Origin of the sequence: Paraburkholderia sabiae (assembly GCF_030412785.1) — a bacterium.
In the GTDB taxonomy this organism is placed as follows: Bacteria; Pseudomonadota; Gammaproteobacteria; order Burkholderiales; family Burkholderiaceae; genus Paraburkholderia; species Paraburkholderia sabiae.
In genome coordinates this window covers 57,672-284,277 of the sequence record NZ_CP125298.1, presented here as the reverse complement: position 1 = coordinate 284,277, position 226,606 = coordinate 57,672, and the positions used below count along the sequence as shown (strand labels likewise).

The window sequence follows — 226,606 nt, the reverse complement described above, 5'->3', positions numbered from 1 at the left end:
CGCACCTGTTAGCCACGCAGCCATTCCGCAGACTCAGTGTTCGACAGGTGCTGGCTGGACAACTGTTTCTCCTGCTGTGTGGCAAGGTGCACAGTGGTCCGCCCCGCAATGTAACTACGCGCCCCCGCCATCGTGTCCGCCTGGCTATACCCAAGCCTCGTCGCCGTGGTGGACTGGCTCATCATGGGTACCTCCGACGTGCAATCCGCCTGCTCCTCCGCCATCGGATGACGCTGATCCTGTTGGCTTCTGCACGCCAAGGCTCGCGCAACCCGGATACTCGGGGCTTTTGGCTCAAGCGCCGCTGGTCTCCTGGCCAGAGTTGCTCACAGGAACTCAGAATAACCCGTACGAGGGGCAACTGGTATATGCATGGTACATGACGGGACCGACCTATTCCCTCACCTGCCGCGACACCAATGAATATCAAGGGTTGTGCTATTTCAGCAGCGTCGATCACCACTACTTGGGGTCTGCTATTGTGAAGTCCAACACCGGGAATGGCGGCAACTGCAACCACTAACCGGTTAGACCGCGAAGCTGCGTGAAAGAAAAAAGCCGACCGGGTCGCCCTGGTCGGCTTTTTTTCTTCGTTATGCCGGTCGATTAGCTCGCGCCGGTCGTAAAGTTCCACGTCTTGCTCAGCGCCTTGCCATCTCGTGCTCCGGAAAACGAAACCGTGTAGGTCGTATTTGCGGAGAGCGGAGCGAGAGGCAGCAGGATCGCGACGCCCGGATAAAACTTGTTGTTCACGTCGGCCGTTGCACCCGTCGAACCTGCCAGTGCGGCGCTCGATACGATGATACGCGCTGGCACCTGCGTACCGTTTGCTGCCGTCAGCGTGAAGTTGCTGACGGTCAGCACGTCACCAGGTGACGCAGCGTTGACGCGAACCATGATCGGACGGCCGGGGTTTGCGAGATCCGGAGCCGGGTTCGTTGTTTCAGGGGTCATCGCGAGTTCAACGCCCGTGTCGTTCGTCAACGGCGACACGGCCACGGCGTCCGTCGGCATTTGCTGGCCACCATAGATGTAGACCGCGTTAGCCTGCGGCGCGCCGACCACATTCGTCACTTCACCGAAATCGAGCGAGCAGGTGTAGTCGACATACGTGCCCGAGTTTTGCGTGAAGCCGATACCAATCTTTTCCACGCTACTCGTCAGATCCTGGAGGTGATACACCGTGTCGAGCAGACGGCTCAGGCAGTTCTTCGCATACGAAGCTGCGTCCGCTTGCGGGATGCCGCCGGCGACGTCCTCGGCGATCCATTCGGTAACCGGTGCGCCAGCCTTCTGAGCGCGGCTCAGTGCCGTGTCACCGTAATAATTAGGCAGCGACGACAGTTCATTGTGCGACAGGCCCGTGATAGCGCCCGTTCCGATGTTCGTGTTCAGGTACAGCGCGTGGGCTTGAGCCGCCGTGTCGAGCGTTGTGTCCTGGGCCAAGAGGCCGACACCCATCGAACTGCGGTACGCGTTCAGCTGCGAAAACGCTTGCGCCTGCATCGTTCCGCCCGTGTAGGTCGCGGGAGGGACGCTGGTTTGGAGATTGCCCCCGGTGTTGGCCGGAGGCGTGACGGGCGCAGTGGTGGTTGTCGGGCTTCCGCCGCCGCCACCACCGCACGCCGAGAGGGCGAGTGCAGCGGCAAAGGAAAGAGCGGTCAGTACATAAGGCTTCTTTTTCATCTTCTACTTCCTCGGAGTGGTGGTTGGCTGTGCCCTTTGCACAACCGTACTTTCATCTTATCGAGCGCATTTCGAAGTCAAGGCAGACACGCCTGACTTGCGCTCGTTATGGTTTACGGTCCGCGACGCATTGTAATGGCGGGTAAGGATCTGTCTGAACGCTTCGTTGTTAGCGCGCAACCGTTTGCTGGCGGCCGCGTGCGCTTCCTTTGCGGGCCTTGATGCGTAGTGCAACAAAAATACCAAGAAGCACAACGCCCGCTGCGACTGGCTGGGATTTCCCGATCGTTGGTAGCAACAGCGATCCGCCCCAAAGCACTATGAGAAAGGGCATAAGACGCTTGAATACCTTGCTGTCAACCATGACGGCAAGATAGCTGCTCTTACGGCGGCACGTTGCTGCGTATTGTTCGTTGGATCGCTCGAGATCGAAGCTTCCTGCGTCCTGCGCGGCCGAACGACCGGCAAGGTAATGGCGTTCGTATCGCTGGAAGCGGAAGTCGCCACGGCCTCGTAGCCAGGCCGCGACGCTATCGCTGAAGAGATGGGCGAAGTCTTGCATTTCAGTGCATGACGTCGGAGAAAAACTCGACCCCTCCGACGGCGTCAGCGATGCGTTCGCCGTCTGCTTCGGAGTGGAACGATCCCGTTTCTGGGTCACGCCAGCCGAATTGAGCGCGCCCGTCACGAGAAAAGACTACCCAACCAGCTTCTACAGGAAATGTCTCGGGCATGTCGGTCTCCTTCAATCAGATGGACGTTTTGCGCTTGCTCGCCTGGGCCTTCGTTGAAAGCAAATAGTTGCAGCCAGGGCAGGAAAAGTCTTTCGCCAGTTCGATCTTTCCTTCACTGTTCGAAAGCACGTAGTCCGTTGAGCAACCGCGGCACGCGGCGATCGTCAGGCGCGAGTCCATGGCCATCGATCGGGTCAAATGGTTAGCGCGATCGGCTGTGATCATCAGGTTCTTGCCGAACATCTTCGCCATGATGTCGTTCGCTGAGATCAACGACTGCGGGATGTTTCCGCCAGCAGCCAGGCCGTTTCGATACAACCAGACGTAGACGGTCGCCTGAAGCCGGCGCACGGCGTTATCGACGTACCAAGGCAGAGAATTTGCTCGGCAGCCGCAAGGCGAGCTCACACCGTGAATGTCCTTGTAGGTCGTCCGCGCCTTGTTCGGGTTCAGATTGAACAGGTCGATCGCGGTCGATGCACGGCATCCCTGCGCCATCATGAGACGCGCGTAGATTTCCTTGTCTTCACGCTCGAGGCGCAGATCTGTCCAGATGTGCTTATAGGGAAGGCTGTCGGTGCGAACTGGCGATGTGCGCATGAGATAGTGGGCAACCGTTTCTTCCGTCACCCATCCAGCTGCATATTCCATCCAGAAGTTCGGGTCGTCGAAGCGCCATCGGAACAGCGGGAAGCGGATGGAGCCGATCGCCTTTTCGAGACGGGCCATCGGCAATTGCCTGAGGTAGTTTGCAAGTTCAATCGAGACGCCAAGCAAAGGCACCGCGAGCATGTTCATGTGCAACACGTCCTTGATGAGTTGCACATATGCCTGGTTGTAGTGGTAAATGTCCCGGCTTGTGATCTGATCGAGGCGTGGCATGGCCTCCGTCAACGCCTCGACCTTCTGCGAGGACATCACGCCGTCGACGAAGGATTCCCAGTCGCGTGGATCGTCGAGAACCGGCGCGAGCGCCATGAACGGCATATTCATGAGAGTCGCCTTTGCACCGATGTACTTCTCGAACGTTTCCATGTCGGGCAGCGACAGGGCGAACACGTTCTCCATCTGACGGTGCGCCGCGAGCGCGCGGCGCATGAAGTCGGTCAGACCAAAATTGGCGCGCTGAATTTTTTCGACTAACCAGGCCGAAAGCAGAAGGTTGGTCGGCTCGCTTTGGCCGCGCATTTGTTTTTGCATGATTTTGTCTTTTTCTTGTTCACTCACGAGCGACGGAGCGTCGCTCACCCCGAGCACAGTTTGATCTAGTGCGCCTTGCGGTTCAGCGCAGCTTCAACTTCAGACAGCGTTTTGCGCATTGCTGCGCCGAGCGCTTCGAGTGTCGGGTTGTACTGTTCGGGGTTGCTGGACGCCTGAACTGCAAGCTGAACGGTAGCCATCTTTCCGGACACCTCGCCCCACGCGTTTGTGAGATCGTCAAGTGCGTTCTTTACTGCTGTGGCAGCCTCGCGTTCCGACTGCTGCGCCGCAACGTTGGCGCGGAGACTCTCGATCTCGTTTGAGAGTCCATCCTTTCGTTCTTCAAGCCTTCTCAACTCGACCATCGCATCCGCACAGGCGTCTGAGAGGTTCTTATAAGCGTCAGGGAGCTTTTCGACGGGAACTTCCACGCGCTCCGTTTTGGGTTTCGCCGCGCGCATCGCCATCAGTTCGGCGGTTGTCTCGGTAAGCGCCTTGTTTTTGGCCGCAAGTTCCTGCTCCAGCGCGGGATAGCCGGAGGACCGTTGCGCAAGCAATTCCTGCAGGTTCGCAATGCTTCTGTCCTGTTCGGCGAGGTTGCGCTCATGTCCCGCCAACTGCTCCATCAGATGGCGGTTTTCGCGCACGCTGACATCCAGTTGGAGCTTATTGTCCGCAAGCAGGCCTTCGAGGTTGTCCAGCTGCTTGTCGCGGTCAATGATCGCTTCGTCCTTGGACTGAAGCTCCTTGAGCATCGCCGCAACGTCTTCGCGGCCCATCTTGGGGTCTGCGTTCTTCTTTTCCTTAATGAGCTGGATCTGTTCGTCAGTCACTTCCGGAGTGGCCAGCAGATTGAGTTCGCCGAAGCTGAAGATCTTCACGGCCTCAGCATCGTCGGCAAATCTTTGATGGCAGCGCATGTAGTTGTAAGCGCTTGGGCGGGTGATACTCAGAGCCTCGTGGAAAAAGTCCAGGCAGAGCGACGCGCCTTTTCTTCGCGCCTTCATCGAGTCGCCGACCTTGCCGGTGTGGTGGGTGATCGCGGACTTCATCATTTGCGAAAGGTGTCCGCCCAGAATGACCAGTTCGGCGACCACTTTCGACCGCGATTCCGAAACGGACATCATGTGCTCGACGAGCTTTGCAATGAAGTCCGCCGATTCGGGGCCCGCCCCAAAAATCTTTTGTGCGGCGTTCGCGATGTTGTTGCGCGTGACGGCGTTTGGATCCTGCAAGCTGAATACGAGCTCGTCCAGCGGATCAAATTTCGTAACGTCATGCACGGCTGCTATTACAGGCGGCCTGCCTGCGAGCTTGATTTCCGTGCTGGATGTCTTGCTTGTTTGCATTGTTCTCTCCAACAGTTAAATACACGACCACCCCGGTCGTACAAACAACAGCCCTTTACTGCCAAGGGTGACCAGCTTGGGCGTTTGCGGCTATCGAGCGGCGTCGGAACGCAACGACGACTTCCTGACTCTTTCTTTTCTCTGCGGCGTCAGGCAGGTCGTTACATATGTAACGAAGATTAAGCTGATAAAAACCAGCCGATTCCTGGAAAGAGGGGGTTTTCGACTGCTCTTTTCTCTTTGATGCACCGGAATGCCGGCGGGCGTAATCGTTTAACGGTCACATATCGGAAACATTTAGTAGGAAATTCGAGGGTATAGTCTAGTTGACAAGGAAAAAATTACCTGCTCACGAGTGCCTTGTGGTCGCGCAGGTCGGTCTCGCTTCTTCGCACCAGCAGGGTCACGGCGGCCATCGCTTTCTGAACGTCGACGGGTCGCAGTCCGGCAAATGCCTCGCGTCTTGCGCGCAGCCATTGCGGCAGGTCGGCGAGGGTCAGCAGATCGGAGTGCAGTGCGGCATCCAGCGTTGCCAAGGGCGACGTGAAGAGGCCAGCACCCGTCACCGGCCAGACGGGCGGCAGGTTCAAGCGGAAAAATTCGATCTTCGTCCGGTTCTGCGCTATAGGGGACCGGCGATCTACCGCGCGCAGATCGGCGCCAACGCGTGTGAGCATGCCCTGCGCGGTCGATGGAGCGATCCTGCCTGACCAGTTCTTCGTCTCGAATACGAAGATTCCGAATGGAGTCACGGCGAGATGATCGATCTCGGCGGTCGGAAACGCTGTGCCTTGCGCATGCTCGATAATCAGCGGCGCACCCAGCAGGACGTAATCCGAACCGCAGAGCCATTCCAGCGTCTCTTTCAACTTTGCGTGCGCTGCTGCCTCGCCCTGTGCGCCCAGCGCTTCCGCGCGGCTCAAAGGCTTCAGCCCTTGCCGGGTGACGTTGGTGGGCTTCTTAAAGCGGCGGACTAACTGGTAGGCGACGCCTATCGCAAATGCTATCTCGAGGAACATCGCGGTGCCTTCGTCGGTGTTGAACTGGAAACGTCGGTTGTGAAGTCAAGGCGCCAGAAATTGCGAATTGGGATCGGACGCGAAAGAGCGTACGTTTTTCGCAGCTTTCCCGCACACGCTATGCGCGCAGAGCCGTAAATTTCAATTAACCACCGCGTTTCCTACGCATCGAAAACAGGCTCTGCGAGCCGCGCTTGCATCCCTGCCTCTCAAGTTCTCTCCCTTCGTTGATTGCTGTTTTCGCCACGGCTCGGCTAAGCCGTGACGAAAGCGTCTCTCCGCGCATCAGCTTTCCCTGCTCACCCGAGCATCGAAACCCCTCCAGCGCTGACCAGCCTGGACATCCCCTAGTGCGTTAATTTTTCTGGAGAGAAAAATGCCGAATCAGTTTGTTGCGAAAGCGACGCGCACGCCGCTGTCGTTCCTTCTTGTCTGTATCGGGTTGTATTTCGCGGCCCATTCGTTTTTTGCAACTCTGTTCGTTGGCTACATGGTGTTAGTGTGGATCAAGAAGTCGATCCGCGATGCGCATCGAGCAGATGTTGAGGCTAGCGATGCCAAGGCAACGCCAGCGGCCGCAACGCCTCAAGCAAAGCCTGACGAAAACGTGACCGCTACGGTTACGCCTATCAAACGACAGTACGCAAAGTCGCCTGTCGTTGCTCCTCTTAAAACGGGCACGGACGACAAGTCTGCTGGCCTGTAACGCATAGACGCCCATTTGGGGCGTCTATGCACCGTCACCCCAACGGGAACCCAACCCGTTGCGGGCTCATGGGTTCCCGTTCAACGGAGAAATCCCATGGAAAATGAAATTGCGGCATGGCAACTCGACATGTTCGGCGGAGCATCGCCGATCGTCGCGCCTCCACCGGCAAAGGTCGATCCGCTTCCCGATCCGCAGTTCTGGAGCGAGGGCGTGCGGGAGAAGATGGTCGACGCACTAATCAGTCTCGCGACCGACAGTCGTCGGGGTGACAACATGCCCGAATCGCTGATGGATTGCTGCACGCTGTTCAGCGAGCGACTCAGAAACAGAAAGAAGCTGGAGATGGAAGACTATCGCGCGACTCTCGGTTGGGTGATGGAATTTTGGGACGGTGCCTTGCCATACCGGTATGTCTGCCTCATAAATGGCGTCGACCCGGAGATCCTCCAGGACCTCATCATGAGCAATCCGCTGCTCAAGCGGGACATGGAAGACGTCCGTCATAGCTGTTTCGGCAGCCTGCTGTAGGAGATGTGATGACTACATCTACCTTCGGCCGGATGTTCGATGGCCTGTTTGGAGGCGCTGCGGAACCAACGCGCTCGGCAGCCCCTTCAGCGCCTTCGCAGCCGTCTCCCGTTGAAGTGGGGCGCGGCGCGGATAACGAGCGTCACGTTGTGATCGCCGGGCAGGCACGGCTCTTTCGCGATGAGGGCGACGTCGTTGTCCAGTTCCACCCGACATTCGACTACGAGCTGCGCGAGACATCAGTCGGTATGAAGCTGATACCGGCGCTAGAGCCGCACTGGGCTGTTCTGCGCGAGCACCAATGTTCGATGCTGGAAGCGATCGCAGAAGCGATCCGGTCCGCACGGGCAGACGTGACAGACGTGACAGACGACCCGATTGCCGACATCCCGGTAGCGAGCACTTCACAGCATGCCCATCCTGGTTCGCGTGGGCGCGCCGGAGCGAATGTCCAACCTGTCCCGTTAGTGATCGACAATGCACCGGCACTGGAGTCACCCCAAAAGACACCGCAGGCCCATCGATCTGAACGCCCGCACTACGGCAAGGTGAGAGAGTGGGGCGAGAAGGAGTTTCCGGATGGAAAACGCCCGGGGAAGACATATGTCTCCTTCTGCCTGACGCTTGAACAACGCGGAGGCCAGCACGTTCTGCAGGGCGAGGGACTGCGTGAAGCCATCGCCGAAGCGCGCTGCCATATTGGCGATCGTGTCGAGGTCCGGCGCCTTGGCAAAACCAAGGTTCCAGCCGTTGGCAATGATGGTCGGCCCAAGCTCGATGCGTCGGGTGCCCAGATTCTTTGGGACAAGTGGCTGTGGTCTATCACGAAGAAGTGATCGGCTCTCGGCACTGATCCCGAAGACTCTCACCATCGATCCTGTATCACCTCACCTTCGTTGCTCCGACCTTCCCTGCGGGGGGCGGTCAGAGCGACGAAGGCGAGATCTTCCCACTTCTTCAATCCGATCATCCTTGCTGAAAAAAGCCGTTCGATCCGGTGCGCGCCTCGCGTTCCTGGACGGCTTTTTTGAGCAACGGTTTTACCGCCTTTTCGAAGGCATCGACCTCAACCACACCACAACCTGGAGTGACAAATGTTTGATAAAGATATCAAGCCGCCTCCCAAGCTGTCCCCGGAGCAGTGGATTGCGTTGCTCCAGAAGTATGGAGTGCCCGCAAGTTCACTGACGGGAAAGGGATCGCCTTGCCCAATTTGCGGCGGTAACGACCGCTTCACTTATGACAATCGACGCGGCCGCGGCGACTGGGTTTGCCGGAAATGCAATGGCGGTGATCGCAAAGCCGGTGACGGCTTCGAACTGATCTGCAAAAGCGCGGAAATCCCTTTCTGGAAACTGATGCTCGAGCTCAACGGAGGTCTACCTGCTGTCGTGTCAATCGACGCTGGCAGGAAGTCCGCGCCGGCTCCTGGCCGAAAGGCAGACCCGGCATGGGCGCAAAAGCGGCTCGATTCGATGTGGGAAAAGGCCGTTGCAAATGGTCGCGACGATCTTGTTTCCCGCTACCTGCGCTCGCGCGTTCCCGGTCTTGCCGTTGCGCCGTCGTCTGCGTTACGGCTCGGCATGCTCGAGTATCGCCATGAGAAGAAGGTGCTCGGCGAGTGGCCCGGGATTGTTGCCCGGTTCATCTTGCCCGACGGCCGGCTTGGCACGCTGCACCGAACTTTCCTCGATCGGTCGAAGCCCGCGAAGGCGACGATCATCACTAACGATGGTGAAGTCCTGCCGTCGAAGATGAACGACGTCACCGTGAACAAGCTCAACGGCGGCGCAGTCCGGCTGATGGAGCCTGTGAACGGCGAAATCGGAGTAGGAGAGGGCCTAGAGACAGTGCTCGCCGCGCACATGATGTTCGGCGTGCCAGTCTGGTACTGCCTGAACAGAAACCTTCTTTCGGATTTCGTTGTGCCGGAAGGCCTCGGCATCCGCGTTGTGCATATTTTCGCGGACTTCGATGTGGTCGATCCCAAGACGCGCAAGTCGCCCGGGATGGATTCGGCGCTGATTCTCGCGAAGAGGCTTCGAGCGGAAGGGTACACGGTGATCATTCATCGGCCCAAGGTGCGAGGGACCGATTTCGCAGACGAGTGGTTGGCGTCCAACACCGCGCCGCGTGCTCTCGTCGCTCCTCCTTGGAGCGGGCAGGGAGCGTCAGGCGCTGCATGTTTGATTGAACGCGGGCATCCCCGCTGAAGTGTTGTTTCTTAAACCGCCCGGTGGGGATTCGTCCCCATCGGGGCCGCAATCCGTCGGGCTTTTTCAATGGAGAAAAGCATGTTCACGATGATTGTTGGCCGGTTTGAGATCGTTGCAACGTCGGGCGTCAAAAACGGCTCAGTACGCGTCGGTAAGTCGGAAGCGATCGCCTACGATGTGATCGACCGTCACCAGCGAGGCAACGTCAAGCCTGAGAAGGTCGGTGTCGATCTTGATGATGCATGGTTCTACTGCATTCGCCATCAGGCGCGCGCGCAAGGCGTTTCGTTATTGCATTAACCAACCCCATAAAGAAAAACCCGGCTTGCCGGGTTTTTTTTCGTCCGCAGGAAAGGCGGGCAGGTACAACACTAATCGATGGCTTTGTAGCGGAGGACAGCCCTCACCACGAAAAAGAGGAAAAGCAGGATGGGGCGCATCAGACCCATTGCCCAGATGCCACCAAGGCCGCTCACCAGAAAGAGTCCAACCGTGAAATCGCATTTAGGGAGCAACACGTCGACGAACATGATCGCAAACAGGGCAACGGAGATGACCACTCGACGACCGGCAGGCGAGAGGCTCATAAACCTTTCAAACATGATCGCCTCCTTTGCGAAACCATGCATTGAGCACACCACGGAAATGATAAGCGGACTCCAACGCAGCGAGCGTCGCTGCGGCGAGAAGCCAGAAGCGCGCGGCACGCGTCCAATCGGCCTGCGCGAGTGCGTTGAAGAGTTCCACAGTGTGACTCCGTTAGGTTGAGGCTCTGGCAGCGAAGTGCTGAACAGCCGATGACCTATCTTCGCAAATACTACGCGAAGTCAAGTTCGCCGGCCGTGATCAGAATTGCGCGAACTGGTCAGCAATCGCGTCCGTGTCAAACCGTCTCCCGTTGCCCGCGCTGCTCGCATCGGTAGAAGGCGTGGTTGCCGTCTCGCGCCTGGCGATCGGATCGGGATGGGATTGGAGATCCGGCTTGCTCGCGGCCGCGTTCGTCTGCATGTCACGGCTGCCGTACTGAGCTGTGAGCCCAGGCATCGCTACGGGCGGCAGTTCGATCGCCGGAATAGGATCCCCAGCCGAATGGCTGCGATCACCGCTGAGAGCTGCCCTCGCTAGCGCTCTGATGGCGCCAGCACGCACGCGCGGATTGTCGAACCGCATGATGTAGGCATACAGATCAGGGTCGGTCGCTTCGTTGAGCGTCACCTTGACCAGCGTGACCTCATTCATGCGGCGACTCCCATCGTCTTGCGCTCACGTGCGAGCGTCGATTCACCGACGATCAGGAAGCCTTTCGCGTTTGCGTAGCAGGGCGCGTCAAGGACGTCGAGCTGAACGCGCGGGAAAGCAGCGCGGATCGCCGGTTCGTACAGGCCTGCACCGCCGCCGGTGAGGACGATCGAGCGAAGGTCAGCTGTGCGACCAACCCTGTTCTGCATTTCCTTGACCGTGGAATTGACGACTGCCTGTGACTGGTCGAGAAAGGGAACGAGGTCGATATCCTTGCCATAGAACAGCATGGGCTTCTTCTCGCGCAGGCACTTGTCGATGCGTTCGATATCGTCGACCGGTTCACCTTCCTGCTTGGCAATCAAGGAAGCGATGCTCTTGTAGACATGCGATGCGCCGCCCGGTGCGCCGCCACTGCGGCGATCGTTCATTGTGAAGCCATGCGCAACGACCCAGTCAGTCGTGAAATAGCCGACGTCGATCACGAGATGGGCATTCTCGCGATCGAACCGGCTGCCGCCGTATTCAGAGAATGACACGAGGGAGCCGAGCGGCTGGGGGACGACTTTGACGGAGCCTACCTTGACCGGGCCGTGGCCGAAGTTCAGGGTGCCGGTGAACGCGTCGCGCAGATGCGCAGAATACTTCGTGATGCTATGGACGGGTAGCCCGAGCACCATGCGCTCGACCTCCGTCACCCCTGCGAAATAGAGTGAGCCGCCGAGAAGTGCCGCATAGTTGGGCGTGAGGCAGAAGTCTTCCGACAAGGTACGCCCTGCGTTGCCATATGCCGAAGACAGTTCGACACCGGGCCCTATCTCGTACGTTGCGCCGTCGACCTCGATGGGCGCGACCTTGCGTGCATGCAGCACGCCTTGGCCGAAGCCCGACACCGCGTCGCTTACTGCAATAGGCGCCAGAGACGGGAACATCTGGGTCGCAATGTCAGAACCCATGCGGAATGCGCTTTTGGTGTTTCCATATCCGACGTCGACTGCAAAAACCGATACTTTCATTTGCTCTCTCCAGAGTTGTTAGATCAAGTCACGTTGCTTGGGCCAAGCTTGGGCCATGTTTGACCCGAAGTTGAATAAAGGGCTATGGCGAATATGGCATTGGGTCCAAGCTTGGCCCGAGCCACTTTCAACGCTTCGCCAGATAGCTTCCTTGGAGTTCCGGTTGGCCCGTATTCGGACCAACCTTGGGCCAAAGCTCCTTGTGACGTTCCAACTCTAGCGACTTGGGAATGAAGTCAAGGAATCAAAGCTCGCAACATTTACGCAGCTTTCGCGGCACCGCGTGTCAAGCGACCCCGTTAATCTCCACGTACCCACCGCGCGAACTGCGCATCGACCTTGAGTTTCATCATTGAAGGGAATCGCTATGCCTGGCGAAATCCCCTTCTGTCACAGGCCGCAATCTGATGCGGCCTTTTTCTGATTCAAATCAAAAGCAATCCGGCGCAATTTGAGGACACCGGACACGCGATATCCATTGGGTTAGCGGGCGGTTTTGCCCGAATTTGCAATTTGAGCGGAAGTTCGGGCGGACAGTCGGACAGTCTGGACGCCAGAACGAACTACGCTCAAAGAGCATGGACACACCCTTTCAGCACACGAAGCTGGGACTCGTTACATGAAGCCCGACCTACTACTGCGGCGAATGAACGGACTTGGGGGTGGGGGTATGTGCACGCCAGTTAAGGCGAGCATGTCCCTGTACGGAAGACGAACGGTAGGCGCAGCCGGAGACAAAAATGCGCAAAAGGAATTACCGGGGCAGGATGGCCACAGCGGCGCGGGTCGAGAGACGGGCGCCCACGGCACGCGGAAGCGCGTCGGAGGCCGGCACGGTAGCCGTAGCTGCGGCATAGCCGGGTTCGCGGAGCGAAGACGCTTCGGGCCCGACCAGCGGGAAGCGGCGGATGCAATCAACGACGATGGACTCTGCAAAGGCAGATCCGGTTCGCGGATGCGCAACGCAGCACTTCTGGTGGCAGGGATCACGCGCAAGCGCGGTGTCTGGCAGCAGGCAGCAGACGGACAGTCGATGCACGTTTCTTCCACGTGCGGGGCTGATCGAATGGAATCGCTAAAGGACAGGAAGGCAGGGCCCGGCGGGGTTACGCAACGCGCGGTGCGCCACACTGGCTCGGGGGATAGGCTCCCTAGGTTCCGGACGCTGCGAGACGAAAAAGTGCGGAGTAAAGGGGCGGGAGTATCGCCTCGTAGAAGCATCCGCGTTTGCACTGAATATAGGGAGACCGACGATGGCAGCGATATTGAATGTACGCGCAGTGCTGCGCGACTACCGTCTGCCTGCGGATTTCAAGGCCGCACTGGAAGAGCTGTTCCTGAACAATGTAGACCGCGTCCATAGCCGTACCAGAATCAGCGCCAAGCCGCTGTCGATCAAGACGCAGACCTACCGAACGCAGCAGATTTGCCGTTCGTTCGGGGAACTGAGGCAGAACGGGTATGCGCTTCAATCGCCGTATGCGCTCAAGCAGAAGCATGTTCAGGCTCTGGTTAATCTGTGGATCAAAGCGGGCCTGAGCGGCGGCTCGATTGAGAACAAGCTCACCTATCTGCGGGCGCTTGCTGGATGGATGAAAAAGCCGAATCTTGTTGGCACACTTGCCGATTATGCGGATCGCGAGTCGAGCAACCTCGTGCGGTCGTATGTGGCTCTCGAGGACAAGTCGTGGGACGGGAACGGTATTGACGCCGCTGCAAAGATCGAAGAGATCGCCATGACTGAGCCATACGTCGCGATCCAGCTCAAGCTTCAGGCAGCATTCGGCCTGCGGGTCGAAGAAAGTTTTCTCCTAAGGCCGGCCGAGGCAGTACGCGATGATGGCATGCTTGGTGTCACGCGTGGCACCAAGGGCGGGCGCGATCGCGTTGTGCCGATTGAATTCAAGCTGGCCGTCCTCGAAGAAGCAGCGCATCTTGCCAACCCGTATACCGGATCGATGATCCCGCACGGCGTGACAAAACAGCAGTGGAAGAACCGCTACTACCGCGTCCTCGAAAAACACGGCGTGATCAATTCCGGGATCGGTGTCACCAGCCACGGTTTGCGGCATCAATTTCTGCAGCAGATGTATGAACGGCTGACGGGTGTACCGGCCCCGATCAAGCAATCGGCCGGACGCGTCGATCGGGAGGCGCACGCCGAAGCAATGCAGCGTGTGGTCGAGGCTGCTGGACACAGTCGCAGGACAAAGGCGAACGCTTACCTCTCAACGCATAACGCGCTCGCTGCAACGAAGACCCGAAAGATGACGAGGGAGATGGCCGAGAAAGCTGTTGACGACGCAAAGGGGATTAAGAGTCAGGCCGCCGCCGCCCTGGGCATTTCGCGCCAGGCGCTGTATCGACTTCTGGAGAAAGTGTGACGCCCGCGAGAAGTACGTCGCTCACAGTCACGTGGCCAAGGCAGAACTGTAGCCACAAAACGGTCGACGTGCTTAGGTGGCTACAGTTTCGGCTCGCAAGAAACGTTGAGAAATCAACGAGTTGAAAATTTCGTGGTCGCGAAGTGCCCATTACACGTTATGGGCACTCAGGGGTCCGCGCAGCCCCGGGCGGGCAGCTTCGCGCGTCAATCAGGGGTTTCCTGCGGCATCGACAGGATGCTCACATAACGGCTCGACCGGACGTGTCCACATCACGTCCGAAGCGTGGCCGCTAGTGATTTAGCGGGTGTCACGACGGCACCACCACGCCGTTTCCGTCCGTGCTGCCCTAGACAGCGCACGGCCTACTCAGCGAAACAGCCAATCGAGCGCGGGGCTGGTCAAAGCGTGATAGGTAAAGATGATACCGAGTGCGAATACCGTCGCAATCTCGGGCATGAGCTCTGTGCGGTGGCGAAAGGCAGCGCGGATATAGTCGATGGGTGACATGCGTTTTCTCCAGTGGCTGGCCTCACCAACGGGAGAGACCTGGAACCAGTATGGCGCCGCCTGCGTAAAGTCAAGTCACCAACGATTGCGTTCAGGCAGATCGTCTACAGCGAGCGAAACGCGGGTCTCGAAAGGGCATTCCTCGTCGCCGCCGGTCGCGAGAATTCGCGGGAACTGTACCGATGCCACACCATCGATGTAGACGAAGCGGGCGAGCTGCTGAAGTGTGCGGTAGCGTGCGGCGTCCATCAGCACTGGTTCGACTGGCCAGAAATCGCGGGCGGTGATTTTTCCGTCGATGATTTTTTGTGCAAGCGCAGCGAAGATCGGACCACGCGTTTCCCAATCCTCGTTGGTTCGGGCCAGAAGGTCGAGGATATAAGGCACGTCGACGGGCGAAATCTCCTTGCGGACGAGGTCCAGCAAGTCGCCTTTTGTGGCTGCCGGCCGGTTCAGACGCTGATTCCAGACCTTGCCAGCCTTATCCAGCGCGGCGTGCTTGTCGTCGCCGATGGGAAACCATGGTGTCTGCATCCCGCAGTCTTCGCAGCAGATGCAGCAGACGGATTCGGTTGGTCGATCCGAAGGTGGTCGCGGCTCGAAGTCGTCCATGATCAGCGCACGGCCGGCGTTGCTGCCGAGTTGAGACCAGTCCGTCAACGGTTTGGATTGCTGGTTGATTACGCGTTGGGACCATCCGAAAGCCCAATTGCCGCCGCAATGGTCGCAGGGGAATAGTTCGTCAGTCATTGCGTTTTTTCGGTCGAGATCTGTAACGCTATTGTAAATCGATGCGTCTTTCTGCTCGTGATAATCGCACAAAACTGCTAGAAATCGGTCATCGCGAACGCTCAAATCAGAGAGCGCGAGTGTCGACGACCTTGTTATAGCTCTCGTGACTGAGTAGCTCGAGCGGAGCAAGCGTGTTCGCATCAAACATCAGACGATACGATCGCCCGACAGGAACCGACACCAGTTGTCCCTTGGAGGACTTGATCGGCTTTCCTTTGAGCGCGAACGGATGCGTACCGTCTTGCACCTGTAATAGCAGACCGCGTGCCTCTCTCTGAACGGCAACCAGATGATCTACGCAGGAAAGGTCGATGGGGTCCATGCTGGCAGCGCGTGTCTTTTCGGATCGTTTGCTTTCGCGCGCGGCGCGTGCATTTTCTTGGGTTCTCGCGAGCATGGCACACGCGTGGCAATACTTGCCCTTGCCGGTGTGGCCGCAGTCGAACGTGCGCTTCATGAGGAAATGCTCCTGTGATAGAAAGTAGAGTCCTATTCGATCACGGCAGCAGGTCGCGTCAAGGCGCGTCTGGTGCCGTTTTTCGTGCTCTTTCGGTCTCGACGCGCTGGTCGAGTTCGCGAGACAGTTCGAGAATGCGTGCGTCCGCTCTCGAAACGCGGTCTTCAAACCGATCGATCTGGGCCACTGCGAGTGCGTACTGGTCAGCGAGCATCCTGAGCGCCCAGAACGGCGTGAGCGACGCGCCGCAGTCGCGGCAGGTCACAATGCCTCCGTGCGTATCCAGTTTGATGTGGTGGTGCGAGCATTCGCCTGGACGATGCTTGCGATCGTCCGTAGTGACGCGCGCACGCGAAAAAGGGATAACGGAACCGGTGTTGTCGCCCATCAGGTGTTGCCACTCAAGAATGCAGCGCGATGCGGTCTGTCGCGATGCACCACCTAAGCAGCTACGGCAGCATCAGGCGCGAACAGGATTCGCGAGATGGATTCGTCGCGCCGGTAGTGATATTCAATGGAGTCGAGATACTGACGAAACGCGCTCGTGTCGGTCGGGATGCACGGGACGTTTCCCCTGACAAAGCGGACGTCGGAAGGCGGGTGCGCGTGACGGTCGATTGCAGTGAGAGCAGTGACGTCGCGCAACCACCAGCGATTCCAGCGAGTGGTGAAGGCGAGCCAGCCTTGCGTTGCCGCATCTAGTTCATCCCATGACGCCTGGAAGTCCAGGATCGCGCCGAGCGAACTGAAGAACACCATGCGAATGTTCGTGTCGTCGGCAGTGGCCGCGACGATCTGTTTGCGCCGCTCGTCGACGGGATCGGTCGAGCTTGCCATACAGAGTGCCGGATAGCTTACGTGCCAGTCTGCGTCGCACGGAATCGCGCGCTGCAGGAAAAAAGAATTGGATGTCATTTGTGATCCTCCAAAGAGTGCGTTCGGTCGCACAAACGTATCCGGCAAAGATGCGGAGTCAAGTCGCGGCAGGCAGGACCACAGCAGAGAGAGGCGCGGGCGGCACCCATTCGACGCACGGTTCGTCCCCTTGGGCATAGAGCGATTGCTTCTGCGCTTTTCGGGCACGGTAGGTGTCGTTCGACTCCATGCCATAGACCTCTATTGCCGTCGCCGGCGTGGTATCGATCAGGCGGAAGTCCGGGAGCATGACGTCGCCGTCGGTCAGCCGCATCGGCTTGACGAAGCGGCGGTGCTCTTCAACCAGACGGTTGGCCATCGCGACCTCGTAGCTTGAGTCGCAAGGAATGAACGAACTGTTGCAAAGTTGAAGGGCAAGATCGATCACGCGAAGATTTCCGTCCTTCGTCCGCTCAAGCAAAAGCACCGCGACGATCCGGGCCTCCGGTTTGCCGATCATCGGCCACGCGTGCCGGTAGGAGGCGGCGGTCTTCTCGATGAGATCTTTCGACGCGAAGAACGTCTCGAACGTCTGGCGGATCTTCACGACAAAGCCGTACTTCGACTGATCGATCGTCTTGACCTCGGCGATCACGACACCTCGCTCAGAGCCCGTTTTCGAAGTCTTGATGCGACTGAGAAAGGAGTCAAGCTCGGCCTTCAAGGTCGCCTGGTCAGCTTCCTCGAATCGGCGCATCACATGCAGAACGTCCTGAATCGGCTTGCCATTCATCTTTCCTTCGCCGAGCAGCGCCAGTAATTGCGCGTTGCATGTGCCCCAGTTGCGTTGCGGGCCTCCTTTCCACTGGTTGAGGCCAGAGTCCATCCAGATCCGATTGAGAAAACCCAGCAGCGGTGCCGAACGACGTGTATTGGAACGGGTGGTTTCGGTGCTGGGCGTACGGGTCACCGTAGCGACTGTGCGTACCGATAGCGAAACATCGAGCTTCGCGTTCAGGCCTGTGGGCGTGTTTCGGATCGCGTCGTGCGCGCGCCCGGGTGATTCTTCGAGAGGACCTTGCTCTGCAAAGAAGGCGCACCCGTGACGGTCGTGCAGATGGCCTTCGTCGGGCCAGCGCGCGAGATGAAAGAGTGCGCCATAGCGACGCACGACAAGGCGCAACGGCTTGCCGGGAATCGATGGCCGGCAGCAGCACACCGCATATCCCGGGACTTTTTTCGCCCGTTCTAGCCGCGTGGCGAATCGTGCCGGATTGTCCTGTATCTCTTCGAGAGGAATGGTCAATCCGTCGAACGCTATGTGTGCCATGTCAGTTCCGTTGTGAGGTTGTCCTGTTACCACGTCCGATCGCCATGCACGACCGCGCGCGTGCCCATGAGCTTGCTGACCTCACGCACGGCTGATGTGAACTGCTCGCGATGCGCATGTGTCGGAAACCGCGCGGTAATGCTTTTCAGGACGCCGGGCGCAACGTAGTCACGTTGCTCAACGTGGCCGTCTCCAATGAGGGCATCGAGCCAGCTGTCGGGCATACCCATCGACGGCTTCGCGCCAGCGCGGGTGCCTCTGGGGTCCAGGGTATGGTCGAAGAATTCCACGTAAATAGTCGTCATGACTGCTCGCTGGCGGGGTGTCGCAGGGTATCGGCTTGTCGTGGAGCGCGCCCCAACGGCACAATCCGCTCAATCGATGCGGCGTCGTGGACGAGACGGGAGCCGCCGATCGCCTGGAACTCGAGAAACGTTATGCCTTCGACGTCGATCTGCCGGATGAACATACGTTCAAGTAGCAGGCCGGGAAAGTAGCCGTCGGACAGGGGAATACCGCGCGTCAGGACGCGATAGAACGTCGACGGCCGCAGGCTGCTGATTTCATCGGGAGCTATCACGGCGCGCTTCGGCGGCGATTCGCCCGGTAGGCTTCGTATAGAGAGATTCCAGCCAATGCCGCCGCGAACGCGTTGAAAAGCGTGAGAACCAGCAGAATCGCGGATCTCCTGTCGTTGGTGCGCAACTCCAGCGCGCGTGCCTGCTCGGCCTGCGCCAGGTGGGTGCGTTGCGCTTCCAGTGAATCGGCCAATGCCTGTTCCGAGCTGATCCCGTGACGCGCAAGAACGCCGCTGCGCACTGTGTCCGGAATGTCCTTCAGGGCATCGTGAACGCCATTGAGTTCCGCGACGATCGCAGTATTGGTGATGACGTCGGCAGCCGCACCCCGCGGCTTCAACTGCAGGCCTGCGAGTCCGATCGAACCCACCGACGAGGCAACGGCGAGGGCAAGGATGGATAGCGTGGCTCGGTGACTAAGTTTCATCGTTGGCGGTGTCCAGTGCCGCGTTCGCAGGCGTTACGCGTATTTTCCGGCTGCAACCAGAGGGACGGCTGCGCAAAAGACGCAGGAAATCGCTCGCCTTTGCCCGCTGCGCTGGCTCTCGCATTTCGCGAAAAATGAAAGTTGAACGTAATTGCATCGGCTGAAAGACATACCAAAAACGTGACCATTCTTCTGGATTAGCCATTACGTGTAATAGAAGCTTGGCCGGCTGGGGTGTCACTCACGCTCGCATGAAGGAGTCGGTGGTCGATGCTGACCGATTCGTAGTCACCCCAGATGGGGACGTTGCGCCGTGCCGGTGGAGATGTCTTATCCACAACCTTGTGCACAGAAATTGTGGACAACGCTCGCGGGCCGCAAAGAAGAGGCATGTCGAAAACGTCGTCATTCGAGCCCGTTGCCTCGCTGTGAAGCCAGTATCGTTCACGCATCACACGCGCATATGCGCATCGACTGACCGCGCTTCGGCGCATTCATACGACGTCCGCACTCGCGGCACGTTCTTCAACCCAGACGGGACCACTCCCGCTCTGGTGCGGTGTCCCCGTCGCATTCCCACAGGGATACCCTATGTACACAGCACTGGTTCGGCAGTTCAAGGATGCACAGAACAAGGCAGCGGCTGCCTATCTCGAAGTCGCCGCGGTGGAAGAGGCCTTGTTTCCGCGCGGCGGCGAGCAATACGTCTACCGCGCGACCGAGTCGAGAGCCGACTACAAGACGGAGCGCGAGCTTTCGGACTTCTGCGGCCGACTCGCGCACGTTCTGGTGACCAAGGCGATCGCGCAGTTTTCGCCACCGGGCGGGCGACTGGAGATCAACGAAGACAAGGAGCTCGAAAACGCTTCGGTGGACATTCGCGGCGCACTCAGAGCTGGCGAATGTCCTGATTTCGATGCCTTCTGGTCGCACCTCGAACGCACATTCAGCGGCGATGCCGGCAAGCGGATCGGTCTGATTCAGGCCGCGAAGCTGCTCATCGATGGATTCGGGATTCGTCCGAATTCGGAGATAAAGCGGACGACCAGCGCGATCGTGCTCGAAGGCCGGATCTGGAGTGAGGCGTGTTTCCGTTCAAGTCTGCGCAAGGCGACCTATAACAGCCAGTCGACGGTCGCCGGATTGATGCGCGGTCTCGCAGCGTTCGCGTCTCACGCTGGTTTCGATGCCTTGGCCTCCGTGCTGGCGCACGGCCGACTCCTTGATTACGAGTATGAGACTCGGGAGAAGGTCTCGTTTCAGGGCCTCGATATCGTGATGTTCAACGAGAAGTGGCAGTTCAAGTTTTCCCATCAGGTCGGTGACGCGCTCTCACTGTTCATCAGCGAGTTCGGCGCCGACTATCTCGCAACGCGCGATCGGTACTGATTCCGTCACGCATTTCTTTACGACCCGCTTCGGCGGGTCTTTTCATTTGAGGATGCAATTCATGCAGAGAGATCTGTTTTCTTTTGAGGCAGACTGGTACGCGCCGCTGCGCACGATTCTCAGTCTCGGCTCGCAGGCGGCACCTGTTGCGCATCAAGGTGAGCTGGCGGCTGCGCGACGTCTGCATCTGGGGCAATTCTTCACCCCGGATGCGATCGCCGCCTTCATGTGGAGCTTTGTGAGCGGCTGGAAGCTCAATCGCCGTATCCGTGTTCTGGACAACTCGGTGGGATCGGGTCGCTTGCTGCAGTTCGCGGATCCCGAGCGACACGCGGTATACGGCGTCGATGTGCATGCCGACGTGATCGCGCGGTGCCAGAAGGTATTCGAGGACGCGGGGTTTGAATGCGAATTCAAGCTCGCCGGTATGGAGGACATCCAGCCGGTGAGCTTCGATCTCGCGATCATCAATCCGCCTTTTTCAATTCACCTCGAATCGCCGCATCTGAAGCCGCTGGCGTGCACGACGTGGGGCCGATATGGCGCCAACACCAGTGCGCTCAGTCACGACTACGCCGTCCATCAGGCGCTCGATGCGGCCGACATCGTGGTCGCGCTGCTGCCAATCACAACGGCAGAGGCGATGATCGCGGGCGAGCAGGGTGACGGCTTGCGAAGACGCGCGGCCGGCCTGTTCGAATTGCCAGCCGATGCGTTCAGATCCGAGGGCGCGAACGTGCGAACCGCGGTAGTGGTGTTTGACCGGTACCGCGATCGTCCGTCGGATTTCGTGCGGGATGTCGTCAGCGATCTCGGCGCTCCCGCACCGAACCTCAAGCTGCATTTCGATGATCGCGGTTTCGGCCAACCCCGGCTGCGTTTCCAGAAGCTCGATGACAGCGTTCCCGTCATCACACGTCCGGTCACAGGCGACAAGTCGGTTGTGATCTCGCACGATGGTCGCCGCATCCGGCTCAGGTTCGCCTGCGGCTTCAACGAGGCGATGGTGCTCAACAGCGTGTACGTTGATCGCATCTACTCGCGTGACGGCCACCGGTTGCCACGTGGCTTTCGATACGCGGGGCAGGGGCTGCTCGATCTGGAGACGTACTTGATGCAGGATGATCCGCGTGCGGCGCTCGACGGGCTGTTGGACCGCATCCGCGGTGTCGGAGGAGAACCCCAGTTTGGACCGGGCTTTCTGAAGCACTTCGTACGCCGCGCGAGACGAAGCGTGCGACAGGCGACACCCTTGCGACATGTAGCGTGGACGACGGGTGCGGGATCATCGGATCACGTCAGCGGCACAGCGCGCGAGACTCACAAGGTCGATGCGTCGCTCTGGGCGAGTCCGTTGGTGAAAGCTGGAGACACCGTCAGCTTTGACCGTGAGGGTGACGGCCGGTATCGCTACGTGCTCAAGGGCGCGACGTACTACCTGTCTGTCGATGAGTTGAACGCGCGGTTTGCGATCGACAACGTTTCGGAAGGGTGGGAAGTCGTGCACGAAGGGCTGTCGGTGCGCTTTCCGGAGCAGGCCGCAGCTATACGCTCGATGGTCGAAGTGTTGGGTATCGATCAATGGCTGGACTGGGGTTTCCAGACGGACGATCTGATCGAAACCTTGCTGAAGCCGTCGGGCTGCGTGATTGCGTGGGAGCAGGGTTGTGGGAAATCGCGGCTCACGATCGCGCTGATCCTCCTCTCAGGGGTGATGCACGGTCTAATCGTTGTTGAGTCCCGTCTGATCGACGAGATGATGACTGAAATCGCGACGCTGCCAATCAGCATGGATGACGTGAAAGTCATTACCTGCGGTGCGGACCTGAACGATCTGCGACGGTTCAACCTGATCTCGTATGAGCGGTTACGCATGCCTGTCGACAAGGCCGTATCGACGCGCGTCACGTACGCGCATCGGCTGAGAAGACGCATCGGCCTCCTGGTAGCCGATGAAGGCGAGCGGCTGGCTAATCCGACGAGCGATCAGAGCCGCGCGCTCTGGCAGCTTTCCGCGCGACGCCGCTACGTGCTGACGGGCAGTCCGATTCCGAATTATCCGCGCGACGCCTTCGGTCTCATCGCGTTTTCAGGTGGCGATGGAACGGCGGCCCAGCCGTATGGGTACCGGCGTGGCTATCTGGAGGAGAACTGGATCAACACCGTCGAGTATGCGATGCGCGGTGTTGACCGTTTCCGGGATGACTTCGTCGTGCTGGAGTGGGTGACGTGGCAGTTTGCGGAGAGCCTGCAGGAAGGGGCAAAACGCGAGGTGCCAAAGATCGGCAATCTGCACGGCTACCGCGCGATGCTGGCGCCGCATATCAAGCGCCGACTCGTCGCCGAACCGGAGGTCGCGAAGTACATCAGGATCGATCCGCCGGAGTTCGAGGTGGAAACGGTCGACTGGGATCGCGGTCATCTGGCTTCGTATCTGCGTGCGGCTGACGAGTTTGCTGACTGGTATCGATCGTCGCGAGACGACCGGAAAGCATGCAATCTCGTCACGATCCTCGCGCGGATTCGTGCGGTGCACTTCGCCGCCAACTATCCGCAGTACGGGATGGAAGGCGTCGATCGGATCGGTGGCCTGACGAGCAAGCAGCGCGCAGTCATTTCGCGCATGCGTGAGATCGCGGCGGAAGGCAAGCAGGCGATCGTGTTCGCAGAGAACCCGGGCGTGCTGGATCTGCTTGCGCGGGAGCTTAAGTCGCACGGCGTGGAGTCAGTTCCTTTCCACGGCGAAATTCCGATCAAGCGCCGCGTGGCCGACAAGGACAAGCGGTTTCTGACCGGGCTGGCGACGGGGCTGATGGCAACCAAGGCGTCGGGCCGCGCGGGCTACAACCTGCCGAATGCCGACTACATCCTTTTCTATGACCGGTCGTGGACATGGCGCATCGAGTATCAGGCGATGCGGCGCGCGCTGCGCTGGAACCGGAAGGGGACGTTGAAGGTGCTGTATTTCCATCTCCCTGGAAGTATCGACGAGTATCAGGACCAGATGGTGGCGCACAAGCGAGACGCGACACAGGCTGGACTGGACTGGGCGACGCCGGAGCTCGAGGACGAGACGTTCCTGCATATGGATTCGCTGCTGGACCGTTTTGTTGATGACCTCGCATTGCTCTCTGACCGCACGGGCAGTGACATGCGCAAACTTCTGAAGGAGGCGGCATGAAGGAATCGAAAGTGTCTGTTCTTGTGGGCGAAGGTGTGGTGACGGTCAAGCGGGAAGGATCGAACCGCGCCGTGCTGGCCAACGTTCTCGGCACGGTCGAGGTGGACGGCGTTGAGGTGTTGTGTCTCGATCGGCTCGTGCATTCGGCCCACGAACAGCAGTTCGGCGAATGGGCGCTTTCAGGGGCAGTAACGACCCTGCTTTCGCGCCCGCGAAAAGAGCAGGCAGCCGCTACTTCGCATTGAGTGGAAGCGGCGTCCGGCAGGACGCGCGCACCGTACTTTTGAACAAACCCGGCTTCGCGCCGGGTTTTTTTCTGCCTATGCAAAAGAGACGGCGTTTACGCGAGCTTTGCGAAATTAGACGCACGAGCGCGGCGGTATCGTTGCGTCATTACCCGCGTCTCTGACGCATCGACCTGGCCGATTGATTCCGGCCTATGTTGTTCAACCCTTCGGGAACCTCTCCCGACAGGGCGGGTTCCCTCTCTGGAGACCCGCAATGCAACAGCAACCTACCCTCGCTCTCAAGCAGATCACCGTCACCGTCAATCCGCGCAAGTATTTCGATCCCGCGCAGATGGAGGAACTGACGGCTTCGGTCCGCGAAAAAGGCGTTATTCAGCCGGTCATCGTTCGTACGCTCGCCGACGGCGGTTTCGCGCTCGTTGCTGGCGGCCGCAGATACAAGGCAGCCATGGCGGCGCACGGCGAACACTACGAGATCCCCGTCGTCGTGAAGGAGATCGATGAGGTCGAGGCAAAACAGCTTGCCATCATCGAAAACGTCCAGCGCGCCGATATGTCGCCTGCAGAAGAAGCGATCGCAGCAGCCGAGCAGGTCGGGCTGTGCAAAGGCGATCGCGACGAGGTCGCGCGCATCTTCGGATGGACGCGTACCACGCTCGATAAGCGACTCGCGCTCATGAACTGCAGCGCGGGCGTGCTGGAGGCGCTCACCACGCGGACGATCCTTCTTGGTCACGCGGAGCTCCTCGCCGCGCTTCCCAAGGAAACGCAGGACAAGCTGCTGCCTGTCATCGTCAAGGAAGGAAAGCCGGTCGCCGAAGTGAAGAAGACCATCGAACAGGTTGCCTGTTCGTTGGCGGCAGCGATCTTCGACAAGACCGATTGCGCTGGATGCCAGCACAACTCGTCCAATCAGGGCGAGATGTTCGGCGAGTCCATCAGTACGGGCAACTGTACGAACCGGACCTGCTTCAACGAGAAGACCGAGAAGCAGCTGGAGGCTGTTGCTACGGGCCTTCGCGATGATTATCCGGTTGTGCGCATCGTGCGCGCTGGCGACAACCACACCCGTATCCAGCTTGCTGTTGAGGGGCCGAAGGGTGTGGGCGAAGAGCAGGCCAAGGCTTGTCACGCGTGCCAGAACTACGGCGCGGCGGTGAGCGGTCTGCCCGATTCGACCGGCAAGGTCTACAAGGGCCAGTGCTTCGACACCGTCTGCAACATGAAGATGGTGGCAAAGCAGCTGCAAGCCGCGAAGGCCGCGGCGGCACCGAAGATCGATGCGAAGGCGGACGCGAAAGCGGGCGCGACGGCGAAGGCTCCGGCGAAAGCTGGCTCCGCCAAACCGTCTACGACCAGCAATCCGCCGGCGACGGTCGTTGCCGAGTCGGACCGGATCAAGACCTATCGCGTTGCATTGTGGCGTAAAGCCCTGCGCCGCGAGGTCGGTTCGAATCCGGCGCTTGCTCAGCGATATCTGCTGGCGATGGCGCTGGCCGGTCACTCACGCTGCGTGGATGATTCATCGCTGAAGGGCATCTGGGAAAAGCTGACCGACGAAAAGATCACCACGAACGATGTCGCAAAGACAGCGGAAGCGGTTGTGAGCGCGGATGACGAGAAGGTTGCGCATGCCCTGACGGGCATCGCCGTCTCCGCGATTCAGGGTCTGGATGTCCATCAGCTGACCGGTCTGTGCCGCCATCATCGTCTCGATCTCACCCGGCACTGGAAGCTCTGCAAGGAGTTTCTGGAACTGATCACGAAGTCGGAAATGATGGTGGTGGCCGACGAACTGGGCATCCGCGCCGCACTGGGCGAGGAGTTCAAGAAGGTGTTTGGCAAATCGAAGGCGGAAGTCATCGAGGCGCTGCTCGCCGTGAAGGACTTCGATTACACCGGCAAGATCCCGAAGATTCTGAAGTTCTAACCGCGCATCGCGCGCATCGACCGAAGCGGACCTGTTCCGCTTCTTCCTTTATCTGGACTGCCCTCGGGCGGTCTTTTTTTATTTCTGGAGTATCTATGTTTGTTGAACTGCAACCGCTGTTGAAGGCGTGCTCAACGCTGAAGCTGTCGATCAAGATGAAGGGCGATCAGATGGTGGTTTTCGTCATGCCGGAAGGTGAGACGAAAGAAACCGCCCTGCGTCAGCCCCTCGTCATGACGGCGAGCGCTGAGGAACTTGACGCTGGTTTTGCTGAGCATCTGGCGGCGTATAGCGGCGCGCATGCGTCGCTGGCCGAACAGGTGGCAGCAACCACGGCGATTCTCGGTGAAGCCCAGAAAGCGCAGGTCACGAAAGCGACCAAGGCGCTGGCGGGCAAGGGTGCGAGAGCATCGGCACCAGGGAAGTCGTCGGCGGGTTCAGGCGATGTGGGCGGCGACGATGAAGATGAATCGTCGTCCGACGAACCGGAAGCCTCGAACGATGAGGCTGCGGGCGTAGCTTCGGCACCGTCTGCTGCGCCGGCTGAGAACGGTACCGACCTTGCGTCCCTTTTCTGAGGAGCCGCCATGTCGATCACCGTCAACCAGCTTGCTCGCGAGTTCTCCTATAACGGCGTCGCATTGCCGGACCCCGGCCCGACGTTCTCGCCCGAAGAAGTTCGCGATCTCTACTCGGCGCAGTATCCCGAGTTGACGACCGCGTCCGTCGACGGGCCGGATATGTCGCGCGATATCGCAACCTACAAGTTCGTCCGTGCGGCGGGTGCCAAAGGTGCGTATGCGTAAGCAGACGCTGCTCAAGGCTCTTGCCGACCCGGTCAACGGGTTCAATCAGGAACCGCCCGAGAGGGCGGTTTTTTTATTCGACGATGAGGCTTCCCAATGCTGTTCGATCCTTCATTCGCTGATCGACACGTCGTTGCGGACGCGACCGCGTCCTGGCAACCGGCATGCGCTGCCGCTGCCCGACATCGATCTTCCCCTTGTGTTCTGACGCTGCCGGACATCTCTGCGGAGATCCCGGCAAAAGCAACACTTCGCTGGCGCTCGGACGCGTCGCTTGATGCGGTCGTGCTCGCGCAGTTTCGTCACGGTCCTCTGCACGCATCTGATGTGGCCGATCCGGCAAGCCCGATCGACGCGTTCCAGCAGGCATTTTTCGCGTGGGCGAGAAGGCAGTTGTCAGGACCGACGAAGATGATCTCGTTCGGACTGGACCTTTTCGACACGAACGCTGTGAACGATGTCATCCAGCACCAGTACGACCGGGAGGAGTTCAAACCCGACTCGCCGCTACATCTGGGCGTGAAGCTGACCGACGAGTGGATGCACGAGATAGGTGTGCTCGCTCAACCGCTCAGGGAAGCGCATCCGCTCCTGCTTTACACGCTGTTCAACCTCGTTGACCGGGTGTCGGGCAAGACGGTGCTTTTCCGTACGCCGGGGTGGTTCCTCTGTGAAGCGGCCTGCATGCACTGGGCAGGCGATGAGAGCGCGTCCGACGAGGATGCGCTCGAGTGGCTTCTGGAGATGTACGGCGACGAGGAGCAGTCGCGTCGCTATCTGCCCTCTGTCCTCAGGCCGGAGCTGTGTCCAGATGAGGTTCGCGTCCCAACGAAAATCGAGGGAAGGCGAGCCCGTCTGACGGCACTGGCCGAACGCGAACTGCTGGAGTTGCACGCCGTCTCGACGGACATGGTTGCAAACGTCTGCAGGGAGCTTGTTGCCCTGCATCGTCTGCTGCGGCGCGCAGGCAAGCATGAGCTTTTCATGGCCGGCTACGACGCAAGGCCGATTTATTCGGGTTGCACGCTGGTTCTTGAACACACGGAACGAACCGGCGAAATGCTCGACGACCACATCAACAACGAATACCAGGCTGGTGAGGCGTCGGAGTACAGCCGGTTCATTTCCTTTTCCAAAACACGTCAGGGTATCCGCGAGCAGTACGCGCAGTGGAGCCTTGCCTTACGCATGCTTCATCACCTCGATCGCCTTCTGGCTCTGGTGGTGAGCACATAGGAGCTTTCTCATGAAAAACGTTTCGATTGGCCAGACAGGTCACGATGTGGAGCTGTCGTCAGCGCTGTTGCTCTATACGGCTGCTGGCACCAGTGTTCACTACGCGACGGTTCACCCCATTACGGCAGAGCGTGGAACTGGGCGGCCCGTTATCGGCGCCGGGCGACCGCTGAACCGTCGATTTCTCATCGACACGCTGGTTAAGCTTGACCGGAACGCTGCACCCAAAGCGGATTTCCTTCCGTCGACGGTGCTGGGTGTCACGTCCGCTGCGGTCACCTGGTGGTGCCCGCCGACCGCCAGACGCGTGTTCTTCAGTTGCAGGGAGATAGGGGAGCGCAGCGCGGTTGTCCATCATCCGGGGCTGGTTTTTCAGGCCAGCGCTGAAGGATTCCGCGTCTTCGCTGTAAAGGGCGATTCACGGCCCGAACCTTCGACGCCGCTATTCGAACCGCCGTACTTCAACACGTGGAACGAAGGGCAGATCTGCATCGGCACGGCCAGAGTCCCGGGCCGTATCGAGGTATCTGCGATCGCTGGCTGGGAAGAAGGCTTCTTCAACTCGGCTTTCACCCATCCGAATCACGGTGGCAAGCGTGTCGAATACAAGAACGGCTTCTATGCGTTCTGGACCGACATGCTCGACGGCAAGTTTGCGTCGTTTCCGCTTGATGCTCTGGTGCCGATGAAGGGTATGACGGCAGGCAAGCTGGTAGCAGGAAAGAGCGGGGTGAAAGCATGAATCCGCTCGATCAGGTCCTCCAGCGCTCGTTCCCATCTGTGATGGTGCCAACGCGCGAAGCCGTCGCGCCGATGCCCGCATCGGGCGAACGGTTGCTGGTTGCGTCGAATGGCGTGTTCCTCGAAATCAACCGGCCGTGGATTCGTCTCGTTCGGTTGCTCGGTGAATTCGGCTGGCGCTCGCCTATACCTTACGGTGAGGCGAAAGTGGAAACGGAGGTCCGATGTGGCTCCGTGCCTGCTGAGCTGGTAGCAGGATTCGCGCGCATGGCGCGTGAGGCCCTGCCCAACGAAGTGGGTGCGTGGATCACGTGGAATGCGTCTTCGGGAGCGTTCCGCCTGGTGCCGCTTCCTTCGTTGTCTCACAGCCCCGACCACCTGAAGTACGAGCGTCCGCAGCTGGAAGCGGATGAATGGATGGTGGTGGACTGTCATTCGCACGGTCGAAGCAAGGCGTTTTTCTCGTCGACCGATGACCGCGACGATCAGCACGACGTGAAGCTTGCGCTCGTGCTTGGCCATTGCCATAGCGCGCCGTCTGTGGCGCTGCGGCTGTGTGTCAAGGGTCGGTTCGAGGTCCAGCGCGAAGTGCCTTCCCGCTGGCTCGCAGCGCTGTCTGCGGAGGTCGTATGAGCCGACGGACATTGCACGCAACACCCGCGCACATGCTGAGCGGGCCGTGGAGAGTTGTCGTGGTCGGCGCCGGCGGCACGGGCAGCGCCTTGCTGCCGTCGCTCGCACGGCTGCATCACGCGATGGTCGAGCTTGGTAATCCTGGCGGAATCGAATGCGTGGTGTACGACGACGATACGGTTTCCGAGTTCAACGTTGGCAGGCAAGGCTTCTATCCAAACGACGTCGGCCAGTACAAGGCGACGTTGCTGGTAAATCGCCTGAACCTGCTGATGGGAACGAACTGGGTTGCCGAGCCGCGGCGCGTCGATTCGCGCACCAACCTGCACGCGGACATCGTGATTGGCTGCGTTGATTCACGGCGTGCCCGTCACGCCATCGTGCAGGCTGCAAAGCGCGGAAACTGTCTGTACTACCTCGACTGCGGCAATGAGACAGATCGTGGCCAGGTGATTCTCGGCGAGTTCGGCAAGGCGCGGCATGACAGGCTGCCCCACGTAGGCGACCTATTCCCCGACCTGCTGAATCCGAAGAATGACAAGGGCGACGATACGCCGTCCTGTTCGATGGCGGACGCCCTGCGCAAGCAGTCGCTCGTCATTAACCAGGCCATCTCGGTGCAGGCGTTCAACCTGTTGTGGTCACTGTTTCGCAACGGCGGCCTCAATTTCTCGGCTGTGTTCGTGAACCTCGCAACGGGGCGAACGAATCCGGTTCCGATTGACCCAGCGGCGTGGGCGCGATTCGGCTATGACGCGCCAAAGCCGCCCATGAAAAAGACCAGAAGGCCTGCAAAGGCCAAGGTCTCCGACTGAAGCCCGCCCGTTTAAGGCGCGGCGCTATACCTCTCTGATGTCCCCGTTTCGGCGGGGCATCAGTCTCCATCTCTCAAACTGCAGGAGTCTCAATGACCCAACAGAAATTGTCGACCACGGTCGGCACGATGTTCATTCGCTGCGGCCAGTCCGCGGTCGCTGGAGCCGCTGTCTCGTATGCGGCTAACCACTACGCGGTGGTGCCGATGCTTCACTCGCTCGCGCAGGCGGCTCTGCATCACGAGGAGTTCGCCAGCGCAGGAGTCGGGGAGCGGCTACTCGCGGTGCTCGCCGTCGCCGCAGTGCTGTTTGCGGCGTCGATTGCGACGAAGCGACGTCGCAATGCGTTCCATGATGCGGTCGCATCGTGCGGCCGTCGGGTCGTGGGCTGGCTGATGGCCGGCGCCGCCGCGAAGGTGTGTTTCCTTTGCGGCGCGCTTGCCGGATTCGGCGGACGGGGTTGGTTTGCTGGCCTGCTGACCCTGGCGATGTACACGGGCATTTTCGTGTGCGTCAGAGGTCTGGTCGTGTTCGCACAGGTGCCTCCCCGTACCCGGTCGCATTGACCACGTGGCCGCCCTGGTGGTGTGGCGCCTCTTCTTTTCTTCCCTCAGCGGGCGCAGCCCGGTCGGGGCTGCTCCGCATTTCATATCGGAGCTTCAGATGGGTTCAACTGTATTGACGGGCAAGCAGGCAGCCGCGTTTCGGACGGCCGACGGCGAATGGATGTTCGCGCTGTTCGAGCGGACGTACGAAAAAAACTGCTATCCGCACGATGACCGCTGGTCGGCGATCGCATTCGGTCGCTATCGCGATGTGATGCGCCGGGTGTTCAGACACGCGACCTCCTGCGAGGGTGGCATGCTGCAAAGCCGCGCGGGCTACATCCGGCCCGAAAACTACATCGCGACGTGGCGATCGGTGCTGGCCAGACCGTTCCGTCTTCCGGACCGCACGATCCGCCTGGACGTGTCGAAGTCACACCGCGCGTCGCTTCCGGAAGGCTCGCTCGATGATGTGCGCAAAAGCCTGGCCGCGGCCGGTCTCGGTGACCGTGCCGAGGAGATCGTGAGCGGAAAAGCCGAAGTGTCGCTGGTCGCTGACGCTGCGCTTCTGGAAGTGATCTACGGCGAGAACGGGCCGCTAAGCGTCTGGCGTGTGCTCGAAGTAAATGACTGTTCAAGCGTCACTGTCGATGACGACGTGAAACTACCGAGCCGATCACCGTCTGCAATGGATAGCATGCCCGCGGTGAGGTGCTACAAGATCGACGACGAGCACAGGCTTGTCTCGCTCGATGGGAAGCCTTGGGAAAACGCTGGCTGGCAATATTCGGCGGTCGGTAGCTTCATCACCGACCTCGCATACGAGCGGGAAATGGATGCGCCGGGCTTTGCGAAGCGTGCTATCCCTGCTTATCGGGACGTGTTGCGCAACGCGGATCTGTTGCCGGCGCAAACCGTCATCGATGTCACGCGTTCGCCGGAGGGCGTCGAAGAGCATCGGGCGCGCGTCGCCGATGAACTCGCGGTATATCTCGGTCTAGCCGATACGGAAGGTCGGGCGCCCGCACGGTTCAGCTTCCGGTTCAGCGATGTGCCCTCCGAACCGCGTAGCTCAGCAATGTACAAGCTGTGCCTCCTTTGCAGCCTGCAGGTGAGCTGGTCGGTGCCGGACGTGAAGCTCGTTGATCCGGTTCCTACTGCTGAAGGCACCGACCTGACACAGTTCCTGCTCGAGCTGGTATAACACCGGCCCAAGTATTATCGACAAGCGCCGCCCCCGAAACTGGGGCGGCGCTTTTTCTTTTACGGGTATGCGATAACAGATCGGCAAATAGCGCCGGGTCAGCCTGCTTCAGGTATTTCACGCACGCGAAGAATCTCCGGCCAGTCGGCCATGACAGCCCCCTTCCGGTCGCTGACGCAGTACGGTACACCTTCGTGATTCGTTGGCCGGGCACCGAGTTGCTTGACGAACACGGAGACGTTTGCCGACCGACACTGCTGCACGATATCTTGTGCCCATTCGACAGCCATTGGCCGCGCCGCATAGCCGCTTTCTCCGCCGACGATCACCCAATCAATGAAATCGCGGGTCTCCGCGCCATGAATAGGGTCAGTGATGTGGCCTGCGCACGTGCCGCAATAACCTTGCGCGTATCTACTGCCCTGCACGAATCCTGTATCGCAACGTGGATATCCAGGCGAAAGAAAATCAGTGATGTTCACTGAACCGAGAAGCGGTTCCATGCTCAGGAATTTCACGCCTGCCGGTGTTCCCAGCAACTTCGGAATGTCGCGGTCAGCCTCATCCTGATTGACGATCGTCGCGCCGATCCAGACGCCTGGCCATGGTAGTTCGTCCCACGTGTTCAGCCCGTGCGACAGTTCGTTGATGACGTCGTTCAGCATGCCGCGCGCATTGCCGATTCGTTTCGTGAGCAGAAGCCAGTCGAGATTCGGCGTCTGCGCGATTAGCTGGAACAGTTCAAGCCGCCACGCCGGATCTACAGCGTTATCGAACACGTCGGCAAGCGACGCGCAGAACACGCGCTGTCGGCGTCCATGTTTCGCGAAAAACGCGTCGTGACGCTTATTCCAAATGTGCGGCTTCTCCCATGTGCTTTCGGCCGTACGGTGGCGCTGCTCCCCCGGCCCCCAGACAACATGCATCGCGCGCGACGGTGTGCTGACGGCGGCATAGCAGTGATCGCAGCCGGGGGAAACGCGCGTGCAACCAATCCACGGATTATCTAACGATGCGCATGTGTAGCGCATTGGCGGAGCGACTGCGAAATAAGACGCATCGAAATCTGTTGTCGTTGTTGAGTTGCGCATTGAAAGTGTGGACATACGCTATCTTTTGTTGCGCTTCAGCGGAGACACGGAGGATGACAAAGGCTGCTGGTTCAACTGCATTTGCAAGTCCGAGATCACCTGGTCTCGAACACGGATCAACTCCTCCAGTTCATGAATACTCGCGTCAAGGCGATAGTTTATTCGCGCAAGAGCGGCTACCTGGCCTTGGGCCTCTTCAACCAGCGTCCGATACTCCTTGAGCTTCGCCTCAGTCTCGGAGAGTGTCCTGCGCTGTTTCCGAGGCGTCGCCGCTGAATTGGTTTCAGCCTGCCGGATCGCATCGAGAATCGGACGGTGGAAGCGATAGAGCGTTGCCCGGTCAACGCCAGCCTCCTTAGCGACGTTCGACGCCGTCAGCCGGGAGCCAGCAGGAAGTGCCTGGGGTGTGCCGGCGACGAGCCGTTTCATCGCCTGATCAAGGCGCTTCCGCGTTTCCTTGGTAGAGGTCTCTTTTTGGGCAGACAAGGCTTCGCGGGCAGCGGACGATATTTTTCTCATGTGGACTCTCCATCCAACCGCTGGAGAACCTTCTCGGCTTTGACCAATATCTGCTGTGCGCGAGCCTTACCGCTTTCGCCAAGGTCGCCGATCGCCATCGCCTCAAGCTGCTGATCTCGAATGCCTTCCCAGACTGGGCGATGCTCCTGACCGATGATGCCGTGGTTGCAGTCGACGCACATCTGCGCCTCGAAGACGCACAGCCCCCCGCAGCCAACCCCTTTGGCATTACCGACGCACCAAGAGTGGCCTGTACCGTTCAGGGTAATCGTGCCCGCGTATTCCGCGATCAATTGCTCTTTGTTCTCGGCTGTGCGAACGGTGCTGCGCCAACTCTCAAGCCAGTGAGCGCCGTTAGCGATAGGAGCGTCCGAATCGAGGTAGGAAGCCATCACCTCTGTTTGACGAACGCGCTTTTCGGCAGTCACCATCTCCAGCAGCTCGGTGTCGGCCTGGTACTCATCGGGCGCTCCGTCGGCATAGAGCGCGGTCATGTCCAAGCTCCAGTGACCAAAGTGATGCTGAAGCGTAAGCAGGTCGCCTAGCTCCGCTTTGGCGATGAAGCGAGCGTAGGTCCGCCGAAATTGGTGCGACGAAAGCGGATAAAACTGACCATCGACACCGCGAATGTTGAGTGACGCACAAAATTCTTTCAGATTTCGGTTGATCGTCTGTCCGGCCAATGTGCGAACGCCGCCTGATGACTGCTTGCAGAGGAACAGCGTTCGCTTCTGCGCCTGAATCTCATCAAGCCGCCGACGCACGCGTTGGCCTGAGGCCGGCACCGTTATCGCGCCAGCTTGGGCCAGAAGGATCTTTTCCTCGTTATACAGAGCGTTCCTAAGCGGCGAGGTAAGACGCGTCAATATGGCGACCGCCTCTCCAACGACGGCAGGTACCATCCACTTCTTGGCCCGGAGGCCAGTCTTATAAATCGTCCCGTGCAGCCATAAAACGTCGATCGTCCCGTCCATGCTCTTCGAGGATGACAGGCAGTCTTCCTCCAGAGACATCATCTCCGAGTCGCGTAGCCCGGAGAACATATCGATGCAGATGTAGCAGGCAGTCCTCAACTGTCCAACCTCCTCGCTTACGTGGCCCACATTGTTGAATCCGTGTGCTTTTGCCACAGATGCCAAATAGCGGTGCAAAGTTCCACCGGACCGGCCGCCGTTGTCAATACGAGCTTCGGCAAGTGCATCGCGAGCGGCCAAAATGGCAGAACCTTTGACGCGCACGTACTGGAGCGCAGCCTCGGCGATCAGTCGAGCAATGTCATCAGGAATGAATTCTGTTGTAGGGAGTCGGTGAGCATGGGTACGCCGCTCTCCTGCAATCGACAGCGCACTATCATCAGGCCACGGATGTACGTGCAGGGCATCGGCAAGCTTGTCACGCTGTAAATACAACTCCTCCAAAATGAATAGTTTGGTCGTTACGGTATGCGGAACAGACGGCGACCCATCAATGTTCAGTTTGGCGACGGGAACATATTGAAGGGTATGCCCGGCAAGATCTTCAAACCGCCGAATACCCATTGAGCACATCCAGCGCAGCAATGGAACGAGACTGGCCGTCTTCTCGCACAGGGTAAGGAGCGAAGGCCGTTTGCGGCCATCGACCGGATCGGCGAAAAGAGACCAGATATATGCCTTGCTCGACTCAAGAAGGACTCGGTTTTGTGGGTCGGTGAGACGCGACCCATCGGGAAGTTTGATGGCCCAATTTATGCGCTTGGAAGCGCGGCCGATGTTGTGTTGCGGAATGAACGGGTAAAAATCCCAGCTCACATCGCCGTATCTACTGATGACGTTAAATGCACCGTTCTCCGCGGCAGTTGCCGAAACGGGCATCGCGTCAAGGTTTGCTGCCTCAACAGATCTGGCCAGCCGAATGTCAATGATCACGGCGCTCATACAGCGGACCCTCGCCACGTGGGATGAGGGCTTGCCTGCGCTCGGCGGCGAGCCTCCTCGACGATCACCAGTGGAAACTGTGTGGCGATGTCAGTATCGATACGCCGGACAATCGGAGCATAGGTTTTTGCCCAATGCATGGCATTGATCTTGGGTCGCTCGGCGAGCAATCGATAGTAGAAGCTGAAAAGCCGCCAGAGGTCGTCCTCGAAAACGACCATGTTCGGGCAACGAAAGCAGGTGAAGAATTTTTTGCAGACAGAATCGTCATCCCTAAACGGATTACGACATCGGGCTACACCGGTGTTGTAGCCTCCCGTCAGAAGATTTTTGATATCGGATACAGGAATCAGTCCGTCTGCCGCGATCAGGACTTTGCCCGACACATCTTGTCGGGTGAACCCGCCAACCATGCTATCGAGAACAAAGGCATGATCGCGCTCGGCTTCGATCGGCATATCAACGTAGTGGCGAGCAGTTGTGGAGACGCTCGCATGCCCAAGCGCTCGCTGCACGCGACGGATGTCTCGGGTCCGACGGTATAGTTCAGTGGCAAAGGTCGGGCGTAAGCGAGCGACCCACACTTGCAAGGGGCGGCCTCGGTCATCCGTTAAATTGTGACGCGCCATGAATACCTTGATGGCATTCTTCGCGTCACGCGGCGTTAGTCGGAAAACCCGGCCTTTCCGCTCGTTCAGCAAGCCTCTTCGCAAAAACACGTATTCCTGGTCGTTAGGGTCTGCTTCCGAGACAAGCGGAGACGTAAATTGGCAAAGAAACCGGAAGTGTTCGCCGATCGTCGCCGGGATTGTCTGCATGTTCGATGCGATTGCTGGGTCGGAGGCTGTGCGGATAGATGTGCTGAGCACTGAGTAGCCGCGACGCTTCGAAGTAACCAGCAATTCCCTGTCTGGAAGCGGATGGGCGCGAAGACTGTCGCGCGTGAGTTCGAGCAACGGTTGCTGATTGATTCCGGTCGCCAAGCCCAGTAGCAGCAGATGAACGACCAGACCCTGAAGGTCCGAGAGGGGGGCTCCGATCCCCTCGTGGATCGAGCGGAGATCTTGGTTCAGCGCACCAAGAAGGCGTCGTTGCTCGTTGTCCGAGTAGGGTTGGCGTTTCGTTGCCTGTTGGTTCGCGTTTGGGAAAGGATTGCGCGGGAACGTCAGTTGATCACTCACCTCGTCGGGCACACGCTTCTGTCTCGCAACGAGAAGCGACTTGAGCGCTTTATACGCAGTACGGCGAGTCCCGATCGACCACGGCTGTCCATGGTTCTGCGTTGTGACAATAATTTGCCGCTCCATCCACGCCAGAAACCTCTCGATCACTGAACGCGTAATTTGAGCGAGCGAGGTAATGTGCTCGCCTTGACCTGACAGTTCATCGAGAAACAGCCAAAAGCGGGCTAGAAACCGAACATAGGATGCCAAGGTAACGGCCTCCAGTTCACTCCGCAGACTCCAAACGGCATCGCGCATGTGAGCCGCGAGATTCTCCCGTCCGGCCACGCGCAACGCGTTGAAATTGAATTTCTGCGGGCCGTGGTGAGGGCACAGGAGCGTAAATGACCAGTCTGGCGCAAGGTTTATCACCGTGCCGCCATGCGACTGGACGGAGACCGGCTTACGATCGATTTTTTGACGACGGATTGCCATGCGCGAGAGCCCGACAGATATCGAGGTGGTAGCCGTCAACGTCGTCGTGAGCGACGAGGTCTGCGGCGTGAACGTAAATTTCAGTCGTTGTGATTGAGCTGTGGCCCATCCTGTCGCGTACCCACAGCAAGGCCTGACTCGGTGTCTTTTCTCGCCCCATCCGTATCAGCTCGTATGTTCCGAAGGTGTGCCGGAGCATATGTGGCGTACACCAGATGCCGCTCTTTTGGCTAACACGTCTGAAGGCATTGTTGAGTCCATTTACGGAAAGCGGGTCTCCGGATTCCGCAAGGAATAGAAGCGTGGGTTCCTCACCGAACTTGGCCCTGTACTTCACGCTCAGCTTCGGCCACCCGAACGTGAAATACTCGTACAAGGCAATTGCCAGATCGTACGGGAGCATGACAATCCGCTCCTTTGCTCCCTTGGTCGGGGTCAGGGACGGGTCAAGTCGCATCGGTACTTGCTTCTGCGGGTCTCGCCCAGCCGGATTTGGCAGAACACGATAATTCAGGCCGACAACTTCTTCGCGACGCATGCCGGTTAGCAAGGCGAGGTATCCCATCAAACGCAGGCGATACGGGGTTAGCGCATCCAGAAACCGGATTGCCTGGTTCAGGTGGAGAAATTTCGGTACCGCCTTGTGGGTCTGAACAGTCAGTGCATTGGCGTCGAATCGACTTCCGGACCCGTCGACATGGGCAAGAAAACCGTGCGGTTTCGCGACCCATACATCCGTCCGGTCAAACGGGACGGAGTGCGTCATCCCATTGGACTTGGACCACACGTAAAATACATCGACGGTCCGCAACCGCTGGTTCACCGTGCTTCGGGCGCAACCGCGCTCAAGCATGCCATCGCGCCACGCAGCGATTTGACTTTGATTCGCGCGATCCCAGGCGAGACCACTCGCTTCGAGGAACGCAAAGAATTCGTAGAGGGCAGCACCGTACGTGCGCCACGTGTTCTCAGCTCTGGTACGCCCTTTGATCGTGGAAAGATACCGGAGGTACCGGTTCGGCGCATCGACCAACTCCATCTCGCCGTCACAGAGAAAAGGAACTCCCGGTCGCGGATGCCCCGCCACAACAAACTGCGAATCGGTAAAAAACAGCCTCATGCCGCGATCTTCTCCGGCGCCGGGTAGGCATCCCAGGTTCGGCCCAGAAGCCAATGGGGCGCGTGGGGAGCAGACGGTATTCGGAGCACCAACTTCAAATCTCCTTTTCCATTGGTTAGTGGTGCATCAGCCTGTGGATTTGTGGACTTCCTCCTTCGGAGGACCGGCTGCTTCCTATGGACGGCTCGTGGACAACCCTTCAGGTTGCCCACAACCCGCCCACAGTCTCCAGCCTAGCCCACAAGCTCCACAGGCTCCGAGCTACGAGGAAGAAAGATTGCCAATACAACCACCCCGGCGAACTATAGCTGTCCCTAATACAATGCGCAACAAACAAGGGTCACATATCAGGGATTGAACGTGTGGTCGGTCCATTGGATTTTGCTGTTCTCGCTCATGTAGCCACCCTTTTTTCGATCAGTTCGACTCGGCGCTCTGGAGGCCGATATTGCGGAACGCGGTCGCGGCATACACCTAAAACTCGTCGGTGCGGCACCTGCCAGTCTCGGGAGGCGCCCCCAAATTGCAACGTCTCTCGTGCTTACCAGTATCGACCGCGCCGATGGCGCACATAAAGCGCAAGGGCGATCAATACTACGAGGATGACTTCGACGGCCTATTTCAGCCACACGCTATTGATGAACGGATCGTCCATCGGACGAAAGTAGGTGTCCGTGTCCCGCCCGCCGTTGGCGATGCTGTCGAGAACGGGCCAAAGCGCTGGCCACGCGATCGCGGCAAAGCCTGCGAGAAGCGCAGGTCCAAAGTCCTCGAGAAAGCGCCACGCAGCAACCGCGATGACAGCAGCGAACGTGATCGGGAAGGCCGCAGTGCACACCGATGAAAAGCTGGCGCCGATTGCGCGCGAGAGCGCGAGCAAAACTGCGAGCGCGGCCAATACGACAAAACCGATGACGGCTGCCGTTCCATCGTTTCGATTACTCATGAAGCTATTCCTCGTGGGGTTGTGAAAGGAGTGGGTTAGAAGCGGCCAGCCAGCACCGCTCGGGTTTTAGAATGCGAATTCGGCCTGATGCGGTGCGACTGGGACCAGTGCAGGGCTGTCCCGCGTCGCATCCGAAACCGGGCGTGCGGCGAGAAGGGCGTCGTAGCGCGCGAGCACAGAAGCGGCCGTCGTGTGGTCGACGTCGATGCCCAGCAGCTTCGCAACGCGCGAACGAACGCTGGCGATTAGCGCGGCTTCTTCCACAGTTGGCCGCGTGGTCGGCCAGCCAGCCGTGTAAAGCAGATGTGCGGGTATCTCGGCTTCGATTGCCTGACGCTTGGCGGCCGCGAGCTTGGCGCGCTCGACGTCCGCTTTCAACGAAGGGGAAAGAAGGTCTGGTGCGACGTCAGCGAGCCAGCGTTGCCCTTGAAACGCGAAGGTCGAAGCAACCTCCATCGCAACCATTTCCCGGTACAGGTCGTGGTTATCTGCGCATCCAGTAGCGGCGCGCAGGTCGTCGAGCGAACTCATGATGCAGAATGCGCACGAGACGCGCGACGCGCCATATCGCGTGTAGGCCTCGTGCAGGGCCAGTCCAGCATCCGCGATCTCCGCAAAGACATCCTCTACCGGCCATTCGATAATGGCGTTCCACGTCACGCCACGATGATTGCGGCGGGTCAGCGCGGCGAGGGGCGCTGCGACCGGCATCTTGCTGCGTGCCGAACTTTCCTGACGGCGAACGCCCGTCACGTTCACGATGTCATGCTGCGGGTAGCGTTTTTTCAGCGCGCTCGTGATCACCGCCGTCTTCAGTTCGGACGTGCAGAACCGCATGGACGGGGTGCTCCATGGCAGGATCAGTCGAACGCACGACAGTTCTCTGTAACGCATGACGTTGTTCTCCCATCGCTTTTGCCACCGCGCGAGCATGTCGCCGGCTTGACGGCGTACTGTCAGCAGTTCCCAGCCGAGATGCGCTGCAAGCCGTTCGCACGTCGGCGCGCTGTCTTTCCATTCGACGCGGCCCAGGTCCGCGTGAACCAGCACTCGTGGGCCGGTATGACCGATCAGGTCGAGGTGACGTGCGACAGCGAGTGCACAGGCCACACTGTCCTTTCCGCCACTGACGCCGATCGCTACGACGGCGTCAGCATCAAGAAGGGCATCCACTTCCGGGGTGCTGGTCACGAAGCGGCCGACGCGCACGACGTTGTGGTCGATGCGCTGGCGAAGTGCCGAGAGGTCGATGATCTGAAGGGACATGGCGTGCAGAAGTGAAGGTGATGATTCATCTTCGCAGCTGCAGCAGGAAGTCAAGGCGCGTACGGCCGAGGTTCGGTGGCGAGAGCCCGCGCGACCGCGTGCGGGAGCACGTCGCGCAGATCGAAGCGAACCGCGTCGCCATCGAGAGCTTGCGCGAAGCGCACTGCTGCAAAAGCGGATCAGGACTACGCCGCGCGCATGGCCGAAGCAGGCTTTAAAGACAAGGAAGCGCTTGCCGCGCTCGCCGTACAGGAACAGACGCTGTACGTGCAGGACACCGCGAACGCACGCAACGATAAGGTGTTCTGGCTCGGCGTCGTGATTCTCGCGACGTTTGCCGTCGTCGTGTTTGCGTCTATGTATGGGGCATATGCATTGCTGGCAGGCCATGTCGTCGTCGAAAACGCAGCGCTGGTCGGCATGGTGGCAGGCTTCGTCGGAACGGTTATCGGCTACGTGAGCGCCAATGCACAGCAGGTCGTAGGGTTTTTCTACGGCAGCAGCAAGGGAAGCGAGACGAAAACCGATGCAATGGCGGCAGCATTTACACAGACGTTCAGCCCAACGCCTGACCGACCGGGCTCGCCAACGCCCGGAGGTAACACCACATGAGACTTTGCAATTCCTGTCAAAAACTGATTGGACAACCGGCATCGGAGTCACCGCACGCTTACCTGCGCCTTCAGGGGGCTGGCGTGTTTGGGCCGCCTTCTAATCCGGTCAAGCACTACATGCAGTACCGGTGCACGAGCTGCGGCGCGTGGTTGCACCAAAACACGCGAGCAGGCGCGCCGTTTGACCGGTGGGCGATTGCCCCCGGCACGCTCGCAGAGGCATTGGCGGAGCACGAATAGAGCAGCGTCAGCCGCTTTGCGGATCTATCCCGGAAATACGCCTGGAGGAAAACATGGCAGACGTGGAACAGTTCAAGGACGATCTGGAAAACAACGCCGACGGCCTGATAGGCGGCAGCCGCGGTGACTTTATGGAAGCGCTCGGCGAGGCCGTCTACGCGTTGTCCACTAGCGAGCAGGTGGACAGCATCATTGCCGCTTACCTGACGCTTCAGGAAGTCTTCGATGCGAACGTCGACAACCTCGAAGATGAGGCCGACGAAGCGATCGACGATGCGACGGCCGAGTTTAATAAAACGGTCGGCAGGATTCTCCGAGTTTAGCCGGGCCCGGACAGCCATCGGATATCCGCCCATTAAGTGAGGCATACCGCACAGGCATTACTCTTTCAGGCTGTAACCTATATCGGCATCAAATCGGGGCGTCAAATGAAAGTCTGTCAGTCCTGTGCGGCATTGATCGGCCACTCCTCGGCAAAGCCGCCGCATAACCGATTGCAGTTAGCTGGTTCTGGCACCTTCGGAACGTCATCGCATCCCGTAGCGCAGTATCTCAAGTATCGGTGTGAGGAATGCGGCGCATTACTGAATAGAATCACTGTCACGGCGACGCCTCCCGAGCGATGGACATTGGCGTCCCGAGGGGGGGAAGGGGATGTTTCGGACTCTGAGTAGCAGTCCGCACGCATACGCGCGGCTGTACGAATCGCAACGCATACGTACGGCCACTGTCAATGTATGCTGATGCGATGCGCTGCTAGTATCGTTAGCGGGTTCAGCCGATTCCCGTTCGGTAAGCCCAATAACGCAGCATGGCCCCCGTCATGTTGCGCGTGTTCTCAGAGCGCGTGCGCCCCCCTGGTGCGGCGCGCTTTTTTTTGTTTGTCTTCGTCAGTAATCGGACGACTGTATGATCGCGCTACCGCGCGGCACATTTCATGCGTCGCCAGTATTGGAGTTGTTCGCGCGTTTCCCAACGCATGTGCATCGTTTTTCACGAGCCGCATGACCAACACTCTCACTATGGGGAGAAAGGACGCGAAACCACGATGACGGATTACCGACTGCGCCCGAATCTGGAATCAGCCGAGCAGACACGTGACCGACTCGGACGCGCGGCGGAGGCGGCAGAGATCGGGACATTCTATTGTCCGCTACCTCCCGACCGACTGTGCTGGAACGCACGCTGCAAAATTCACTTCTGGCTTGACCCGGATACGCCCGACGCCGACATCGACGCGGAGACCTTTTATCAGACGATCCATCGGGACGACCGGGAGCGGACACGCGCTGCCGTTGAACGTTGCATCAGCGGCGGTGAGCCGTACGACGTCGAATATCGGACGGTCTCGCCGAGCGGCGATGTATGATGGCTCAGAGCAAAAGGAAGTGCCTGCTTCGATGACGATGGCCGCCCGATCAGGTTTGACGGTATCACCATCGATATTTCCGAGCAGAAGCGCCTTGAAGCGGAACGTGATGCATTAATCGAGAGCGAGCGCGCGCAGCGGCAGGCTGCCCAATCGGCGAGCGAGGCGAAGGACGCTTTCGTTGCCGCCGTTTCGCATGAAATCCGTGCACCGCTGACATCGATCCTGGCATGGGTGGAACTGCTGGACCGGGCCTCCGATGACGGCGCGTTTGTCCGTAACGGCATCTCAGTTATCCGTCGCAGCGTCATAACGCAAAGGCGGCTTGTTGACGACCTCGTGGACGTGACCCGCATCAAGCGGGGGAAATTCACGGTCACGCGGTCGCTCATCGCTGTGACAGACTGCTTCAACGCGGCCTTGCAGGAAATCCGACCCATTGCGGGCGAGAAAGGCGTCTTTGTCGCTGACCTTGTAGCAGAGCCGGTTTATGTGCAGGGTGACGGCCCACGGCTCCAACAGGTTTTTGGGAACCTGCTTAACAACGCCCTGAAACATACCGAACAAGGCGGGAAAATTCTGCCGTCGCTTGTGGAAACCGGCAACACGGTGAGCATCCGCATTGCGGACACGGGCGCCGGCATTCCGCCTGAACGGCTAACCGAGATTTTCGAGCCATTTGTCCAGGTCGAAAGCACGGTGAACCGTGAGCGCGCGGGCCTCGGGCTCGGCCTTGCAATCGCGCGAAGTATCGTCTTGATGCATGGCGGCGAGATCACAGCGCAAAGCGCCGGGCCGGGACAAGGCGCGTCTTTCACAGTCGTCTTACCGACCGTCCGGAGTCATCCATCCGATGCTTCAGCAGAATCCCCGCATGCCGATCTCGAATCCGCCATCAAGGGGCGCACCGTTCTCCTGGTCGAAGACGATGAAGACACTCTGCAAGCACTCGCATTGACGCTGCAGTTCGAAGATATTCAGGTTCTTACAGCGACGTCGGCAGAGGAGGCTCACCCGTTGATTGAGCGCACTCTACCCGACGCAATCGTCTCAGACCTGACCATGTCGGGCGCTAGCGGATGCGAACTGCTGCAATCCATTCGGGCGCGAGGAATCACGGCTCCCGCCATTGCGCTTAGCGGACACGTGAGAGCGGAGGACGAGCAGATGGCGAGAGCGGCCGGTTTCGACGACTACCTCGCCAAGCCGGTTGACCCGGCAAAGCTCATTGACGCGCTGGCAAGGCTAATCAAGCAATAGACCTACATCTTTTTCCGCTTCGTCAGGCCCGTAAGTTGCTGATCTTGTTGCGATTTTGGAATTGCTGACGAGTTACGGAATGGAGACGATTCTTCTGGTCGAAGATGATCAGGCAACCAGGCTATCGCTCGAACTGCTCCTTTCGAATGAAGGTTACACAGTCGTTGGTGCCGCCAGCGGCGTGGAAGCACTGGCTGACCTCGGCGTGACAGGCGCAGATTTGATCGTTACCGATTGGTCAATGCCTCATATGGACGGAGTTAGGCTATGCAAAAACTTGCGAGCCGATCCTGTCTTTCGATCATTGCCCGTTGTCATGGTGTCAGCCGACGCTGATCCAGATTCCGGTGAGACGCTTTGGGATGCCTTCTTCAGAAAGCCGTTTGACCTCCCCGAACTTCTACGGACGATCCGGCTTCTCCTGGACGAGCGCCGCTCCGGAGTAGCAGCGGAAGATGCGCCACCCACCTTACCGCCCGATTTCCATGACGCAGAGACAGGGAGCGGAGTCAGCGCATCCGACTTGATAGCGGGGCTCAAGGACGACGACGCCCGAAACGGGTCATAGGGTACATGCGCTTTCGCTGGCGCAATCCGCGTATCAACGTGCTCAAGGGGCGCACCCGTTGTGCTACAAGAAAAAGGCCAGACAGACTGAACAGTCGCCTGGCCTCGAAGCGCTCCGAGCGCGATTGGAAACGCCCGGGGCGCGCTGCCATCCATGTTGCATCCCTGCCTGGTCCACTAGTCGCGAGAAGGGAGGCCGGGCGTCCCCGTCGCACCGGCCGTCCTGAATGCGGTCGTCGGATGTCCGTTCGATGACCGCTTGCGATGCAAGACGAATCTAGCATCACTCATGCCGCGTTTTGGCGTCGATGTCTCGCTAAAAAAAGCCAGGCGTCCTGATAAGCGCCTGGCTCTTCAAGTCGAGCCCGGTTGTCTGAACGTGTCGCCATGGGTAGACCGAGCTGGGCAGTTCACACGATCTGACGGCGCGGAGCTGCATCGACTGGGAAGCACACGGCGTACCTGATATACAAACGAGATCGGAACGGCTAGATTGTGGTTGTCGGAGGATGAGAGGATGCGCCCTGTTGATCGCCTGGTAAATTTGCTGAACGTCGATGCCGAGATTGCGCAGATACGCGGGTGGTTGGCCGACCCGAGAACCATGCCCATCCCTTTGCGAGCGGACAAGCCGAGATTGGGTGCAGAACTGGCGTGGCTGGAGTCGTGTCGCGAGCGGCTTTTCTTGGCGCTGAATGACGCGGGCGGCTTCCCCACAACCGACGGCACGCGAGCCCCGCGTCCGTTCCTACGACCGCGCCCAAGGTGATGTAGCGTACATTTCGATGTGCGCTACATCACGCAACAACGTTGTATTCCCGCCCAGTTACAAGTTGCTTCCGCGCCAGTACAAAACTGTACGAATCCCCAGCCAATGGACATCAAATCAGTCGTCATTGCGCTCTATTTGAGGGATCGAGTACTCATAGAATGGAGTCTCTCTCAGGTTCGTAACGACCACCCCTCGAGCACTTACGAACTTTTTCGCGCCAGCCTTCGGGCTGGCATTTTTTTGTCCGTTGGAAAGACTCCGCGAACGAAAGCCAGGTCGAAAACGGGATGATTCCGCGGCAGCGCCGCATATCAGGGCCGTTAGACTCGATTCATTCCCTGCGCTACTGCGCATCGACCTCCAGACGACCTCTCAAGGTCCGTCGATTTTTTCTCTCCAACCCATTCACTAGTTGGATGGTTTATCGAAAGGGCTGACGTTCGCGTCGGCCCTTTTCTTTTACCGATGGGTTTTCCCATCGCGCTTTCTCTCGACGACGGACTTCGCGTTCGTCACATTTCATGTACCCATCTGGGAGCCACCTCCCTCTGGGACCGGCTCCCTTTTCAAGGAGCTGCACCATGCTGCAGAAAGCTATTGTTTCGGAAGAGCTGGCCCGCCGTTTGGCACTTTCCGCAGATCCGGCGAGAATCGCTGAGAAGTGGGGCTTTCGCGAAAAGCAGCGTGTTTCCGCGCAAGCTGTCGCAACGCTCCCGATCAGACAGTTCGACGCCACCATCCTGTATCTGTGGAGCGATGGAACGGCCACTGTGAAGTTCGATTTCGACGTTCCGTTCGACGCCGAGCGTGAGCTCGTCAAGAGCGGTCGAGTCGATCTTCATTACCTCACCCGTCTGCCGTCGTAATCCCTGTCAGCGGTTCAGGTGTCTGTCACCTGAAGCCCATCCAATCCCGTTGGGAGCCCTCCCAACGGGACCCGGCTCCCGTTTCGCTGGAGTCTTGCAATGTCTAACCGCTTCAGCGTCGTAGCCGCTCTCATGAGTGCGCTCGCTGCAATTGGTTGCGCACTGGTCATCTATGGCTGCCTGCTCGAACAGCAGTTTCAGCTGCATCTGCTGCAGACATCCGGTATTGCCGGCCTTGATGCGTATCTCGCAAAGGTCGCATCTCACCAGCTGTCGTTTGCTTCGTTCATGGTCGAGTCCCTCAGTGGAGACGGCTATGCGCGAAGCGCGTTCGTGCAAGGCGTCGGTTTCTGGTTGGTATTCGTTCTCACACCGGTCGCGGCGCTCATCAGCGCATGTGCGCTGGCAGTGCGGAACAGGACGATCTCGCGTCTTCGTCTCGTCGCTGCCCACTGAACCACTTTTCTTCTCCGTCAGGGCAACCAACATGTTCAAGCTCTTTATCAGCATCGCTCTTCTTTCACTTCTGACAGCGTGCGCTAGTGCGGATTTCGGCTCGCCGAACACGTACCAGCGTTACGACGTGCAGCATCTCGGCCAGATGGAAGAGGCGACGATCCTGCGCGTGCGTCAGATCACGATCGAGTCCAGTTCCGACTCCTCGGGGCTGACATCGATCGTCAGTGCGGCAGCAAGCGCGTTTCTCGGTTCCCAGGTCATCGGAAACGGGAAAGGCCGGTATGTCTCGGGCGCGCTGTCTGGCGCTGCTGCGGGCTTCATCTCACAGCACGTGAGCGCGGCGATGTCCCGTCACAGCGGCATCGAAGTTTTCCTGCGTCGGGCCAACGGTCAGACCGTTGTCGTCTCGCAGGTCGACGACCAGCGTTTCGTCCCCGGCGAGCACGTTTATCTCGTTTCCAGTGGGTCCGGCTACCGGATTACCCACTGATCTTTTCGCGCGCCCTAAACGGCGCGTTTCCCTTGCGGGGCAGCCCCCGCGAGGGAGCTGCCTCGTCTCATCGAGGCAGATCATGAAATACCCGAAACTGTTTTACTCTGACCGCCGCTCGGCGGGTGCGGGCGCGAGAGCAGCGCTCCATCAGCAGGCAACTCGCGTCCTTCGACGCGTCGCGCAGGATCTGCGTCTGCGTTCCCATGAAATCGTCGTTCAGCCGTCCCGACGCAATCTGCCGGGTCGCGTGTCGCTGCGTACTGATACGCTCTTCGTCGACGTGCTGGAACATCAGTGCCAGCAGCGTGTGGCGTTCAGCTTCCGCACACGTCGTGGTCGTAGTGACATGACGGGCGGCGGCGAGAACTACGTGCCGATCGAGCAGATTGAATCAGCCCGCGGTTATGAGTCGTTTCTCGATGGCCTGCGGCTGGCTGGTGGCATCGACACCTCTTCGGGAGGTCGTCAATGAAACTGGCGAAGGTCAAGGTCGAGTACACGGGCGTCACAACGATCACGGAGCGCGTGACACTTGACCCGGAAACGGGGAAGGTGACGCTGCCTCCGCGTCTGCATGCGATGTTGAGGACGATGGACGAGTCGGAATGCTCACCAGCATTCGGACTGTTTTTTGACGGTTTCGTCCTGCCCGTTCAGGTTGCCGGCGACGGCTCCTACACTGTGGACTTACCATCTGAGCCGCAACCGGGCTTCCGGCGCGTCTTCAATGCCATCACGTTTCCGACGAAAGATCAGCGACAGCAGAATGCGCGTTATCTGCATACGCTCTCTGCCGCATCACTGGGCGGGTTCGTGGGCTTCGTGCACGCAGCGACGACGCCCGATCTGCCAACAATTGCAGGAGCCGCGAGTCTCTTCGTAGTTGGGGTAGTATTGTGGTACGTCGGGTTTCTTGCAATGAAAGGAGATTGAAATGACTGCAAGTATCATCACGCTCGTGTTGGGCTTGTCCATTGCAGCCTTCTTTCTCTGGACAAACAACAACGGTGTCAAGCGCGATCGTGAGCGCGAATGGGGCAAACATGATTAACGACGCGGCCTAGGGCCACATCCAAAGAATAAAGCCGCACCTTAGGTGCGGTTTTTTTTCGTCTATCAGAAATTCTGACGCGCCTTCGGGCGCGTTTGTATTTGGAGATCTCAACATGCAACAGGTTTCCCTGAATCTAGCCACGGCTAGCGCTGTTCCTGCCGCTACGGGCGTCGCGATGAGTCCTGCGCCTGCTCGCGAGCGACTCGACACTGCTGGAAAGACGGTCGGCGATGTCCTGAAGGCATTGTGCAAGGCGTTGTACGGAACCGAGCTTGAACCCGAATGGCTTGCGTCGGCGAACACGCTGGACGACGCCGATGAGGAAACGAGCGGCGCGCGTCTGGCGAGACTGTGGCCTGACGACAGCGTATGGAACCGGCTCGCCGTCTCCGTCGATATCGGGCGATCGGAAGGCTGGATCGTCAACGTCGACTGGATATCTCGAACCGAGACGGCGCACTCGCACCGGCGCGGTTATGCGGTGATGCCGATGCTACGCGCAAAGGTCTTCACGTCTGACCACGCATGGGATCTCGCGCGCTTCATCGCTCACGCGCTCGACGTCGCTTAACACTTTCATTTTTCGCGCCTCCTGGCGCTCATCCCTATGCGGGCATTCGGCCCGACAGGGAACGATTGCCCGCAGTTCTTTCCCGGAGCAATCGACCATGTATCACCTTTCTTTCGCTGGTCAGAATCTCTTTCTCGGTACGCTGCTCGAAGTGCTGGCAGTTTTCAGAACCGACTCCCGCCTTTCTTCCGTTGAATCCTCAGACGTCGTGCTCCTGCACGGTGGCCAACCCGTCGACGTCACCCGCTACAACGGCAGCATGACTGTCCGGCGTCCCGGGACGGCGCGCGACGTGTTCCTGTCCATGGTCGATGAGATCGATGGCGCTTACTTCCGGCCGAACGGCGTGATGCAGGCGGCATGGCAGATCCGTCGTTCGCACTGGAAGCTGCTCTACGACGCGTTCGACCTCACGTCGAGTCCGCGCCTCATCTTCTCGTCGGACCAGATCGACGCAGCTTCGGACGGGCGAGGGAATCTCGGCCTGCATGAGCTGCTTCAGGCCGAATGCGAGCGCCGGTTCGGCTTTCGCTACGCCGGTCCAGAATATGGCCGCACGCGCGACCGCAACGGACGGCATGAAGTGCACGTTGCGTACGCGCTCGCTGAGGGCTTTCCCGTCCCCGAAGCGGTGCTCGCCGAATACCGCGAGTTGCCGGAGAAGCTTTCGACCGACATGGCGTGGGGCCAGGTGCTGCTGTCCGTACCGGAACTGCGCGGTGCGATGTCTCCTGACAAGGTGCGCGTTCTCGCGAGCATCATGTCGCGAGAAAAGGGAGGCATAACGTCCCAGAACGCGGCACTGCTCGCGATGGTCATGCGGCTGGCGCCGAACAGGCCGACGTATGTCGAGGTCGATGACCTGCTGTGGCGTCACGGGCTGGCGGAGCCGTACAGCCTGCCCGAGCGTTACGCGAGCCCGCAGCCGCTCGGCAGGCCAGTCTCGAAGTTCGCGGAGGTCTACCGCAGCAGGATGGCAGATCACCGGCGCGACAAGGCAGTCATGCAGTTGCGCAAGGAGCGTGCGGAAGAACGCATTTCGCAACGTCACTTCGACCAGCGAATGCAGATTGCGCAGCTCGAGCATGGTCGCGAGACGTTTGCGTTCGGTAACGAAATCTCCGAAGCGATCGACAGCGGCGATCTGCAGTTTCTGCTGGACCTGCTCGACTGTCCCGATGAGCGCAATCGCGTCTCCAAGCAAACGGTGCGCGAGGTGTTCGGCGTCAAGCTGCTCGGTGTTCGCGCTGCTGCCCGTCGCCGGGCGATTTTTGCGCTGGCTGGGTTCGGCGAGGCGTTCCAGTCTGAGTGGGACGCTGCAGGGACGCGTGAGGCTCGCGAGCTGCTCGTGCGCACGCACGCGGCCCGCATGCCCGCCGGGATGCATCCGGCGGTCTACGCACAGTCGCCGGTAGCACATCACGTCTGATTACCATACCCTTCTACACACCCGGCCTCGCGCCGGGTTTTTTTTCGTCTGCCCGAAGCGTGAACCTCGCGACGTGCCACATAAGACAGTTCGAAAAAGCGACGATTCAGGCATTGCGCCGATCGCGCGCTCCCTACACTGAGGACTTCACCCGCGTCATTGACGCATCGACCCGCCGATTCGTCGGCATCCATTTATCGCCCCTGAGGGACCACGTCCCTACGGGCGTAGTCCTTTCGGGGCTTTCTCTTTTCTGGAAAGCCATCATGAAAGTTACGCCCGCACAACTGACCGAACTGCTCACGCTGTATGTCCCGAAGCGCCTGCCGGTGCTGATTACCGGTCGACCGGGTATCGGCAAGAGCGATATCGTCGAACAGGTCGCGCACGCAACCGATCACGAACTGCTCATCAGCCATCCCGTTGTTGAAGATCCGACCGACTCGAAAGGGCTGCCGTTTCCGGCGCCCGACGGCTTGAACGCGAAGTTCCTGCCGTTCGGTGATCTCGAACGCGCGATGAAGGCCAGACGCCCGCTCATCTGGTTTCTGGACGATCTGGGGCAGGCCTCGCCCGCCGTTCAGGCGGCAAAGATGCAACTGCTGCTTGCCCGCCGTATCGGCGAGCACGTCTTGCCGCCGCACGTGACGTTTCTTGCGGCGACAAACCGCCGGACCGACAACGCAGGCGTGACGGGGATTCTTGACCCTGTCATCTCGCGTTTCGCAACGGTGGTCGAGCTGGAAGCGACGATCGACGGCTGGACGAAGTGGGCTGTGCGAAACAATGTGCCGCCCGAACTGATCGCGTTTCTGCGATTCCGTCCGGACCTGCTCTCGGTGCAGAAGACGTCACGCGATATCGAAAACACGCCGAGTCCCCGCAGCTGGGGTTTCGTCGCGAAGACGATGGGCGTGGTGCCGAAACACCTGGAGCACATCTCGCATGCGGGATCGGTGGGCGAGGGCGCTGCAACGGAGCTTGTCAGCTTCCTGCAGATCTACCGCGAACTGCCGAACCCCGATGCGCTTCTGGCTACGCCCGACAAGGCGATGATCCCCCAGACGCCGTCGACGCTTTACGCAATCGCAACCGCTCTGGCTGCGCGCGCGACGGAAGCGAACTTCGATCGTGTCGTGACCTATACGGAACGCATGATCGAAGCGGGGCATCGCGAATTCGCGGCGCTACTCGTGCGTGACGCATTGGAGCGCACGCCGGAAATCGCCAATTCCTACGCCTTTATCCGGGCGCAGGGCGGCGAGATCGGCGCAATCATCAAGGGCGACTGATCCGCCGTTCCATTCCACTTTTTTCTCAGCTTCATCACTCATGGCTCTGCCGTCTCCGCGAGGACACGCAGGGCCATTTTTTTCGCCTCATCCATTCATTTTCTATACGGAGTTTTCTCATGAACACCAACATCCAGTCGAAAGTCATGCTCTGCTCGGTCACGATCTCCACGTGGGTTGCCCGTCGATTCGACGGCAAGGCCACCCAAGAGGTCGAGAACAAGCACCATGCAAAGGGCATCGGCAGATTTAACAAACGTCTGTTGCCCGAAAACTCCCCCAGTTTCCAGGAGGTGGTAACGCTCGCCGGCCGCATCCGGAAATACTTCTACGATCACTCGTTGAAGTACGACCAGCTTGGGGTGCGGCTGCTGCCGACGATGATCTACATGGAATTCGCCGACCGGATGCGCTCGATGAAAGACGAGTTCGATCTGGCGGTATCCGTGTTTCTCACCGACTACCTTGACCTGAAGGAGCGCGCCCGCGCGGAACTGAACGGCCTGTTCAACGAGGCGGACTATCCGACCCTCGCGGAACTGTCCTCCAAGTTCGGCGTGAAGATGGCCGTGCTGCCGTTTCCTGACGCCAGCCAGTTCGGCGTCGACCTGCCTGCAGACGTGCTGACGACGCTGAAAAGCGAACTCGATGAGCACGTGCTGGCGTCGATCGCGACCGCTAACGAGGATCTCGTCGAACGGATGTACACGGCCGTTTCGCAGATGGCGTCGCGGCTGTATGCGACGGGTAACGTGCGTCTGGACGTGGCCAACAACGTGCGCGACCTGTGCGCGTTGCTGCCGAAGCTCAACTTCTCCAACGATCCGAAGCTCACGCACATCCTTGATCAGGCGAAGACGCATCTCGCCGTTCACACGGGTGCGGATCTGAAGGAGTCGAATGTCCTGCGTTCCCAGGTGGCCAGCAAGGCACAGGAGATCGAAGGGCTGATGGCTGCGTTCATGGGTATCACGCCGGAAACGGAGATCGAGCCCGCGGACCACAGCGCGCAGCTGCGCCTCGTTGCTTAAGGGGGCGCTCATGGATCGCACCGTGACGGTAGCTGGCAATGGCGCGGTCCATCCGCGCATTGCCAAACAGCGAACTGAGCTCGTTCTGTCCGAACCGTTTTTTGGGGCGCTCGCACTGCGCCTGAATATGGTTGAGGACGGTTCGACAAAGGAGTGTTGGGTAGACGGGGTATCGTTGGGCTACAACCCCGAATATGTCGATAACCTGAGCGATCTTGAACTGCGGGGCGTGCTGGCGCTGAAAGTTATGCAGGTGGGCAACGGTCATTGCTGGCGTCAGGGTGCGCGCGAGGCCGCTCGGTGGAGCGACTCGAGCCAGTACGCCATCACTCCGATTCTTCGTTCGGCGGGGTTCGTGTTGCCAAAGGGCGCGCTGTACGACGCACGCTACGCGGGAAAGTCGGCCGAGGAGGTCTATGGCGCGCGGACGCAGGAGGCGAAGCAGAAACAGCCCAAACCTGATCAGCAGCCTAAACCCGATCAGCAGTCGCAGCAGCAACCCAAACCGCAGGGCCAGTTGTCTGGGCCGGACGGGAAGGGTGGCGATAAAGACGGCGCTCCGAATCCACAGTCGCAGACGGGTGGGGGAAAGGGTGACCCAGAGGCGTCTGCTGGCCCATCGTGTGGTGAGGTCCGCCAGTACTCGGGGACCGACAAAGCTGTGAAGGAGGCTGAGTGGAAGGTTGCGGTCGTGCAGGCAGCGAAAGCGGCGCAGATGCGCGGCAAGCTGCCGGGCGACCTTCAGGCGCTGGCTGGCGAGGCAGTACGGCCCGTTGTTGACTGGCGTGCGGTGCTTCATCGCTTCGCGCAACAGTCATCGCCGACGGACTACAGCTTCGCCCAGCCGAATCGGCGATACCTGCATCTGGGGTTCTATCTGCCCTCGTTGAACACGCCGGCTGTTGGTGATGCGGTGTTCGTGCGCGACTCGAGCGGTTCGGTTTTTGACGAAACGCAGGCGCAGTTCGATGCCGAGATCCTTTCGGTTTTCCACACGCTCAAGCCAGCGCGGTTGATCGTGATGGACTGTGATGTGCGCGTGACGCAGATGCAGATCTTCGAGCGAGGAGACTCGCCCGAAATCAAGCCCGTGCGGGGCGGGGGAGGAACAGCATTCACCGATCCCTTCAACCGCGTCGTTGCTGACGGTCTGAATCCAGCGTTTCTGGTCTATCTGACGGACATGGACGGGAAGTTTCCGGCCTTCGCGCCGCACTACCCTGTGCTGTGGGCCTCGACGACACCGCTTACGCGGGCACGTCGTGCGCCTTTCGGCGAAACCGTTGAAGTCGTCTGCTGAACCGGGTTCTCCGGCGACAGCCTTCTCTCTGACAAGACCCGGCCATGTGCCGGGTTTTTTTTCGTCCATTGGTTATCGCGTGCCGGGTGTTTCCAGCGCTGTGAGTTGGAAAGCTACACGATTTTGACGGTCTTTCTGCGGCAGTGGCTTTAACGCGTAATAGGAAGTTCGTCGAGCCAGAAAGTTCGCTGACTTCGACTCTTGTCGTTGGCGACAGGCCCACGAACTAAGGGGGCGGTTCGAAGCGAGAAAGCCGCGTAATTTCACCGGCCTTTTGATGCCCGTCTGCGCAAGCCAGACAGAACAATAGTCGCATGTTAGACCGCCATCAGAGCATCGCATGTCCGAACTTGACGACAACCCGGTATTGAAGCTGCAGCCGCTCAAAGCGGGTGCCGTCGATATGTTTTTCCAGGCGCTCGCGCCGCTGAAGGAATACTTCGACGCACCGGACATTGCGGAAATCATGGTCAACGACTATCGCAATGTGTGGATCGAACATCGCGGCGTCATGTCGCGCGTGAACCTCGATCTGAGGCCGGAACATCTGGAAGGGGCGATTCACTCGCTGGCTTCGTCTGTCGACAAGTCGGCACGCGCGGGCAGTGACAAGGGCATCATCAACGCCGGTCACAAGAACCTGCGTATCGCGGCGGTGATGAATCCGACCGCGATAGACGGTCACGCGCTCAGTATCCGAAAACACCGCGAGTCGAAGATGTCGCTCGACGACTACGTGCGCATGGGAGCTTTCTCGAAATCGCACGCGCGCCCGGAAGAAGCGGAAGCAATCCACTTCGAGGACGGCATCGAGAACGAAGCGCTCATGCGAGCTCTGACCGCTCTGGTCCAGTCGCGCAAGAACGTGCTCGTCGCAGGCGGCACGTCTGCAGGCAAGACGACATTCCTCAACGCGCTCGTCAGCGTGATCCCCGAGGACCAACGGGTGATCACCATCGAGGACACGATGGAGTTAAAGGTGCAGGTGCCGAACCGCGTGCGCCTGCTATCAAACGCTGACACAAACGTCACGACGCAGCTGCTCGTCGCGCTGTGTCTACGCTTCCGTCCGGACCGGATCATCGTCGGCGAAGTGCGTGGCGGCGAGGGTTATGACCTTCTGCAGGCGCTCAACACGGGCCACGACGGTGGCCTTGCTTCCCTTCACGCGAACAACGCGCGCACGGCGCTCAGCCGTCTCGAAAGTCTCGCCATGCTCGGCATCCCTGCCGGTTCGCGTTGGGAACTGGGCGACATGCGCAAAAACATCGCCGACTGCTTCAACTACGTGGTGCATTTCAAACGGACAGGCGAAATGCGCCATATCTCCGAAATCCTGGAAATCCGGGGCTTTCGCAACAACGACTACGACCTACGACGGGTTTTTTAACGGGAGCATCAAAAATGAAGCAAGGAAAGTTTTTCAGTTCGGCTGCCGCGGTGGCGAAGAAGCTTCGACCGGGCAAGCCGATGATCGTCGGCGCGCTGCTGAGCGTGGCATCGGCAGCGGCGATGGCAGCGGGCGATTATTCGTCGCTGACGGGCCTGACCGACATCATCTGCACGATCAGCAACCTCATCAGCGGCCCGTATCTGTACGGCATCGGTATCGTGCTGATTACGCTGGGCGGCGTGGCAGTCGCGAACTCGGAAAGCAACATCGCCAAGACTTTCTCCGTGGTGCTGATCGGTCTGGGTATCGCATCCGTTGCGGTGCCAATCATGCGCGATCACTTCCACATGGCCGTCGCCTGCTGATATGCGCCAGCACAAGGTCAGCCGCGGACTCTCGCTGCCCCGCCAGATGGGCGGCGCGGACCGCATGCTCGCGATTCTGAACGGCACGATTACCGCGTTGCTCACCTATACGAGTTGGACGCCATCCTTCCTCGTGCTGGGTGTCCTCGCGCATTTCTATCTGCGCTGGCGTAGCTCGAAAGATCCGTGGTGGCGCCTCGTGATGCTCGTCTACAACCGCTATCCCGACGTGTATGAGCCCGAGCCTCACGGGAAATTAAGTGCACGGTTCAAGCGCCCATATGGCTTCGATCAGGATCTTCCATGCTGAAAATGTCGTTCACCAAACGCGCGGTGCAGGAAATCGCACCGTGGATAACGCTCGTTACGCCCGAACTCGTGCTCGACAAGGACGGATCGCTCGTGACGCTCTTCGAGTTTGAGGGGATCGACGCCGACACTCCCAATCCTGCGGACATCACGGCCGCGAGGGACAACCTCGACCACGCATGCAAGAACTTCGATCATCGCGTTACGGCGTGGTGGCGGGTGTCTCATCGTCGCGTGAAAGGCGGGATCGACGGCGACTTCGCCTCGGAAGCGGACGCGCAGGTGGACGCCATCAATCAGGCCAACATAGGCAGCGGCAAGTTCTTCCGCAATTCGCATTCGCTCGCGCTGGCGTTCACACCTGAGACCGGCCTGTCACGCATTTTCGACAAGATCGGCTATCACATGTCGGTCGGCGGCAAGAACGTGTTCGCCGCAATGTTCGAGGCCGGGAAGGATCTGATTCTCGCGCGCAGCGCGTTCGTATTCGATCTGACCAAACTGCAAACCGAGATCAAGCGCTTCGAGGCAGTCATCGACAGCTTTGTGGGCGGTGTGACCCGCCTGAAGATGAAGCGCCTGCAGTTGCAGAACGCGTTGTCTTTCCTGCATCAGCGCGCGAATCCCAGTACGCCAAAGCGCCGCATCCGTTATCCCGTCACGATGCTCGACACGCATTTGACCGAGACGGTCGTGACGATCGGCTCCGAGCAACTCATGTTCGAGTCGGCGCATGGAAAGGTGTATGCGCGAATCCTCGGCGTCAAGGAATGGAACGGTTTTCGGGAGGCTGCACTCGACGTGCTGTCGCAGGTCGACGCGGAACTGGATGTTTGCGTCATGTTCCGGTTTCTCGACAGCTCGCGCGCGAGCAGCTACATCAAGAAGATCCGCGGCTTCTACAAGGTCGCTGCTTTCAATCCCGTCGCCATCATCAAGCAATGGGCAACGAAGGAAGAGCAAAAAAACGACGAGGGCCGCGAGATGCTGGCGAAGGAAGCCAGTGAAGCCCTCGCAAAGCTCGATGCTGAGGGTCAACAGTACGGCTTCGCGAATATCTCGGTCATCATCTATGGCAGCACGGAGAAAGAATGCGAGGACGCAACCAGACAGGTCGTCGGGGTCATCGGTAACGCCGGATTCGGTGTGCTTCCGGAAAAGGACAACCTGTTCGCCGCGTGGGCTTCGACGTTGCCTGGGCGCTGGGATCAGCAGAAGCGCCTGCAGTTCGTCGAGACCCCGGTGGTCTCGGACATCGCGCCCATTTGCAGCGTGGGCGAAGGCTCGACCGTCAATGAATGGCTGAGCCAGCAGTCCGGCAAGCGCACGGGCCCGCTCACCTGTTTGCCGACGCGGCACCGGACGCTTCAAAACGTCGATCTGCACCATCCGGGCGGCAAGGCGCACACACTCGTTGTGGGTCCGATCGGCGCGGGCAAGTCCGTGATTCTCAATTTCCTGATGTCGCAGACGGGGCGACACGGCGCGCGTCGAATCCGGTTCGACAAGGACCGGTCGACGCGCATTCCGACGCTGCTCGGCGGTGGCCGGTTTATCGACGCGACAGGCCGGTTCGAGGCCGCGACTTCGGTTAACCCGCTCTCGCTTATCGGAGACAGCAAGCACTGGTCGTACGTGGCCGAGTGGGTGACGCTCGTTATCGAAGGCGACGACTACACCTGCGCGCCGGAGGATGAAGCCACGATCTACGACCGCATCCGCACGCTCGCTCGCGGCTTTCCGCCAGAGATGTGGCGGCTTTCGAGACTGACGAATCTGCTACCCCAGGAACTGCGCGAGCGGCTGGTTTTGTGGACAGAAGGGCAGAAGAACGGCCATTTCTTCGATCACGTCGAGGACGGCTTCGCGCTTTCCGATGACCTGTCGATCGAGATGGGCGATCTCTTCCAGAACTTCCCGGTTGCGGCTGCGTTGTTCATGGACTATGCCTTCTATCGGATCGCACAGATTCTTGACGGCAAGCGCTATACCGTGATCGAGATCGAGGAGGCCGGGTTCTTCTTCACCTACCCGAAGTTTTATGCGCGACTTGAAATCTGGGCTGTGACGATCCGAAAACTGAACGCGGCCCTGCTTATGGCAACGCAATCGCTTGGCCAGCTTGCGCGCGTGCCGGACTTCGAAATTCTCAAAGAGAACATTCCGAACATCATCTATCTGCCCAACAGCGATGCGGTTAACAACCAGGCGCTGTATCGGGACATCTTTGGCCTGACCCAGCACCAGATCAAGATGATCGCCGAGGCGGTGCCGAACCGCGACTACCTGTGGGTGACGTCCACGCAGACCCGCATGTTGCAAGCCGCTTTCACGAAAGAGGCGCTCGCGTACCTCCGCTCAGACGGCCGCGCGCAAACGCTGCTCGACAAGCACATCAAGTCGGGCGTCGACAACTGGCAGGACGCATATGTGCGCGACGTTACTGCGAACGCGTAGCACATCCGTTAGCTAACTACTCCTCCTGGAAATACTCACCATGAAAAAATTGCTAAAGACCGTTGTGGCAGTGGCTACGGTGACTTTCGGCTTCGTCCAGCAAAGCAATGCGACGTTACCCGTCTTCGATCCGACCAATTTCATTCAGAACACGCTGACGGCAATGGGCGCGGTCAAAGGGGAGGTCTATCAGGACACGAACCTCACCTACCAGTATCAGATGATGCTGAACCAGCTTAAACAGGCGGCCAATCTGAATCCGGCCGCGATGGCGGCGCAGGCTAGCACCATCTCCGGCGATATCGACACACTGAACAAGTACACGGACACGATGAAGGCGCTGTATGGTGGCCTGCAATCGAACGCACAGTACGCGACCAAAGTGCAGGCCCTGATTACGCAGTCGGGCAAGTCGACGACGCAGTGGTTCAATGATCAGGCGACCCTTATCAGCAACAACGACCAGACGGCAAAGCAGCTTTTCCAGCAGGGCAATGACGTCATTTCGCACGTGAGCGTGCTAGCCAAGCGCCGTCAGGAGATCCAGGACCAGCTGAACATGTCGCCGACGGCTGAAGCGACGGCTCAACTCACGACGCACATGCTGGATATCGTCGCAAGCCAGAACAGCGACATGCTGCAGATGATGGCGACGAAGCAACAGGCTGATAGCGTCGTGCAGGCCCAGAAGACGGCGGACGATCAGGCAAGCAACACGGCGAAGGCGGCGTTGCAGACCCAACTGGATCAGCAACGCGCTACCTACAACGCCACGATCGGCACGTCCAAGGTTCTGGGCCAATGAGCATGAGCATGTTCTTAATGCGTGTATCGCGTAGGCTGGTCTTCGTGTTTTGCGCTCTTCTGCCAGCGTTCGTGTCGTCCACAGCGTTTGCAGATACAACGGGCACGACCGGGACGACTACCGCACAGCCTTTGACGAGCCAGAACGGCGATTTTACGAAAGGCTCTACGGACGCGATCAATCAGATCACGTCGCTGATCGGTAACCTGATTCCGGCAGCCGTCGACGCCAGTGCCAATGTGATGACGGAAGCAAACAAGTTCGCATGGGGCCTGGGCGTCATCTCACTCGTGCTGGTCGGCATTCGCTTCTCGGGGACGCATCATCCCGTCGCGGCGTGGGTGAACCTGTTCGAGGAGGTGGCGGTGCTTGGCATCTTCGTCGCGCTGTACCTCGGTTATTCGACTTCTGCGACGGGATTGTGGACGTGGTTCGATCAACTCGCGTCGCACATATCGGGCGGCGCCGATAACAGCATTTCCACGCAGCTTGCGACGCTCGCCGGGACCATGTACGACGCCCTGAAGAACCGCGTTCTGAGCATCAAGCTCCTGACGGACATCACAGGGACGATGGTCGACGCGATTGGGTTGCTCCTCGCGTTTATCGTGATCCTGATCGCTTCCATTGTCTTCGCGTATTTCAGTGCGGTGGGTCAGATTCAGGCGGCAGTGGGTATCGTTCTCGGGCCAATCGCGATCTCGTTGGGTTTTTCCAGCTACACGCGCAACTACTTTATGAGATGGCTCGACTGGATGATTCATTCGGGCATGTATGTCGTCATGGTTGCCGTACTCGTGAAGCTGGTAGGCGCCAACATCGCTAATGCCGTTAGCAAAGCTACACCTGCGAGTGGCGCCACGGTGACGGGCGCTTACGCGTTTGACCTGGCTGTGTTCGTCCTGTTGCTGGCCTTCGAGATTCCGAAGCTGGCGGGGATGTTCGGCAGCGGTGCAGGAGCAACCGGAACGGGTGCGCTCAAACTGGCAAAGAGTTTCATCCCATGACCGCCGCCCATCGCCCGATCGCGGGTCCCGAACTTTTGGAGACACACAAGAAGCGTTTGGAGCTTGTGCGGCAGTGTGCCAACGAGAGCACTGAGGCGGAATTCGAGAGGAAGTGGCTGTCCGTCCTGCGCCGGTGCGCCGCCTGGTTTTCGTCGATGCCGCTCACGCCTGAGTTGCATGCTGAGCCGGGTGGTGCGTTCCGTGCAACCATCGAAGCGACTTTCTACGCCATGCGGCTCGCGGGTGGGCAGAAGTTTGCGGCCGACATGACTTCGGAGAAGCGCCGCCGGCTTGAACCGCAGTACATTTACGCGGTTTTTCTGGCCGCGGTGTGCTCGCTGCTCGATGAACCGTGCAGGCACTTCGAGTTCGTGCGCGCGTCGGACAATGCCCAGTGGAATCCTGCCGCGCACGGGGCGTTTGGAGACTGGATCGGCGACCGCGAATATTTCGTCCAACGTCGCGCCGCACCGCTCAAGGGAGAGCGGATGCGCACGGCGATGTTTGCGCGGACGGTGATCGCGCCCGAGCTGCTTTCCGGTCTCGACAACTCTGTGCTGTCAGACCTGTTTGGCGCGATCAATCCCGACAGGAGCCCGCAGGGCTTCGAGGCGCTCGTCCACAAGGTCGTGCGTCAGGCGATGGATGTGGCAGTTGATTTTGAGCGCAAGGCGCAACGCGGGCTTTTTGCGCCCGTCAAATTTGAGGTGCCGTCGGCAGTCCACGTCGCTCTCGAGCTTCAGCCGCAGCAGGTGGCACCCGTTGCTCCCGCTGCGACGCCTTCTCAGGCGACGCCGCAAGCCGCTAGTCCTCAATCCCCGCAGGCCGCGCCCGCCACCGGCCCGGGGCCTTCCACAGACGCTCCGCCATCCGGGTCGGTTGCCACAACGGCACCGCCAGCACCAGGTGCCCCGCAGCTTTCGCAGTCGCTGCTTGACGCGTTGCAACGGAGCGAGGAGCAGACGGCCGCCGTATCGGCAGTCGCACCGACTGCCATGGATACGCCAAACCCCGCTGCCATCGACCCGTCACAGATGAAGACGTCGCCGGCGGCACCGAAAGGTCCGCGGACCGGCCCAACGGACGAAGAGCTGAACGAGATACTCGGGCCTGGCTCAGCCATGATGCGCGAGTTCTTCCGCGCGCTCGCGGATGACGTCGCCTCGGGCAAAGCGAAAGTTAGTTGGGAAGAAAAGGGCCTGACGGTGCAAAAGCGCCTGGTCGGCGCATATGGGATGACCAGTGACACGCTAGTCGAACAGTTGCGCAAACGCGCGCTCCTCCTCCGCGCATCGGGCAACGACATCTGCATCGTCGAACGAGCTGGCCGTCTAATCATGGAGCGTCCCGCCGCATGAGCTACATCAATCATTTCCGCCCGATCTACGAATTCCGGCCGCTGCTTATATGGCCTGCAGCGATCGTCGGCATTCTCGTGTCCGGGATGCCGTATGGCTGGGCTTTCGCCCTCGCGGCTTTCGTCATGCTGGTCATCCGGGGGATTCAGGTCTGGCGCGCGCTGAGCTTCCGCATGGCCATTTCAACGAAGTGGCTGAGCAAGATCATCATCGCGAAACTGCTCGAAACGCAGCGCCAGATGCGCGCGCGCGAGGATTCAATGTATCTCGGCACCGGCTTCGAGTGGACGCAGAAGCACACGCAGATCGCTCACGACATCCTGCGGATGCCAGTGACCGATATACCGTCCTTGCCGAAGTGGTTGAACAAGACGGAGGCGGGGCGGAAAGTCGAGGCGCGTATCGAGCGCATCTTCGCGCCGCGTGACAGCGTTCGCGACCGGATGCCGCAAGGCGCATCGTGGATTCACGGCATGGAACCGAAGAAGGTCCGCGTGCCGTTCCACTACAAGGCGATGGGCGGGCATACGCTCGTGGGCGGTACAACGGGCTCAGGCAAGACGCGCACGTATGAGGTCATCTCGACGCAGGTCATCCATAACCCGAAAGACGTGCTGATCATCGTTGATCCGAAGAACGACGATGACTGGAAGAACCGGGTCGAAAAGGAATGTGCGCGCGCGGGCCGAAAATTCCTGTACTTCAATCAGGCCAAGCCGCATGAGTCGATCCGGCTCAACCCGCTGGAAAACTGGTCGCAGCCATCGGAAATCCCGTCGCGCATCGCGCAGCTGATGGAGGAGGGGCCATTTAGAGACTTCGCGTTCCTCTTTATCGACCGCGCCGTCAAAGGGGAGCTGTACGTTGGCGACAAGCCGAATCTGCGCTCGATCCTCAAGTATGCGCAGTCGGGCATCGGCGCGCTGCTGGACCGCTGCCTGCGTCGCTTCTTCGTTGAAAACGGGCTGTCGAACTGGGAAGAGTTGACGGTCGCGCAGACGGTCAAAGACTCGGTGCGCAAGAACGACGTGTCGCTGGTCGATGGGATGGCGAAACTCTACAACGATCAGTTCGCGGCCAACGATCGCGGTCATGAAACCATCGACGGGCTGATCGCGACCCATACGCATGACCGCGAGCACTACATGCGGATCATCGCTTCGGCATTGCCGCTGCTACAGATGCTGGCAACTGGCGAAACGGGCCTGATGCTGGCTCCGAAGGCTGATGACTTCGAAGACGACCGCGAGATCTGGGACATCGACAAGATCATCAAGCAAAAGGCCGTCCTGTACATGGGCCTCGACTCGCTGTCGAACAACATCGTTCAGAAAGCGATCGCGTCCATGGCATTGTCGGATGTGGCGGCGGTCTGCGGTTCGATCTACAACTTCTACGCCGAGAAGCCCGACGTCGTGCTAATCATCGACGAGATCGCGGAAGCGATCAACGAACAGGTGATCCAGATTCTCAACAAGGGTCGCGGCGCGGGCTTCAAGGCATTCGTCGCATTCCAAGCTCGGGCTGACCTTGAAGCAAAACTCGGAAACGCGGCGAAAATGCTGCAGGTTTTGGGGAATCTGAACAACCAGATAATTCTAAGATTGGAAGATAGCGATACCGCCAAATGGTTTTCGGACAAGGTGGGGGAGACAGCGATTCGGGTGGTCAACATCTCGAACAGCACGAACACCTCGACCGAGGCGCATGCGATGGAGTTCAGCGGGTCACAGTCGCGCACCCTGCAACTGGAGAAAGTGCCGTTGATCCCGATGCCAATCATTCACAAGTTGCCGAATTTGCAATATTTCATGCGTATCTCTGGCGGTGCCGTGTATCAGGGCCGAATTCCAATCATCGAAGGCTGAAATAAACAAATGTCCGCTGTATTCAAAAACGTCATTCGCGACCATAAGCTGTCGCACAAGCTGATTCCTGTGTTCAACGTCGCGCCCGATCTCGAGCTCGCGTGTTCGCGGGTAGCCGACTTTGTCGGTGAGCGCTTCCTCGGAGACAAGGGTCCGCTCGCAGCCGAAATGATCGAATCGGCACTGAGCAGCTTCAAGAGGGCGAAGCGCACAGGTGATCAGCACGTCGCATTCATGCAGGGACTGTTCGAACCCGCCAAGTCGCTTTACGCGCGCCGCTACGTCGCGCGTCGGGGCGAAAAGCTGAGCGTCTGGTGTCCGATGCTGGAGTCGATCCCCGGTTTTGAGGAGCGGCATCCGAACTGCGAATTTGAGATGGTTGATGAACGGTGCCCGGAACACATCACGGAGCGCACCGCAGCATTCCAACTGGCGTCACGCGTGCTGCAAGGCGAAGCGTTCCGTCGATACTTTGAGGAATACGATGTCGCTCACCGCTACGATCATAGCGAAGTTGTCGCGGGTTGATGTCGACATGGCGCGGCGTGCGCTTGATACCGCCAGCGCCTTCGACGAGCCCGACGCCACGCCGCCCGAGCAGTTCACGTGGGGCGCGGGCGCGCGCTGTTACGCGCTTGCATCGATCTGTATAAATCGCCCGCAGCTTTTCTGGGGTGGCCTGCTGGCAACGGCCGCAATCCCCGTTTTACTCATCGTGAAGCTTCTGCACCATGGCTAGCCGATTTGGTTCGCATATCAGAGTCTGGTTCCTGCTGGTCCCTGTGCTCGCGATCGCTGCGATGCCGGCGATCCCTGACCGCAAACTCTTCGAGATCCCTGACGCAGAAACGGAGTCGCTTGTCGCGTCGGTCGGGCAGGATAGGGCGGACGCCGCCATCCGGTCTGCGAACGACCTGTTCCGTCGCTCGTTCGTCGACAATGGCATCGTGCACCGCACGCTCACCGCGTCCGGCAATGTTGGTGCGCTGAACGACGGTGGATTTTCCAGCTTCGCCCACACGTGGACGGAAAATTTCTGGTTGTTGGCTTACCGGATGATATTCCGCGCGATGGTCATGAAGATGTGGATCGTCGGCACACTGCTGTTCGCGTTCGGCATGTTTATAGACGGAGCGGCGCGACGCAAGATCAAGGCTTCCGCCGCCGGTTTCGTCAGCCCGCTGTCTTTCCACCTGGCAGGTCATGGCCTGCTACTTGTAACAGGTACGCTGTTTGGCGTTCTCGTCGCGCCGGTTCCCGTGCTGGCCGGTTACTGGCTCGCGGTCGCCGCGCTTCTTGGCGCACTGCTCTGGAAGGCCGCAGAGTCATTCCAGTCATCCCGATAGAAGGGACGCTGTAATCTGATCCCCGGAAAGGCATGTAAATTTCCGGGGCTTTTCTCAGAAGTGGCCTTAACGCGTTATAACGCGGACGCCGCAGCCCGCTGTTCTCCCGACCACATCTCCCGCGATTCGCCCAACCGCACCTGTCGCTTGAGGGGGATCGACGCGCCTTCAGGCGATTGACACGTGGCGGGGTTGGGGTCCTGTCCAATCGCGGAAAGAACTTCGAAATAATGCCTGTTTCGGGCGCCCCTGCTTTCTTGCCGTCGCAACAATGACATTGTTGGGACACGTCTCTCGTGTGCCCGATTAACCAACGAAATGGAGAGGCACAAATGAGCGCTGTGGCAGAAACCGATCTGGAAAAAACGCTGGCTGTGAATTCCGCAGTTCCGTCCGACGCGCACGCAAGCGCGGATGTCGAAGGCCAAGCCGACGTCGAGCTGGAACTTAACCAGATGGAAGCCGACGCCGACCGCCTGCACAAGGAAGGCGTTATTTCCAGCGATGAGGCGAACCTCAAGCTCGCGGAGGTTGCGAAGACGCGCAAGCTGTTTCGTGATCTGCCAGCGAGCGATCGCATTGCAATCATCAAGCGCCGGCGTGAGATCGGCCGCCAGTTGATGGAGCGTCAACTCTCCGGCGCCGCGGTGGTGCCGGCCCACGTCCGTCTGAATCACACGCGTCTGAAGCCGTTGTTTGAACAATGGTGGCCGTACCTGAATCGCATGAGCGTCAACATGCAGCGCTTTGGCGATTCGACCTTCGGCGTGGAAGACAAAAAGTCCGTGAACAAGTTTTTCGACAAGCAGATCGACGCCATCGAGGCGCACGTCGAGGAAGTGACGCGCGTCACGGAAGGCTACCGTCAGCAGAAAGAGGCCGAGCTTCGCCAGGCTGGCGAATTTGTTTTCGAGCCGTCGATCCCGATGCCCGCGCTCGATATGCAGGTGGAGGTGTATTCGCGCTTTTCGATGCGCGTGCTGACGGCCATCACGAAGTTTGACCACGCGATGGATCACTTCGACTTCATGGTCTGGAACGGCATTCGGGACCAGTCGGATGTGGACGACGAAACGGTGCGCTTTCTGAAGAAGGTCAATCCGCTGGGCGTGCGCGGTTACATGACGCACCTGCGCCTGATGACGACGGTTCGCGGCCTTTAAGGAGGGCGGCATGCTGGACGAATTGAACCCCCAGCAGCGGGAAGTCGCCCAGTTGCGCCAGAACTGCGTGGCGATTGCCTGCCCCGGCGCGGGCAAGACAAAGACGATCGCCATGAAAGCCGCGCTCCTGCTGCAGGAGAATGCGTCAATGGTCGGAGCGGTGACCTTTTCCAAGGACGCCGCCATCGAACTGCGAGAGCGGATTCTTGCGGTCGCTGGAAAGGCCGTGAAGAAGCGCCTGATCGCGGGCACGTTTCACTCTCTCGCCTACAAGCAACTTCAGCGGCCCGGAGCCCGTCCGCTCGATATCGCGAGCGACGGCGACCGACTCGGTCTGCTGATTCGGGTGATGCAGGATCTCGGTTTGGACGGGAAGGCAGAAGACGTCATCCCAACGATCGAAAAGATCAAGACCAATTTCGGCCAGTGCGACTCGAAAAGTGCAGACGGGCAGCTTTATCACGCCTATCAGGAAGCGCTCGCGCGAAACGGCAAGATCGATTTTCAGGACATGCTCCGGCTCGCGGTCGAGGGCATGCAAAACGGCACCATACTGCCTTACCCCTTCACCTATCTGCTCGTCGACGAGTTCCAGGACACCGATCCGCTGCAATACCGCTGGATCGAGCTTCATGCGAAAGCGGGATCGATCGTCACGGTCGTTGGCGATGACGACCAGAGTATCTACGCGTTCCGCGAGGCGCTCGGCTACCGGGGCATGGAATCGTTCATCAAGGAGTTTGACGCGAAACCTGTCGTCCTCGGGAGCAACTATAGGTGCCGCTCCGAGATTCTGGCCGCCGCAGACCGTGTCATCCGCAACAATGTCGACCGGATCTCGAAAGTACTGCGCGCGGAGAAGGGACCCGGCGGCAGCGTGCTCGCGTCAAGGCATGCGGACGAGTATGTGGAGGCGACGTCAGCCGTTGAGGCGCTCGCGCCGTTGCTCGCCAAGGGCAAAAGCTGCGCGATCCTTGCGCGCACCAACCGTATTCTCGACCCGCTGGAAGCCGTCTGTCGCTCGCACGGCGTGAAGTACTACCGCGCGTCGGGCGCGTCCGTCCTGAGCCGCCCTGAGGGCGCGCTGATGTGCAATCTGCTTGAGATCGTCGAGCGCGTGAAGGAAACCGGCCTGGACGCCGTGCTCGCCCACATGGGCTTGAGTGCCGAGCAGCTGCGCTCGTTGCATGCAAGCATGGGAGCCGAACTGATCCAGAAGCCGCGCGCGGAACTGGTTGAGCTTGGCTTGCCGGAAGAAGTAGCAACCAATTACCGCGAATTCATGAAACGGCTTGCCGAGTGGCGCGGACTGTGCGACCGCAAGTTTTACTCGTTGGTGCTGGAAGGCGTGAACGAGTGGATGCTGAAGTATGCCAGGAAGGAAAGTGCGATTCGCACGATTCAGGCGACCTACGACGTCCTGACGCGGCTTACGGGCACGCTTGCAGACCGGCTGCTGTTCCTTCGACAGAACAACAATGAGCCGACGCCCGGCGCGCTCATCCTGACAACCATGCATAGCTCGAAAGGCCTCGAATGGGATCACGTGTGGATTGCGCGATCAGAGGAGAGCGTCGTGCCTGATGCCAAGTCAACGGAGCCGGAGGAGCGTCGCCTGTTCTATGTGGCCATGACGCGCGCGAGGGAGACGCTGATGATTTCCGGCACTTCGAAGAACTTCGCGTCGCGGTTTGTGACGGAAGCGCAGGTTGAGGCACTCCAGCAGGCCGCCTAGCGGTCGCGTCGCGCCTGCCCGAAGAAAGGGAGCCACCGTTTGGTTGGCTCTCTTTTTCATTTGGCGAGCCACAAAAGAAAAAGCCCGCACTCGGAGGGCTGAATCCATGTCGGAGGAGACACAGAGGAAACGGGTTAAGGATAAACCCTGATTCGATGTATTGCACGACAGGCGTTCCGGAAATTAGAGCATCTCGTGATGCAGGCTGACTTTCAGCTGGTAATGCGGGTCGCTCAACGGAACGTCGACCGTCTTGCCGTCGGCGACGTCGACTGCAATGTCCGATTGAGAGTATCCGCTGACATCTAGGACCTCCGAGACGCAGTCGGCAGTTCCGATCTCGTGCTTGCCCGTGAGCTCGGTGTCCATCGCGGAGATCATGAGATTCGCCTTATCGCCGTCGAACGTTACAGGTGTGACTGCCAGCGACCGGCCGACGAATGCAGTCTTGACGCGACGGTCGATCTGAATCGCCGTCCGGGTGCATTGCAGGTATCCGACCTGTTGGCCGCGTTGCTTGAAAACGGGTTGGGGTGGCATGCCGTCGCCGCTCAGGGTATGGCGGGCGCCGTCGATCAACTTTCCGTCCTTGTACCACGAGACGTCCAGCACCTCGATAGTCGTCGCAGCATGCGCGCCGGCAATCATTGCGCCGGCGACCGTGGTCGCGAAAAGGGTCTTGCGAAGGATGTTCATGGTCATCTTTGGTCAACGATGTGGAGGGCGATCCGCTCGGCAGCTTCAGTCAACTGCGTCGCGCTCTGTTCGGGTTTAATGTCGGGATGGTTCATCAGTTCTGCGCGCTCCCGTGCTCCGTGTCTGGCAAAAAATTTCCGTGGGAGCGAGAAGCGGTTGCGGTGGGGCGTGCCGTCGGGCATTGCATCACGGTTTACGAAGCGACCATCGCTAACCATGCAAAAGCAAAGGCCTTCGAACGCCGCTTCCTGTGCGGCGGATTCCCAGTCTCGCGCGGGAAAGGCAGGTCCGGAGGCCATGGATTTGACGGTCGAGGGATCAGGCCTTAACGCGTGCGAACTCGGTCACGTTCGATTCCGGTCGCTCCGTCGCCGATGGTGTCTCGACCTGCTGACCTTGGGCAGGCGCCGAAACTTCCGGCATCTGTTCGCCTGCCAGGCTGATGGGTTCCGCCTCGATAGTCAGCATGCGCGGCACGCGCTTGAGCGCGCCGTTGAGCGCGGCATTCGGTCCGAGCCGGATCGTGCCGCAGTACAGGATGTCGCCTGTCACCTGACCGTTGATCTCCAGCGAGCCGCGTGCATGTACGTTGCCGTCGACACGGCCATCGATACGGACGTGCTCCCCCTGCGCCGTACCCTTGACGAGGCCACCGCTGCCCACGTGCAGCAGACCTTGCGTCGAGACGATGCCGCCATCGAGCAGACCGAAACAACTGACGCCATGGTCAACAATCATATCGCCCGTGATCGTGCAGCCGGGCGAGATAAGGGTGATGTTGAGTTCCGTTTTCATGTCAGAGGGCGTCCTAGAACATTTGCACTTCAGCGGAGCCAGCGCGGTTCGCGGCTGCGGGCTTGGGTGCAGTGGTCGTTTCCGTGTCAGCAGCCTCGGGGCGCGGACGTGAGATATGCCGGTGTACCGGGTGCGTGGGTTTATCAGTTACAGCGGGTTGCGTTGCGATCGCGGGAGCCTGTGGGGCTACGGCGGCCGGCGGCGTCTGTTTCGTCTCGGCCTTTGCGCGCTCAGGCGCGGGAGCCGCCGGCGCCGGGGCCGCGACTGTTGCGGCTGCCTGTTGCTGCTGCGAAGTGGCGCTTGTTGAAGCAGCGGAAGCGGGCGAGTCGCGCCGGGTCGATTCCCGATGGATCGGGGATGCCGCGGCCCGTTGCGCTTCGGTGGTCATTGCCGGTGCGGCGGAAGGACCGGCGTTGCGAGGCGTTGTCTTCAGCGAATTCCTGAACTGATCCGCCGTGAGGCCCAGCGAACCTGCCGACGCGAAATCGCTTGCGCTCAGCGTCGGCGCTGCACTAACGGGATGCGCGGGCGTCGCGTCGATATCAGCAAAAGCGGGCGCTGGCTTCGCCTCGGCGGCGGGCGTCTTCGACGCTGTCTGTTTTTCAGGCTGAGCCACAACGGCGGGATCGTGGTGGTTGGCGCGGTAAGTGGTGTAGAGCGATGCCGCGCCCATACCTGCCATGCCGAGAACTGCGGCCGCAGCCACGGCGATGGCTGCGCCGCGCGCAAGCGGACCCGCCTTTGCCCATTTCGCGCGCGCGAAGTGCTCTGGCGCTTGCCCGATTCGCGCGAGCGGAGATTGGCGCGCTCCTTCCGAGAAGTCGCCCGGTGCGGGCAGCGCGGCGATCTGCCGGGGAAGGTCGATCACCATCGAGTCGGGCGCGAACTGCGCATGCAGACGCTGGATTTCTCGAATGTCCATTAAAGAGCCTCTTCTCGTTGTCTGGATACAGCCTGACACGCGCCATGCAATGTCAAGCCGACGCGGCGCCCCGCTTAATGGGCCTCAGTTGCGTCGGGCAGGAGAACGCCTTCGGGCGCGTAGCGATCGTTATCCGGGATGCATAGGAAGGGAATCTGCTTGATCCGTGCTTCCGCGCTATCGAGCGCAGCTTTCCTCTCATGCATCATCAAAGTGCGCGCTACGAGCGCTTCCATTGTCTTGAGGAAGAGGTGGTCGTAGATCGTCAGCAGACGCACGAGGCGACCCGACATCGGATGCTTGATTTCAAGTGTCACCGTTTCGGGGTCCAGGCGGACGTTTCTGCCGTGCATGCGATTCGCCCAGCCCAGGGCCTTGCGGAAGAACGCCTCGGCGGTGCGGAACTCGGCTTCAAGCGCGACAAGCTTGCCGCCGCGCGCGATCGTCATTTTTGCGGCGCAGAAGTTGTAGTCCGACCTGACAAATTCCCGCGCGAATGCCGAGTAATAGTGCAACTCGGTTTTGGCCAGCGTCTCGGGATTGATACGGGCGAGTCGATCATCGCTCGTGAGGCGCTTGATGGGACGAAGCCCTGTCGAGCCGTGCTCTGAGGGCGCGGGGGGAATGAGTCGTTCTGGATCAGCCCCTTCGGGCTTTTCCGTGTCGAAGCCAGACATAACTGTTCTCGGAAGTATGTGTTCTCTCACACACATTCTCATCGAATCAGGTGTTGTCAAGCTCGCGAAAAGCTATATGAAATTTGTGAGCTTTAGCGCGCACGCGAGGGCAAATTGCCCTGACACTTCAATCCATACCCCGCGTCTCTGACGCATCGACCTCGACTCCAAGCCTGGAGTCCATCTACTTTCTCCAAGTCGTGCTCCTGAGCATGCTCCGACCGGATAGCTCCCGGCGTGGAAATCTCCTTGTGATGAGTCTGCCAGCTACTGACTCCCCTATTTCAGCTGTGATACTCGTACCTGGCCTGCATTCATTTGCGCCGGTACATCGTTCGAACCCGGGTTTTCGGGTGTTCTCTCTCCAGAGCCTGATCTGGGTAGAACGATCGAAGTTGGCTGATCCGTGATTCCTGCGGCGGAATGTATTTTCCGAAAAGGGCTGTTGCGCGGCGTGACCATGCCGCGCGAGGACGACTTTACGTCCTCTGACAGAGCGCTCCGGTTTCCGGGCGCTCCCTGCTCGCCACGTCCCCAGAAGGGACGTGGCGCGTAGGTCTCATCTATCCTGATTCCACGAAGCTCGCTCCTCCCCGGAGCGGGCTTTTTTTTCGTCCATCGGTTCCGATGGGCTTTCTCAACTGGAGGTGTTTATGTTGTTACCCGACCGCCTCGATCAACGCATCGCCGAGGCCATCAAGCATCAGTTGGCCGACGAGCGTGGCGTTTCCGACACCACGTCAGAAGCCTGGCGCTCCCGCTGTGAGGCCGCGACGGTTGCGATGTTCAGCGACGCCGAGCGCTCCGTCTTTATCCATCGTGTCAGCGAACGTCGAGGCAGCGCTGCGGCGCACGAGATCGAATCTCACGCCGAAACGCTGCGGACGAACGCCATCTTTTTTCTCGCAATGAAACCATCATGAATGCAGTCGTCCAGATGTTCGACAACGCGCCTCGCAGTCTGGTCGAAGAGCGCGCAATCCGACCGCCGATCATTGGCAAGATCCGGCCCGGTATCAAGGTTCTTACACGAAACGCGCAGGGCAATCCGGCTGCCGTGAAGCTGTACGACGAAATGGTGGCCGCCGGCGACTCGTACGAGACGATCGGAAAGGTGATCGAATCGAAGCTGAATCTTCGCAACGCGCTGATTCCGAGAAACGTCGCGCATTTCACCTGCAGACGGTCGGACTTCTCGAATCCTGACACCGCCGATGAAATTCTGAAGCTCTACGGAGAGGATCGTGGCGACGGCCTCAAGCTGCACCGCTTCCCGGTGATGTTCGCCTTCGACGACTGGCTGCGTAATGTGCCTAATCAGATGGCGGCCTATACGACGACAGGACGGCAGTATTTCTCGGAGTATGGCCGTGACGGCAAGCGCTACTGCAAGACGTATGCACCGGTCGAGCGCGATGAGCGTGCGAAGCGGGCGCGGCGGACTTTCGGTGGTCGTCTTGTCATCCAGCGTCAGGATGACGACATCCCCGACGGAATCTGCGATCCGCACGAGTGTCCGCAGTATCAGGAGCGCAAGTGCAATCTGAGCGCGAACTTCGTGTTCGCGATCCCCGACGTGAAAGGCCTTGGGCTGATCGAACTTCCAACGAATTCGATTTACGTCCTGCAGAAAGCGTATTCCGCCATGCAGACCGTCTCGCTCGCGCGAGGCAGGCTGACCGGCACGCGCTTCTGGCTGTCGAAGAAGGAGTTCGACATCACGCGGATCGACGACAACGGGCAGCCGGTGCGTCAGAAGCAGATGCTAACCGTGCTCGATGCGGATATCGATCTCGGGGCATTGCTGGATGCAGGCGATGAGCCGCAGCCAGCGCTCGAGGCGGCGAGCCGTGCAGTTGCCCTGATCGAAGGCGGTGGCAATGTCGAGGTCCTGTCGCAGGCCATGACAGAGGCAGGCTCTGGGACCATTGCGCAGATGCAGGGCGAAACGGTCGGCGCAAGCACCGCAGGTGCCGACGGTGGTGGCGAGCCCGAAGAGGGCGAGTCGCTTGAAGACAAGCGTCACCGCATGTCCGATCTGCTTAACCGCCTGGGGCTCAGCCAGCCGGATCGCCAGCAGGATTTCCGCCGCTTCGCGCACGTCAGATTCGGGCGCGGCTGGGCGGAAAGACCGGCAGACGTTGATCAGATGAACGCACGCCTCACGGCAGCGCTCGACGATCGCGCTGCGCTTGATGACGAGATCTTGCAGGCAAAGACCTACGTCTAACCTTGGACCGGCCCCTTCGGGGCTGGTCGTTCCTTTCTTCACCTTCGCGTAACGAGAACCCTTCAGCAAGCGGCACTTGCTCAAGCGTTTTCGACCGCGCATCCCTGCGCATCGAATTCTTCCGCCTGACGGCGGATCATTTTCCTGTCTTGATGGAGTATCAACGTTATGTCGAACGATCTGAGCGCCCTTACGGGTCTGCAGGAGATGCGTTGCGGTGGCTGTGGTGGAGACCTGTTCAAGGTCTTCACTGCGGATCGAACGCAGCGGATCGTTGTCCAATGTCAGCAGTGCATGAGCACCTCGTTTATCGAACCCGTGCCTGCGAAGCTGCAGATCAATTGGGGAGAGGGTGACGGCTGCATCACAGTCTTCTAGGAGCATTCAGCGATGCGCAAGGTAGACAACTTCACGCTATTTTTCGGCGCTGATGACGCGCTGAGCAACTGGCATCCGTGCCGGTTCAGCTATCACGGCGTGGACTTCACCTCGGTAGAACAGTTCATGATGTTTTCCAAAGCCAAGCTGTTTGGCGATGACAATGCAGCGGCAGAAATTCTCGCGGCGCGTCATCCCAAAGATCAGAAGGCGATCGGACGGGGCGTGAAAGGATTCGACCTTGCGACGTGGCAAGGCAAGCGCGAGTCGATCGTCTATGTCGGGTGCCGGGAGAAGTTTGCCCAGAACCCGGGATTGCGCTCGCTGCTTCTGGCGACGGCATCGACCGAACTCGTCGAAGCCAGTCCATACGACCGCATCTGGGGCGTGGGACTGGGCGAGCGCGACCCGCTGATTCTCGACAAGGCGAACTGGCGTGGCGCGAACCTGCTCGGCATCACGCTGATGAAGGTGCGCGAAACCCTGTCCCACTGACTTTTTCAACTGTGCGCTACCTGGCGCACCATCCATTGAGGCTGCCCACGGGCGGCCTTTTTCTTTTTCAGGAGGCGACGTGAAAATCGCTCATTTTTCTGACCTGCATTACTCGCCGGAAAACCTCGATGAGGCAGACCGATGCTTTACCCACGCAGCACAGGATGCGATGAACCGTTGCATGGATGTCGCCGTTATCTCGGGTGACTCGACAGACCATCGGCTTGATGCTCACGCGCCGGCGCTTAACAGGCTGGCATGGAATATCAACCATCTCAGTCTCTCGATGCCAGTGCTGATGCTTCAGGGCACGTTCTCGCACGAGCCGCCAGGCACCTTGCGTAACTTCGCGCTGATGAGTCAGAAGCACCGCGTTTTCATCGCCGAACGCGTGCAACAGGTGAGCCTTTTCGAAGGGAATTTCTTCGCTTCGGCAGGACCGGTGTTCAACGAAGAGGAGTTGCGTAGCGTTTTGACACTCGGCGCAGATGTCGTCTTCACCTGTCTTCCCACGGTCAACAAAGGGCAACTGGCGCCCGCTGTCGGTGCCACGGATGCGGCAACCGGTCTGGAGGCAGTGCTGGGTGACTATCTGGCTGCCGCTGGACGGATCAATCAACGCCTTTCGGCGGCGGGCATCCGCACTGTCGGGGTGTCGCACGGCACGGTCAACGGTTGTACGACTGAGCATGGCGTGACGATGGCGGGATTCGATCACGAGTTCTCGCTCGGCGCGCTGTTTGACGCCAGATGTGACGCGTTTCTGCTCGGACACATTCATAAGGCGCAGCAGTGGGAACGCGGTGGCCAGCTGGTCGGCTACGCCGGATCGATCGGACGCTTTCATTACGGCGAGGAAGGCGACAAGGGATATCTGATGTGGGACGTTGAGGTGGGTGACGCGAGAGCGGAACTCATTCCGACGCCTTCACGACAGACAATCTGTGTGGACTTCGATGGTACGCCGGACATGGAGAAGCTTGCGGCGATTGCTGCGGATGCGAGCGACAAGTTCGTTCGTGTTCGTTGGCAGGTCGACGAAGAGCATCGTCAGTCGGTTGATCGTGATGCGATCGAAGCCCTGTTCGCGCAGGCGGCCGGATTGAAGGTCGAAGCGCGAATACTGCCGGTGGTGCGCTCGCGTTCGCAGGGAATCAGTCTCGAAACGACCGTAGATCGAAAGATTGAACGTTGGGCCGAACACGCGAACGTGGACGCAGCGCCGTTGGTCGAGCGGTATCAACTTCTTGAATCAGGCTTCGTGGAAGCGATCGCAGCTGCCGTCCTTGCAAGTCTCGAGGCGGAGCCAGAAGTTGATACGTTGGCTGATGCCGCAATGCCTGTCGCGACGGTCGAGGTTGGAACCGGCACGCAGACATCGTGGCTCGACGGCGATCTGTTCGCAGCGTAACTCGCTGCCGCTGAACGGGAGAGGCCAGTAAGGCTCTCCGGTTCTCGAACACAGCGTTGTTCCGATAGCTCACGCAGCTATCGAAACAAGGTTCACCGCGTCATAGACGCATCGACGTAGTTGTTGCTAGACCTTTCTGAGCGGTTCAATTCATTTACCCTGGCGAGGAGCGATCCCTACCGGGCGCACTCCGTCAAATCATTAACGGAGTGAAACCATGTTTGGCCTTTACCCTGCCGGTTCCGAATGGGTCCGCACTTTCGCGATGGACGATCAGGACATGCGCGATATTCAACGGTCGCTGGTCGATCACGCAGGCTTTACCGCTGCGATTTTTCATCAACCCTTCGGACGGCAACGCGGAGCCGTCATGGCGCAGTCTGGCCAGATCCTCGTGCTGTCGGAAACAACTCATGCTGCGCGGCAGATTGCCGTAACGCCGACTGTTCAGATGCAACACCTTCTCTGGTCATACCGGGAAGGTTACGCAAAGCAGTGGTCGTCGATGGAGATCCGAAGCCTGACCGGCTATCGCGATTGGGACGGGTTGCTGACTCGCGCGCGACGCGAATTCAGCCGCGTATGCGACAAGGTTGCCGCTGCAATCGAAGGAACGCTTCAGGCACCGGCCACGACGGCGGTGGTTACCGGCGATCCGATGCGGGAGCCGTTTCGAAACGATGACGATGATGCGTTCTACGCACAGATGGCCGCGATCTCAGAGCAGGAGGCTGGATCATGCGCCCTCTGAAACTGACGCTGGAAGGCTTCTATGGGGTTCGCGATGGCATGAAGCGCGAAAGCATCACCCTTGACCTCGAAGCGCTGCCCAAAGGTCTCATTGCTCTCGTCGGACCCAATGGAGCGGGGAAGACGACCATCATCGACAATCTGCATCCTTATCCGATCATGCCTTCTCACGCGTCGACGCTGTCGGTGGATGCGTTCTCGTACTGGGATCACATTTGTGGCACCAGCGCGCTGAAGGAGCTGGAATGGGAGCATGACGGCATCCGGTACCGCTCGACATTCACATTCCGCAAACCAGGCAAGACCGGGAAGGCGGAGTACTACCTCGCATGGTATGGGTCTGACGGCACATGGCGACCGGTCACGCTGCCTGACGGCACCGTGTCGGATGGAAAGGCGGCGACGTACAACCGCTGTGTCGAAGCCATTAACGGCTCGCTGGAGACGTTCTTTACCAGTGTCTTTTCCGCGCAGAACCGGCGACCGCTTGCGTCTTATGGCGCCGGCGAGATCAAGACGTTGCTGGCAGAGATGCTCGGCATCGAACACCTTAAGACGCTGTCGGCGAAAGCGGGCGACGTTGCGAGGATTCTGGGTCGTGCTCTCGACGAGATCCAATCGGAACTCGTCGCGCTCGCTGGAAAGCGTCAGCGCAAGTCGGAACTGGATCGCTCGGTACTGGCCCAGGGCGATGCTCTGCGCGAGGCCCGATCGCAACGTGACGCAATGCTTGAGGAAGCTGCGAAGCTGACTCAGGAACGCGCGACGTTCGCAGCGAAGGCGAGTGAGTCGGCCACGTCTGAAGCACGGCTTCGTGAGTTGGCCGTGCGTGGTGGAGAGCTGGTACGGACCTTGAAGGCTATGTCTGACGACGAGCAGGCTGCATCAGTTCGAAGTCAGCAACGTGTCACTGCCATCAACCGGACCATCGCGACGCATCAGGCGACATTAGCACGCAAGGAAGCGATTCTTGGTGCGGCGGCGAAACGTGACGAGGTGCAACTGTTGATCGGCCGCGAGGAGGCAAAGCTGGAGCCTCTACAGCGCTTGATTGCGGAGCGTGAGGCAAAGCAGGTATCACACGCTACGCTCAATGCTGCGCTGTCGGGAATGATGACGGAAGGCCAGACGAAAGCCGCTCACCTGGAAACGTTGAACCGGCAAGCCGCCGTTGTCGATCAGGTTCCCTGTGTCGGCCACGCAATGCATGCAGCCTGTCCGTTGCTCACGCAGGCGTTACAGGCGCGATCGCAGGCAGACTTGCAACGCGTGTCAGTGTCCGAACTTCGCACGAAATATCGCGAGAAGAAGGCGCAGGCGGATGAGCTTGCACCTGTCGTTGCCGAACTTGCCGCGAAGCGGGGCGAGTTGACTGCTGTCACGAACGCCTTAAGCGCGGCGCGCAAGACCATGCAGGCTGCAACCGAACTCGCTGCGAGCAAGCCGCTTCTCGATGCAGCTGTATCTGGACTGGAGACTGCGAATGCGGAACTCAGGACGGTTGCTGAAGAGAGTACTGCGCGTGCCGCCCGATTCGAGTCCGAAAAGGCTCGCGTGACGACGGAGATGACCAGAATCCACGAGGAATCGAAGCAGCTTGCAGCCGTCGACGTGACGGCTGCAATTGCAGAGACCGAACGGAAGCTGGTCGCAAACCGCGAGGCTGTTGCAGCACAAGACGGGAGGATCGAAGCATCGATCCGCTCTCAGACGGTTCTACAGGCTGAATCGAATGGTCTGGACGTTGAGCTTGCCCGCTTCTCGGCTACGCAACTGCGTGCGGATCGTCTGTCCGACGAGATCGCACAGTGGAAGCTGCTGGCAAAAGGGCTGGGTAACGACGGCGTAATTGCCCTGACCATCGACGACGCGGGACCCGCATTGACCGATACCGTCAACAGGCTGTTGCTGGCCTGTTATGGGATGCGGTTCACGGTGGAGATCCGCACGCAGCGCGCGCTGGCCAGTGGCGAAATGCGCGAGGGCTTTGAAATCCTCGTGCATGACGCTGAAGCCGACAGCACCAAGTCGGTGTCGGTGATGTCGGGAGGCCAGAAGGTCTGGATCAACGAGTGTCTGACGCGTGGTATCGCGTTGTACCTTGCCCAGAACACCGGGCAACCGTACCAGACGCTTTTCAGCGATGAGTCGGACGGTCCGCTCGACCCGCAACGCAAGATGCAGTTCATGCGGATGAAGCGCGAGGTGCTTCGACAGGGCGGGTATCAGCGGGAGTTCTTCATCTCGCAGACACCTGACCTTGTCGGGGAGGCTGATGCACTTATCGACGTCGAGGCGCTAGCAGCCTGAACGTTTTTTCTTTCAACCCTGTGGGGAACGCCCCCACAGGGGCGTTTTCTCGCCGATTTATCAACGAGGAACGCCATGTCTTTGATCCGTAGTTTCAACGTCCGTGCCGAAGCGGCAACGCTCTCGGTTCGTCCTTGCAATCCGCGCGTCGGCACCAATCACACCTATGTCCTGAACGGCACGCTCCTGCGTGACGTCCTGATCGACGGTAGGTGGGTCACGGTGCATGCGAGCGATCCCACTGAATCACGTTCCGCGTAAGCGGGGCCCTTCAATCTTTGAGCGACAACCATGCAAAACCTCATTTTTCTGCTGTTAGCGGCTGGCAGTTCGTCGTTGTGTGCCTGTACGAATCAACCGCAGGCGCACGCGACGGGCGCGCGGTCCGTGATCGTGGTTCAGAGGCCCAAAGGTGAGCCTGGAGACTTCACGCTCTGTCCTGACGGCAGGGTGCTCGTCTTCCCGGCGAGTCATCCGAAGTCCTTTTCCTGATAGCTGTTTGCGAAAGCTCCGACGACCAATTTTCAGGCGTCGGGGCTTCGCTTTTTTACCCTTGCGGGAAAGCGATCCCGCGAGGGTCGCTCCGCATCCCTTTTTGTGGAGCATCTATGTTCTAAGCAGCCATTGTTGGTTTTTCCCCCGAGAAGTTCGACACCGAAGCCGCGGCGATGCAGTACGTCGCAGGGCAGCCGACGTGTCCGAACGAAGTGCGCCCGTGGGTGCGCAAGGTCAACCGGTTGGCGGGAGAGAAACATTTCCTCGTGATCGCAGGTCGACCGACGCCGGATCCGGAGCTGCCGATATGAGCGCAACGAAAGAGCCGAGTTGGCTGGCGTCTTACGCGAGCGGTCAGAAGCAGGGTTGGGCACAGGCTGTCATGGCCTACGCCGACTACTACTGCGTCGACGGGAGCGCTGACGATGAGCCGGACGACATCGAAGAACGCCTGATCATGCACCGCGCGCCCATGGTTGGGTACGCGAGCCGGACGGGCACGCGTCGCAACCTCGAGGCGCTGGCGGTAGCTGGATGGCGCCTCCTGGTGTCTGCCAAGGGCGAGCATCGTACGGAAGGGATGCGTTATGCGATCGACAACGGCGCATGGACGGCATACCAGCGCGGTGAACCGTTCGATGAACCTGCCTTTCTGGATGTCGTGGAGAAGCTCGGGGAGCGCGCCGACTGGATCGTTTTGCCCGACATCGTTCAGGGTGGGTTGGCGTCGCTCGATTTTTCATTGCGTTGGAAGGAGCGTCTGTCAGGCATTCCTGCCCAGCTGCTCCTCGCGGTACAGAACGGGATGCAACTCGACGATGTCGCACCGTATCTGTCGCCCGTAGTCGGGATCTTCATCGGCGGATCGACGGAGTGGAAGGAGGAGACGGCGGAGGCGTGGGGCTTGCTTGCACGCAGGCGCAACTGTCACCTTCATGTTGGACGCGTTAATTCGGCACGTCGCATTCACATCTGTGCTGCCGCCGGAGCGAACAGTTTCGACGGCAGCGGGCCGAGCCGCTATGCGAAGGCATTGCCCCGGCTTGATCGCGCAACACGCCAGCCTGACCTTTTTGCAGCTGCAAGTCAGTCTCTGGAAGACGCTCGGTCGGCAAGTCTGAATATGACCTTGTAAATCATTCATTTTCTAACCCTTTCGGGAGCGTCCCGAAAGGGCGCTCCTTTCTTCAATGGAGCATCACATGGAACATGACATTTTTACCCTGATGGAAGCTGCGATTGAATCGATGCAGTCGTACATCGAGCAGGGGTATGTTTTGGCAACGGGACTAAGCGGCGGGAAAGACAGTACGTGCGCGATGGTCCTGATGCTCGAGGCAGTCAGACGGGCGAAATCCAGGAGCCCGGACGTAAGGCACTACGTCATCTCTGCGGACACGACGATCGACAACCCAACGACATCGAATTTCCTGCATTCGTTGCTGGAAGAGGTGACGTTGTTCGTCGAAGAGACGGGTTTGCCCGTTGAGGTGCATGTCACGCAGCCGTCGCTCGCGTCGCAGTTTGTCGTGCAAACGATAGGGCGAGGCACACTTGTCAGGACGCCGGAGAACGGTGTCCGAAACGGGAAGCGCGTACGCGCCTGTGCAGATTCGTACAAGGTACGTCCAATCGGAAGGCTCCGCACTCTCCTTGAGCAGAAGGCGAACGCCGCCGGCGTGCGTGAAACGATCTCCGTGATTGGCAATCGCCTCGACGAAAGCCAGTCCAGGGGGCGGGCAATGATTGAGAGAGATGAGAAGGCTGATATGGCGACTCGCCAGGCCTCGGGAACGTTGACGCTCTCTCCGTTGCGAGACTGGACGGTGGACAATGTATGGACGATGCTGGCGTGTCTCGCGGAACCGGCGAGTATGCCGTTTCCGAGCCCGTTGTCGTCGTCGACGGTCACGAGGCTCTCCGATATCTATCGGGCGGGTAACGGCGGTGTCTGCGGCGTCGTGATGGGTGAGAGTGGGACGCGAGCGGCGTGTGGGTCGCGTTTCGGCTGCGTTTTCTGCGGCATGGTGAGCAATGACAGATCGCTCGAAAACATGATGCAGGAAGAAGAGTATGCGCATCTCAAGCCACTGAACGACTTTCGAAACTACCTTCTTGCCGTTCAGTGGGACATGTCGCGGCGGGAGCTGGTCGGCCGAACGCTGAGTGACGCTGGATATACGCGGATTCAGGCCGATACCTACAATTTTTCCGAGAGGGTCAATATGCTAAAAATGATCCTTAGTATCGACGCGAACGAGCGAGATCGGGCGGAAGCGCATTCTGCGGATATGGCGTCGGGGCTTATTCCCGACAACGAAGAGAACCGCGAACTGTGTGATCCGCAATTCGAGTTCGTGACGCCACAGCAGCTCGTGGCCATTGATTTCTTCCTGTCGAAGCACCACTACGCACCGCACGCTTTCCCTGCGCTTGCTGTGTGGCACGACGTGAACGTCCTTGGACGGCGATACCCTGTTCCTCCGTTGGAAGCAAAACCGAAAGCGGAGATCGTGCTGCACGGCTGGTACCCGGTCGGACAGTATGATCGCGACGCGCCTGCACTCGGGCTTCGCGATTTCGATGCGGAGCAATGGAACGGCTACTTGCATCCTGAACGGCCGGGCCGTTATGCCAGAACGACGGGCGGGGAGCAAACGGTCTACTTCGAAGAGGCCTCGCAGTTTGAGGTCGACGCGGAAGCTGCGTGTGTATTTGTGACGTGCTCGTACGATACAGCGTTCATGCTCGACAACCAGAATCGCGAAGCGATCGAATCAGCGCGGTTCTGGCTGAACGAAGGCTTCGTGAAGCTGCCGGTCGGCATGGCTCAGCGGTATCAGGACATGGCGAAGCGAGGACAATATTTTGCGCGCCTCGCACAGCGCAGAAACCTGACACCTGCGGAACTGGATGCCCATCTTGTCGCTTGTGGTATCAGCGACGGTGAGCATCAGGTACTGCTGTGTCGCGAAGGTCCGCAGCTTGATCTGTTTGCAGAAGCCGCGTAACCGGCCAGCGTTTTTCGAGATCCCCGGGGCTAGAGGCATCGGGGATTTTTTTATTTGAGGAAACGGAAATGCAGGATCAGCGACGAGGTGGGCATTTAGAACAAGCTGCTCTGATCATCGATCGCCGGCTCCGTGCGCCGCTTGCGCGGAGGCAAAGGGTAGGGTTCGGCGTGCATCATCTCGGTTGGATACAGGTTCAAAAAGGACTGTGCGTCCTCGCTTGAGCTGCAGGTCAACCATTCCTCGTAGCGGTCCGGTGGCACGATCACGACCGATCGCTTCTCGGCACCGGGTTTGTGAAAGCGCTTCATCAACGGGTGGTCATCCGCGTTGACGGTCAACATCGTGAACGAAAACGACCGACCGCCATCTGCCTCATTCCAGCTTTTCCAGAGTCCCGCGATCGCGAGCGGGCCGCCGTCGGCCATACCGATGCGCCAACGTTCCGATCTCTCCGGATCTTTTTCATAACTTGGCTCATAGAACCATTGGCACGGTATCAGGCAGAGCTGCATAGAGCGCCACGGTCCGACAAAGCTCGGCTTGACGTCGAGCGAATCGTCGCGCGCATTCATCGTATCGAAAGGCTTGGTGTTCGGCTTCATCTTACGACGCGGAATCAAGGCGAAGGTCGCCGGATCAGTCGCAAAGTGATCCTCCTCACGCCGGAAGATCGGCGCAATGTAGTTGTCCTTGAAGATCTCGTGCTGGTACTCAAACGTCGGAGGCGAAAACAAACTGAACGCCTCGAAACGATCGTACTCGTTGGTTTGATAGCTTGTGCACATCGAGCGGACCCTGCTAGTAGTGAACTGCACACCCTGATAGTAGCGCGGAAGGGCGGCGGCCCGCGCGAGCGCGTCGAGCAGGTATCTGTCATGCTTGTCCTTGGGAGTCATCCTTGGAGAACCGCCATGCAAGACTTCGATGCAGAACGCTGGGGCGGCCTCTACCCAGATGGCGACTTCTACGGTCACCCAGACACGATGCTGGCCGACCTCCTGCCCGAGCCGCTGCCAGTGAATTCGCGCGGGCATACTCCTATCGACGACTTCGAGCACTTCTGCAACTACAGCGGCCTTTCGGTGCAGCGCGCGGGACCGATCGGCTTCGCTTACGCAAAGCTCGCCTACTGCACCGCCTGGCTCGACCGTCTTGAGCGCGAGGCGGCATTTGGACGCAACTGACCTGATGCACTCGACGCTGCGGAAACGTCCATTTTCCGATCGAGACTGGCTCTACGAATGGAAATTAGACGGTTTTCGCTGCCTCGTGCGCAAGTCGCGCGAGCGGGGCGTCGACCTCATCAGCCGCGAAGGAAATCTCTTCAACGTCTCGTTCCCCGAGGTCATCGAGGCGGTCGCGGCAGTGCCGGGTGATTTCGTATGGGATGCCGAGCTTGCCGTGGGCGCCGCTCGCGGGAGCGAGTCATTCGCGAGCTTGCAGCAGCGCGCGAGGACAACATCGCTCCGCAGCGTGCCGGCCGCCGCGCGCCGCTGCCCTGCAAGGCTCTATGTTTTCGACATGATGATCGCGGATGGCGTGGATCAGCGTGCACTGCCGTTAGCCGACCGCAAGTCTTGCCTGCGCGACGCTTTCGACGACACGCCCACGCTCGTCTATGTGCCAGACGTCGAAGGCGTTGGCGAGCTGGTGTTTGAACAAGTGCTGCTCCATGACTTCGAGGGGATGGTCGCAAAGCGAAAGGCGTCGCCGTATACGCGCGGTCGCTCACTGAACTGGATCAAGGTCAAGAACGCACAATACAGCCGCCCAGAAGCACTCGGATTTGGTCGGAAAAAACCCGAGTGATTCATACGGCGTTCGATGCGTACCGGAGGCCCGCGCAGTACGCGCTTATGGCATATATGAATGCCGCAAATCAACGGGCTCGCCAAATCCGTGGGCCGACGAGTGGCGTCACACGCCAGAACTCGCCGTCGCGCGAAGCCGTCGCATACGGGGTACGACAGGCGCCGAGCTTGACCAGAGTGGACCCGCTGGTACTCGTGTACTTGAAGCCCATCGTCACCAGAGCCTCGGTGCAAAAACGGCGGCGAAGGGTAGCGTAGATCTTGGGTTGTCGGCGGCGCATCAGTGTTGTCTTCCTTTCTTGCTCGTTAAGGTTGAGGACAACACCGTTGTACAGTAGACCCGGTCTTCGTCAAGCAGCTTCCGAGCCTCCATAGGTAGCCGAAGATAACCTCTTTAGTGGACCTGTCGCCATGCCTTCTCGATTGCCCCGAAGACAATCGGAACGAAGTCATGTCCCTCAAAGGAAGCAGGGCGATCGTCATTGGGGTAAGAGAGGGCGGCTGGCGCACAGATCATCTGCAGCAGCCGCGTGCTGAACCGTCCGCCTGCGCGGACTTCTGACAGGACCTCCTCCTCAATCTCGTGCATCAGCTTCCACGTCAAGATGCCTTTTCCACGATGCCGGGCGACGACATTCGGCACGACTGCATCGACAGCAGCTTGCGCATCAAACAGCACGTTGTAGTGTTCCATTGCTCTTTCCTTTACCTTGGATTCAGTGAAAATTCCGGCTCGCCGTCGGCAGTTCGCCGAGGAGGTGCGAGACGTCGACGAGCCGTTGTGCGACGAGATGCTTCACGTCGCCCTGACGCTGCCACACACCATAAACGGCAAGCAATGACGAGCCGAGCGCTTCGCGCCGCTGCCGTTCAAGCACCGACTGCCAGACGATCACGTTCACAGATCCCGTCTCGTCCTCGAGCGTCATGAACATGACGCCGTTCGCCGTGCCGGGGCGCTGACGTACCGTGACGATTCCGCAGGCCCGTGCGAGCTGTCCGTCACGGTAGCGCATCAGCGTTTCGGCGGACATCAGGCGCATCGTCAGTAGCTTCTTGCGCAGCAGGGCGAGCGGATGTCGGCCGAGCGTCAGACCCGTCGAACGGTAGTCGGCGATCAGGTTCTGTCCTTCGGTTGGCGCGACCAGGTTGGGTGCCTCTTCCTCGCGCGCTGTCGCGCGCAACAGATCTTTTTCCGGGACAGCGGCGACGGCTGCCCACAGTGCCTGCCGCCGGTCGCCCGCGAGCGGCTTTAGTGCGTTGGCGGCCGCGAGCACCTGCAAGTCATGGCGATCGAGTTGCGCCCGGTTCGCGAGGTCGGCAACATCGCGGAACAGCTTCACCGCGCGCGCTGCCTCGATACGCTGCGCGGTCTCCTCACGCATGCCGCGAACTACGGACATTCCAAGTCGCACTGGCGCCATACTTCCGTCGCCTTCCATCGTTGAATCCCAGTCGCTCACTGTCACGTCGACGGGCAGCACACCAACGCCATGACGCTTGGCATCCTGGACGAGTTGCGATGGCGAGTAGAAGCCCATTGGCTGGCTATTGAGCATCGCGCACAGGAACGCTGCTGGCTCGTGGCGCTTGAGCCAGCAGCTTGCGTAGACGAGCAGTGCGAAGCTTGCAGCGTGGCTCTCAGGGAAGCCGTATTCGCCGAAGCCCTGGATCTGCGCGAAGATCGATTCGGCAAACTCGCGGTCGTAGCCGCGCTGGAGCATCCCTTCAACGATGCGGTCATGGTAGTGCTGCAGGCCGCCCTTGCGCTTCCAGGCGGCCATCGCGCGGCGCAACTGGTCCGCTTCGCCCGCGCTAAACCCCGCCGCGAGCATCGCAACCTGCATAACCTGCTCCTGAAAGATAGGCACGCCAAGCGTGCGCTTGAGCGCCTGCTCGACCTCCGCACTCGGATAGCTGACGGGTTCCAGTCCCTGCCGACGGCGAAGATACGGATGGACCATGCCGCCCTGAACCGGGCCCGGCCGCACGATCGCGACTTCGATCACGAGATCGTAGAATTCGCGTGGCCTCAGGCGCGGCAGCATGCTCATCTGTGCACGAGACTCGATCTGGAACACGCCGACGGTATCAGCCGCACAGATCATGTCGTAGGTCGCCTCGTCCTCGGCGGGGATGTCCTGCATTTCGAATGGCTCGCCGCGCTGCTGCGAAACCAGTTCGAGCGTGCGGCGGATCGCCGACAGCATGCCGAGCGCAAGCACGTCGATTTTGAGAAGGCCGAGCGCTTCCAGATCGTCCTTGTCCCACTGGATCACGGTGCGATCCGGCATCGACGCGTTTTCGAGGGGCACGAGCCGCGAGAGCTTGCCGCGAGCGATTACGAAGCCTCCTACGTGCTGGGACAGGTGGCGCGGAAAGCCGAGTAGCGTCGCCGCGAGCGTTGCCCACTGCTGGATGATCGGCGTCTCGGAGTCCAGCCCGCTATCAACGAAGCGACGCATAAGATCGGCGCTCGAATCAAACCAGTGATGCTCTTTCGCGACCCGATCAACGATCAAAGGATCAATGCCGAGCGCCTTGCCGGAGTCGCGGATCGCCGAACGTGGCCGGTAGGTTGTGACGGCAGCCGCCAGCGCCGCGCGTGTGCGCGTGTACTTCCCGTAGATGTACTGGATCACTTCTTCGCGCCGCTGGTGCTCGAAGTCGGTGTCGATATCGGGCACGTCCCCCGCAGCCGCCCGTTCCCTTGAGATGAACCGTTCAAACAACAGATTGCCCCGCGCGGGGTCCACCTCCGTGATACCGAGGCAGTAGCAGATTGCGGAGTTTGCCGCCGAACCGCGCCCCTGACACAGGATGCCTTCGTTGCGCGCGAAACGGACAATGTCGTACACCGTCAGGAAGTACGGCTCATACTTCAGGTCCGCGATCAGCGACAGTTCGTGCTCGATCTGCGTCTGCACGATGTGCGGGATGCCGCGGGGATAGCGGCGGTGTGCGCCCAGATAGGTCTCGCGCCGCAGGTACGCGGTCGGCGTGGTACCGGGCGGCACGAGTTCGTCGGGATACTCGTAACGAAGCTCGTCGAGCACGAACGTGCAGCGCGACGCGATGTTCAACGTCTGCGCGAGCGAGTCCGCCTGATAGACGTTGGCCAGCCGCAACCGCGAGCGCAGATGCTGTTCGGCGTTTGGTGTCAGTTCGAATCCGCATTCGGTCACGGGCCGGTTCAGGCGAATCGCCGTCAGTGTGTCCTGCAGCGGCTTGCGCGAGCGCACATGCATCAGCACCTGGCCGGTAGCCACTGCGCTCAGTCCGTGCCGTTCGGCGACGTCGTAGACGGTATTGCGATGCAGATCATCGAGCGCGCGGGCGTGCAGGGTCAGTCCCATCCAGCAGCGATCGGTGCCGAACGTTTGTGCCGCCCATTGCGCCTGTGCGTCCAGTCGCGCATCCTTCGCGGGAAATTCGGGCGTCAGGATGATCAGGCAATCAGGTAGCGCGCGTAGATGCGTGTAAGGCGGATCAGGATGATCGAGGTCGTGCGGATAGACGACATACGTGCCCTTGGCCGTGCGCGTGCGCGCAAGCGTGATGAGTTCTGAGAGGTTGCCGTAGCCGTCGCGATTCTGGGCGATCGCCGTGAAGGCGAGGGCAGGCGAGCCATCGGCGTTCGTGACGCGAAAATGCGCGCCGACCAGCAGTTTGATGCCCGCAAGCGAGCACTCGTCGGTGATTGCAATGGCCTCGTACCCAAGCTGCGCCGCGCGCGCGGCCAGTTCCTCGGCATGCGAAGCGCCGTGCAGGAACGTGAAGTTGGACGCACACTGCAACTCGGCATAGCCGGGCAGGCCGAACGATGCAGGCACCATGACTTATCCGAACAGCCCATGCAGGTACCAGCGTGGCTCTTCTTCGTCGACGGCGCCGATCCGCTCGCGGTAGATCCAGTAGCAGATGTGGTCGTCGGCCTCGGCAACGAAGTAATCGCGCGTTACCGGCTCACCCTGGAACCAGCCAGCTTCGACGCGCTCACCGGATGACGCCGTGCGCAGCGGCGAGCCGTAAAACGGTCGCTCGCCGCGCATCAGCAGCTTGATGGGCGACTCCAGCAGCCAGGCGGGACGGGGCGTCTCCGGCGCCGGCGCAACGTACTTCGTCTTGTCCGTGACGGGCACCCAGCGCGCGGCGACTTCCGGACGGTGGTCGGCGACGGGCGCGGGCTTCAGCACGTTTTCCGCGCCGAGTCGCGCGACCAGCAGTTCAAGCAGCCGCGCGTGATCCGCCGCCGTGCCGCCCGGTTCAGGGAACAAAGAGTCCGACGCCGGTTCCGCTTCCTTCACTTCCTGCACGACGAGCTGCAGCGCGATGACCGCCGCAGCGAGTTCGACACGGCCCAGCCGTTCTTTCAGCAGGCGCATCAGGTGGTCTTCGCGCCACGTCGGCTCCGCGAGCGACACCGCAATCGTCGTTGGGTCGATCGCGTCGCGGCCACGCTCATGCTCGAGCAGCAGCGCGATGCGCGTGACGGCAAGCTGCTTCTGCGATAGCCAGCCCGTTAGCTGGACGACGAGCCGGCGGGCCGCAAAGAGACACGCTTCGGCGTGTTCGATGCGATCGGGAAGTTCGACGCGCGCCTGAAAGGTCGGCGGCGTCTCGTACCATTCATACACGTGGGGTGCCGCTCCATTGGCGCGGTCCAGCACATCGAGCAGTGCCGTGCCGCAGCGTTTCTTCAGTCCCGCGCGGGGCAGGCGCATCAGCTGTCCGATCGTTTCGCAGCCGATGCCCGTCAGCCAGTCGAGGTGACGTCTGGCCGGTGTGGGCAGGCTGACCGGCAGTCCCGCGAGCGCGCGCGAGAGCGAAGCGTGCGAGAGCGCCACGCCGCCGCGGTGCCGCGCGAGCAGCCATGCGGCCTGTCCCGTTGGTGCGACGCTGATCGTGGCCGTCAGACCTATGGCGTGAGCGACCCGCCGCGCCATGCGACGCAACGCGCGGATACCGCCGAAGAGCCGCAGACTTGCCGACACGTCGACGAGCACCGTGCTTTCCTCGGCGATGACGACCTGCGGCGAGAGGTTCAGCAAACCTGTCGCGATCTCGCGCACCGCGTTGACCTCGGCCGTGCCGTCGCGCTCCTGCATGACGGTGGCTGGCGCGAGCGTCAGGACACCACCGCGCCGCATGCCGATGCAGACCCCGGCCGCGCGCGCGGGCGGGTCAGCAGCAATGACGCGCTCCTTTTCGAGCACGGCAAGACCCGTGTTGTCATCGGGTTCAAGCGACCACTTCGGCCGGAACACTTCGAGGCACAACAGCGGGAGATGGACGCCTATCCACAGTTGCATTGCGTTTTACGTTCAGGATCGGGGAGGGCGTCAGGGACACGAATAGCGGTTCATCGCGGGCGGGGCCGCGACGTTTTAGAAACTGGACATCGACGCCGCCTTTCGCGGCGCGGATCGCGAGCCGTAACGGGGCGGGCGACGCGTCTCGCGTCGTCGCCAGCGGCCGCACCATGAAAAAGAGCGACTCTGACGTCTGTGCGGCCAAGTGCAGCCGGCGCACCGCCTCGGGCCTCACGTGCTGCTGCCAGAACACGAGCGCGCCGCAGGTGCCCGCGCGCAGAATCTGCTCGGCGGCCCATAGCGCGTCGGCGGTCTTCAGTGCTTTCACCGTCAGGAGATTGGACGGATCGAGCCCCCACCACGCAAACGCGGTCGGCTGGACGTTGTGGGGCGGCTGCAAAAGCACGACCGGTTTGGATTCAAGGCGCTCGAAGGCGGGTCGTAGCAGCCGCAGTTCGCCACAGCCGGTCTGCTGGACGAGAAGATCGGTCAGCACGCCCCGCGGCCAGCCGCCGCCCGGCAATTCGGCCGCAAGGGCTTCGTCGCCGCAAGGGACGACCCGCGACGCCGCGCGGGCGAGCTGGTTGGCCCTCCATAAATCGGGATGGATCGCTTCGGGTAGCATGACGGCACTCATGGCTCTCCCCACAAAACACTGTATATATAAACAGTAGTATAGCCTGGTAAGGCGACGCTTACATCGCCTGTTGAAACGGCGTGCCGTCGGCATGCTTGGCGATGGGGACGCCTGGCCGTTAGAGCTTCGTAAGCAGGCCTGAGCCGGACGGACAGGCTATCGCCGCCCAGTCGTGCTGTGGCGATATTTACGGGGGTGGTCGAATGAGGCGCTGCGCCGAGCCGGTGCGCGAGCGTCCGGCGCACCGGCCTTCAGCCATTCGGCGATGTTGGTCCGCCCGCCCGCAAAATGGATTGCCGCCTGCACTGCCTCTGTTGTCGCTACCTGCTGCGCGATGTCGTCCGGCACTGCGCCGCACGCCATGAGGACGCTGCGGCCAGCGACAACCCGCTCCGTCGTGTTACCGCCATGCAAAAGCCGCAGACGGAAGACGGGCTGGCCCCCGGCATCGGGGTTGTACGCGACGTCGACCGATGAGTCCGGATCCGATGCGTCTTCCCACAAAGTGTCGATCTCGGGCGCGTCGCTGTTCGTCAGTTCGGCAGCCCGGTCGAAGCCGTCGCGCACTTTTTCGATCGAGCGGCTGACGGGATCAATAAGATAGAAAAGAAACATGTCCCGCCTCCGCGCTGCGCACTTGCTCAAACGATAGGCTATTGACGAGCAATTTGTCGGCCAGCAGGGCGGCTTCCGTGACCGGAAGTCGCGACGGGAGGGAGGATTCGTCATCCCGCTGTCAAATGCAGTGCGTCGCGGAGCCGAATCTCGCGAAGACGCCAAGTATTGAGCCCAGCGCCCATGCTGCGTGAGGCGGAAGACTGCGCATACGCATTCGCGGGCGAACCTCCCCATAGCAAATGAAACTGCTCAGACGTGGGGTGCTGATGGCTTTAAGCATTTCCCTTGATGCGATCTGCGCGTCCGGGTATCCCTTCACGAGCCCAGGGTGGTGGCTCATCGACGAGGTCGAGCCCGTATTCATGCGGATCGTCGAATACATCCTGAAAACTCTCGCCGATGATCTGCTGCATGTAATCGAAGTCGGCGGCGTTCATCGTTCGCCATTGCTTCTGCACGCGATCCTGACCCGCGACGACCCTTTTCAACGAAAGGTCGATCAGGATTCGGTGTGACATCTGTGGCTCGCTGGGCCATAGCGATGGCCACACGCCGACTGCATACCGAGCGCGGATGATCATATCTGTCGAAGCACCTTCTCCAGTCTTGCGGAGACAGGCTTTCCTTCATCGCGATCAACGTAGAAAGATACCGAGCCGCCGACGATGTCGTGTGAACGGATATGTACAGCAAGGTCCTTCGAGCCGCGCGATCGGAACCCGTTTCTTGGCGCGAGATCGAGGGCGTTAAACCGGATCGGATATGCGACCAATTCCTCGTCCGTCTGAACCACGAATTGAATGCGGTCGAGTCTGACTCCTGGTAATTGCATCCCGACGATCCTGTTCAGCACCGTGTCAAAGGCTGCATCAGGAATGTGCACCTGCGAATCGACTGCAGCACTCCGGAGCAAATGTACGATGGCACGTGCGCCGGCCGCTTGCGGGATCAAAGCGATGCGATAGCGCGCGATGCGTGGTTCCCGGTCTACGTTCGGGTATACGACGTCCTTGAACGGGCCTATGTAGTTCATGCGCCTCCTCGTCGGGTAGATCGCAGAGCGTGTGCCCTGCGTACGATCTACGGTACGCATAACTAATAAAAGTCAAGTCGCTCGTTTTGGCGGGCCCTGAACGCGACGGCAGCTACCCCGATCCATCAGGAGTAGCTATTTTTTCGTCGTCAAACGTCTGTCGTAGCCTGTTGACCGTCCGATGACTGGATAGCCCTAGCAGGTTACTCACCTGCTCGTTGGACATGCCGTCGATGAGGTGTCGACGGCCGAACGTATTGCGTAGCAGACGCGGGCTTTCGTCGGGAGCGGAGATTTGCGCATGATGAAGGGCTTGGCGCACGTATTCGCCGAGCCTGTCTGTTTTCATGGGTGTACCGTTTGCCGTCGACACGAAGAGCCACTGCGCGGGACAGGACATTCCTGCCCGCGTGCTCTGATAAAGCCGGAGGAGATCAACGGCAAACGCATCAACGGGGACGCGTCGCGCGATACGCGGCCCGTGCTTCTTCACGAATACACTCATGCGCGAGCTGCTCGCGTCCAGATCTTCTACAACGAGCGCCCGGAGTTCTGCGGCGGTTAGGCCAGTCCCGAGCAGGAACGCGACGATTGAGGCGTTGCGCAATTCCTTGAAGGAATCGAAGGCGCGAACGGCACAGGCTGATTGCAGCCGAACGTCATCGGCCGAACCCAGGAAGACAGGCGCCGGCTCGTCTTCCGGCCAGCGCTCGCTCGACAGTAGGCTGCTGGCTGGATTGTCAGTGCGAAGCTCAAGCGCGATCAGGTGTCGGGCGAGACGATCAATCAGCTTAAGGTATCGCTGGCGGGTTGACGTGCCGGACCTGCAACTGCCATCGAGTTCGGCAAAGAAACGGTCGATGTGGTCGACGCCGAATGCGACCACATTGCTGCGATGAGCAATCAGGTATCGGTTGAGCCGTCGAAACATCGACAGGTGCTGAACAATCGATTGCTCTGCAAAGGCGCGACGATCGGCGCCAGTCGCCTCGGCACGCTGCCATTCGGCGTACGCGTCCTCGGGACTTCGCAGCCACTGTTCACTGTCCATAAACCTATATACTGAATTTACGTTCCCCCATAGTATCTGCGAAGCTGCCGCTTCGCCAACCCGTTTTGCAGGAGGGAGGGGTTGCCAGCGTGCCCGAGCGAACCACGCCAAAGGTGCGGGTTCACGGAAGCCGGCGGCGATGACGGCCGTGCGATGTGTGAAGGGGAGAGCGTCGCGTTCAATCTCTGCATTTACTTCAGCGATCAGAGTTGAGATACGTCGCCGTAAAGACGCGGCGACATGTCGAGACTACCCGCGGAAATTGCGTGTCAAGGCTGCGCGTCGCGCGAGAAAGCGTGCGCGCAAAAAAAGAAGGGTATCCGCATTTCGCGGCTGGCATCGCAGTTTTGATTCTGAACACGAAACCGCATTATGTAGTTGTTACGGGCCGCGTTTCATGGAGTCATACACCGTATTCTGCGGTTGTCGCGCGGGGAGTTGTGGGTGTGTCCGGTTTTTCCGAGGAATCGAATAAACAAGCCGTGATACGCTTGAAAAAGACCCTCATCAAATCTCTCTCTGAATACGTCATTAACCGATCCCATTCAGAGGGGCGCATGGCCCAAGCTGCAACACTTCGACCGGCCCAAATCCGGCATCTACTCGCCGTCACGTCCGCAACTTCGCGCCATCCTGAGCGCGATAGCCTCGTTCTCCTGCTAGGCATTACGTGCGGAATGCGCGTCAGCGAAATAGCTCAAATCGAGGTTCAAGACGTGCTGTTCCCTTCGGGCGTGATCCGCGCAGAGGTCAGCCTTCGGGCCGCAATCACGAAGGGCTGTCGGCAGCGATGCGTCTATCTCACGCATCCGAAAACGGTTTCGGCTCTGGAGTGCTATCTGAACCATCGCATTGCGCGCGAACATGGGAACCGAGCTAACCGGAGAGCGCTATCGCGGACTCGCGCCGTCAAGTTGCCTGGTCCTCGCTGGCAAGGGTCGCAAGTTTGCGATGAACGCCAAGCGCCGCATCAACGAGGCCGGGGAGCAGGTTGATTACTCTGCGTGCGACAGCTTGCAATCCCACGTCACAAAGCTCTACAGGGACGCAGGGATACGTGGTGGATCGTCACATTCGGGCCGACGCTCATTTGCCAGTAACCTCATTGAGCAAGGGCACGATATTGAGACGGTTCAACAGCTTCTAGGTCATGCCGAACTCGACCACGTTTTGCCGTATCTGGATGTGTCCGGTAAAAAGCTACGACAGATGTTTTGCGAAGTGTTATGAGAGCCATCTGACAACGGCATCCGGCGCGGCCCGATGCGGCGGGCGCGACACGGAACACCAGGTGTAATAACATTGTGTTGACTGCCGTGATTGTGCGGTGTAACATTGTTATTACTTTGGAGGGTCTATGAGAACTACGATTCGCAGAATGGGTAATTCGCAGGGGGTGCTGATTCCGAAGCCCGTCCTTGCGCAACTCGGGCTGGAGAGCGAAGTGGAAATGGAAGTCGAGAACGACGCGATTGTTCTGCGCCGTCCGAAGCACAAAGCCCGTGAGGGTTGGGCGGATGCGAGCAAGGCTCTGGCCGGGAGTGGCGACGATGCGCTGGTCATGGGCGAGTTTTCGAATGCCGATGACGCGGAGCTTGCATGGTGATGCGCGGGGAAGTCTGGTTGGTCGCGCTCGATCCAACTCTTGGTAGCGAGATTCAAAAGACGCGCCCCTGTGTCGTCGTTTCGCCTCCCGAAATGCACGACCACTTGCGCACAGTCGTCGTCGCGCCGATGACTTCCAAGGGACGTCCTGCGCCGTTTCGGATTCCCGTGACGTTCAAGCGCAAACAGGGCCTGATCCTTCTGGATCAAATTCGCGCAGTAGACAAGGTGCGCCTGGTCAAGAAAGAGGGTGCAGTGGCCGATAAGACGTTGTTGGACACCCTGCGAACCTTGCAGGAAGTCTTTGCAGAATAGGGAAAATCGGAAAACGGGGGCATGGGCATGCCGTTGTGGGCGAAGACGCGAAAGTCTCTCGATGGTCGGGGAGATGAGACCGGAACAACGTGGGCGGTCGGAGTTGAGCCGCTCAACGATGGAAGCTTTTTGCTTGTGCGGTACGAGGCTATCGGTCGTGCCTTACCCACTTCGGATCATTGGTATCCTTCACCCGCGGAACTGTTCAGTGAGTGCGAGGTTGTGTACGGGGTAGAACGGACGGATTGGCACCAACGCGAGTGCTTGCCAGGTCACCCATGCCGGACCTGCGGGCGCTCACTTGACGAACTTGGAGATCCGTTGAGCGTGAGCTGTGGTGGCGACTGCTTGGCGTGCATGGCCGAATGCGGCGACCCAGACTGCGTGGAAGCTGTCGAAGCGTTAAAACGCACTGGAACGGTTTGATATCGGAAAAACAGAAATGACGACACAAACGATTACTGACGATTTTGACATCATGTGGAGCGTCCCTGAGCGTGCAGGGAAAGGGTTCGCATGCCGTGTGGTCGTCGTGAACAGGAAGACCAACGACGTTGCTGGCACCTATAGCGGCGAAGCCGCGACCGCTAGAGAGGCTGAGAACATCGCGTGCAACAAAGCAAAGCAAGCGATTTACGACGGCTTTAGCCTCGACACCCCGCGCCTGGCGTCGGCACCGGCGCAGGCGCAGGCGCTCGAGGATGCTCGCGCATCAGAGCCTGCGGGAAAGAGGCTGGATGTCGTCGTTAAGAATGTCGACAGCGTTGCAAGCGACGAATAGGGAAATTTGATACTAGGGAAGACCCAGATATGAGACCTGCACACGAGCTAAACCAGATTGCCGGATTCGGCGGCGGATTCATCATTTCGGCCGATCAGTACACTGTGGCGGAGTTGAATCAAATGGCAGGATTCGCCGCTGCAAGTGGAGCGCGAATTACCCTGAAAAACTGTGGCCATCTCGCACTGGTCGAGTTGAATCAGATCGCAGGATTCGGCCGCGGCACGATCGTCTTCGATCTCTCGGACTAGGCTCGGAAAATCAGGCCATGACGGTTGAAAAATACGACGACGTACCGAAGGGTGACAAGCGCTCGCGACTTCGCACTATCGGATTGGGGCTGGCTTTGGTTTGTGGGCTTGCTGGTGCCGTCATGTTCGCGTTGAGTGATCGAACGATGCCGGACCTTGTCGCTTGCGTCACGATCTGCGCTGTCGGTGCATGGATGCAGCGCGAGACGAACAAGCTCGCAGAACGGCTCTACGGCTGTTCTTGAATTCAGCACCGAAAAGGCAGCGAGGCCGCAAAGGAAAACAAGGGTAGGAATGAAAGCCGGACAACAGACGTTTGAGTCGAGCACCAAGGACGGACACGTCGTAATCTCTGTCGAGATCCACGATCTCGCGGATGGTGAGTTCAATCTGTATTTTCCACGAATGGTGGCGCCGCTCCTGCTGGTCGAGCAGCGATACGCTTCCTCGAGGGGCAGACCGTTTGGGTGAAACACATTGAAGTAGAGCCCGCCTTTCGTCGTAAGGGCTACGGGTCCGCATTCGTTCAGTGGATCAATCGCGTCTGCGGCGCTCCGATCGTTCCAGTTGAGGAACGCGGAGACGGGCCAGCCTTTTGGGCCGCGATGCGAACCGCAACGTTGTTCTCGGGATCGGTTGCGGAGGGGATCTCGCGGACTACCTATACAGTTGCATTGCGCCAGCTCGGGCTCGTGTCATAACGGAAAATACGGCAAGGAGGTGGCGTATGGCCAGCACCCCGAACGCCTGCCAGAAGCTGGCATTTGAGCGTTGGTGGGGCGGGCGCTGCGTTGCCTTGTGTTCGAGACCATCTAGCGAGAGGCAATAATGGCTGACGGGAGTTGGACCGATTACGTGGGTACGGCTGCGGGAATTTTCGGCGCGGTAATGGGCTTCCTCGGTTACAAGCGAAGCAGTCAAATCAAATCACTTGACCTGCGGCTCGAGCTCAGAAAGGCCGTCAGCGACTCTCACACGACGCTTGCAACGCTACGCGGAACAATGGATCTTGCCGCGCGGTCGCGTCCAGCTGTTCTCGCTGCGCAGGGACTTTACAATTCCGGCAATAGAGTTGTCTGGGAGCAAGCGTTGAACACAGACAAGGCGGAAGTCGATAGGCTTGCCGCCTCCATCCGAGGCGAGGATGCTGACTACTCGGCCCTTTCTAGCGAGGCCCTCGAAAGCGAAATCGTCGCCTCGCACAAGGTCAACACTGTGCTCAATGCGCTGATCGACAAGTACCGCGGCGAGCTTGCCACGGACGATGAAGCGAGGCGACAGATCGCGCAATTCCACCACGATCGAGTGAACGCCACCAGAAAGTAGGAAAATTCGCCACCACACGCGGCATTGGAAAAAGACGATGGCAATTAGCTTTTTGGAAATGGCGCGGTCGGCACTTGCTCGTGGCGACGCACGCCCGTTTGATGCCAGCGAAGAATGGCATCGTGAGAATTGGCATGGCGATCCGGCTGTGAATCTGCCCCTCGCTGATGATTGGGCGCATCGGGCAGCGCGAGGCATTGTCGATGAACTGAGCGATGACCACGGCGCAAAGCTCGAAGATGCATTTCATCTTGAGCGAATCCGCGAAGATGACCGGCGTGCCATTGTTGAAACGATGGCCGCGATCATCCGGCAAGCGTGGCAAGAACACGCTATCAAGCAGGCATATGAAAATTCGCCGGCTGGGCCGGCACTGGAAAACGACGTAGGCGCTTGCGCGCCCCGCACGGGCCGGCAGCCCGAACGACACGAAACATGAGCGACACGTTCGACGTTCAAAAGGTGCTAGGCGGCGCAGCCGTTCGCTGCCGCGAGGCGCATTTCACGCCCACGATCGAGAGGCAAGCTGGTCAGCATAGCCCGTATGCGTTGATCGGTAGCGTCTCGTGCTCGACGGGATCGATGGCAATGTGCTGGAAAGCCGATGGAGGGGCGGTCCGTCAATCGAGGCTGCTGTTTGACAACCATCCCGATTCCGATTTCGACCTGTTGCTTGATGAGTAGGAAAATGGGAAAACGCGATGGCCATCACGCTCGAACTTTCGGCTGACGACGTAGGCGCAACGGTGGGAGTAGTTGCGGTATACAACGAATCATCGGGTGTCTTCGAGGCATTCGTGAGCGATGAACAGTGGCCAACGCTCCAGAAAGAATTGGATGCTGCTGGCGTGCCGTACAAATTCGCCCTCGCCGGCAGCGAGCGGTTGTCCGCCCACAACGGCGCGAACTGGTAGGAAAATCCGCAAAAATCATGAGACCCATAAAGGCGCTGATCGCAGCATGCATGATACTTTCGGCCGGCGGTGCTCAAGCGGCATTAAAGAGCAGCCTCCCTGCCGATGTGTGCGGATACCTTGTGACCGAAAAGCTGTCAACACGTCCGTGGCTCGCTCAGGACGTAACCTATGGCGGTTGCGCGAGCGAATACCGGGAAATTGGAACAGCGACCACGGGCATTGCAAACAACCTCGCGTTTTACGTGACGGGAAGCGCGACCAAAGTCACACAACTTGAACTCGTGCTAAACCTAAATCAGCCGCTGTCGGATGCTGTTGCGATACAGGAACTGTTGAAGGCTTCCAAGGCATTGAGCATCCGCGCATCGGGCCTGCCGTTGCCAATTGCAGTGGAGCAAGCGATTGTTGCGCGTAGAGGCGACGTGACGGCAATGAACGGGACGGTTAGGATTTCCACAATCCGGAAGACTTGGCCAAACGGCAAGGGGTACGAACTCCATGTCGTGTTCGAATAAGCGATAGGAAAATGGGATGAAATATGCACTATGCGTGGGCCTCCTGGCCGCAGGGTTGACAGGTTGTGCGATGACTCAAGAAGAGTTGGCCGACACTCAGCCGAACGCCCGATTCGTCGTTGCTGCGGACTACCGCTGTCTCTATGAGAAAGGTGCGGAGAAGGCGGCATCGAGCCTCGGCATGACCGAGCCGAAGATGAGCGGCTACATCAATTCAACTGGCGATTACGCATGGTTTCGCCAGCCACTCACATTGATCCGTCTTAAATCGGTTGGCGATCACGAAACGGAAGTGACGCGGCAACAGCATGGCAGCGCCGCAGCACTCGGGCAAGGGAGTGATATGTTGGCGTACCTGCGCCAGAATCCGTGCGCTGCTGGCGCGCAGTGAAGTATCGGAAAATCCAGCAGGCAAGCCCGGGTGTCCGCGTGCCGTACAAGCTTTAGGAAAATGATGAAATCGTTTGTTGTCTTTTCGTTTGCGATGGTATCTATGGGTGCGCATGCCGCAAAACCTGAACAATGCGCGGCGTTCGGCGATAAATTCGCGGAATATGCTCGTGACCGTGATGCAGGTATGAGCATGCAATCCGCGGCAAAAGAAGCGAAGGCGCGAGACGGTGCGAATGGCGAGATGTTCGTCGCAGGCGTTTATCTGAACAGTCAAATGGTGCGTACGACGCCGAACGAGATTCGAGCGCTGGCTGTCAAGAGCTGCCTCGACCAATAACGGACAGGAAAACGGGGCAATTGTGGTTGATCGCACGGCAATTGAGAGGGTTGCGATATCTTGCCGCCGTGGCTTGAGTAGTCTTTATGGCGGGCCGGGCGCAATATTCGCTGAGTTTCCGCGTGGAGCTTGCGGTCCGGCGACTGAGATTGTTGGGCGTTTTCTAAAGGAGCAACTCGGATACGACGGGATGTATGTATGCGGTGAGGGGCACCCAGAGCTAACGGGCGACCAGACACATGCTTGGTTCGAGGTCGACAACGTCCTGATTGACATCACGTACGATCAGTTCGAGGGAACGGGCCTTTCAGGCTGGGTGTTCACGCGGGGCACCGGTTGGCACGCTCAATTCGAGAACATCGAGCGGCGTAACGGCTTCTGTATGCCGTCCGGCTGGCCGTGCTACCCGTACGACGGCTATCGAGCGGTTCTAGAATCGTTGAATGTGGCGTGACGTGAATAGCTTGAGGTGCACGAAGCGGGGACATCGCCTCGATTGTCGGACCACCAGTTAAACAGTCTAGGGAATGTGATGGCAGATATTGTTTCGTCGCTTCAGGTAGCGTTAGAAATAGCCAAGCAGCTGCGCACGCTCAACGAGAAGCTCAAGGATGCGGAAATTAAGACGCTACTTGCCGACCTGCAAAGCGAACTCGCTGACGCCAAGGTGGAAGCGGCTGGGCTGAAGGAACAGATTGCAGCGCTGATCCAAAAGAACACCGAACTAGCATCGAAACTCGAATCGCGATCTCGCGAAGAGCCGGAGATGATGAATGGGGGATACAAGTTCGGTGGAGAGGGCCCTTACTGTGCCCGTTGCTACGAAACGTCGGGGAAAAAGATTCGCCTTCCTCGCTCAGTCGGCATGCACGCGCACTTCGGCCAGTGGACTTGTCCCGTTTGCCAGAACCATAGCTAACGACGGCACGGAAAACGCCGGCCCGGCCGGACAAGGAAAACAATGAATGAGACTGCGTGTGAGTTGCCATGGGACTAGCTGAGATCGGTCTAGTCGTGGGCATGGGAAAAGATGTTTTGCTCGGGGTAGCAGGCATCGTTACGGCACTAGTTGCACGGAAAGGACTCAATAACTGGCTGCGCGAGCTTGGTGGAAGGACAAAGTTCGAGGCTGCACTAGCGCTAATGCGCGCATCGTATTCGCTTCGTGAGGCGCTTTTCAACTGTAGGGCTCCGCTCGTGGTCGCAGCTGAATTCCCCGCAGGGTACAAGCAAGCCGGCGTCAATCCATCCACGAAAGACGAAGTAAACGCTTGGAACCATGTTTTCAAGAATCGTTGGTCGCATGTCGCGACCGCTTTGAAAGAGTTCGATACTCGTAGTCTTGAAGCAGAAGCAATTTGGGGCTCCGGGGCGCGCGAAGCGACACAACTGCTGTCGCGATGCGTATCGGTCCTGTATGCGGCGATCGAAAGCTATATCGACAACTGTGTAAGTGAAGGTGAAAATTTTCGTGTTGACCGTCAATTTTCCAGCAAGGTCAGATCTGAGGTCTTCGGAACTCGCACCTCATCCGATAACGAATTGACAAAGCAAATACTCACCGCCATACAAACGTTGGAAGATTTCTCCAGACCTCACTTGAGGCACGGTTGACTTACCGGCTCCGGCAAACGTAACGGAAAATCCTTCTTAAAGAGAAGCATGAAAAGCATTTGCAAAAGACTTGCATGGGCCAGCAAGAACGAAGGCTGGCTGATGCCGCTAATCAGTGGCTCGGCGCTCTACCTTATGTCGCTTACTGCGACCTCGCTGCTGCGAGGCATGGACGTCACGGTGCCACTTTGGGCCGTTGTCGCGCTCGGCGTGATGGGGTTGTTACAGCTCGTCGTCGCCGGCGTGAAAGCGATGCTGAGGGACACTGTGTTGGCACGCACGTTCTCTTGGCTGGTGCTGGCTGGTGCTGTCGCGGTCTCTGTGCTGCGACTGATGAGAGTAATTTAGACGGTGTTATGAACTTTTTGTATAACCTGGTATCCTGGGCGCATGACAAAAGAAATGCGCAGGCCTTACCCAACAGACGTGTCCGACGAAGAGTGGAGTTTCGTGGCGCCGTATCTGACATTGATGAATGAAGCGGCCCCGCAGCGCAAATACGAACTGCGCGAAATGTTCAACGCGTTACGCTGGATCGTGCGTGCCGGTGCGCCGTGGAGAATGATGCCCAACAACTTTCCTGCGTGGGAGATGGTGTACCAGCAGACCCAGCGGTGGCTGCAGGCAGGTTGTTTTGAGAACATGGTCTGCGATTTACGCTCGATCATCCGTGTTGCGCAAGGTCGGCAGGGCCAGCCCAGCGCCGTGATTCTGGATGGGCGGACGATGCAATCCACTTGCGAGAGTGGTCCACGTGCGGGCTATGACGGCTACAAACGCAAGCGTGGCAGCAAAGTCCATATCGCGGTCGACACGCTGGGACATTTGCTTGCGGTACATGTGACACCGGCGAATGAACAGGAGCGCGCGCAGGTAGGCGAACTCGCGCGTCAGGTGCAGGACGTTACGGGAGAGACGGTCAAGGTGGCCTTCGCAGATCAGGGCTACACAGGTGAAGATGCTGCTCACGCTGCACGCAATGAGGGCATTGAGCTGCAGGTCATCAAACTGCAGGAAGCGAAAAAAGGCTTCGTGCTGCTGCCCCGGCGCTGGGTGGTCGAGCGCAGCTTCGGCTGGCTCAACCGTTTTCGCCGCCTCGCGCGCGACTATGAGCGATTACCTGAAACATTGGCTGGGCTTCATTTCGTTGTCTTTGCCATGCTTATGCTCGTGCATGCAGTGCCAGTACTTCGAAGTTCATAACACGGTCTAAATCGGAAAATTGCTGGAATCGGATCATGATGCTCCGGATGGCCAGAAGTAAGTCGAGGATCGAATCTCTTATCGAAGGCCGGCCCTTTCCCATAGCTACTGCATAGTCGAGGCTTGAATGTTTAAGCGGTCGTTCCCATTGGTCGCGGTAGCTGGTGTCGCCTACGTGCTGGGCTTATTCACGCCTATGTGGGTTTCGAAGTATCAGCAGCATCAGTTCCTTGTGAAGATTGGCAGGCACTGTAGCGACCTCGCCAAGCAGACAATGACGCCCGACACGGATAACAAGTTCTACCACACTTGCTTTCGTGAGAACTTGGATGCCCATGTCGAGACTGCTGTGAGCAACGCGCGCAGTAAAGCGCAAGAGGAAGCAGGTAACCTTGACTAGCAGCACAAGAAACATGGTAGATGACCACCAAGAACTTCATCATTAGGGTGCGCGTTGGTCACGGTGCATCAACCGGCATAGGAAAACAACATGGCTCAAATCGCGCTTCAAGTCCACACGAAAGACACACTCAGTAGCACGCTGCACGGAGCGAAAACTATCGCCTTCACTCCGCTCAAGCGTAATCCTCAAATTTCAGAGGCCATCATCAACGAGCATCAATACGAAGCGATTTCTGACGCTTTGCAAGGTTTGCCTCACAAGATTGATTTCGAAGGTCACGGTATCAAATACGAGGCACTTAACGGCGCTGACTGGTAGGAAAATGCGCGGCGACTTTCGCGTGCGCGAAACGGGAAAAGAGAGCATGACCACCGAACAACAGATTGAAGAAATCCTTGAGCGCTATCTTGAGCGCACACCCGTTTTCGCGGGTGACCGCACGAAAGCCGTTGCCAGCGGCATGAGCGTGCGCGATGTGATCAGGGTGCAGCTGAAAAACGCATGCGGCCATCCCACGGCGAGCCTGACACGCTACTACGAGGATGAGGGCAAGGGCCCGGAGAGGAAGACCTGGAAACCGTGGCCCGCCACCTTCGACATCAAGCTGGTGGGCCGCGAGTGGACGGTGCGGTGCTCGTCGGGCTTGCCGAACGACTGAAGGGCGATTAGGCCGTTTTCGACAGAGGAAAATTGGTGAGCAATGAACACTACATACAGCGATGTTACAGAAGCGACTGAAAACGTGATTCGTGAGCTTTTCGCAAATGATGCTCCGTTACCGGTCGCGGAGATGAAGATCCGTAGCGCGATAGCACAAGCTGCTTTGCAAGGATGGTATGAAAATGCTCGACCGCTAGCTGCGGAAGAAGATCACGAGGCTGAGTTCGCACGACTCACCGAACTTGCGTACGAGCTTCCAGCCGGTGCGCGGGCTATTCCATAGGGAAACGGGCAGGAGGAAATGAGAGGACATGAAACTGTTTCTTGATGACGAGCGCCCGACGCCGGAGGGCTGGGATCGGGTGTATTGGCCGTCGGAAGCGATCCTGCTGCTTGAAGCAGGCGGCGTCACGGAACTCAGTTTGGACCATGATCTGGGCGATGACGCTCGCGGCACGGGTTACGACGTGATCGTTTGGATCGAAGGGGCGGTCGCGCTTCGAGGATTCGTGCCACCAGTAATCAGGATCCACACGGCAAACCCCTCTGCCGCGGAGAAGATGCAAGCCGGCGTTCAAGCGATCGAGAAGCTCATGCGCGAGCGTCCCGTCCATCGTGACATCCGGGCTTGAGCCCTGCGAACGAACAAGCAAACAATCAATATGGGCGAAACTCTCAAAAGCAGCGAGGCCGACAGCCACGCATTCACGTTAGCACAGAGCTATCTCGAAATCCTCACCGCTACGAACCTTGCTGCCGTCTTCGACAACGTCCATGGCCTTTCGGGGCTATTCCTTCCGACAGTTCCAGCCGGCTTTGCGGACGCGAAGCACCGTTTACTGGTTGTAGGGATGGAAACGAAGGCGTGGCGAAACAAAGAATGCAAGTTCAAGCAGGGGAACGTGCCCACGATGGACGCAGTTTCCGAGTCGATGCAGTCTCACGCACGTTGGATGGAGCGTCCACCCGAGCGCCATAAATTCCTCCAGTTCTTGCGCCAGGTGAGACGGTCGATGCACGCGCGGCTGCCCGATGCTGGCGTTGCTGTCGGTTGGGCGAATCTGTTCTGTGTGAGTCATGCCGGGGGCTCGCCTAAGGTGGCGGAATCGTTCGACCGTATCCAGTCGCTGTCGCAGGATTTGCTTCGCGCTCACATTGCTGTGACCGACCCTGATGTGATCCTCTTCACCACAGGGGCGGCCTACGATCGATTCTTGCGCGACTGTTTCCCCGATCGGACTGATAGTGTTGCAATCGAGCCGCGTTGCCTATGGCAATTCCGCGTCGGCCGGACACTCTGCTACAGGACCAGTCATCCGCGCTACGTTGCACATAATCGGTGGCGGGACAGCGCCCTGGCGCTGGCAGCCGATCATCTACATGCGGGCACGATGGCACGGGTGCGCGCTGAACTTACTTGACCACGGAAAATCGAAGGAAATGCGATGCCGATAGTCGTTGGACATGAACCTCATCCGATACTCCAAGGATTGCGTTATAGATGGTACGCAAAGGTGGTCGTGTTTGTTCTTCAGGGTGGGTGGGCTTGGCAGTTGGAAGACATTACGGGGAGTCTGATCGGTGCGCCGTCCACCGTCTTTGCCACCGAAGATGACGCTCGAACCGATGCCATAAATACGTTGGGCGGTGATTACTGGCAGGACGACGAGCAATAGGAATATTGTCCATGAAATACCTCGCATTCGCGCTTGTGCTCGGGATTATCGTGTTCGGTTATATGTTTCGATATGACTATCAGGGGGGTGGGATGATCAGGGTCAATCGCTGGTCCGGCGAGCGGCAAGAGTTCTGCCCGCTTCCTGGCGGATCGATCTGGACGATCGATTGTCTGCACGCGTTTCGCGGATATTGAAGCGGAAAATTCGCCGCAAAGCGCGGCGCTGGAAAACACGAAAATAAAAATACACGTCATGAAAAATTCCAAAACCGCGGCTTTGTATCTGGTCGCTGCACTGGGCTTCGGAGTATCGGGGGCTTACTCACAATCAGGCAATAACAGCCTACCGATGGACCGTGTGTATCAAGGTCACATCCAACTTCCTGATTTCGCGGGCAGGGACAGTCAATTCAGGACCTTCAGGACACGCATATCCAACGAGATGCGGACGGGTCCGAACTTCGCAGGCCATTACGCAATCGTAGACATTGGGTGTGGTACGGGTTGTCACATTGTCTTCGTCGGAGATGTGGCGACCGGCAAGATGTTCCCGTTTCCATATGGTGGGGAAGATTACAACATGCTGGGTCTGAGGTATGCCGTCAAAAGCAACTATGTAACCGCGCGATGGGAACATGGTGGTAGCTGCTATCGGGAATCCTTGGATTGGAACGGCTCGCAATTTTCGACGTCCGTCCCTCGGGAAATAATTGGCCCTGATACCGAGTGCAATAAATAAGTTGCCGAAGGACCGACACTACAGGATCGCGCGTTTCGCCAGGCGGGCGGTAGGGAACGAATAGAAAAGCGTCTTCGGCGGGAGCTTAGAGCGATGAAGAATGATCCGTATGGGGAACTAGCGAGAGCCCGGAAGGCGTTCAACGACTACGTGGATGCAACCGTTAAGCCGTTGCTTGCACTGCCCGACCGAGAAGTGGGACGACTCGGCTTCGTTGAGATCGCAGAGCGAATAAATGAACCCGATGCCCGCAGAGGCTACGTTGAGCGAGCGACAACACTGCTCGAAGCGAATATTGCGTTTTACGAAGGGAACGCGATTCCTGTTAGCGCTCTGGAACAAGGCAACGCCTCGACGATCGCATCAACGCTTTTCGTAGCGGCTCTTGCCTATCGATTCGGCCCGGGCACCTTTGCCGCGCTGGTGGCAGCTGCAGGGTGGTACTGGATCGCTGCAGAATACGTACGCCGCCGTCTTCAAGATGCGCAGCGGACAGCGAAAGAGCACAATGATGGCGTCGAAGAGTGGGCGAAAACGATCCGCGATTGGGAAGCGGAACGGTCGAGCCTCCAGCTGATCGATTGAAGCGGACGGATAACGCCACAGGGAGCACGGCAATGGAAAAAGTGGATAAAGGCGTGTATGTTTTTGAGGTGAAAGAAGGTGAGGCCAGCGCAAGCGGGCGCGATGACGCGCTGGTATCGCTCTACTATCAGCCGACGACGAGCGAGCTTTCGATTGTCGGCTCCGGATTTCTTTCTATAAATCTAAAGCGTGGCACGACCGTTCAACAAGCCGCAGCTATCGCCCAATATCTGGCCGAACACATTGACTCAATCAGCTACACGGGTTGATGCGCGGAAACAGATAGCATAGGAAAATAGCAAAAGGAGCGATGTTCATATGGCAAAGACCACTTATCCGAGCACGAGACAACAGCCGGTGCAAATCCTTGATTTTCGGCTCGCAAACGGTGCGCGTGTCCGTACTGTCCTCAAGCCGCAGCCTGACGCGAGCGGTAGGCAGGTTGCCCACGTGGACCTTGACTACACAAATGCCGGCAGTACGTGGCTGATGCCCGTTGCGAGTCAAGGGCAGCCGCGGAGCGTCTTCCAGGCAGGCGTGCTCGCGTATCAAATCGCACAACATGAGGCTCAAAACGCAGGCGGGATCGGCATCGATGAAGCCCAGCTTGAAGGGGAAGAGTTCCTTGAAGTTGCGGACGTCGAGCAGATCACAGGTAACTCGATGCCTGTGACGAAATTCTGAGCGGAAAACATCACCGCTGACCATGATCACGATTGCCCCTCACACCTTCAACTCGAACGAGCTGTTGACTCTGGGGATCGCCGCATACGCCGCCGTCATCTCGACATTCGTCCTTGGATAGGACGCGTATAAGTGGCTCCGATCCCGGCCCGAGGGTCAGCTTGTCTGTATCAACCGGGATGAAGATGGTTGGCGGGGGAGTCGAAGATCCACGCACCTACGTCGCGGTGACCGCGCTCAATGTGGGTGATCGCCCAACGACGATTACGAACTTGGGCGGAATGTACTTCGAGTCATGGTGGCAGGCCTATGTTTGGCGCCGGAAACCACAGCAGGCTTTCATCATCACGGAGCCCGCACCCGCGCAACGCATACCGTACAGATTCGACGTGGGAATGCAGTGGATCGGGATGGCTGACCAGACCGCTGATATCGAGCAGATGGCGCGACGTGGCTACCTGTTTTTGATTCTGTACACAGCGACCGGTGGACGGGGAAAGTGGATTCGCGTACGTCCACCGCGCGAGCGGGCGAACGTGAATGAACCGCAAGAGTAGGAAAATTAGAAAACGGGGCGACGATGCTGAAGAAGCTGTTCGCGAGGATCGATCGGACACCGGCTCAGAGAGACCGGACGAGGCTCGCGGTTCAAGGACAACGAGAGTGCGTTTCGGTACGCATGCGAGTTCTGTGATAGCACTTTGAAACCTGAGAGTCAGGTCGTTGCCCTTGTGCTCGATGTCACGGGCTTACCTGATGAGGCGCCCGACTTTTACATCATAAAAGTAGCATCAGAGGACGGTGGTGTTGACATTGTCGCAGAGCCAGCAGATCCCAGCGATGTGTTCACGGCGGGCGAGTTGGTGTCCTTTTGGTACTCGGGCAGTAGTGACATAAGAGGCGCGCCGAAAGGTTTGATTGCTGCGAGGCTGTTGCCCGAATTTGATACTGAGCTAGGCTGGAAGAAGGCATAGGAAAACAGTTACATCTTATCAAGGCGGGGATTGTAGGCAACGCTCGTTGGTCCGAAGGGAGGCTGTCATGGCGTCACTTGTTTTAGAGCTACAGCGCGAAGCGTTGAACACCCAAGGCAGCGTGGGGCACCTGTTGCGCATGGCTTTTGTCGTCGCGCGAAAACTCGGCGTCTCCGAGTTTGAAAGATGGGTCAGCTCCGAAATGAATGGCTACAAAGACGCCGATGACTTGCCGGAATATCGTTTGCTCTCGGGTTCAGTTGTCGCGCGCAGTTGTAAATTGATACAGCAACGCAGTTAGGAATTGATACGCCTCGTTGTAGGGTTGCTCCCTTTGAGCGGCCCGTGATCAGCTACGAGGAGTACATGGAAATCGAGATTCTGCGTCGCCAGGGAAACAGCCTCCGGGACATCGCTGTCGAGACCGGTATGGCAGTCAACACAATCAGGAAGTATCTGGAATCGGGGCCGCCACAACGCAAGGCCCGCCAGCCAGTCGCCGGCAAGCTTGCGCCGTTCAAGGGATATCTGCAGGACCGCGTTGAAGCAGCGAAACCGGACTGGATTCCAGCGACGGTACTCAAGCGGGAGATTGAGGAGCGCGGATACACGGGCGGCTTACGCCGGGTGCAGGAGTACCTGCAGAAGCTTCGACCCGCTGCACGTCCCGACCCGGTAGTCAGATTCGAAACAGAGCCGGGACATCAGATGCAGATGGACTGGATTGAGTTTCGTAAGCCGGGGCACAAACTCGGCATGCTCGCGGCGTTCGTTGCGACGTTGGGCTACAGCCGCGTCAGCTACGCGGAGTTTGTCACTGACATGCGTATCGAAACGCTGCTGGCTTGCCACGTGCGGGCATTCGAGGCATTTGGCGGCGTCGCCAGAGAGATCGTGTACGACAATATGAAGACGGTGATTCTGAAACGTGATGCCTATGGCAAGAAGCAGCACCGATATCATCCGGGATTCGCTGACTTCGCCAAACACCATGGGTTCGTACCTCGCGTGTGCAAGCCATGCCGCGCGAAGACGAAGGGCAAGGTCGAGCGTATGAACGGATATCTGCGCTACAGCTTCTGGGTCCCGTTGGTTTCAATGCTCAAACAGGCAGGGCTCACAGCCGACTGCGGCCTGTGCAATGAGCGCGTCAGACTGTGGTTGCGCGACGTCGCCAACGTCCGTGTGCACGGCACGACCAAACGGATTCCGGCCGAAGTGTTGCTTGAGGAGCGGCCGCATCTTCTGCCACTACCGGCACCCTACGTGGGACGATCGGTTAGAACCGGTGCGACGCCACATCAGCAGCCGAAACCAGCATCACGGTACGCGACCTCGGAGTGGAACAAACCGCTGCAGCACCCGTTGTCGGTCTACGACGCGTTCAGCCGCGCACAGGAGGTAAGCGCATGACGCCACAACTCGAACGACTGACGGTGTTGTGCAAGCAGCTCAACCTGCTGCACTTGCCAACACAGATTGCGCATCTCGGCCAGATGGCCGCGAAGCGCGAGCTCGGCTATCTCGACTTCCTCGAACAGGCCTTGAAGGATGAAGCGATGGCACGCGCGGAGCGAATGCGCCGGATGCTGACGCGTCTGGCTGGCTTCCCGGCAATCAAGACGCTTGATGAGTTCGACTTCGAATTCGCGCTCGGCGTGCCGAAAGCACTGGTTCTCGAACTCGGCAGTCTTGCCTTTGTGGAGCGTGCCGAGAATGTCGTGCTTCTCGGACCCAGTGGCGTTGGTAAAACCCATCTTGCTGTCGCGCTTGGATATCGTGCAACGCAGGCCGGGTTTCGCACCCGCTTCATCACCGCCGCCGATCTGCTGATGCAATTGACGACAGCGTTGCGCCGCAACCAGCTTGAGGAAACCATCAAGCGAATTACGAAGCCCTACAAGCTTCTCATCATCGACGAGATGGGATACCTGCCCATGGACCGGGAGCAGGCGAACCTGCTCTTCCAGGTGGTCGCCAAGCGGTACGAAACCGGTAGTCTCATCCTGACCAGCAATCTGCCGTTCGGCCAGTGGGACCAGACCTTCGCTGACGACGCAACGCTCACGGCGGCGCTCCTCGACCGGCTGCTTCATCACGCACACGTCGTGCCGATCTCCGGCGACTCGTACAGGCTGAAGGAAAAACGACAGGCCGGCATGATCAACCGCATCCCACCGCCGCACCTAAACGACGCGGACGACATCAAACGCAAACGCAGTTCAAAGGAGGCAGCCTCCAGTCATTGACCGCATGAGCGGGTGTATCAAATTACGATTGCGTTTGCGTCCGAAGCTGTATCAACTTAATGGGATGGACGCCCCCACCCGATACGGCATCAATGTGCCAGAGTGGAAGTGTCGAAGCAACCACCTAACCCGAGGGGAGCGCCCATCATGAAGATTACGACAATTGGCATCGATCTGGCTAAATCTGTGTTTGCTGTGCATGGCGTAAATGAGCATGGCAGAGCGGTCTTGAAGAAGGTGCTCAAGCGGGATCAGATGCTGCCGTTCTTCGCGAACCTGCCAGCCTGTGTGATCGGGATAGAAGCCTGCGGGAGCGCTCACTACTGGGCCCGAAAGCTTCAGGGCATGGGACACACCGTTCGCCTAATCGCACCACAGTTCGTGAAACCGTACGTCAAGACGAACAAGAACGACGCGGCCGACGCCGAAGCCATTTGCGAGGCAGTCGCGCGGCCCAACATGCGATTTGTGCCGATCAAGAATGTCGAGCAGCAATCAGTGTTGTCGCTACATCGCGTACGTCAGGGCTTCGTAAAAGCCCGTACGGCACAGGCGAACCAGATCCGCGGACTGCTTAGCGAATTTGGGCTCGTCGTTCCACAGGGCATTGCTCACATCGCCCGTCGCGTGCCAGCTTTAGTTGAAGATGCGGCTAACGACCTGACCGGATCGTTCCGGTTGCTGATTCAACGTTTGATGGAACATCTGAAGGAGCTCGATCGACAGGTCCGGGATCTGGAGGCACAGATCCAAAGATGGCATCGCGACAATGACGCGAGTCTCAAGCTCGCGCAGGTGCCCGGCATTGGGCCGATTACGGCAACTGCATTAGTAGCTTCGGTCGGTGATGCCAAAGGCTTCACCAGCGGGCGCCAGCTCGCTGCATGGCTCGGCCTGGTACCCAAACAGAATTCAAGCGGCGGAAAAAATATTCTGCTCGGCATCAGTAAGAGGGGCGACACTTATTTGCGAACCTTGTTGATCCACGGGGCGCGTGCCGTCATCCGGGCTGTTCAACGCAGGAACGATCAAGAAGGTTGGCTGCCTCGCCTGCTACAGCGTCGCAATCCCAATGTGGTAGCAGTCGCGCTGGCCAACAAGAACGCCCGGATCGTATGGGCGTTGCTGGCTCACGGGCGGTCATACCAGCTCGGTTATCAAGCTGCCGGCTGAACGTGTAATCCCCGACGGCAACAATCTCGCCACAAAAGAAGGACACTTCCACCGATTGCCTGGGCAATCATGACGTGATGGCAACACAGGTCAGACCGTGACGGGTCAAACCCGACAAATCTCAAGGAGCGCCAAGCTCGCCAACTTGATCGGGACCCCGTCAGCATATTCCATCAGGGACAGCCGGCCTGCGCACGGCAACAAAGTCCGGATGCATGGCTGCAATCATGACCTTCGATACATCGCATCATGAAAGCTTGGCAAACCGGGGGCGTCCATGCATGAGATTGCGTTTGACACAGTCAAGGTCTTCAACGACTATCACGGATGGCAGCCGCTGAGATTCGCCGAACCGAAGTGGGCCGAGCGCCTGTCGAAACGGCCAATAGTCGACTCGATCGCGAAACTGGAAAACATGCTCGCTGAGACAGAGAAACCGGGCGAGTTTATGGTGTCGTTCGTTCCCGAAGTCGAGCGAAATCTGATGGACGCGATGGTAGGACCCAAAATGCAACCCGCGACCGCTATCAGCAGGGCATCCGTTCAGGGCGTCATCGATACGGTGCGCAACGTTGTTCTCGATTGGTCACTGAAGCTGGAAAGCAGCGGCGTGTTGGGAGAGGATATGACGTTTTCGGATGAAGAAAAGCAACGTGTGCCGGAGCCTGCCACGCCGGCACCGGTCGCATATTACGCGCAGAACCAGACGGTCATCCACAGCATGCAGCAGTCTCAGGTTCAACAAGCCACGACCGACTCCACGCAGACCTTCGTGCAGGCGCCGCCTGACCTGGCAGCGGTCACGACCTTGATGACACGACTGCGGGAACAGCTACAAGTACTTGATCTGACGACCGAGGCGCGCGATGAGGTCGAAGCTGACATAGCAACCATCGAGGCTCAGGCGAAATCGCCTAAACCCCGATTCGCCATCATCCGGGAAACAATGCATAGCATCCGATCGGTCGTCGAACAGGCAGCTGGAAGCGCCGTCGGCGCGGGCTTGGTGGCCGAACTCACGCGCCTTCTTTCCTGACAGGGCCGCAACGCAACAGAAAACGGAGAAAGTCATGGGATTTCGCTGTCCAGCGTGCGGTTCCGTCTTCGGACAAATTCGATCCATCGCTTCATCACTGTGCCACCGTTTATTCCGTACCCTTGGGTTAGCTTCTTCGAGCGGGCGCTAGCGCCTGAGGGGCAATACTGAAGCTCTCTTTTATGGAGTTCCCCACGCTGGCTTCACCGCCCAGCCATCACTGGTAAGTTCAAGGAAATTTTCAGCGTTGTACGTACCATCGTTCGTGGAAAGCACTTCAACATGCGTTTTCCGAAGAGTCGCTTCATCATCCCAATGCGGCCGCTCAACTAACTTCGCAATGTACTTGATTTGAACGGTTGTACCGACTGAGGCATTGTCCGGGACCGATGAAGACCACGTGATCGATTGAATTTGTGTTTTCCCGCCACACATCCGGTTATTCGGCCTAGATGCCTTTTTCCCCTCGTCCGTTGCTGAATAATGGAACCCGGGAATCGCGCGACCGTTTTGATTGACGCTCGTTGGCTCCTTTGAAAGCAAGCCAACCTTCACCAGCGCATCCGCCTGTCCCTCCTGATAGCCAACAGAGCCGCTGTAGTGCGGGAGATCAAAAGGAAGTGGCCCGCTGTCCACGCAAACGGCATCAATGGTATCCAAATGCTTTTGCACGGCCTTCACAAAGTTTTCCGGCGAAGGATCCGACTTGCCGTGACAGCCAGCAAGGGCGACGCCGACTATGAGAACTGCGCCTGTTCGATTGAAATTCGAAAGCATTGATTCTATTCCAGCGAAAAGTATTAGAAGTGGTTGACGCTCGGGGCGCGATCCCCAACGGAGTCATTCACTCAACGTTGCGGCGGCTAGGGGAGCACTCCCATCGCCGCGAAGCATGGTTGGGGCAACAGGTTCAGGCGTCGCAAGCGAGCGATGGATCGGCCAGCACCCGGCCGACACGGGCGCCCACATCCCGAGCAAACGATGTATCAGGTGTGCCGATGCGCACCGCGGTCGACGTGCCATCGGGCGCCATGCGCAGCCGGCCGAAGCCCACCGCGCCACCGCCTGGCATGTGAATGGTCAGATCGAGCGCCTGATCGGCCGTATCGGGAAAATACGAGCCGTCCATCGTGACGGAACCGACGAGAAAGCCGCAGCGCCGGGTGCGTTCCTGCGCCGAGCGTATCAGCGCGGCCGGCGAACTGGCGATCGTGACCGTCGCCCACGTAAGGCTGCTTTCCTTGCGTACGGCATCGACCGGCGCACAGGCAGCAAGCAGGGCAGGCACGAGGGTGAGCAGCGCAATCCGTTTCATCAATGGGTCTCGTCTGAAGAATGACGGGCAATATAGCGCAACTCCGGGCACTGGAAGAGTCCGGCGCCCTCCGCGGACGTGTTGGACGTTTTCCGCCACTTGGCGTAAAATATCACGACACGTGGCGGAAAGGAGTTTGGAGATGGAACCGATAACGCGACAGTTCGGGAACGGCACGCCGTTTCGCAGCCTTCTGCAAGCGTTGCAGACGCGAATCACGTCGTACGGGACGTACATCGGCAGCAGTGAAAGGACCCTAGCCGTGGGGATCACGAAGGTCACCGACATGACGCCGTTGCAGGCACATGACATCGTGACGCACGGCTTGCCGGTTGTCCTTGCGCGGGAAATGATGGACGCGTACGAAGTCATCGCGCGTGAAGCGCTGCTTCAGGCGATCGGTGTGAGTGAACGCACTCTGCAGCGCGGCAGGGATGAAGACCGCCTGCTTGATAGCAACGCGACCGATCGCCTTATCCGGCTCGCGTCAATCACGGAACAGGCAATCGACGTTCTGGGATCGAAGGAAGCTGCGGAGCACTGGCTTTCCACGCCCGCCATTGGACTGGACCAGCGCCGACCAATCGATCTGCTGCAAAGCTCGGAAGGTGCGGAACTCGTAAAGACGCTGCTCATCCGGATGGATTATGGGGTGTACTCTTGACGCCCTTGCCGACAAACCTCGGCACGAGCACGTTGAGCGTATGGAGACTTGAACGGGAGAAGCACTTTCTGACATGGTTTACGGCCGAGGGCGCGTTCTTGGCGGGTGGCCGATGGTCTTCACCCGGGCAGCGGGTAATCTATGCCTCGTTAGATCCGTCGACCACCATTCTTGAAGTGGCCGTGCATAAGGGCTTTAACGTGCTGGATAGCGTTCCACATAGGCTGCTGGAAATCAGCATCGCCGCCGTGTCCATCGAAGTCGTGCGGCCATCAGATGTGCCTAATCCGCACTGGTTGAATCCAGGCGCTGTCAGTCCGAACCAACAAAAATTTGGAGATGCGCTGCTTGCCTCGCATCCCGTTGTGATTCTGCCGAGCACAGTCAGCAAGCATTCGTGGAATCTGCTGATCAACACATCGACGGCGACTAAATATTTTGATCTCAAGAACGATGAACGATTCGCGCTCGATCCTCGTCTGACATCCATCAGATAAACCTTCAGTTTCTCAGTGGTAGCGCCCTTCACACCAAAGACGAAACTTTGGAACGCTATATGGCACAAAGCGGGAAAACGGGCGCGACAACGAGCCAATCGCGCATGTAGTGCGCCATAGCTATGCGCCAGTAGGGTGACGACGGCGTGCGCGAGTTTTCAGCGCGCTAACGCGCCAGCCGGACGAGAAGACCACCGACTGGGCTCGCCGTCTGTCCCATCGTGACGCGGACCTCGATTCCTTACTGTCTCTGGTTTCCGCGACTGCGGCCATAAATACACGGGAGAACTCCTCCCAAAGCATGGTCAGCAGATCGCCGCAAAGCGACCGCGTGCTTTCGCCACGCGACGGGGTTTCTTGATTGTTCGAGGAAATCGGTTGCGGTCAAGATCGTTCTCGTGGTGGTTGGCTGCTAAAGCTCCGCGCGATTCTGCCGAGAGTTAATCGTCGTCAAGGACTGTGGTGGCAACGCGAGCATGCAGCGATCGACGCTCACTTGGCTGCTGAAACTTCGAAAGCTTTGCTGACGCTAAAGTCTTGGAGAACCGATGCCGTATACACGTCGATGTGCCTGACTCATGCACGATGGCGATCTGAGAGGAATCCGATGGCGCCTAGGCAAGCACATCCGGCACATCATATAAGGATGAACGCTCAAATGAGAAGAAAAGTATCAAAGTATCTGACGCTCTTCGTCACGATCCTGATCGGAGTACACGGTATAAGCGGCCTCGCAGACGTTGTAAATGGACAGGTCGTCTCAGGGTTGGTGACGCTTTTGGTGACCGCAGTTCTCATCTTGCTCCTCGTTCGTCGATATCGAACCATTCGACGGTACGAGAATGAAACATATGAGTGGTACGTCGGGCGACATCCAATGCTAAGCGGAAGAAAACCATCGTGTGTGAGCTGCGGTGCGACTTTCTTGCAGACGCGTCGCTTGATGCGATACACATACACTCGTGAGCATTTTTGCGGCACCTGTGGGACTGGCCTCTACTATTCGGACGAGCGTTAAAGACGATCTGCCAGTACCTACACAACTACAACCAAAACTATGAGAATCCAAGGTCTATTCGGTCGTACATTCTTAGCGGCGGCACTAATGATCAGCGGTATCGCGGTTGCCGGCGAGCCCGTCGACGCTTCGGCATTTGATATATCCGGGGTCCGGCTGGGTATGTCACCAGAGCAAGTAGCCGACGCTCTGATCACACGTTTCCATGTCAAGCGGACAAGTCTCACAATTACAAAGCAGGTCCCCTTAGCGTTGCACAAAGAAGCCGTGACTGACATTGCGTTCGAGAAAAATCCGGGAGAACGAGTATCAGTGCATTTTGAAACGAAGAATCCGATCGATGTCAAGAGTCCGATGGCAGCGGACATGATCAGCTACAACGTCCCGCTGACCTCCGAGAACCGTACTGGGATGCACGACGGGGCGATTAAGAAGTATGGACCACCGGCCGTACACTCGGCTGCGGGTGATGGATGGTGCCTGGACTCAACCATCATGGCGTGCAAGACCAATCAAGCGCGCCTTACACTGGAAGGCACCGCACTTCGACTGTTCGATGATCGATATCTTGACCGGCGCAATCAGCTCTTGAAACAACAGGCAAACCGTACGCCCAGCCTATGATGACAGTTCGCATTTGCCGCGAAAGCTGAAGCGCAGCTCGATGAAAAACGCGAGTCGCCGCTGCCGGGTTCGCGGAGTGCTCGACTGAGAGCACCCGCCCACATGGCGGGCAGTGCGGCTTTCACGGTGACGTAGGTCGTGTGCCAGCGAGCATCGATCGACGGCAGGCGAGGGTGCCACAATGGCAGTGCGAACCCTCCTCTGATGGACTCGCAAAGTCGTGTAGGTTGCATTGCTCGCCGCGTATGCGTTAGGGTGTGCGTCTGACCCGCATGGGCGGACATCAGACAGAGGGAGAATCTATATGAACAAACAGGAACTCATCGACGCAGTCGCAGCTGGCACCGGCGAAAGCAAGTCGAGCACGGGCGAGGCACTCGATGCGATCATCGCGGCCATCACGGCCGAAGTGACCAAGGGCGGCACCGTCCAACTGATCGGATTCGGCTCGTTTTCGACAGGCAGCCGCGCCGCGCGCGTGGGCCGCAACCCGGCCACCGGTGATGAAATCCAAATCGCTGCGGCGAAAACGGTGAAATTTACTGCCGGCAAGGCGTTCAAGGATGCCGTCAACGGTCAGTAACCGGCAGGGCCTCGCGCTGTTGAGTGCGTCCCATTGTTCCAGCCAGTCTCCCGCGGTTGAGATCGCCGGATCTCTGTCGCATTGAAACCATTGGAAATTGGGATCCTGAGGTCGCGGGCCTGTGATGTCCGCGACCGCCAGTACGGGGCGGGGGCGTCGTGAAAACCTGCGCGTCCAGATACTTCGCCAGCGCCTCAAAGTAGCGCCCGGTCGCGTCGTCGATGAACACCAGCAGCGTGCACGCGGGCGCCCGGTCCTCGAACCAGCGGTGATCACTGCCGTCGATCTGCACCAGTTCGCCCAGGCATGCCCGACGGTTTCTCGGCTGGTAGACCTTCGGCGGGCGCTCCCTGCGCGGAATCCACAGCCCGGCCGCCCGCATCAGCGTACGCACCGTCTCGACGGCCAGCTCAATGCCATGACATTCGCGCAGCTTCTCGCACGCCAGCGTCGGGCCAAAATCCGGGTAGCGCTCGCGGATCAGCGCCAGCGCCCGCTGCGCCTTGCCGGGCGGCAGCTGGTGGTTGCCGGGCGGCAGCTGGTGGTTGCCGGGACGGCCACGCTTGCCCGATACCAGTCCCGCCACGCCAGCGGCCTGATAGCGCAGCACCAGCCGTTCGACCTGTCGCACGCCCAGTCCCAGCCGCGCAGCCGCCTGGCCAGGCTTGAGCCGCGCCTCCGTTACCGCCTGGATGACCTTGAACCTGTCCACCTCGCGCATCGTCATCGTGATCGTCCCAGTCGCGTTCATCGCCGGCTCCCAGAGCGGATGTCCGGCGCTCAAACTACCTAAAACACGACATTTCTATTTAGCGGAAACCCGACATTTCTATTTGGGACCTACATGCGACCGTTCGATAAATTATATTATGTAAAATGTCGGAGACGTAAAAAAGGCGCTCATGCGCCTTTTTGGTTTTAGCGGGGTCGTCGCTGCCGGATCGTTCCCTGAAACTCAGGTGTATCCGCTCCCTGGAATGCGCTGTAGATGTCGCGAGCGCGGCGATCTTCGCGCGTCACACGCGGTACAGGCGTAGACCGGCCCGAACCGCCCGCCGCACGGGCCGTTCGCTCCTGAATATCATTGGCTTTCTGAAAACCCATGTTCATCGTACGCACGGTTTACTCCTCACGCCGGGCTACGGTCGAGCGCTTGGCGTTGTCATAGGTATAAGTGTACCCCAAGACCGCATACCTGGCTTCGAGCGCCGGGTGTGGCTGCAAGATCCGCACTTCCGCGGCGCCAAGCCTCCGGGCGTATCGCTCCGTCGCGTCGATCACCATCGGAAGTACAAATTGCGCTTCTGGATGGTTGCCGGGAATGCGTTCGACGCCCGCGAGATAGAGAATCTTCTTCCCGGGCCGCGATGCATAACCCAGCGCCAGACAAATAAGTTCGTCACCCAGCCAGATCGCAAGATCCCACCGGGTAGGTCGTTTCTTTCTCCAGTAAACGAACTGAGCGGCCCAGTCCCAGGCGACCCTGCGTCGACGCGGCTCCCACTGCGATGCAACAGCCTTGAACGCAAAGACGTCAAACGCTTTGAACTTGAAGTCACGCCGCGTCCGTTGTCGCGCGTACCGCTGCGCGCTCAGTCGAGCGCGGCGTCTGATTAACTCGTAGCGGCGCTCGGCTGATTCTCGCGTGTGTAATAGCCCGGTTCCCGTAAGCATCTATTCTCTTGACTGGTTCTGTATGTACGCTTCGGAGATAGCCCTGCCCTCCAATTGCGTCTTCGACCGCTCACCTGTGTGGCGAAGCTAATTCCATTTTATCGTGTGCACGAGCGTGTCAAGCGGTTACGGGACCACTGCAAGGCTTGCCACTGAGCACCGAGAATTATCGCCCTCAGGATCGCGACCTAGTGATTCGTCTCACGCAAACAATTTCAAGAGCGGTTCACGTAGGTCTGACACGTCCAGAACGTGCTGCGCTCTCGTCAAGGCGACGTAGAGCAGGCGCAGCTCATCGTCGTCCAGGGCCAGGCGACCATCGACGTATTTGAACAGGAAATCGTTAACGACCTTGACCCGCTTCCACTCGAGGCCTTTCGCCCGGTGCACCGTCGAGATAATGTAATCAGCGCTCGCCTCGGGTGTGATCCTCAGTGCGAGCGAGCGCAGATAATCCGTCCCTAGCTCGTCGACGATTCGCACGATGGGAAGCAGATCGACGCCGGCCGCGCTGCGAGCGAAAGACTGAACGTCCTTCCATGTCTCGAACAGCGACAATGCAGCTGGTCGGAAAGCACGACGTCCCGCCAGCAACATATCGGCACCATCGGCATAAGCGACAATCTCGGCTGGGCTCATGCGGATTGCTGGCTTTTGGCCCGCCTCCACGCCGGCGGCAAGATGCCATATGGCGGAGACATTTTTTCGGCAAAGAATCGCGTCAACAGGTGGCGCGACCGACGGGTCTTCGACCATGAGGGAGCCGATTGTGCCTTGCCCGCGAACCGGCGTCTGCTCGCCAAGCAACGCAAGTAGTCGGCTCGCTAGCAGGGCGAACGTGTGACCGAAACGGAACGACTCGGTCAGCGAATATTCGGCTGCCTCGATCTTCGCCATTGCGTTGACGGCGCCGCGCCATTCGTAGATCTGTTGATAGGGATCGCCTACGTACACGATCTGTGCGTGTGTCTGCTCGTCGAGAAGCCGCAAGATCGCACCATCACTGTCCTGAGCTTCATCGAGCAAAATGAAGTCCGATTCAATGCGCGGACCGGACTGAGCCCAGACCTTGAGGTAGACGTCGGGAAGAATGGCTCCGCGGCCGCTAGGTTCCTTGCTTTCGCTCCACAGTCGTTCGACGTAGGGAACGAGTCTGCTTTGCAGCCATTCGGCCGCCCTCACGTCGATCTTCTCGTCGACAGGGATGTGAAGCTGGAGCGGCACGTCGTCCGCAGATCGGCAAAACCTGCCGAGCCCATCAACAATCATCCGGCCCAACTCAAAAGGCGTGACTTCAACGACCTTTCCGGTGACAAGGGGAACTTCGACGGGCCCAAGTCCGTAGCGGGCCGCAAGCTCGTGGGGCTGCTCCGCAGGTTGATTCACGCGCGCGGTGAGGGAAGTCGAAACCGATCGGTACGCCATTGAGTGAATCGTGCCCGCAAGAACGTTCCCTGGGAATCGACGCTTGGCGTGCTCCGCGATCTCGCGGTTGAAAGCGAGGTATATGCCGCGTTGATGTGAAAGACGGTCCGCGACGAGCCTCAGGGTCGACGTCTTCCCCGCTCCGGCGTATGCCTTGATTTTCATGCTCTCGCGGCCGACGACGGCATCAAGGATCGCCAGCTGCTCATCGGTCGGTATCATCAGGCGGGGCATTGGCGAAATCTAGAAGAGCGTTCGTGTGGGAATCGAAGAGAATACAACCGCTCACCAGTTCGGTGATGGCCATCGGTACGATCTTTTATGCCGAGGGCGTGACGCTGGGCGTGTCAAGGCCGCAGGATTAAACTTCGGGCCTGCGCCGACCGTTAACGGTGCACTTCCCTGATCTACCAGACCGGGCGCCGCCGCGCGCCTTACACTTGGCGAAGTGATGCGACAAGCTTTGAAAACTACCGGTAGCGCCCGCAAAGACAAACGCGTCGCCGCCGTTGCGGTATTCGACGCCCGGACGCCTATCACGCGGACGAGCGACCGTGGCTACGGCGACGAAGAGAACACTGCGCTCACGGCGTTCTTGGCCAGCCTTTGGGCGGAGCTGCACTCTTCCGATATCAAACCCACGCCGCTGTGTCCGCATTGCGGAGCCGCGACCGCGCGCCTGCACCAGAGGCCCACGCGATATCACTCGGTCCCCTACTTCCGCTGTGGCGGGTGCAGGAAGCTGTTCACGAGGCTGACGGGAAGTCCGCTCGCGCGCCTTCGATTTGTGGGCAAGATGCCTGCGTTTTTTTCCCTGTTGTCGCAACCGATTCCGGTCGAGGAGGCCTCGCGTCGCCTGCAGATTGACTATGCTGCGGTATCGAACTGGCTAATGCGTTTTCGCCAGCTGATCGCAGCGCATGATCCGGACGGCCACTGGACGTCGCTGGTGAAACTCGGCATCAAGTACCGGCCAGCCGGCGAGTGTCCGAGATGCGGCCGCGGCGGTGTGAAACTCAACGGCGGGTATAGCGTCGATCAGCGGCGACTCGCGAAGTGCCCCGCCTGTCTTTTCTCCTGGCCGCTTCAGTCAGATTCATCGGCCGACTGCGTGCCGGTCATCGTGGTGGACGACCTCGCACGAAACGCGGCGGCCCGCCGTCGGCGATCTGGCCTCGATGCGCCTGATCTCCCGCCCATCGACACTGCGTCCATGAAGCTGCAGCCTCACCCCCCGCCAGATCAGTTACCGAAGCCCGCTCTTTCCCCGGTGGCGCCAGAGCGCTTCGACTTCAGCAGGCCGCTGCGCAGCAACAGCCCGATCGCGCGGCGCTTCACCGAGGACAAGGCGCTCACGCGGTTTCTGAAAAAGCACATCGACGTCGCCCTGTCGCCCAGTGTTGCGCCACCGGCCTGTCCGCACTGCGGCAGCGCCGACTCGCGGCTCACCGGGAAGATGCGAGCCGCACCCACGTTACCCCAGTTCCAGTGCAGAGCGTGCGCCCGGTTGTTCATGCGGACCACGAAAACGCCGATGGCGAACATGCTGCGCAAGGACATGCTCTACGCAATCCTCCCGCTCCTTTCGCAACACAGAACCCTGCGCGACGCTGCAGAGTCGCTGGGCACAAAGCCGGAGGTCATCAAGTCGTGGGTTCAGCGCTTCCGCGAGTGGTTGCTGGCTCTCGACCCGTCAGGCGATTTCGAGCGCCGGCTGCGGCTTGGTCTGAAAGCACCTGCGCCGCAGATCTGGTGCCCGCATTGCCGCAAGATGGTCGCGGCACGCCCGCATGGGTTCAAGCGCACGCGCACGAAAACTGCCGCTCAGATCAGGCGCCGGTTGTTCCGCTGCACTGTTTGTCATGGGTTCTTCGACGTCGCTGTCGACTCCCTCTGAGCCGCGCCGTGAGAAGATTGTGAACTGGAAAGGTCAAACCGTTATAGTGCTTCCCAACCTATCATGGCTGATTCCAAAACTCCCCTTGAGCACTTCTTAAGCTGGTTTGCCACCGTCCCGCCAGATCATCAACTGGATATCGCGACTGTTGCCTCGTTCCTTCCGGGTTTCGAGTCCGTGCAGCGTGTCGACGACCACAGTCAGATTCCCAATCGATTCGTTGACGTCGTGCGTTCATACATGGCAACTGAATCCAAGTTGAGCGAAAAGGCGATGTCAATCACCCTGCATTACTATGTCGGCCCCGAAATCGTGGAAAAGCGAGCGGCATCTGACTGGCGCGCCGGACAGGCTGGCCTCGGTGAGGTCATGGACACCCTCGGATACCAAGAAGACGATCCTCAGCTTCAGTCCGGCGTCAACGCTGCTGAGTTTCGTCATCGCCAATGGATTGCGACGCGCGATAAGTGGCGGCGCCTAGTCGCCGGGCCTTTTTCCATCGAGGCCATTCGGCGTTTCGCCGAGCGGCAATGACCGGAAAGAGATTTCAAGCGATCTCGGAGACCAGAAAAATAATGACTGAAACAATCACGGTCGCGATCGTCGCGGCTCTCGTAGGGCGTCATGGTTATCGCGACGGCGTATAGTGCGTAATCAAAGGCTTACGACGCGTAGCCGCGCCACATTGCGGGGTGGTGCGACAAAGTTGGTGCTACTGCCCTACGTTCGCGCCAAAATTGTCGCATCTCGCGGACTCGAATGGCCGACATCGACCCTTTGAGTCACTCAGTCAGCATCGACGTCGGCCCGCTGTCTTGCCGATATGAGACATTGTCGCCCGCGATTTAGCTTACTTCCCAGGCACAAACTTTTTCTTTGAATCTGGGCGCTATGTGGGCGCTGGCCGCGAGGCCAAGCGCAGCGCCGAGCCCTAGCGGGCTTCTTGCGTTTCCAGGCCTTTGATAGCCCCGCGCTTCCAGACGCCGTTTCTATCTTTCGGCCAGCCGCAGGCCAGCCAGCGCTCGTTCTCCGGCCCCGCCGCGCCTGCATAGCATGACACCATCAACGCCATGCGCCGAATTGCGCGCCAAGCATGGGCTCCCAGACACCACGGACCATCCGATATCATGGCGTACTCGTCGTGCGCCGCAGCCAAATGAACTATTCGAACGCAACCCGGAATCAGCACTTTGTTCCGCAGGTCGAGCAACGACTCAACGCGGCGAACCCTTTCGCACCGCCGCGAGATCAACGGATCTTTTCGTTCAAGGTCCAAGAGCGGGAGTCTTTTACCATTCGACTTGAGAACCAGAGGGGAAGACTGATATCTAGCAATCTTTCGCTCGATGACCTCTTCACGTTTGATGTCGCTTCGGACTGCGCTTCGCGATTCAACTTCGAGGCGAGCTTTCAGCGCTTCGAACAGGAGGTCGCCGTCACAACCGGGAGCCTGCTTCGGAAGCTCGCATCGGGCGACAACAATGTCGGCGGCGAGATCGCCAGTATCTTCACGGCCAAACTACTGAACTTCGCGCGCAACCCCTTTTCGGTGGCCAAAATCCTAAACACATTCGGCGTGCTCGCGAACTACGAGCCGACCGCATCGGACGCAAGACGGATGTTCGAACGTGTACTCAATGGTCGCAAGCCTCATCAGGCATGGCTTTGTTCACAACTTGGCATATCCGACACCGACTATGGCCGATGGCTACGGATGCTGTTCATGCTCTTTGTGGAATCGGGGGAGGGAAATCTCTCTATGCTCGAGAGTATGGTCAAAGCAGTGTTTGAGCGAAAAAGCCATGCTGCGGCAGTCATGGTCTGTACGTATAGCGAATCACGTTGCCTACTGTCTGATCGTGGTTTCAGCCAATTTACGGACCGGCACGACCAGATTGGCTTGGAGTTTAATCTTCGCCACGACGCCTTTATTCGTTACTTGTTTGCCGATCACGCGGGGTTAGTCCCCCGTGCGCCGCGCGAACTAATTGAGCACCATCAGAAACAGAACCATCCGCTCCAGCTTTACTATTTTGCGGACAATCTCGAATGTCTACGAGCATTCAATCGAAACGCGATTTACTTTTGCCAGAGTCGCGTATTCTGCTCGTCCCGCGAAGAAATTCTTCTTTAGGAGCGCGATGGATCGTTTCATTTCGCTGGATACGGAATATCCGGCGCCTGCGCGATCAGGTCGAAGCCCTTATTTCCTTTCCGGTCGCACCAGCCGATATTGGTCGTCGCTTTTGGTGTCGGACTGCGCAGCGGGTTTGAACCAATCCATAAACTGCTGACCTGCCTTCGTCCCGCCCATAAACACGCCGAACGAGAACACGACGCCGATGAAGACGATCGCGCCGATGATGACCGTCCACAAAAATGTGGCAGATGCGTTCCTCCAGATCCACGGCATAGTGATACGTTCAGGCACCTCGAGCTTAACGACTTCCTGCTGCTCCGGTTCGACCGGAGCAGCGATCGGACCTGCTACGCTTCGTCTCTTGTTCGGCCCCGGGTCACCGTACTTGTTGTAGGCCTCGAGCAGGTGCTCCAATTCACCGATCGTGGCACTTAAGTCCTTCTCAGATGCCTCTGACTGGTCGCAGCCGGAAACCGATCCATAGGATCGAACGAAGTACACTCGCATGACATCATCGCAGTTGATGCGATACCCTTCGCGCTCGATCCGCTGGATGTAGTCGTGGAGCTGATGGCGCCACTGCTTCAACGCGGGGCTGTCGTATCTCTTGTCCTGCGGCGCGAACGCCTTCGCACGACCGATTAGCCCCCTCACCTCTTCAATAAATGCCGCGTAGTCGAACGCAGCGTTTCCGTCATCCATTTCCCCGTCTCCTTTATCCCTTTGCGGAATCATACCGAAACGGCGAGCGCCCACTGGCGCGTGAAGGAAGAGGGAAATGCTGAATCTGTGCGACAGGCCGAGCTTGGTGAGTTTCGGCAGCAAAATGGCTATCTCGCGTCGAGCGAAAGAACAGTTGAGGCGAACAAATTCGAAGGCACATTCTCGGATCGCGGACCTCAATTTCGATCGAATGACCGAGTCGCGTCGAATTCCAGCCATAAGTCATGAGCGAGCGTCGCTTCCACTCCGTAGCCATCGTTTCGCCACGACGCCCGGCGCGGCCGCAATCGCGCGTACGTTTATCCGCGCTTCGACGTTATGCAGTGAGACGTAGCTTGTCCCGCATGCGCTTCTTGTCGATTGCGGCCGCGTCGCCCGCAGCGATAGCCATCCAACCCATCAAGACACCGGCTGCATAGCACTGTTTGCGCCTCCTGTCTTCGCTTTTAGCCGTCGCGCGCGCTTCTTCCATTAGCCCGTCAATCTCTTTCTCGACGATCTGTGTCAATTCACCGTATGTCCACGTATTTTTTCTCATGAGTATTTTCTTTTCTGCTCTCCGCGCGCTCAGTGCGCGTTCGACAATGTCATCAGAGCGGCTCGAAACGCGCATCGAGTCAGGGCCGCCCGGGCTGTTCTAGTTCCCGTCGATGCGGCGGCCCTTCAAACTGGTCGTATCAAAGACGTGGCTTCGCGCTGTTTAGTTCGTCCCTTAACCGCATGGATCGCTGAACATACCTGTCGTCCTTCAGGATCAGGTCGGTGTTTCCGACGGTAAGTTCGGCCTGACCAGAATCACAGAGCGCAGGATTGGAAGCTTTCGCGCACCAATGAAGCGGAAATGAGTCCACGTTCGGTGCGCCGTACTTCGCGACAGCGGCGGATTTCAGCCTATCAGCGTTCTCACGAGAGAACGGCAACTTGTAACCAATGCGGTCGGCGGCCGTCGGGTCACCCGGTTTCGCACTGACCACTTCGAAGTTGACTTCCAAGCGCTCGCCGTTGGCTTCGTAATTCACTGCGATGATCGCGGGCTTGCCGCCGAGAATGGATTGCGGCATCGAAAGCGTATAGACCTTTGCCTTGCTTACGCCAAAATGCTCGGCGATTTTGGACTGCACCTCTGCAGGCGACATGCCAAGCCTGATACCAGCGACATCGAAGGTGGAAGCGTCTGTGCCCGCCCTCGCTGAGGTTGCGCACGCAACGCAGAGAGATGTGACGATAGCCGCCTGTAACAGACGCCTATGGAAGTTCATGAATTGTTCCCTTAGTTGATCACTTTTGCGTCTTAACCGCGTCGTGAAAATTTAAAATTCGTCTTTCGAACCCCGTTGCTCGGTGACCTCTCTTCGAGAAACTGCAGGAGAATTCTGGAAGCTGCTTGGCATTGCGCCCGATGCGCTCTGGCGAAAGGACGGCAATGAGCCCCCTCCACGCCCAAGGCGTCGGAGCGTTGAAAAGGACCGGCGGGCCTAAAGAGCGCTCCGCGCGACAGCGGCTGCAACACTTCTGCGTATCCTGCTGATCGAGGAACGGCGCGCGTCAACCCGGGTGAGGTGTCTGCAGTTTGCGATAGGTTTGCCCAGAACAGCGCCAGATGATCGACCCGTTTTCCTTCGTCTACGCCCTCCGGTGCGGGATTGCGGTACGACCTGGTGTAAACGGCTCGTTTACATGATGGTCGCGTCACAAGCCGAAAAATCAAAAGGGCTGCCCGCCGTATCGTCGCAGCTAGCCCCGACTAGCGCCTTCAGTTGTTCCGCAAGGACAAGCGAGGTCCCGATAAGCACGACTGTCATGCCCTCCTCAAGCGCCGCGTTCACTTGGTGAAACCCTTCGATCCAGTGCAGTCCGTCAGCCCTCGGAGCAACAAGGGGAACTTCGAACATGCCCTTCTTGAACAGGCCCCTGTGCATCTCGACCTTCGCTGCGTTGTAGTAATAGACGTCGTTTGATTCCATCACGGCTTTCAGCTTTTTGGCATCAGAAAGGACTATTGCCTGAGCGTCGCCAACGCGAAATTCACGCGCGACATGCCCAATATTTTTCGTAAACAACGTGCACTTGATCATGTTCTGACGAGAGTTATTTAAGGTATCGGAAAAGCAAAACCACCGGCGAGGGCCCTCCTGGCGCCGAGCTTCCTCGGTACTGCGACCAGAATGTCTTATCGGCACCCCTCGACTAACACTTTAGTTATCGCGTGCGCTAGCGGCTGTGACTGGCGTTTTCGGGCCTCGCTGTACTTTGCTCGTCCGACAAGGCTGATGCGGCCGGTACTAGATGCAGCGCGCGAAGATGCCGGACCCGCGGCTCACCCGAAAGCCAATCCAATCCTCTGACTCTCCACCGCAACGCAAGGTCATTTTATGCCTTTTGAATAACATGCCGCACCTCCCCGGAGTCTCAGCGCTCGGTCGCCGGGCGCCTGTCGGCCCAGAGGCTCGTTCGACGCTGCACCGTCGATACGCCGTTTCCGGCGGTTGAGCGCTAAGGCGTTTGTCAATGTGTCGATCCCGCGTCTGGGCGATGTCCGGCATAATCGGACTCTACAATACAATGTACGCAGAAAAGACCATCCGCTGCCGCTAGGAAGCGCAAAAACAGACAACGGGGAAAGCATGCCGCCAAGTGAAATACGAGACTCGATTAAAGCTCAACTCCTTGAGAAAGTCAGAAAGCACGACTTCGGTCGGTATCTGTTTAAGGCAAGCATCGGACGCATTCGTGGCTTTTCGGGTGAGGACATCACGTTCGACTTCCCGGTAACCGCGCTTATCGGTCCAAATGGGAGCGGAAAATCCGCAGTGCTTGGCGCGGCCGGATGCGCATACAAGCCAATCAAGCCAGGGACCTTTTTCCCCAAGAGCACTGTCGGCGATGAATCAATGTCAGGCTGGAGTGTCGAGTACGAGCTTGTTGACAAGCAGATAAATCCACGTCAACTCGTAAAGAGAAATTCCAGCTTCCGCCAAGCAAAGTGGGTGCGCCGAGACGTCGCCGACAGAGAGGTACTATTTTTTGGTATTGAGCGGACCGTCCCAGCAGGTGAGAAGACGCGCTATAAGGCGTTGATGCGCTCGACATACATCCATCGCCCACCTCTTGAGCCTCTTAATGCAGACGTTGCGACACAAGTTGAACACATCCTTGGAAAATCGGTACAGGACTATCGCATAACGAAGTACGGACTCGACGATACTTTCTTGGTCGGCCGATTCGGCGTTAACAACTACTCCGAATTTCACTTTGGCGCGGGAGAGTCTTCTGTAATCCGTATGGTGTCACGCATTGAAAGCGCCCCGGAAAACAGTCTGATCTTGATCGAAGAAATCGAGAACGGCCTGCACCCAGTCGCGACTCGTCGAATGGTCGAATATCTGATCGACGTTGCTGAACGGAAGTCGATCCAAACGGTCTTTACTACGCACAGCGACTATGCTCTATCCCCATTACCAAATGAGGCAATCTGGGCAAGCATCGATGGCAAGCTTAGACAAGGCAAACTTTCTGTTGAAGCATTACGAGCGGTCTCCGGCAGGGTCGACAAGAAACTTGCCGTCTTTGTTGAGGATGAATTCGCGAAATGCTGGGTCGATACGATTCTGCGCGAAATGCTAGGCGCGGACTACGATCAAATTGAAGTCCATGCGGTTCATGGGGACGGAAACGCTGTGAAAACGCATCGATCCCACATGCAAAATCCGGCAATCAATTTTAGATCGCTCTGTGTGATTGATGGCGACTCCGCTCAACAAGAGGACCCGGACGCGGGCATAATACGCCTCCCTGGTCGCCAACCCGAATTGGCCGTTTTCGATGCGATTCGCGGTAGCCTGAATGAAAACCTTGCGATTCTTACAGTGTCGTGCCAGAGAGCGCCAGAAGCGCAAGAGTTGGTTCGCCGCTCAATAGACGACGTTTCCCGAACGAATAGAGACCCGCATTTATTATTCAATCAAGTAGGAATCAAGATCGGCTTTGTGCCGGAAGCAACCGTCCGAGGTGCATTTTTGGTTCTTTGGGTTCGCGCGCACCTCGTCTTTTGCAACGAGCTGGCTACAAAAGCGAAGCAACTTATCGCTACGTAGCGCTCGTTCCTCATACCGTACTTCCCGATCAGTAACGACTGTGACCGCATCACTTGTGGTGTCGAAGATCTCGATTGCGAACCTCTCCGAATAGAAGTCGATTAGATATTAGATAGCGCGCTTTCAACGTAACCGGCAAGCTTGTCCAGTTGCCGAAGCACCCGTTATTCGACCTAAGTACGGGCGCTGTCCATCGCGTTGAATATTTTGTTCTTTTACAATGGCGGTATTGGGCGACTCGCGCGCCTTGGTATAGTGCGCCCGTCAGAATCCGCGCATGCGCTAACAGAATGAACGACATCCAATTCATCAGCGTCGACGGCACGCCCAGATTCGCCGTGGTGCCGATCGAACTATGGCATCGGCTATGTGCTATGCCCGAAGCTGCCAATTTAACCCGCACTGTGCCGGACGCCGTGCGCGACGCACTGGCTGCCGGTGTGCATCCGCTCAAGGCGTGGCGGCACACACGAAGATTGACCCATCACGAGCTGTCAGCCGCCTCTGGAGTTAGTCGCTCTTATATCGCCTTGATCGAGACGGGCAAGCGCACGGGAACCATTGAGGTGTTCGAGCAACTTGGACGCGCGCTCGACGTAGCGCCCGATACGCTCTGGCGCAAGGATGGCAACCCTCCCCCTCCGCGCCCGGGGCGTCGGAGTGCAGAAAAAGATCCGCAGGCCTGAGGTTCAAGACCGTCTGTTGACAGACGTCTCTCGCCAGACGGAGAGTATGCCCTCGTCTCCGGCGAAGCGAATGACCGCATCACTCGCGGTGTCGAATATCTCGATTTTCGAACCCCTCCGAATATCCCATCTGATAGCGCTTTCAATGTGACTTCGACGTTGTCGCGTACACACACGCCTTGCACGGATTTCGCTTGCTGGCCATATTCCGACGCGTAACTCCTTTGACCCTTCGGAAAGTGTCATCGTCTTTTACGACGCGGGCGTGCCTTCTACTCCCCGCCTAAGATCGCTTCCCGAGACCCGGTGCGCCTCCTTGCAGCAGCTTCCCGATGCGCTTGGGCGAAGCAATAGTTCCGCCGGGGCTCGTCGAAACAGAGCGCCGCTGGTCTCTCCTCATGCGGTAGACGACGGCTCGTATGGCGGGGTCCCTCGCACATTCCCGGGCTAGGCCTCGTTGATCCCCCTCATGTCGACGGAGAAGCCCTTGGATGGCTGCTCGCAATGGCTCTCGATCAATCCACTGAGCCTTATCCGTGCCAAACTGCGTTCGGCTTTTCATGGCGCGCTCGTGTTTGAGGAACCGGACTAGCAACTCTGGAAGATCCAGAAGCTCAGTGAATACACATTGATGGCAGAATTTGGGTATAGGATTCCATTCCGCCCGGTAGCGGACCCTCCCGTGACAGCCCCTCTTAGAACACTCGCGAGTTAGAAAAGCTGCTGTCATAGTGCCGATAGTCCTTCGTTCGACCGAGTAGAGTTCATAGATGACATTTCGCCGTACGTGAACCGCCTGGAAAGCGAAGTCATTGGTTGCTTTTCTCCTCCTCGACATTAAAGCCCGCGCCTAGTCACTGCAAACTCGGCGCCGAGTTAAGGCTAATCTCGCCGGCCGTCACTCGAATCGTAAGCGCATGGAAGCTGCGACTAAGCGCCACGACCCGCGGCGGCTTGACTACCTCGTAGATGTTAAGCGTCTCGCGAGCACCGCCGTTCCTTCCCTTAAGCTGCGCGACGAGCGAAACGCGATCGTCATTGACTGGCGCCTCGTTGATATTGAAGACGAGCCTTCTCTCCTTATCGAGCACATCACCGAGCCAGTAATACTCGCTCCGATCGAAAATCGGGCCTGACAGACCGGTCTCGGCTTCCCACAGAGCGAGTATTTCTTCGATTGACGGAAGCCGCGTCGATAGAAAGGATTGCTCATGACTGGATTTCAATGCACCCAACTCATGGACATTTTCCCTGAAGACAATGCGGTCGCTAGCCTCAACCGTACTGGTTGCGGGCAGGCTGTAGAACGACCGATACGCGGAATCGTGTACATGAATTTCGGCCCCGTCAACCAAGACGCTGATCAGTGCGGCATGCCAACGCGGCGGCAGTGTGTGGGCCGGTGGACGCCGCGCGTCCCCAACTCTCGAGATCTCGCTTTTCGACAATGTCGTGGGCACTTTCATCGGATGCGCAAAAGGAAGAAGGTTTGTTTTGCGCAGGTCCGAGGCCAACACTTTCGAGATCGCATCCCAGTTATTCGACGCGTGGTCAGATCTTCCCCAGCTGTAGAAAAGTTCAATCATATGATCCGTCCATGCATCGGACGCGCACTGGTCGTTGCCCATCACGAAAGCCAGAACGAACAGGAACTCCATGATCGACCGATGCGCAAACTTGTAGTTGCCCGCGCTGTCCCGGTTCAGCATCGACCGTGAGGTGAGATGCCATTGCTGTAGATCTGTGCCGCATTGACTAGCCAAAGTAGATAGTTCCCTGGCCGTTAGCTTTTCCGTCTTACGAACGGATCGACCGAGATAGATATCGACCGCGATGACCTTCGACACAGCAAGGAGCTTGTCCGGGTTGATCCATCGGCTCTCGCGCTGAAGCCACCGATCAACCATAAAGGCATAAAGGTCAAAGATCTCCGTGTAAGTCTTCTTCTGTTTAACGAGTTCAGGAATTTGCTCAATAAGCATGGGTCTCGCACCCAGATCGCCGATTGCCTTGATCAGTGAGAGTGCCCGTCTTTTTTTTAGAATGAAGAAGAATGGGAAATGCAGTTCGACATATCGGTTGACCTGGGCTACAGAAAATGGCAGCAGATACAGCTTGTAAAACTGATACTCTCCGCGCTCGCCACCCGCTCGTGCGCCGAAATAGGCTATACCGGTTTCCGTTGGAATCGACATTTCATCCGCGAAGAACTGAGATCGGCAAGTAATGACGACTCGTCTGAAGTCGCGCGCTGCGTTCATGATCTCATTCAGCCGATCGTTGAAGGATCCAATGGCCTCGGTGTCTTCATCAAGGGCATCCAACAGCAACACGGTGTCCCGCGGTTCCGAGATTTTGGAGATCAACGAAAGCGCGTCACTACGGCCCAGCGGTACGACCGCCACCTTTCGGTCGTTTGCCTGTTTTGACCTTTGTTTCCTGAGGAAATAGTTAAGGCAAAAAGTCGTTTTGCCCATTCCAGAGTCGGCGAGCACGATCAGATAACGATGACCATCCGCAGCTTCGAAAAAATTATCTACCGCGCTGAGTATCGGCTGGCGTACAGCTGCAACGCGAAGCAGGTCGGATTCATTTGCGGGATCAGTCTGCGCGCAATCCGGTTCGACGTAGAGTCGCTCCGCCTTCCTGATTTCGTCGTCGCCGAACGCCGCCATATTTTCTGACAGTCGAGCACGAGAGTGGAGGGCTCTTTCTATTCTTGTGGCCCGCCACCTGTTGAACTCATTCAGAAGCCGCAAACAGACTACCAAGCCTGCGGCTATGCTAATCAGAATCGCTATCGCTTTTCCGACAGAGCTGATCCTTACCGCTTCATATAGTCCAGTAAGCCAACCTACACTTGTCGTAATGCTGTCAAATAGCTGTCGCATGGATTTATCGTTCTTTGAAAACGCTGCAGACGCACATCCGTCGCCGGTTTGCCGCAACTCCGAGTCGTGGCTTCTATAGATAGCGGCTCGAGGGCACGCGGACGCTAGTTTCGCATCTCAACGCGGCGGTTCACCGGCAGGCGGCGCAGTGGTCGCGTTTTGACGCGTCGCACTCGGGGCCGCTGCTCATCCTTCGGCGCTTCCACGCGATAGCCTGCATGCTCCAACACGCGCGCGCACAACGCGAGAAACCCGTCGACGGAAAGGTCATTCTTCGCGTCGTTCGTGCGCCACGCACATATCTTGAACGAAGCGGCCGACGCCGATGCCTCAAAGTGATCGACAGTCGGCAGAAGCGCGAAGCCGGCCTTGTAGTGGTGACGCCCTGCTTGATATTCAGCATTGGCGTATTTTGAGATGAGGTGCCAGTCGAGCCGCTCGCCGGTGTAGTGATCTCGGCCTTCACTCGCGAGCACCGCGGAATGGATTGCATCGCGATATTGCGCACCGCTCGCGGTCATGCCTCGCGCTCGATCGCGACCGACATGCGCCTGCGCTTTGCGCAAAAGCCAGCGCAAATATAGATCCTCCGAGACGACACCAACCAAGAACGGTGGAAGCTGGCGCTTGCGCTCTCCCATCGATTTCACCCCGTGAATTGCTCACTCGACGCCGAGCGCCTTAAACACCGCATCGACGGGATCTGAGTAGAAGCTGGTCTGAAACTTGGCAAACAGTTCGCCAGGAACCGTTGGGATGTCAGTCACACTAGACATGGGCAACAAGATCCGCTTCGCCCCGGCGTCAAACGCCACTTGCAGGCTTTCGGCGAGATTTCTCGCCTGGGCAACCGTGCCACCGAGCGTCATGTCACCCATCACTGCCAACTGTGACTGCAACGGCTTACTCAACGCCGCAGAGCAAAATGCAATGAAGCTCGCAAGAGTCACAGCATTCGGCGAACCGGAGTTTTGAAGCTCTACCAGATGCAGGTGGAAGTCCCGCTCTGCCGGATGGATCGACGCGCTGACTCGGCTCGCGTTCGCCTTGAAGTAGTCAAACGCCACGCGAACATGCTCGCGCGACAACGAGCCGGAGACGGACAGTTTGCCGCTACCGCCGAGCGCTTGAACCTCCATGCGATAAACGCCCGGCATTTCAGCCGCGGCCATCGCGATCGTGTGCAATACGCCAGGTTGGAGACGCCCTTCTGGAATGATACCGCCTCCGGTCTGCTCAGGCACGGCGACAAACCGCTCCTGCATGTCTTCGAGGTCGACGTAGGAGAAGTGGACGTCGTAAAACTCCATCCCGCCAATTTTCTTGAGCTGCTCCTTGACGCGGCGACGCACCTCCAACGCGTATTCGAGGCAGCGGCGGACCGTTTCCTTTTCATACTCGCCATTCGGGCAGATCAGTTTGAGCAAGCCCGAAACCGTGCGACGAACGGCAATGGTATCGCGCTGGTTGAGATTGTTGCCGAGCTTGAACCACTTGTCGATCGCGTCCGCGAAGCTTCGCTTGCGCATCTCGCGCACCCATTCCGCAAGGTAATCGACGATCAAGCCGTATTGGTTCGTAAAGAACTCCGGCCGCATCTTTGGGATTTCCCAGCCCGGCACATAGGCGTGAAAGCGATCGAAGAAGGCAGAGTCGATCATCGCGTCGGGAAACGGCGCGAGAAGATGGCTCGTCTTCACCATCGATTCGATGCTTTGATTGATGTTGCCCACGAAGACCATCGACGCACTGGCGTTGACTGACTCGCGGCCGCGGCTGAACGAGCCTGACGCCATATAGTCCTTCATGATCTGGACACCGTCGTGGTCTTTGAAGCTAATGCCGGCGACCTCGTCGAACGCCACGACGTCCCACAGGCCGACCAACCCGACCTTACGAGCGCTCATGTTGTAGAACAGATTGGCCACGGTCGTCTGCCCACCGGAGACGAGGATCGAATTCGGGCTGATTTCTTTGTAGATGTGGCTCTTGCCCGTGCCGCGCGGCCCGAGCTCGCAGAGGTTGTAGTTGTTTTCCACCAAGGGGATCATGCGGGCTAGCAGATGCCACTTGACCCGCTCCTTAAAGCACGTGGGCTCCATCCCCGTCGAGCGCAGCAACGTGTCGATCCATTGCTCTTCCGTGAAGCTCTTCCTCGCTGAAAACAACTCGGACATGTCGAGGCTGGGCATTTGAATCGGCTTCAAGTCCGCCACGGCGAATGGAGATGACTTCTGGTTTTCCTCAAAATAGTAGCGCAGCGTCACGATGCACCAAATGCCGCCGACGAGCAGCTTCTCGTATTGGCGGACGTAGTGATCGGGCACCTCCGCGTTCTTGATGCCGAGGTTCGAGAGCAGCGCCTCGTAGGCGTCGCGGCTCTCGTTGAGCTTTACGGTGACTTTGTCGATCACCTTGAACGAGCCGAGCTCGCGGATCTTGCTCTTGACCTTTTCGGCCTCGTCGGGGCGCACGTAGTTCTCGGCCAAGATGCGCTTGACGCTGTCGAGCCCGGCGCGAATCGTCTCCGGATCGTCGGAGGCGCAATACATCCCCAAAAGGTATTCGAGCACATAGACCGGAACGTTGGCGCCCTCTTTGATCAGCTTCGTGAGGTCCTTGCGCACCACTCGCCCCGCGAAGCTCGCGTTCAGCAGCGTGTCGAGCGAGCGCTCACCCGCCGCGTCCAAGCTCGCCTTTTCCGCCAGGGGCTCTGAGGTTGGTTCTGCCATTCCTGCCTCTAAAAATCGTTGCTGAACGCCAAGTCAATCCGCACGGGCACCCGCCACGCCTCGGCCTTGGTCTTGGCGTCGCGCGCCACGAGAAAGTAGTCTTTCGTCCGGTCGTGGGAGCCGGCCTGGATCGTGAGCATCACCGAGCGCTTGCGCTCGTCGAGCAAGGGCGAAGGGCTGTCGAACGTGATCGCCTGCTCGTCGCTCACCGGCGTGTCGCCGTCTCGAATGGAGAATATTAACGTGACGGGCAGAACGCGCTCCGAGATCGCCTCATTTTGAATGAACTCGAAGCGTTGTTTGTTCGTCACCACACGGTTGCTCGACCCCAGCGTGCTCACTTCCACTGGCTTGCTGCGGACCTTCTCGGACTCGCTCTCTTTGACCACAATGACCGGGACGGCAATTTCCTGCGGCATCGCGCTGCCGTGGACGAAGCGAGCGCCGCCGGAAAAGTGAAAGCGGCCGGCGGCTTTGGGCGCCCAAAAGTCGACGCTCCCCTCGCCCGCGTCGGTGCCGGCCGTCCGCTCCGTGGAGCCGCACCAGGCCTTGGGCGTGCTCCCCATGCCGCGGCCGAGAATGTAGCGCTTCTTCGACTTGACGGCGCCCTCGGGCTCGGCGTCGAGCACGGAGCGGTCGGCCTCTTCGAGCGCCGACTCCTGATACAAAAAGCCATGGTCCGCCGTCACGAGTACCGTCGAGCCATTGAGGCTGTTGACAATAAAGTTAACCGTGTCGGCCAGCTCCTTGATGGTCTGCGCCGTCGCTTCAAAGGCCTTCGTCTCGGTCGCTCGCTTGTCGCCGATCGCGTCGATGCGATCGTGGTAAATGTAGACGAGCCGGTACGGCTTGACGAACTCGCGGCCGCGCTCCTTCCCCTTCTCCATCAACTCGTCGCGGCCAATGGCCACTCCTTCGTGCTGCGCGAGGATGGCCGAGCGCTGTTCGAGCGTGGCCGACGGCTTCGCGTCCACCATCACGTCCAGGTTGGCGTTCGACTTGTAGGCCAGGCGCTCATGGGGCAAGAGGCTCGCCATCCCCAGGGTCGTGTAGCTTGGCAACACGCCGAGCATCGCTTCGAGTCGCGCCTTCACCCGATTGCGCGTGTTGAGGTCGCGCGTGAGCTCTTCGGCCGCCTCGTAGCGGAAGGCGTCTGAAATGATCACGAAGACGCGCTTGGCGCTGTCGAACTCGGGCTGGACCACCTGAGCGTAAAACGCCTGCTGGTTCACCACTCCGGGGAGCGTCCACGAACTCAGCAAGCCGCCTTCACCTTCGATCACCGAGGCCCAAGCCGACGCCAGCTGTCCGATGAACCAACCGGAATAGGCAGCCTCCATCCGATCGCGCAACTCGTGAAGGAGCGCCCACCCCATCGGCTCCACTGATTCCGTCGCGCGCATGAACCACCGATAAAGCTGGTCGAACCTGAAAATCTCAAATCGGTAGGCGAAGAAAGCGGTCGGTGCGTCGGAAAAGCTGAACCCTGCCGCGCGCGCCGCTTTGAGCTCGAAGAAACTGGCCGCCGCTTCCAACGCGTCGTAGCTCGCCGCAAGCGCTCGCGTCGAGTCGTTTGCGCCCGCCAGCAACGGGTTGGCCCAGTGGCCATCGCGGCGCCGGGCAATCAGTGCGCGAATCGAATCCATGTTGGCGCCGCCACCGGCGATGATGCGACCTTTGAGGTCCGCAATCACCCGTTTCTCAACGCTCTCGAAAGTCATCGATTCGACCAGATCTTCGGCGCTCATGGGGCGAATCAAATCGTCGACGCGCAGGTCGCTGGCCACCAACGTTGAGAGCGTGTCGTAGCTGCCGTAGTTCGCCATGTCCGAACGCCAGCGGCTCGCAAACACCGACGCGTGCGCGGCTCGGGCGCGCTCGCGGATGAGCAAATGTGCCATGGGCGCGGGCGTCGCGCGCACGCCGTTGCAAAAGTCGGTGGCGAAAATCGCGTAAAGCAAGCCGCGAAGGCAGCGCGCCTCGGGCTCCACCTCTCGATAGCCCATCTCGCGTTCGACCAAGGTCCAGAAGGCGTCGTCGAGGTCGTTGGTAGCGATGTCCGCCAACGCCTTGGGCGTGGCACCCAAATCGTCCGCTTCCGCCGCAAGCCCGGCGAAGACCTTGAGCAAGATGGCCGAGGCGTCGGGCGTCTCGGCACGCACGACGACGCCCAGCATTTTGCGGTCGAGGTGCTCAGCCGTGTCTTGTGGATCCGTCCAGCGCTTCAACCGCTCGAGCCGCTCCCGCGCCCGCAAAAATTTCGCGCGATGTTTGAGATGCGCGCGTAGCGACTGCGTGGCCAGCCCGAGCTCGTCCAGCTGAATCGAGGCGGTGTCCGCGCTGAACGCCTTGCCGCGTAACCGAGCGTCGAGAAGCCAGTCAGCGGTGGGCTCGGGCTCCGCAAACGGCGCGTAAAGCAGCCACCGGGTGTCCTTCTCGCGCTCGATCCAGATTTTCACCTGCAAGGACGGGACTTGATCGAGCCGCACGACGCGAACGCCGTCGAGCTCCACGCCATCGAGCTGCGAGGCGAACTCGCCCTCGGCGTCGTTCCAGAACACCAGCGAGTGCCCTTCGCCCAGCAGGCGCGAAAGGGCCGGCAAAAAGGTGTGCTGCCCGCTAGTCATCGCTTCCGCCAGTGATCGTTTTGGAATCCGCGACCAATTCGCCAAACTTCGCGTAGTTGACCTTCACCCCGTCGTCCAAATCGATCTGAATGCGCATGTCCGCGAAATGCCGCAGCTTCTCGTCGAAGCTCAGCAGCTCCGCGTGCTTTCGCCGGAGCGCGTCAATTTGCTTTTGAAGCTTGCTGCGCGACGACGACGAACTCGCCGCGGCCGCGTCCTTTTCGAGCAATTCAATGCGCGCGACCAGCTTGGTCGAGAGCGGCACGACATACACGGAGCGCAGGCGAGCGAGCGTGCGCTCGTTGTAGCGGTGCATGTAGACCAGGGCCTGGAAGGCGCCCTGACGGCCGCTGCTGAACATCCAGTAGACCGGGCGCTTCTTGTAGACCTGAACGTGGTCGCGAAAGAAGCTGTCCGCCACGTACCGACGAATGGTGTCGTCGGGGTCCTCGTCGCTCTTCGGTCCGAGGCTCTGCGCGAGCCACTCGATGTTTTCGTCCACACGCTCGGCGCCCCACAAGGCGCCCACAAACTCGCGGATGCGTTGGGCCCCGTCGTCGTCGAACCACGGCAAATCCGTCGTCGGCAAAATGCCGTCGGCGTCCGCGGCAAATGAGGCGTATCGCGTCGCATCAAAGCCCTCGCCGCCCGCGTGCGCGTAGATCAGCCCGGGTTCGTCGAGGCTGTAGCGCCCCATCATGCAGCCGATCGCGTAGGAGACGAAGCGTTGGGCGTCTTTGGCGCGGTCCGGACGCACAAGCGTGATGTGCTCTTCGCTGACGGTCGGCGAGATCTCCTCGCCCAAGCCATAGGCTTCAATGAAGAATTGATTGTTGGCCTCTTCGAGCGCGAGCATCGTACGCACGTCCGCCGATTTAGCTTGCGCCCACGCGTGCCACGCGGCCGCGAGATTGTCGAGCGAGCGCGCCTCGGCCGACGCGCACGGGTGGCACGGGAACTCCCACGAGCCCTCGTAGGCATCCCAGTCGCGTCGCGAAATCGCGACGAGCTCACGCTCCAATGCGCGAACCTTCTCGACGTGAGTCGGCGGCACGTAAGGCCGGCTGCCGATCACGCCGTTGTTGTAGTGCAGGCCTTGCAAGCTGACGTCGACGATGCGCTGAAACACCCGAGAGTTGGTGTAGCCCAGGAGGCCGTCGAGCGAGTGGCCCGATTTGGCGAAGAGGCTCGGCCCCACCGTATTGATGATGAAACCCTGCGGCACCTGACGGGAGCCAAAAAAGCTCGACGTCAGATCGGACCAGGTGATGCCCGGCTTGAAGTAAAACTCGACGTTTTGCGCGCGCGATCTCGCCCGGCCACCGTTTTCCGTACCAAACGCGCGCACCTCTCGCCCATCGTCTTCCCAGTTGACCACCGTCTCGAAGTTGCCATACCACCGGCGGAACGCACCGCCTTTCAAATGGGGGAACCACTTCTTGCCGGAGGCTTTCGCCTCCGCGCGGCTGTCCATGGAGAGGCCCATTTTGCCGATGGAGACCTCGTGCCAAAGGCGAATGAAGCGGCCGTTCTCGCCGGTCGCCAACCCCTGCTTGGAGAACGCCACGTCCTCAATGGTCTGACCGCTAGCGAAGAGCTGGCGAAAGCGCTCGGAGACCCAGTAAGCAATCGGCTGCCCGGGAATCTCATGAAACTGCTGATTGCTCGCGCGATGGCGCCATGCCGCCGACGGGTCGACGATCGCCTCGCGCAGGCGCGGCTCCTGGTTTTCAATGCCCTTGAAGTCGCTGAGGTCGAAGAAGTCGCCCTGACAGCCTTCGGCTTGTCCCTTGACGCAAACGAACGTGCACACCGGCACGCAGGCGGGCTCAAACGCGTTGTATTCGAGCTGCACCAGCGTGCTGATGCTCGCCTGATCGAGCAGCGCGCGGCGCAGGTCTTCGTAGGTGCTCAAAAACATCCACAGGAACGGCTGAACGGCGCCCAAATAGCCACCCTCGCGCACCATCGAGAGCATCCGCAGATCGAACGAGGCGAACAAGTCGCCCTTGCCTTCGGGATAGCGCGCCTCAACGAAGGCCTTGAGCTTGCGGCTCATCCACTTGCCGCCCATGTAGGGCGGATTGGCCAAGACGGCGTCAAACTGCATCCCGAGAAGAAGCGCCTGCCCGATAAACGGCAACAGATCCTGAGCGGCCGCCTCGGCATACAAGTCGCCGCTGCCCGCCGCGCGTTGCAAGCCCGCCGCCACCGCCGCCAACTCGGAGGCCAAAGGCTCCTCGATCTTGATGAGCGAGCCGTAAGTCTTCGTATCGGCGAAGGTCGAGAGCAAGCCTTCGATCATCTCTAGCGAGATCCCGTAGGGTTTCAAAGGCTCGGCAAGCGCGCTCGGCGACAGCTCGCCGCGTTCTTTGAGGGCGAAGATGTTAAGCGCCGGCGGCTCGTCGAACACGCGCCGATCGTCCGCGCGCGCTTTCATCATTAAGGCGAATCCGGCCAGCTGCGCCGCCCGCTCGTCGATGTCCAGCCCGTAAAGATTCTTTTCGAGAATCAGGCGCGGAATATCGCGCAGGCGAAAGCCCCGCTCCAAATAGACTTGTTTGAGCAGCTCGTAGGCTTCGACCAGAATGTGGCCCGAGCCGCACGCGGGATCGAAGACGCGAAGGCTTTCCGGGTTGAGGCTGCCGCCATCCTCGGCCACGCGGCTCGCCACCATGGCAGTGAGCGGCGCGAGTTCCTGCGCCGGCTGATTCGACGGATCGACGTAGAACGGCCACTGGGATTTGAGCGACGACGCCGGATTGGCCAGGGACCAAAGGCGGCCGACGCTGTTCTGAACGAGGTATTGGACGATCCAGTTGGGGGTGAAGAGCTGCGTGGCCGCTGGAATGTCGTTCGTCTCGACCACGCGGCCAATGACGGCGTCCTTGCGATCGCTGATGTAGAACTGGTAGAGCCAGCCGATCGCCTCGATTTGCTCCCACTCCTCTTCGGGCACTTCCGCCACAAGCTTGGCGATGACCGAGTCGGTGCGCAGCAGGTTGTCGGGCAACAGCAGCTCCGACTCGTCGTCAATGCGCTCGAAGAGAAACGGCATCGCGCGCGAGAGCTCGTTGCATTGGGCCACGATCAAGAGCTTGTAGAGCTCGTTGTCCTGGTTGCCGGCCAGTTGCATGTCGCGAAGGCGATCGGCCGAGAGGCCCGGCAGGCTCAGCTCAGCGGCGTGCCGGAGGATTTCCGGTTGGCCACCATCGCGACTCGAGAGCACCCGCCATCCATGGTCGAGGTAGTCGTGCAACTCCATGAAGCGAAGCGCGACGAATCGGTTGAACCACGTGTAGGCGATCGCCTCGATGGAGTGCGCGTAGCCATGCCGCTCGATCGAGTCGACGACCTTTTGTCGCTGCGCGAGCACCTTCACAGGCCACTCGCGCCCTTCGATGATCGCGACGTCGCCGCGTGTTTCCGCCGGCGCCACGCCTTGCGTACTGATGCCCAGCAGGTTCGCGCGAGCGGAGACGGCGCCGATGAAATCGAGCCGCGCTTGCGGCGCGTAGACTTTGAGATTGGCTTTGTTCATGGCGTGAGCCAGTGCTCCAAAAGGGTTATTGCAGACGAGCTCGATGACCCGATTCGATCGCCGAGATCAGTTCCTCGCGAAGCTTCGCGAGGTAGTCGTCGACGTCTTGCGCGGTGTCCAGATACGTCTTCGCGCTCAGGTCGCTGGTTCGAATCACCTTGACCGGTCGCGCGGTCGGCGCCGACGCCGCAGCCGGCGCAGCGGGTCCGCCGCCCGTCGGGCCACCGGCCGCGCCCGGGCTCAGAGCCGTGGAATTCGCCGCGCTCGCGCCGGGATGGCTCGCCGCCGCCGGGCGCGAGCGCGCCACTCGCGCAATCTGGTCCATCGCCGCGTCGAGCAAGTCGCCCGCCCGCCCCTGCAAAAAGAGTATGCGCGGGATGCTCATCATCGAGGCCAATTGCGCCTTCAAGTCCTGAAGCGGCTTCAACGCGCGATTGCGAAGGTCGGCGTCCGCGTTCGCACCGTCGAGCGCGTGCATCGCCTCGGCGATCTTCGCGTCGACCGACCGAAGCGCGCGCTCGCGCCGCTCGGCCGCTAACGCGTCGTTGACCCGCTCGACCGTCGCCACCAACTGCTCGATGCGGTTAACCTGGCCGTAGGGCGCGGGGTTGCTCCGGATGCGCTCCAACTCCGCAAATGCGGCCGCAGCCGTCGCGTCGTTGAGCAGCGGCTCGCGATTGTCGGCGAAGCTGCTGAGCGCTTCGAGCAAGCGCGCCCACACGGGGGCCTGGTTTTGATAGAAGCTCAGCACGTCGTGGATGTCGTCGGCCCGAGTGCGCCACTCGTTGCGCTGGGTCGCCAAGGCTTCGAGGAATTCAAAGGCGTCACGTCGCGCCAATTGCCGATCGATCGCGCCCAGCGCCTCGGCGATTTCCGAGCTGCCGGGGTAGTCTTTCAGTTCGGCTTTTCCGCGCGCGCGTTCGAGATCGGCCTTCAATCGCGCCAGGTTTGCGCGGAATTCGGCGACGAGCGGGTCCTCCTCGTCCGGCGGCATGGTCGAGAACATGTCGCGGTGCAGCTCGCGCACCTTCGCGCGCGTTTGAGCGTCCGACGTCTTGCGCTTCAAGATCGACACGCTCTTCAAGCGGGCTGCTTTTGTCAGCGGCTCGATGGCGGCCAAGGGGTCGAGGTCGGCGCCGTCCATGACGAGCTTGATCTCGCCGGCCATGAACAGGCGCGCAACGAGGAGCACCGACTCCCACTCCGGCCTCCACCCCCACGGCACCCCGGCAAAGCGCTCCACGACGTCCGAGAGCAGCACGCGGCTGTTTTGCGCGCTCATGTCGAGAAACTGGCGCATTTCGCCCAGCGCCAACGCGTTGCCGGCCTCGCCTTCGAGCGCGATCGACTGTTGGCCAATCGTGTCCGCTGACAGCACGGCTCGAATCTCCGCGATCGGATCGGACTGCCGGACTTTCAGGTAGCCGAGCTTGAAGTAGGTGTTCGTGACGAGGTAATTGAGCATCTCGTCGAGCAGCGCCGGCGGCGACTGCGGCTTGCACGTCAGCCGTTGGCCCATCGCGTAGAAGTCGCCCGCGCTGACCATTTCCGACAGCTGGGACAGCATTCGCGTCCGCCGATCGCGGTTCTCGTCTTTTCGATCGTAGAGAATCCGTTTGAGCGACGGGCTGGCCGTGTCCACCTTGGGTGCGATGTATTTCTCGATTTGCAGATACGTTTTGAGCTCGACGTAGACCCGCGCGTCGTTGGCCATTCGAAGCAGCGCCCGACCGGCCGTCCCTTCGGCGCTTCGACCAATGCACCGCGCCTCGTGCATCATTTCGTATTCGGCGCCCACCGGCGATAGCACCTCAAAGGTCAAGGCCTGATTCGCCTGCTTGTAGGGCGCTCCGTCGAGCAGCCGATTGAACTCATAGTCGCTCTTTGTCTCGCGATGTCGCACCTTCGTCTGTCCGCCGAGGATCTCGTCGAAGACCAGCTCCGCGACGAGGCGCGAAATTTCCCCCTCGGAAATGCTGACGGACTTGACCTCTTGAGAAACGTCGCGCTCTTCGTTCGTCAGGAAGAACCACAATTCGCCATTGCGGCTCACCAAGTTCTGACGCTCCAACCGCTGCAAGGCCGCCTCGATGGTCCGCTTCAACGCGAGCTTGTCCGCGTCGACCTCGTCGAGGCACAACGTCGCGAGGTTGTCGATGGTGCCCTTCACCGCATCGGCATAGCGAATGAGAAACAAAGCGCGCAGCAATTGCAAATCCCACTCTTCGAGCGCTGGGTTCGTGGCCGCCTGATCGATGGCGCGCTTCACCGAGGAATCGAGAAAGCTTTCGATCGCTGGGTAGAAGTCGTAGAGCGGCACGAGCGCGTTGACGTCCTCATTGCCGTTGTGCTTGGCGGCTGTCTGGAACGCGTCGAGCATGGAGCGCTCGCCGCGCGCGAGGTGGCGCCCCGTCGCGCCGACCTTGCGGATCGACTCGAACACCTTTTGGAGCAATTGGAATTGATAAGGCGCGAACGGGTAATGGGCAGCAAAGTCCGCCGCGTCGCGATACCGACGGAACGCGATCGCGTGATCGGCAAACGAAAGCTGGTTGTTGATGATGTCGCCTTTGGACGCCCAAAGGGCCTCGAGCGCGTCGCGCGCGGCGAGCGTCTTTTCGAGCAGCCGGTGCGAAATCACTTCGTCGGTGTTCGAGCTCGAAAGCGACAGTCGCGTGTGAAAGCGCCCCGTGATCTTCGAAAAATCATTGGTGCGCGCCTGATTGACTTCGCCGAGCGTCGCGTCGATGTCCTCCTGGCTGGTGACGATCACCCAAGCGCGGCCCTTGCACTGCGTTCCGAGCTCTTCAGTGATCGTCTGCAGGTTGAGCATCAACTGAGTGTTTTTCCCAATGAACTGCCCCACCTCGTCGACCAAAAACACGATACGGTGACGCGGCCCTTTGGCGTCGAGGTATTTGCGCACGAGCGTCGCGAAGCCCTCAATGTTGATTTTGTAGGCGTCGCGCGCGTTGTCGAACCATTTGGCCGCCGAGTCCGGCGACATGTCCAAGGCATCGCTGAGCCCCGCGATGACGTCGTCGCGCAGAAAATCGACCGCGTCGCGCTCGCGCTCCCAAGCGTTGCCGTTGGCCGCCTGGAACGCTCGTTTGAACGTGGCGTAGGCGCCCTTCGAAATGAGATAGCGCTCCATATCCGCCACGTGCGGCGCGTCGCCCGAGAGCCCCTGCATCTCGTTGAAGACGCGCAAGAACACTTGCAAGATGGCGTCACGGTCGCTTTTCGAGTCCGCCTTCGCGTCGATGTTGAACAAGACGACGTCGGTGTTGCTCGTGACGGCGCGGCGAATGTCGCCGAGGAGCATCGGGTCTTTGACCTTCGAGTTGAAAAACTCGACCGCGTGCCGCCTCGCCCCATCTTCCGGATGGGTCGCTTCGAGATTCGACAGCAGATAGGACAAGATTTTGATGAAGTGCGACTTGCCCGAGCCGAAGAAGCCCGACACCCAGACGCCCATCCGCGCGGCGATCGTCGGGTCGTTCGGGCGGTCGACGGTGGCCAGATACGCGTCGAAGAAGCGCCGCAGATATTCGGTCACCTCCTTGGTCGCGACGTATTCGTCCAGCTCCTGCCAAACGCTCTCGTCGTCGCGCTGGTCGGCTTTGACGACCCCGTTGATCGGACGGTCGATTGGCTTAACAAAAAGCTCTCGGATTTTCATTGGTCTCTCGTGGCTTTAGGACACCAGGCTGAACGCCCGGTAATAGTTGTCGTCGATCAGCGTGTTGAACAGCCGAAGCGACTGCCCGTCGTAGCGCCCTGGATAGAGCATCAGCAAAGGCTTGTGCTGCATGTGCGGATGCAACGCCGACAACAGCGTGTGCGTGCGCACCATCGGATACGACGCGCCCACGCCCTTGACAATCAACAGGTCCAGGTCGGCGACCCCGGTTTGTTCGACGATGCGCGCGGCCAAGCGGTCCTCTTTGAGGACCGAGCGCAACGAGGTGAGCAGCGCGTCATCGCCTTTGGTTTGCTGCATCTCAAACGCCTTGTCCAGCAGGCGGCGATCTTCGAGCAAGCCGATGACGCACTCGAAAAGGTCGACGGTCGCGAACCGCAGTTTCGGACTGTGCTTGCGCAAACCAGGCTCGATGACGTCCGCGAGCCATCCACGCATCGTCATTTCCCTGTCGGATGGGTAATCGAAGATCCAGAAGCCGATCTCCCCGCCCGAGCCTTTGTTTTCGAGCACGTCCGGCAACAGCAGTCGCGGCAACATTTGGTTCAAGCGATCATCGAAGGACGCGCTCATGCGAGAAGCTCCATCCGCTCGAGCGTTTCCATGTCGCCGAGCTGTTTGAGATAAGCCTTCGCGCGGGGGTGCAGCAAAGGCGGCGTCAAGCCACGTCGACGAGTGGAGTCGAGGAATTTGGCTTCGAAAAGGATGCGAACGATCACCTGAAAGAGCTTTTCTCGGGTCGAAGCCGCCCACTGCACCACCGCTTCGTCACGATTCTCGCAGTCGGAGAGAAACCCGTCCCACTGTTGGTGGTTCAAGTGTCTTTCCAACCGTCGCAGATCCGCCGCATAGACGTCGCGCATAAAATCGCTGAGCAGTCTGCTGTGGCGCATCGCCGCGGCGAGCAAAATTTGCCCGCAAAGCTCGCTGTCGCCGCCGATTACGAGCTGCACGCCGTCGGTGTCGAGCGTCTCGAGTCGGTTGCGAATCAGGCGGCCTTGGCGCTTGGCCGTCTGCGGTTTTTTTTGCAGCAGATTTTCGTCGTTGAGGGCAGCTTCCCACCGCTCGGCGCTGGGTTGCGAAAGCAAAAGAGTCGCAATGCGTCGGCTTTCCGGAATCATCAGCGATCCTGCCGAGATTTCGGCGTTATACAGGCCCAACGCAAACCTCCCAATCAAGCCGCTAGGACGACGTGGGCCGGCCCGGCCCGGCTGCCGGCCTTGAAATTGGCCGATCGCTCCCGTTTTGATCACGCTGTTTCATCCATTTTCTGCGCTGTTGTAGCATTTCGCCCGCGCCTCGCCGATCTGGCGCCAGACACTCGACTCAAAGAGTTGTGATTATCGCGCACTTCCCAAGACGTCCATCCGGATGCGTGATTGATTTTGGGCTTTTCGGAGGCAGCAGATTTGAGACGGCCGGCGCGAATGAGCCCGGTGAGCACCTACCGGCTGCTTCGGGGGTGAGCTGGACCCTACGGGCGACGCAGCACGCGAAAACATTTATGGCGCGGTGACCTGCCCGCGCGACCGCGCCCCCCAGGCTTGCTTCGCTTGCGGTGCATCCACTTATGCGCCGGACCACGGTGTGCACTTCCTTTTTTTGTCGGGTAACGGGCGAAAGCGATAGCGCTTATCGACGGGCAGCGCGGAACGGGAGTTGGTCGCGCGAGCGGCAAACGCTCGCGCAACTAAAGTTGCGTCTACTGGCGTCCGCCCGGTTGCCGGGCCGCCCCGCTTGAAAACTGGTAACAGATTTAGTTGAGTGAACGACTGACTCGTCAAACGATGTCCAGAAATGAAGGGGTAGATAGCCCCAACTATCTACCCCTTCATTTGGGAGATAAATTCCGCGCCTCGAGGCGCCGGGCTCGGTGTTTATCGCGCCCTCGACAATTTAATAAGGGGTCAGATTGCTAATTAAAATTATGTCAACTGCGCATCGTGCCAAGACGCATCGCAGGGTTGCTGTCAGACCGTTAATGGTTTAAATTCAGTCCTACCCACCTCGCCCCGGAGCGCCAGATGCATCTCGCGGATCATGTGAAGCCAATCAGCTACCTCAAAAGCGAAGCGGCGCAAATCGTCAAGGATCTGACGGAGTCGGGAGAGCCGCTCATCATCACGCAGAACGGCGAAGCGAAGCTCGTCGTTCAGGACGTGCGAACCTACGAATCGACACAGCAGACGATCGCGCTACTGAAAATCCTGGCTATCGGACAGAAGCAGATCGAGCGCGGGGATCACGCTGATGGCGACGAGTTCTTTGCAGAGCTCAATGAGCTGGACCAGCGGGAAAAGCTCCGCTAATGGCGGCACCCTGGCTGAAGTACCGCATCCTCCCCACCGCACGGATCGGCATCGACGAACTGAGAAGCTACGTCGTTCGCGCATTCGGTTGGGAAACATGGCGTCAGACTTCTGCGCAACTGCAGGAAACGATCAGCCACATTCGCCAGTTTCCCGCTAGCGGTCACGCGCCTCCCGAGCTTGAGGGCTTCTTCGAGGACGGTTTCCGGCAGGCCCTTTCCGGCAAGAACCGGATTATCTATCAGGTCCGCGACGATACCGTTTTTGTTCATCTCGTGGTCGACGTGCGACGTGACCTGCCCTCCCTCCTTCAGAGAATCGTGCTTCGCCTGATGTAAAGGGTCTGGGGCCGGCTCACATGTATTCACGCCTTACATCAGAAATTTCAAGCAGTACATATTAAATGTTGCCAGTTTGATTTATGCCGAATTCAATAGATATCCCAAATATTAGCATTGAAGCATATTCGCGCCGTCTTCGTCGGCCGTCAGCCCGTCCTTGTGTGGGATTCGCAGACTGCGCGCGTGCCGATGAAGCCAAAAAAAAGCCGGGGATCGTAGTCCCCGGCTGAAAGGGTTCTGACCATTCCGAGGGCCGAATCAGAACCCGAGAGAAGACATTGATCGGACTCCCCATATATATGAGGCGATCAACACCCGCCCGCGAACAGATAACGGAAAAGGTTATCAGGCTCTCAGTGCCCTGGCCAGATCGGCGAGCCGATATGGCTTGTGGATGAACGTGAATTCGCCGAGCGAGCCGTGTTCGTCGCGCAAGACGGCGAGTGGATACCCGGAGGACAGTATCACCTTCACCGCCGGATATTCCGATCGGACCAGTCCCGCCAGCTCGATTCCGCTAATCCCATATGGCATGGCAATGTCGGTGAAAACGACCGCAATGTCCCTGCGCTTCTTCAGGATGGTCGCGGCCTCCGACGCACTGCTCGCGCCCAGAACTTCATACCCGATACTACGGAGCAGCTCGCTGGCAAGACCAGCCGATACCGCTGTTTTAGTGCCGGGTTTGACCACGAGTTTCCGCCCGGCATACACATTGAGGAAATCCGTGAGCCTTGCCGACTTTCTCGAAGGGGATGTACACGGGCTGATCGACGACTGGGTCGAATATGCCCGAGAAATCAGCCCGGTCGGGGTCAATGTCGCCACACGGGCACAGATCCAAAGGAGGCTGACATGTCGACGTTAAGGATGCCGTTCACAACGCCGAGAGGGTAGTACACCGTGCAGAAGCGGGACGGTCGTTGACGTTCTCGTTTCCAGGCTTTATCACATACTGGTTCATCGCCTGCACCACCGGATAATCGCTGAAGCTGCGCTCTTCGCGCTCAGTTCGTTCGTGATTGGCATCGCTAGTGCGCTGGGGGCATGTGTCTATCCGGCTACAGTCGAGCCGCACGGCTTCGATCCGAACCTTTGTATGGGCGATACGGATGCCGCCTACGCGAGCGGCTGTGCCCTTACCGCGCACGACCATCCATCGGCGGCCCAATTCGCTGCGCCGGGTGCGTAATGAGGATACATGAGTCACAGTGGTGCCGTTCTTGCGCGCCTCAATGCCATCAGACTATTGATTCCGCGTCGACCAGTTCCGCGATCTCATCGACCTCGATTGTTCGCCCATGCCTGTTCTTGATACCGCTAGTTCCGCAAGCGGTTGGTTGCCCGTGCCAGCCGTGAGCATGTCCATCGGGAAAATACCCCTCGGACGTCGCGGACGGTGCGTCTCGTCCGGCTTCGCGCCGGGGCAAAGCACCCTGAACACCGGCAGGCCCTCCTACTCCACTCCGGTTGTTCTACCGTCCCCCTCGTCGCTCTCCTCCGCCTCCGCTTCCCGATAGTCCACCAGACGGTTGTACAGAGTTTTCAGGCTGATGCCGAGAACTTCAGCGGCGCGGGTCTTCACGCCGCCGCAATGCTCCAGCGTCGCGAGAATCAGCCGGCGATCCGCCTCGTCGAGCGACGTTCCAAACGGAATATCGATACGCGCGCGCAGCTTGCCTGAGGTCAGCGAAATCTGCAGCGGCACCGTGGCGGTGCTGTCTGAATCCGGACCTGACATGATGTAGGCGCGCTGCACGTAGTTCTTCAGCTCGCGCACGTTCCCCGGCCACGCGTTGGACAGCATCATCTCGAGCACGGCCGGAGGGAAGCGCTTCGTCGTCCCGTGCTGCTCGTTCAGTTCGTTGAGGAACGACTGCGCGAGCAGTTCGACGTCCTTGCCCCGTTCGCGCAGCGGCGGCAGGCCGATCGGAAACACGTTGAGACGGTGATACAGGTCGAGACGCAGCTTGCCTTCGAGCACAGCCTGTTCGGGATCGCGGTTGGTCGCGGCGATCAGGCGGACGTCGGTTTCGATTTCCTTCGTCGTGCCGACGCGCATGAACATGCCCGTCTCCAGCACGCGCAGCAGTTTCACCTGCAACTCGATCGGCATTTCGGTGATTTCGTCGAGGAACAGCGTGCCGCCGTTCGCGCGTTCGAAATAGCCTTTGTGCTGACGGTCCGCGCCCGTGAATGCGCCGCGCTCGTGGCCGAACATCTCGGATTCGATCAGGTTCGGCGAGATCGCGCCGCAATTGACGGCGAGGAACGCGTGCTTGCGGCGCAGGCTCAGCTGATGCAGCGTCTGCGCGGCGACTTCCTTGCCCGTGCCCGATTCGCCGACCAGCATCACCGACGCGGCCGTCGGCGCGACGCGGCTGATCTGGTCGTACACCTGCTGCATCACGCCCGAGTTGCCGAGCATCAGCCCGAAGCGGCCCATGCGCCGCAGTTCGCCGCGCAGCGTGCCGATTTCGGCCTTCAGATCGCCCGCACGCGGCAGACGCGCGAGGATCGACTTCACGCGCTGCATGTTGATGGGCTTCACGAGGTAGTCGGCGGCGCCCATCTTGAGCGCGCTCACGGCGGATTCGACTGTCGCGTGACCGGTGATCACGACAAACTCGACGCCCGAGCGGGGATCGAGATCTTCGAACAGGTCGACACCCGTGCCGTCGGGCAGTTTCAGATCCGTAAACACGACGTCCGGCATCTGCCGCACGAGCTGGATGCGGGCGTCGCGCAGGTCACCTGCCGTCGCCGTCGTCAGCCCGTCTTCAGCAATGATCGCCGCAAGCGCTTCGCGGGTATCCCGATCGTCGTCAACAATGAGCGCGTGAGGCATATTGAGAAATCGTGGTAACGGTTGATGGGTGCATTGCCATTCAATTTTGCCAGACGAGCCGCCGCACATCGCCACACGCACAAGGCTCAACGTTTGCTTTGATGACGATGCACCGTGGGCTGAAAAATCCGTCAATGCAACCGGCAGCGAGCACGGTCATCGCCGTTGGCTGCAGCAACTGCCGCGCGCCCAGCTTTCTCGCCGAGGGTAACATGGGCAACATGTGGATCTGACGCGGCTTCTGACGCCGCCGTCGTGAGGGCTAGCCAGCCGGGTAACGACGCAAGGCCTCCTCGATCCCTCAGTGAGGATGCAGAACGGCCAAAGTGCTGTGCGGCGGGCAGGCGGTCAAGCGCAGCGGAAAGGTGTCTGGAGACTGCCGATGAAAATGTCACACCAACTGGCTTCGCGCACGGCGGGCCCTCTCTGGGGACTTCTGTTTGGCGTAATGCTCACAGTGGCCGGCGTCGCGTTCGGTTACTATCTGACGGCCTCTGGCGAGGCGGATCGGGGCGATGAATCACTCGCCGTCGCCGCAGTTGTGCTGGGTGTCTCGGTGGCGGTGTACGCCGCGCGCGAACTGCTGCGCAAACCGGCAAGGGCATCGAAGAAATTACAACAGCCCTGAAAAAAAGCAATAACCCCCTTCGCGGCTCGGGACAAAGCTCTGCCCGGTCGACTAGCCTTGCGCGACCGCCACGCGGTTTCGCCCCCGTGCCTTCGCGTTGTATAACGCCTCGTCAGCGGCCTTGATGACGCTGGTCGCGTCCGTACCGTCATCAGGTGTGCAACTCGCCGAGCCGATGCTAGCGGTCACCCGCCCGTACTCGCTGCCCGCGTGTTCGATGGCCATCTGGCTGATCGCACGCCTGATCTCCTCCGCAATCTTGCAGGCGCCCTCGGCAGGGGTGTCGGGCAGAACAACGACAAACTCCTCGCCCCCATAGCGGGCCGCCGTGTCGGCCGGACGCCGGATGTGATCGCCAATACAGCGCGCGACGGCGGCCAGCGCCTCGTCTCCCGCCTGATGACCGTAGGTGTCGTTGTATGCCTTGAAGCGGTCGATGTCGACGAAAAGCAGCGACAGCGCGCGGCGCGTACGTCTGGCACGTCGCCACTCCCGCTCGAGGACTTCTCCGAGCGTACGCCTGTTACTCAGCCCCGTCAGGCTGTCAGTTCGCGGAAGCAGTTCGAGTTCCGCTTCCGCGCGCACCCGCCGCCGAAGCTGCGTCGCGAGGATCAACGACAGCGCGATGAAACTTGCGGCAAACGCGCCCATCAGCGTGCCGATGGTCAATGCGCGTCGCCGCCACGCGGCATAGATATCTGGCTCGGCTTGCGCGACCATCATGATGAGCGGCAGCTCCGGAAAGTTCCGGAAGTAATAGAAGCGCTGCACACCATCGATGAACGACGTATCAAAGAAACTGCCCTCTGCAGCGGTGCCGAATCGCTTGAACGTGCTCGCCGTGCTGATGTCCCGTCCGATGATCTTCGGGTCGAAGGGCTGGCGCATGACCATTGTGCCGTTGCGCGCAATCAGCGAGATGGCGCCGCCAGAGCCAAGCGAAAGGCCCGCAAACAGCTCGTGGAAATACTGAAGGTTGATGGCCATGAGCACGATCCCGGCGAACGAGCCATCCTTGTGGGATAGCCGTCGGCTCAATGCGATGCTTGGCGATCCGCTACGCAGCCGGGAGCGGAACGGCGCGCTGATATATAGGCCCATGTCCGGGTGGTCACGCTGGATCGTGAAGTAATCCCGGTCGGCAAAGTTACCCTTGCGCGGCAACTCGCTCGCCGCATCCATCACGACGTCGCCGGCCGCATCGAGCACGAGGATAGAGCCCAGGTATTTGGCCGTGGCCGCGCGATCGAACAGGATCGACGATCTCAGCGCACGGGGCAATGCCATCACCTCAGGCTTGCCAAGTCCTTCGACCACGGCGTCCAGCGAGAGCGCGTACAGCTCGAAATTGCGCTCAATATCGCGCTCGGCGATTAGCGCGACGTTGCGCGACGTGTCCCGCGCCCGCTCGAGCGCGTCCTGCCGGCTTTGGTACAGCACGACGGCGAACAGTGAAGCCATGACCAGCGTTATCGCACAGCAGCCGAACAAAACGGCACGCGGGCCGGAAAGCCAGTGCAGCGGAGGAGTTCGATTAAATGAGCGCATTTTTTTCTTCGTTGTCCGCGCGCCCGCGCCGGCACTGGCGCGAGCGGCGGACAACTGTGTGTCAGCAAAACGGGCCGCCCTCGTCAGGCGGCAGCCGGGTTCACATGAGACAGCCGCACGGGTCAGGCCACGTCATGACGCCTTGCCGCCGCCTCAAACACGTTTCTCGCCCCGAAGGGGAGGCGATGTCATCCATCAAAATGTTTCATGCCGCCGGAGGCAACCGATACAGGGTTACACCGGCTTGCCGTGACAGTCCAAAAAATTTTCAAATAGATGCGTAACGCATGGCAGCGTTCCATGTACGACCATGTCCAGCCTTTCCCCCACAATCCTGATCATCGACGACGCCACATCCGTGCGCATCATCGCCGACATCCTGAACGGATACGACCGGCGGTTCGCTACCACGGGAGAAATGGGTTTGTTGATGATCAACTCATCTCCGCCTGACATTGTCCTCGCCGACGCGAGCATGCCGGGCATGACAGGATTCGACCTTTGTGAAGCTGTCAAAGGCAACCCAGCGACCTCAGACGTCCCCGTTGTACTGGTCAGCGCATACGACGCACCGCGGCTCATCGAGGACGCTCTGCTGCTCGGAGCTTCCGATTACCTGACCAAACCGCTGGACGCGCGCCATCTGATCGCTTGTGTTCGAGCGCAGCTACGGCGTCGGCGCGCGCTGGCGGCCGTTGCGTCGCAGCCCATCGCGGACAGTGCGAGATTATATCGGGCCCCCAGCGCACTTCTAGTCGCACGCGACACATTCTGGGCAGAAAACGTTGCTTCGCTGCTTCAGGGGGTGTGCGCCGTAACGACTGCCCGCAACGAAGGTGAGGCCATCAGAGCGGCCTGCGCAACTGCGCCCGTCGTGGCGATGGTGGACATGTCGGACCCGCGTCTGGACGGGCGGGCCATTTGCCGGGCCCTCAGGGCCACCGCTTCCGGACAGACGCTCTATGTCATGTGTCTCGTCGAGCTGAAGACGTTTCAATGCGGCGTCGCCGCGATGATGGCGGGGATCGCGGACGCCATGAGCGTGGAGCACGCTCTGCTTCGTGCGCGCGTCGGCGCGGTGATCAGAGAAACACAAGGCTTCGCGCAAAGGGCCCGCAACGCCGTGCGACCACGCGCACCGCGGCGATAGTTCCCGGCAACAAGCCGCGCCCGCTGCGCCTCTTACGGCCACGAGAACCTCGGGTACGATAAATGCTGTCCCGCTGCAGTCTGGGGTAGACGACTTCAGTGCACCCGTGGCCTGACCGCTACCCACGTCAGTGGATTTCCGAGCATGACCAGTCGCCATCCCGTCTCCACGTCCGACGTGCGAATCGCCGGGCTGGCGGACCAGTTACCGCCGCCATCGCGTGATTTTGCCGCCACGCGCAAGATCCTGCTCGTGCTGCTCGCCATTTCCGTGTTAGTCCCCGTCCTCTGCCTGGGCGGGTATGGCGACTACGACTACCAGCGGCGTTACCAGGACGCCATTACCAGCAGCGACCGCACCGCCCGCATAGCCGAGGAGCAGGCTCTCAAGGTCATGGACCTTAATGCCGAACTCGTCTCGCGCGTGAGCGATCTGCTCGGCGACAGGACCGACGGCCAGGTCCTCGCCGAGCAGGCCGAAATCCACCAGAAGCTCAATGCTATTGCTGGCGACGTTCCACAGGTTGCAGCCATTTCTGCTTTCGGCGCGTCGGGCGATCTGCTCGTGAGCAGCCGCTTCTTCCCTGTGCCCCGCCTCAACGTGGGCCGACGTGACGACTTTCTGCTCACCGAACGATACCGACCGGAACCATACATCTCCCTGCCGATGCCCGCGGCCATCTCTGGCATGGGTGTGTTCAACATGGCCAAGGCGCGCGTCGCGGCCAACGGCTCGTTTCTGGGCACGGTGTCGATCGCGCTGAAGCGCGACTATCTGTCAGCTTTTTACGAGAGGCTCACGCAGGAAGACGACGACGAGGCGTTTATCGGGCTATACCGGCGCGACGGCGCCCTGCTTGCCAGTTATCCCGCTTCGGGCATGGCATCGCCTGAATTGACCTCCCAGTCACTGACAGCAGGGTTCGCCCGGAATGAAGCGGCAGGACATGTCAATACGGCGCGGTTCCCCGATCACCAGCGGCGCTTTGCCAGCTACCGGCGCGTCGGGGATTATCGGCTCTAAGTGGCAGCCGGTTTTCCCGTCGGTCAGATCCTGTACGGCTGGCTGCGCCACTTCTCTTTGATAGCGGCGCTGGTGAGCGTACCTTGTGCCGCAATCTGGGCACTGCTGGGATTCTCGCTGCGGCAACTCTCGACGGAGGAACGTGCCCGGCAGAAATGGCGTAGCGAGACGGTGAGGCGACTGAAGGTGGAAGCATCGGGTCGCCACCTTCAAAGAATGGGGGCGCTGGGTAATCTGGTGGCGAACGTTGCCCACGAGTTCAACAATCACCTCATGGCGGTGAAGTCCAACCTTGACCTCGCGACGCGCAAAGGGTTTCACGACGTCGGAGCCGAAGTTAAAGCCGTCGCGCGCACGACACGCAGTGTCGAAGCGCTCGTGCGCACACTGATGGGCGCCACCAGAAAACATCCGTTAAAAGCAACCCATGTCGACCTGAAAACGACTCTCCCCGCTCTTCATCCCATCATCCGGGCCACCATCGGCGATGCAGTCGCGGTGAGCATCGAGGTGACACCGGACATCTGGTCCGTCAGGTGCGATCCTTCGGAGCTCGAGCTTGCGATGATCAACCTGGCACTCAACGCACGCGATGCGATGCCGCGCGGGGGAAGGTTCCTGATCCGGGCACACAACGTCCAGGTCGCTTCCGAAGTGGTCGGGGTGACGGCTGGCGACTACGTGCTTGTCACGGCATCCGACGAAGGCGTAGGGATGTCTCCCGAGATCGCCGATCGGGCGTTTGAACCGCTGTTCACGACGAAGAGCAACAGCACCGCGGTTGGACTCGGTCTGACCCAGATACTGACATTTTGCGAACTCAGTGGTGGCGCAGCGAAAATAACAAGTTCGCCGGGCACGGGTACAACGATACGCATGTATCTGCCGAAGTCCGCCGTCAGTGCAGGGCCGGCTGCCGATTCCGTTCGGCCCGCGCCTCCGGTCACGGACGCTGTCGCAGGGCCGGTATTGCTCGTTGAAGACAATCATGAGGTGGCCGCCGGTCTGACGGCGGTGCTCGAAATGATGGGTCACAATGTGATACATATGGAAAACGCAGACGATGCGCGGGAGGCGATGATCTCCGGTGAGTGCTACAAGATAGTGCTGTCGGACGTCCAGATGCCCGGGAAAATGAACGGCATCGATCTCGTCGAATGGATGAAGTCAAACCGTCCACGCCAGGTGGTAGCGCTGATGACGGGCTACGCCGACGAACTCGAGCGTGCACGCAGTACGGGGGTCCCAATTTTCGCGAAGCCCTTCGATGCAGAAGAGCTCACAGCGCTTATGTCCTGACCTCTGGAACATCCTTCTCCCTTGCGAGCAAGGTGCAGAGAGGCCGCACCACAATGCCAGGCCGCTGTTCAGCGTTCGGGATCGCCCGCTCGACATATCCGTCATGCAGCATCCTGCGGGCCGCCACCAGGCCGGTTCGTTCGGCAGCATTGCGGGGCGGTCGCCGGCGGCATGCCCGCGACTATCGACACGGGCGGTACGGTACTCAACCACGGGCGAGTATTCGCATGATCTCTTCAAGGCGCGCCGGCTTCACGACATGATGGTCAAAACCGGCGTCGCGCGTGCGCTGCCGGTCCTCGGGCTGGCCGTATCCCGTCAATGCCACAAGCGTGATCTCGCGCCCCGTGTCTTGCTGCCGCAGCTGCTGTGCGACTTCAAAGCCGCTCATATCCGGCAACGCCAGATCGAGAAACACGACCATCGGGTGGAATTCGCGCGCGACGCGCAGTGCCTGCGCGCCGCTGCCTGCCGTGCGTACCTCGTGATCGTCCAGCACTTTCGCAAGGGAAAGCGCCGCGTCTTCATTGTCGTCGACGATCAGGACCCGCCGCGCTTCGACAGGAACTGCCGCGCTAACGATCTCGCTTTTTTCCTTGATATCCGGCGCGTCCGATAGCGGCAGGCACAGGGTGAACTGGCTGCCGCGGCCGTGACCCTGGCTTGAGGCGCTAATGGTGCCGCCATGCATTTCAACCAGCGACTTCGCGACGGAAAGACCTATTCCGAGGCCCGCCTTCCTCGCTGCCGCGCTCTCTACGGCCTGCTCAAAAAGCCTGAAAAGAGAGGGAATCAGCTCGGGCTCCATGCCGATGCCGTCATCCTCCACGGTGATCGTTACCGTTGCGCCGGTCTCTGCGGCGGCCAGCCGTATATGCCCGCCGTCAGCCGTGTACTTGACGGCATTGTCCAGGAGATTGGACAGGACCTGCGTGACGCGTGTGATGTCTCCATAGACAAAGAGCGATGAGCCGTGGACTCCCGTGACGTCGAGCCTGTGTCCGCGCTGCGCCGCAGCCGGCGCGTTCATCTCGATCGCCCGGTCAACCGCCGTCTGCACATCGAACACTTCCTTGCGCAGCGCGATCTTGCCCGCCGTGATACGCGAAACATCGAGCAGATCGTCAATCAGGTGAGCCAGATGTCTGCCATGGCGATCGATCACCCCCTGCAGCCACCGCAGCTCGTGCGGCGAGGCGTCCGAACGCCGCAGCAGATGCGCGGCGTTGAGTATCGGCGCGAGAGGGTTACGCAGCTCGTGCGCGAGCGTTGCGAGAAACACATCCTTACGACGGTCCGCCGTTCTCGCTGCTTCCTCGTCGCTAACCCGCTGCGTCACATCCGCAAGTGTTCCGACAAGGACCGAACGCGTCCCGTCGATTCCCGGTACCAGGCGTCCCCACGCCTCGAGCACCCGGGTCTTGCCGTCGCAAACCCTCCGGATCCTGAATTGCGCGTGGAAATCCTTTGACGAAGCGATCGAAGCCTCGAGCTGTTCTTGCAACTTCGGCGCGTCGTCCGGGTGGACGATCTGCGCGATAAACTCGCCGGCGCTGAGCGCCCCGTTTTCGACCGCTTGTCCCGTGAGCGCATACATCCGCTCGTTTTCCCAGACTGCCGCGTCCGTGTCGGGTTCCCACTCAAAAATGCCAAGTCCCGCCGCCTCGGCCGCCATACGCAATCGCTCGTCGCTCCTGTGCTGGCGCGCCAAAGCGACGTCACGTTTTGCGAGCGCTTCCGTCACCCGCCGGTCCTGCTGCGACTGAAACTGGCCGATTGCCCCGCGAATCGCCTCGCCAAAGAACTGCTCGATCATCTCGTGGGTGGCCGTCTGACCTTCGCGCGAAGGTGCCGATGCGAAATACTCGCGCACGCATGCGTGAACGCACCGCTGCAGCAGATACAGCTCAAGGTAGAGTTCGTCCAGCGCAAAGCCCTGCCGCCAGCGCTCGTTCGCATGCGCGCGGGCGTCGTGCGCGGCGCGCATGGCAACCTCGTCATCCCCGCGGGCGCCGCCCAGCAGTGCACACAGTTCGGCGAACAGACCCGGCAGCTGGTTGATAAGCCCCGCCACCGCTTCGCGGGTGTCAGGGCAAACCTGCATCTGCTGCCGCACCGCCCTCAGCCATCGCCGGGTCAACAGGCCCCTCCGCGCCAGCAGATAGTCCGCCACCCGGCCCGCGACGCGCCCCTCGCCGTTCATTGCGATTCCATCTCGTCAGCGCCGCCCGCCGTCGCACGGTCGGTCCGCCTGTTCGCGTGCTCCGGCAGTGCGCCATGTGTGCCGGGTGAGCGCGCGTGCCCCCGGCATTGCGTCAGCGCGAGCTGCAGAATAGCCCGCGTCGGCACGCTCAGGAGCAGACTGTCGGTCTCGAAAACCTCAAACCACCGGCAGGCCCGTATTTCGTTTTGCGCCCGTGCATTCGCCGTCCCATCCAGTTCGGTCAGAAAAACGCGATGGCGTTTGCTCAAACCGCCAAACTGCCAGAGGTACGTCATCCGGCTGACCTCAAGGGATGTTTCCTCGCCGAGTTCGCGGTGGGCGCATTGCAATGCCGTCTCGCCCGTGCGGATTGTCCCGCCCGGCAGCGCCCACCTGAAGCGCCGACGTACGAGCAGCACCTGGCCTTCCCTCCTGCAAATGACAGTTGCCCGGTCTTTCATTTTCTCTCCCCTTCCCATAGGGCGTCGCCGCAATGTCGGTCACCCGCCTGCCGCATAAAGTTATCATCATCGGAGACGCCAGAATGAGCATGACCAGAAGCAAGCAACGGGGACAGGGAACGCAGCCGATGGGCAGTGTGCCCGACACATCCAGTCCCGCCTTCGCCGAACGAAGCCCCGTTTCCCGCGCCTTCGATACCTTTGCCGCAACCTTTACGCGCTGGGCCGGATCGCCCTATGCGTTCGGACTGGCATCGCTGTCCATCGCGGTGTGGCTGATTTGCGGACCGGTTTTCCATTTCTCCGAAGATTGGCAGCTTGTCGTCAACACTGGCACGACCGTGGTTACCTTTCTCATGGTTTTCCTGATCCAGCAAAGCCAGAACAAGGATTCCGTCGCAGTGCATCTGAAGCTCAATGAGTTACTGGCGGCACAGAAAAATGCCAGCAACAGGCTCATCGGCATCGAGGACGCGTCAGAGGACGACCTTCGCCGCGTCGCCAATGCCTATATGGAACTTGCCGAGACGGCAGCGAGACGTCACGCTGACGATCCGGACCTTGCGCATTCCATCGAAGTTGCACGGCGCCACGTTGGGGATGGACCGTCACGCACAGCGAAAACCCGCCACCGAGATTATGGTTCGGCGCGGGACGCCGACGAGAAGTAAACCGTCCGACTCGCCATCTGCCGGCGCACGACTGCCCGGAATCAGAAAGAATACCTCACGTCGTGATAGGAGTGTTCGGCGCCCGTTGCGGATGAACACGTACATGGTCAACTGTCCGGCTTGTGCAACAGATGTCCGAAAACCGTGCCTCACGGCGAGCAGCGGTTGCCGTGCCGCCGCCGGCGACGACAGCGGAGCGGTGCCGACGGTCGCACCCGAGGCGAGGCGGGCGAGCGGTTCACGCCCGAGACAGCCTTCCACATGGAAACTACACTTGGGTTACCGCAAGGCTTTTTCGACGACCCTAATCCTGCGCTCGCGGACGAGATCATCACCCGGCTGAAATCACCGCTCGACTTTGTCCAGACCGATGAAGGATTCGACGCAGAGTCCGAAGCACATGAACTGGCCCCTACCAGCACCGTCGACCGGCAACCCGTTCCTGAAGACAGTCTGTCCGAGGAAGCGCAAATGACAAAGAAAGTAGCTGGCGGTTCGCCCAGAGCCGTCAAGAATAATCGAAGCGACTTGCCTGAAAAGCCAAAACCTCGTACGCCGCTCAAAGCTTCGCGTTCGACAAACGGGGCGTCTGCTGAAACGCCCCAACAGCAACCGCTGGCATTGAGCGACAGCGCCGACGTGGAGAACATCCGGCGCGCTAACCTCCGCCTTCTCACGAGTCGCAACGGATCGAAAGTAAGGCTCGGCGTGGTCATGGAGATGAGTGGTTTTAACATCGCCGATCGGCTAAACGGTAAGAAGCGAATGGACGGTGTCGAAGCAAACCGGTTCACGGAGCGACTCGGATTGCCCGTCGGCTGGTTAGACAGTCCCCGCACGGAAGCCGAGATTCCAGAGCCAGTGTCGCGCATGCTTGCGCCTGCTCCGCGCGGTCGTGCATCAGCTCAACAATATGAGTCGCCTGCGCCGGCAACGGGGAAAGCCGCCGATGGGAAGAAGCGGGCGCGGCGCGATCGTGCGACCGCCCGGGATGCATTGAAAAGCCCCGCACCTGTTTCGATGGACGCCACGGAAGACAGGGAGACGATCGTCGTCAGCCCGCGAGTTGATGTCAATGATTCACCCGCCGACCTCGCCAACCGTTCATCCGAAGGAAATGATGAAGCGGTCCCGGCAGCCACCTCAGCGCCCTCCGGGTCGATGCCGGAATCGTCGCCCGCCTCCGCGCACGCAGGTCCGGCTCCCCTCGCCTTCGCTACCGTGACCAGCCTGGACAATCTCCACGGGATTGCACCGATAGCGGAAGCCTTGATCAAGACGCTGGCGGGTAAGGCACGCACGGGTCGACTGGACGAAATGAAAGCCCTGGAACTTCTACAGCAGGCGGTCTTGTTGTAGATTGCTGGCGGCGTCGATCGACCGATCCACCGTCAGAGCCAGGCGTCTGAATTGAAGCCGGATTGCAGGAGCCCCAGCCCCTTCGCTACCGTAAAGGCTGGACAATCTCCACGGTATTGCACCGATAACAGAAGCATTGATCAAGACGCTGGCGGGTAAGGCGCGCGCGGGTCGACTGGACGAACTGAAAGCGCTGGAACTTCTACAGCAAGCGGTCTCGTTGTAAGTCGTCGCCGGCGACGATCGACCAATTCGTCGTGAGCGTCAGGTCGTCCGGGTTTGCGCCGGTTTGCATGAGGTCGCCAGTGAGATGGGTAACGGTAGTCACCGTGACTCGCGAATCTGCACCACCATCCGACGATGCAGCCGCGGACGCCTGGACCGGTGTCTATTGCCGGCGGGACTTTGGAGCCGTCCGCGTGCGTGGGACGCAATCGGCTCGACGTTTGCCTCCTTTGTTGTGTGTCTCTAAAAGTCGCCGACGGTTTCTATGTCAGGTGCAGGCGTTCGCCCTGCTGCCCTTTCTCTGCCAAGCGAACAGACTGATTATCGGTCGTCTCTGTCAACACCCTTTCCGCGCTTCCGCTATTGGGAAAAGGCGCTCGGCCACGTTCATCTCCATATTGGTTTTCTAGTAATCGCAGCGCGTGGCCTAAGCGCCGTTATGGTCGCACCACTGGATCGCCCAACGCTGCGCCGCTTCGATAGCGTCCGCGTCGGAGGGGTAATCGCCGAGATCCCCCGAATACTTCACTTCTATGGCTTCGCCGCCTGCCGGGTCGCGTCGAAAAATCTTCGCGCGGGCGTAGTAACGACCACCTTCATCGAGAGGCGACGTGTCGATATGGAAACCCTTGTAGTCGAACTGCATGGTCGTCTCCGTAGAGCTGCTTTATTCATCGTCGCGCTGGACAAGCTGCGGGCTTCCCGTCGCGTACGGACCGACGTTCATCGGCTTATTTCGGTAGTCACAGTCGCGACAAATGAAAATAATCCGCTTTCGTCGGTTTGGACTTCGACCTGATCGAACGAGAAACGTGCGTTGCAGTTTTGGCAAGTCCACATGGCTATTTCCGATTTGCGCCGCCTGCGCGGTTGCCTGGGCTCCGAGGGTCGGCGCGGCAATTCAGGATTCTTGTTCTTTAAGCAGCTTGTTAGCATGGGCGCGCGCTCCAGCTCAATGTTGCCCAGCGTTCAGCAGCACCCAAACCTGTTTTTGCGGCTCGCCTTTGAGGATACGCGCGAAGGCGGCACCGCATCGCGTACAGGTGTAGTGCTGCTCAACCGGGGCGTTTCTCACTGCGCGGGCGACGATCAGAGACAACGTATCTGCGGATCGACCGTCGACGGCTGTCCGTAAAGGTCAGCGCAGGGCACGCAAGGTTGAATCCAAAGTTCCACGTCGGGACTCCCCGCTCTTTCAACAGTTAAGGAAACTCGCGGAGTTGAGCAGCAGATCGAATCAGGCTGTTCGCGAGAGGTGCTGGTCTATGTCGAACTCGAAAAGCACCTGCGAGACAGCGGTTCCAACGACCGCTCTTGCCTCGATGGTATCGGGTTCCAAACTATATCCGCTTGCGGTCGCGCCGTTGTTTCCCTCTGGATAGAGAGACACACGCATCCCGGTTTCATATCCACCGATGTTCGGCAACCGCTTATTCACTGCGGCAATAAACTCTTCTGGCGGGATCATGAGTTTCGACATGGCTGCGGTCTCCCGGACGTTTTGCGAGGAATCCTAGTATGAGTGCCGTCATCAGCCCTTGTGGCACATATCGCTATTTATTGACACGCGCGGCAGAGTCGCTCTCGCCCATGAAATCGACCGCCTTGTTCGCGATGCTGAATCCGAGCACAGCGGACGCGACGCTCGACGACCCGACGATCCGGCGCTGCCGGGAGTTCGCGAAGCTCTGGGACTGCGACGGCCTCGCCGTGGCGAACCTGTACGCGCTGCGCACTGCCGACACCGCTAATTTGCTCGCGGTCTCTGTGCTTGCCGAAGGCACAATGCTCATTCTGCGGCCCGGGGAAACGATGGCAGTTCGCAACCGGCCTGCTGAAGGTTGACGGACGTGCATGCAGCGGCACCATTCGAGACGACTGTTCACGTGTTACCCGACGGGAGAGACGCTCCTCGTGCCTGAGGCATCGATGACGTCCCACAGCGGCGTGCCCTGCCGCAACCAGGAAGGCAACGATCATCACGACAAGCGAACCCTGGGCGATTCGAACGATAAGGGACGTGGCGGCTGATCCGCGCTGCGCAGCACCGTAGTGACACGGGCGGACGCAACAGCACGCGGATCGCGATCCGTCCAGCATAAATTGCCGGGCTCAATGGTTTTCGTGGAAATAATTGCTACGTCCCCGCCCCGTGATAGGGTAAGTTCTAATGCAGTATCCTGGCTACCACAATTGTTATACGGTGTGTCTTGCGTTACCGTTACCGCTCCAAAAGTTAAAGCAACGATCCCTGACTTTTGGAGCGTGTTTCCCTGCCAGCCGTAGCGTATAGTCGCGCGCGCTGGCAGGGACCTTTTCGCACGCTGATATTTCCGCAGAATCACGTTGCATTTGCAACCAAGTGGTTTGCGCTTCCGATCGAACCACCTGGTGTGGCCGAAGGTCGGCGAGGCGGACAGTTGGCCTGTCCGGGAAGCGACAGCTATAAATCAGCCACGAGAGATTTGAAGAAGATGAATCGATATGCTCAAACGGTCGAGCACCTCGAGCGTAGTAAAGGGGACAGCGGTTTGAGGCGCGCCCTTGCAGCACGCCTCGACACCACCCTCAAGCGAGCCGGCGTCAGTTCGGCTCGTGTTGCCAGATGGCTGGACGTCAGCGAATCCGACGTGTCTTTCTGGCGTCGTGGAATTACGGTGCCTCCGATGCTGGCATTCAAACGTATTGCTGCGTCGCTGAATGTCGATATGCACTGGCTTTGTACCGGGCATACATTCGCGTTCGCGGGCTGAGGCAGATAAATGAAGCGCGACTTTTTCGCCGAGTCGGGGGGCGCCACCGCGCTCAGTGGCCTCGCACGCAGGCTGGCGCGCACACGCGGGCAACTTTTGTGCCGCTGGTTAGCTGCGACATCGGAGCCGCGTGAGCATGTCGATCCTGAGGCGCAGGCGGTGCTCAACGGTTATTTCGCTTGCATGCTTTCAGAAGTGTGCGCCGCCCTGCTGGTCGCCGGGAGCGACGCATCTGTAGCGGTGCCTCTGCCCAATTCCCAGTCCGGCAGGCAGTGGCCTGCAGACTGGCGAGTAGCCGATCTCTTTCGAAACATCGAATCCTTGCAGCGTTGCATGAAGGACGAGATCCGCACCTATTTCGGCCCAGTGGCCGCGACCGTGGATGTCCACATGCTTGCGCATGAGATCGTCGAGCGCACGTTCCGCGCAACTATCCAGAGTTCGATTGAGGTGCAGTCGCAACGGCAGGCAGATCAGGTCGCGGCGGCGCAAGACAGCCTGCATAGGGCGGTCAATGCGCTGAAGGCCACCGAGGAGCGCCTGCGTGTCGCCACCTGTGCGGCCGGCATCGGCATATTCGAGTGGTGTGGTGCCGCGCGAAAAGGCGTCTGGGAAAACCGCCAGATGTATGAGATCACGGGACAGCCGGAAGCACGCGGCCCACTGTCCGAAACCGAGTTCATGACCTCGGTCGTGCATCCTGCTGACGTCGAACTGCTGACATCCCACTTTCAGTCCCGGCTGGTCTCGGGCGAGCCTGTGCATGTCTCGTTCCGGCTGCACCGCGTGAAAGACCGTGCCCTCAGGACCGTCGAAATGTTCGGATACCTCCGTCCGAGCGTTCGCCAGAATGACTACGCGTTCATTGGCAGCCTGTGCGATGTGACAGAGCGCGCCGACACGGAAGCGAAGCTGCGGGACGCGGATCGTCGAAAAGACATCTTTCTGGCAACCCTCGCGCACGAACTGCGCAATCCATTGACGCCTGTGCGTAATGCCGCACATCTGTTGGGACATGGAGCCGGAGCGGATCCTGGCAAACGTGAGTGGTTGCGCGGCGTGATCGAACGGCAGACGCGCCACCTGTCGCACCTGATCGACGACCTGCTCGATGTGTCGCGAATCACTACGGGCAAGATCAAGTTGCGGTACGAAGTCTTCGATATCAGGACTGCGCTGGAACATGCGCTTGAAATTGCGATGCCGGCTGCGCAGCAACGGCATCACGACCTGGTCTGTCTGCAGCTGGATCACCCCGTCTATGTCAATGGCGACCCGGCACGTATCACCCAGACGTTTTCCAATCTGCTAGATAACGCCATCAAATACACCGACGACGGTGGCCGGATCACGGTGAGCGCCACCGTAGTCGGGCCAGAGGTGCGCGTGACCATCGCAGACACGGGCACAGGGATATCGGGCGGAGCGCTTCCGCACGTGTTCGACCTGTTCGTGCAGGGGTCCTTCCACGGCGAGCAATCGAGAGGTGGTCTTGGCATCGGCTTGTCGGTCTGCAAGACTCTGACCGAGATGCACGGCGGAACGATCGCTGCCAGAAGCGAAGGCAGAAACAGCGGCAGTGAATTTGAAATCCGCCTCCCTGTTTGCCCAGGCAGCAACCTGGAGCGCAGCGACGAATCCGAGCTTGGGCAACGCGCGTCTGCGCCGTTGCGAGTGCTGATTGTCGACGACAACGCCGATGCGGCACTGTCGCTCGCGATGATCCTGGATGAACATGAAGTACGAATGGCGCACAGCGGCGAAGATGCACTCGAGATCGCCGCTGTGTTCGATCCGCGAGTGGTCTTCCTCGACCTCGGCCTGCCTGGGATAAGCGGTTACGAGGTTGCCCGTCGCCTGAGGGAGCAAGGAGCGGCCGGCAAGCAGATTGAAATTGTCGCCGTGTCGGGTTACGGGCAACCTGAGGATCTCATCCGATCGTCATTGGCCGGTTGCGACAGTCATCTGGTCAAGCCTGCCGACATCGACCAACTGCTGGCGATCATCGCGCGAATCACCGGCGAATGCGAAGTTGGACAGGACAGTTGACGGGGCGAACCGGCGAGCGCTCGCACAGCTGCAACTGTCGCTGATTGGCAATGCCAACGTCTACTGGTCGTTTTGCGTGTGCAGTTAATGAGCGTAGCCGGTTTATTTCCGGCCGGCATTCTTGCCGAGGAGCAGTTTACCTCCCAGGGGCGCCTTGGCAGTTGCTTAGGAACAAGCATTGCGCATCGCAGAGCATCGGCGCCGGCCTGGCGCTAACTTTGAAAGGTGCACGCAATGCTCTGGTACTGTTTGTCATCCTCGTCGTCGGGGACCGGCAACAGCGACATCTTGAGCGAAAGCAGCCCAAGCTGCTTCCGCCAGGTCGCGCTTCGGTGCCTGCTGACGGCTGGGAGCGCGTTTGCCCGCTCCGACACCGTTCCATCGCGCCAGGTGTTTCGCAGGCCAGGGACTGTGGGTGGATGAGCGTCCTATGACCCGGTCGCTCCCGCGCCTTGCGCCCCCGTCGGCGCTTGCCACGAACTGCCCCGGATAGTTCGCGTGGAATAGTCCGTACCGCTCAAGCCAAACAGCAGAGCCAGCATCAGCAATGCAGTGACTGAGGCGATGCGCAGTATGGGAGAAGCTTGGCGCAAGTTCATGAAAAAGATCGCAACAAGCAGCGCTTTTGCCACGGCAATCAGAAGATTGATCACGCTATTCCACGCGCCCAGCTTCAGATACGAGCTGCCGAACGTGAGGAGCAGCAATGCCACTAGCGCCGCCCATATCTTCACCTCGTCTTTGTACCCATGTCCTTCATTCGAACTCATCCGTTACTCCTGTCGACGAGATACAGCAAGGGATAAAGAAAAATCCACACTATATCGACAAAATGCCAGTAAAGACCCACAACGTCGATGCGCTCAGCTTTTGCGAACTCGCGCTCGACGCGCGAAAGTGCGAGTGCAAAGCCAAGGACCATGACAACGCCAATGATCAGATGTAGAGCATGAAGCCCCGTCATGCCGAAATATAGAAAAAAGAATAATTGCGCGGCGTCGGCGTGGTGTGTTTCGGGGAAAGCGAATCCCGCTGCGGGCACCAGGTGCTCGTGAAATTCTTTCCAATACTCCGTTCCCTTAATGATCAGGAAGACGATGCCCAGCGCCGCCGTGAAAAACAGCATGCGCGCGGCGAGCCGCACAGCGCCGACTTTACGCGCCTGCACGGCGATCGCCATCAGCATGCTGCTCGTGAGCAATACGGCTGTGTTGATTGTGCCGAGCGTGACGTCCGTGTGACGGCTCGCAGCCGCAAAGCCTTCGGGAAAATGCGAGCGTCCGTAGAGATAACCGAAGAAGAGCGGCCCGAAAAACATTACTTCGGTTGCCAGAAAAGTCCACATACCCAGCATCGACGCTTCTTCCTGCTGAGCGGCGGTATTGAACTGTTCGGCGTGATCGGTCATTGCGGCTCCTCTTCTCCCGTTTCGGGATCGTACTGGTATGCGTCTCGCCGAACGACGGGTGTGTGTTCGAAGTTGTGCTTCGGCGGCGGTGAAGAGGTCTGCCACTCGAGGCCGGTGGCACGCCACGGATTAGGGCCCGCACGCTTGCCGTAGAACAGCGACCAGATTAGGTAACAGAACGGCAGTAGGTAGCCGACCGCGAGAATGGAAGCACCGGCCGACGACAGAACGTTCAACACCTGAAACTCCGGTGGATACGCGTGATAACGGCGTGGCATGCCCTCGAAACCGAGCAGATACTGCGGAAAGAAGGTCAGGTTGAAGCCGAAGAAAATGATCAGAGCGGCCACGCGGCCCAATGTTTCGGGGTACATGCGTCCCGTCATCTTTGGCCACCAGAAGTGGACGCCGCCCAGGTAAGCCATCACGGTGCCGCCGACCATGATGTAGTGGAAATGCGCGATGACGTAGTATGTGTCGGTCAAATGCACATCCAGTGCCAGCGAGGCCAGCGTCAACCCCGCAAGGCCGCCGATGGTGAAGAGGCCAACGAAGCCGAGCGCATAGAGCATCGGTGCGGAAAACGTAATGCGGCCTTTATAGAGCGTTGCGGTCCAGTTGAAGACCTTGATTGCCGATGGAATAGCAACCAGAAAAGAAAGCAGCGAGAACACCATGCTCGCGTACATCGACTGGCCCGACACGAACATGTGGTGGCCCCAGACTAGAAAGCCGATCGATGCAATGCCAAGGATCGCATAGGCCATGAAGCGGTAGCCGAACACGCGCTTGCGCGCGAAACACGGAATGATCTCGCTCGCCACGCCCATCGCAGGGAGCACCATGATGTAGACGGCAGGATGCGAATAGAACCAGAAAAGGTGTTGAAAAAGCAGTGGATCGCCGCCCAGTGCCGGATCAAAGATGCCGATGTGCAACAGCCGTTCGGCCGCCAGCAATACGAGCGTCATCGCCAGCACCGGCGTGGCCAGCACGAGGATGATCGAGGTCGCATAATTTGCCCAGACGAACAGCGGAAGGCGAAACCATGCCATGCCCGGCGCGCGCATCGTGTGCACAGTGACAATGAAATTCAGGCCGGTCAGGATGGACGAAAAGCCGACAATGAACACGCCCGCTACAGCGATGATCACGTTGCTGTGCGAGAACATCGTGGAAAACGGCGCATAGAAGGTCCATCCCGTATCCACTCCGCCCGCGTAGAGCGCGCCCAGCGTGAACACTCCGCCGACCACGAAGATGTACCAGCTCAGCAGATTCAGACGCGGGAACGCAAGATCGCGCGCGCCTATCATCATTGGCATCAGAAAGTTGCCCAGCGCGGAAGGAATGGACGGGATCAGGAACATCCACACCATGATCACGCCATGCGCGGTAAACAAGCGGTTATATGTATCGGCGGAAACCAGCAAGCCTTGCGGCGTGACGAGATTCAGCCGCATCAGAGCCGCAGCCGCACCGCCGACGAAGAAAAATCCCGTGATCGAGATCATGTAAAGCCAGCCGATGCGCTTGTGGTCGTGAGTGGTCAGCCACGACTTCAGCGTCGAGCCTTCCAGATAATCCGACAGGTCGGCTTCACTGACTCGCGCGTGCATGATCGCCTCCAGTGGAACGGATATATTCGATGATCGCCAGCAGATCTTCTTCGCTGATCTGTCCGGCGAACGACGGCATGATCGGCTTGTAACCGGCCACGACATCTTTGCGCGGCAGGAGAATGGAATCGCGGATGTATGCTTCGTCGGCAATCAGCGACCGGCCATCCGACAGATGTACGTCGCGCCCGAGCAAGCCATGCAGGTCGGGCGCATGAACAGAGGCCTGCGCCTCATGGCATCCGCTGCAGCCATAGCGCCGGTACAGTTCGAAGCCGCGCGCTGCCATTCCTGGCTGCGTATTGCCGCGCGCCAGCCAGGCGGTGTATTCGCCCGGCTGCATCACGATGATGCGTCCACCCATGGCGGCGTGATCGGTTCCACAGTACTCGGCGCAATGAAGATGGAATTCGCCGGTTTCCGTCGCGATGAACCAGATGGTCGTGTAACGTCCCGGCACCACGTCCTGTTTGATCCGGAACGCGGGCACGTAGAAGCTGTGAATCACATCCTGTGAAGTCATCACGAGACGTACGGGCCTGTTCACCGGCACATGCAATTCGTCGATCTCCCGCTTGCCGTTTGCATGCTCCAGTTTCCACATCCACTGCTTGGCGACCACGAACACCGGCATCGCATCGGGCGGCACGCGATACAGTTGCGTGAAGTCATAGGCCGCCCAAATAAACGTGGCTATGAAAAGCACGAGCGGCGTCACGGTCCAGGCGATTTCAACCGCGCGGGCAGAGGTCGGCGCGTTGCTGCGATCGGCTTTCGATCCCGCGCGATAACGCACCGAAAAGACCACGATCAGGATCGCAATGGCAAGCGCAACAGTGAGCAATACGATTGTCTGTGTGATGAACAGCGCATCGTAGCGACCGCTTGCCGTTGTCGCGCTGTGTGGCAACAGATGGAAAGAAGGATTCATGCTGCGCCCCTTCTTCCTCTCGCAGCACGCCACAGCCAGATGACGAGCGCCGCCAGCACGGTCACAGACAACGCGCGCACGACCGTCATGACCTGCGCGCTGTAACGGCCTGTCACCGGGTCGTAATGCGAGCACAGCAAAAGCAGCTGATCGACGGGAGAGCCGATGCGCTGTGACGAAGCGTCGATCAGCGCGAGCCGGACATCGCGCGGATCGAAGCGAACGCCCATGAAGTAGTGAGAAATGCGGCCATCAGGCGTAGCAATGAGGAAACCGGCGGGATGCATGTATTGCTGCAACTCCCGGTCATACACGTATTCGAACCCGACGCTGTGCGCCAGCGTTTCGACTTGCGGCTTCGCTCCCGTCAACAAAGTCATCTGAACACCCTTGTCGGTAAGCACGGGCGCATAAGACGCCTTTTTTCGGGCGGCTTGCTCGGGCGTCTCCGATGGGTCGATGCTCACGCCCAACACGCGATAGGACTGCGGCGGCAGATCCACGGCTGCCAGGCTCTCGAGCACGCCATCCATCAGCGTGCTGCACAGATTGGGGCAATGGAAATAACCCAGCACCAAGACGACCGGACGCTTGCCAAAGTACGCGCCGAGACGCGTGGGGCGCCCTTTGTCGTCGGTGAATGTGCTGGATAGAGGCAGTGTCGCATTGAGCCGTTGCACGTATCGGGTCTGTGCCGGCGCAGGAACCGCAAGCGCCTGCGCGTGCGCCGGCTGTTCTCGCGACAGGCCGAACGTAAAGGCGACCGCGATGAGCAGCAGCATCCATCGGCACCGCCTGCTTCGAGCGACGACGGAGCCAACACGGCGTCCTGCGCTTGACTCGTTAGAGACACATCGCGATCCGTGGATGCGCATCAGCGGGGCTCCTTGCGCACATCGGGCGGTTGGACGCTCTGGTCTTGACCTTTGCGTGGATCTTCACTCTGGCTTTGACTCTGAGTTTGACCGGCAATGATGCGCATCGCCTCTTCGATCGGGATACGCGCGATACCGTGCTGCTGATCTATCCATTGCCACGATTCCAGCAACTTGCGCTTTTCGGCCTCATACTGCGCGCGCTCCTGCCGCGGCGAACTTTGCAATGCGGGCGACGGAGCTTGCGAGACCGTCCCCGTATTGCGCGCACCGTGAGGCGGCGCGCCGGACGGCGCACCCCACCAGTGCCAAAGCAACCACGCCGCCACCACCACAAGCGCGATGCTGACGGCGATGGCCACGCCGCCCCACACCACGCCACGCACGCTCACCTCGTTAGGTGCGTTCAACGCATCGGTTCGCTGATCAGACATAGTCAGCCCCCGCAGCAGTGGCCGTGGCACTGCCGGAGCCCTTTCTTATCGCCACATAACCGGCGACAAAAAAGGCGATGATCACGAGCGGCACAGTCCACAGCCATTGCAACCAGTCAACCGGCAGCGACGGAAAGATCGTCCACCAGACATCGAGCTGATGAGCAGCCAGCAATCCGACAGCCAGCGCTCCAAGTAGCGCCGGCGCCTCTTTGGCATTGCGAAACAGCAGGATCAGGAGTGGCGCGAGAAAATGGAACACCGCTAACAGCCACGCGACGTAAAGCCAGCCATGCTCCATGCGCGGGATATACCAGGCGATTTCATGCGGCAGGTTCTCCGCCCAGATAATCAGAAACTGGGTAAACGCGAGATAAGCCCATGTCATGACGTACATCAGAAGCAGGTTGCCGAGATCGCGAAAGATGATGGGCGGCGGCAAAGGGCGCATACGCGTCGCTATCACCGCCGCGAGCGCCATGCCGGCGAGCGCCTGGCTCAATCCGACCAGCATGCCGAATACGCTCGAGTACCAGATCGGCATCAGCGACATCACCCAGTCGACGGCCGCGAGGCTGACGGTCAAGCCGTAGACGATCAGCGCCGCAGCCGAGAACCGCGCGGAGCGCCGCAGTGACGGGCTCCTTGAAAGCGATGCAAGTAACGTCCAGACAACCAGATAGAACACGCTGCGCACGACAAAAAACCATGGCGTCAGCCACAGGCTCTTGAACCAGGCACTGTGTGCAGGCAGTTCATCTGTCCAGCGCTGCGCTCCCGTGGATGCTCGCGACACCCATGAGTACAGATCGTGCATGCCGATCAGCATCGGCAGGAAAAGTAAGGCCAGAATCCATACCAGGCGCGACAGCTCGAGCAGCGGCTCGCGTATCACCTCGCCCCATCGTCCGCCCGTCAGATTGTGGACCCAGACGTTCGCAAGCCCTCCCATCACGAGGCCGCAGCAGAACCACCACGTCGCGAGATACGCGCCAAGCAACGCCCTCGGCGCAACGGACCACGCCGCGATGCAAATGGCGACGAGAGCGGCAAGGGCCAGCAGCGGCAGATACCGGTTCATCGAGTGGTGCCTCCTGACTGCGTGGCCTTCAGGTGCTCGAGTACCTCAGGAGGCAGCCTGGTGACGTCGGCATGCTGGCTCAGCTGCAACGCGCGGATATACGCGATGATCGCCCAGCGATCGGGCGGATCGACCCGGTCGGCGTACGGATACATCACGCCATAGCCGTTGGTGACGACATCGAAGAAATGCCGGTCGGGCGCCTGACGCAGGCGTTCGTCATGATACGAGGGCGGATGAGGAAAACCCCGTCGCGCGATGAAGCCGTCGCCGTCACCGACCGCGCTGTGACACGGCATGCAATAGATCTCAAAGCGCTGTCTGCCACGCAGCAGCAGCTGCATCGTCACCGGATACGGATTAGACTGCGCAGTCCCGGCCGCGATGTCTGTGCTCACGGCGTCGGTGCCCTTGCGACCGCTCGACGTTCCGGCGAACGGTCCCTTCGAATAAGGCACGCTATCGGGCGGCAGCGGTCGCGATGAATTGCCGTCAGGGAACAGATCGCTTCGCGCGAGCGGCTTGTACTTGGGCTGGTCGTACATGTCCTGTTTGGCCTTTTCGCATCCGCCCAGCGACGCGGCCACACAGCACGACAACACGATTCCCGCTAGCCGGTTCATCGCGGCACCTCGACAACCGACATCGGTTGCAAACCTTCCAGGAAGCGTCTGCTGCGCTCGATATCGAAACGCGGGTCACGCGCCGTCAGGCAAAGAAAGAAACGGTTGCGGGTGGCCTGTTCGAAATCAGGCGCATTGAAAACCGGATGAGTGAGCCGCGGCAAGCCATTCGCCGCCAGCATGCCGAACACCGCCGCGAGCGCAGCGCCGAGGATCGTGAGCTCGAAGGTCGGCACGATAAACGACGGCCAGCTGTGTAATGGTCGTCCGCCGACGTTAATCGGATAGTCGATCACCGCCGAATACCATTGCAGGAAATAACCTCCCACCGCGCCCACGATACCTCCGATCAGCGTGACGAGTGGCACGCTGCGGGTCTTGAAGCCGATTGCTTCGGCGATGCCTTCCACCGCGTACGGTGCATAGGCCTCGACGTTGCGAAAGCCGTCCTCGCGCGCGCGCCTGGCCGCTTCCAGCAACGCCTCGCTGGTGCGGAATTCCGCGAGCAGACCGTAGACGCCGTTGCTCATGCTTCGCCCTCCGCGCTTTCATGGACGAGTTCGCGCATCTCGGCGATCGAAATGACGGGTAGAAAGCGGATGAACAGTAGAAACAGCCAGGCGAAGAACGCGATCGATCCGAACAAGGTCAACCAGTCCCAGACAGTGGGGATAAAGAGTCCCCACGCGGAGGGCATGAAGTCGCGATGGAGACTGGAGACCACGATAAGAAATCTTTCCATCCACATGCCGACGTTAATGACGAGACTGATCGCAAACAAAGTCAGCACGCTGTGGCGCACGCGACGGAACCACAGAAGCTGCGGCACCGCGACGTTGCAAAACATCATCGACCAGTAAACGGGCGCATACGGGCCGAACCAGCGATTCGTGGTCATGTACTGCTCGAAGGGATCGCCGCCATAAAAGGCCGTAAAGATCTCCGATGCGTAGCCGTAGACGACGATCAGACTGGTGGCGAGCATCACTTTCGCCGCATTCGCCAGATGGCGTTGCGTGATGAAGTCCTCCAGACCGAAAAAGTAGCGCAGTGGAATGGCGAGCGTAAGGACCATCGCAAAGCCGGAGAACAGGGCGCCGGCCACGAAGTACGGCGGGAAGATGGTGGAGTGATAGCCCGGCGTGTTGCCTATCGCAAAGTCCAGCGAGACCACCGAATGCACTGAAATCACAAGCGGTGTCGCGAGCCCCGCGAGCAACAGGTACGCACTCTCATAGCGCGCCCAATGCCGTGCCTCGCCGCGCCAGCCGAGGGCAAGCAGGCCATAGGCAAACGTCGCGAAGCGTCTGCCGGAAGCGCAGGCCCGGTCGCGCAGCGTGCCCAGGTCGGGAATCAGACCGACATACCAGAAGAGCAGCGACACGATCAGATAAGTGCTGATAGCGAAGATATCCCACACCAAAGGGCTACGCCATTGCGGCCACACGTTCATGACGTTGGGATACGGGATGAGCCAGTAAAAGAACCACGGCCGCCCAAGGTGCAAAATCGGAAAGAGCCCCGCAATACTCGCTGCAAAGAGCGTCATCGCTTCGGCAAAGCGATTGATCGACGTGCGCCACTTTTGGCGTAGCAGCAGAAGGAAAGCCGATATGAAGGTTCCGGCATGGCCTATGCCGATCCACCAGACGAAGTTGCCGATGGCGAACCCCCACGCGACAGGTATGTTGACACCCCAGATGCCGACGCCCTTGATAAACAGCCATGTGACCGCTCCGAAAAGCACCAGCGTGCCGGCGAACGTTACCAGAAACGCCATCAGCCAGCCCCAATGAACGGGGCGCTTGAGCACGAGGTTGGCGATCTTGTCGCTGACGCTCGCATAGCCCCAACCGGCGCGAAGGACCTCGCTATCCTTCGAAACGGGTGGCTGCTCCGAGGACGGGTTCATGCCTGCTCCAGTTCGTCATCGGGATTGAGTACGAGCGCTGCATAGGTGGTGCGTGGTCGCGTGTTCAGTTCGGCCAACAATGCGTAGTCCAATGGCGACGCTTTGGCGCGATTCACTTTGCTCGCTGGATCGTTGAGGTCGCCGAAGGCGATGGCTTGCGTCGGGCAGACCGCCTGGCACGCCGTCACCACCTCGCCATCGCGTAAGCGGCGTCCGAGTTTTTCCGCCTCGATGCGCCCGCGAGTGATGCGCTGCAGGCAGTATGTGCATTTCTCCATCACGCCCCTGCGACGCACCGTCACTTCGGGGTTGAACGCGGGACCCGGACGGTCGATTGCCGTATTCGCGTACTGCAGGAAGTTGAAGCGCCGCACCTTGTAAGGGCAGTTGTTCGAACAAAAGCGCGTGCCGACACAGCGGTTGTAGACCTGCACATTGAGGCCCTCGCTGTCATGCACGGCGGCACCGACCGGGCAGACTTCCTCGCAAGGTGCGGTTTCGCAATGCATGCAAGGCACAGGCTGGAAGGCGCTGCGCGGATGAGATGCGGGCCCGACGTCGTATCTGTCAACGCGAATCCAGTGCATCTCGCGCCCGCGCGCGACCTCTTCCTTGCCGACCACGGGAATGTTGTTCTCGGCTTGACAGGCAATCATGCACGCGCGACAGCCAATGCAGGCGTTGAGATCGATCGCCATCCCCCATTTGTAGTCCTTGTATTGCCATTCGGGATATAGCGACATCTCCGGCGTGCGCTTGCGCGGTTCGTCATTGGCGAAGTGTGCGTTGCGGCGATATTCGTCGAGCGTCGCCATTCGCACGATCTCGCGCCCTTCCATCTGCTGATGGTTCTGCGTTGTGGCGAACGCAACCTGACGTCCGGTCTTTTCCGCCTTCAATGCGTGCGAGCCTCGAAAAACCCTGAGGCGGTAGGCATCGAAGCCCACGTCGTTGCCGACACGACCGGCGGCCCACCTGCCGTATCCGAGCGGCAGGGTCATGACGCCTTCCGCGTGAGCGGACCACACCCATACGGGCGCCTCGACCGCGTGTTCCGGCGCATGTTCGAGCGACAGGCGCAGCACGTCGCCGCTGCGAACGCGCAAGGCCTGCGCGGTATGCTCGCCGAGCAATGCCGCGTTATCCCATGTCATCGTTGTGAATGGACGCGGCAGTTCCTGTAGCCAGCTGTTGTTAGCGAATTCGCCGCCATGAACCGATGGATCGGCGACAAACAGGGCGCGCAGTGCGGGCCCATTGAAATCCGGCCGCGGCGGTAACTGAGGCGAGGCGCTCAGCGTAAGCGGTGGGCTGGCGCTGCCCGCTATGAGCCCCTGGCGAAGTGCCTGTTGCCAGAACTGCTCGAAATCCCCGCCCTGCTGTTTGCTCTGCCAGTAGCGGCGTACGAGGGCATACCCCGCCTGCTCCTCGCCGTCAGTCAAAAGAGCCAACAACTCGTGCGCCGAGTGGCCGTGGTAGAGCGGCGCAATGATTGGCTGCACGATGGAAGCCGTGCCGTCGAATGCGCGGCCGTCGCTCCATTGCTCGAACCCATGCGTGGCAGGCAAGTGCCAGGTGGTGGCAAGTGCCGTCTCATCGCAGTAAAGGCCCAGGTGCACAGAGAGCGGTAGCTTCCGCAACGTGCCCTCGAAATCGATGTCCGGCGGCGCGTCGTAGGCGGGATTGACGTCCAACATCACCAGCGATGTCACCTTCCCCGCGTGAATATCGTTAACGAGTGTCGCAAGCGATTCGGCATGATTTTGCGGCTGCGCTTCGACGGATGCGATCGGCACGATCGTTTCGCCGACATTGCCCAGATGCTCGTTCATCCGATGTATGAGTGCCCGCGTGCGGGGCGAGATGCTGCCACCCGCCACGACCAACGACCGCCCCCGGCTCGCGAGCAGTCGCTTTGCTAGCACTTCTTCCCACCTGGCGGCGCGCTGGTCAGACGCGGGCGGAATGATGGACAGGTCACCACTCGACATACCGATGCGGGACGCAATGCGCCATACCGTTCTTTCGATTTCATGCGGCGGCAAAGAAAGCCGATTGTCAGCCAGTGCGCCGAGCAATTGCGGGCTTGCCTCAAGCGCATAGAGCCGTTTGTCGAATTGCGGTGAATCATTGCGACGGTTTCGCAGAAAGTCTCGCGCGTAACGTATGCATCCCGGCCAGTTGACGAAAGGATCCGCGTCGACACTGACAATGACTGCAGCACGATCGAAGCGGTACAGCACGTCGACGGGCGCTCCGAATGCGAGCTTAGTCGCGTCGAAGGCGGCGTCGTCGTGCAGCGGATCATGACAATGCCAGCGGGCCTCCGGATAGCGAGTCAACAAGGCTGCCATCTGGTCGACCAAGGTTGGCGACGTGACGGTCCCCGTCAAGATTCGAAGACCCGCCCCACCGTTCGCCTCCCATTGCGTGCGTTGCGAGAGCAAGGCTGCCTTAAACGCCTCCCACGTCGACAGTGTGTCGCCGCGCTGCACCGTTTGTGAACGATCGGGGTCCCAGAGCTGCAGCACCGAGGCTTGCGCGAATGCCCCCGTCGCGCCCAGGCTTGCCGGATGTCCGGGGTTGCCTTCCACTTTCGTCGGGCGCCCCATCTCGCTCTCCACTAGCACGCCTTGCGCGTAACCTCCGTGGATAAAGCTGGTCGCATAGTACATAGGCTTGCCGGGCACCATCATTTCCGGCATTCGCACATACGGCACGATCTCTTCCTGCGGCGGACCACTGCAACTCGCGCCAGCCATCGCAAGCGATGCAGCCATGAGCTTCAGGAAGGCGCGGCGCTCGGGACTTGCCGCCTCTTCGCTGGCCGATACGATCGGAATGATGGGACGATGGCGCATGGTCTTAACGATGGCAGGTCGAGCAATCGGTCAACCGCCGCGTATCCTGCAGATGAAAGAGCCTGTTCAATTGCCCGATCTCCTGCTGCGATAACGGCCGGATGTCACTCATCTTGAACACGTCAGCGAGTGGACGTATATGCCGAGGTGCGTTGCGGTGGCACTGCAGGCACCACTGCATGTCGAGCGAGGCCACGCGCGCTGTCAAAGGCATTTCGTCGATCCGACCGTGGCACTCGATACACGCGACGCCCTTGTTGACATGAATGCTGTGATCGAAATACACGAAATCCGGCAGATCGTGCACGCGGTTCCAGTGGATTGGCGTATTGCTGTCCATGCTGGCATGCAAGGGAGCGAGTACGGGCGAATCCGTGAACAGTTGTGAATGGCAGGTCAGGCAGATCTGAGTCGACGGCATGCCCGCGAACGCGGATTTTTCCACCGACGTATGGCAATAACGGCAGTCGATACCATCATCGCCTACGTGATGCTTATGACTGAAAGGGATCGGCTGTTCGACAGGCTCTTCTGTCTTTGCGTCGGGCTCAGCGTACCAACGCGCAGCAGTGATGGCGGCAATCACAAGCAGAAATGCCGTCAAGGAAAACAGCTTGAGGGCAAGAACGGTTGACTGACTGAACGCTTGCGCCATGAAAGCACACGCCATCCGCTGGGGTCTGGACTTCTATCGCCGGCATGCGCTGCATATGTGATGCCAACGCGTCGCTCACCAGGCACGGATACTAGAGCATTCGCCGGTGTAGCAGTATCCGGGCGCTGTCATACTTCGTCGCTAGCTGCCTTGCGGCAAGCATGCTCGGGCGCCGTCTCCGCTTCAACCTTTCCCACATACACGCCGCTGTCGTTCTTACAAAGGGTGCCGGTACATTTAACAGTCGCTAATTAATACAGCAATGTCAGGTTCGGGGTGCGATTCGGCTCGGTGGCTCGTGATCCGGTTTAACCAGCCAGCCTCGCTGGCTTACAACTGCAATCTTCGCCGCCATGTGACTTACCCACGTTCGGCTCGCTCCATCGGCTACAAAGCGAAACCGCTGCCGTTTCGCAAGGTGACCCGCGATGGCGGAACGTCCGATGCTCCAGTTGGTTTGCTGCTGCTATCGAGACAGCGTGATAATTCCGCGCTCCGGCTCCGGCCGGGTACGCAACTGCGCGGACGCAAAGCGGCAGGGGAGATACAACCATGTCAGAGCCTGTTATGCCTGGCGATACGCCGTCGCCTTCCGATGCACCGTCGCCCAATAGGCCGGTGCCGCCCGAGAAGCCGGAACCGGGGCCCCCGCCGGGGAGCCCGGGCGGGCCTCCGGACTGATGAACTCGAAATTGAGTGGTCGTCATGAACGCACGCGTACTTCGCGGGCGACGCGAGACGCGCCAGACAGCGAGAGGCTGAGATATGTCCGATCCACGCACATGTGTGATATTCCTGGGGGCCTCAGAGTTTCCCCGCCATATCTACGCGTCCGAACCGGCTTTTCTCATGTCGAAGCAAGCGTTTCAAAAGCGGCTTTGCCAGCAAGCGATTCCCACCATCGCAGTGGACGGCGTATTGGACCTGTTCAATTCGCAAGCGACTGCGTCGCAACAATTAGTGCAAATTGAACAATTCCTCAACGGATTTACCCAGCGTCATGGAGCATGTCTTCCTCGGAATCTGGTCATATACTACGTCGGTCGTGCATACCTATATGGTAAAAACCAGGATTATCTCTTTGCCTTGGCATCTACGGGTTCAAACAATGCGCCATCGGGCCTGATGCTAATAGACCTGGCGACTGCTCTGTTTGGGTGTGCGAAAGAGTTTCAGCGGTTTATTATTCTGGATTGCTGTTTCTCGAGACCCGCACTGCGAGTATTCCAGCATGGCGAATGTGTGGTCGCGCGGAAGGCCGCCAAGGCATTTACATTCGACGCTACTTCACGACCCGACTCTGTCACAATCGGCGGCACGGCCGTACTCTGTGCAAGCACCATGGATGACGCGCCTCTTGGCGTCGGGGAATACGGCTGCACAATATTCAGTGATGCGCTAGTACGCTCCCTCGATGAAGGAGATTGGGGTTGCAACGAGCTTCTTTCCACCCGCGTCCTGTTCGATATGATTGATGCTCGCATTGAAAGAATGCATCGCGACCAGCTGCACATTGAGCTGCACGCAACAAATGAGAGCGATGGGAATCCTACGCTCGTTGGGTTGTTTCGCAACCGGACGAGCCAGCAAAGCAGCGCTAGTATATTCGACCAGGGCCTCCCGGTTGGCACCTACTTCGGTCCAACGCAGCGGAGCCGACTTCTTCGCAAAGATAAAGTGTTTGCGCGACTTACCGTGCAGAATCTCGTGGCACTGATGACGGTGATCCTCTCCTATGTTCTCTTTTCGGTCTGGGATCACTCGTATAACGGATCGTGGCCAGGCGCTCTCTTTATCCCCCTTTTGATTTTTTCGTGTTGTGCCATTGCGGTCATCAATTCCAGAAACTTCTTCCAGGCAGTCGTGCTCTCGAGCGTCGTTTTGGGGATTCTGACTTTTGTCAATCTGATGCAGCGCGCGCCTGAGAGCCCCGTGTATAGTGTTTTCTTTCTCGTCGCTATCAGCGTTCCCTTTTGCGTTATCGCCGTGTTCATCATTGCCATACTGAGGGCGAGATGCCGAAAGATCTGGAGAAGCACGGGTTGATTTCCACCGAATACTGACCCACTGGGTCAATTCTGCGTGGACATCAACACCTCGTTGCCTGGCCGCAGGCGCGCGACCTTGCACGCTTCAGTATGCTGACAAACCGGACCGTCAGATCGCGCTCACAGCAGGCTAAAGGGAAATGCACCCGCCTGTTGCTCAACCGAAACACGTGCGACCTAAGACAGTCCCCGAGAAATTTCGCGCGTCTCTCGCGTTCTTTATCCGCGTTGAAGATCTGCGACACACGACCCGGTTCGCGAGCCGCTATGTCCGCCACTGCTCCCAATCCATCAATCCTGTCATCGCATCCCTGCTGCAGAGCCTGGCGATAGCAGTCAGCCCTGCGCCTTGGCCATGGACAGGATGGAAAGGCAGCAGACAGCAAATTTCGCGTGTACGCTGCCGTGCGATGCAGCCGTGACGCCGGCATCGCGATTACTCGGGCCGTCGTGGGCGGCTCCGGCCGTGCAGCCCCCGCCGTTGGTTGCGCGCGTCCAGGGATATGGACCGGAAGACGGGTGGCTGCCGGTTCGCTACTACGGAGAACATCTGATGGTGCGCCGTAAGGTGTCTGATGGTGCGCCGTACGTTTCCGGCCGCAGCTTGCCGGAAGGGTGGAAGGACGTTCAAGGCAGGCGAGCGTGCAGGGTATCGCATCGGGACGTCCCTTTGTCGCCAGCACGACGGCGACGAGGTTCGCGCTGTTTGCAGACGCGTCGGCCTGTCCCTGTCGTCCTGCGCGTTGCATGTCTCGCGTCCTTCGAACTGAACGGATTAACACCGGGCAGTATCCGCAACACGCCTAGCGCGGTAATGCGTACGCCACCACCGAATCGCCCGCGCGTGTACGCAGGCCGCCATGACCGCCGGCGGCGATCACCACGTACTGCCTGCCGTCGTCACCGATATAAGTCATTGGCGTAGCCTGGCCCCCGGCCGGAAGCCTCGTGTCCCATAACTCGTTGCCCGTCTTTTCGTCGAAGGCGCGCAGGTAGTCGTCCGCTGTGGCGCCCACGAAGACGAGACCACTGGCCGTGATGATGTTGCCGCCCATCGTAAAGATCCCGGTGGGCAGAGGGAGGTTCGTATGCGTATTCAGGATGTTCATGTCTCGGGTCGTTCCTATCGGCCGTTCCCACACGATCTTGCGGGACTGGAGATCGATCGCGACGAGTTTGCCCCACGGTGGCGCGGTGCACGGTGCATCGAGGAATGAAAGCCACGGCTTCACAACGGCGGCGTACGGTGTGCCGTACTCGGGTCCGACCGCGAACTCCCTGGGCTTCGGATACCGCTCGTTGCTGGACCATCCGGCCCAGGGTTTCATCAGTCCTTTGCTGATCGCCTTGTCGGCTTTCATCATTTCCATTGTGAAAGGGATATAGCTGGTGTTGGCCACCAGAAGATGTCGACGTTGATCGATCGAAGCGCCGTACCAGTCGATGACCCCGTCAAATGCGGGGTACGCGATGATGGTTCCCAGCGTCGGAGGCGTGAACTGGCCGTCGTAGCGCGCGCGTCGGAACTGTATGCGGCACCAGAGCTGGTCGATGGAGTCGCCCCCCAGGTATCACGCTCAGTCAGATTCGCAGGCGCGAGCGACGGGAGACCGACAGAATAGGGTTGCGTAGGGGAAAGGCGTTCGCCCGGCATTGGGTGCGCTGTCGGCACCGGCTTCTCGACAACGTCGGCAAGCGGTTTTCCGGTGCGCCGGTCGAGCAGGAAAAGCTGCCCCATCTTCGTGGTCTGCACGAGAGCAGGCGTCCTGTTGCCACTGCCGTCTGTGAGGTCAACAAGCGAAGGACCAATGGGCAGATCAAAGTCCCAGACGTCGTGATGGACAGTCTGGAAATGCCATCGCTCCTTGCCCGTCTGGATATCCAGCGCAACCAGCGCACTTGAGTATTCGTCATCGAATGTGCGGCGCTGCGCCCCGTAGTAGTCCGGCGTGGCATTGCCCAGCGGAACATACACAAGCCCCAGAGCGGGATCGGCGGTATAGGTGCCCCAGCCGTTGGGCGTGCCCCGCGTGTAGATGTCGCCGGGACCGAGCGGCGCGGTCGGATCCTGACGGCCCATGTCCCAGGCCCAGTCCAGCTTACCCGTAGCGGCATCGAAAGCCCGGACAACACCCGATGGCTCGCCCCTCGCCTGATTATCGTAAATCCACCCTCCGAGCACGATCCGGTTTTTTATGACTAGCGGTTGCGACGTGATGAAATGAAAACCGGGAGGGACCTTGCCCATGTTCTCCGTGAGGCTGACGAAGCCGTGATTGCCAAACGCGTCGCAGGGACGGCCAGTCAATGCATCGAGTGCGACCATTCGAGCATCACCCGTCGTCGTGATAATGCGCTGCCGGCAGGCATCGGCCGCTGAAGTGGTTCCGCCCGACGAGCGCGCCGACGCGTAGTAGGCCACCCCGCGGCATGCAAAATATTCGTTGGCGGACAGATCAGCGTGTGGATCGAATTTCCACAGGAGCTTGCCCGTAGTTGCGTCGAGGGCAATGACCTGGCGATGCGGTGTGCAGATGAAAAGACGGTTTCCGACCTTGACGGGCGTGACCTCGAAATTGAACTCGCGCCCCGCTTCGGTTTCCCCGCTACGTGCTTCGTCGCCCGTATCGAAACGCCACGCCAGTTGCAGGTCACCGACATTGGCAGCGGTAATCTGCGTAAGTGGCGAATAGCGCTGGCCTTCTTCCGTGCGGCCATAGTATTGCCATTCGCCTGTGAGCGCGGACGACGCCTCGGCAGGTGCAGCATAAGCGGGCGCCGCGACAGATAAAAACTGCTGCTGGCGGGCTGCTGTGTCAGCAAATCCGGATCCGAATATGCCGGCAATCACGACCGCATAGCAAACGGCGACCGCAAGAGTTGCGCGGTCCCCGCTGTCCTCGCGGTCAGGGCGAGACAACGGTCGAACGACCCATGGCGTGCAACACCAAACGCCAAACACTGCGGGTAACAACAGTCGTGGCATGAGCTTCCAGCCGTCAGTTCCCACTTCGAACAGCGACCAGAATGCGGTAACGGCAACGAACCCGCCATACAGCCAGCAACCGGCGAGCCGTCCCGTGGCCATGAGGGCGCCGCTCACGACCAGCAGCACGCCGGCGGGCGCGTAATACCATGAGCCGCCGAGATAGACGAGCCATAGTCCAAGCACCGAGAACGTCACGCCCCAGAGAAAAAGCATAACGCCGGTGATAACGGTGAAGGGCATTCGCCGGAAATTCACCATGCGCTCCTCTCAACACGCAGGTACTTGTATCTGATGGCAGCAAAAACAGCGCCCGATGCTAACAACCCGTATGAATCGAGGCATCGTTTTGATGCGTCAAAGAAAACGTTGACGCAAGCAACGCCCGGACAGATGATCGACATCGCGGACGGGAAAGGAGGCATCGGCCATGTGTGCCCTTGTTGGTCCCCAGCAATCAATTGATTCTTAGGTATGCAATCATGGAAATCCACCGACTTGTGGTCAGCGCTGGTATCGGAGGACTGCATGCCATACCCGTTTGGCGAAGTCTGATGACGGGAGGCCTGCGCGTTGGCTCCTGGAGGGTCCACGTTGATCGGACCCAGAATGTGGAGTCGCTCAGTATTGACGTGATCGTCCCGCAGGAAGGCGGCCTCGATGCGCTTCGTGAACGACTTCGATCAGGGCTGCTCCCGGATATGTCTGTTTTACTTCGTTGATATCGGATCAAACGTGGTTTTATCACTGGACGCGCTGGACAGAGCGCCGCTCTCTCTCTGAATGGGCATCAGCATGGGAAACGGGCCTGCATCGCTGCCGCGTAGGCGCCTGCGCGATCGGGCTATCGAATGTTCGATCCGTGTTTGGGCTTCGAACGGATACCGGCGAGAAAGCATATTGCCGCGGTTCCCGCGCGCCACCGAGCAACGAACAGGTCGCGACGTTTTCCCAACGCGCACTGCGTCGTGGCGCTGCTTGCGTGCAGCGCGGGTGGCTTCGGCTTCCGCTGCTGCTCGGTCTGATGCCATCCGCTGCCGTTCAAGCTTCGATCGCGCTCGCCAACCAGTTGAATGAGATTCTGTAGCCGCGCCGCTTGGCGCGTGCCGCAGTGAACCCAGTTCCGGTCGCAGGAATCGAGCACCCTGCCTCAAGGTATCAACCCGCCAAACCACCGGTTGGGGCGTAGTCACACGCCATGCCGTACATGCCAAGCGGCAGCCCTGTTTGGACGGCAATCAGACCGTCCCTTCATGATTGCGCGCACGGCGCGACCGCACCGGTTGTGCATTAGCCCCGGATTCGGACATGCTGTTCGAATCCAGCCCGATTCATGACACCGATCATAAGGCTACGGTGGCCAATCTTCACCTGCCGGGTCGAGAGCGTCAATGCAAAAGCCGCCCTAGCGTGCGCACCCGACCTTCGCTTCCGCCATTTTGATGACGCGGCCTAGTTCTTCGCGCAAAGGGCTTCAGGGTAGCAACTGCCAGAGCGCGGCATGAAGGCGCGAAGCGCTCGCGCCGGCCGGTCCGACCGGACGTACGGCGAACCCGCCCGCACACCCGGAGCTGAAATCCAGATACTTTAGTTGTGTCAGCGACGGTTGACCATCAATGAATGCCCAGAAATGAAGGGTAGATCGTGCGCTATGTCTAACCGCGGTGCGGCGCCATTGCTCACGAGCAATCCGGACGCGTCGCATTATTTATTCTGCGACGCCAAGCAGGTTCTCTATATGGTCCTCAATGCGCGCGCGTGCTTCGACCGCTGCCTGTGCCGTCGTTTGAGCCACCAAGGGAAAGACAAGACCATTGCCCTTGAATGTGCCCGAATGGTGGACCCACGCCTCGTAGGCGAAGATGCCCGAGTCCCGACGAACAAGGTTGATCACCACATCATAGGTACGTTGCCTTCCGCTCGTGCGTGTGTAGGTAAACTTGTAGATTTCGGAATGAAGCATTGGCGCCATCCCCGTTTGCCCAACCATGCCCTCCTGGGATTGCGGAAGGCACTCGTCCTCGTGCTAACACCCGCTGCTTTACTATCGTAGACGGTTGCCAGCAAACCTCTCAGTCTCCAACGTTGAGTGCTGCCTTGGACTGATAGGAGAGCGGAGCCCGCGGCAGCGGCTCGTCATCGACAAATGCCGTGCCGCACCGCACCGCACCGCGAATGCGAACGCCGATTGCGAATTCGCAAAGTGTCCCAGATCCCCAAGCGAGGTTGCTTCGCCGTCTTCCTCAAGAATGCAAACACGTGCTACAAACGTGTTGCCGCTTCTTGTGACCGACGGTTGGATCGCTACTCCGTGATGATAGACAAGCATGGCGCCTCCGATAGACGGATGCAGCTGACGTTATCAGGTCCGCGCGCGGGCTTAACGATGCCAATAGGGCAGAGATGCGATGCCCCAAACAGACAGCACCCGTTTTCTATCCCATTACGGACAGTGTAGGCAAATCAGGGAGCGCGACCAAGTCCTAACGTGCCCGATGCTAACAACTTTTCCTTGTGTTAAACGCTGTCGGCAAGCCGTAGAGTTTTTACCGGCTCAGCGTCCGTCCGGCAAATTTTTCGCGATAGACGAAACGCAAGGCTGTCACGTACGTGATGACGCGACTTGGACAACCAGGAAATACATCAACGAGTTGATGTAGCCTGACTTCGACGCGCGAGGCCGCCGAGCATACACGCTATCGCACCGCTGACGATATGGACTGTATGAGTCCGTCTGGTGGATGTCGGAGGTTCGCGGTCAGCGCCGCACACGTTTTCGTCTGTGTTTTCTGTGGCCGGGATGGTCAAGCTGAGTAGCCTACGACGCCGCATCTTGTTCATGCCGCATGCCTCTCAGACCTATGAGTTATTGGCCGTAATCACCGAGCAAGGCGAGCGCAAGATGGGCCCATTGAATGTTACGACTCCGTCCTTTACGTCTTCCGGTAACGTCGCCATCCATATGGCTGAGCCAGGGCCGCATTCGACATCAGAACGTTTGCTGCCGGTTCAACATCAGCGATGCCAGATGATGACGTCAACGTCTCTCGCCTGCTACAAACTATGAAGTCTCACTTCATCGGAAAATACCGCGGCTTCATTATCGAAGCGCGCACGCAGCAATGGATCCTCGCGGTTCTCCGGTGCCCTGAAGTCGACGTGCCACGTCATCCATGTCCGCAAATTAAGGCCTGCTAAAAGGGTCGTCGGCACGTTCGACGAGCCCGTCGCGTACTCAACGGAGGCCGTCGCGATCGCGAGTGTTGACCGCAGTGCCCGTGCCTTCATTGACGCCCTGCCTGACCTTTCCTGCGATGGTATGCCATCCGCTATCGCGCCAAAGTGACGGCAGTCGCCCGCTCCCGGCCCGAGAGGAAACTATGGGTTAATGTTATTCGGCTTCATGAGCCTGACGCTCTTCGTGATCTTTCAGGCCGGCCCGCGAATTTCCAAATCATTGATGAAGGGTGTGCACCGCACGTTCGGCGACGCAGGTCAGGCACTCGCCGAGCGGATGGCGGCAGCTGTCCGCGGAACCGTGTCCGGGCTCGTGATCGTCGGCATCGGTGAGGGCGCACTATTACTCGTCGCATACGCGCTGGCGGGCGTGCAGCATGCCGTGCTGCTCGGTTTCATCACCGCAATCGGGGCAATGTTGCCGCTTTGTGCGCCCGTCGTTTTTTGCAGCGTCTCGCTGTGGCTGCTTGTTGTCCAAGGCGCAGTCGTCCCATCGATAGCCGTCGCCGGGTTCGGCTTTCTCGTCGTGCTTGTCGCTGAGCACTTCGTGCGTCCGCTGGTGGTCGGCAACACCGCGCGGCTACCGTTCCTGATCGTGCTGTTCGGGATCTTCGGTGGCGCGGAGACGTTCGAGCTGATCGGCATCTTTGTCGGCCCCGCGCTGATGACCGTTCTGGTGGTGCTATGGACCGACTGGGTGGATGGCTGAACAGCAGATAAGTGGACTCAATGGATGCGACCGCGCGTTCGCAGGACTGGCATTTGCTGCTCGCTGCGGACGCATTTCCCTACGGAGCCAGTTGATGACAGCGCCCATCGCCCGTTCTTTCTTCATTGCTGCGCTTGCGTTCGCCAGCGCTTCTGCATCAGGCGGTGATGTGGCCATCACCCGAGGTGAATTCGGCACGACTCGGACGGGGCAACCAGTGAGCCGATACACGCTGCAAAACAACCACGGCGTAACGTTGAAAGTCATGACATACGGGGCGATCGTGACGGAGCTCGACGTACCCGACAGAACGGGAAAACCCGCCGATATTGTGCTCGGGTTCGACTCACTCAGCGACTACGAGAATCATAGCGGCAACATCCATTTCGGCGCGACGATCGGCCGTTACGCGAACCGCATCGCGGGTGGCCGGTTCCCGCTCGATGGAAAGACATGGCAATTGCCCATCGACGATGGGCCCAACACGCTGCATGGGGGACCGCAGGGTTTCGACACGAAAGTATGGAGCGCGGCAGACGTGCGCAGCGACGCGTCCAGTTCGACCGTCACGCTGCGCTATGTGAGCCCTGACGGCGAAAATGGCTTCCCGGGCACACTTACGACCGACGTGACTTACAAGCTCACAGACGACGTGATCCGCATCGACCATCAGGCAAAGACCGACAGGGACACGGTCGTCAACCTGACAAACCATAGTTATTTCAACCTGGCAGGACAAGGCAGCGGAAACGTCGAACGTCAGTTGATCCAGATCGACGCGTCTCGCTACACACCGACCGACAAGACATCCATTCCGACGGGAGAAATTGCGCAAGTCGACGGTACACCGTTCGATCTGCGTCAACTAACGCCCATCGGTGCGCATTTGCATGCGGGCTTTCCTCAGCTCGTCGGCGCGCGCGGCTATGACGAAAATTATGTGCTCGATCACGGCGGGCAATCCCCTGCTGCCTTCGCCGCACGCGCGTACGATCCGGTTGTCGGGCCGCGTTCTCAATATCTACACGACGCAGCCCGGTCTGCAGTTCTATACAGCGAACGGTCTGGATGGAGGTGTCGCAGGCAAAGGTGGAACCGCCTATCGCCAGGGGGACGCTTTCGCGCTCGAAGCAGAGCATTTCCCAGATGCACCGAACCATCCGGCGTTTGCGAGCACGGTCCTGAAACGCGGCGACACGCTGCATGAAGTGACGATATGGAAGGTCGGGGCGCGGTAGAGACCGCATCTTCGGGACGCGCCAGGCGCGTCGTTTGCGCCGTTTTTTGCAGACTCTTTCTGGACATAGTCAGCGCACCGTGGCATTCATTGCGAGTATTGGCAGCATCAACATCGACCTTCAGATGCGCATCGACGAGCCGTTAGATGCGGAGACCGTCCGTGCGCACGATTTTTCCAGACTGCCCGGCGGCAAGGCCGCAAACCGTGCCTATCTTGCGCGACTTCTCGGGCACGAAGCGGTATTGATCGGCATGGTCGGCAGCGATGACTTTGGCAAGGAAGCGCTTGCGCAACCGGGCGGGATTGGCGTCGACGTGAATGGCGTCGGCGTGGCACAAGGCGCTGCGACTGCCGTGTCCGTCATCCTCGTGCCGTCTGATGGAAAGAAGCACATCGTGCTCGCGTCGAACGCAAACGAAATATGGCGGCTGGTCGACATCGACCGCGCGATCGACAAAATGGCATCGCTTCCCGCGGATACTCTTGTCACGATGGATGGCGAGATAGACGCCAACGCATTCCGCGCGTTGCTCGGCGCGGCGATGAAGCGCGACGCGCGTATTGTCGTAGACCCCTCGCCGCCAACACATTTGGTCGCTGACGCAATCCGCAGTCTGTGGCCAAACGTCTATGCGTTGACCCCGAACGAAGAAGAAGCGTCCGCCCTTACGGGGATAAACATTGAATCCGAAGCGGATGCCGTGCGTGCGGCTCGCTATCTGCGCGACAACGGCATCGCGCTCGCCTGTATCAAACGCAGCGACGGTGGCTGTGTTGCGGCGTCGACGGAAGGCGTGACCGCCGTACGCGTTGGACCGGTAGATGTCGTCGATTCGACGGGCGCAGGCGACGCATTCACGGGCGCGCTGGCTGTCGCGCTTGCCGAACAGCGTCCACTCGACGCAGCGCTTCGCTTTGCCACGGCAGCCGCTAATCTGGCTGTCACACGCTGGGGCTCACAACAGGCATACGGGCGACGCGACGAGATCGACGGATGGGGCGCCAGGCTCTCTACCGAGACTCTCGGTGACTGACCGGGAGCACGCTTCAATGCCAGCGGAGTACGCAGAATACATCTGCTTCCAAGACTATTCCCCGCAAGACGAACTTCGCCGTGAATCACTGCTCGGACTGGGCAATGGCATTCTCTTCGTGCGCGCGAGTGCGCCTGAGCAGAGGCTGACACGCGAAAGTCTCGCCGGGGCACCCGAAACATCGCCCCGCTATCCGGGACTCTATCGCGCCGGCCTTTATGACACCGTTACCGGTGAAGTAGCAGGACATTCCGTACGTTGCACGGCGTTGCCGCGATTGCCGGATGCAACCATACTCGCGGCTCGACGGCCGGGTTCAGCGTGGCTCGGCACCGATACAGCGGAATTGCTCGCATACCGGCATGAACTGGACATGCTGCGTGCCACGGCCGTTCGTTCGATGACCTTGCGCATGGACGGTGCATCGACGCGCATCGAAGAACGACGGTTTGTCAGCGCTGCTCATCCCTATCTTGCCGTAATCCGCTGGCGCATCACCGCATGCGACTGGAGCGGACCACTGGAGATCGCCGACGGTATCGACAGCGATGTTCGCAATGCTCTCGTGGAAAGACAGAAAGCGTTCACTGGACGTCATCTTGCCGGTATTGCACATCGCCGCGAAAGCGACGGCGTCCTCCTGGTAAGCGCGACGCTGGCTGGCCAACCCATCGAAATCGCAGTAGCTACACGCTTGCACGTCTGCGGTTCCCCCGAGAACTCGATGCACGCGAAGTGGAAAAAGCGCGAAGCATGCATCCAGTCGAGGATTATACCGTTACGCCAAGGTGAGCCGGTGTGTATCGACAAAGTTGTCGCTGTTCATACTTCTCGCGATACCACGGCACCAAACCCGATCAAGGGGGTGCTTGCATGCGTGAGAGGCACCGCTGAGCCCGATACGCTCGAACTGGCGCACCATCGCGCCTGGCTCCCGGCTTGGCGACAGGTTCGCGTCGACTGCGCGGATCCGGAGACATGCCGCGCGCTGAACGTGCGGGCGTTTCACGTTCTGCAGACCGTCAACACACAGTCGGCCCTTGAGGATATGGGTGTTCCCGCACGCGGCTGGCAGGAGGGCTATTACGGTCACGTCTTCTGGGACGACCTTTTCGTGCTGCCCGAAGTCGGCAGGAATGAGCACGCACACCGACGTGGTGCCCTGCTTTATCGGTATCGCCGACTCGACGCGGCGCGGCGCGCTGCTCAATCCGCCGGCTTCGCGGGCGCGATGTACCCGTGGCGCAGCGCCGCGACGGGCGACGAAGAGACGCCGCTCTATCAGTTCAATCCACTCGACGCGCACTGGATGCGCGACGATACCAGACTTCAACGACATGTGGGCGCATCGGTGGCGTGGAATGTGTGGCGCTATGTCGAGGTGTCGGGCGATATGGAATTTCTGCGCCAGCGAGGTGCCGAGATGATCGTCGAGATCGCCCGCTTTTGGGCGAGCATCGCGCGGCTCGACGAGTCGACCGGCCGCTACGTCATCGAAGGCGTCATCGGACCCGACGAGTATCACAATGCGTATCCCGATGCGGCGTATCCGGGTCTCGACAACAATGCTTATACGAACGTAATGGCGATGTGGACCTTGCCGCGTGCGGAAAAAACGCTAACCCGGCTCGACGCAAGCGCCCGCGACGCACTCTCAATACGTATCGGTCTCACGGCCGACGAGCCAGGCGAGTGGGCGAATATTGCACGCAAAATGACGGTCTCCTTCAGAGACGACGGCATCATCGAGCAGTTCGACGGCTTTTCTGGGCTGCGGTATGCCCGCGATCCCAGAAGCGTCGTGCAGGGCAATGCGCGTGTCGACTGGGCTCTCGAAAGTCAGGGTGACAGCGTCGATCGATGGCAGATCGTCAAGCAACCCGATGTGATCATGCTGTTCTATCTGCTCGGCGAAACACGTCTGCGATTATTGCTCGAACAGGCCGGTTATCGGTTCGACGAAGCCGCTGCGCGACGCACCCTCGATCATTATCTTGTGCGGCTGACGCACGAATCCAGTCTGTCGAAAGTCGCATGCGCGGGCGCGTTGGCGCGGCACGATAGCAACCTGTCGCTACGCTATTTCATGGATGCACTCGGCACCGACATGACGCCATGCAGTGGAAGCGCTCATGAAGGACTGCATCTGGGCGCACTCGCTGGCGGGCTTGATGTCATCGTGCGGCGGTACGCGGGGATTGAGGTCGAGCACGGACATCTCGTCGTCGAACCCGCATGGCCCCCAGCCTTGCCAGCCATCGCACTATCGCTTCAGTTTCGCCAGCAACGGCTTCGTATCGCCGCAGACGCAGCACATGTCGCGATAACTGCCGATATCGTCAATTCGCGTGCGGCGTCTGTGTTCGCCGAGGGCACAATGCACAAACTCGGGCCCGGCGAAACGATGGCCGTGCGCAACCGGTGTCCAGAGGGCTGATGTTCGGCGCTCGCCATGCACGTCACGCCCGTTGCGAGCGCAACGCCGTCATGGCAGACCATACGAGCAATGCGGCAAGGGGGATGCCCAACATCACGAACCCCGCGCCCGACTCGCAAGCCGCGCCCGCGATTGCCCCGACAGCGAATGAGAGCAACGCCACAGTCATACTGACCAGGCTGGCGAAGGCGGCATTCCGCTGCGACGCCTCGCTCCCGCGCGCTAACAGCGCCTCCAGCAACGAGATCGGCCACTGCGTGTAGTTGCTTGTCATCACGGTCGTCGGCAGGCCGATCCCAGAGGGCAGCTTGCTTGCCGCGCTCTGACATCCCATTGCGGCCGACGCGCATCCGGCTATCGCGTAGCGCTTCAAGGCCCCGTCAACGAGAAGAAGTTCGGCAGCGACAACCAGAGCGAGCCACAGCGCCTCGTTAGCGACAATGCATTGCAGGGTACGCATCGGAGTGTCGGCTTTGCGACCGAGCGTGATGATGCGCGCTCCCACTGCACCCGCCGCAAATGCAATGAGTACCTCGACGCGCAGCAACGCGACGGGCGAAGGTTTAAAAAGAGAGCTCGCCAGGCCCGCAATATTACCAGTCACATGTGCGGTGAAGACTTCGTTGAGCCCGAGGAAACAGGCTGCGTCGACGAAGCCTGCTACCGCCGCCAGCAGCGCTATGGTGCTCACGTCTTCTCCCCTACGCGACGGCGTTCGAAGTGCCCCCGGCAATGTTCATGGATTGCCTTCGCCTCCCGACGCGCCGTACACCTGCCCCGTCACATAACTCGCCTGGGCCGCTGCGAGCGTCACATAGACGGGAGCGATCTCGGCTGGCTGACCGGGTCGCCCCATCGGCGTCTGCGCGCCGAATTTGCGCAGGTTGTCCATCGACTGACCGCCGCTCACCTGCAGCGGTGTCCAGAAAGGCCCCGGCGCGACCGCATTCACGCGGATGCCGCGCTTGATCATCTGCTTCGCGAGTCCTTTGGTGAAGTTCGCGATTGCCGCCTTGGTCATCGCGTAGTCGAGCAGATTAATCGAGGGGTCGTACGCGTTCACCGAAGCCGTATTGATGATTGCGGACCCGGCCGGCATACGCGGGATAGCCGCCTTGGTAATCCAGAACATGCCGAACAGGTTGGTGCGCAATGTCCACTCGAACTGTTCGGTCGTGATATCGAGGATCGAATCGTGGCTTTTCTGTCGGCCCGCGTTGTTGACGAGGATGTCGAGACCTCCCATGCCGCTGACGGCGGTATCCACGAGCTTCACGCAGAAGAACTCGTTGCGGATATCGCCCGGAATTGCTATCGCCGCGCGCCCCGCTGCCTCGATCAGTTGCACGACTTCGCGCGCATCGGGCTCTTCCGCGGGCAGGTAGACGATCGAGACGTCGGCACCCTCCCGAGCAAAGGCAATGGCGACCGCGCGGCCGATGCCCGAGTCTCCGCCAGTGATCAGCGCCTTGCGGCCCGCGAGCAGGCCCGTGCCGCGATAGCTGCTTTCTCCATGATCGGGACGCGGATTCATTGCGCCCGCCAAGCCCGGCCATGGTTGCTGCTGTTCGGGAAATGGCGGATGCGGATAAAGCCCGCGCGGATCACGCGGCAACGTGGTGGGAGACGCGCCGGGCGCTGCCGAGCGATCCGCACTCTCCTGCGCGAGCGTCGTCCCTGCAAACGCCGTTGCCATGCCAGCGGCGGCTCCCTGCATCAACTTACGGCGCGAAAGCGACGGGCTGTCGTCTACCATGACGTGTACTCCGGATTCTGTTCAAGGTGAACCGCACCTCGCATACGCTATGCCCTTACCTGTAACTTGTCGTCGCGCGGCACGACAACAAGGGCGTCGGCTCGATAACGGGCAACGACGCGAAGAAGCTCAAAGGCGAGGCGCAGATCACGGAATGAGATAACCGCAACGATCTGGGCGACCACCGCGAAAACGCCGGGAAGGGAAAGACCGATCCGGGCAATCCAACGAACCTCTGATCGCGTGCTTCTACGGTCAACTCCAAGGAACGAAGCGTGCCCTGCGACAGCAAAAGTGCATCGGCATTGCGTTTGCTGTATGCCTTGTAAGACCTGGAGCGCGACATGGTACGTCGGAAACTTTTGTTTGAACCCAGCGGGAAGCCTCGCCCAGAGACGGCAGACGACTACGTCGTCTACGTGACGACGAGGTTCGTCTCCGCCGGGCGGTTCTTCGGCGAGCTCGCACTGGTGCGAACAACGGATGGACGCAAGCTCTATCCATTTGAGGGAGCGTCGCCGATTGGCCCTTTCCTCACCGTGGACGATGCAAGAGCCGCGGCCACGGCGCATGGCTCGCTACTGATCGAGGCCGACTTGAAGAATCCTGAGGCATAAGAGATTCGTGGACGTTCCGGGCTGCGACAGAGCTACTGACCTCGATGGACTCGACGACGAAGCGCCGAAACGACGAACAACAGCCTGAACGCAACCGAAGAACGCGACGCATATGACAAGCTATGCACCGCCTCACGTGCGATCGTATTCGTCACTCTCGAGCAACTTGGCGAGCGACGGAAACGGGAAGTCCATTGAAAGCTGCTCACATGCCTCCGGGGCCGTGCAGCGTGGTGCAACCGTGAGCAGCCCCGGAATCCTGCGTCGCCACTCAAAGCCCTGGAATAAGCGATGCTCGCTTGAGCAAGCCATCTTTCCATATCCAGGACCTAGCCATGACCACAGTTGCCGAAGTGATGACCAGAGATCCCGTCACGATCCGACCGACGCAAACCCTACGCGACGCGGCCAAAATGATGGACGATCTGAATGTCGGTGCGCTGCCCGTTTGCGACGGAGTGACCCTGATCGGGATGCTGACGGATCGCGACATCGTCGTGCGCGCGGTATCCGCTGGCGTCTCCCCGAGTGAGCGCATTGAGGGGTAATCGTCCTTTTCGTGCTAAATCTGGCGGTTCCGCCGCAGAGCCTTTATCTATAAGGCTGCCATCGGCTCTGACCGTTATCACGAGGCCCAAAAAGCGCCTGCCCGCGACTACCTATCGCGCGACCTTGACAGGGGGCAGAAGATGCCAGGCCTGGGATTTCGCTATGTGGGACAGGATCGCCTGCCCGCCCGACTTTCCGAATTCGACGTGGAGCGCTATTTCGCGTTGACCGATAGCGACGTCGCCGCGGTCAACGAGCGATTTCGGCGGGATTCCCGTGCCGGTGTCGCGATCCAGTTGGTCTTTCTGCGCGCCAGTGGTCATACGCTCGATCATGTCGGCACGCTGCCACGCCAGCTGTTGCGCTATGTCGGCGAGCGGCTCGGCCTGCCTACCCCGACAATCGCCTCGCTCCGTACGCTCTATCAGCGCTACAAGACACTGTACGAGCATCAGGTCTGGACCTGCGAATATCTCGGCATGAGGTCGATTGGACCGAACCACTGGGCGGAACTTAAAGCGTGGATGCGACAGGACGCCACGCTTCGCACCAAATTTCCAAACCACCCATCCGACTTATGCGCACCGGCCGCCCCTCCAATCCCATCCGCGCGCGTGCGCGCGAATCCGTCACGACTTCCGCCATGATTGCTGTCGCGAAGGCTCCATCGACAACTACTACCCCTGGCTCCCCGTCATCGGAGAAATCCTCCGTAAGCGCGCAATTTCCCCACCTAGCTTTTGCGTCCAGCAAGCTCCACGATTGCGTCCGCAATCACAACTTGCGGACGCAATTCATGCCCCAGGATGACCTTTCTTTTTTGCCTCTGCGCGTGACGCGCGTTAGGATGGGCGGCAAGCGCAGCTTCGATCCTCTGGACAAGCGGCGACTGGTCGAGGCCTGCGAGCAGCCAGGTGCGTCATTGTCTGGTCTCGCGCTGAAGGCTGGGGTGAACGCCAACCAGTTGCGCAAATGGGTTCGGCTGCACCGGCAGGCGGAAACGCCCGTGAGCAACAGCGACATGACCGCTTCAGTGTCGGCGTTTGTGCCAGTCGTCGCGATCGCGAATCCGGCGCCCGCGCCTGCTTCAACGCCGGCTGTATGCGCGCAGCAACTAGATCAGTCGCCGCACCGGTCTTCGCGGTCGCCGACCTCGGCTTGGCTGTCGGCCGAGTTGCCCAATGGCGTGAAGCTGGAGCTTGAATGCTCGGAACACGACGCCGCTCTCGTGAGCGCCATGATCGCGGCATTGGGACGGCACTGATGTTTCGCTTCGAGGCCGACCTGAAGGTGTTCTTGCACCGCGAGCCAGTAGACTTCCGGGCAGGCATCAACACTCTGGTGACGCTGGTCGAGCAGTCCATGCAACTGGACCCGTTTGCGCGTGCCGTGTACGCCTTCCACAACCGCAGACGCAACCGGATCAAATTGCTGTTCTACGAGCGCAACGGTTTCTGGCTGCTGCTACGGCGTCTCGAAGAGGATCACTTTGTCTGGCCGCGTCGGCAACAGGCGGTAATCGAGCTGACGACAGAGCAGTTGCGCTGGCTATTGGAAGGCATCGACATCGATGCAATGCGCCGTCATCCAGCGCGGCGGTACCGTCATGCCAGCTGAGTACCGGGCCGGCAGGCAAACAACGCACGGGTGACTGTTACAAATCTCCGTAAACCCTCAGCGTGTTGTGTTCGGCTATCCTGGGGCATGAATGAAGAGGACTTCTCGCGGTTACCGCCCGCCGCCCAGGCTTATATCCGTGAACTTGAGTCACGTAACCGTCAGCTGGGCGAACGCATTGCCCAGCTGGAGGAACAATTCCGCCTGGCGCAGAGCAAACGCTTCGCGCCGAGCAGTGAGAAGCTGCGCGATCGCGTGTTCGACGAAGCCGAGCAGATCGCTGCCACCGAAGCACACGACGATGACCTTGCGGCAGACACCTTCATACTGCCCGATACCGGCTTGCCGGACCCACCGGAAGTAGCGCGGCGCAGTCCTGGACGCAAAACCGCTGCCGGCGCATCTGCCTCGTCAGCGCATCGAATACGACCTGCCTGATGACCAGAAGATATGCCCGTGCTGCGCACGCGAGCTTCACCGTATGGGCGAAGAGATCAGCGAACAGCTGCATATCGAGACGAAGGCGTCGGTGCTGCAGCATGTGCGCTTCAAATACGCGTGTCGCAATTGCGAGCGTCATGCCGAACGCACGCCGGTGATAACGTCACCGATGCCAGCGCAGCCATTGCCGGGCAGCAATGCAAGTGCCGCGATGATCGCCACCGTGACCGCCGGCAAGTATGTTGACGGAACCCCGCTATACCGGATGGCCAACGCATTGGGACGCGCCGACATCGAAGTCGGACGCGGCACGCTGGCGAACTGGGTCATCCGGCCCGCTGAGCTGCACTACAGCCGGCTCTATGAGGCTTTGCGCACGACGCTGCTGTCTCAGCCGTTGATTCACGGTGACGAGACAACGGTGCAGGTGCTCAAGGAGGCTGGCAGAGCGGCGCAGAGCACCTCGTACATGTGGGTTTGCCGCAGCGCCGAAGGTTGCGCGCAGCCGGTCGTGCTGTTCGATTACCAACAGGGGCGCGGGCAGGAATATCCCCAAGCGTTCCTCGCTGGTTACGAAGGCCTATTGATGACAGACGGATACGCCGCCTGGCGCACGCTCGAAGGTCCAATGCACTTCGGCTGCCTGGCTCACGCCCGTCGAGCCTTCGTCGACGCCCTCAAGGGCATGAAGAAACCGGGCGGCCGTGCCGCGCAGGCACTGGAATACTTCAAGGCGTTATATCAGGTCGAAACGCTCACCAAGGCCGATTTGCCCGACGGCGAGACACGGGTCGACTATACGTACCGGCTGCGTCAGCAGCACAGCGTGCCATTGCTCGAAGCGTTCGAAGCCTGGCTGGACGAACAGGCGCTGCAGGTCTTGCCAGAAAGCCTGCTGGGCAAGGCGATTTCATACACAAGAAACCAGTGGGCGTATCTCTGTCGATACGTGAGCGACGGGCGTGCCGCCATCGACAATAACGTCATTGAGCGACATCAGACCATTCTGTACCGGCCGGTCCTCATGGCTGTTCAGTGACACGGTTGCCGGCGCGAAAGCAAGCGCAATGGTCTACAGTCTGATGCTCACGTGTCGGGCCTGCAACGTCGAGCCATACGCCTACCTCGTGCATGTGTTGACCGCATTGCCACAGCGCGGGCCGGACGCCGATGTCGCTGACCTGCTGCCATTCAACTTCGCGAAACGCTCCGCCGAAATTGGCGCCCCTGTCTGACGTAACCTGCGACAACGCCCCATTGCTTGCGCCTGCGGCGCCTTCGCGCAGTCGGCGCTCAGAAGTCGCTCGTGCTGAAGGCCGCGCAATACGGCACTGCTGGATGATCCGCCGCGAGGACGTCCACGTCAGATTTGCCAGGTGTATGCTCGTACAGGCACAAGCGCGACGCTTGCTGCGGCGATCTCGAACCGGGGAGGCCACCGTGATGCTTCTGACTGAGGAAGAATCAGCGCTAGCGCTCGCGGATCGCCATATCCTGGAAGCGCTGCAGCGAATCAGCCTGCAAGAAGAGCGCGTTCAGGAAGCGCAGAGAAACGGGATGGATTCGTCACAGGCCGGGGAGCTACTGCGCATCATGAGGGAGATCCTTTTCACCTTCAGACGGCATCGGCGCCAGCTTCATGAAGAGCTTGAAAGACAGCGGCGCCTCACAAAATCATTCGGTCACTGAACAGTCCCGACGATCGGTGTCCTCAAACGAGCGCTTACAATCCTCCGCCCCGACGATGCGAAGTACAGCGTTAACATCAGAATGGTGTGCTGCTGCCATCGTTGGTTCCATATGGAATTAGTCAAGCCGTCAAAGTGTCAGCGCGCTGAGCGTTGCCGGGATCGGGGCTTACCTGAGCGACGTTTGCGCTGCATGACCCCAACTGCCCCTTCTACGGCAGCGTCTGTCAGATCTGGCGGTACATGGCGGGGCCTCCGATCAAACCGATCGCTATGATTTCTTTTTGCCCGTAGTTGCGGGGTTCCTTGCGAACCTCATACCCATCCTCATCACGATGCAACCAGCCTATGTGTTCCGCAACCGTGCCAACCTCATTGCGCACCGCTGCCATATCACGCATCACAAGGTCGCTGGGAAGCGACTTCAGACATTCTAGTAACGTTGCCACGCCCGGATTCCCTCTCAAACACATGATGGACAGCAATGTTCGGTATTCTACCTGCCGTCGGCACGAGTCAAGGTTGGTCGTCTCCGGCATCGGTGTTTGATCGTTTGCGTTCCCACAGCAGCAACGTCGCTCACAGCATCTTCCGACCAACGTCCATGCAGACCGGTATCGACCTGCGTCTGACAGACAACCCATTTCGAGAACGGAATGGCTGCTGACCGCTGTGAACCAGTCATCGCAACAAAAACGTCCCAGTTCGTCGACCGGCTATTGGCCGCGAGTCGCCTCTAGGGGCGAAAAATATGGGTTCTGATACGAGACAGCAACTCCTTGATTTAGCGCCAATATATATTAGGGGCGGTTCGCAAAGCCTTATATAGCCTAAATCGTCCTAACCGGAAAATTGCACGGAAATCAGGGTGACCCCTGTTCGCGCGGTTCAATATGCGCGATCATCACATCGCCCCGACTCGAAAAGCAGGCCGAAAGTGGTGCCGATTTTCCACGAGGCGCGAACGCCGCAGAAGGCGCAAGTGCGTTAGATTAGGATCTTGTTGCGACCCGCCACAGTGTCTTCGAATCGGTGGTCATCGAAGTCAGTCCTGAAGTTGCACAGGAGCCGCCGTGAGCACGAAACACAGCAAGAAAGGTCATCTCGAGGCCGCGGCGTCACACCACGAGCAGGCCGCACGACATCACCGTGAGGCGTCGCGGCATTTCGAGGACGGTCGAGACTTTGCCCACGCCGCACATCAAGCGATGATGGCCCATGGACATACGTTGCATGCGATCGATCAGGCACACGACGCTGGCGCGCACAGCGCCAGTACGCCGTCGATAACGCCTCCATCAATCGTCTCAGGCGTAAGTGCCGCGGGCATCGCTAAACATCATGCGGCTGCCGTGGAGCTTCACACACAGGCGGCGCAGCATATGCGCCATGCCGTTAAGCTCTTCGATCAGGATCGGAGCGCGGTCTCCCACGACGCACAGCTAGCGCTCTCCCTCGCACTTCGCGCTTTGTCACACGGCAACGAAGCAGCGAGACTATTCGTCATGCTGACTGCCGGTGGTGCTTCGTGAGTCAAGGTTGGTTGACTGCAAGCCAGTCACATCTTGTTTAATGGAGAATTCGGAGTGGTGCTGCGGTATCCGTTTAGACACATTGAACCGCTTTCTGCGCTGCATGCACACCCTACAGCGCCGGGTTGTTGCGCGGATCTACGGTCGTGGGCCTGCCGTAAACTCCACGCATTGACAGGTATGGCGCAATCCGGCGGCCTACTCGCGGCTAGGCCTTTCGCTCCAGCATGTCTGTTGCGAAAGACTTCGCATGCGCTACGGCCTCTTGCGCGTCGGGGAATACACCGAGCTGCTCCCAGTACTCTTCGACTGCGTACGTTCCTTTCATACCGAGTGCTCTCTGAACACGCAGTTGCGCTGCGTACCTGCCGTCCTCCAGTGGTCGAGCAGCCGCTATTACCTTGTGCGGAAGGTCGGATCTTTCTGGCTGAACCAACTCTACTGGACCGCCAGGCAGGCCAATATCTTTCAACTCGTTCCTGATTTTGCAGTCCGGGCAGTAGAAGCACCATCCGCTGTCCTCGTGATTGGATCTGACCTGCCCGCGGGCCAGCACAGCACGACATTCAACGTTTTCGCAGATGAACGGCATAGCAGTTTCCCGAGTTGTTTGAAAGAAATCCTAGCATGTACCGACGGCCAATCATCGGCGTTGTTGCTTTGCCCGAGGCTAAGGAAAACCCTCAAGTAGAAGCCGGTGAGGTCGCGCCCAAGGCCTCACCGCAGTTGAACGCTCATATCGGGGTTCGGTTTCCGCGAACCGCTATTCCCGATGCATGCAGCCTGATGTGATCCGCGCGCTCACCATACGAGTAGGCCGTTGACCTGGATCACCTCCGGGTGGATTGGGGCGCTAAAGATAGCGGCCTTTTCCCCGACCGCTGCAAGGCCGTGAAGATCTATCGACGCACTGGAGACGACGTCCGCTGCCGACCGCTTGCGTGTGGCCCTGAGAGAATCTGTGATGTGTCGATGGCTCGCGAGCTTCGGAACCGGCTGCCGCGCGCCAGTCAATTCAGTCTCCGCGGCGACAGGGGACCGTTGTCGCGCTAACGCAAAACGCCGCAACAGCGATGCAGCCACCGTCCGTCGGCGCGACCAGCGCCTCAGCCGGTTCGGGTCAGGGAAAAGCAGACCATGTGTTGTCGGCAGACGTACCGATTGGCAGGTATCATCCCGCCGTGGTAAATATTCTTCTGTCGCGGGCGGCCGCTCTGTGTGGAACGGCGGTCGCGAACGCGGATTTTAAACGTCTACAGGTTCAAAAATGGCAACAGGTACAGTTAAATGGTTTAACGATGCAAAGGGCTTTGGGTTCATCACGCCGGACGAAGGCGGCGAAGACCTGTTCGCCCACTTCTCCGAAATCAAGACTGAAGGCTTCAAGTCATTGCAGGAAAACCAGAAAGTCAGCTTCGAAGTGAAGATGGGGCCGAAGGGCAAGCAGGCCGCCAATATCAAGCCTGTCTAAGCGGCGCGCGCTACCCTGACAAGTGACCCGCCCGTGCCGGTCAAGTTTTTTAGGTTCAGCGTGTCGGGAGTCCGTGCACGGGGTAGCATTCCGGTTCACCGATTCGAGCAGGACCGGCAGGCCCTGCTCATCACCGTCATCTCACTGACAATCAGCCCGCGACGGGCACCGAGACGCTCTCGCTGGCAGGTGCAACTGCTATCGGATTGTTCGGCGCCCGCTTCGCAGCCGCCTTCCTCGCCGCAGCTTTCCTGACTGCGGCCTTCCTCGCTGATACTGGCTTTGGCAGTGCCTTGGCTTTCTTCGCGACAACCGTTTTTTCCTTTACCTTTTTGGTCGCGGCTTGTTTTACGGTTGCCTTGGTGGACGAAACGGCCTTCGAGCCTGAACCGCCCGCTTCCGCGGCGACAATCAGAAACTTCGAACGGTCTTTGGCACCAGCCAACCATGCCGGCGCCGGACCGCGACCACTCCATGTCGCCCCACTCTTTGGGTCACGGTATTTCGGCGCCTGGGGGCCCTTCACGTAGTTGCCCGCCTTCGCGGGTTTCTTTGCGGCAACGGCGGGTTGTGCAACGCTGCCGTCGATCAGAAACTTCGTCCGGTCACGTACGCTCGCGATCCACGCCGGCGCGCGGCCGTGCCCCGTCCAGGTAGCACCCGTCTTCGGATGACGGTACTTTGCCGACACTGCTGACTTGGCTACCGTTGCGGCGCCTGGCTTGCGACCACGCTTCTTGCCGCCGGTATGTGCTTCGATGTCCGCAACGGTCAGGCCATGCTTTTCCATGATGTCACGAATCTTCGCGATCACGCCGGACGACTGCTTTGCGGCAAGCGCTTCGGCCTGGGCCTGCAACCTGGCGATTTTCGCCTGCACGTTTTCGAGCGTAGCCATGATTTCCTCTTTATGTATGTAGTAGTGGCCGAACTATGCCAGCAAGTAAGACGCACGTCGATAGTGGCACGCTACAATCGAAAGAGACTCAAGCTCAGAACGAATAATCCGGGTGCTTCGTCGGCCTTGCTTAAGGCAGCGCCAAAAGGGATGAGCAACGACGATCGCCGCGCTACGAAAGCGGCGATAGCCGAACCGCGCGCCCCCGGCTTCACTCAGCCCCGGCGCCGAAACCGCGACCTCAAATGCGCACGCTGACGAGATAACTGCTGCTTCAATCTTCTGGTAAGCGGCGACTGCCGCTCCCCACTCGGCGCGATTGAGCAGATCAAATCGGCTTAAGACAACAGATTGTCCGCAGATCATTTGGAAGAAATAGTCGGACGGTACTCAAGGAAGGAAACGAATGGGTGAACGTAAGCGGGACAGCATAATCGCTTATCTCCGCCACCGGATGGAAGAATATGGCATTGAGCCGGACGACCTGGCTTCAGCAATAGCGGGCAATCAGACAAGGCAGAAACCAGCCCGGTATCAAAATGCTACTGGCGATAACTGGACAGGCGACGGGGAAATGCCCCAGTGGCTGAAGCAGGCGATTAGCGCAGGACAAAGACTCGAACATTTTGAGGTGGCATCGGCGCCACCCGTGCAGGAAAGCCCGCGAAAGACGATCGACTGGCGCGACGACCCTTTTGCAGGGAGTCCACTCGCGCGGCAGCACGCTGACTGACGAGTTCACCTTTTCCTGCTGGACGAACGCCGGCTGCCACAGATGGATTGGATCGCGCGGGCCCTGTTGCCTTTCAGTTGGGGGAAACAGCGAAGATGAAAAGGCTGTTAGATACATCGCATCGCGAGCATCCCGACTCGCCCTGATCTTGGGGTTAGAACCGGCGCGACTCCTGGAAATCCTCACCCTGTATCGACCTGAGCACACGGAGTGCCTCCCCACGTAGCGGCTCAGAAAAGCGCTGCCCGACATCGCTCCCGCTCTACAGCGCCTTCCCTCTTCCGATCGTCGCCGCGCGCTTCGGCGACTTGCGTCCGAGGCCTTGAAAATCCGTTCGCCTTCCAACACCCGATCCTGATTCGAGCGGCTACATTTATGTTGTAGGAAGACGATCTTGCGCATGGAGTGCCCTCGCCTCCGAATTGCGGTTCGCAGGTCCGAAGCGAGAATGACATGAAGAAATCGATCTGCGCACTGCTGCTTGCGGCCACGTTTCTACACGCGCGTGCTGACACCCCGTCGCTCTACTCCCCGAGCGCGATCGTGTACGACGTCACGCGCGGCGAAGTCTTGCTGGAAAAGAATGCTGACGATCTCCGACCCATCGCGTCGCTGACCAAACTGATGACCGCGATGGTCGTACTCGACAAGGCACAGGACATGGGAGATACCCTGACCATTGACGAGGCTGACATCGACCGGCTCAAGCACTCGGGTTCCCGGATACCTGTCGGAACGTCGCTCGAACGCGAGGCGATGCTTCGCCTTGCACTGATGTCGTCCGAAAACCGTGCGGCGTCCGCCCTGTCACGCTCGTTCCCCGGTGTCACGGATCGGCGTAATCGAGCCGGGGATGATCGGCGTAATGAGGCCACCTGGAATGGCCCCGAAACGCGATTTCGAAGGGACTCAAGAATGCGTTTTTTTGCCTGATTTTGCAACCACGTTTTCGCCGTTTTCGGGCATCGGTTTCGGCTTGCGGAAGCTCTCACCCTCAATGACGACACGGTAGGCGCCGTGCCGTAGCCGATCGAGCGTGGCAGCACCGAGGATGCGGTTGTCGGGGAATGCGTCGCCCCATTCGCTGAAGTCGAGATTCGACGTCAGGATAGTTGCCGCGCGCTCATACCTGGCGGCGACCAGGTCGTGGAAGTCTTCGTCGTGGGGCGCACGCAGGGGTTTGAGTGCAAAGTCATCGACGATCAGCACCGGAACGCGCACGAACTGCTGCAACTTGCGTTCATAGAGCTCAGTCGCCCGTGCTGCATGCAGCTTCTTGAGCAATTCGGTTTGCGTGATGAACAGGACATCGCGGCCCTGGCGTGCGGCGCAGTGGCCCAGGGCCTGCGCGAGATGCGACTTGCCGACGCCGGTTTGGCCGACCATCAGCACGCAGACCTTCTCGTCGATATAGCGGCCGGCGGCGAGATCATAGATGTGAGCGCGGTTGAGTTTGGGCACGCGGTCGAAGTCGAAGTTCTCGAGCGTCTTGCCTAGGGAGAAGCCAGCGCGGGCGAGCCGCACGCCGAGCTTCTTCTGCTCTCGCCGCGCGACCTCGTCGTGCAGAAGCGTGGCGAGGAACTCCGTGTAGGCAAGTTGCCCGTCGATGGCTTGACGGTTGCGTTGCTCGAGCGAGTCGAGGATGCCCGAGAGGCGCAACTGCTTGAGGATCGTGTTCAGTTCTGGACTGGGATGCATAGGCGTTCAATGGATCAGAAGGGAATGGAGGTCACGGCCGAAGCGGCCGCCGTTCAGATAGGTGTCGGCAGGCGCCGGCGTCGGCGCTGGTGCTGCGGTGGGCTGGCTGTCCAGCCCCTTGTCGAGGATCGCCTTGACAGTGCGGTACTTGGGGCTGGCGAACACGAGCGCACGCTCGCACGCAGCCTCCAGCCGTTGATCGCCGACCTTCTCGCGAAGCCTCAAGACGCCCTGCGCGCCGCGCAGGTTGACGAGCACCTTGTCGTTGAACATCGCGAGAACGAGCGCGTGGCAGGCTGGCCCGATATCCTTTGCCCGCGCCAGGCACCACTGTGGATCGTGCTCGAGCCACGCTTGCGCTTCAGGCGGCTGGTGGTCACGCACCGTGTGGCGATCGCCGGGCTTGCGCAGGCGCGGATGGGTCGCGACGAGCTCATGGCGGTGGAACACCTGCACGACCGTGTCGGTCGCCTTCAGCCACAGCTGCTTGCCAACGAGCGTGAACGGCACCGAATACAGTGCCTTCTTGTAGACGACGTGCCCGTCGGTATGGACCTTGACCTCGCACCATACGGCCAGCACTGGCGGCACATCGGGCAGTCTGGCGAGCAGTGGCTTCTCGATGGCGAAACGTGCAAGCGGCTGCTCGCGCGTCGTGCCGTGCTCGCGCGTGCCGGCCTGCTGCATCACCCAGTCGCGCAATTGACGGTTGGCGTCGGCGAGATCGCGGAATTCGCGCAGCGGCACGAAGGATCGTTTGATGTATTTGACTCCGGCCTCAACGACGCCCTTCTTCGCAGGATCGTGTGGAGGGCATGCATCGATCCGGAAGCCGTACCCCTCGGCCAGCGCGGCGTACGAGCGCTGTACCTCGGGGTCGTACATGCACGCCTTTGTGATCGCGCACTTGGCGTTGTCGATGATCACGCGTTCGACGCGGCCACCGAACCATTCGAAGGCGCGCCGGTGACAGGCCAGCCACGTCTCGACCGTCTGATCCAGCACGACCTCGGCGTATTGATGACGCGACCAGCACAGCGTCATCACGAAGAACCATGTCTTGAGCAGAACCCCGGACTCATGCGTGAGCACCGGACCGGCGCCGAAGTCGACCTGTGCGGCCTCGGCCGGTGCGAACTCCAGGATCGTCGTCGCTCTCGCGCCGCGCTCGGCCTTCAGGTGCAGCAGGAAGCGCCGCACTGCCGAATAGCTGCCCGTATAGCCGTGGTTGCGCTGAAGCGCGTTGAAGATCGTCGTGCCCTGCACGTCGGCGTCATACCAGCCGCGCACCAGATCGCGAAACGGTTCAATCGTGGAGACGCAGCTACGCGGCAGCTTCGGATTGCGTCCGAAGATCGCTGCCAGTTCGGCGTCGTCCGGCAAGGGCCGACCGGGATCGAGCCAGCCCCGAGCGAGCGCGACCTGCCTGACGGTCTTCAGCTTCCCACGCCCCATCAGGCGTGCGCTGGCAATGTCACGGTCGGAATCGCCCTGACGCATGCGCGCCAGAACCTGTCGATACTCAAACACTTCGAACCTCCTTCGACTCATCGGCCCTCCGGGCAAAAAGCCTGAAGGTACCGGGTTGTGGAAATTCGAAATGCGTTTCGGGCTGCCGCCCGACAGAACACTGAGCCCGCTACGTGGCTCGATTACGCCGATCCTGCGGTGGCTCCAATACGCCGATCATCGAGTGGCCCGATTGCGCCGATCATGCACTGGCTCGATTGCGGCGATCATCCGGTGGCTCGATTACGCCGATCCCGGAATGGCTCGAATATGCCGGTCAGTGACACCCGGCGGCCGATCAGCGTTCGTCGGGCAGATGAATCTGAAAGCGCGTGGGCTAACCATGTCCGACACGCATTTCGAGGATCCGACGGGACTTTCGCCGGACAATGTCTCCACGGCGCGCGATGTTGTCAAACTGGCAATCGAAGCGTCGCACTATCCGACTATCAGTTCATTTACCACGCTGACAGCGTATGAACAAACAATCGGCAACCGGACACGTTTCTATCGCAACACAGATCCGGTTGTCCGCTGGACGGATTGGGACGTTCAGCTCGCCAAAACCGGATACACGCGCGAGGCGGGTCGCTGCATCGTGGTCGATGTCGCGATGCCGAGAGGCCCGGTAATCATTGCGCTGCTTGGCGCGCGTTCATCCGGTGCCCGCTCCGCTGATCTGGCCATGATCCGTAACTGGGTGAACGGCGGTGGCCCTTCCGTAGCCGTACCGCGGCTGCACTACGCTTCGACGCATTTGCATCACAGCCACCCGGTCGTCGCCAGCCAGCCGCATCGCGTGAAGGTGCGATTCGCGTCGACCGGCCCGTCACATCGCATGCGTCGCACCGCGTGATCGCCGGCCGAGCCGGTGCGTAAGCGTGTCCGCTCTGGCAAGACACGCATCGCCGTCGACACCGGAACGTGTTTCTCCTCGAAAGGGCCACATTGCCGCGAGACCGGTCGAACCACAGAGCGCGCCTGGAGCCGCCACTCGTTGGACGCCACAGTCGCGTCTGGCTGCGGCGGGTGTTTGAAAGATCTATCATAGTGAACCGTGAGGTCGCCATGATTTGTCGGAATTCGAGCATCGAATGAAGCCATCACGCAATACCGACTCCGTCCCAGGGGAGTGGTATATCGACACAGCCTGCATCAATTGCGGTGCGTCGCGTCATGTCGCGCCGAGGCTGATTGTCGAAAAAAACGATAAGAGTGTCTTCGTTCGGCAGCCTGTCACGCAGGAGGAGCAACTGGCTGCCTGGCGTGCGGTGTTCGTATGTCCTACGGCATCGGTACGCAGCGAAACGAAGCAGCCTCGCCCGAACGCCGTGATCTTTCCGGAGCAGATCGCATCGGGGGTGTGGCGGTGCGGATTCAACGCACGGTCGTCGTTTGGCGCACATTCATATTTTGCGGCGCGTCCGGACGGCAATCTGCTGATCGACTCACCGCGCTATGCGGCGGAGCTGGTGAAATGGTTTGAGGAAGCCGGGGGTATTGCGCACATCCTTCTGTCGCATCGTGACGACGTCGCAGATGCGGACAAATACGCGCGCCAGTTCGGCGCTCGCGTCTGGATCCATCGGGAGGACAGGTCGGCCGCCCCATATGCTACGGATCTGCTCGACGACCGGTCAGCACAGGGCATCGCGGCCGGCGTGCGCGCAATCCCACTGCCCGGGCACACTCGGGGAAGCGTCGCATACCTGCTTGAGGATCGCGTACTCTTCTCAGGTGATTCGCTTGCCTGGAGCCCGCGCGAGCGGGACCTCATCGCGTTCAGGGACGCGTGCTGGTATTCATGGACCGAACTCACCGAATCGCTTGGCAAGCTGGCCGCGTATCGATTCGAATGGCTGCTTCCTGGTCACGGCTGGCCCGTGCACTTGCCAGTCGTGGAAATGAGTGCTCGCTTGCTCGCGTTGGTTGCACGCATGCGAAATGATTGAAGTCGCCGGCTCAATCATTCTACCGCTTATCGCTTCGGATGGACTGGCTGCCTCACGGGCTCGTTGGCGCTCGTCGTACTCGCGCCGCTTTTCGGCATGCCGCCGCAGATCGTGTTGACGCAGTTTTCGCTCAACCTGTTATGTCAACTCAGACTTCACGGCACGTGAATTCCACGCCTGGCCCGATCGAACGGAGCTAAAGAATGAAAATACGACTTATCTGCCCCATGTCGTCGGTGAACTGAAAAACATTCAGTCGACCAGCTCTGACGTCGAGAGAAGCTGCTCGACGTCCCCAATGGAATACGCAAGGGACGGGTTGTACTCGAGCTCGGAGATGAGCGTTCGCCTTCTCTCGAGAAGTCGCTGAATCGCACTGGCCCGGGAAACAAAGATTTGCTCCATCGATAACCACCATAACCGGTGCGAGCACCGGCTAACGCCCTGTAGCGCAGATCAATCGGTATATGACGCGAACTACCGCGCGAATATTCCCTCACGTAAAGCGCGACTTTCAGGAAGCCGGCAAACCTGGATGAAGAGACTGCAGCTCTCGCACGTCTTCGGATAACGGATGCCGGATGCAGACGGGCACATCTGCCCCACCTCACTGGAGCCCCGGCAAGCAACCATGAAATGGCCTTCCTTACAGCGCTTCGCCGTCGCGTGTGCGTAGTTTGCCGTTCATGAACCAGCCCATTTCCACGAGATGGTCCACGCACATCTCATAGACTGCCCGAACAAACTTGGCGCGGAAGTCGGGTCGAGGTTCGGAGACCGCGGCTGACTCGACGCCAAGCATCACCGGTAAATTCAGCTCGACGCGTTCAGCGAGCGTCTTCGACCAGCTCGAGATTGACACCCGCTCAAACCAGTCAGCATCGTGCCCATTTGCAGCCAGCCAGATACGTTCGAATTCAACGACGTCCCCGACAGTGAGCCAGTCGCCGCTAACGAACCTTGTCAGAAGTTGAGATTCAACCAGAAAGGCGAGCAACTCGGCTCTCGCCCGAAGATCCAATTTTAGGGATTGGTTCATGCGTTTATCTGCATTCCTTACGTACCAGGCGAAAATTAGCAGTAGCAAACCGAAGAAAATGTCTTCAGCGACTCAAGTGATTCTTTAATACGGGCTTGCGGACTTAGCCTATGACTAACCGGCCGTCATTCGGCTCGCGACTCCGGATCGAGCCTTTCCCTGTTTGCTTCCGCTCAATCTCATCCAGCTTGTGCACTCAGCTCTTGCGACGTATCAAGTTGATATCCCGTCAGCCCCGACGTTTCAATGCGATTGTTTTGCCGACTGCCCCAATCATCGACAAGCATGCTCTACGGAGCGCATTGAACAAACGTCGCACGCTTAATCCGGCGATATACAAGATGCCGCGCTCGACAGCTGAATTCATCTTTGCCCGCATAATCTCTTATGCCTGTTCTACGGTAGCTTAGCGCCTCTTTCTTAGAACGTACACAATTGAGAGATTCAATGCAATCACCTTTCCGAGAAAGCTAACGAATGCCCGCGATCAAAATCAGGATTTAGTAACTTCTGCCCGTTTACATTAAAACGCATATGCATTGGAATCGATATCACGGTAACAAAGTCACAAACCACAGCGGCGGGCGTCTTCGCTACCACCGAAAAAAGTCGCGCAGCACAGAGAGGTGGTCTCTTTCCCTCGTCGCTTGACCACCAGCCTGGCCCCAGGTTCGGCAATGCGCAAAGCGCAAGCCAGACAGGTAAGCCTACACGGGCGCTGTCTCGTGGCCATATCGATGCCCATCCACGGGCGCAATAGAAATTCGGTTGACGCCGACGTTGGTAGAACAGTGACCGTGTCCACAGAGAAGGGAAGCCTCTCCTCGTCCACACAATGTAGTAGTATTTAGCAAACGGCTGTAAGGATCCGCTGATCAGCACACAACCTCGCTCCCAGAGAAAAATCTGATGCGTTGCTGACTGTCCGCGTGCCGATATTGAATGCGGGATGTCGACGTGAAAGGACAGTTCTCAACATCGACCGAAAAGACAATGAGCGAAGCCATATACGGAGCGCAGGCAACCGGGCGGGTGACCCACAGCTTGCTGCGACTTAGCACAGCCATGCGGAGCCAGGCCTGGGAATGGGCGGAAGGCGCCGGTCTGACGCCGACCCAGGGCGAAATCCTGGTGCTGCTAATGCAACGCAAGGGGCCGATGCGTCTCGGCGAAATCGCCCGTGAAACCGCGCTGACGGCCGCAACCACGAGCGATGCCGTCAGCACGCTGGAAACCAAGGGACTCGTCGAAAAGCGCCGTGCACTCGACGACGGACGCGCGCTCGCCGTGCGTTTGACGGCACGCGGGCGCACCGCAGCCAAACGCGCCACGCTATGGCCGGCTTTCCTCGCAAACGCGGTCGGCACCTTGCGTGACGAAGAGCAGTCGGTTTTCTATCGCACGCTGCTAAAGACCGTGCGCCAACTTGAGGTGCAAGGCCAAATTCCGCCGCACCGGATGTGCGTGACCTGCGCACATTTCCAGCCGGGCAAAAACCTGAAAAAAACGCTGCATCACTGCATGCTACTCGATCTGTCGATGTCGGACACCGATCTGCGTCTGGACTGCTCGGTGCACGAAACGGCCGACGCCGCCACGCAGAAAAAGACCTGGAAGATCTTCGCGCAGCAAGTCTGATGGGCCACTGCGCTTCGGCCGTCGCTCAGATTCCCCCGAGCAGCGGCCGGCGCTGCATTTGAACGACACGCAGAATCTGCCCGCTCATCGCGACGTCTCGCGCCCTGAGTCTGATGGAGAAAGCGTCCCTCTGCAAGCGGCGCGAACTCATTACCGGTGCGCATTTGAAGCAGTGAAAATCGCGGCAACTACCTTTGCGCGCTGCGGGCCGTGTTCAAGACGTACACGCTAAAGCTCATGGGGCCAGGTCTCGAGACGAGCAGTACAAACCTCCGTGATTCCGCGCACTATCGGAGACTGTTAATCGAGTCGCCCAGAATCAGTGAAAAGAGTTGCAAGTACTTCCGCATCGCGCAGCAATTCAATGTGCCATATGAATCTGGCAAGCTGCTCTGACACCTGACCCAGACGTTTGCTTTCAAGCCCGTCGGGCGAAGCGCCAACCACCTGCGACCACTATCTTAGTGACTCGACCAGAGGCACGGCCTGCAGCACTCATTGCCTCTCACCCGGGAAATGAGTTGTGCGATGACGAGGTGACAGCGGAGATCGGCGCGGCTTAGATCGTCGAAAATGCTCTTCATTTATGACGCGTCTCTTTACTGCGCCAATGCTTCTGGTGCTCGTCAATCTGGCGCGGCCGGTGAACGGTGAACGCGAGCCCTGTCTGATTCCGATTTGTGTTGCCGATGTTGTATGTGGTTGCGGGGGAGAAGGCAACGATGAGACGGGAGTTGTCGCGAGAGCGAGCGACGCCACCCAGCTTCCGGCCAGTAGCGTATTGGTCGTTCCTTTTAAGGCTATCTTTCGCGGAAAGACTTCTGCCGAATGGGAGGTCGCGCTTTGGTCGCGACCCCGTAACGCTCAATTGCCGCCACAACGCACACTGGTTGCCTATGGCATACCCGCCCGTGCTTCATCAGGGACCCGGCCGCAGAGTGCCAGCAATTATTCATTGTATGCCAATGCGAAGCGATTTTTCAAGATCGTCCGCGGCGTTCCGGCATCGTCGATCCGCCGTTCCAACGGTATTCCTCCCGCTGTGCTCGCGACGCCTGACGCGAACGTCGAAGCTGCGAATGACCGCATCGTGTTCCGGCCCACGGTGCTGAGCGCAGGGAACTCACGTGGTGGTGGCCAAGAAAGACGACGCGACGATGTCGCGACGTGCCGACGACACGAGCGCCTGAAACCCGACGCGGGTACTCCTCATTGCGTTTTATCTTTTGCAGCATATAAATAGAACGGTGTTTCGGTCGATTGCGTTCAAGCGTAAGTGGGACGGAGTCGAATTGGCCAATAATGGCCCGGGTCTCGTTGGCGGACGCCGACCTGAAAGACCTCGGGCAATAACATTCCGAGGTGAATGATGTCGGCGATACAGCACGTTTTCGTTCTCATGCTTGAGAACCGTTCCTATGACAGCGTATTCGGATGGTCCCGCCTGACAGGCAAAACACCCACGGGCGAGGCAACAACTGCCAACGGACTGCCTTCTACGCCCATTGTCAACTTCGGCAGAACGGGGACCTCATACACCCTGGGTAAGGGTGCGCCCTACGCCCTCGGCTTCGACCCCGGTCACGAATTCACCGATGCTTGCGTTCAACTGTGCGGGCTACAGGTGGCCAGCGGAGATACTGTGCGCAACGACTCGCTCGTGTCTGGGCCAAACGGATACCCACCGTTTGCAACGGATTTTTCAACGACGGGCTTCGCCGCGACATATGAGGATCATTCGGACATAGTGCCGGACGCCTTTAACGCGTTCACGCCTGACCAGCTTCCGTGCTGAATTTCCTGGCCAGCCAGTTTGGTGTGTGCGACAACTGGTTCTCTTCAATGCCAGGACCGACGTGGCCCAATCGATTCTTTGCTGTGGCCGGGACCTCGTCGGGACTTGACCATTCGCCGAGCGACGCGCAGGTGCTGGAAGCCATATTCTTCAACGCGCCCCTTTTCACGTTTCCGAACGGCACAGTTTTCTCGAAGCTACAGGCGTCGGACTGGCTTATCGTGCAGGGTGACGTTGCGCAAACGCGCGGCATCCATGGGATGCAAAACCTGCCGGGCCGATTCGTCGGGATGGATACGCTCATCTCGCGGCTCGCCAGCGACTCATTGACCGAAAAATTCATCTTCATCGAACCCACCTACGATGCGAAGAACGACTTTCGCAACGGCAACTCGATGCATCCTGCCGGGGATGTCCGGAATGGAGAAGCGCTGATCAAGCAGGTGTACGACGCTATCAGCACGTCGAGGCTATGGCCCAACAGCGTCCTGCTAATCGTGTTCGATGAGCACGGCGGGTTCTTTGACCATGTGACGCCTCCTGTTGCCGAACCGCCCGGGTCGGCCGAGAACCCCAGACTGAAGACTCACAACTTCGCTTTCGACAGGCTGGGCGCGCGCGTGCCGGCTATCGTCGTCTCCCCTTTCGTCCCCGCGGGCACCATCGACCATTCGCAGTACGACCACACGTCGATTCTGAAAACAACGGACAAGCTGCTTGGGCTCAACGGAGAGCTGAACCTGACCGCGCGCGTGCGCGCTGCAGACGACTTCGCGAAGATGTTGAATCTTGCCTTACCTCGCACTGACATCCCGCGATGTCCTGCACCCGTCGCCGCGAGTGGTGACCCGAGACCTTCGAGCGAAGGCTCTCCACGAGCAAAAGACCCCTTCCTTCCGCTGTACGCACACCACTAACCGTGACGGGTCGCTATCTGTCGGCCCAGGCGCTCTAACCGGAAATACGCGTGCGGAACACAGCATCACCTCCATATGGCGACGCCGACGACAGTACCATGCCCAACGATGCCGTCACTGACGAAGCGGCGGCATCGAGCCGGCATATCAGCGGTGGTCGTTCCAGGAGCATCATTGCGTTTGGGGATGCTCGAGGAAAAAGCGCAGCATCTCGGCACTGGCGTCCGGGCCAACTGGATCTGTGTAACTGCCTGCTGCGTTGCCCCCGGCCCACGCGTGTGACGCCCCGTGAATGATCCATAACTCAGCATCGATACCGTCGGCAGAAACCAGTTGGGAGACGGTGCAGGCCCGGCCCGCCCCAGCCGTTCTGCTCTCCGAATGTGCGCCCCGCCCTGCATTGAAGCCCTCGACGAGCCGTCTGGCATTGGTTATGTGGACAGTGGTGTCCGCATCACCGTGAAAAACAATCATCGGCCGTCGCGGTGCCAATGTGGTCTCTCGCCTTCCCCGCATCGATTTTCCGGCACCTTTGCCGCCCTTCATTGCCGCCAGTGCCGAGGGCAGATCGTGCGCACACGCCGGCGGGAGACCCGAATGCACACCGGCCGCGGCGTAAATCTCGGGGTATTCGGTGGCCATGATCGCCGCCATTGCACCTCCTGCGGACATCCCAGCGATGTACACGCGCCCGGGGTCGACGTTGTGGGCCGCGATGATATCCCGCGTGATCCCTGCGATCACTGACGGCTCGCCGCGCTCGCGACGTTGATCATTCGGTTTGAACCAGTTCCAGCACTTCGATGGATTGGCCTGCTGCGGCTGCACCGGATAAGCGACGAGAAATCGGTGCCGCTCGGCAAGCGCATTCATTCGGGTGCCCGTTGCGAAATCATCCGCATCCTGTGTGCATCCGTGCAACATCACGATAAGGGGTAACGGCTCGCCTGCGGCTCCCGCTGGAACATAAAGCCCATATTGACGACGACCGGCTGCGTTGGAGTACGCGAGCATGCTGAAATGCCCCCGGTCCTCAACGTCAACACTGTCTTCGCGTGCCCTGACTGAGGTCGTTTGCTGAGTCCATGCCTGCGAGCTTACGGGCGCCGTGACCTCTCTGCCAGATACATTTGCGTTTGCTGCACCGGCGCACTGCTCCCGCCGCGCGCGTTGAACCGCTTTTGTCGCTTCGACCGCACCGCGGGTACGCAGTAATTGCATCGCTTCATGCATCGAATTTAGGAATCCTTCATTCAGTTTCATTTCTTTGTCCGGTTGTCACCTACGTTTGGGGGTCGGGCTAGCGACTAACGGATTCTTCCCGCGAGCGCCTTTTTGACCGCTGGCGTTGCATGAAAGGCTCCGAGTACCACCACACTTTCGATGGTCTCCGATGCGAGTTCCGGGGACACGTCGGTGGCAATGCTGGCCAGGCCCAGCACCTGGATCTTTAGACGCTCCCGGGCGTCACGAACCGCCTCGAGATCCTGCCTCGAAAAATGCTGCATCCCGAGCACAAGCGCGCGACGCTCGACGGTCTGCTTGACGACGGGTGCATGAAGCGCGAGCTGGTTTCGTATTGCCGTGCGGATAAGGTCGGTCCGGTTTGAATAGAAGCCTTCCTCAACGAGAAGATCGATTTGGCCGAGATCGATCGGACCGAGGTTGATCGTGATTTTTTCTGACTCACTGCCCCGTGCACGCGGCCCTTCAATCATTGCTTCTTTTTTCATCTCCGCCATCCATTCACCATCCATATGGATGGTCATAGGCTGATCGATTTTGCAATGCAACAGGAAAAATTGGGGGCGGCACCGTCGTGCGCCCACAGATTTCAATTGGGAGACGTAAAAGGTGAGTTAGAATCAGGTGCATTCTTCACCACCGGGTTGCTCACCGTGCAAATGGAAAGCTGGGTTGGGTCGATCGAGCGGGAATGGCATCAGTTGCGTCGCGCCGACCCTACTCTCGATGTCGAGAAATTTTGCAGGCACGTGCTCGCGGCGAACAAGACGGGATTCCTGTCACCCGAGTCCCTCGCTGTCATCGCAAACGCGCTTCTCATCAGCACGCTGGATGGCGCAGCGTATCTCGGCCGCTGGTTACTCGAACGCATCGGTGTGAACCGCCATCCTGCATGGCGGGTAGCCATGGCCATTTCTCTGGTTACGCCCACGGGAGGTGAAGCGGACTTCGAAACCGGGAACGCGATTCTTGACGACGTGATGAAAGATGAAACCGCGGACAGTCGTCTGCGCGGTATGGCTGCCGCCGCGCTGGCCGACAGCGCTCGGCTCGGACGGGGAATGCAGGTTGATGTAAGCTGTGCGCGATCGCTCTACGAGCAAGCCATTGAGCTTGGACACAAAGCCGCAGCACTCAATCTCGGGCTTTTCTGGGAAGGCCAGTGGGGTGCGAACGACAACGGATTTATCCCGGACCGCACGAAGGCGATGCAGAGTTATCGACGCGGTGGAGATGACAAAATTTGCCAACGCCGCCTTGAAGCGCTGCGTTGAATACCTGGCGCCCGCTCGTGCGGTTGGCAGATTTCAGGCGGCACCGACGGATATTTGCCATCAATTGATAAAGGCGAGGTGACGGAGAAGAGACTCCCCGTCCTCCGTGATGCGAGGGCGTACAGCCCCGCCCGCAAGTCGCTCCAGTGCGACGAGCTGGCGTTCAAGCAACGCACCAAGTTCTTCCCGATCAGCAATGTGATCGGCAGAGTCCTTGACCAGCATCAATGTTGCGAATTCGTGGGCGCTCAACACGGGATGCTCCTGATGCAAAGAGAGAAACGCCGGTCGTGAGCTTTTGCGGTGACGGGCGCTCCATGACGCCCACAACCGTGGGCTGACTACCGAGGGACAAAAGCATAATCCCAGAATGTGACAGCCTGAGGACGGCGTCAAATGCCGACATCGCCTCGTCTATAATCAGCAGATCCGGAATAGCCACATCGCATGGAGCCGTCATTTATGAGTCAAGCCCGCGGACGCAATGCGGGATCCCGGCGCAACGGCCAACATCAGCCTCGCCACGAGAAAAAGTCTCCGCCACAACGGCCGGGACCACCGTATGTGAAGGCGCCTCCACGGGACTCCGCCCAGACTGCCTCCATCTTCAAAACACGATCGTTTCAGTTTCTGGTCGACGCGGTAGGCGCAGAGAATATCGCCATTGCGCTCGAATCGAACATGACGCGTGTGGCAGAACTGATAAAAGGCGAGCGGTTCACGCCCGAGACCGCCTTCCACATGGAAACCACACTTGGGTTACCGCATGGATTTTTTGACCAGCCCAATCCTGCGCTCGCGGACGAGACCATCACTCGTCTGAAGTCACCGCTCGACTTCGTCCAGATCGATGAAGGATTCGACGCAGAGTCCGAAGCACCTGAACTGACTCCCGCCAGGACCGTCGACCAGCAACCCGTTCCTGAAGATAGTGTTTCCGAGGAAGCGCAAATGCCAAAGAAAGTAGCTGCTGGCGGTTCGCCGCGAGCCGTCAGGAATCGTCGAGGCGACACGCCTGAACAGACCAAATCTCGTGCGCCGCTCAAGGCTGCGCGCCCGACGGACAAGACGTCTCCCAGGACGCCCCAGCAGCAACCGCTGGCATTGAGCGACAGCGCCGAGGTCGAGAACATTCGACGCGCTAACCTCCGCCTTCTCACGAGTCGCAACGGATCAAAAGTAAGACTCGGCGTGGTCACGGAGATGAGTGGGTTCAACATCGCCGATCGGCTAAACGGCAAGAAGCGAATGGATGGTGTCGAAGCAAACCGGTTCACGGAGCGACTCGGATTGCCCGTCGGCTGGTTAGACAGTCCGCGCACGGAAGCCGAGATTCCAGAGCCAGTGTCGCAAATGCTCACGCCCGCTCCGCGCGGCCGTGCACCTGTTCAACAACAGGGGGCGCCTGCGCCAGCCACGAACGATGGCGTGCAGGGAGAAAGCGTCGACGGGAAGGTGCGCACGAGGCGCAAGCGGGCGACCGCCCTGGGCGCTTCGGAAAGCTCCGCACCTGTTTCGGCGGACGCCGCGGACGACGTGCAAACGATCGTCGACAGCCCGCGCGCCGATGTCAATGACTTCCCCGACGACCTCGCCAGCCGTTCATTCGATGAAAATCATGAAGCGGTTTCGGTAGCCAAATCTGCGCCCGATGGGGCGATGCAGCAGTCGCGACGCGTCTCCGTGGCCGTACCGCCAGGTCCGGCCCTGCTCCCCTCTTCTCCTGTGACCAGCCTGGAGAATCTCTACGGTATTGCGCCGATAGCAGAAGCATTGATCAAGACGCTGGCAGGTAAGGCGCGCACGGGCCGACTGGATGAGTTGAAAGCGCTGGAACTTCTACAGCAAGCGGTCTTGTTGTAAGTCGTCGGTGGCGTCGATCGCCCAATCCTTCGTGAGCGCCAGGTCGTCGAGATTTGCGCCGGCTTGCATGAGGCGCCCACTGACACTGGAAACGGTGCTCATCATGACTCGCGAGTCTGTACCACCATCCGGTGATGCAGACGCGGACGCCACGAATGGTGCCTGTTGCAGGTCGGTCTTCGAAGCCGTCCGCGTACAGAGGACGCAAGCGGCTTGACGCTTGACGCCGTTGTTGCCTGTCTTGCAAAAGGCCGTCGACGGTTTTTATGTCAAGCGGCCTCACCAGATTGTCTCTCCCGATCTCCTCGCCGCCGTCCGCTATGCCCGTTGATTAGTGCCGACATTGACGCATGGACTCACGAAAGTCGGGTGAACACTGCTAAACGGTCACCGCTACTGATCAAGATCTGGCTTCCGTACGCGCTTAGTACGTGCACCAAGAGAACCCCGCGTCCGCTCGGCCGAGTGCGGTCACGTTGACGTAAGCGCAAATTGAAGCACACACTGTGTTTAATCACCGTAAGCAACCGGTGAAGGCACCTTGCGTGTAAGCGACCAGCTATCCCGCCTTGACGAACGAGATTAAAACAATCGCGAATTACAGCCATCTACGTAGTAACGTCGCTGCACCTTAGTGCGGCATCATTCGGCTTTGGTCAGACCACCCGGCATGTTGTGATAATTTTCGGGGGCTCGCTACGCCTCGCAAGGGCGATTGACCGGTTCGGTTATCATCTGCCTCGCCGCTACCGGTGTGACTGTAGGCGTGGTGTCCGATTACGCGCCGACTGAACGCGATTTGGAATTGGTTGCTAGGTTGGGTAAGGATAAAGAATTTACTATGAGTCAGGAGAACGCGGAAATGCCATCGTCGGGACTAAGGCTCGAAGAAGGGAAGTTCTACCGCAACCGTCTTGGAGAGATTGTCGAGGTCCGGTTGGCTTATCCCGGACACGAGTTCTGTTTTGAGCAGGTCAATGATCTTCCATTTAGATATCGCGCAGATGGGAGGTACGCGGATAACGAAACAGACCCGATTGCTGCATTAGATTTGGTTGAGGAAATTACTCCGATGCCTTGGCCGGAGATACATTCCAAGCTGCGAGCCGGACCCAAGCCGTGATCTCGATCCCTCGAGTTTTGCGCATGACGTCGTTTGACAGATACTCAGCCGTAGCGTTGCCATCGGCGAACAGCAATCGCGTCTCGAAGAACAAAATTACGCCGTTGGGAGTGGTTGCCAGCGGTATGGCAGCAAAGCTGCAATGTCGCTGGCCCTGTGCGTGGGCAGGCGCGTGAGGATGTCCTTGAGATCTTGCAATTACCCACATCTCCAGCGCGAAACCTGGTAACCTGGCATACGTCACATTCCATACGCACGCGGGATGGCCGGTAAGCGACACGCGGATGATCGTTCGTGGTTCGATCTGGAAGTCCAGGGAAGCGAATTCCAGGACACCAGGCTGCGCCGCCGCTTCGCAAGCCTGCTCGAGAAGCTGTGGGACGGCATGGGGCAGACGATCCCGTTCGCCTGTCAGGACTGGGCTTCGACCAAGGCTGCGTACCGGTTTCTGTCCAATGACCGCGTCAGCGAACACGATATCCTGAGCGGACATTTCCAGGCGAGCGCCGAGCGTGTGAAGGCCACCGATGGGCCGGTGCTTATCCTGCAGGACACGACCGCATTCTCGTACCAGCGCGAGCGTCCCGAACTCATCGGCTACACGGGCAAGACGACCCTGCGCACGGGGAAGAACGGCAGGGGCCCGCGACGACCGCTCACGCAATGCGGCATCCTGATGCATTCGAGTCTTGCTGTTACTGCCGATGGATTGCCACTTGGTCTGGCTGCAGTGAAATTCTGGACAAGAAAGCAGTTCAAGGGGGCTTCTGAACTCAAGCGTCATATCAATCCCACGCGCGTACCGATTGAGGAAAAGGAAAGCTGGCGCTGGCTGGAAAATATGCGCCAGTCGACTGAACTTCTCGACGATCCTGTGCGTTGCATTCACATCGGTGACCGGGAAAGCGACATCTACGAGCTGTTTTGCACCGCATATGATCTTTCCACCTACTTCCTCGTGCGTACCTGTGTCGACAGGCTCGCGGGAGATGGTCAGCACACGATCTCCAAAGCCATGCGGCAGGTTCAGGTAAAGGGACTCCATCGCGTCGAGCTTCGCGATGCGAAGGGCCGTCCGATGACCGCGACGCTCGAACTGCGCTATGCGCCAATGACTGTTCTGCCGCCCATCGGCAAGCAGAGCCGCTACCCCGCGTTACAGCTAACAGTACTTCACGCGCAGGAGCGAGATCCGCCGCCCGGGCGTGCCCCTATAGAATGGAAACTCATCACCAACCTGCCGGTCCGCTCTCGTGCCGAGGCAATCGAGAAACTTGACTGGTATGCAATGCGCTGGAAAATCGAAACCTTCCACAAAATCCTGAAGTCGGGCTGCAAGGCCGAAGAGTCCCGACTTCGTACAGCCGACCGGCTAACGAACCTGATCGCAGTCTTCTGCATCCTGAGCTGGCGCATATTCTGGATCACCATGCTCGGCCGCTCGGCGCCACGGGCCGCAGCCGAACTCGCGTTCACACGCACCGAAATCGACCTGCTTGAACACGTCGTTCAGGACACGTCTCATAACGCACAGGCACCACCGCTCGTGCGCAACGTCATCAGGCTCGCCCAGCTCGGTGGTTACCTTGCGCGTGCCAGTGACCCTCCGCCGGGCAATACCGTGATGTGGCGTGGGATGCGACGTCTGACTGACATCCAGATCGGCTATGAACTCGCGCTAAAAAGAAGTGGGTAATTGCAAGCCTTGAGATACGCATACGGGTCATGCCCATTGAGTTGAGTCGAGCGGATCAGGCTCATGATCGCTGCGGCACGCTGCCCCGCGCGCAGAGAGCCTGCGAACATCCAGTTGGCCCTGCCGATCGCCCAGGGACGGATCTGGTTCTCAACCCAGTTGTTATCAATGGGCACGTGCCCATCGTCGAGATAGCGCGTGAGCGCCGCCCAGCGATTGAGGTTGTAGTCCAGGGCTTTCGCAATTCCTGAGGCCTCTGGAACCAGGCACCGCTGCGCGCTCATCCACGCATGCAAAGCATCCATCACCGGTCTCGAACGGCTCTGGCGCAGCGCACGCCGTGCATCGGGATCAAGCACCGCGGCTTCCCGTTCGATTTCGTATAGCGTGCCGAAGTATTTCAATGCCCGCCCGGCGATCTCGCTCTGATGGTTTGCATGCAGCTCGAAGAACTTGCGTCGCGCATGTGCAGCACAGCCGATCTCCGTGATGCCTCGGGTAAAGCTGTTCTTGTAGCCGCTAAAATGTTGCGCGCAACATTTTGCAGAGATTTTTTTGGTTGGCGGTCGCGGCAACCAGCGCATCACCATGTCGTCGGACCGGATCCGCGACCGGTAATCAAAAAAATGTTTGTGCTGAACCGCTCCACAGGCGGTGGCCGCTATGGGTATTGAATGACCGCCGCGGTAATTTGTGATGTCTTGCAGGGGCGATCAGACCGGTACTTCTGACGGGAGTGGGAAGCATCACGTGTAAAGGAAGCGGGAATGTGCGGGTGAACCGGCAAATCACCCGCCGTTCTGGAGTACGCAGGTGCGCCAGCAGATCGAAGGCACGAGTGCAGCCGCGTTGACCTCTTCAGGAAAGGCGAACGTGTGCGGAAACAGGTGCGGTGGCAACTAGCGCGCATGGGTGGGACCTGGCGGGGCTCGTGGAAGGCTGCCGGGCATGTCTTCGATGCGGAGCATGTGTCCCTTGCCACAGACGGGGCAGTCGCGCAGTGACCTGCCGGTGAGTCGCTGGTAGCGGTCACGGTAGTCTTCCCCGGGCTCGGCTGCGGCAGCGGCGGGAGCCTCGACACCGAGCAGCTGCCTGCAGGTGGCGAGCCTGTCGGCACGGTGGCAGTTGGCGAGCCACCCGTAGCTGCGAATGCGCTTGAAGCCGTCAGGCAGCACATGCAGCAGGAAGCGACGGATGAACTCGTCGGCCGTGAGCGTCATGGTTCTTTGTCTGGACTCGTACCGGTAGTCCTTCCAGCGGAACTGCACGGTGTGCCCGTCGAAGGCGAGCAGCCGGTTGTTGGAGATGGCGACGCGGTGGGTGTAGCGGCCCAGGTAATCGAGCACGTGTTCGGCACCGCCAAAGGGTGGCTTGGCGTAGACCACCCACTCCGCCCGTGCCGCGGGTGCAAGCCAGGCCGCGAACGCCCGGGCATCACGCAGCGGCTCGAGCTGGCCATGGAAGCGCAACGTGCCGGCGTCGAATGCGCGGCGCAGCTGCTGTGTAAAGAGCCGTCGGAAGAGCCGTGACAGGACCCGTACCGGCAGGAAGAAGCCGGGACGGCAGGCGATCCAGTGCTCGCCATCCGGGGCGATGCCGCCGCCCGGCACAACGCAATGCACGTGCGGATGATGCAGCAGATTCTGCCCCCACGTGTGCAGGATCGTGATGAAGCCGATTTCGGCACCGAGATGTCTGGGGTCGGCGGCGATCGTGCGCAGCGTCTCGGCGCTGGCGCGAAACAGCATGTCGTAGAGCACGCGTTTGTTCTGGTACGCGAGAGCCGCGATGGGTTCGGGAAGCGTGAAGACGACATGGAAGTACTCGGTCTCGGGAAGCAGCTCGGCCTGCCGGCGTTCAAGCCATTGCGCGCGGGCGAGCGACTGGCACTTCGGGCAATGTCTATTGCGGCACGAGTCGTAGGCGATGCGCTGATGGCCGCACGCGTCGCACCGCTCGACATGCCCGCCAAGCGCGGCGGTACGACAAAGCTCGATCGCACTCATCACCCGCCGCTGGACACGAGTGAGCCCCTCGGCATGGGTTTGCCGATACTGCGGACCACAGCGGCGAAGGATGTCCGCCACTTCGAGCGCCGGGCGCATCGCCGGCTTCAGAAGTACTCGGGCGCAGGTGGCGGCGATGGAATCGGTGCGGGGTGCGGCAGCAGATCGAAGGGACTCGCTGTGGCACACACGGTGCTGGTCGCGATTCTCAGGTAGCGCGAAGTAGTCGCGAGGGACCTATGGCCCATGAGCAGCTGGATCCTGCGCACATCGGTACCGGCTTCCAGCAGATGCGTGGCGAACGCATGCCTTAGGGAATGCGGTGTTATCGGCTTCTGGATGCCACATCGTTGGCGTGCGAGAGCGCAGATTCGCGAGACGGCGCCCCGCGTGATGGGGTGTCCAGGAATATCACCGGGAAACAGCCAGCCGCGGGGGTGAGCGTCCTGCCAGTACGTTCTGAGGATCTCGAGCAGACGCGGCGAGAGCATGACGTAGCGATCCTTGCGGTTCTTGCCCTGGTTCACACGGATGACCATGCGCTTGCTGTCGATGTCCGTGACCTTCAGGTGGGCGACTTCCGACGCGCGCAGGCCGGCTGCGTAGGCAACCATCAGGATGGTCCGATGCTTCAGGCTGGGGATCGAGTCGAAGAAGGTGGTGATCTCCTCCAGGCTGAGGATAACGGGCAGGCGGACCGGCTTCCTGGGCAATGGGAAATCCTCGTCACTCCAGTCACGTTTGAGCGTCACGCGATAGAGAAAGCGCAGTGCACCGATCGCCGGGCTGAGACTGGCGGGTGCCAGCTTGCGTTCTTCGCGGAGATAGATGAGCCAGGCCCGGATCTCTTCGGGACCCAGCAGTTCGGGAGAACGGCGGAAGTGTCGGGCGAAACTGGATACCTGAATCAGATAGGACTTCTGGGTATTATCTGCAAGGTTGCGGATCTGCATGTCATGCAGCATGCGTTGGCGCAGTGGCGTCATGGCGAGCCTCCTGGAAGCAGTGGGTGGAATGCCCAACCGGGCGTTCACATACTGCTCCTGGTGATACCGGTCACCGCTTCGCTGGGGTTCAGCGCCAGACGACCCACTTCATGAAACGTCAGTCATAGACCTGTGCCCACCTCCCACTACCGCGTCAGCGGTTTAGTACAACGGCGGCTATGTTGCGGCCCGAGATATGTTGCGGACGGTGAATCGAAGCCGCCGTTCGCGACGTTTCAGCGGCTTCGCGCGCACATAAGCAACGGGATGAAGTTTATAGTCGCTGCAGGAACTCCATGATGGACGGCTTGGATGCGCGAGCGCTTCTGGGTCGAGGCAAACCCGTGACGTCCAGACACGCCAATGCCCGCGCCTTCATTTCCAGATCGACCTCCGCGTAGACGTTCGTTGTATCCACCGAGACATGGCCGAGCCAAGCTCGTATCGTGTTGATGTCAACTCCAGCTCTGAGCAGGTGGACCGCGGTTGTATGCCGAATGGTATGCGGGCTGATCCGTTTGCCTCGCATCGAGTCGACCTGGTCAGCCGCTTTCGCCGCACACGCTGCCACGATCCGGTGAACTCCGAACCTGGTCATGCGGTCGCCAGTCCGTCCCCGAAACACCGGGGCCTCAGAGTTGCTGCTCGCGACGAGTGGTCGCAAAGTCGCAGCCGTTGTCGGCCATAACGGACATATTCGCCACTTGTTGCCTTTGCCCAGGATGCGCACCGATGCTGATGTGCCAAGTCCAAGGTTACCGATTTGCAACGATGCCGCTTCGTTGGCACGCGCACCACTGTTGTAGAGAAACAGAAGCAGCGCGTAATCACGCATACCGAGCTCAGTGTGGCAGTCTGGGACGCGCAGGATCGCATCTATTTCATGCCTGTCGAGATAGCCGACCACCGTTTTCGTGGTCTTCTTGAACGGTATTGAACGAACCTGCGCGCACCAGTCCAAGTGCTCCGGCGAACGCATTCCGATGAAACGGGCGAGCGAGTGAATCGCTGCAAGTCGCTGGTTGCGCGTGACTGTTCTGCAACCTCGATTACGTTCGAGGTAATCCATAAAAACACGAACCAGCACTGCCGAGACGTCTTTCACGGACAACCGGTCGACCGGCACCTTCGCCTCACGACTGATGAACGGCAGCAGCAAGGTTAACGTATCGCGGTAGCTGACCTGCGTGTTGTGTGACAGGTTACGCTCGGCAACAAGATGTTCAAGCAGGAATCGTCGAACCCAAGGCCCGAGAAGGTCGTGATCATGCATCATCAGCCTCCGATACGGATGTCTGTCTCGCATAGATGGCGAAACGGTAGCTGGCCTCCTGAAGCAACTCGGGTGTCATCTGAAGGTACCGCTGCGTCGCCCTGATATCAACATGCCCGAGATACGTGGCCAGATGTGGAAGAAGAGCCTGCACATTTTTGCCGGTGCGGTACCAATGCAGTACCCTATGTACAGCTGCAGTGTGGCGAAGGTCGTGAAGTCGTGGTGGTCGTCGCTCACCAGCGGGGATTGGGATGTTTGCCGCTGCGCGGACGCGCTGGAACAGCGTGACCACTCGCTGGTAGTAAAGACGACAGCCAGAGCGCGAACACAGGAATGACGAGTCCGGGCCTTCTGGGAAGGGCAAGTTGCTGCGCCGATCGAGGTAGTCGTTCAGCGCCGTTACCAGTTGCGGGCCCACCGGAACCAACCGGCTCTTGTAAAACTTCGAATTGCGAACGGTTAGCACGTGCCCGCTAAGATCGACGTCCCTCAATTTGAGTCCGATTGCCTCACTGACTCGGAGCCCTGCGCCATATAGCAACAGCAACAGGGTTCGGTACGTGTCTGCCTGCAGACGGCTCCATGGCGAATCGAGTATCGCGGTAGCGCTGAACAGCCGCTGCAGCTCCTCTCGCGAGTAGACATATGGCGTCAACGATGGCGGCAACTTTGGGAGAAGCTCCGGCAACGGCGATGAGAATGCGTAACCGCGCGCGACGGCAAACCGGTACAGGCCAGTCAACAAGCTTCGCCTGGTCCTCCAGGTGCCACTCAAAGCGCCACGCCCTTGGAGGAATGCCGCTATGTCCTGAGACGTTAGGGCGTCCAGCGACCGGTTGTCGATGACACGTACAAACTGCCGAAGTGTTCTCGCAGCGCTTTTGAGCTGCACTCCTTGGGCCCGTCGCGCGGTGAGGTATGCAGCGACGATTTCGCTAGATGTCATTGCAGGCCTCCCAGGTCAAGTTCGGCCACCTGACGCAGTGACGCCAGATCAACCTTCGTGTAGGTCATCGTCGGCATGGAGGTTCGATGCCCGAGATGATCGCCGATCTCCTTGATGGTCAGGCCTTTCGCCAGCAACCGTGCTGCACATGAATGCCGCAGGGCATGGGGGCCGAGATGGGCGGCCTGAAGCCCGAGCGCGAGTAACCGCCGATTAACGATGTTATAGATTGCTGGTGCCGTGATGGGCACACGCGGCGCACGTACCCGGATAAATATTTCCGCAGATCCTACTGCGGGCCGTGCCTCGTCAATGTAGCGTCCCAGCGCTTCTGCAACAGGCGAAACAAGTGGGTAAATCTGAGGTTGGCGGCGCTTTAGTCGCCATATTTGCAGTCGACCATTCGCACGGTCGACCTGGTCGATCCGGAGCGCGGCCACCTCTCCTCTGCGCAATCCATATACGGCCAACAGCAGGAGAATTGCACGGTCGCGAACGCTGCGCTCATCGTCACCGTATGCACCGGCGATCACACGTCGCACATCTTCCCAGTCCAGCGCATAGGGTAGTGATTCAAGGGCATATCGCGGACCGCACTGGATTGAATCGGAGAGCCCCGGCCTACATGCACCGATACTGGCCGCGTGGCGGAGGAATATGCGGAGAAAGTTCGCCATGTGTCTGCTTGAGACCCGTGACCAGTGTTGCACACCATAGGTAGCAAAGTAGGAGTCGATATCCCTGGGCTGCAGCGTTGCGAGGTTGAGTCCGGTGTCAGCACACCAGCACAGGAACCTGATCGCTCGGTAACGCCATTGATCAACAGTGCACGCTGTCAACTCGCGTTCGTCACGCATCCAACTGACGAAGCGCTCGAGATCTTCTTTGAAGGGGACCGGCTCTTGCGGCTCATGCCACCACCCTAGAAACTTTAGCCATGCGCGTGCCGATCGAACTAATGTCGAAGCCGTCGATGGTGCCACCACCGGTTCCGTGCATCCGCAGACAATCTCGCGCAACCGCTCGGCGCTCACCCAACCAAAGTCCTGTATCGACATCCGTGCAGCAACCCACACGGTCG

General features: G+C 59.5%; 221 protein-coding genes and 11 pseudogenes (1 of these 232 running past the window's edge). 138 read left to right on the top strand and 94 right to left on the bottom strand.

Features of this window, described 5'->3' with window-relative positions; all coding sequences use genetic code 11:
* Nucleotides 1–606: 606 nt before the first annotated feature.
* The 6 genes from QEN71_RS44050 to QEN71_RS44025 all read right to left on the bottom strand — a co-directional run bounded on the left by QEN71_RS44050 (nt 607) and on the right by QEN71_RS44025 (nt 5,988).
* Entirely contained in the window at nt 607–1,686 is a 1,080-nt protein-coding gene (locus QEN71_RS44050; RefSeq protein ID WP_201657593.1) for a CAP domain-containing protein, read from the bottom strand.
* A 169-nt stretch (nt 1,687–1,855) separates the two neighbouring features.
* Entirely contained in the window at nt 1,856–2,248 is a 393-nt protein-coding gene (locus tag QEN71_RS44045; protein WP_201657596.1) for a hypothetical protein, read from the bottom strand.
* A 1-nt stretch (nt 2,249) separates the two neighbouring features.
* Nucleotides 2,250–2,420, bottom strand: a complete 171-nt coding sequence (locus QEN71_RS44040) for a hypothetical protein (RefSeq protein WP_201657599.1) — start codon at nt 2,418–2,420, stop codon at nt 2,250–2,252.
* Nucleotides 2,421–2,435: 15 nt separating this feature from the next.
* On the bottom strand, nt 2,436–3,668 hold the full coding sequence (locus tag QEN71_RS44035; RefSeq protein ID WP_233472045.1) for a FlhC family transcriptional regulator: 1,233 nt from the start codon (nt 3,666–3,668) through the stop codon (nt 2,436–2,438).
* A gap of 17 nt (nt 3,669–3,685) precedes the next feature.
* Complete coding sequence (locus tag QEN71_RS44030) at nt 3,686–4,969, bottom strand: hypothetical protein (protein WP_201657602.1); 1,284 nt, start codon at nt 4,967–4,969, stop codon at nt 3,686–3,688.
* A gap of 341 nt (nt 4,970–5,310) precedes the next feature.
* Nucleotides 5,311–5,988, bottom strand: coding sequence for a nuclease-related domain-containing protein (locus QEN71_RS44025; RefSeq protein WP_201657605.1), 678 nt, complete (start codon nt 5,986–5,988; stop codon nt 5,311–5,313).
* A 376-nt stretch (nt 5,989–6,364) separates the two neighbouring features.
* Here QEN71_RS44025 and QEN71_RS44020 point away from each other — a divergent pair, with 376 nt between their 5' ends.
* The 5 genes from QEN71_RS44020 to QEN71_RS44000 all read left to right on the top strand — a co-directional run bounded on the left by QEN71_RS44020 (nt 6,365) and on the right by QEN71_RS44000 (nt 9,741).
* Complete coding sequence (locus QEN71_RS44020) at nt 6,365–6,694, top strand: hypothetical protein (RefSeq protein ID WP_201657608.1); 330 nt, start codon at nt 6,365–6,367, stop codon at nt 6,692–6,694.
* 96 nt (nt 6,695–6,790) lie between these two features.
* Complete coding sequence (locus tag QEN71_RS44015) at nt 6,791–7,225, top strand: hypothetical protein (RefSeq protein WP_201657611.1); 435 nt, start codon at nt 6,791–6,793, stop codon at nt 7,223–7,225.
* Between the two features lie 8 nt (nt 7,226–7,233).
* Nucleotides 7,234–8,061, top strand: coding sequence for a hypothetical protein (locus QEN71_RS44010; RefSeq protein WP_201657614.1), 828 nt, complete (start codon nt 7,234–7,236; stop codon nt 8,059–8,061).
* A gap of 258 nt (nt 8,062–8,319) precedes the next feature.
* Nucleotides 8,320–9,438 (top strand): primase-helicase zinc-binding domain-containing protein, encoded by a 1,119-nt coding sequence (locus QEN71_RS44005; protein ID WP_201657617.1) that lies wholly within the window; start codon nt 8,320–8,322, stop codon nt 9,436–9,438.
* An 81-nt stretch (nt 9,439–9,519) separates the two neighbouring features.
* Complete coding sequence (locus QEN71_RS44000; RefSeq protein WP_201657620.1) at nt 9,520–9,741, top strand: hypothetical protein; 222 nt, start codon at nt 9,520–9,522, stop codon at nt 9,739–9,741.
* Nucleotides 9,742–9,812: 71 nt separating this feature from the next.
* On the opposite strand, the gene QEN71_RS43995 is transcribed toward QEN71_RS44000, so the two are convergent.
* The 4 genes from QEN71_RS43995 to QEN71_RS43980 all read right to left on the bottom strand — a co-directional run bounded on the left by QEN71_RS43995 (nt 9,813) and on the right by QEN71_RS43980 (nt 11,696).
* Nucleotides 9,813–10,043 (bottom strand): hypothetical protein, encoded by a 231-nt coding sequence (locus QEN71_RS43995; protein WP_201657623.1) that lies wholly within the window; start codon nt 10,041–10,043, stop codon nt 9,813–9,815.
* Nucleotides 10,036–10,188: a hypothetical protein gene (locus tag QEN71_RS43990; protein WP_201657626.1), complete on the bottom strand. Its 153-nt coding sequence runs from the start codon at nt 10,186–10,188 to the stop codon at nt 10,036–10,038. The genes QEN71_RS43995 and QEN71_RS43990 overlap by 8 nt, the downstream gene beginning before the upstream one ends.
* Nucleotides 10,189–10,287: 99 nt before the next feature.
* A complete protein-coding gene (locus tag QEN71_RS43985) occupies nt 10,288–10,680 on the bottom strand; it encodes a hypothetical protein (protein WP_201657629.1) in 393 nt (130 codons plus the stop codon).
* The gene (locus tag QEN71_RS43980) at nt 10,677–11,696 is read right to left on the bottom strand and encodes a PRTRC system protein D (RefSeq protein ID WP_201657632.1); all 1,020 of its coding nucleotides are present in this window, start codon (nt 11,694–11,696) and stop codon (nt 10,677–10,679) included. Before QEN71_RS43980 ends, QEN71_RS43985 begins: the two co-directional genes overlap by 4 nt.
* Nucleotides 11,697–12,949: 1,253 nt before the next feature.
* Here QEN71_RS43980 and QEN71_RS43975 point away from each other — a divergent pair.
* Nucleotides 12,950–14,080, top strand: a complete 1,131-nt coding sequence (locus QEN71_RS43975) for an integrase domain-containing protein (protein ID WP_201657635.1) — start codon at nt 12,950–12,952, stop codon at nt 14,078–14,080.
* A gap of 369 nt (nt 14,081–14,449) precedes the next feature.
* On the opposite strand, the gene QEN71_RS43970 is transcribed toward QEN71_RS43975, so the two are convergent.
* From QEN71_RS43970 to QEN71_RS43930, 9 genes are all read right to left on the bottom strand, one after another.
* Nucleotides 14,450–14,590: a hypothetical protein gene (locus QEN71_RS43970; RefSeq protein ID WP_201657638.1), complete on the bottom strand. Its 141-nt coding sequence runs from the start codon at nt 14,588–14,590 to the stop codon at nt 14,450–14,452.
* 75 nt (nt 14,591–14,665) lie between these two features.
* Entirely contained in the window at nt 14,666–15,340 is a 675-nt protein-coding gene (locus QEN71_RS43965; RefSeq protein WP_201657641.1) for a Lar family restriction alleviation protein, read from the bottom strand.
* 106 nt (nt 15,341–15,446) lie between these two features.
* Entirely contained in the window at nt 15,447–15,839 is a 393-nt protein-coding gene (locus tag QEN71_RS43960) for a DUF7682 family zinc-binding protein (RefSeq protein WP_201657644.1), read from the bottom strand.
* A 58-nt stretch (nt 15,840–15,897) separates the two neighbouring features.
* Complete coding sequence (locus tag QEN71_RS43955; protein ID WP_201657647.1) at nt 15,898–16,227, bottom strand: hypothetical protein; 330 nt, start codon at nt 16,225–16,227, stop codon at nt 15,898–15,900.
* A gap of 53 nt (nt 16,228–16,280) precedes the next feature.
* A complete protein-coding gene (locus QEN71_RS43950) occupies nt 16,281–16,754 on the bottom strand; it encodes a hypothetical protein (protein WP_233472046.1) in 474 nt (157 codons plus the stop codon).
* A 58-nt stretch (nt 16,755–16,812) separates the two neighbouring features.
* Nucleotides 16,813–18,024: a DUF1173 family protein gene (locus tag QEN71_RS43945; RefSeq protein WP_201657650.1), complete on the bottom strand. Its 1,212-nt coding sequence runs from the start codon at nt 18,022–18,024 to the stop codon at nt 16,813–16,815.
* A gap of 26 nt (nt 18,025–18,050) precedes the next feature.
* Nucleotides 18,051–18,329 carry a hypothetical protein gene (locus tag QEN71_RS43940; protein ID WP_201657653.1) on the bottom strand — a complete coding sequence of 93 codons (279 nt, stop codon included), beginning with the start codon at nt 18,327–18,329 and terminating at the stop codon, nt 18,051–18,053.
* Nucleotides 18,326–18,604 carry a hypothetical protein gene (locus QEN71_RS43935; protein WP_201657656.1) on the bottom strand — a complete coding sequence of 93 codons (279 nt, stop codon included), beginning with the start codon at nt 18,602–18,604 and terminating at the stop codon, nt 18,326–18,328. Before QEN71_RS43935 ends, QEN71_RS43940 begins: the two co-directional genes overlap by 4 nt.
* Entirely contained in the window at nt 18,601–18,972 is a 372-nt protein-coding gene (locus QEN71_RS43930) for a hypothetical protein (protein ID WP_201657659.1), read from the bottom strand. Before QEN71_RS43930 ends, QEN71_RS43935 begins: the two co-directional genes overlap by 4 nt.
* 648 nt (nt 18,973–19,620) lie before the next feature.
* On the opposite strand from QEN71_RS43930, the gene QEN71_RS43925 reads away from it, so the two are divergent.
* The 12 genes from QEN71_RS43925 to QEN71_RS43870 all read left to right on the top strand — a co-directional run bounded on the left by QEN71_RS43925 (nt 19,621) and on the right by QEN71_RS43870 (nt 31,757).
* Nucleotides 19,621–20,418 carry a hypothetical protein gene (locus QEN71_RS43925; RefSeq protein ID WP_201657662.1) on the top strand — a complete coding sequence of 266 codons (798 nt, stop codon included), beginning with the start codon at nt 19,621–19,623 and terminating at the stop codon, nt 20,416–20,418.
* Between the two features lie 61 nt (nt 20,419–20,479).
* On the top strand, nt 20,480–23,599 hold the full coding sequence (locus QEN71_RS43920; protein WP_201657665.1) for an SNF2-related protein: 3,120 nt from the start codon (nt 20,480–20,482) through the stop codon (nt 23,597–23,599).
* Nucleotides 23,596–23,844, top strand: a complete 249-nt coding sequence (locus QEN71_RS43915) for a hypothetical protein (protein ID WP_201657667.1) — start codon at nt 23,596–23,598, stop codon at nt 23,842–23,844. Before QEN71_RS43920 ends, QEN71_RS43915 begins: the two co-directional genes overlap by 4 nt.
* 256 nt (nt 23,845–24,100) lie before the next feature.
* Nucleotides 24,101–25,777, top strand: coding sequence for a PRTRC system ParB family protein (locus QEN71_RS43910; RefSeq protein ID WP_201657873.1), 1,677 nt, complete (start codon nt 24,101–24,103; stop codon nt 25,775–25,777).
* A 95-nt stretch (nt 25,778–25,872) separates the two neighbouring features.
* Complete coding sequence (locus QEN71_RS43905; protein WP_201657669.1) at nt 25,873–26,355, top strand: PRTRC system protein E; 483 nt, start codon at nt 25,873–25,875, stop codon at nt 26,353–26,355.
* Nucleotides 26,356–26,364: 9 nt separating this feature from the next.
* Nucleotides 26,365–26,583: a PRTRC system protein C gene (locus QEN71_RS43900; RefSeq protein ID WP_201657671.1), complete on the top strand. Its 219-nt coding sequence runs from the start codon at nt 26,365–26,367 to the stop codon at nt 26,581–26,583.
* Between the two features lie 96 nt (nt 26,584–26,679).
* Nucleotides 26,680–27,819 (top strand): PRTRC system protein F, encoded by a 1,140-nt coding sequence (locus QEN71_RS43895; protein WP_201657673.1) that lies wholly within the window; start codon nt 26,680–26,682, stop codon nt 27,817–27,819.
* 10 nt (nt 27,820–27,829) lie between these two features.
* Nucleotides 27,830–28,561, top strand: coding sequence for a PRTRC system protein B (locus QEN71_RS43890; RefSeq protein ID WP_201657675.1), 732 nt, complete (start codon nt 27,830–27,832; stop codon nt 28,559–28,561).
* The gene (locus QEN71_RS43885; RefSeq protein ID WP_201657677.1) at nt 28,558–29,193 is read left to right on the top strand and encodes a PRTRC system protein A; all 636 of its coding nucleotides are present in this window, start codon (nt 28,558–28,560) and stop codon (nt 29,191–29,193) included. The genes QEN71_RS43890 and QEN71_RS43885 overlap by 4 nt, the downstream gene beginning before the upstream one ends.
* The gene (locus tag QEN71_RS43880; protein WP_201657679.1) at nt 29,190–30,008 is read left to right on the top strand and encodes a PRTRC system ThiF family protein; all 819 of its coding nucleotides are present in this window, start codon (nt 29,190–29,192) and stop codon (nt 30,006–30,008) included. Before QEN71_RS43885 ends, QEN71_RS43880 begins: the two co-directional genes overlap by 4 nt.
* A 92-nt stretch (nt 30,009–30,100) precedes the next feature.
* Nucleotides 30,101–30,574: a hypothetical protein gene (locus QEN71_RS43875; protein ID WP_201657681.1), complete on the top strand. Its 474-nt coding sequence runs from the start codon at nt 30,101–30,103 to the stop codon at nt 30,572–30,574.
* 4 nt (nt 30,575–30,578) lie between these two features.
* Nucleotides 30,579–31,757, top strand: coding sequence for a hypothetical protein (locus QEN71_RS43870; RefSeq protein WP_201657683.1), 1,179 nt, complete (start codon nt 30,579–30,581; stop codon nt 31,755–31,757).
* Between the two features lie 98 nt (nt 31,758–31,855).
* Here QEN71_RS43870 and QEN71_RS43865 read toward each other — a convergent pair whose 3' ends face one another.
* From QEN71_RS43865 to QEN71_RS43835, 7 genes are all read right to left on the bottom strand, one after another.
* Nucleotides 31,856–32,863: a DUF5131 family protein gene (locus QEN71_RS43865; protein ID WP_233472048.1), complete on the bottom strand. Its 1,008-nt coding sequence runs from the start codon at nt 32,861–32,863 to the stop codon at nt 31,856–31,858.
* A gap of 3 nt (nt 32,864–32,866) precedes the next feature.
* Nucleotides 32,867–33,367, bottom strand: coding sequence for a TetR family transcriptional regulator (locus QEN71_RS43860; RefSeq protein WP_201657685.1), 501 nt, complete (start codon nt 33,365–33,367; stop codon nt 32,867–32,869).
* The gene (locus QEN71_RS43855) at nt 33,364–35,283 is read right to left on the bottom strand and encodes a tyrosine-type recombinase/integrase (protein WP_233472049.1); all 1,920 of its coding nucleotides are present in this window, start codon (nt 35,281–35,283) and stop codon (nt 33,364–33,366) included. Before QEN71_RS43855 ends, QEN71_RS43860 begins: the two co-directional genes overlap by 4 nt.
* On the bottom strand, nt 35,280–36,941 hold the full coding sequence (locus QEN71_RS43850) for a tyrosine-type recombinase/integrase (protein ID WP_201657687.1): 1,662 nt from the start codon (nt 36,939–36,941) through the stop codon (nt 35,280–35,282). Before QEN71_RS43850 ends, QEN71_RS43855 begins: the two co-directional genes overlap by 4 nt.
* Nucleotides 36,910–38,061 (bottom strand): tyrosine-type recombinase/integrase, encoded by a 1,152-nt coding sequence (locus tag QEN71_RS43845; protein WP_201657689.1) that lies wholly within the window; start codon nt 38,059–38,061, stop codon nt 36,910–36,912. Before QEN71_RS43845 ends, QEN71_RS43850 begins: the two co-directional genes overlap by 32 nt.
* Nucleotides 38,062–38,677: 616 nt before the next feature.
* Nucleotides 38,678–39,007 carry a hypothetical protein gene (locus QEN71_RS43840; RefSeq protein ID WP_201657691.1) on the bottom strand — a complete coding sequence of 110 codons (330 nt, stop codon included), beginning with the start codon at nt 39,005–39,007 and terminating at the stop codon, nt 38,678–38,680.
* Between the two features lie 66 nt (nt 39,008–39,073).
* A complete protein-coding gene (locus tag QEN71_RS43835; protein WP_201657693.1) occupies nt 39,074–40,273 on the bottom strand; it encodes a phosphoadenosine phosphosulfate reductase domain-containing protein in 1,200 nt (399 codons plus the stop codon).
* A gap of 198 nt (nt 40,274–40,471) precedes the next feature.
* Between QEN71_RS43835 and QEN71_RS43830 the strand changes: the two genes are divergently transcribed.
* From QEN71_RS43830 to QEN71_RS43695, 28 genes are all read left to right on the top strand, one after another.
* Nucleotides 40,472–40,885 (top strand): hypothetical protein, encoded by a 414-nt coding sequence (locus tag QEN71_RS43830; protein WP_233472050.1) that lies wholly within the window; start codon nt 40,472–40,474, stop codon nt 40,883–40,885.
* Nucleotides 40,886–41,180: 295 nt separating this feature from the next.
* Nucleotides 41,181–41,450 carry a hypothetical protein gene (locus QEN71_RS43825; RefSeq protein ID WP_201657695.1) on the top strand — a complete coding sequence of 90 codons (270 nt, stop codon included), beginning with the start codon at nt 41,181–41,183 and terminating at the stop codon, nt 41,448–41,450.
* Between the two features lie 725 nt (nt 41,451–42,175).
* Entirely contained in the window at nt 42,176–42,496 is a 321-nt protein-coding gene (locus tag QEN71_RS43820; RefSeq protein ID WP_233472051.1) for a PAS domain-containing protein, read from the top strand.
* 48 nt (nt 42,497–42,544) lie between these two features.
* The gene (locus QEN71_RS43815; protein ID WP_322791198.1) at nt 42,545–43,756 is read left to right on the top strand and encodes a hybrid sensor histidine kinase/response regulator; all 1,212 of its coding nucleotides are present in this window, start codon (nt 42,545–42,547) and stop codon (nt 43,754–43,756) included.
* 79 nt (nt 43,757–43,835) lie between these two features.
* Nucleotides 43,836–44,324 (top strand): response regulator, encoded by a 489-nt coding sequence (locus QEN71_RS43810; protein ID WP_201657697.1) that lies wholly within the window; start codon nt 43,836–43,838, stop codon nt 44,322–44,324.
* A 1,352-nt stretch (nt 44,325–45,676) separates the two neighbouring features.
* Nucleotides 45,677–45,961 (top strand): hypothetical protein, encoded by a 285-nt coding sequence (locus tag QEN71_RS43805; protein WP_201657699.1) that lies wholly within the window; start codon nt 45,677–45,679, stop codon nt 45,959–45,961.
* Nucleotides 45,962–46,093: 132 nt separating this feature from the next.
* Nucleotides 46,094–46,417, top strand: a complete 324-nt coding sequence (locus QEN71_RS43800) for a hypothetical protein (RefSeq protein ID WP_290468316.1) — start codon at nt 46,094–46,096, stop codon at nt 46,415–46,417.
* 31 nt (nt 46,418–46,448) lie between these two features.
* The gene (locus tag QEN71_RS43795) at nt 46,449–46,910 is read left to right on the top strand and encodes a hypothetical protein (protein ID WP_090873829.1); all 462 of its coding nucleotides are present in this window, start codon (nt 46,449–46,451) and stop codon (nt 46,908–46,910) included.
* Between the two features lie 82 nt (nt 46,911–46,992).
* Entirely contained in the window at nt 46,993–47,385 is a 393-nt protein-coding gene (locus QEN71_RS43790; protein WP_201657701.1) for a hypothetical protein, read from the top strand.
* On the top strand, nt 47,382–47,846 hold the full coding sequence (locus QEN71_RS43785) for a hypothetical protein (protein ID WP_201657703.1): 465 nt from the start codon (nt 47,382–47,384) through the stop codon (nt 47,844–47,846). The genes QEN71_RS43790 and QEN71_RS43785 overlap by 4 nt, the downstream gene beginning before the upstream one ends.
* Nucleotides 47,847–48,079: 233 nt before the next feature.
* The gene (locus tag QEN71_RS43780; protein WP_201657705.1) at nt 48,080–48,538 is read left to right on the top strand and encodes a hypothetical protein; all 459 of its coding nucleotides are present in this window, start codon (nt 48,080–48,082) and stop codon (nt 48,536–48,538) included.
* Nucleotides 48,539–48,635: 97 nt separating this feature from the next.
* Entirely contained in the window at nt 48,636–49,967 is a 1,332-nt protein-coding gene (locus tag QEN71_RS43775; protein ID WP_201657708.1) for a hypothetical protein, read from the top strand.
* A 266-nt stretch (nt 49,968–50,233) separates the two neighbouring features.
* Nucleotides 50,234–51,259 (top strand): ATP-binding protein, encoded by a 1,026-nt coding sequence (locus tag QEN71_RS43770; protein ID WP_201657711.1) that lies wholly within the window; start codon nt 50,234–50,236, stop codon nt 51,257–51,259.
* 119 nt (nt 51,260–51,378) lie between these two features.
* The gene (locus QEN71_RS43765) at nt 51,379–52,290 is read left to right on the top strand and encodes a hypothetical protein (RefSeq protein ID WP_201657714.1); all 912 of its coding nucleotides are present in this window, start codon (nt 51,379–51,381) and stop codon (nt 52,288–52,290) included.
* Between the two features lie 10 nt (nt 52,291–52,300).
* Nucleotides 52,301–53,590, top strand: coding sequence for a vWA domain-containing protein (locus QEN71_RS43760; RefSeq protein ID WP_201657717.1), 1,290 nt, complete (start codon nt 52,301–52,303; stop codon nt 53,588–53,590).
* Between the two features lie 340 nt (nt 53,591–53,930).
* Complete coding sequence (locus QEN71_RS43755; RefSeq protein WP_201657720.1) at nt 53,931–54,980, top strand: CpaF family protein; 1,050 nt, start codon at nt 53,931–53,933, stop codon at nt 54,978–54,980.
* 14 nt (nt 54,981–54,994) lie between these two features.
* Nucleotides 54,995–55,348: a conjugal transfer protein TrbC gene (locus QEN71_RS43750; RefSeq protein ID WP_201657723.1), complete on the top strand. Its 354-nt coding sequence runs from the start codon at nt 54,995–54,997 to the stop codon at nt 55,346–55,348.
* 1 nt (nt 55,349) lies between these two features.
* A complete protein-coding gene (locus tag QEN71_RS43745; RefSeq protein WP_201657726.1) occupies nt 55,350–55,658 on the top strand; it encodes a VirB3 family type IV secretion system protein in 309 nt (102 codons plus the stop codon).
* Complete coding sequence (locus tag QEN71_RS43740) at nt 55,652–58,114, top strand: VirB4 family type IV secretion system protein (protein WP_201657729.1); 2,463 nt, start codon at nt 55,652–55,654, stop codon at nt 58,112–58,114. The genes QEN71_RS43745 and QEN71_RS43740 overlap by 7 nt, the downstream gene beginning before the upstream one ends.
* Nucleotides 58,115–58,154: 40 nt before the next feature.
* Nucleotides 58,155–58,919 carry a type VI secretion protein gene (locus QEN71_RS43735; RefSeq protein WP_201657733.1) on the top strand — a complete coding sequence of 255 codons (765 nt, stop codon included), beginning with the start codon at nt 58,155–58,157 and terminating at the stop codon, nt 58,917–58,919.
* Between the two features lie 131 nt (nt 58,920–59,050).
* On the top strand, nt 59,051–59,926 hold the full coding sequence (locus QEN71_RS43730) for a type IV secretion system protein (RefSeq protein ID WP_233472052.1): 876 nt from the start codon (nt 59,051–59,053) through the stop codon (nt 59,924–59,926).
* Nucleotides 59,923–61,284 (top strand): TraI domain-containing protein, encoded by a 1,362-nt coding sequence (locus QEN71_RS43725; RefSeq protein WP_201657750.1) that lies wholly within the window; start codon nt 59,923–59,925, stop codon nt 61,282–61,284. Before QEN71_RS43730 ends, QEN71_RS43725 begins: the two co-directional genes overlap by 4 nt.
* Complete coding sequence (gene traD, locus QEN71_RS43720) at nt 61,281–63,152, top strand: conjugative transfer system coupling protein TraD (RefSeq protein ID WP_201657753.1); 1,872 nt, start codon at nt 61,281–61,283, stop codon at nt 63,150–63,152. Before QEN71_RS43725 ends, traD begins: the two co-directional genes overlap by 4 nt.
* Before the next feature lie 9 nt (nt 63,153–63,161).
* Nucleotides 63,162–63,680, top strand: coding sequence for a hypothetical protein (locus QEN71_RS43715; RefSeq protein ID WP_201657756.1), 519 nt, complete (start codon nt 63,162–63,164; stop codon nt 63,678–63,680).
* Nucleotides 63,637–63,891 (top strand): hypothetical protein, encoded by a 255-nt coding sequence (locus QEN71_RS43710; protein WP_233472053.1) that lies wholly within the window; start codon nt 63,637–63,639, stop codon nt 63,889–63,891. The genes QEN71_RS43715 and QEN71_RS43710 overlap by 44 nt, the downstream gene beginning before the upstream one ends.
* The gene (locus QEN71_RS43705) at nt 63,884–64,498 is read left to right on the top strand and encodes a DUF4400 domain-containing protein (RefSeq protein WP_201657759.1); all 615 of its coding nucleotides are present in this window, start codon (nt 63,884–63,886) and stop codon (nt 64,496–64,498) included. The genes QEN71_RS43710 and QEN71_RS43705 overlap by 8 nt, the downstream gene beginning before the upstream one ends.
* 332 nt (nt 64,499–64,830) lie before the next feature.
* On the top strand, nt 64,831–65,661 hold the full coding sequence (locus tag QEN71_RS43700; protein WP_201657762.1) for an ATPase: 831 nt from the start codon (nt 64,831–64,833) through the stop codon (nt 65,659–65,661).
* Nucleotides 65,662–65,671: 10 nt separating this feature from the next.
* Complete coding sequence (locus tag QEN71_RS43695) at nt 65,672–67,396, top strand: ATP-dependent helicase (protein ID WP_201657765.1); 1,725 nt, start codon at nt 65,672–65,674, stop codon at nt 67,394–67,396.
* A gap of 183 nt (nt 67,397–67,579) precedes the next feature.
* Here QEN71_RS43695 and QEN71_RS43690 read toward each other — a convergent pair whose 3' ends face one another.
* From QEN71_RS43690 to QEN71_RS43670, 5 genes are all read right to left on the bottom strand, one after another.
* Nucleotides 67,580–68,098 carry a hypothetical protein gene (locus QEN71_RS43690; RefSeq protein WP_201657768.1) on the bottom strand — a complete coding sequence of 173 codons (519 nt, stop codon included), beginning with the start codon at nt 68,096–68,098 and terminating at the stop codon, nt 67,580–67,582.
* Nucleotides 68,095–68,391, bottom strand: coding sequence for a hypothetical protein (locus QEN71_RS43685; RefSeq protein ID WP_201657771.1), 297 nt, complete (start codon nt 68,389–68,391; stop codon nt 68,095–68,097). Before QEN71_RS43685 ends, QEN71_RS43690 begins: the two co-directional genes overlap by 4 nt.
* Before the next feature lie 19 nt (nt 68,392–68,410).
* A complete protein-coding gene (locus QEN71_RS43680; RefSeq protein ID WP_201657774.1) occupies nt 68,411–68,887 on the bottom strand; it encodes a bactofilin family protein in 477 nt (158 codons plus the stop codon).
* 13 nt (nt 68,888–68,900) lie between these two features.
* Nucleotides 68,901–69,809: a hypothetical protein gene (locus QEN71_RS43675; protein WP_201657777.1), complete on the bottom strand. Its 909-nt coding sequence runs from the start codon at nt 69,807–69,809 to the stop codon at nt 68,901–68,903.
* Nucleotides 69,810–69,883: 74 nt separating this feature from the next.
* The gene (locus QEN71_RS43670) at nt 69,884–70,486 is read right to left on the bottom strand and encodes a DUF1845 domain-containing protein (protein WP_201657779.1); all 603 of its coding nucleotides are present in this window, start codon (nt 70,484–70,486) and stop codon (nt 69,884–69,886) included.
* Nucleotides 70,487–71,139: 653 nt separating this feature from the next.
* Here QEN71_RS43670 and QEN71_RS43665 point away from each other — a divergent pair.
* From QEN71_RS43665 to QEN71_RS43620, 10 genes are all read left to right on the top strand, one after another.
* Nucleotides 71,140–71,409, top strand: coding sequence for a DUF7696 family protein (locus QEN71_RS43665; RefSeq protein WP_377791639.1), 270 nt, complete (start codon nt 71,140–71,142; stop codon nt 71,407–71,409).
* Complete coding sequence (locus tag QEN71_RS43660; protein ID WP_201657782.1) at nt 71,406–72,716, top strand: recombination directionality factor; 1,311 nt, start codon at nt 71,406–71,408, stop codon at nt 72,714–72,716. The genes QEN71_RS43665 and QEN71_RS43660 overlap by 4 nt, the downstream gene beginning before the upstream one ends.
* A 168-nt stretch (nt 72,717–72,884) precedes the next feature.
* Nucleotides 72,885–73,094 (top strand): hypothetical protein, encoded by a 210-nt coding sequence (locus QEN71_RS43655; protein ID WP_176112746.1) that lies wholly within the window; start codon nt 72,885–72,887, stop codon nt 73,092–73,094.
* Between the two features lie 12 nt (nt 73,095–73,106).
* Nucleotides 73,107–73,589, top strand: coding sequence for an NADAR family protein (locus QEN71_RS43650; protein WP_201657785.1), 483 nt, complete (start codon nt 73,107–73,109; stop codon nt 73,587–73,589).
* 79 nt (nt 73,590–73,668) lie between these two features.
* Nucleotides 73,669–75,000 (top strand): metallophosphoesterase family protein, encoded by a 1,332-nt coding sequence (locus tag QEN71_RS43645; protein ID WP_201657789.1) that lies wholly within the window; start codon nt 73,669–73,671, stop codon nt 74,998–75,000.
* 217 nt (nt 75,001–75,217) lie between these two features.
* Nucleotides 75,218–75,751: a hypothetical protein gene (locus QEN71_RS43640; RefSeq protein ID WP_201657792.1), complete on the top strand. Its 534-nt coding sequence runs from the start codon at nt 75,218–75,220 to the stop codon at nt 75,749–75,751.
* Complete coding sequence (locus QEN71_RS43635; RefSeq protein ID WP_201657795.1) at nt 75,739–78,060, top strand: SMC family ATPase; 2,322 nt, start codon at nt 75,739–75,741, stop codon at nt 78,058–78,060. The genes QEN71_RS43640 and QEN71_RS43635 overlap by 13 nt, the downstream gene beginning before the upstream one ends.
* 75 nt (nt 78,061–78,135) lie before the next feature.
* On the top strand, nt 78,136–78,321 hold the full coding sequence (locus QEN71_RS43630; protein ID WP_201657798.1) for a hypothetical protein: 186 nt from the start codon (nt 78,136–78,138) through the stop codon (nt 78,319–78,321).
* 541 nt (nt 78,322–78,862) lie between these two features.
* Nucleotides 78,863–79,690 carry a hypothetical protein gene (locus QEN71_RS43625; protein WP_201657801.1) on the top strand — a complete coding sequence of 276 codons (828 nt, stop codon included), beginning with the start codon at nt 78,863–78,865 and terminating at the stop codon, nt 79,688–79,690.
* A gap of 67 nt (nt 79,691–79,757) precedes the next feature.
* On the top strand, nt 79,758–81,566 hold the full coding sequence (locus QEN71_RS43620; RefSeq protein ID WP_201657804.1) for a phosphoadenosine phosphosulfate reductase domain-containing protein: 1,809 nt from the start codon (nt 79,758–79,760) through the stop codon (nt 81,564–81,566).
* 95 nt (nt 81,567–81,661) lie between these two features.
* Here the strand turns inward: QEN71_RS43620 and QEN71_RS43615 are convergent, their stop codons facing one another.
* The gene (locus QEN71_RS43615; protein WP_233472054.1) at nt 81,662–82,465 is read right to left on the bottom strand and encodes an SOS response-associated peptidase; all 804 of its coding nucleotides are present in this window, start codon (nt 82,463–82,465) and stop codon (nt 81,662–81,664) included.
* Nucleotides 82,466–82,480: 15 nt separating this feature from the next.
* Between QEN71_RS43615 and QEN71_RS43610 the strand changes: the two genes are divergently transcribed.
* Both QEN71_RS43610 and QEN71_RS43605 read left to right on the top strand, forming a co-directional pair.
* Complete coding sequence (locus tag QEN71_RS43610; RefSeq protein ID WP_233472055.1) at nt 82,481–82,753, top strand: hypothetical protein; 273 nt, start codon at nt 82,481–82,483, stop codon at nt 82,751–82,753.
* The gene (locus QEN71_RS43605; RefSeq protein ID WP_233472056.1) at nt 82,740–83,378 is read left to right on the top strand and encodes an ATP-dependent DNA ligase; all 639 of its coding nucleotides are present in this window, start codon (nt 82,740–82,742) and stop codon (nt 83,376–83,378) included. The genes QEN71_RS43610 and QEN71_RS43605 overlap by 14 nt, the downstream gene beginning before the upstream one ends.
* Nucleotides 83,379–83,774: 396 nt before the next feature.
* Here the strand turns inward: QEN71_RS43605 and QEN71_RS43600 are convergent, their stop codons facing one another.
* The 5 genes from QEN71_RS43600 to QEN71_RS43580 form a co-directional block, all read right to left on the bottom strand.
* Nucleotides 83,775–84,074: a DUF2471 family protein gene (locus QEN71_RS43600; protein WP_201657807.1), complete on the bottom strand. Its 300-nt coding sequence runs from the start codon at nt 84,072–84,074 to the stop codon at nt 83,775–83,777.
* A 22-nt stretch (nt 84,075–84,096) separates the two neighbouring features.
* Nucleotides 84,097–87,216 carry an error-prone DNA polymerase gene (locus QEN71_RS43595; RefSeq protein ID WP_201657810.1) on the bottom strand — a complete coding sequence of 1,040 codons (3,120 nt, stop codon included), beginning with the start codon at nt 87,214–87,216 and terminating at the stop codon, nt 84,097–84,099.
* Nucleotides 87,217–87,219: 3 nt separating this feature from the next.
* Complete coding sequence (locus tag QEN71_RS43590; protein WP_201657813.1) at nt 87,220–88,692, bottom strand: Y-family DNA polymerase; 1,473 nt, start codon at nt 88,690–88,692, stop codon at nt 87,220–87,222.
* Nucleotides 88,622–89,329: a translesion DNA synthesis-associated protein ImuA gene (imuA, locus tag QEN71_RS43585; RefSeq protein WP_201657815.1), complete on the bottom strand. Its 708-nt coding sequence runs from the start codon at nt 89,327–89,329 to the stop codon at nt 88,622–88,624. Before imuA ends, QEN71_RS43590 begins: the two co-directional genes overlap by 71 nt.
* 156 nt (nt 89,330–89,485) lie before the next feature.
* Entirely contained in the window at nt 89,486–89,944 is a 459-nt protein-coding gene (locus QEN71_RS43580) for a hypothetical protein (protein ID WP_201657818.1), read from the bottom strand.
* A gap of 242 nt (nt 89,945–90,186) precedes the next feature.
* Between QEN71_RS43580 and QEN71_RS43575 the strand changes: the two genes are divergently transcribed.
* Complete coding sequence (locus tag QEN71_RS43575) at nt 90,187–90,462, top strand: hypothetical protein (protein ID WP_201657821.1); 276 nt, start codon at nt 90,187–90,189, stop codon at nt 90,460–90,462.
* Nucleotides 90,463–90,524: 62 nt separating this feature from the next.
* Here the strand turns inward: QEN71_RS43575 and QEN71_RS43570 are convergent, their stop codons facing one another.
* Together QEN71_RS43570 and QEN71_RS43565 are read right to left on the bottom strand one after the other, a co-directional pair.
* Nucleotides 90,525–90,980, bottom strand: coding sequence for a hypothetical protein (locus QEN71_RS43570; RefSeq protein WP_201657824.1), 456 nt, complete (start codon nt 90,978–90,980; stop codon nt 90,525–90,527).
* A 112-nt stretch (nt 90,981–91,092) separates the two neighbouring features.
* A complete protein-coding gene (locus QEN71_RS43565) occupies nt 91,093–92,031 on the bottom strand; it encodes a tyrosine-type recombinase/integrase (RefSeq protein ID WP_201657827.1) in 939 nt (312 codons plus the stop codon).
* A gap of 557 nt (nt 92,032–92,588) precedes the next feature.
* Between QEN71_RS43565 and QEN71_RS43560 the strand changes: the two are divergent.
* The 32 genes and pseudogenes from QEN71_RS43560 to QEN71_RS43405 form a co-directional block, all read left to right on the top strand.
* Nucleotides 92,589–92,825: pseudogene (locus tag QEN71_RS43560) on the top strand (tyrosine-type recombinase/integrase); the annotation flags it as partial.
* Nucleotides 92,826–92,895: 70 nt separating this feature from the next.
* Nucleotides 92,896–93,261 carry a tyrosine-type recombinase/integrase gene (locus tag QEN71_RS43555; RefSeq protein ID WP_233472057.1) on the top strand — a complete coding sequence of 122 codons (366 nt, stop codon included), beginning with the start codon at nt 92,896–92,898 and terminating at the stop codon, nt 93,259–93,261.
* Nucleotides 93,262–93,388: 127 nt separating this feature from the next.
* Complete coding sequence (locus tag QEN71_RS43550; RefSeq protein WP_201657830.1) at nt 93,389–93,637, top strand: AbrB/MazE/SpoVT family DNA-binding domain-containing protein; 249 nt, start codon at nt 93,389–93,391, stop codon at nt 93,635–93,637.
* Nucleotides 93,631–93,951 carry a type II toxin-antitoxin system PemK/MazF family toxin gene (locus QEN71_RS43545; protein ID WP_028371700.1) on the top strand — a complete coding sequence of 107 codons (321 nt, stop codon included), beginning with the start codon at nt 93,631–93,633 and terminating at the stop codon, nt 93,949–93,951. The genes QEN71_RS43550 and QEN71_RS43545 overlap by 7 nt, the downstream gene beginning before the upstream one ends.
* 442 nt (nt 93,952–94,393) lie before the next feature.
* A complete protein-coding gene (locus QEN71_RS43540; RefSeq protein ID WP_201657833.1) occupies nt 94,394–94,732 on the top strand; it encodes a hypothetical protein in 339 nt (112 codons plus the stop codon).
* Between the two features lie 29 nt (nt 94,733–94,761).
* Nucleotides 94,762–94,983, top strand: a complete 222-nt coding sequence (locus QEN71_RS43535) for a hypothetical protein (protein WP_201657836.1) — start codon at nt 94,762–94,764, stop codon at nt 94,981–94,983.
* A 17-nt stretch (nt 94,984–95,000) separates the two neighbouring features.
* Nucleotides 95,001–95,228, top strand: coding sequence for a hypothetical protein (locus QEN71_RS43530; RefSeq protein ID WP_201657839.1), 228 nt, complete (start codon nt 95,001–95,003; stop codon nt 95,226–95,228).
* Nucleotides 95,229–95,811: 583 nt separating this feature from the next.
* Nucleotides 95,812–96,309: a hypothetical protein gene (locus QEN71_RS43525; protein ID WP_201657842.1), complete on the top strand. Its 498-nt coding sequence runs from the start codon at nt 95,812–95,814 to the stop codon at nt 96,307–96,309.
* Nucleotides 96,310–96,346: 37 nt separating this feature from the next.
* Nucleotides 96,347–96,748: an HMG-box domain-containing protein gene (locus QEN71_RS43520; protein WP_201657845.1), complete on the top strand. Its 402-nt coding sequence runs from the start codon at nt 96,347–96,349 to the stop codon at nt 96,746–96,748.
* Nucleotides 96,745–96,993 (top strand): hypothetical protein, encoded by a 249-nt coding sequence (locus QEN71_RS43515; RefSeq protein ID WP_201657848.1) that lies wholly within the window; start codon nt 96,745–96,747, stop codon nt 96,991–96,993. The genes QEN71_RS43520 and QEN71_RS43515 overlap by 4 nt, the downstream gene beginning before the upstream one ends.
* Nucleotides 96,994–97,010: 17 nt before the next feature.
* Nucleotides 97,011–97,223 (top strand): hypothetical protein, encoded by a 213-nt coding sequence (locus tag QEN71_RS43510; RefSeq protein WP_201657851.1) that lies wholly within the window; start codon nt 97,011–97,013, stop codon nt 97,221–97,223.
* 17 nt (nt 97,224–97,240) lie between these two features.
* The gene (locus QEN71_RS43505) at nt 97,241–97,741 is read left to right on the top strand and encodes a hypothetical protein (RefSeq protein WP_201657853.1); all 501 of its coding nucleotides are present in this window, start codon (nt 97,241–97,243) and stop codon (nt 97,739–97,741) included.
* A gap of 16 nt (nt 97,742–97,757) precedes the next feature.
* Nucleotides 97,758–98,132, top strand: a complete 375-nt coding sequence (locus QEN71_RS43500; RefSeq protein WP_201657855.1) for a hypothetical protein — start codon at nt 97,758–97,760, stop codon at nt 98,130–98,132.
* 60 nt (nt 98,133–98,192) lie between these two features.
* A complete protein-coding gene (locus QEN71_RS43495; RefSeq protein ID WP_201657857.1) occupies nt 98,193–98,471 on the top strand; it encodes a hypothetical protein in 279 nt (92 codons plus the stop codon).
* Nucleotides 98,472–99,003: 532 nt separating this feature from the next.
* Nucleotides 99,004–99,390 (top strand): hypothetical protein, encoded by a 387-nt coding sequence (locus QEN71_RS43490; protein ID WP_201657859.1) that lies wholly within the window; start codon nt 99,004–99,006, stop codon nt 99,388–99,390.
* 68 nt (nt 99,391–99,458) lie between these two features.
* A complete protein-coding gene (locus tag QEN71_RS43485) occupies nt 99,459–100,085 on the top strand; it encodes a hypothetical protein (RefSeq protein WP_201657861.1) in 627 nt (208 codons plus the stop codon).
* 48 nt (nt 100,086–100,133) lie between these two features.
* Entirely contained in the window at nt 100,134–100,433 is a 300-nt protein-coding gene (locus QEN71_RS43480; RefSeq protein WP_201657863.1) for a hypothetical protein, read from the top strand.
* Between the two features lie 54 nt (nt 100,434–100,487).
* A complete protein-coding gene (locus QEN71_RS43475; protein WP_407675482.1) occupies nt 100,488–101,288 on the top strand; it encodes an IS5 family transposase in 801 nt (266 codons plus the stop codon).
* Between the two features lie 490 nt (nt 101,289–101,778).
* Entirely contained in the window at nt 101,779–102,009 is a 231-nt protein-coding gene (locus QEN71_RS43470) for a hypothetical protein (RefSeq protein WP_201662771.1), read from the top strand.
* A gap of 46 nt (nt 102,010–102,055) precedes the next feature.
* Entirely contained in the window at nt 102,056–102,349 is a 294-nt protein-coding gene (locus tag QEN71_RS43465) for a hypothetical protein (protein ID WP_201662768.1), read from the top strand.
* A 313-nt stretch (nt 102,350–102,662) separates the two neighbouring features.
* On the top strand, nt 102,663–102,983 hold the full coding sequence (locus QEN71_RS43460) for a cyclic-phosphate processing receiver domain-containing protein (RefSeq protein ID WP_201662762.1): 321 nt from the start codon (nt 102,663–102,665) through the stop codon (nt 102,981–102,983).
* Between the two features lie 30 nt (nt 102,984–103,013).
* Nucleotides 103,014–103,772, top strand: a complete 759-nt coding sequence (locus QEN71_RS43455; RefSeq protein ID WP_201662759.1) for a hypothetical protein — start codon at nt 103,014–103,016, stop codon at nt 103,770–103,772.
* A gap of 266 nt (nt 103,773–104,038) precedes the next feature.
* Entirely contained in the window at nt 104,039–104,224 is a 186-nt protein-coding gene (locus tag QEN71_RS43450; RefSeq protein ID WP_201662756.1) for a hypothetical protein, read from the top strand.
* A gap of 637 nt (nt 104,225–104,861) precedes the next feature.
* The gene (locus tag QEN71_RS43445; protein WP_201662753.1) at nt 104,862–105,353 is read left to right on the top strand and encodes a hypothetical protein; all 492 of its coding nucleotides are present in this window, start codon (nt 104,862–104,864) and stop codon (nt 105,351–105,353) included.
* A 32-nt stretch (nt 105,354–105,385) separates the two neighbouring features.
* Nucleotides 105,386–105,622 (top strand): hypothetical protein, encoded by a 237-nt coding sequence (locus tag QEN71_RS43440; RefSeq protein ID WP_201662750.1) that lies wholly within the window; start codon nt 105,386–105,388, stop codon nt 105,620–105,622.
* A gap of 49 nt (nt 105,623–105,671) precedes the next feature.
* Nucleotides 105,672–106,037: a hypothetical protein gene (locus QEN71_RS43435; protein WP_201662749.1), complete on the top strand. Its 366-nt coding sequence runs from the start codon at nt 105,672–105,674 to the stop codon at nt 106,035–106,037.
* A 161-nt stretch (nt 106,038–106,198) separates the two neighbouring features.
* A complete protein-coding gene (locus QEN71_RS43430) occupies nt 106,199–106,594 on the top strand; it encodes a hypothetical protein (RefSeq protein ID WP_201662746.1) in 396 nt (131 codons plus the stop codon).
* Nucleotides 106,595–107,078: 484 nt separating this feature from the next.
* Nucleotides 107,079–107,312, top strand: coding sequence for an AbiTii domain-containing protein (locus QEN71_RS43425; RefSeq protein ID WP_201662744.1), 234 nt, complete (start codon nt 107,079–107,081; stop codon nt 107,310–107,312).
* A gap of 44 nt (nt 107,313–107,356) precedes the next feature.
* Nucleotides 107,357–108,424 (top strand): IS21 family transposase, encoded by a 1,068-nt coding sequence (istA, locus tag QEN71_RS43420; RefSeq protein WP_456093901.1) that lies wholly within the window; start codon nt 107,357–107,359, stop codon nt 108,422–108,424.
* Complete coding sequence (gene istB / locus QEN71_RS43415) at nt 108,421–109,260, top strand: IS21-like element helper ATPase IstB (RefSeq protein ID WP_290468340.1); 840 nt, start codon at nt 108,421–108,423, stop codon at nt 109,258–109,260. Before istA (QEN71_RS43420) ends, istB (QEN71_RS43415) begins: the two co-directional genes overlap by 4 nt.
* A 147-nt stretch (nt 109,261–109,407) precedes the next feature.
* Nucleotides 109,408–110,433, top strand: a complete 1,026-nt coding sequence (locus QEN71_RS43410) for an IS110 family RNA-guided transposase (RefSeq protein ID WP_201663008.1) — start codon at nt 109,408–109,410, stop codon at nt 110,431–110,433.
* A gap of 277 nt (nt 110,434–110,710) precedes the next feature.
* Nucleotides 110,711–111,469 (top strand): AbiTii domain-containing protein, encoded by a 759-nt coding sequence (locus QEN71_RS43405; RefSeq protein ID WP_201659232.1) that lies wholly within the window; start codon nt 110,711–110,713, stop codon nt 111,467–111,469.
* A 180-nt stretch (nt 111,470–111,649) separates the two neighbouring features.
* Here the strand turns inward: QEN71_RS43405 and QEN71_RS43400 are convergent, their stop codons facing one another.
* Entirely contained in the window at nt 111,650–112,246 is a 597-nt protein-coding gene (locus QEN71_RS43400; RefSeq protein WP_201659234.1) for a hypothetical protein, read from the bottom strand.
* Nucleotides 112,247–112,379: 133 nt separating this feature from the next.
* Entirely contained in the window at nt 112,380–112,784 is a 405-nt protein-coding gene (locus QEN71_RS43395; RefSeq protein WP_201659236.1) for a hypothetical protein, read from the bottom strand.
* Nucleotides 112,785–112,926: 142 nt separating this feature from the next.
* On the opposite strand from QEN71_RS43395, the gene parS reads away from it, so the two are divergent.
* The 4 genes from parS to QEN71_RS43375 all read left to right on the top strand — a co-directional run bounded on the left by parS (nt 112,927) and on the right by QEN71_RS43375 (nt 116,170).
* Complete coding sequence (gene parS, locus QEN71_RS43390; RefSeq protein ID WP_201659395.1) at nt 112,927–113,448, top strand: type II RES/Xre toxin-antitoxin system antitoxin; 522 nt, start codon at nt 112,927–112,929, stop codon at nt 113,446–113,448.
* Nucleotides 113,445–113,945, top strand: a complete 501-nt coding sequence (locus tag QEN71_RS43385) for an RES family NAD+ phosphorylase (protein WP_201659238.1) — start codon at nt 113,445–113,447, stop codon at nt 113,943–113,945. The genes parS and QEN71_RS43385 overlap by 4 nt, the downstream gene beginning before the upstream one ends.
* A 1,105-nt stretch (nt 113,946–115,050) precedes the next feature.
* Complete coding sequence (locus tag QEN71_RS43380; protein ID WP_201659241.1) at nt 115,051–115,587, top strand: hypothetical protein; 537 nt, start codon at nt 115,051–115,053, stop codon at nt 115,585–115,587.
* Between the two features lie 304 nt (nt 115,588–115,891).
* Nucleotides 115,892–116,170, top strand: coding sequence for an HU family DNA-binding protein (locus QEN71_RS43375; protein WP_201659244.1), 279 nt, complete (start codon nt 115,892–115,894; stop codon nt 116,168–116,170).
* Between the two features lie 172 nt (nt 116,171–116,342).
* Here QEN71_RS43375 and QEN71_RS43370 read toward each other — a convergent pair.
* The 3 genes and pseudogenes from QEN71_RS43370 to QEN71_RS43360 form a co-directional block, all read right to left on the bottom strand.
* Nucleotides 116,343–116,921: pseudogene (locus QEN71_RS43370) on the bottom strand (helix-turn-helix domain-containing protein); the annotation flags it as partial.
* 371 nt (nt 116,922–117,292) lie between these two features.
* Nucleotides 117,293–117,844 carry a hypothetical protein gene (locus QEN71_RS43365; protein ID WP_201659247.1) on the bottom strand — a complete coding sequence of 184 codons (552 nt, stop codon included), beginning with the start codon at nt 117,842–117,844 and terminating at the stop codon, nt 117,293–117,295.
* A gap of 201 nt (nt 117,845–118,045) precedes the next feature.
* Nucleotides 118,046–119,503 (bottom strand): UvrD-helicase domain-containing protein, encoded by a 1,458-nt coding sequence (locus QEN71_RS43360; protein ID WP_201659250.1) that lies wholly within the window; start codon nt 119,501–119,503, stop codon nt 118,046–118,048.
* A 217-nt stretch (nt 119,504–119,720) separates the two neighbouring features.
* Between QEN71_RS43360 and QEN71_RS43355 the strand changes: the two genes are divergently transcribed.
* The 3 genes from QEN71_RS43355 to QEN71_RS43345 all read left to right on the top strand — a co-directional run bounded on the left by QEN71_RS43355 (nt 119,721) and on the right by QEN71_RS43345 (nt 123,300).
* Nucleotides 119,721–121,166, top strand: coding sequence for a DUF746 domain-containing protein (locus QEN71_RS43355; protein WP_201659253.1), 1,446 nt, complete (start codon nt 119,721–119,723; stop codon nt 121,164–121,166).
* 63 nt (nt 121,167–121,229) lie between these two features.
* Nucleotides 121,230–121,700 (top strand): hypothetical protein, encoded by a 471-nt coding sequence (locus QEN71_RS43350; RefSeq protein ID WP_201659255.1) that lies wholly within the window; start codon nt 121,230–121,232, stop codon nt 121,698–121,700.
* A 622-nt stretch (nt 121,701–122,322) separates the two neighbouring features.
* Nucleotides 122,323–123,300 carry a hypothetical protein gene (locus QEN71_RS43345; RefSeq protein WP_201659258.1) on the top strand — a complete coding sequence of 326 codons (978 nt, stop codon included), beginning with the start codon at nt 122,323–122,325 and terminating at the stop codon, nt 123,298–123,300.
* Between the two features lie 69 nt (nt 123,301–123,369).
* On the opposite strand, the gene QEN71_RS43340 is transcribed toward QEN71_RS43345, so the two are convergent.
* The 4 genes from QEN71_RS43340 to QEN71_RS43325 form a co-directional block, all read right to left on the bottom strand.
* Entirely contained in the window at nt 123,370–124,008 is a 639-nt protein-coding gene (locus tag QEN71_RS43340; RefSeq protein WP_201659261.1) for a hypothetical protein, read from the bottom strand.
* A gap of 337 nt (nt 124,009–124,345) precedes the next feature.
* Nucleotides 124,346–124,567 (bottom strand): hypothetical protein, encoded by a 222-nt coding sequence (locus QEN71_RS43335; protein ID WP_201659264.1) that lies wholly within the window; start codon nt 124,565–124,567, stop codon nt 124,346–124,348.
* 139 nt (nt 124,568–124,706) lie between these two features.
* Complete coding sequence (locus QEN71_RS43330) at nt 124,707–125,288, bottom strand: hypothetical protein (protein ID WP_233472096.1); 582 nt, start codon at nt 125,286–125,288, stop codon at nt 124,707–124,709.
* A 414-nt stretch (nt 125,289–125,702) separates the two neighbouring features.
* Nucleotides 125,703–126,104: a hypothetical protein gene (locus tag QEN71_RS43325; protein ID WP_233472097.1), complete on the bottom strand. Its 402-nt coding sequence runs from the start codon at nt 126,102–126,104 to the stop codon at nt 125,703–125,705.
* Nucleotides 126,105–126,539: 435 nt separating this feature from the next.
* Between QEN71_RS43325 and QEN71_RS43320 the strand changes: the two genes are divergently transcribed.
* Nucleotides 126,540–128,123, top strand: a complete 1,584-nt coding sequence (locus QEN71_RS43320; RefSeq protein WP_233472098.1) for an ATP-dependent nuclease — start codon at nt 126,540–126,542, stop codon at nt 128,121–128,123.
* Between the two features lie 290 nt (nt 128,124–128,413).
* Entirely contained in the window at nt 128,414–128,809 is a 396-nt protein-coding gene (locus QEN71_RS43315) for a helix-turn-helix domain-containing protein (RefSeq protein ID WP_201659267.1), read from the top strand.
* Nucleotides 128,810–129,663: 854 nt separating this feature from the next.
* On the opposite strand, the gene QEN71_RS43310 is transcribed toward QEN71_RS43315, so the two are convergent.
* The 8 genes from QEN71_RS43310 to QEN71_RS43275 all read right to left on the bottom strand — a co-directional run bounded on the left by QEN71_RS43310 (nt 129,664) and on the right by QEN71_RS43275 (nt 145,556).
* The gene (locus QEN71_RS43310) at nt 129,664–131,484 is read right to left on the bottom strand and encodes an NACHT domain-containing protein (RefSeq protein WP_201659270.1); all 1,821 of its coding nucleotides are present in this window, start codon (nt 131,482–131,484) and stop codon (nt 129,664–129,666) included.
* A gap of 320 nt (nt 131,485–131,804) precedes the next feature.
* Nucleotides 131,805–132,341, bottom strand: coding sequence for a hypothetical protein (locus QEN71_RS43305; RefSeq protein ID WP_201659273.1), 537 nt, complete (start codon nt 132,339–132,341; stop codon nt 131,805–131,807).
* Nucleotides 132,342–132,362: 21 nt separating this feature from the next.
* Nucleotides 132,363–134,432, bottom strand: a complete 2,070-nt coding sequence (gene brxL, locus QEN71_RS43300; RefSeq protein ID WP_201659276.1) for a protease Lon-related BREX system protein BrxL — start codon at nt 134,430–134,432, stop codon at nt 132,363–132,365.
* Between the two features lie 8 nt (nt 134,433–134,440).
* Nucleotides 134,441–137,059 carry a BREX-1 system phosphatase PglZ type A gene (gene pglZ / locus QEN71_RS43295; protein WP_201659279.1) on the bottom strand — a complete coding sequence of 873 codons (2,619 nt, stop codon included), beginning with the start codon at nt 137,057–137,059 and terminating at the stop codon, nt 134,441–134,443.
* Nucleotides 137,052–140,600: a BREX-1 system adenine-specific DNA-methyltransferase PglX gene (pglX, locus tag QEN71_RS43290; protein ID WP_201659282.1), complete on the bottom strand. Its 3,549-nt coding sequence runs from the start codon at nt 140,598–140,600 to the stop codon at nt 137,052–137,054. Before pglX ends, pglZ begins: the two co-directional genes overlap by 8 nt.
* 25 nt (nt 140,601–140,625) lie before the next feature.
* Nucleotides 140,626–144,282 carry a BREX system P-loop protein BrxC gene (brxC, locus tag QEN71_RS43285; RefSeq protein WP_201659285.1) on the bottom strand — a complete coding sequence of 1,219 codons (3,657 nt, stop codon included), beginning with the start codon at nt 144,280–144,282 and terminating at the stop codon, nt 140,626–140,628.
* 15 nt (nt 144,283–144,297) lie between these two features.
* Nucleotides 144,298–144,876 (bottom strand): DUF1788 domain-containing protein, encoded by a 579-nt coding sequence (locus QEN71_RS43280; protein ID WP_201659288.1) that lies wholly within the window; start codon nt 144,874–144,876, stop codon nt 144,298–144,300.
* Nucleotides 144,873–145,556, bottom strand: coding sequence for a DUF1819 family protein (locus QEN71_RS43275; RefSeq protein ID WP_233472099.1), 684 nt, complete (start codon nt 145,554–145,556; stop codon nt 144,873–144,875). The genes QEN71_RS43280 and QEN71_RS43275 overlap by 4 nt, the downstream gene beginning before the upstream one ends.
* A 771-nt stretch (nt 145,557–146,327) precedes the next feature.
* Here QEN71_RS43275 and QEN71_RS43270 point away from each other — a divergent pair.
* Nucleotides 146,328–146,612, top strand: a complete 285-nt coding sequence (locus QEN71_RS43270) for a type II toxin-antitoxin system Phd/YefM family antitoxin (RefSeq protein ID WP_201659291.1) — start codon at nt 146,328–146,330, stop codon at nt 146,610–146,612.
* The gene (locus tag QEN71_RS43265; RefSeq protein WP_201659294.1) at nt 146,612–146,950 is read left to right on the top strand and encodes a type II toxin-antitoxin system RelE/ParE family toxin; all 339 of its coding nucleotides are present in this window, start codon (nt 146,612–146,614) and stop codon (nt 146,948–146,950) included. The genes QEN71_RS43270 and QEN71_RS43265 overlap by 1 nt, the downstream gene beginning before the upstream one ends.
* Nucleotides 146,951–147,298: 348 nt before the next feature.
* Here QEN71_RS43265 and QEN71_RS43260 read toward each other — a convergent pair whose 3' ends face one another.
* The gene (locus QEN71_RS43260) at nt 147,299–147,646 is read right to left on the bottom strand and encodes a response regulator (protein ID WP_233472100.1); all 348 of its coding nucleotides are present in this window, start codon (nt 147,644–147,646) and stop codon (nt 147,299–147,301) included.
* Nucleotides 147,647–148,409: 763 nt separating this feature from the next.
* A complete protein-coding gene (locus QEN71_RS43250; protein WP_201659297.1) occupies nt 148,410–149,801 on the bottom strand; it encodes a sigma-54-dependent transcriptional regulator in 1,392 nt (463 codons plus the stop codon).
* A gap of 382 nt (nt 149,802–150,183) precedes the next feature.
* Between QEN71_RS43250 and QEN71_RS43245 the strand changes: the two genes are divergently transcribed.
* Nucleotides 150,184–150,429 carry a hypothetical protein gene (locus QEN71_RS43245; RefSeq protein WP_201659300.1) on the top strand — a complete coding sequence of 82 codons (246 nt, stop codon included), beginning with the start codon at nt 150,184–150,186 and terminating at the stop codon, nt 150,427–150,429.
* A gap of 51 nt (nt 150,430–150,480) precedes the next feature.
* Here QEN71_RS43245 and QEN71_RS43240 read toward each other — a convergent pair whose 3' ends face one another.
* Nucleotides 150,481–151,977, bottom strand: coding sequence for a sensor domain-containing diguanylate cyclase (locus QEN71_RS43240; RefSeq protein ID WP_201659303.1), 1,497 nt, complete (start codon nt 151,975–151,977; stop codon nt 150,481–150,483).
* Between the two features lie 310 nt (nt 151,978–152,287).
* Between QEN71_RS43240 and QEN71_RS43235 the strand changes: the two genes are divergently transcribed.
* The 3 genes from QEN71_RS43235 (at nt 152,288) to QEN71_RS43225 (ending at nt 155,449) form a co-directional block, all read left to right on the top strand.
* On the top strand, nt 152,288–153,127 hold the full coding sequence (locus QEN71_RS43235; protein WP_201659305.1) for a response regulator: 840 nt from the start codon (nt 152,288–152,290) through the stop codon (nt 153,125–153,127).
* A 144-nt stretch (nt 153,128–153,271) separates the two neighbouring features.
* A complete protein-coding gene (locus QEN71_RS43230; RefSeq protein WP_233472101.1) occupies nt 153,272–154,150 on the top strand; it encodes a PDC sensor domain-containing protein in 879 nt (292 codons plus the stop codon).
* On the top strand, nt 154,151–155,449 hold the full coding sequence (locus QEN71_RS43225) for an ATP-binding protein (protein WP_233472102.1): 1,299 nt from the start codon (nt 154,151–154,153) through the stop codon (nt 155,447–155,449). It abuts the gene before it with no gap.
* 205 nt (nt 155,450–155,654) lie between these two features.
* Here QEN71_RS43225 and QEN71_RS43220 read toward each other — a convergent pair whose 3' ends face one another.
* Together QEN71_RS43220 and QEN71_RS43215 are read right to left on the bottom strand one after the other, a co-directional pair.
* The gene (locus QEN71_RS43220) at nt 155,655–157,652 is read right to left on the bottom strand and encodes a hybrid sensor histidine kinase/response regulator (RefSeq protein ID WP_201659308.1); all 1,998 of its coding nucleotides are present in this window, start codon (nt 157,650–157,652) and stop codon (nt 155,655–155,657) included.
* Nucleotides 157,649–158,113 carry an NUDIX domain-containing protein gene (locus QEN71_RS43215; protein ID WP_201659309.1) on the bottom strand — a complete coding sequence of 155 codons (465 nt, stop codon included), beginning with the start codon at nt 158,111–158,113 and terminating at the stop codon, nt 157,649–157,651. The genes QEN71_RS43220 and QEN71_RS43215 overlap by 4 nt, the downstream gene beginning before the upstream one ends.
* Before the next feature lie 128 nt (nt 158,114–158,241).
* On the opposite strand from QEN71_RS43215, the gene QEN71_RS43210 reads away from it, so the two are divergent.
* Entirely contained in the window at nt 158,242–158,784 is a 543-nt protein-coding gene (locus QEN71_RS43210; protein WP_201659413.1) for a low affinity iron permease family protein, read from the top strand.
* A 228-nt stretch (nt 158,785–159,012) separates the two neighbouring features.
* Nucleotides 159,013–160,143, top strand: a pseudogene (locus tag QEN71_RS43205) (hypothetical protein); the annotation flags it as partial.
* A gap of 652 nt (nt 160,144–160,795) precedes the next feature.
* On the opposite strand, the gene QEN71_RS43200 reads toward QEN71_RS43205, so the two are convergent.
* Nucleotides 160,796–161,014: a hypothetical protein gene (locus tag QEN71_RS43200; RefSeq protein ID WP_201659311.1), complete on the bottom strand. Its 219-nt coding sequence runs from the start codon at nt 161,012–161,014 to the stop codon at nt 160,796–160,798.
* A gap of 192 nt (nt 161,015–161,206) precedes the next feature.
* Between QEN71_RS43200 and QEN71_RS43195 the strand changes: the two genes are divergently transcribed.
* A complete protein-coding gene (locus tag QEN71_RS43195; protein WP_201659313.1) occupies nt 161,207–161,503 on the top strand; it encodes a hypothetical protein in 297 nt (98 codons plus the stop codon).
* 102 nt (nt 161,504–161,605) lie between these two features.
* Here QEN71_RS43195 and QEN71_RS43190 read toward each other — a convergent pair whose 3' ends face one another.
* Entirely contained in the window at nt 161,606–161,848 is a 243-nt protein-coding gene (locus QEN71_RS43190; protein WP_201659315.1) for a hypothetical protein, read from the bottom strand.
* Between the two features lie 38 nt (nt 161,849–161,886).
* Here QEN71_RS43190 and QEN71_RS43185 point away from each other — a divergent pair.
* The 3 genes and pseudogenes from QEN71_RS43185 to QEN71_RS43175 form a co-directional block, all read left to right on the top strand.
* Nucleotides 161,887–162,129: pseudogene (locus QEN71_RS43185) on the top strand (DUF1643 domain-containing protein); the annotation flags it as partial.
* Between the two features lie 713 nt (nt 162,130–162,842).
* The gene (locus QEN71_RS43180; protein ID WP_201659419.1) at nt 162,843–163,121 is read left to right on the top strand and encodes a helix-turn-helix domain-containing protein; all 279 of its coding nucleotides are present in this window, start codon (nt 162,843–162,845) and stop codon (nt 163,119–163,121) included.
* A gap of 9 nt (nt 163,122–163,130) precedes the next feature.
* Nucleotides 163,131–165,170, top strand: a complete 2,040-nt coding sequence (locus tag QEN71_RS43175) for a hybrid sensor histidine kinase/response regulator (RefSeq protein ID WP_201659317.1) — start codon at nt 163,131–163,133, stop codon at nt 165,168–165,170.
* Between the two features lie 428 nt (nt 165,171–165,598).
* Here QEN71_RS43175 and QEN71_RS43170 read toward each other — a convergent pair whose 3' ends face one another.
* The 12 genes from QEN71_RS43170 to QEN71_RS43115 form a co-directional block, all read right to left on the bottom strand.
* The gene (locus QEN71_RS43170) at nt 165,599–165,940 is read right to left on the bottom strand and encodes a cytochrome C oxidase subunit IV family protein (RefSeq protein WP_201659320.1); all 342 of its coding nucleotides are present in this window, start codon (nt 165,938–165,940) and stop codon (nt 165,599–165,601) included.
* The gene (locus QEN71_RS43165; RefSeq protein WP_201659323.1) at nt 165,937–166,578 is read right to left on the bottom strand and encodes a cytochrome c oxidase subunit 3; all 642 of its coding nucleotides are present in this window, start codon (nt 166,576–166,578) and stop codon (nt 165,937–165,939) included. The genes QEN71_RS43170 and QEN71_RS43165 overlap by 4 nt, the downstream gene beginning before the upstream one ends.
* Nucleotides 166,575–168,197: a cytochrome c oxidase subunit I gene (gene ctaD, locus QEN71_RS43160; protein ID WP_201659326.1), complete on the bottom strand. Its 1,623-nt coding sequence runs from the start codon at nt 168,195–168,197 to the stop codon at nt 166,575–166,577. The genes QEN71_RS43165 and ctaD overlap by 4 nt, the downstream gene beginning before the upstream one ends.
* Nucleotides 168,178–169,128 carry a cytochrome c oxidase subunit II gene (gene coxB / locus QEN71_RS43155; RefSeq protein ID WP_201659329.1) on the bottom strand — a complete coding sequence of 317 codons (951 nt, stop codon included), beginning with the start codon at nt 169,126–169,128 and terminating at the stop codon, nt 168,178–168,180. Before coxB ends, ctaD begins: the two co-directional genes overlap by 20 nt.
* Nucleotides 169,125–169,910: an SCO family protein gene (locus tag QEN71_RS43150; RefSeq protein ID WP_201659333.1), complete on the bottom strand. Its 786-nt coding sequence runs from the start codon at nt 169,908–169,910 to the stop codon at nt 169,125–169,127. The genes coxB and QEN71_RS43150 overlap by 4 nt, the downstream gene beginning before the upstream one ends.
* Before the next feature lie 92 nt (nt 169,911–170,002).
* Nucleotides 170,003–170,437, bottom strand: coding sequence for a hypothetical protein (locus QEN71_RS43145; RefSeq protein WP_201659336.1), 435 nt, complete (start codon nt 170,435–170,437; stop codon nt 170,003–170,005).
* A complete protein-coding gene (locus QEN71_RS43140) occupies nt 170,430–171,518 on the bottom strand; it encodes a hypothetical protein (protein WP_201659339.1) in 1,089 nt (362 codons plus the stop codon). Before QEN71_RS43140 ends, QEN71_RS43145 begins: the two co-directional genes overlap by 8 nt.
* Entirely contained in the window at nt 171,515–172,141 is a 627-nt protein-coding gene (locus tag QEN71_RS43135; RefSeq protein WP_201659342.1) for a c-type cytochrome, read from the bottom strand. Before QEN71_RS43135 ends, QEN71_RS43140 begins: the two co-directional genes overlap by 4 nt.
* Nucleotides 172,138–172,671 carry a DUF3341 domain-containing protein gene (locus tag QEN71_RS43130; protein ID WP_201659345.1) on the bottom strand — a complete coding sequence of 178 codons (534 nt, stop codon included), beginning with the start codon at nt 172,669–172,671 and terminating at the stop codon, nt 172,138–172,140. The genes QEN71_RS43135 and QEN71_RS43130 overlap by 4 nt, the downstream gene beginning before the upstream one ends.
* On the bottom strand, nt 172,668–174,053 hold the full coding sequence (nrfD, locus tag QEN71_RS43125; RefSeq protein ID WP_201659349.1) for an NrfD/PsrC family molybdoenzyme membrane anchor subunit: 1,386 nt from the start codon (nt 174,051–174,053) through the stop codon (nt 172,668–172,670). Before nrfD ends, QEN71_RS43130 begins: the two co-directional genes overlap by 4 nt.
* The gene (locus QEN71_RS43120; protein WP_201659351.1) at nt 174,050–176,914 is read right to left on the bottom strand and encodes a 4Fe-4S dicluster domain-containing protein; all 2,865 of its coding nucleotides are present in this window, start codon (nt 176,912–176,914) and stop codon (nt 174,050–174,052) included. The genes nrfD and QEN71_RS43120 overlap by 4 nt, the downstream gene beginning before the upstream one ends.
* 4 nt (nt 176,915–176,918) lie before the next feature.
* Nucleotides 176,919–177,569, bottom strand: coding sequence for a cytochrome c3 family protein (locus QEN71_RS43115; RefSeq protein WP_201659353.1), 651 nt, complete (start codon nt 177,567–177,569; stop codon nt 176,919–176,921).
* An 849-nt stretch (nt 177,570–178,418) separates the two neighbouring features.
* Here QEN71_RS43115 and QEN71_RS43110 point away from each other — a divergent pair.
* Entirely contained in the window at nt 178,419–179,615 is a 1,197-nt protein-coding gene (locus QEN71_RS43110; protein WP_201659355.1) for a hypothetical protein, read from the top strand.
* Between the two features lie 805 nt (nt 179,616–180,420).
* Here the strand turns inward: QEN71_RS43110 and QEN71_RS43105 are convergent.
* Nucleotides 180,421–182,603, bottom strand: a pseudogene (locus QEN71_RS43105) (membrane-bound PQQ-dependent dehydrogenase, glucose/quinate/shikimate family).
* 1,708 nt (nt 182,604–184,311) lie between these two features.
* The gene (locus tag QEN71_RS43100; protein WP_201659362.1) at nt 184,312–184,566 is read right to left on the bottom strand and encodes a hypothetical protein; all 255 of its coding nucleotides are present in this window, start codon (nt 184,564–184,566) and stop codon (nt 184,312–184,314) included.
* A 1,425-nt stretch (nt 184,567–185,991) separates the two neighbouring features.
* On the opposite strand from QEN71_RS43100, the pseudogene QEN71_RS43090 reads away from it, so the two are divergent.
* The 4 genes and pseudogenes from QEN71_RS43090 to QEN71_RS43075 all read left to right on the top strand — a co-directional run.
* Nucleotides 185,992–186,549 (top strand): annotated as a pseudogene (locus QEN71_RS43090) (AI-2E family transporter); the annotation flags it as partial.
* A 94-nt stretch (nt 186,550–186,643) separates the two neighbouring features.
* Nucleotides 186,644–187,787: pseudogene (locus tag QEN71_RS43085) on the top strand (aldose epimerase family protein).
* 79 nt (nt 187,788–187,866) lie between these two features.
* Complete coding sequence (locus QEN71_RS43080) at nt 187,867–188,823, top strand: PfkB family carbohydrate kinase (RefSeq protein WP_201659368.1); 957 nt, start codon at nt 187,867–187,869, stop codon at nt 188,821–188,823.
* The gene (locus QEN71_RS43075; RefSeq protein WP_233472106.1) at nt 188,816–191,260 is read left to right on the top strand and encodes a glycosyl hydrolase family 65 protein; all 2,445 of its coding nucleotides are present in this window, start codon (nt 188,816–188,818) and stop codon (nt 191,258–191,260) included. Before QEN71_RS43080 ends, QEN71_RS43075 begins: the two co-directional genes overlap by 8 nt.
* A gap of 22 nt (nt 191,261–191,282) precedes the next feature.
* Here the strand turns inward: QEN71_RS43075 and QEN71_RS43070 are convergent, their stop codons facing one another.
* Both QEN71_RS43070 and QEN71_RS43065 read right to left on the bottom strand, forming a co-directional pair.
* Nucleotides 191,283–191,951, bottom strand: a complete 669-nt coding sequence (locus tag QEN71_RS43070; RefSeq protein ID WP_201659371.1) for a YoaK family protein — start codon at nt 191,949–191,951, stop codon at nt 191,283–191,285.
* Nucleotides 191,952–191,996: 45 nt separating this feature from the next.
* Nucleotides 191,997–193,016: an SDR family oxidoreductase gene (locus QEN71_RS43065; RefSeq protein WP_201659374.1), complete on the bottom strand. Its 1,020-nt coding sequence runs from the start codon at nt 193,014–193,016 to the stop codon at nt 191,997–191,999.
* Between the two features lie 344 nt (nt 193,017–193,360).
* On the opposite strand from QEN71_RS43065, the gene QEN71_RS43060 reads away from it, so the two are divergent.
* From QEN71_RS43060 to QEN71_RS43030, 7 genes and pseudogenes are all read left to right on the top strand, one after another.
* Nucleotides 193,361–193,633, top strand: a complete 273-nt coding sequence (locus QEN71_RS43060; RefSeq protein WP_201659378.1) for a DUF6723 family protein — start codon at nt 193,361–193,363, stop codon at nt 193,631–193,633.
* A 335-nt stretch (nt 193,634–193,968) separates the two neighbouring features.
* Nucleotides 193,969–194,178, top strand: a pseudogene (locus QEN71_RS43055) (CBS domain-containing protein); the annotation flags it as partial.
* Nucleotides 194,179–194,322: 144 nt separating this feature from the next.
* A pseudogene (locus tag QEN71_RS43050) lies at nt 194,323–194,721 on the top strand (DUF4158 domain-containing protein); the annotation flags it as partial.
* A gap of 257 nt (nt 194,722–194,978) precedes the next feature.
* Nucleotides 194,979–195,446, top strand: coding sequence for an IS66-like element accessory protein TnpA (gene tnpA, locus QEN71_RS43045; RefSeq protein WP_201659425.1), 468 nt, complete (start codon nt 194,979–194,981; stop codon nt 195,444–195,446).
* Nucleotides 195,446–195,799: an IS66 family insertion sequence element accessory protein TnpB gene (tnpB, locus tag QEN71_RS43040; protein ID WP_201659380.1), complete on the top strand. Its 354-nt coding sequence runs from the start codon at nt 195,446–195,448 to the stop codon at nt 195,797–195,799. Before tnpA ends, tnpB begins: the two co-directional genes overlap by 1 nt.
* 87 nt (nt 195,800–195,886) lie before the next feature.
* A pseudogene (tnpC, locus tag QEN71_RS43035) lies at nt 195,887–197,475 on the top strand (IS66 family transposase).
* A 205-nt stretch (nt 197,476–197,680) separates the two neighbouring features.
* Nucleotides 197,681–197,929 carry a hypothetical protein gene (locus QEN71_RS43030; RefSeq protein ID WP_201659383.1) on the top strand — a complete coding sequence of 83 codons (249 nt, stop codon included), beginning with the start codon at nt 197,681–197,683 and terminating at the stop codon, nt 197,927–197,929.
* Between the two features lie 226 nt (nt 197,930–198,155).
* Here the strand turns inward: QEN71_RS43030 and QEN71_RS43025 are convergent, their stop codons facing one another.
* Nucleotides 198,156–198,377: a hypothetical protein gene (locus tag QEN71_RS43025; protein ID WP_233472108.1), complete on the bottom strand. Its 222-nt coding sequence runs from the start codon at nt 198,375–198,377 to the stop codon at nt 198,156–198,158.
* 624 nt (nt 198,378–199,001) lie between these two features.
* Between QEN71_RS43025 and QEN71_RS43020 the strand changes: the two genes are divergently transcribed.
* Nucleotides 199,002–199,460, top strand: coding sequence for a hypothetical protein (locus QEN71_RS43020; protein WP_201659386.1), 459 nt, complete (start codon nt 199,002–199,004; stop codon nt 199,458–199,460).
* Between the two features lie 208 nt (nt 199,461–199,668).
* Here the strand turns inward: QEN71_RS43020 and QEN71_RS43015 are convergent, their stop codons facing one another.
* Nucleotides 199,669–200,052 carry a hypothetical protein gene (locus QEN71_RS43015; protein WP_233472109.1) on the bottom strand — a complete coding sequence of 128 codons (384 nt, stop codon included), beginning with the start codon at nt 200,050–200,052 and terminating at the stop codon, nt 199,669–199,671.
* 675 nt (nt 200,053–200,727) lie between these two features.
* On the opposite strand from QEN71_RS43015, the gene QEN71_RS43010 reads away from it, so the two are divergent.
* Complete coding sequence (locus QEN71_RS43010; protein ID WP_007577962.1) at nt 200,728–200,931, top strand: cold-shock protein; 204 nt, start codon at nt 200,728–200,730, stop codon at nt 200,929–200,931.
* A 151-nt stretch (nt 200,932–201,082) separates the two neighbouring features.
* On the opposite strand, the gene QEN71_RS43005 is transcribed toward QEN71_RS43010, so the two are convergent.
* Nucleotides 201,083–201,829 (bottom strand): H-NS family nucleoid-associated regulatory protein, encoded by a 747-nt coding sequence (locus tag QEN71_RS43005; RefSeq protein ID WP_201659389.1) that lies wholly within the window; start codon nt 201,827–201,829, stop codon nt 201,083–201,085.
* A 406-nt stretch (nt 201,830–202,235) separates the two neighbouring features.
* Between QEN71_RS43005 and QEN71_RS43000 the strand changes: the two genes are divergently transcribed.
* Both QEN71_RS43000 and QEN71_RS42995 read left to right on the top strand, forming a co-directional pair.
* Nucleotides 202,236–202,562, top strand: coding sequence for an H-NS histone family protein (locus QEN71_RS43000; protein WP_201659392.1), 327 nt, complete (start codon nt 202,236–202,238; stop codon nt 202,560–202,562).
* Between the two features lie 453 nt (nt 202,563–203,015).
* Complete coding sequence (locus QEN71_RS42995) at nt 203,016–203,495, top strand: D-alanyl-D-alanine carboxypeptidase family protein (RefSeq protein WP_233472110.1); 480 nt, start codon at nt 203,016–203,018, stop codon at nt 203,493–203,495.
* Here QEN71_RS42995 and istB (QEN71_RS42990) read toward each other — a convergent pair.
* Entirely contained in the window at nt 203,472–204,260 is a 789-nt protein-coding gene (istB, locus tag QEN71_RS42990) for an IS21-like element helper ATPase IstB (protein ID WP_290468285.1), read from the bottom strand. The two genes, QEN71_RS42995 and istB (QEN71_RS42990), sit on opposite strands and share 24 nt — an antisense overlap.
* 6 nt (nt 204,261–204,266) lie before the next feature.
* Nucleotides 204,267–205,790, bottom strand: coding sequence for an IS21 family transposase (gene istA, locus QEN71_RS42985; RefSeq protein ID WP_201662938.1), 1,524 nt, complete (start codon nt 205,788–205,790; stop codon nt 204,267–204,269).
* 70 nt (nt 205,791–205,860) lie between these two features.
* Here istA (QEN71_RS42985) and QEN71_RS42980 point away from each other — a divergent pair, with 70 nt between their 5' ends.
* Both QEN71_RS42980 and QEN71_RS42975 read left to right on the top strand, forming a co-directional pair.
* Nucleotides 205,861–206,625, top strand: a complete 765-nt coding sequence (locus tag QEN71_RS42980) for a serine hydrolase family protein (RefSeq protein WP_290468339.1) — start codon at nt 205,861–205,863, stop codon at nt 206,623–206,625.
* Nucleotides 206,626–206,863: 238 nt separating this feature from the next.
* Nucleotides 206,864–207,721, top strand: a complete 858-nt coding sequence (locus QEN71_RS42975) for an MBL fold metallo-hydrolase (protein ID WP_201662542.1) — start codon at nt 206,864–206,866, stop codon at nt 207,719–207,721.
* Between the two features lie 646 nt (nt 207,722–208,367).
* Here QEN71_RS42975 and QEN71_RS42965 read toward each other — a convergent pair.
* Nucleotides 208,368–208,760 (bottom strand): hypothetical protein, encoded by a 393-nt coding sequence (locus QEN71_RS42965; protein WP_201662539.1) that lies wholly within the window; start codon nt 208,758–208,760, stop codon nt 208,368–208,370.
* Nucleotides 208,761–209,753: 993 nt separating this feature from the next.
* Between QEN71_RS42965 and QEN71_RS42960 the strand changes: the two genes are divergently transcribed.
* The 4 genes from QEN71_RS42960 (at nt 209,754) to QEN71_RS42950 (ending at nt 213,110) form a co-directional block, all read left to right on the top strand.
* Nucleotides 209,754–210,398: a MarR family winged helix-turn-helix transcriptional regulator gene (locus QEN71_RS42960; RefSeq protein ID WP_201662551.1), complete on the top strand. Its 645-nt coding sequence runs from the start codon at nt 209,754–209,756 to the stop codon at nt 210,396–210,398.
* Nucleotides 210,399–210,984: 586 nt separating this feature from the next.
* Nucleotides 210,985–211,641 (top strand): hypothetical protein, encoded by a 657-nt coding sequence (locus tag QEN71_RS42955; RefSeq protein WP_201662536.1) that lies wholly within the window; start codon nt 210,985–210,987, stop codon nt 211,639–211,641.
* A 123-nt stretch (nt 211,642–211,764) separates the two neighbouring features.
* Entirely contained in the window at nt 211,765–212,193 is a 429-nt protein-coding gene (locus QEN71_RS44940) for an alkaline phosphatase family protein (protein ID WP_377792163.1), read from the top strand.
* Complete coding sequence (locus QEN71_RS42950; RefSeq protein WP_201662530.1) at nt 212,187–213,110, top strand: alkaline phosphatase family protein; 924 nt, start codon at nt 212,187–212,189, stop codon at nt 213,108–213,110. Before QEN71_RS44940 ends, QEN71_RS42950 begins: the two co-directional genes overlap by 7 nt.
* 171 nt (nt 213,111–213,281) lie before the next feature.
* Here QEN71_RS42950 and QEN71_RS42945 read toward each other — a convergent pair whose 3' ends face one another.
* Nucleotides 213,282–214,373 (bottom strand): extracellular catalytic domain type 1 short-chain-length polyhydroxyalkanoate depolymerase, encoded by a 1,092-nt coding sequence (locus QEN71_RS42945; protein WP_201662528.1) that lies wholly within the window; start codon nt 214,371–214,373, stop codon nt 213,282–213,284.
* Nucleotides 214,374–214,417: 44 nt separating this feature from the next.
* Entirely contained in the window at nt 214,418–214,843 is a 426-nt protein-coding gene (locus QEN71_RS42940; RefSeq protein WP_201662548.1) for a CopG family transcriptional regulator, read from the bottom strand.
* Nucleotides 214,844–214,897: 54 nt separating this feature from the next.
* Between QEN71_RS42940 and QEN71_RS42935 the strand changes: the two genes are divergently transcribed.
* Nucleotides 214,898–215,629: an SEL1-like repeat protein gene (locus tag QEN71_RS42935; RefSeq protein ID WP_233472218.1), complete on the top strand. Its 732-nt coding sequence runs from the start codon at nt 214,898–214,900 to the stop codon at nt 215,627–215,629.
* Between the two features lie 60 nt (nt 215,630–215,689).
* On the opposite strand, the gene QEN71_RS42930 is transcribed toward QEN71_RS42935, so the two are convergent.
* Nucleotides 215,690–215,884, bottom strand: coding sequence for a hypothetical protein (locus QEN71_RS42930; RefSeq protein ID WP_201662525.1), 195 nt, complete (start codon nt 215,882–215,884; stop codon nt 215,690–215,692).
* A gap of 207 nt (nt 215,885–216,091) precedes the next feature.
* On the opposite strand from QEN71_RS42930, the gene QEN71_RS42925 reads away from it, so the two are divergent.
* The 3 genes from QEN71_RS42925 to QEN71_RS42915 all read left to right on the top strand — a co-directional run bounded on the left by QEN71_RS42925 (nt 216,092) and on the right by QEN71_RS42915 (nt 220,311).
* Nucleotides 216,092–217,492 carry a hypothetical protein gene (locus QEN71_RS42925; protein ID WP_201662522.1) on the top strand — a complete coding sequence of 467 codons (1,401 nt, stop codon included), beginning with the start codon at nt 216,092–216,094 and terminating at the stop codon, nt 217,490–217,492.
* A gap of 715 nt (nt 217,493–218,207) precedes the next feature.
* Complete coding sequence (locus QEN71_RS42920; protein ID WP_201662519.1) at nt 218,208–218,615, top strand: hypothetical protein; 408 nt, start codon at nt 218,208–218,210, stop codon at nt 218,613–218,615.
* Nucleotides 218,616–218,877: 262 nt separating this feature from the next.
* Nucleotides 218,878–220,311: an IS4 family transposase gene (locus QEN71_RS42915; protein ID WP_290468274.1), complete on the top strand. Its 1,434-nt coding sequence runs from the start codon at nt 218,878–218,880 to the stop codon at nt 220,309–220,311.
* 8 nt (nt 220,312–220,319) lie between these two features.
* Here the strand turns inward: QEN71_RS42915 and tnpC (QEN71_RS42910) are convergent.
* From tnpC (QEN71_RS42910) to QEN71_RS42885, 6 genes and pseudogenes are all read right to left on the bottom strand, one after another.
* A pseudogene (gene tnpC, locus QEN71_RS42910) lies at nt 220,320–220,835 on the bottom strand (IS66 family transposase); the annotation flags it as partial.
* Between the two features lie 375 nt (nt 220,836–221,210).
* Nucleotides 221,211–222,416 (bottom strand): IS91 family transposase, encoded by a 1,206-nt coding sequence (locus QEN71_RS42905; protein ID WP_201662623.1) that lies wholly within the window; start codon nt 222,414–222,416, stop codon nt 221,211–221,213.
* 8 nt (nt 222,417–222,424) lie between these two features.
* Nucleotides 222,425–223,303: a tyrosine-type recombinase/integrase gene (locus tag QEN71_RS42900; RefSeq protein WP_290468338.1), complete on the bottom strand. Its 879-nt coding sequence runs from the start codon at nt 223,301–223,303 to the stop codon at nt 222,425–222,427.
* A gap of 274 nt (nt 223,304–223,577) precedes the next feature.
* Entirely contained in the window at nt 223,578–224,579 is a 1,002-nt protein-coding gene (locus tag QEN71_RS42895) for a tyrosine-type recombinase/integrase (protein WP_233472243.1), read from the bottom strand.
* Complete coding sequence (locus QEN71_RS42890) at nt 224,569–225,321, bottom strand: tyrosine-type recombinase/integrase (RefSeq protein WP_290468337.1); 753 nt, start codon at nt 225,319–225,321, stop codon at nt 224,569–224,571. The genes QEN71_RS42895 and QEN71_RS42890 overlap by 11 nt, the downstream gene beginning before the upstream one ends.
* A 200-nt stretch (nt 225,322–225,521) precedes the next feature.
* A protein-coding gene (locus QEN71_RS42885; protein ID WP_201662872.1) for a tyrosine-type recombinase/integrase crosses the window boundary here: on the bottom strand, nt 225,522–226,606 show its 3' portion. 139 nt of this gene lie beyond the right edge of the window; only the last 1,085 of its 1,224 coding nucleotides appear in the window; its start codon lies off the right edge, out of view; it ends in the stop codon at nt 225,522–225,524.

What these genes read in the sequence shown, in the direction of transcription:
- QEN71_RS43705 (WP_201657759.1), top strand. Translation starts at nt 63,884, where the DNA reads ATGGCTAGCCGATTTGGTTCGCATATCAGAGTCTGGTTCCTGCTGGTC.
- QEN71_RS43485 (WP_201657861.1), top strand. Translation starts at nt 99,459, where the DNA reads ATGGGACTAGCTGAGATCGGTCTAGTCGTGGGCATGGGAAAAGATGTT.
- QEN71_RS43895 (WP_201657673.1), top strand. Translation starts at nt 26,680, where the DNA reads ATGCTGTTCGATCCTTCATTCGCTGATCGACACGTCGTTGCGGACGCG.
- QEN71_RS43835 (WP_201657693.1), bottom strand. Translation starts at nt 40,273, where the DNA reads ATGTCCCTTCAGATCATCGACCTCTCGGCACTTCGCCAGCGCATCGAC.
- QEN71_RS44030 (WP_201657602.1), bottom strand. Translation starts at nt 4,969, where the DNA reads ATGCAAACAAGCAAGACATCCAGCACGGAAATCAAGCTCGCAGGCAGG.
- QEN71_RS43340 (WP_201659261.1), bottom strand. Translation starts at nt 124,008, where the DNA reads ATGGATGACGGAAACGCTGCGTTCGACTACGCGGCATTTATTGAAGAG.
- QEN71_RS43750 (WP_201657723.1), top strand. Translation starts at nt 54,995, where the DNA reads ATGAAGCAAGGAAAGTTTTTCAGTTCGGCTGCCGCGGTGGCGAAGAAG.
- QEN71_RS43790 (WP_201657701.1), top strand. Translation starts at nt 46,993, where the DNA reads ATGAAATACCCGAAACTGTTTTACTCTGACCGCCGCTCGGCGGGTGCG.
- QEN71_RS43740 (WP_201657729.1), top strand. Translation starts at nt 55,652, where the DNA reads ATGCTGAAAATGTCGTTCACCAAACGCGCGGTGCAGGAAATCGCACCG.
- QEN71_RS43280 (WP_201659288.1), bottom strand. Translation starts at nt 144,876, where the DNA reads ATGAGCGCGTCCTTCGATGATCGCTTGAACCAAATGTTGCCGCGACTG.
- istB (WP_290468340.1), top strand. Translation starts at nt 108,421, where the DNA reads ATGACGCCACAACTCGAACGACTGACGGTGTTGTGCAAGCAGCTCAAC.
- QEN71_RS43475 (WP_407675482.1), top strand. Translation starts at nt 100,488, where the DNA reads ATGCGCAGGCCTTACCCAACAGACGTGTCCGACGAAGAGTGGAGTTTC.
- QEN71_RS43680 (WP_201657774.1), bottom strand. Translation starts at nt 68,887, where the DNA reads ATGAAAACGGAACTCAACATCACCCTTATCTCGCCCGGCTGCACGATC.
- QEN71_RS43745 (WP_201657726.1), top strand. Translation starts at nt 55,350, where the DNA reads ATGCGCCAGCACAAGGTCAGCCGCGGACTCTCGCTGCCCCGCCAGATG.
- QEN71_RS43450 (WP_201662756.1), top strand. Translation starts at nt 104,039, where the DNA reads ATGAAATACCTCGCATTCGCGCTTGTGCTCGGGATTATCGTGTTCGGT.
- QEN71_RS43860 (WP_201657685.1), bottom strand. Translation starts at nt 33,367, where the DNA reads ATGAGAAAAATATCGTCCGCTGCCCGCGAAGCCTTGTCTGCCCAAAAA.
- QEN71_RS43845 (WP_201657689.1), bottom strand. Translation starts at nt 38,061, where the DNA reads ATGAGGCTGTTTTTTACCGATTCGCAGTTTGTTGTGGCGGGGCATCCG.
- brxL (WP_201659276.1), bottom strand. Translation starts at nt 134,432, where the DNA reads ATGGCAGAACCAACCTCAGAGCCCCTGGCGGAAAAGGCGAGCTTGGAC.
- QEN71_RS43810 (WP_201657697.1), top strand. Translation starts at nt 43,836, where the DNA reads ATGGAGACGATTCTTCTGGTCGAAGATGATCAGGCAACCAGGCTATCG.
- QEN71_RS43590 (WP_201657813.1), bottom strand. Translation starts at nt 88,692, where the DNA reads ATGCAACTGTGGATAGGCGTCCATCTCCCGCTGTTGTGCCTCGAAGTG.
- QEN71_RS43995 (WP_201657623.1), bottom strand. Translation starts at nt 10,043, where the DNA reads ATGTTTGAAAGGTTTATGAGCCTCTCGCCTGCCGGTCGTCGAGTGGTC.
- QEN71_RS43575 (WP_201657821.1), top strand. Translation starts at nt 90,187, where the DNA reads ATGAAACTGCTCAGACGTGGGGTGCTGATGGCTTTAAGCATTTCCCTT.
- QEN71_RS43220 (WP_201659308.1), bottom strand. Translation starts at nt 157,652, where the DNA reads ATGAACGGCGAGGGGCGCGTCGCGGGCCGGGTGGCGGACTATCTGCTG.
- QEN71_RS43700 (WP_201657762.1), top strand. Translation starts at nt 64,831, where the DNA reads ATGAGCGCTGTGGCAGAAACCGATCTGGAAAAAACGCTGGCTGTGAAT.
- QEN71_RS43885 (WP_201657677.1), top strand. Translation starts at nt 28,558, where the DNA reads ATGAATCCGCTCGATCAGGTCCTCCAGCGCTCGTTCCCATCTGTGATG.
- QEN71_RS43765 (WP_201657714.1), top strand. Translation starts at nt 51,379, where the DNA reads ATGAACACCAACATCCAGTCGAAAGTCATGCTCTGCTCGGTCACGATC.
- pglZ (WP_201659279.1), bottom strand. Translation starts at nt 137,059, where the DNA reads ATGACTAGCGGGCAGCACACCTTTTTGCCGGCCCTTTCGCGCCTGCTG.
- QEN71_RS43065 (WP_201659374.1), bottom strand. Translation starts at nt 193,016, where the DNA reads ATGGTAGACGACAGCCCGTCGCTTTCGCGCCGTAAGTTGATGCAGGGA.
- QEN71_RS43600 (WP_201657807.1), bottom strand. Translation starts at nt 84,074, where the DNA reads ATGGAACACTACAACGTGCTGTTTGATGCGCAAGCTGCTGTCGATGCA.
- QEN71_RS43915 (WP_201657667.1), top strand. Translation starts at nt 23,596, where the DNA reads ATGAAGGAATCGAAAGTGTCTGTTCTTGTGGGCGAAGGTGTGGTGACG.
- QEN71_RS43555 (WP_233472057.1), top strand. Translation starts at nt 92,896, where the DNA reads ATGGGAACCGAGCTAACCGGAGAGCGCTATCGCGGACTCGCGCCGTCA.
- QEN71_RS43150 (WP_201659333.1), bottom strand. Translation starts at nt 169,910, where the DNA reads ATGCTGCTGCTCATCGCGGTCGCCTTTACGTTCGGCCTGTCGCGAGAA.
- QEN71_RS43365 (WP_201659247.1), bottom strand. Translation starts at nt 117,844, where the DNA reads ATGCTTACGGGAACCGGGCTATTACACACGCGAGAATCAGCCGAGCGC.
- QEN71_RS43195 (WP_201659313.1), top strand. Translation starts at nt 161,207, where the DNA reads ATGGCTATTTCCGATTTGCGCCGCCTGCGCGGTTGCCTGGGCTCCGAG.
- QEN71_RS42935 (WP_233472218.1), top strand. Translation starts at nt 214,898, where the DNA reads ATGCAACAGGAAAAATTGGGGGCGGCACCGTCGTGCGCCCACAGATTT.
- QEN71_RS43580 (WP_201657818.1), bottom strand. Translation starts at nt 89,944, where the DNA reads ATGTTTCTTTTCTATCTTATTGATCCCGTCAGCCGCTCGATCGAAAAA.
- QEN71_RS43380 (WP_201659241.1), top strand. Translation starts at nt 115,051, where the DNA reads ATGATCAGCGGTATCGCGGTTGCCGGCGAGCCCGTCGACGCTTCGGCA.
- QEN71_RS43015 (WP_233472109.1), bottom strand. Translation starts at nt 200,052, where the DNA reads ATGCCGTTCATCTGCGAAAACGTTGAATGTCGTGCTGTGCTGGCCCGC.
- QEN71_RS43425 (WP_201662744.1), top strand. Translation starts at nt 107,079, where the DNA reads ATGGCGTCACTTGTTTTAGAGCTACAGCGCGAAGCGTTGAACACCCAA.
- QEN71_RS43865 (WP_233472048.1), bottom strand. Translation starts at nt 32,863, where the DNA reads ATGTCCACACTTTCAATGCGCAACTCAACAACGACAACAGATTTCGAT.
- QEN71_RS43800 (WP_290468316.1), top strand. Translation starts at nt 46,094, where the DNA reads ATGAGTGCGCTCGCTGCAATTGGTTGCGCACTGGTCATCTATGGCTGC.
- QEN71_RS43140 (WP_201659339.1), bottom strand. Translation starts at nt 171,518, where the DNA reads ATGAACCGGTATCTGCCGCTGCTGGCCCTTGCCGCTCTCGTCGCCATT.
- QEN71_RS43820 (WP_233472051.1), top strand. Translation starts at nt 42,176, where the DNA reads ATGACGGATTACCGACTGCGCCCGAATCTGGAATCAGCCGAGCAGACA.
- QEN71_RS43435 (WP_201662749.1), top strand. Translation starts at nt 105,672, where the DNA reads ATGGCAAAGACCACTTATCCGAGCACGAGACAACAGCCGGTGCAAATC.
- QEN71_RS43440 (WP_201662750.1), top strand. Translation starts at nt 105,386, where the DNA reads ATGGAAAAAGTGGATAAAGGCGTGTATGTTTTTGAGGTGAAAGAAGGT.
- ctaD (WP_201659326.1), bottom strand. Translation starts at nt 168,197, where the DNA reads ATGCACGCGCGAGTCAGTGAAGCCGACCTGTCGGATTATCTGGAAGGC.
- QEN71_RS43375 (WP_201659244.1), top strand. Translation starts at nt 115,892, where the DNA reads ATGAACAAACAGGAACTCATCGACGCAGTCGCAGCTGGCACCGGCGAA.
- brxC (WP_201659285.1), bottom strand. Translation starts at nt 144,282, where the DNA reads ATGAAAATCCGAGAGCTTTTTGTTAAGCCAATCGACCGTCCGATCAAC.
- QEN71_RS43890 (WP_201657675.1), top strand. Translation starts at nt 27,830, where the DNA reads ATGAAAAACGTTTCGATTGGCCAGACAGGTCACGATGTGGAGCTGTCG.
- QEN71_RS43665 (WP_377791639.1), top strand. Translation starts at nt 71,140, where the DNA reads ATGTTGTTACCCGACCGCCTCGATCAACGCATCGCCGAGGCCATCAAG.
- QEN71_RS43880 (WP_201657679.1), top strand. Translation starts at nt 29,190, where the DNA reads ATGAGCCGACGGACATTGCACGCAACACCCGCGCACATGCTGAGCGGG.
- QEN71_RS43685 (WP_201657771.1), bottom strand. Translation starts at nt 68,391, where the DNA reads ATGGCCTCCGGACCTGCCTTTCCCGCGCGAGACTGGGAATCCGCCGCA.
- QEN71_RS43940 (WP_201657653.1), bottom strand. Translation starts at nt 18,329, where the DNA reads ATGACGACTATTTACGTGGAATTCTTCGACCATACCCTGGACCCCAGA.
- QEN71_RS42925 (WP_201662522.1), top strand. Translation starts at nt 216,092, where the DNA reads ATGAGTCAAGCCCGCGGACGCAATGCGGGATCCCGGCGCAACGGCCAA.
- QEN71_RS43775 (WP_201657708.1), top strand. Translation starts at nt 48,636, where the DNA reads ATGTATCACCTTTCTTTCGCTGGTCAGAATCTCTTTCTCGGTACGCTG.
- QEN71_RS43490 (WP_201657859.1), top strand. Translation starts at nt 99,004, where the DNA reads ATGGCAGATATTGTTTCGTCGCTTCAGGTAGCGTTAGAAATAGCCAAG.
- QEN71_RS43530 (WP_201657839.1), top strand. Translation starts at nt 95,001, where the DNA reads ATGACGGTTGAAAAATACGACGACGTACCGAAGGGTGACAAGCGCTCG.
- QEN71_RS43480 (WP_201657863.1), top strand. Translation starts at nt 100,134, where the DNA reads ATGAAAAGCATTTGCAAAAGACTTGCATGGGCCAGCAAGAACGAAGGC.
- QEN71_RS42995 (WP_233472110.1), top strand. Translation starts at nt 203,016, where the DNA reads ATGAAGAAATCGATCTGCGCACTGCTGCTTGCGGCCACGTTTCTACAC.
- QEN71_RS43635 (WP_201657795.1), top strand. Translation starts at nt 75,739, where the DNA reads ATGCGCCCTCTGAAACTGACGCTGGAAGGCTTCTATGGGGTTCGCGAT.
- QEN71_RS43200 (WP_201659311.1), bottom strand. Translation starts at nt 161,014, where the DNA reads ATGCAGTTCGACTACAAGGGTTTCCATATCGACACGTCGCCTCTCGAT.
- QEN71_RS43335 (WP_201659264.1), bottom strand. Translation starts at nt 124,567, where the DNA reads ATGAGAAAAAATACGTGGACATACGGTGAATTGACACAGATCGTCGAG.
- coxB (WP_201659329.1), bottom strand. Translation starts at nt 169,128, where the DNA reads ATGAATCCTTCTTTCCATCTGTTGCCACACAGCGCGACAACGGCAAGC.
- QEN71_RS43250 (WP_201659297.1), bottom strand. Translation starts at nt 149,801, where the DNA reads ATGCCTCACGCGCTCATTGTTGACGACGATCGGGATACCCGCGAAGCG.
- QEN71_RS43650 (WP_201657785.1), top strand. Translation starts at nt 73,107, where the DNA reads ATGCGCAAGGTAGACAACTTCACGCTATTTTTCGGCGCTGATGACGCG.
- istB (WP_290468285.1), bottom strand. Translation starts at nt 204,260, where the DNA reads ATGCATCCCAGTCCAGAACTGAACACGATCCTCAAGCAGTTGCGCCTC.
- QEN71_RS43410 (WP_201663008.1), top strand. Translation starts at nt 109,408, where the DNA reads ATGAAGATTACGACAATTGGCATCGATCTGGCTAAATCTGTGTTTGCT.
- QEN71_RS44025 (WP_201657605.1), bottom strand. Translation starts at nt 5,988, where the DNA reads ATGTTCCTCGAGATAGCATTTGCGATAGGCGTCGCCTACCAGTTAGTC.
- QEN71_RS43515 (WP_201657848.1), top strand. Translation starts at nt 96,745, where the DNA reads ATGAGCGACACGTTCGACGTTCAAAAGGTGCTAGGCGGCGCAGCCGTT.
- QEN71_RS43850 (WP_201657687.1), bottom strand. Translation starts at nt 36,941, where the DNA reads ATGGCAATCCGTCGTCAAAAAATCGATCGTAAGCCGGTCTCCGTCCAG.
- QEN71_RS42945 (WP_201662528.1), bottom strand. Translation starts at nt 214,373, where the DNA reads ATGAAACTGAATGAAGGATTCCTAAATTCGATGCATGAAGCGATGCAA.
- QEN71_RS44020 (WP_201657608.1), top strand. Translation starts at nt 6,365, where the DNA reads ATGCCGAATCAGTTTGTTGCGAAAGCGACGCGCACGCCGCTGTCGTTC.
- QEN71_RS43305 (WP_201659273.1), bottom strand. Translation starts at nt 132,341, where the DNA reads ATGGGAGAGCGCAAGCGCCAGCTTCCACCGTTCTTGGTTGGTGTCGTC.
- QEN71_RS43970 (WP_201657638.1), bottom strand. Translation starts at nt 14,590, where the DNA reads ATGTCACCCATCGACTATATCCGCGCTGCCTTTCGCCACCGCACAGAG.
- QEN71_RS43180 (WP_201659419.1), top strand. Translation starts at nt 162,843, where the DNA reads ATGAATCGATATGCTCAAACGGTCGAGCACCTCGAGCGTAGTAAAGGG.
- QEN71_RS44015 (WP_201657611.1), top strand. Translation starts at nt 6,791, where the DNA reads ATGGAAAATGAAATTGCGGCATGGCAACTCGACATGTTCGGCGGAGCA.
- QEN71_RS43165 (WP_201659323.1), bottom strand. Translation starts at nt 166,578, where the DNA reads ATGACCGATCACGCCGAACAGTTCAATACCGCCGCTCAGCAGGAAGAA.
- QEN71_RS43610 (WP_233472055.1), top strand. Translation starts at nt 82,481, where the DNA reads ATGCAAGACTTCGATGCAGAACGCTGGGGCGGCCTCTACCCAGATGGC.
- QEN71_RS43330 (WP_233472096.1), bottom strand. Translation starts at nt 125,288, where the DNA reads ATGAACTTCCATAGGCGTCTGTTACAGGCGGCTATCGTCACATCTCTC.
- QEN71_RS43145 (WP_201659336.1), bottom strand. Translation starts at nt 170,437, where the DNA reads ATGTCTGATCAGCGAACCGATGCGTTGAACGCACCTAACGAGGTGAGC.
- nrfD (WP_201659349.1), bottom strand. Translation starts at nt 174,053, where the DNA reads ATGAACCCGTCCTCGGAGCAGCCACCCGTTTCGAAGGATAGCGAGGTC.
- QEN71_RS43170 (WP_201659320.1), bottom strand. Translation starts at nt 165,940, where the DNA reads ATGAGTTCGAATGAAGGACATGGGTACAAAGACGAGGTGAAGATATGG.
- QEN71_RS43945 (WP_201657650.1), bottom strand. Translation starts at nt 18,024, where the DNA reads ATGGCACACATAGCGTTCGACGGATTGACCATTCCTCTCGAAGAGATA.
- QEN71_RS44000 (WP_201657620.1), top strand. Translation starts at nt 9,520, where the DNA reads ATGTTCACGATGATTGTTGGCCGGTTTGAGATCGTTGCAACGTCGGGC.
- QEN71_RS43755 (WP_201657720.1), top strand. Translation starts at nt 53,931, where the DNA reads ATGTCCGAACTTGACGACAACCCGGTATTGAAGCTGCAGCCGCTCAAA.
- QEN71_RS43395 (WP_201659236.1), bottom strand. Translation starts at nt 112,784, where the DNA reads ATGAAACGGATTGCGCTGCTCACCCTCGTGCCTGCCCTGCTTGCTGCC.
- QEN71_RS43550 (WP_201657830.1), top strand. Translation starts at nt 93,389, where the DNA reads ATGAGAACTACGATTCGCAGAATGGGTAATTCGCAGGGGGTGCTGATT.
- QEN71_RS43640 (WP_201657792.1), top strand. Translation starts at nt 75,218, where the DNA reads ATGTTTGGCCTTTACCCTGCCGGTTCCGAATGGGTCCGCACTTTCGCG.
- QEN71_RS43360 (WP_201659250.1), bottom strand. Translation starts at nt 119,503, where the DNA reads ATGCCCCGCCTGATGATACCGACCGATGAGCAGCTGGCGATCCTTGAT.
- QEN71_RS43595 (WP_201657810.1), bottom strand. Translation starts at nt 87,216, where the DNA reads ATGGTGCCTGCATCGTTCGGCCTGCCCGGCTATGCCGAGTTGCAGTGT.
- QEN71_RS43245 (WP_201659300.1), top strand. Translation starts at nt 150,184, where the DNA reads ATGAAAATGTCACACCAACTGGCTTCGCGCACGGCGGGCCCTCTCTGG.
- QEN71_RS43265 (WP_201659294.1), top strand. Translation starts at nt 146,612, where the DNA reads ATGGCGGCACCCTGGCTGAAGTACCGCATCCTCCCCACCGCACGGATC.
- QEN71_RS43710 (WP_233472053.1), top strand. Translation starts at nt 63,637, where the DNA reads ATGTCGCTCACCGCTACGATCATAGCGAAGTTGTCGCGGGTTGATGTC.
- QEN71_RS43630 (WP_201657798.1), top strand. Translation starts at nt 78,136, where the DNA reads ATGTCTTTGATCCGTAGTTTCAACGTCCGTGCCGAAGCGGCAACGCTC.
- QEN71_RS43825 (WP_201657695.1), top strand. Translation starts at nt 41,181, where the DNA reads ATGGCAGACGTGGAACAGTTCAAGGACGATCTGGAAAACAACGCCGAC.
- QEN71_RS43780 (WP_201657705.1), top strand. Translation starts at nt 48,080, where the DNA reads ATGCAACAGGTTTCCCTGAATCTAGCCACGGCTAGCGCTGTTCCTGCC.
- QEN71_RS43715 (WP_201657756.1), top strand. Translation starts at nt 63,162, where the DNA reads ATGTCCGCTGTATTCAAAAACGTCATTCGCGACCATAAGCTGTCGCAC.
- QEN71_RS43135 (WP_201659342.1), bottom strand. Translation starts at nt 172,141, where the DNA reads ATGAACCGGCTAGCGGGAATCGTGTTGTCGTGCTGTGTGGCCGCGTCG.
- QEN71_RS43460 (WP_201662762.1), top strand. Translation starts at nt 102,663, where the DNA reads ATGAAACTGTTTCTTGATGACGAGCGCCCGACGCCGGAGGGCTGGGAT.
- QEN71_RS43120 (WP_201659351.1), bottom strand. Translation starts at nt 176,914, where the DNA reads ATGCGCCATCGTCCCATCATTCCGATCGTATCGGCCAGCGAAGAGGCG.
- traD (WP_201657753.1), top strand. Translation starts at nt 61,281, where the DNA reads ATGAGCTACATCAATCATTTCCGCCCGATCTACGAATTCCGGCCGCTG.
- QEN71_RS43920 (WP_201657665.1), top strand. Translation starts at nt 20,480, where the DNA reads ATGCAGAGAGATCTGTTTTCTTTTGAGGCAGACTGGTACGCGCCGCTG.
- QEN71_RS43900 (WP_201657671.1), top strand. Translation starts at nt 26,365, where the DNA reads ATGTCGATCACCGTCAACCAGCTTGCTCGCGAGTTCTCCTATAACGGC.
- QEN71_RS43540 (WP_201657833.1), top strand. Translation starts at nt 94,394, where the DNA reads ATGACGACACAAACGATTACTGACGATTTTGACATCATGTGGAGCGTC.
- QEN71_RS43615 (WP_233472054.1), bottom strand. Translation starts at nt 82,465, where the DNA reads ATGACTCCCAAGGACAAGCATGACAGATACCTGCTCGACGCGCTCGCG.
- QEN71_RS43400 (WP_201659234.1), bottom strand. Translation starts at nt 112,246, where the DNA reads ATGCTTTCGAATTTCAATCGAACAGGCGCAGTTCTCATAGTCGGCGTC.
- imuA (WP_201657815.1), bottom strand. Translation starts at nt 89,329, where the DNA reads ATGAGTGCCGTCATGCTACCCGAAGCGATCCATCCCGATTTATGGAGG.
- QEN71_RS43240 (WP_201659303.1), bottom strand. Translation starts at nt 151,977, where the DNA reads ATGCGCTCATTTAATCGAACTCCTCCGCTGCACTGGCTTTCCGGCCCG.
- QEN71_RS43505 (WP_201657853.1), top strand. Translation starts at nt 97,241, where the DNA reads ATGAGACCCATAAAGGCGCTGATCGCAGCATGCATGATACTTTCGGCC.
- QEN71_RS43520 (WP_201657845.1), top strand. Translation starts at nt 96,347, where the DNA reads ATGGCAATTAGCTTTTTGGAAATGGCGCGGTCGGCACTTGCTCGTGGC.
- QEN71_RS43315 (WP_201659267.1), top strand. Translation starts at nt 128,414, where the DNA reads ATGAACGACATCCAATTCATCAGCGTCGACGGCACGCCCAGATTCGCC.
- QEN71_RS43110 (WP_201659355.1), top strand. Translation starts at nt 178,419, where the DNA reads ATGTCGAAGCAAGCGTTTCAAAAGCGGCTTTGCCAGCAAGCGATTCCC.
- QEN71_RS43570 (WP_201657824.1), bottom strand. Translation starts at nt 90,980, where the DNA reads ATGAACTACATAGGCCCGTTCAAGGACGTCGTATACCCGAACGTAGAC.
- QEN71_RS43405 (WP_201659232.1), top strand. Translation starts at nt 110,711, where the DNA reads ATGCATGAGATTGCGTTTGACACAGTCAAGGTCTTCAACGACTATCAC.
- QEN71_RS43455 (WP_201662759.1), top strand. Translation starts at nt 103,014, where the DNA reads ATGGGCGAAACTCTCAAAAGCAGCGAGGCCGACAGCCACGCATTCACG.
- QEN71_RS43905 (WP_201657669.1), top strand. Translation starts at nt 25,873, where the DNA reads ATGTTTGTTGAACTGCAACCGCTGTTGAAGGCGTGCTCAACGCTGAAG.
- QEN71_RS43855 (WP_233472049.1), bottom strand. Translation starts at nt 35,283, where the DNA reads ATGAGCGCCGTGATCATTGACATTCGGCTGGCCAGATCTGTTGAGGCA.
- QEN71_RS43535 (WP_201657836.1), top strand. Translation starts at nt 94,762, where the DNA reads ATGAGACCTGCACACGAGCTAAACCAGATTGCCGGATTCGGCGGCGGA.
- QEN71_RS43690 (WP_201657768.1), bottom strand. Translation starts at nt 68,098, where the DNA reads ATGACCATGAACATCCTTCGCAAGACCCTTTTCGCGACCACGGTCGCC.
- QEN71_RS43060 (WP_201659378.1), top strand. Translation starts at nt 193,361, where the DNA reads ATGGTACGTCGGAAACTTTTGTTTGAACCCAGCGGGAAGCCTCGCCCA.
- QEN71_RS43795 (WP_090873829.1), top strand. Translation starts at nt 46,449, where the DNA reads ATGTTCAAGCTCTTTATCAGCATCGCTCTTCTTTCACTTCTGACAGCG.
- QEN71_RS43980 (WP_201657632.1), bottom strand. Translation starts at nt 11,696, where the DNA reads ATGAAAGTATCGGTTTTTGCAGTCGACGTCGGATATGGAAACACCAAA.
- QEN71_RS43625 (WP_201657801.1), top strand. Translation starts at nt 78,863, where the DNA reads ATGAGCGCAACGAAAGAGCCGAGTTGGCTGGCGTCTTACGCGAGCGGT.
- QEN71_RS43875 (WP_201657681.1), top strand. Translation starts at nt 30,101, where the DNA reads ATGACCCAACAGAAATTGTCGACCACGGTCGGCACGATGTTCATTCGC.
- QEN71_RS44010 (WP_201657614.1), top strand. Translation starts at nt 7,234, where the DNA reads ATGACTACATCTACCTTCGGCCGGATGTTCGATGGCCTGTTTGGAGGC.
- tnpA (WP_201659425.1), top strand. Translation starts at nt 194,979, where the DNA reads ATGCCCCAGGATGACCTTTCTTTTTTGCCTCTGCGCGTGACGCGCGTT.
- QEN71_RS43115 (WP_201659353.1), bottom strand. Translation starts at nt 177,569, where the DNA reads ATGGCGCAAGCGTTCAGTCAGTCAACCGTTCTTGCCCTCAAGCTGTTT.
- QEN71_RS42940 (WP_201662548.1), bottom strand. Translation starts at nt 214,843, where the DNA reads ATGAAAAAAGAAGCAATGATTGAAGGGCCGCGTGCACGGGGCAGTGAG.
- QEN71_RS42900 (WP_290468338.1), bottom strand. Translation starts at nt 223,303, where the DNA reads ATGACGCCACTGCGCCAACGCATGCTGCATGACATGCAGATCCGCAAC.
- QEN71_RS43950 (WP_233472046.1), bottom strand. Translation starts at nt 16,754, where the DNA reads ATGACATCCAATTCTTTTTTCCTGCAGCGCGCGATTCCGTGCGACGCA.
- QEN71_RS43350 (WP_201659255.1), top strand. Translation starts at nt 121,230, where the DNA reads ATGGCTGATTCCAAAACTCCCCTTGAGCACTTCTTAAGCTGGTTTGCC.
- QEN71_RS43175 (WP_201659317.1), top strand. Translation starts at nt 163,131, where the DNA reads ATGAAGCGCGACTTTTTCGCCGAGTCGGGGGGCGCCACCGCGCTCAGT.
- QEN71_RS43465 (WP_201662768.1), top strand. Translation starts at nt 102,056, where the DNA reads ATGACCACCGAACAACAGATTGAAGAAATCCTTGAGCGCTATCTTGAG.
- QEN71_RS42965 (WP_201662539.1), bottom strand. Translation starts at nt 208,760, where the DNA reads ATGAACCAATCCCTAAAATTGGATCTTCGGGCGAGAGCCGAGTTGCTC.
- QEN71_RS43620 (WP_201657804.1), top strand. Translation starts at nt 79,758, where the DNA reads ATGGAACATGACATTTTTACCCTGATGGAAGCTGCGATTGAATCGATG.
- QEN71_RS43660 (WP_201657782.1), top strand. Translation starts at nt 71,406, where the DNA reads ATGAATGCAGTCGTCCAGATGTTCGACAACGCGCCTCGCAGTCTGGTC.
- QEN71_RS43000 (WP_201659392.1), top strand. Translation starts at nt 202,236, where the DNA reads ATGGGTGAACGTAAGCGGGACAGCATAATCGCTTATCTCCGCCACCGG.
- QEN71_RS43725 (WP_201657750.1), top strand. Translation starts at nt 59,923, where the DNA reads ATGACCGCCGCCCATCGCCCGATCGCGGGTCCCGAACTTTTGGAGACA.
- QEN71_RS43235 (WP_201659305.1), top strand. Translation starts at nt 152,288, where the DNA reads ATGTCCAGCCTTTCCCCCACAATCCTGATCATCGACGACGCCACATCC.
- QEN71_RS43805 (WP_201657699.1), top strand. Translation starts at nt 45,677, where the DNA reads ATGCTGCAGAAAGCTATTGTTTCGGAAGAGCTGGCCCGCCGTTTGGCA.
- parS (WP_201659395.1), top strand. Translation starts at nt 112,927, where the DNA reads ATGGAACCGATAACGCGACAGTTCGGGAACGGCACGCCGTTTCGCAGC.
- QEN71_RS42895 (WP_233472243.1), bottom strand. Translation starts at nt 224,579, where the DNA reads ATGATGCATGATCACGACCTTCTCGGGCCTTGGGTTCGACGATTCCTG.
- QEN71_RS44040 (WP_201657599.1), bottom strand. Translation starts at nt 2,420, where the DNA reads ATGCCCGAGACATTTCCTGTAGAAGCTGGTTGGGTAGTCTTTTCTCGT.
- QEN71_RS42905 (WP_201662623.1), bottom strand. Translation starts at nt 222,416, where the DNA reads ATGCGCCCGGCGCTCGAAGTGGCGGACATCCTTCGCCGCTGTGGTCCG.
- QEN71_RS42915 (WP_290468274.1), top strand. Translation starts at nt 218,878, where the DNA reads ATGGCCGGTAAGCGACACGCGGATGATCGTTCGTGGTTCGATCTGGAA.
- QEN71_RS43925 (WP_201657662.1), top strand. Translation starts at nt 19,621, where the DNA reads ATGTACACAGCACTGGTTCGGCAGTTCAAGGATGCACAGAACAAGGCA.
- QEN71_RS43215 (WP_201659309.1), bottom strand. Translation starts at nt 158,113, where the DNA reads ATGAAAGACCGGGCAACTGTCATTTGCAGGAGGGAAGGCCAGGTGCTG.
- QEN71_RS43495 (WP_201657857.1), top strand. Translation starts at nt 98,193, where the DNA reads ATGATGAAATCGTTTGTTGTCTTTTCGTTTGCGATGGTATCTATGGGT.
- QEN71_RS43130 (WP_201659345.1), bottom strand. Translation starts at nt 172,671, where the DNA reads ATGAGCAACGGCGTCTACGGTCTGCTCGCGGAATTCCGCACCAGCGAG.
- QEN71_RS43500 (WP_201657855.1), top strand. Translation starts at nt 97,758, where the DNA reads ATGAAATATGCACTATGCGTGGGCCTCCTGGCCGCAGGGTTGACAGGT.
- QEN71_RS43785 (WP_201657703.1), top strand. Translation starts at nt 47,382, where the DNA reads ATGAAACTGGCGAAGGTCAAGGTCGAGTACACGGGCGTCACAACGATC.
- QEN71_RS44940 (WP_377792163.1), top strand. Translation starts at nt 211,765, where the DNA reads ATGATGTCGGCGATACAGCACGTTTTCGTTCTCATGCTTGAGAACCGT.
- QEN71_RS43695 (WP_201657765.1), top strand. Translation starts at nt 65,672, where the DNA reads ATGCTGGACGAATTGAACCCCCAGCAGCGGGAAGTCGCCCAGTTGCGC.
- QEN71_RS43960 (WP_201657644.1), bottom strand. Translation starts at nt 15,839, where the DNA reads ATGAAGCGCACGTTCGACTGCGGCCACACCGGCAAGGGCAAGTATTGC.
- QEN71_RS43770 (WP_201657711.1), top strand. Translation starts at nt 50,234, where the DNA reads ATGAAAGTTACGCCCGCACAACTGACCGAACTGCTCACGCTGTATGTC.
- QEN71_RS43985 (WP_201657629.1), bottom strand. Translation starts at nt 10,680, where the DNA reads ATGAATGAGGTCACGCTGGTCAAGGTGACGCTCAACGAAGCGACCGAC.
- QEN71_RS43010 (WP_007577962.1), top strand. Translation starts at nt 200,728, where the DNA reads ATGGCAACAGGTACAGTTAAATGGTTTAACGATGCAAAGGGCTTTGGG.
- QEN71_RS44045 (WP_201657596.1), bottom strand. Translation starts at nt 2,248, where the DNA reads ATGCAAGACTTCGCCCATCTCTTCAGCGATAGCGTCGCGGCCTGGCTA.
- QEN71_RS43270 (WP_201659291.1), top strand. Translation starts at nt 146,328, where the DNA reads ATGCATCTCGCGGATCATGTGAAGCCAATCAGCTACCTCAAAAGCGAA.
- QEN71_RS43525 (WP_201657842.1), top strand. Translation starts at nt 95,812, where the DNA reads ATGGCTGACGGGAGTTGGACCGATTACGTGGGTACGGCTGCGGGAATT.
- QEN71_RS44005 (WP_201657617.1), top strand. Translation starts at nt 8,320, where the DNA reads ATGTTTGATAAAGATATCAAGCCGCCTCCCAAGCTGTCCCCGGAGCAG.
- QEN71_RS43355 (WP_201659253.1), top strand. Translation starts at nt 119,721, where the DNA reads ATGCGACAAGCTTTGAAAACTACCGGTAGCGCCCGCAAAGACAAACGC.
- QEN71_RS43955 (WP_201657647.1), bottom strand. Translation starts at nt 16,227, where the DNA reads ATGGGCGACAACACCGGTTCCGTTATCCCTTTTTCGCGTGCGCGCGTC.
- QEN71_RS42960 (WP_201662551.1), top strand. Translation starts at nt 209,754, where the DNA reads ATGAGCGAAGCCATATACGGAGCGCAGGCAACCGGGCGGGTGACCCAC.
- QEN71_RS43510 (WP_201657851.1), top strand. Translation starts at nt 97,011, where the DNA reads ATGGCCATCACGCTCGAACTTTCGGCTGACGACGTAGGCGCAACGGTG.
- QEN71_RS43005 (WP_201659389.1), bottom strand. Translation starts at nt 201,829, where the DNA reads ATGGCTACGCTCGAAAACGTGCAGGCGAAAATCGCCAGGTTGCAGGCC.
- QEN71_RS43975 (WP_201657635.1), top strand. Translation starts at nt 12,950, where the DNA reads ATGGCAGCGATATTGAATGTACGCGCAGTGCTGCGCGACTACCGTCTG.
- QEN71_RS43230 (WP_233472101.1), top strand. Translation starts at nt 153,272, where the DNA reads ATGACCAGTCGCCATCCCGTCTCCACGTCCGACGTGCGAATCGCCGGG.
- QEN71_RS43655 (WP_176112746.1), top strand. Translation starts at nt 72,885, where the DNA reads ATGTCGAACGATCTGAGCGCCCTTACGGGTCTGCAGGAGATGCGTTGC.
- QEN71_RS42955 (WP_201662536.1), top strand. Translation starts at nt 210,985, where the DNA reads ATGACGCGTCTCTTTACTGCGCCAATGCTTCTGGTGCTCGTCAATCTG.
- QEN71_RS43545 (WP_028371700.1), top strand. Translation starts at nt 93,631, where the DNA reads ATGGTGATGCGCGGGGAAGTCTGGTTGGTCGCGCTCGATCCAACTCTT.
- tnpB (WP_201659380.1), top strand. Translation starts at nt 195,446, where the DNA reads ATGTTTCGCTTCGAGGCCGACCTGAAGGTGTTCTTGCACCGCGAGCCA.
- QEN71_RS43325 (WP_233472097.1), bottom strand. Translation starts at nt 126,104, where the DNA reads ATGATCAAGTGCACGTTGTTTACGAAAAATATTGGGCATGTCGCGCGT.
- QEN71_RS43470 (WP_201662771.1), top strand. Translation starts at nt 101,779, where the DNA reads ATGGCTCAAATCGCGCTTCAAGTCCACACGAAAGACACACTCAGTAGC.
- QEN71_RS43210 (WP_201659413.1), top strand. Translation starts at nt 158,242, where the DNA reads ATGGGCAGTGTGCCCGACACATCCAGTCCCGCCTTCGCCGAACGAAGC.
- QEN71_RS43840 (WP_201657691.1), bottom strand. Translation starts at nt 39,007, where the DNA reads ATGAGTAATCGAAACGATGGAACGGCAGCCGTCATCGGTTTTGTCGTA.
- QEN71_RS43675 (WP_201657777.1), bottom strand. Translation starts at nt 69,809, where the DNA reads ATGGACATTCGAGAAATCCAGCGTCTGCATGCGCAGTTCGCGCCCGAC.
- QEN71_RS43910 (WP_201657873.1), top strand. Translation starts at nt 24,101, where the DNA reads ATGCAACAGCAACCTACCCTCGCTCTCAAGCAGATCACCGTCACCGTC.
- QEN71_RS43445 (WP_201662753.1), top strand. Translation starts at nt 104,862, where the DNA reads ATGAAGAATGATCCGTATGGGGAACTAGCGAGAGCCCGGAAGGCGTTC.
- QEN71_RS43965 (WP_201657641.1), bottom strand. Translation starts at nt 15,340, where the DNA reads ATGACTGACGAACTATTCCCCTGCGACCATTGCGGCGGCAATTGGGCT.
- QEN71_RS42980 (WP_290468339.1), top strand. Translation starts at nt 205,861, where the DNA reads ATGCGTTTCGGGCTGCCGCCCGACAGAACACTGAGCCCGCTACGTGGC.
- QEN71_RS44050 (WP_201657593.1), bottom strand. Translation starts at nt 1,686, where the DNA reads ATGAAAAAGAAGCCTTATGTACTGACCGCTCTTTCCTTTGCCGCTGCA.
- QEN71_RS43735 (WP_201657733.1), top strand. Translation starts at nt 58,155, where the DNA reads ATGAAAAAATTGCTAAAGACCGTTGTGGCAGTGGCTACGGTGACTTTC.
- QEN71_RS43565 (WP_201657827.1), bottom strand. Translation starts at nt 92,031, where the DNA reads ATGGACAGTGAACAGTGGCTGCGAAGTCCCGAGGACGCGTACGCCGAA.
- pglX (WP_201659282.1), bottom strand. Translation starts at nt 140,600, where the DNA reads ATGAACAAAGCCAATCTCAAAGTCTACGCGCCGCAAGCGCGGCTCGAT.
- QEN71_RS43310 (WP_201659270.1), bottom strand. Translation starts at nt 131,484, where the DNA reads ATGGCGGCGTTCGGCGACGACGAAATCAGGAAGGCGGAGCGACTCTAC.
- QEN71_RS43670 (WP_201657779.1), bottom strand. Translation starts at nt 70,486, where the DNA reads ATGTCTGGCTTCGACACGGAAAAGCCCGAAGGGGCTGATCCAGAACGA.
- QEN71_RS43760 (WP_201657717.1), top strand. Translation starts at nt 52,301, where the DNA reads ATGGATCGCACCGTGACGGTAGCTGGCAATGGCGCGGTCCATCCGCGC.
- QEN71_RS43100 (WP_201659362.1), bottom strand. Translation starts at nt 184,566, where the DNA reads ATGCTTCATTCCGAAATCTACAAGTTTACCTACACACGCACGAGCGGA.
- QEN71_RS43345 (WP_201659258.1), top strand. Translation starts at nt 122,323, where the DNA reads ATGAACTATTCGAACGCAACCCGGAATCAGCACTTTGTTCCGCAGGTC.
- QEN71_RS42975 (WP_201662542.1), top strand. Translation starts at nt 206,864, where the DNA reads ATGAAGCCATCACGCAATACCGACTCCGTCCCAGGGGAGTGGTATATC.
- QEN71_RS43190 (WP_201659315.1), bottom strand. Translation starts at nt 161,848, where the DNA reads ATGTCGAAACTCATGATCCCGCCAGAAGAGTTTATTGCCGCAGTGAAT.
- QEN71_RS43830 (WP_233472050.1), top strand. Translation starts at nt 40,472, where the DNA reads ATGGCCGAAGCAGGCTTTAAAGACAAGGAAGCGCTTGCCGCGCTCGCC.